General features: G+C 45.3%; 232 protein-coding genes and 1 pseudogene (2 of these 233 running past the window's edge). 117 read left to right on the forward strand and 116 right to left on the reverse strand.

The genetic code is table 11. From position 1 onward, the window contains the following. The 7 genes from hppD to ACRD67_RS16130 all read left to right on the forward strand — a co-directional run. Positions 1-474 carry the 3' end of a 4-hydroxyphenylpyruvate dioxygenase gene (gene hppD / locus ACRD67_RS16100; protein WP_430968250.1) on the forward strand. 690 nt of this gene lie to the left of the window's left edge, so 474 of the gene's 1,164 nt are visible here — the last part of the coding sequence; its start codon lies off the left edge, out of view; the stop codon is at positions 472-474. Positions 475-790: 316 nt separating this feature from the next. Continuing rightward, entirely contained in the window at positions 791-1,570 is a 780-nt protein-coding gene (locus ACRD67_RS16105; RefSeq protein WP_430968251.1) for a DUF3108 domain-containing protein, read from the forward strand. A gap of 8 nt (positions 1,571-1,578) precedes the next feature. Beyond that, positions 1,579-2,547, forward strand: a complete 969-nt coding sequence (locus ACRD67_RS16110) for a tryptophan 2,3-dioxygenase family protein (RefSeq protein ID WP_430968252.1) — start codon at positions 1,579-1,581, stop codon at positions 2,545-2,547. A gap of 7 nt (positions 2,548-2,554) precedes the next feature. Next, the gene (locus ACRD67_RS16115) at positions 2,555-3,826 is read left to right on the forward strand and encodes a M23 family metallopeptidase (RefSeq protein ID WP_430968253.1); all 1,272 of its coding nucleotides are present in this window, start codon (positions 2,555-2,557) and stop codon (positions 3,824-3,826) included. Position 3,827: 1 nt separating this feature from the next. Beyond that, the gene (gene pgi / locus ACRD67_RS16120; RefSeq protein WP_430968254.1) at positions 3,828-5,465 is read left to right on the forward strand and encodes a glucose-6-phosphate isomerase; all 1,638 of its coding nucleotides are present in this window, start codon (positions 3,828-3,830) and stop codon (positions 5,463-5,465) included. A 171-nt stretch (positions 5,466-5,636) separates the two neighbouring features. Beyond that, positions 5,637-8,906: a TonB-dependent receptor gene (locus tag ACRD67_RS16125; RefSeq protein WP_430968255.1), complete on the forward strand. Its 3,270-nt coding sequence runs from the start codon at positions 5,637-5,639 to the stop codon at positions 8,904-8,906. Between the two features lie 95 nt (positions 8,907-9,001). Continuing rightward, positions 9,002-9,442 carry a hypothetical protein gene (locus tag ACRD67_RS16130; RefSeq protein ID WP_430968256.1) on the forward strand — a complete coding sequence of 147 codons (441 nt, stop codon included), beginning with the start codon at positions 9,002-9,004 and terminating at the stop codon, positions 9,440-9,442. Positions 9,443-9,592: 150 nt separating this feature from the next. Here ACRD67_RS16130 and ACRD67_RS16135 read toward each other — a convergent pair whose 3' ends face one another. From ACRD67_RS16135 to ACRD67_RS16160, 6 genes are all read right to left on the reverse strand, one after another. Next, positions 9,593-9,967 (reverse strand): hypothetical protein, encoded by a 375-nt coding sequence (locus tag ACRD67_RS16135; RefSeq protein WP_430968257.1) that lies wholly within the window; start codon positions 9,965-9,967, stop codon positions 9,593-9,595. Positions 9,968-10,087: 120 nt separating this feature from the next. Next, positions 10,088-10,654: a YdeI/OmpD-associated family protein gene (locus ACRD67_RS16140; RefSeq protein WP_430968258.1), complete on the reverse strand. Its 567-nt coding sequence runs from the start codon at positions 10,652-10,654 to the stop codon at positions 10,088-10,090. Positions 10,655-10,705: 51 nt separating this feature from the next. After that, a complete protein-coding gene (locus tag ACRD67_RS16145; protein ID WP_430968259.1) occupies positions 10,706-11,113 on the reverse strand; it encodes a GNAT family N-acetyltransferase in 408 nt (135 codons plus the stop codon). A gap of 60 nt (positions 11,114-11,173) precedes the next feature. Continuing rightward, entirely contained in the window at positions 11,174-11,749 is a 576-nt protein-coding gene (locus tag ACRD67_RS16150; RefSeq protein ID WP_430968260.1) for a DinB family protein, read from the reverse strand. 16 nt (positions 11,750-11,765) lie between these two features. After that, positions 11,766-12,092, reverse strand: a complete 327-nt coding sequence (locus ACRD67_RS16155) for a winged helix-turn-helix transcriptional regulator (protein ID WP_430968261.1) — start codon at positions 12,090-12,092, stop codon at positions 11,766-11,768. Between the two features lie 119 nt (positions 12,093-12,211). Continuing rightward, complete coding sequence (locus tag ACRD67_RS16160; protein WP_430968262.1) at positions 12,212-12,937, reverse strand: Dph6-related ATP pyrophosphatase; 726 nt, start codon at positions 12,935-12,937, stop codon at positions 12,212-12,214. 203 nt (positions 12,938-13,140) lie between these two features. On the opposite strand from ACRD67_RS16160, the gene ACRD67_RS16165 reads away from it, so the two are divergent. Further along, positions 13,141-13,926 (forward strand): MBL fold metallo-hydrolase, encoded by a 786-nt coding sequence (locus ACRD67_RS16165; protein WP_430968263.1) that lies wholly within the window; start codon positions 13,141-13,143, stop codon positions 13,924-13,926. A 22-nt stretch (positions 13,927-13,948) separates the two neighbouring features. On the opposite strand, the gene ACRD67_RS16170 is transcribed toward ACRD67_RS16165, so the two are convergent. The 12 genes from ACRD67_RS16170 to ACRD67_RS16225 all read right to left on the reverse strand — a co-directional run bounded on the left by ACRD67_RS16170 (position 13,949) and on the right by ACRD67_RS16225 (position 27,913). Beyond that, on the reverse strand, positions 13,949-17,089 hold the full coding sequence (locus ACRD67_RS16170) for an ATP-binding protein (protein WP_430968264.1): 3,141 nt from the start codon (positions 17,087-17,089) through the stop codon (positions 13,949-13,951). A gap of 672 nt (positions 17,090-17,761) precedes the next feature. Then, positions 17,762-19,105, reverse strand: a complete 1,344-nt coding sequence (locus ACRD67_RS16175; RefSeq protein WP_430968265.1) for a hypothetical protein — start codon at positions 19,103-19,105, stop codon at positions 17,762-17,764. Positions 19,106-19,234: 129 nt separating this feature from the next. After that, positions 19,235-19,771: a GNAT family N-acetyltransferase gene (locus ACRD67_RS16180; protein WP_430968266.1), complete on the reverse strand. Its 537-nt coding sequence runs from the start codon at positions 19,769-19,771 to the stop codon at positions 19,235-19,237. A 257-nt stretch (positions 19,772-20,028) separates the two neighbouring features. Beyond that, complete coding sequence (locus tag ACRD67_RS16185; protein WP_430968267.1) at positions 20,029-20,550, reverse strand: hypothetical protein; 522 nt, start codon at positions 20,548-20,550, stop codon at positions 20,029-20,031. A gap of 109 nt (positions 20,551-20,659) precedes the next feature. Then, a complete protein-coding gene (locus ACRD67_RS16190) occupies positions 20,660-21,241 on the reverse strand; it encodes a Crp/Fnr family transcriptional regulator (RefSeq protein ID WP_430968268.1) in 582 nt (193 codons plus the stop codon). A 92-nt stretch (positions 21,242-21,333) separates the two neighbouring features. Continuing rightward, a complete protein-coding gene (locus ACRD67_RS16195; RefSeq protein ID WP_430968269.1) occupies positions 21,334-21,549 on the reverse strand; it encodes a hypothetical protein in 216 nt (71 codons plus the stop codon). A gap of 22 nt (positions 21,550-21,571) precedes the next feature. Further along, a complete protein-coding gene (locus tag ACRD67_RS16200; RefSeq protein ID WP_430968270.1) occupies positions 21,572-21,928 on the reverse strand; it encodes a YciI family protein in 357 nt (118 codons plus the stop codon). A gap of 134 nt (positions 21,929-22,062) precedes the next feature. Next, on the reverse strand, positions 22,063-23,343 hold the full coding sequence (locus ACRD67_RS16205) for an RNA polymerase sigma factor (protein WP_430968271.1): 1,281 nt from the start codon (positions 23,341-23,343) through the stop codon (positions 22,063-22,065). 80 nt (positions 23,344-23,423) lie between these two features. Beyond that, positions 23,424-24,944 carry an agmatine deiminase family protein gene (locus ACRD67_RS16210; RefSeq protein WP_430968272.1) on the reverse strand — a complete coding sequence of 507 codons (1,521 nt, stop codon included), beginning with the start codon at positions 24,942-24,944 and terminating at the stop codon, positions 23,424-23,426. A gap of 69 nt (positions 24,945-25,013) precedes the next feature. Further along, complete coding sequence (locus ACRD67_RS16215) at positions 25,014-25,841, reverse strand: alpha/beta fold hydrolase (RefSeq protein WP_430968273.1); 828 nt, start codon at positions 25,839-25,841, stop codon at positions 25,014-25,016. Between the two features lie 37 nt (positions 25,842-25,878). Continuing rightward, on the reverse strand, positions 25,879-26,985 hold the full coding sequence (locus ACRD67_RS16220) for a serine hydrolase domain-containing protein (protein ID WP_430968274.1): 1,107 nt from the start codon (positions 26,983-26,985) through the stop codon (positions 25,879-25,881). A 79-nt stretch (positions 26,986-27,064) separates the two neighbouring features. Next, positions 27,065-27,913: a CPBP family intramembrane glutamic endopeptidase gene (locus ACRD67_RS16225; protein ID WP_430968275.1), complete on the reverse strand. Its 849-nt coding sequence runs from the start codon at positions 27,911-27,913 to the stop codon at positions 27,065-27,067. Between the two features lie 437 nt (positions 27,914-28,350). Here ACRD67_RS16225 and ACRD67_RS16230 point away from each other — a divergent pair, with 437 nt between their 5' ends. Next, on the forward strand, positions 28,351-29,544 hold the full coding sequence (locus ACRD67_RS16230; protein WP_430968276.1) for a hypothetical protein: 1,194 nt from the start codon (positions 28,351-28,353) through the stop codon (positions 29,542-29,544). Between the two features lie 43 nt (positions 29,545-29,587). Here the strand turns inward: ACRD67_RS16230 and ACRD67_RS16235 are convergent, their stop codons facing one another. From ACRD67_RS16235 to ACRD67_RS16245, 3 genes are all read right to left on the reverse strand, one after another. Further along, positions 29,588-30,637: a serine hydrolase domain-containing protein gene (locus ACRD67_RS16235; protein WP_430968277.1), complete on the reverse strand. Its 1,050-nt coding sequence runs from the start codon at positions 30,635-30,637 to the stop codon at positions 29,588-29,590. A 359-nt stretch (positions 30,638-30,996) separates the two neighbouring features. Then, positions 30,997-31,206: a CPBP family intramembrane glutamic endopeptidase gene (locus ACRD67_RS16240; RefSeq protein WP_430968278.1), complete on the reverse strand. Its 210-nt coding sequence runs from the start codon at positions 31,204-31,206 to the stop codon at positions 30,997-30,999. Positions 31,207-31,290: 84 nt separating this feature from the next. Beyond that, positions 31,291-31,896, reverse strand: coding sequence for a CGNR zinc finger domain-containing protein (locus ACRD67_RS16245; protein ID WP_430968279.1), 606 nt, complete (start codon positions 31,894-31,896; stop codon positions 31,291-31,293). A 79-nt stretch (positions 31,897-31,975) separates the two neighbouring features. Here ACRD67_RS16245 and ACRD67_RS16250 point away from each other — a divergent pair, with 79 nt between their 5' ends. Both ACRD67_RS16250 and ACRD67_RS16255 read left to right on the forward strand, forming a co-directional pair. Beyond that, positions 31,976-32,944, forward strand: a complete 969-nt coding sequence (locus tag ACRD67_RS16250) for an EamA family transporter (RefSeq protein WP_430968280.1) — start codon at positions 31,976-31,978, stop codon at positions 32,942-32,944. Continuing rightward, a complete protein-coding gene (locus ACRD67_RS16255) occupies positions 32,898-33,200 on the forward strand; it encodes an antibiotic biosynthesis monooxygenase family protein (RefSeq protein ID WP_430968281.1) in 303 nt (100 codons plus the stop codon). The genes ACRD67_RS16250 and ACRD67_RS16255 overlap by 47 nt, the downstream gene beginning before the upstream one ends. Before the next feature lie 87 nt (positions 33,201-33,287). Here ACRD67_RS16255 and ACRD67_RS16260 read toward each other — a convergent pair whose 3' ends face one another. The 3 genes from ACRD67_RS16260 to ACRD67_RS16270 are packed head-to-tail and all read right to left on the reverse strand — an operon-like array spanning position 33,288 to position 35,269. Then, positions 33,288-34,133 carry an alpha/beta hydrolase family protein gene (locus ACRD67_RS16260; protein WP_430968282.1) on the reverse strand — a complete coding sequence of 282 codons (846 nt, stop codon included), beginning with the start codon at positions 34,131-34,133 and terminating at the stop codon, positions 33,288-33,290. Positions 34,134-34,167: 34 nt separating this feature from the next. Beyond that, positions 34,168-34,635 (reverse strand): hypothetical protein, encoded by a 468-nt coding sequence (locus ACRD67_RS16265; protein WP_430968283.1) that lies wholly within the window; start codon positions 34,633-34,635, stop codon positions 34,168-34,170. Continuing rightward, positions 34,622-35,269, reverse strand: coding sequence for a class I SAM-dependent methyltransferase (locus tag ACRD67_RS16270; protein WP_430968284.1), 648 nt, complete (start codon positions 35,267-35,269; stop codon positions 34,622-34,624). The genes ACRD67_RS16265 and ACRD67_RS16270 overlap by 14 nt, the downstream gene beginning before the upstream one ends. A 226-nt stretch (positions 35,270-35,495) precedes the next feature. Between ACRD67_RS16270 and ACRD67_RS16275 the strand changes: the two genes are divergently transcribed. Beyond that, entirely contained in the window at positions 35,496-36,692 is a 1,197-nt protein-coding gene (locus ACRD67_RS16275) for an alpha/beta fold hydrolase (RefSeq protein ID WP_430968285.1), read from the forward strand. Positions 36,693-36,795: 103 nt separating this feature from the next. Here the strand turns inward: ACRD67_RS16275 and ACRD67_RS16280 are convergent, their stop codons facing one another. From ACRD67_RS16280 to ACRD67_RS16315, 8 genes are all read right to left on the reverse strand, one after another. After that, positions 36,796-37,257 (reverse strand): hypothetical protein, encoded by a 462-nt coding sequence (locus ACRD67_RS16280; RefSeq protein WP_430968286.1) that lies wholly within the window; start codon positions 37,255-37,257, stop codon positions 36,796-36,798. Positions 37,258-37,304: 47 nt separating this feature from the next. Then, the gene (locus tag ACRD67_RS16285) at positions 37,305-37,724 is read right to left on the reverse strand and encodes a DUF1801 domain-containing protein (RefSeq protein ID WP_430968287.1); all 420 of its coding nucleotides are present in this window, start codon (positions 37,722-37,724) and stop codon (positions 37,305-37,307) included. Between the two features lie 55 nt (positions 37,725-37,779). After that, positions 37,780-38,319, reverse strand: a complete 540-nt coding sequence (locus ACRD67_RS16290) for a dihydrofolate reductase family protein (RefSeq protein ID WP_430968288.1) — start codon at positions 38,317-38,319, stop codon at positions 37,780-37,782. 57 nt (positions 38,320-38,376) lie between these two features. Next, on the reverse strand, positions 38,377-39,303 hold the full coding sequence (locus ACRD67_RS16295; protein WP_430968289.1) for a TolB family protein: 927 nt from the start codon (positions 39,301-39,303) through the stop codon (positions 38,377-38,379). Positions 39,304-39,313: 10 nt separating this feature from the next. Further along, positions 39,314-39,868: a hypothetical protein gene (locus ACRD67_RS16300; RefSeq protein ID WP_430968290.1), complete on the reverse strand. Its 555-nt coding sequence runs from the start codon at positions 39,866-39,868 to the stop codon at positions 39,314-39,316. A gap of 170 nt (positions 39,869-40,038) precedes the next feature. Beyond that, positions 40,039-40,593, reverse strand: coding sequence for a DUF1697 domain-containing protein (locus tag ACRD67_RS16305; protein ID WP_430968291.1), 555 nt, complete (start codon positions 40,591-40,593; stop codon positions 40,039-40,041). A 55-nt stretch (positions 40,594-40,648) separates the two neighbouring features. Next, positions 40,649-41,536 (reverse strand): hypothetical protein, encoded by an 888-nt coding sequence (locus tag ACRD67_RS16310; protein WP_430968292.1) that lies wholly within the window; start codon positions 41,534-41,536, stop codon positions 40,649-40,651. After that, the gene (locus ACRD67_RS16315; RefSeq protein ID WP_430968293.1) at positions 41,533-42,072 is read right to left on the reverse strand and encodes an STM3941 family protein; all 540 of its coding nucleotides are present in this window, start codon (positions 42,070-42,072) and stop codon (positions 41,533-41,535) included. The genes ACRD67_RS16310 and ACRD67_RS16315 overlap by 4 nt, the downstream gene beginning before the upstream one ends. A gap of 198 nt (positions 42,073-42,270) precedes the next feature. Here ACRD67_RS16315 and ACRD67_RS16320 point away from each other — a divergent pair, with 198 nt between their 5' ends. Further along, positions 42,271-42,981, forward strand: a complete 711-nt coding sequence (locus tag ACRD67_RS16320; RefSeq protein ID WP_430968294.1) for a hypothetical protein — start codon at positions 42,271-42,273, stop codon at positions 42,979-42,981. Here the strand turns inward: ACRD67_RS16320 and ACRD67_RS16325 are convergent, their stop codons facing one another. The 15 genes from ACRD67_RS16325 to ACRD67_RS16395 all read right to left on the reverse strand — a co-directional run bounded on the left by ACRD67_RS16325 (position 42,982) and on the right by ACRD67_RS16395 (position 53,400). Continuing rightward, positions 42,982-43,629: an L-2-amino-thiazoline-4-carboxylic acid hydrolase gene (locus ACRD67_RS16325; RefSeq protein WP_430968295.1), complete on the reverse strand. Its 648-nt coding sequence runs from the start codon at positions 43,627-43,629 to the stop codon at positions 42,982-42,984. It abuts the gene before it with no gap. Positions 43,630-43,656: 27 nt separating this feature from the next. Continuing rightward, a complete protein-coding gene (locus ACRD67_RS16330; protein ID WP_430968296.1) occupies positions 43,657-44,034 on the reverse strand; it encodes a cupin domain-containing protein in 378 nt (125 codons plus the stop codon). A gap of 89 nt (positions 44,035-44,123) precedes the next feature. Beyond that, complete coding sequence (locus tag ACRD67_RS16335) at positions 44,124-44,396, reverse strand: hypothetical protein (protein ID WP_430968297.1); 273 nt, start codon at positions 44,394-44,396, stop codon at positions 44,124-44,126. A 48-nt stretch (positions 44,397-44,444) separates the two neighbouring features. Next, on the reverse strand, positions 44,445-45,779 hold the full coding sequence (locus ACRD67_RS16340; RefSeq protein WP_430968298.1) for a hypothetical protein: 1,335 nt from the start codon (positions 45,777-45,779) through the stop codon (positions 44,445-44,447). A gap of 165 nt (positions 45,780-45,944) precedes the next feature. Continuing rightward, positions 45,945-47,261: a tetratricopeptide repeat protein gene (locus ACRD67_RS16345; RefSeq protein ID WP_430968299.1), complete on the reverse strand. Its 1,317-nt coding sequence runs from the start codon at positions 47,259-47,261 to the stop codon at positions 45,945-45,947. 170 nt (positions 47,262-47,431) lie between these two features. Continuing rightward, entirely contained in the window at positions 47,432-47,848 is a 417-nt protein-coding gene (locus ACRD67_RS16350; RefSeq protein WP_430968300.1) for a hypothetical protein, read from the reverse strand. A gap of 139 nt (positions 47,849-47,987) precedes the next feature. After that, positions 47,988-49,076, reverse strand: coding sequence for a hypothetical protein (locus ACRD67_RS16355; RefSeq protein ID WP_430968301.1), 1,089 nt, complete (start codon positions 49,074-49,076; stop codon positions 47,988-47,990). 96 nt (positions 49,077-49,172) lie between these two features. Next, positions 49,173-49,556, reverse strand: a complete 384-nt coding sequence (locus ACRD67_RS16360; protein WP_430968302.1) for a DUF5071 domain-containing protein — start codon at positions 49,554-49,556, stop codon at positions 49,173-49,175. Between the two features lie 23 nt (positions 49,557-49,579). Beyond that, on the reverse strand, positions 49,580-50,017 hold the full coding sequence (locus ACRD67_RS16365) for a contact-dependent growth inhibition system immunity protein (RefSeq protein WP_430968303.1): 438 nt from the start codon (positions 50,015-50,017) through the stop codon (positions 49,580-49,582). 100 nt (positions 50,018-50,117) lie between these two features. Next, positions 50,118-50,537, reverse strand: coding sequence for a hypothetical protein (locus tag ACRD67_RS16370; protein ID WP_430968304.1), 420 nt, complete (start codon positions 50,535-50,537; stop codon positions 50,118-50,120). A 91-nt stretch (positions 50,538-50,628) separates the two neighbouring features. Continuing rightward, positions 50,629-50,874 carry a MafI family immunity protein gene (locus tag ACRD67_RS16375; protein ID WP_430968305.1) on the reverse strand — a complete coding sequence of 82 codons (246 nt, stop codon included), beginning with the start codon at positions 50,872-50,874 and terminating at the stop codon, positions 50,629-50,631. Positions 50,875-50,919: 45 nt separating this feature from the next. Next, positions 50,920-51,189 carry a hypothetical protein gene (locus tag ACRD67_RS16380; protein ID WP_430968306.1) on the reverse strand — a complete coding sequence of 90 codons (270 nt, stop codon included), beginning with the start codon at positions 51,187-51,189 and terminating at the stop codon, positions 50,920-50,922. Positions 51,190-51,195: 6 nt separating this feature from the next. After that, positions 51,196-51,633, reverse strand: a complete 438-nt coding sequence (locus ACRD67_RS16385) for a PaaI family thioesterase (protein WP_430968307.1) — start codon at positions 51,631-51,633, stop codon at positions 51,196-51,198. Positions 51,634-51,756: 123 nt separating this feature from the next. After that, positions 51,757-52,278, reverse strand: a complete 522-nt coding sequence (locus tag ACRD67_RS16390) for an ORF6N domain-containing protein (RefSeq protein WP_430968308.1) — start codon at positions 52,276-52,278, stop codon at positions 51,757-51,759. Positions 52,279-52,365: 87 nt separating this feature from the next. After that, positions 52,366-53,400, reverse strand: coding sequence for an endonuclease/exonuclease/phosphatase family protein (locus tag ACRD67_RS16395; protein ID WP_430968309.1), 1,035 nt, complete (start codon positions 53,398-53,400; stop codon positions 52,366-52,368). Between the two features lie 160 nt (positions 53,401-53,560). Here ACRD67_RS16395 and ACRD67_RS16400 point away from each other — a divergent pair, with 160 nt between their 5' ends. The 9 genes and pseudogenes from ACRD67_RS16400 (at position 53,561) to ACRD67_RS16440 (ending at position 69,645) form a co-directional block, all read left to right on the forward strand. Continuing rightward, entirely contained in the window at positions 53,561-56,380 is a 2,820-nt protein-coding gene (locus ACRD67_RS16400) for a TonB-dependent receptor (RefSeq protein WP_430968310.1), read from the forward strand. Positions 56,381-56,405: 25 nt separating this feature from the next. Beyond that, positions 56,406-57,782, forward strand: coding sequence for a DUF5689 domain-containing protein (locus ACRD67_RS16405; RefSeq protein WP_430968311.1), 1,377 nt, complete (start codon positions 56,406-56,408; stop codon positions 57,780-57,782). Between the two features lie 63 nt (positions 57,783-57,845). After that, positions 57,846-57,938, forward strand: a pseudogene (locus tag ACRD67_RS16410) (ORF6N domain-containing protein); the annotation flags it as partial. 115 nt (positions 57,939-58,053) lie between these two features. Next, on the forward strand, positions 58,054-58,668 hold the full coding sequence (locus ACRD67_RS16415; protein ID WP_430968312.1) for an SH3 domain-containing protein: 615 nt from the start codon (positions 58,054-58,056) through the stop codon (positions 58,666-58,668). A gap of 24 nt (positions 58,669-58,692) precedes the next feature. Then, the gene (locus ACRD67_RS16420) at positions 58,693-58,794 is read left to right on the forward strand and encodes an ORF6N domain-containing protein (RefSeq protein WP_430968313.1); all 102 of its coding nucleotides are present in this window, start codon (positions 58,693-58,695) and stop codon (positions 58,792-58,794) included. Between the two features lie 1,092 nt (positions 58,795-59,886). Then, a complete protein-coding gene (locus tag ACRD67_RS16425; protein WP_430968314.1) occupies positions 59,887-63,063 on the forward strand; it encodes an RHS repeat domain-containing protein in 3,177 nt (1,058 codons plus the stop codon). A 2-nt stretch (positions 63,064-63,065) separates the two neighbouring features. Beyond that, complete coding sequence (locus tag ACRD67_RS16430; protein ID WP_430968315.1) at positions 63,066-63,512, forward strand: hypothetical protein; 447 nt, start codon at positions 63,066-63,068, stop codon at positions 63,510-63,512. Positions 63,513-63,524: 12 nt separating this feature from the next. After that, complete coding sequence (locus ACRD67_RS16435) at positions 63,525-69,185, forward strand: DUF6443 domain-containing protein (RefSeq protein ID WP_430968316.1); 5,661 nt, start codon at positions 63,525-63,527, stop codon at positions 69,183-69,185. 10 nt (positions 69,186-69,195) lie between these two features. Continuing rightward, positions 69,196-69,645 carry a hypothetical protein gene (locus ACRD67_RS16440; protein ID WP_430968317.1) on the forward strand — a complete coding sequence of 150 codons (450 nt, stop codon included), beginning with the start codon at positions 69,196-69,198 and terminating at the stop codon, positions 69,643-69,645. Positions 69,646-70,103: 458 nt separating this feature from the next. Here the strand turns inward: ACRD67_RS16440 and ACRD67_RS16445 are convergent, their stop codons facing one another. From ACRD67_RS16445 to ACRD67_RS16455, 3 genes are read right to left on the reverse strand one after another with little or no spacing between them, the layout of a single operon-like run. Next, a complete protein-coding gene (locus ACRD67_RS16445; RefSeq protein ID WP_430968318.1) occupies positions 70,104-71,102 on the reverse strand; it encodes an RES family NAD+ phosphorylase in 999 nt (332 codons plus the stop codon). Positions 71,103-71,128: 26 nt separating this feature from the next. Beyond that, a complete protein-coding gene (locus ACRD67_RS16450) occupies positions 71,129-72,064 on the reverse strand; it encodes a sce7725 family protein (RefSeq protein WP_430968319.1) in 936 nt (311 codons plus the stop codon). A gap of 1 nt (position 72,065) precedes the next feature. Beyond that, positions 72,066-72,950: a sce7726 family protein gene (locus tag ACRD67_RS16455; RefSeq protein WP_430968320.1), complete on the reverse strand. Its 885-nt coding sequence runs from the start codon at positions 72,948-72,950 to the stop codon at positions 72,066-72,068. A gap of 780 nt (positions 72,951-73,730) precedes the next feature. Here ACRD67_RS16455 and ACRD67_RS16460 point away from each other — a divergent pair. Then, the gene (locus ACRD67_RS16460; RefSeq protein ID WP_430968321.1) at positions 73,731-75,014 is read left to right on the forward strand and encodes an RHS repeat domain-containing protein; all 1,284 of its coding nucleotides are present in this window, start codon (positions 73,731-73,733) and stop codon (positions 75,012-75,014) included. Between the two features lie 48 nt (positions 75,015-75,062). On the opposite strand, the gene ACRD67_RS16465 is transcribed toward ACRD67_RS16460, so the two are convergent. Together ACRD67_RS16465 and ACRD67_RS16470 are read right to left on the reverse strand one after the other, a co-directional pair. Further along, positions 75,063-75,605 carry a hypothetical protein gene (locus tag ACRD67_RS16465; protein ID WP_430968322.1) on the reverse strand — a complete coding sequence of 181 codons (543 nt, stop codon included), beginning with the start codon at positions 75,603-75,605 and terminating at the stop codon, positions 75,063-75,065. Next, positions 75,602-75,973 carry a hypothetical protein gene (locus ACRD67_RS16470; RefSeq protein ID WP_430968323.1) on the reverse strand — a complete coding sequence of 124 codons (372 nt, stop codon included), beginning with the start codon at positions 75,971-75,973 and terminating at the stop codon, positions 75,602-75,604. The genes ACRD67_RS16465 and ACRD67_RS16470 overlap by 4 nt, the downstream gene beginning before the upstream one ends. 154 nt (positions 75,974-76,127) lie before the next feature. Here ACRD67_RS16470 and ACRD67_RS16475 point away from each other — a divergent pair, with 154 nt between their 5' ends. From ACRD67_RS16475 to ACRD67_RS16530, 12 genes are all read left to right on the forward strand, one after another. Further along, on the forward strand, positions 76,128-77,960 hold the full coding sequence (locus ACRD67_RS16475) for an HNH/endonuclease VII fold putative polymorphic toxin (protein WP_430968324.1): 1,833 nt from the start codon (positions 76,128-76,130) through the stop codon (positions 77,958-77,960). Beyond that, positions 77,947-78,441, forward strand: coding sequence for a hypothetical protein (locus ACRD67_RS16480; RefSeq protein WP_430968325.1), 495 nt, complete (start codon positions 77,947-77,949; stop codon positions 78,439-78,441). The genes ACRD67_RS16475 and ACRD67_RS16480 overlap by 14 nt, the downstream gene beginning before the upstream one ends. Positions 78,442-78,858: 417 nt before the next feature. Next, positions 78,859-80,052 carry an RHS repeat domain-containing protein gene (locus ACRD67_RS16485; RefSeq protein WP_430968326.1) on the forward strand — a complete coding sequence of 398 codons (1,194 nt, stop codon included), beginning with the start codon at positions 78,859-78,861 and terminating at the stop codon, positions 80,050-80,052. A 13-nt stretch (positions 80,053-80,065) separates the two neighbouring features. After that, positions 80,066-80,515: a hypothetical protein gene (locus tag ACRD67_RS16490; RefSeq protein WP_430968327.1), complete on the forward strand. Its 450-nt coding sequence runs from the start codon at positions 80,066-80,068 to the stop codon at positions 80,513-80,515. Positions 80,516-80,780: 265 nt separating this feature from the next. Continuing rightward, on the forward strand, positions 80,781-80,999 hold the full coding sequence (locus ACRD67_RS16495) for a hypothetical protein (protein ID WP_430968328.1): 219 nt from the start codon (positions 80,781-80,783) through the stop codon (positions 80,997-80,999). Between the two features lie 64 nt (positions 81,000-81,063). Further along, on the forward strand, positions 81,064-81,237 hold the full coding sequence (locus ACRD67_RS16500; RefSeq protein WP_430968329.1) for a hypothetical protein: 174 nt from the start codon (positions 81,064-81,066) through the stop codon (positions 81,235-81,237). Beyond that, on the forward strand, positions 81,224-81,610 hold the full coding sequence (locus tag ACRD67_RS16505; RefSeq protein ID WP_430968330.1) for a hypothetical protein: 387 nt from the start codon (positions 81,224-81,226) through the stop codon (positions 81,608-81,610). The genes ACRD67_RS16500 and ACRD67_RS16505 overlap by 14 nt, the downstream gene beginning before the upstream one ends. 344 nt (positions 81,611-81,954) lie before the next feature. Beyond that, complete coding sequence (locus ACRD67_RS16510; protein ID WP_430968331.1) at positions 81,955-82,428, forward strand: hypothetical protein; 474 nt, start codon at positions 81,955-81,957, stop codon at positions 82,426-82,428. Positions 82,429-82,630: 202 nt separating this feature from the next. After that, entirely contained in the window at positions 82,631-83,191 is a 561-nt protein-coding gene (locus tag ACRD67_RS16515; RefSeq protein ID WP_430968332.1) for a hypothetical protein, read from the forward strand. 428 nt (positions 83,192-83,619) lie between these two features. Further along, positions 83,620-84,114 (forward strand): PsbP-related protein, encoded by a 495-nt coding sequence (locus ACRD67_RS16520; RefSeq protein WP_430968333.1) that lies wholly within the window; start codon positions 83,620-83,622, stop codon positions 84,112-84,114. Between the two features lie 337 nt (positions 84,115-84,451). After that, complete coding sequence (locus ACRD67_RS16525; protein WP_430968328.1) at positions 84,452-84,670, forward strand: hypothetical protein; 219 nt, start codon at positions 84,452-84,454, stop codon at positions 84,668-84,670. Positions 84,671-84,863: 193 nt separating this feature from the next. Beyond that, on the forward strand, positions 84,864-85,313 hold the full coding sequence (locus tag ACRD67_RS16530; RefSeq protein ID WP_430968334.1) for a hypothetical protein: 450 nt from the start codon (positions 84,864-84,866) through the stop codon (positions 85,311-85,313). A 17-nt stretch (positions 85,314-85,330) separates the two neighbouring features. Here ACRD67_RS16530 and ACRD67_RS16535 read toward each other — a convergent pair whose 3' ends face one another. The 10 genes from ACRD67_RS16535 to ACRD67_RS16580 all read right to left on the reverse strand — a co-directional run bounded on the left by ACRD67_RS16535 (position 85,331) and on the right by ACRD67_RS16580 (position 93,293). Next, a complete protein-coding gene (locus ACRD67_RS16535) occupies positions 85,331-86,548 on the reverse strand; it encodes an MFS transporter (protein ID WP_430968335.1) in 1,218 nt (405 codons plus the stop codon). A 131-nt stretch (positions 86,549-86,679) separates the two neighbouring features. Further along, positions 86,680-87,225 carry a sugar O-acetyltransferase gene (locus tag ACRD67_RS16540; protein WP_430968336.1) on the reverse strand — a complete coding sequence of 182 codons (546 nt, stop codon included), beginning with the start codon at positions 87,223-87,225 and terminating at the stop codon, positions 86,680-86,682. 31 nt (positions 87,226-87,256) lie between these two features. Further along, on the reverse strand, positions 87,257-87,793 hold the full coding sequence (locus tag ACRD67_RS16545; protein WP_430968337.1) for a hypothetical protein: 537 nt from the start codon (positions 87,791-87,793) through the stop codon (positions 87,257-87,259). After that, positions 87,772-88,218: a hypothetical protein gene (locus ACRD67_RS16550; RefSeq protein ID WP_430968338.1), complete on the reverse strand. Its 447-nt coding sequence runs from the start codon at positions 88,216-88,218 to the stop codon at positions 87,772-87,774. Before ACRD67_RS16550 ends, ACRD67_RS16545 begins: the two co-directional genes overlap by 22 nt. A gap of 25 nt (positions 88,219-88,243) precedes the next feature. Then, a complete protein-coding gene (locus ACRD67_RS16555; RefSeq protein ID WP_430968339.1) occupies positions 88,244-88,750 on the reverse strand; it encodes a hypothetical protein in 507 nt (168 codons plus the stop codon). Between the two features lie 141 nt (positions 88,751-88,891). Continuing rightward, positions 88,892-89,422 (reverse strand): lipid-binding SYLF domain-containing protein, encoded by a 531-nt coding sequence (locus ACRD67_RS16560; protein ID WP_430968340.1) that lies wholly within the window; start codon positions 89,420-89,422, stop codon positions 88,892-88,894. A 159-nt stretch (positions 89,423-89,581) separates the two neighbouring features. Beyond that, positions 89,582-90,187, reverse strand: a complete 606-nt coding sequence (locus ACRD67_RS16565; protein ID WP_430968341.1) for a DinB family protein — start codon at positions 90,185-90,187, stop codon at positions 89,582-89,584. Positions 90,188-90,301: 114 nt separating this feature from the next. Continuing rightward, positions 90,302-90,943 (reverse strand): CatA-like O-acetyltransferase, encoded by a 642-nt coding sequence (locus tag ACRD67_RS16570; RefSeq protein ID WP_430968342.1) that lies wholly within the window; start codon positions 90,941-90,943, stop codon positions 90,302-90,304. A gap of 119 nt (positions 90,944-91,062) precedes the next feature. Next, positions 91,063-91,464, reverse strand: a complete 402-nt coding sequence (locus tag ACRD67_RS16575) for a response regulator (protein ID WP_430968343.1) — start codon at positions 91,462-91,464, stop codon at positions 91,063-91,065. Beyond that, positions 91,461-93,293, reverse strand: a complete 1,833-nt coding sequence (locus tag ACRD67_RS16580) for a PAS domain-containing protein (protein ID WP_430968344.1) — start codon at positions 93,291-93,293, stop codon at positions 91,461-91,463. Before ACRD67_RS16580 ends, ACRD67_RS16575 begins: the two co-directional genes overlap by 4 nt. Positions 93,294-93,540: 247 nt before the next feature. Here ACRD67_RS16580 and ACRD67_RS16585 point away from each other — a divergent pair, with 247 nt between their 5' ends. The 3 genes from ACRD67_RS16585 (at position 93,541) to ACRD67_RS16595 (ending at position 96,831) form a co-directional block, all read left to right on the forward strand. Continuing rightward, the gene (locus ACRD67_RS16585) at positions 93,541-94,998 is read left to right on the forward strand and encodes a catalase (RefSeq protein ID WP_430968675.1); all 1,458 of its coding nucleotides are present in this window, start codon (positions 93,541-93,543) and stop codon (positions 94,996-94,998) included. 546 nt (positions 94,999-95,544) lie between these two features. Then, positions 95,545-96,033, forward strand: a complete 489-nt coding sequence (locus tag ACRD67_RS16590; protein WP_430968345.1) for an ankyrin repeat domain-containing protein — start codon at positions 95,545-95,547, stop codon at positions 96,031-96,033. 24 nt (positions 96,034-96,057) lie between these two features. Next, on the forward strand, positions 96,058-96,831 hold the full coding sequence (locus ACRD67_RS16595; RefSeq protein WP_430968346.1) for an amidohydrolase: 774 nt from the start codon (positions 96,058-96,060) through the stop codon (positions 96,829-96,831). On the opposite strand, the gene ACRD67_RS16600 is transcribed toward ACRD67_RS16595, so the two are convergent. Next, positions 96,818-98,431 (reverse strand): Ig-like domain-containing protein, encoded by a 1,614-nt coding sequence (locus ACRD67_RS16600; protein WP_430968347.1) that lies wholly within the window; start codon positions 98,429-98,431, stop codon positions 96,818-96,820. The genes ACRD67_RS16595 and ACRD67_RS16600 overlap by 14 nt on opposite strands. 54 nt (positions 98,432-98,485) lie before the next feature. Beyond that, the gene (locus ACRD67_RS16605; protein ID WP_430968348.1) at positions 98,486-99,139 is read right to left on the reverse strand and encodes a ComF family protein; all 654 of its coding nucleotides are present in this window, start codon (positions 99,137-99,139) and stop codon (positions 98,486-98,488) included. A gap of 87 nt (positions 99,140-99,226) precedes the next feature. Between ACRD67_RS16605 and ACRD67_RS16610 the strand changes: the two genes are divergently transcribed. Together ACRD67_RS16610 and ACRD67_RS16615 are read left to right on the forward strand one after the other, a co-directional pair. Continuing rightward, positions 99,227-100,123, forward strand: coding sequence for a hypothetical protein (locus tag ACRD67_RS16610; protein WP_430968349.1), 897 nt, complete (start codon positions 99,227-99,229; stop codon positions 100,121-100,123). A 37-nt stretch (positions 100,124-100,160) separates the two neighbouring features. Next, entirely contained in the window at positions 100,161-101,705 is a 1,545-nt protein-coding gene (locus ACRD67_RS16615; protein WP_430968350.1) for a glycine--tRNA ligase, read from the forward strand. 1 nt (position 101,706) lies between these two features. Here ACRD67_RS16615 and ACRD67_RS16620 read toward each other — a convergent pair whose 3' ends face one another. Together ACRD67_RS16620 and ACRD67_RS16625 are read right to left on the reverse strand one after the other, a co-directional pair. After that, complete coding sequence (locus tag ACRD67_RS16620) at positions 101,707-103,794, reverse strand: TonB-dependent receptor family protein (protein WP_430968351.1); 2,088 nt, start codon at positions 103,792-103,794, stop codon at positions 101,707-101,709. A gap of 21 nt (positions 103,795-103,815) precedes the next feature. Then, complete coding sequence (locus ACRD67_RS16625) at positions 103,816-104,340, reverse strand: hypothetical protein (RefSeq protein ID WP_430968352.1); 525 nt, start codon at positions 104,338-104,340, stop codon at positions 103,816-103,818. A gap of 139 nt (positions 104,341-104,479) precedes the next feature. On the opposite strand from ACRD67_RS16625, the gene ACRD67_RS16630 reads away from it, so the two are divergent. Further along, positions 104,480-105,244 (forward strand): exodeoxyribonuclease III, encoded by a 765-nt coding sequence (locus ACRD67_RS16630; protein WP_430968353.1) that lies wholly within the window; start codon positions 104,480-104,482, stop codon positions 105,242-105,244. Between the two features lie 73 nt (positions 105,245-105,317). Further along, the gene (locus ACRD67_RS16635) at positions 105,318-106,358 is read left to right on the forward strand and encodes an NADP(H)-dependent aldo-keto reductase (protein WP_430968354.1); all 1,041 of its coding nucleotides are present in this window, start codon (positions 105,318-105,320) and stop codon (positions 106,356-106,358) included. Here ACRD67_RS16635 and ACRD67_RS16640 read toward each other — a convergent pair. Further along, positions 106,355-107,410: a proline iminopeptidase-family hydrolase gene (locus tag ACRD67_RS16640; protein ID WP_430968355.1), complete on the reverse strand. Its 1,056-nt coding sequence runs from the start codon at positions 107,408-107,410 to the stop codon at positions 106,355-106,357. The genes ACRD67_RS16635 and ACRD67_RS16640 overlap by 4 nt on opposite strands. Before the next feature lie 47 nt (positions 107,411-107,457). Next, the gene (gene radA, locus ACRD67_RS16645) at positions 107,458-108,819 is read right to left on the reverse strand and encodes a DNA repair protein RadA (protein ID WP_430968356.1); all 1,362 of its coding nucleotides are present in this window, start codon (positions 108,817-108,819) and stop codon (positions 107,458-107,460) included. A 146-nt stretch (positions 108,820-108,965) separates the two neighbouring features. Between radA and ACRD67_RS16650 the strand changes: the two genes are divergently transcribed. Beyond that, positions 108,966-109,640, forward strand: coding sequence for a CAP domain-containing protein (locus tag ACRD67_RS16650; protein WP_430968357.1), 675 nt, complete (start codon positions 108,966-108,968; stop codon positions 109,638-109,640). Positions 109,641-109,711: 71 nt separating this feature from the next. On the opposite strand, the gene ACRD67_RS16655 is transcribed toward ACRD67_RS16650, so the two are convergent. Genes ACRD67_RS16655 through panC form a run of 4 tightly spaced genes read right to left on the reverse strand, consistent with a single transcriptional unit; the run spans position 109,712 to position 113,059 of the window. Further along, positions 109,712-110,854 (reverse strand): alpha/beta hydrolase, encoded by a 1,143-nt coding sequence (locus ACRD67_RS16655; protein WP_430968358.1) that lies wholly within the window; start codon positions 110,852-110,854, stop codon positions 109,712-109,714. A gap of 23 nt (positions 110,855-110,877) precedes the next feature. After that, entirely contained in the window at positions 110,878-111,843 is a 966-nt protein-coding gene (locus tag ACRD67_RS16660) for a lysylphosphatidylglycerol synthase transmembrane domain-containing protein (protein ID WP_430968359.1), read from the reverse strand. Positions 111,844-111,845: 2 nt separating this feature from the next. Then, complete coding sequence (gene panD, locus ACRD67_RS16665) at positions 111,846-112,196, reverse strand: aspartate 1-decarboxylase (RefSeq protein WP_430968360.1); 351 nt, start codon at positions 112,194-112,196, stop codon at positions 111,846-111,848. Positions 112,197-112,213: 17 nt separating this feature from the next. Further along, positions 112,214-113,059 (reverse strand): pantoate--beta-alanine ligase, encoded by an 846-nt coding sequence (gene panC / locus ACRD67_RS16670; RefSeq protein ID WP_430968361.1) that lies wholly within the window; start codon positions 113,057-113,059, stop codon positions 112,214-112,216. Positions 113,060-113,160: 101 nt separating this feature from the next. On the opposite strand from panC, the gene ACRD67_RS16675 reads away from it, so the two are divergent. From ACRD67_RS16675 to ACRD67_RS16700, 6 genes are all read left to right on the forward strand, one after another. Next, positions 113,161-113,970 carry a glycogen/starch synthase gene (locus ACRD67_RS16675; protein ID WP_430968362.1) on the forward strand — a complete coding sequence of 270 codons (810 nt, stop codon included), beginning with the start codon at positions 113,161-113,163 and terminating at the stop codon, positions 113,968-113,970. 5 nt (positions 113,971-113,975) lie between these two features. Then, a complete protein-coding gene (locus ACRD67_RS16680) occupies positions 113,976-115,826 on the forward strand; it encodes a DUF4270 family protein (RefSeq protein WP_430968363.1) in 1,851 nt (616 codons plus the stop codon). Positions 115,827-115,947: 121 nt separating this feature from the next. Continuing rightward, entirely contained in the window at positions 115,948-117,795 is a 1,848-nt protein-coding gene (gene glmS, locus ACRD67_RS16685; protein ID WP_430968364.1) for a glutamine--fructose-6-phosphate transaminase (isomerizing), read from the forward strand. A gap of 198 nt (positions 117,796-117,993) precedes the next feature. After that, entirely contained in the window at positions 117,994-120,753 is a 2,760-nt protein-coding gene (locus ACRD67_RS16690) for a TonB-dependent receptor (protein WP_430968365.1), read from the forward strand. A 188-nt stretch (positions 120,754-120,941) separates the two neighbouring features. Then, positions 120,942-122,450: a F0F1 ATP synthase subunit beta gene (gene atpD / locus ACRD67_RS16695; protein ID WP_430968366.1), complete on the forward strand. Its 1,509-nt coding sequence runs from the start codon at positions 120,942-120,944 to the stop codon at positions 122,448-122,450. Between the two features lie 49 nt (positions 122,451-122,499). Then, on the forward strand, positions 122,500-122,778 hold the full coding sequence (locus ACRD67_RS16700; RefSeq protein WP_430968367.1) for a F0F1 ATP synthase subunit delta/epsilon: 279 nt from the start codon (positions 122,500-122,502) through the stop codon (positions 122,776-122,778). 46 nt (positions 122,779-122,824) lie between these two features. Here the strand turns inward: ACRD67_RS16700 and ACRD67_RS16705 are convergent, their stop codons facing one another. After that, a complete protein-coding gene (locus ACRD67_RS16705; protein ID WP_430968368.1) occupies positions 122,825-123,358 on the reverse strand; it encodes a GNAT family N-acetyltransferase in 534 nt (177 codons plus the stop codon). Between the two features lie 107 nt (positions 123,359-123,465). Beyond that, complete coding sequence (locus tag ACRD67_RS16710) at positions 123,466-125,169, reverse strand: M61 family metallopeptidase (protein WP_430968369.1); 1,704 nt, start codon at positions 125,167-125,169, stop codon at positions 123,466-123,468. 61 nt (positions 125,170-125,230) lie between these two features. Between ACRD67_RS16710 and ACRD67_RS16715 the strand changes: the two genes are divergently transcribed. From ACRD67_RS16715 to bioD, 3 genes are read left to right on the forward strand one after another with little or no spacing between them, the layout of a single operon-like run. Next, positions 125,231-126,394 carry an aminotransferase class I/II-fold pyridoxal phosphate-dependent enzyme gene (locus ACRD67_RS16715; RefSeq protein ID WP_430968370.1) on the forward strand — a complete coding sequence of 388 codons (1,164 nt, stop codon included), beginning with the start codon at positions 125,231-125,233 and terminating at the stop codon, positions 126,392-126,394. A gap of 6 nt (positions 126,395-126,400) precedes the next feature. Then, the gene (locus ACRD67_RS16720; protein WP_430968371.1) at positions 126,401-126,781 is read left to right on the forward strand and encodes a putative signal transducing protein; all 381 of its coding nucleotides are present in this window, start codon (positions 126,401-126,403) and stop codon (positions 126,779-126,781) included. 4 nt (positions 126,782-126,785) lie between these two features. After that, positions 126,786-127,403, forward strand: a complete 618-nt coding sequence (gene bioD / locus ACRD67_RS16725; protein ID WP_430968372.1) for a dethiobiotin synthase — start codon at positions 126,786-126,788, stop codon at positions 127,401-127,403. Here bioD and ACRD67_RS16730 read toward each other — a convergent pair. After that, positions 127,395-128,882, reverse strand: a complete 1,488-nt coding sequence (locus ACRD67_RS16730) for an ArnT family glycosyltransferase (RefSeq protein ID WP_430968373.1) — start codon at positions 128,880-128,882, stop codon at positions 127,395-127,397. The genes bioD and ACRD67_RS16730 overlap by 9 nt on opposite strands. 72 nt (positions 128,883-128,954) lie before the next feature. Here ACRD67_RS16730 and bioA point away from each other — a divergent pair, with 72 nt between their 5' ends. After that, the gene (bioA, locus tag ACRD67_RS16735) at positions 128,955-130,229 is read left to right on the forward strand and encodes an adenosylmethionine--8-amino-7-oxononanoate transaminase (RefSeq protein ID WP_430968374.1); all 1,275 of its coding nucleotides are present in this window, start codon (positions 128,955-128,957) and stop codon (positions 130,227-130,229) included. Here bioA and ACRD67_RS16740 read toward each other — a convergent pair. After that, positions 130,224-130,982, reverse strand: coding sequence for a glycosyltransferase (locus tag ACRD67_RS16740; protein ID WP_430968375.1), 759 nt, complete (start codon positions 130,980-130,982; stop codon positions 130,224-130,226). The two genes, bioA and ACRD67_RS16740, sit on opposite strands and share 6 nt — an antisense overlap. 146 nt (positions 130,983-131,128) lie before the next feature. On the opposite strand from ACRD67_RS16740, the gene ACRD67_RS16745 reads away from it, so the two are divergent. The 5 genes from ACRD67_RS16745 (at position 131,129) to ACRD67_RS16765 (ending at position 136,569) form a co-directional block, all read left to right on the forward strand. Then, positions 131,129-132,289: a beta-ketoacyl synthase N-terminal-like domain-containing protein gene (locus ACRD67_RS16745; protein WP_430968676.1), complete on the forward strand. Its 1,161-nt coding sequence runs from the start codon at positions 131,129-131,131 to the stop codon at positions 132,287-132,289. 60 nt (positions 132,290-132,349) lie between these two features. Further along, positions 132,350-132,928 (forward strand): hypothetical protein, encoded by a 579-nt coding sequence (locus ACRD67_RS16750; RefSeq protein ID WP_430968376.1) that lies wholly within the window; start codon positions 132,350-132,352, stop codon positions 132,926-132,928. 4 nt (positions 132,929-132,932) lie between these two features. After that, positions 132,933-134,384 (forward strand): flotillin family protein, encoded by a 1,452-nt coding sequence (locus tag ACRD67_RS16755; RefSeq protein WP_430968377.1) that lies wholly within the window; start codon positions 132,933-132,935, stop codon positions 134,382-134,384. Positions 134,385-134,528: 144 nt separating this feature from the next. Beyond that, positions 134,529-135,635, forward strand: a complete 1,107-nt coding sequence (gene bioB / locus ACRD67_RS16760) for a biotin synthase BioB (protein ID WP_430968378.1) — start codon at positions 134,529-134,531, stop codon at positions 135,633-135,635. 64 nt (positions 135,636-135,699) lie between these two features. Then, entirely contained in the window at positions 135,700-136,569 is an 870-nt protein-coding gene (locus ACRD67_RS16765; RefSeq protein WP_430968379.1) for a cupin-like domain-containing protein, read from the forward strand. Here the strand turns inward: ACRD67_RS16765 and ACRD67_RS16770 are convergent. The 3 genes from ACRD67_RS16770 to ACRD67_RS16780 all read right to left on the reverse strand — a co-directional run bounded on the left by ACRD67_RS16770 (position 136,562) and on the right by ACRD67_RS16780 (position 139,188). Further along, on the reverse strand, positions 136,562-137,035 hold the full coding sequence (locus ACRD67_RS16770; RefSeq protein WP_430968380.1) for a regulatory protein RecX: 474 nt from the start codon (positions 137,033-137,035) through the stop codon (positions 136,562-136,564). The genes ACRD67_RS16765 and ACRD67_RS16770 overlap by 8 nt on opposite strands. A 56-nt stretch (positions 137,036-137,091) precedes the next feature. Next, on the reverse strand, positions 137,092-138,639 hold the full coding sequence (locus ACRD67_RS16775) for an Rne/Rng family ribonuclease (RefSeq protein WP_430968381.1): 1,548 nt from the start codon (positions 138,637-138,639) through the stop codon (positions 137,092-137,094). Positions 138,640-138,897: 258 nt separating this feature from the next. Then, on the reverse strand, positions 138,898-139,188 hold the full coding sequence (locus ACRD67_RS16780) for an HU family DNA-binding protein (RefSeq protein WP_072876044.1): 291 nt from the start codon (positions 139,186-139,188) through the stop codon (positions 138,898-138,900). A gap of 126 nt (positions 139,189-139,314) precedes the next feature. Between ACRD67_RS16780 and mutY the strand changes: the two genes are divergently transcribed. Genes mutY through gldD form a run of 4 tightly spaced genes read left to right on the forward strand, consistent with a single transcriptional unit; the run spans position 139,315 to position 142,756 of the window. Further along, the gene (mutY, locus tag ACRD67_RS16785; RefSeq protein ID WP_430968677.1) at positions 139,315-140,364 is read left to right on the forward strand and encodes an A/G-specific adenine glycosylase; all 1,050 of its coding nucleotides are present in this window, start codon (positions 139,315-139,317) and stop codon (positions 140,362-140,364) included. A gap of 24 nt (positions 140,365-140,388) precedes the next feature. Continuing rightward, positions 140,389-140,862, forward strand: coding sequence for a single-stranded DNA-binding protein (locus ACRD67_RS16790; RefSeq protein WP_430968382.1), 474 nt, complete (start codon positions 140,389-140,391; stop codon positions 140,860-140,862). An 18-nt stretch (positions 140,863-140,880) separates the two neighbouring features. Further along, the gene (locus tag ACRD67_RS16795; protein ID WP_430968383.1) at positions 140,881-142,206 is read left to right on the forward strand and encodes a gliding motility-associated protein GldE; all 1,326 of its coding nucleotides are present in this window, start codon (positions 140,881-140,883) and stop codon (positions 142,204-142,206) included. Then, positions 142,199-142,756 (forward strand): gliding motility lipoprotein GldD, encoded by a 558-nt coding sequence (gene gldD, locus ACRD67_RS16800; RefSeq protein ID WP_430968384.1) that lies wholly within the window; start codon positions 142,199-142,201, stop codon positions 142,754-142,756. Before ACRD67_RS16795 ends, gldD begins: the two co-directional genes overlap by 8 nt. 11 nt (positions 142,757-142,767) lie before the next feature. On the opposite strand, the gene ACRD67_RS16805 is transcribed toward gldD, so the two are convergent. From ACRD67_RS16805 to ACRD67_RS16820, 4 genes are all read right to left on the reverse strand, one after another. Continuing rightward, positions 142,768-143,196: a hypothetical protein gene (locus tag ACRD67_RS16805; RefSeq protein ID WP_430968385.1), complete on the reverse strand. Its 429-nt coding sequence runs from the start codon at positions 143,194-143,196 to the stop codon at positions 142,768-142,770. A 62-nt stretch (positions 143,197-143,258) separates the two neighbouring features. Then, positions 143,259-144,296, reverse strand: coding sequence for a cytochrome d ubiquinol oxidase subunit II (gene cydB / locus ACRD67_RS16810; protein ID WP_430968386.1), 1,038 nt, complete (start codon positions 144,294-144,296; stop codon positions 143,259-143,261). Position 144,297: 1 nt separating this feature from the next. Beyond that, a complete protein-coding gene (locus ACRD67_RS16815; protein ID WP_430968387.1) occupies positions 144,298-145,677 on the reverse strand; it encodes a cytochrome ubiquinol oxidase subunit I in 1,380 nt (459 codons plus the stop codon). Between the two features lie 297 nt (positions 145,678-145,974). Then, positions 145,975-146,361, reverse strand: a complete 387-nt coding sequence (locus tag ACRD67_RS16820; RefSeq protein ID WP_430968388.1) for a hypothetical protein — start codon at positions 146,359-146,361, stop codon at positions 145,975-145,977. A gap of 77 nt (positions 146,362-146,438) precedes the next feature. On the opposite strand from ACRD67_RS16820, the gene ACRD67_RS16825 reads away from it, so the two are divergent. The 5 genes from ACRD67_RS16825 to ACRD67_RS16845 all read left to right on the forward strand — a co-directional run bounded on the left by ACRD67_RS16825 (position 146,439) and on the right by ACRD67_RS16845 (position 149,822). After that, the gene (locus tag ACRD67_RS16825) at positions 146,439-147,320 is read left to right on the forward strand and encodes a DMT family transporter (protein ID WP_430968389.1); all 882 of its coding nucleotides are present in this window, start codon (positions 146,439-146,441) and stop codon (positions 147,318-147,320) included. Positions 147,321-147,423: 103 nt separating this feature from the next. Next, positions 147,424-147,879 (forward strand): DUF4199 domain-containing protein, encoded by a 456-nt coding sequence (locus ACRD67_RS16830; protein WP_430968390.1) that lies wholly within the window; start codon positions 147,424-147,426, stop codon positions 147,877-147,879. A gap of 139 nt (positions 147,880-148,018) precedes the next feature. Continuing rightward, positions 148,019-148,627, forward strand: coding sequence for a 50S ribosomal protein L21 (rplU, locus tag ACRD67_RS16835; protein WP_430968391.1), 609 nt, complete (start codon positions 148,019-148,021; stop codon positions 148,625-148,627). Positions 148,628-148,648: 21 nt separating this feature from the next. Next, entirely contained in the window at positions 148,649-148,909 is a 261-nt protein-coding gene (gene rpmA / locus ACRD67_RS16840) for a 50S ribosomal protein L27 (RefSeq protein ID WP_430968392.1), read from the forward strand. Positions 148,910-149,066: 157 nt separating this feature from the next. Then, the gene (locus ACRD67_RS16845; RefSeq protein WP_430968393.1) at positions 149,067-149,822 is read left to right on the forward strand and encodes a hypothetical protein; all 756 of its coding nucleotides are present in this window, start codon (positions 149,067-149,069) and stop codon (positions 149,820-149,822) included. Between the two features lie 3 nt (positions 149,823-149,825). Here the strand turns inward: ACRD67_RS16845 and ACRD67_RS16850 are convergent, their stop codons facing one another. Further along, complete coding sequence (locus ACRD67_RS16850) at positions 149,826-150,782, reverse strand: helix-turn-helix transcriptional regulator (protein ID WP_430968394.1); 957 nt, start codon at positions 150,780-150,782, stop codon at positions 149,826-149,828. A gap of 265 nt (positions 150,783-151,047) precedes the next feature. Here ACRD67_RS16850 and ACRD67_RS16855 point away from each other — a divergent pair, with 265 nt between their 5' ends. From ACRD67_RS16855 to ACRD67_RS16865, 3 genes are all read left to right on the forward strand, one after another. After that, on the forward strand, positions 151,048-151,539 hold the full coding sequence (locus ACRD67_RS16855; RefSeq protein WP_430968678.1) for a DinB family protein: 492 nt from the start codon (positions 151,048-151,050) through the stop codon (positions 151,537-151,539). A gap of 16 nt (positions 151,540-151,555) precedes the next feature. Further along, the gene (locus tag ACRD67_RS16860; protein WP_430968395.1) at positions 151,556-151,774 is read left to right on the forward strand and encodes a hypothetical protein; all 219 of its coding nucleotides are present in this window, start codon (positions 151,556-151,558) and stop codon (positions 151,772-151,774) included. Between the two features lie 136 nt (positions 151,775-151,910). Then, complete coding sequence (locus ACRD67_RS16865; protein ID WP_430968396.1) at positions 151,911-152,447, forward strand: DinB family protein; 537 nt, start codon at positions 151,911-151,913, stop codon at positions 152,445-152,447. A 91-nt stretch (positions 152,448-152,538) separates the two neighbouring features. Here ACRD67_RS16865 and ACRD67_RS16870 read toward each other — a convergent pair whose 3' ends face one another. Together ACRD67_RS16870 and ACRD67_RS16875 are read right to left on the reverse strand one after the other, a co-directional pair. Beyond that, a complete protein-coding gene (locus ACRD67_RS16870) occupies positions 152,539-153,372 on the reverse strand; it encodes an SDR family NAD(P)-dependent oxidoreductase (protein WP_430968397.1) in 834 nt (277 codons plus the stop codon). Positions 153,373-153,387: 15 nt separating this feature from the next. Next, complete coding sequence (locus tag ACRD67_RS16875) at positions 153,388-155,772, reverse strand: TonB-dependent receptor (RefSeq protein ID WP_430968398.1); 2,385 nt, start codon at positions 155,770-155,772, stop codon at positions 153,388-153,390. 252 nt (positions 155,773-156,024) lie between these two features. On the opposite strand from ACRD67_RS16875, the gene ACRD67_RS16880 reads away from it, so the two are divergent. Both ACRD67_RS16880 and ACRD67_RS16885 read left to right on the forward strand, forming a co-directional pair. Then, a complete protein-coding gene (locus tag ACRD67_RS16880; RefSeq protein WP_430968399.1) occupies positions 156,025-157,098 on the forward strand; it encodes a sensor histidine kinase in 1,074 nt (357 codons plus the stop codon). A gap of 1 nt (position 157,099) precedes the next feature. Further along, positions 157,100-157,855, forward strand: coding sequence for a LytR/AlgR family response regulator transcription factor (locus ACRD67_RS16885; RefSeq protein ID WP_430968400.1), 756 nt, complete (start codon positions 157,100-157,102; stop codon positions 157,853-157,855). Positions 157,856-157,957: 102 nt separating this feature from the next. Here ACRD67_RS16885 and ahcY read toward each other — a convergent pair whose 3' ends face one another. Then, positions 157,958-159,274 (reverse strand): adenosylhomocysteinase, encoded by a 1,317-nt coding sequence (gene ahcY, locus ACRD67_RS16890; protein ID WP_430968401.1) that lies wholly within the window; start codon positions 159,272-159,274, stop codon positions 157,958-157,960. A 77-nt stretch (positions 159,275-159,351) separates the two neighbouring features. Here ahcY and ACRD67_RS16895 point away from each other — a divergent pair, with 77 nt between their 5' ends. The 7 genes from ACRD67_RS16895 to ACRD67_RS16925 all read left to right on the forward strand — a co-directional run bounded on the left by ACRD67_RS16895 (position 159,352) and on the right by ACRD67_RS16925 (position 165,296). After that, the gene (locus tag ACRD67_RS16895; protein WP_430968402.1) at positions 159,352-159,987 is read left to right on the forward strand and encodes a 4'-phosphopantetheinyl transferase family protein; all 636 of its coding nucleotides are present in this window, start codon (positions 159,352-159,354) and stop codon (positions 159,985-159,987) included. Between the two features lie 77 nt (positions 159,988-160,064). Beyond that, positions 160,065-160,325, forward strand: a complete 261-nt coding sequence (locus ACRD67_RS16900; protein ID WP_430968403.1) for a thiamine-binding protein — start codon at positions 160,065-160,067, stop codon at positions 160,323-160,325. Continuing rightward, positions 160,309-160,947: a nicotinamide riboside transporter PnuC gene (gene pnuC / locus ACRD67_RS16905; RefSeq protein WP_430968404.1), complete on the forward strand. Its 639-nt coding sequence runs from the start codon at positions 160,309-160,311 to the stop codon at positions 160,945-160,947. Before ACRD67_RS16900 ends, pnuC begins: the two co-directional genes overlap by 17 nt. After that, entirely contained in the window at positions 160,902-161,462 is a 561-nt protein-coding gene (locus ACRD67_RS16910) for an AAA family ATPase (protein WP_430968405.1), read from the forward strand. The genes pnuC and ACRD67_RS16910 overlap by 46 nt, the downstream gene beginning before the upstream one ends. After that, a complete protein-coding gene (locus ACRD67_RS16915; protein ID WP_430968406.1) occupies positions 161,462-163,003 on the forward strand; it encodes a DUF4301 family protein in 1,542 nt (513 codons plus the stop codon). The genes ACRD67_RS16910 and ACRD67_RS16915 overlap by 1 nt, the downstream gene beginning before the upstream one ends. Before the next feature lie 499 nt (positions 163,004-163,502). After that, complete coding sequence (locus ACRD67_RS16920) at positions 163,503-163,799, forward strand: hypothetical protein (protein WP_430968407.1); 297 nt, start codon at positions 163,503-163,505, stop codon at positions 163,797-163,799. Between the two features lie 150 nt (positions 163,800-163,949). Further along, on the forward strand, positions 163,950-165,296 hold the full coding sequence (locus ACRD67_RS16925; RefSeq protein WP_430968408.1) for a sigma-54-dependent transcriptional regulator: 1,347 nt from the start codon (positions 163,950-163,952) through the stop codon (positions 165,294-165,296). Here the strand turns inward: ACRD67_RS16925 and ACRD67_RS16930 are convergent. After that, positions 165,271-167,742, reverse strand: coding sequence for a hybrid sensor histidine kinase/response regulator (locus tag ACRD67_RS16930; RefSeq protein ID WP_430968409.1), 2,472 nt, complete (start codon positions 167,740-167,742; stop codon positions 165,271-165,273). The two genes, ACRD67_RS16925 and ACRD67_RS16930, sit on opposite strands and share 26 nt — an antisense overlap. A gap of 313 nt (positions 167,743-168,055) precedes the next feature. On the opposite strand from ACRD67_RS16930, the gene ACRD67_RS16935 reads away from it, so the two are divergent. Together ACRD67_RS16935 and ACRD67_RS16940 are read left to right on the forward strand one after the other, a co-directional pair. Beyond that, a complete protein-coding gene (locus ACRD67_RS16935; RefSeq protein WP_430968410.1) occupies positions 168,056-170,215 on the forward strand; it encodes a TonB-dependent receptor in 2,160 nt (719 codons plus the stop codon). Between the two features lie 65 nt (positions 170,216-170,280). After that, entirely contained in the window at positions 170,281-171,060 is a 780-nt protein-coding gene (locus ACRD67_RS16940) for a HEAT repeat domain-containing protein (RefSeq protein ID WP_430968411.1), read from the forward strand. A gap of 12 nt (positions 171,061-171,072) precedes the next feature. On the opposite strand, the gene ACRD67_RS16945 is transcribed toward ACRD67_RS16940, so the two are convergent. Further along, positions 171,073-172,059, reverse strand: coding sequence for an aldo/keto reductase (locus ACRD67_RS16945; protein WP_430968412.1), 987 nt, complete (start codon positions 172,057-172,059; stop codon positions 171,073-171,075). A gap of 3 nt (positions 172,060-172,062) precedes the next feature. Next, positions 172,063-172,500, reverse strand: coding sequence for a Rieske (2Fe-2S) protein (locus tag ACRD67_RS16950; RefSeq protein ID WP_430968413.1), 438 nt, complete (start codon positions 172,498-172,500; stop codon positions 172,063-172,065). Between the two features lie 111 nt (positions 172,501-172,611). Between ACRD67_RS16950 and greA the strand changes: the two genes are divergently transcribed. Further along, a complete protein-coding gene (gene greA, locus ACRD67_RS16955) occupies positions 172,612-173,088 on the forward strand; it encodes a transcription elongation factor GreA (RefSeq protein ID WP_430968414.1) in 477 nt (158 codons plus the stop codon). A 75-nt stretch (positions 173,089-173,163) separates the two neighbouring features. Further along, positions 173,164-173,556 carry an HIT family protein gene (locus ACRD67_RS16960; RefSeq protein ID WP_430968415.1) on the forward strand — a complete coding sequence of 131 codons (393 nt, stop codon included), beginning with the start codon at positions 173,164-173,166 and terminating at the stop codon, positions 173,554-173,556. Here ACRD67_RS16960 and ACRD67_RS16965 read toward each other — a convergent pair. Continuing rightward, positions 173,549-173,899, reverse strand: coding sequence for a hypothetical protein (locus tag ACRD67_RS16965; RefSeq protein WP_430968416.1), 351 nt, complete (start codon positions 173,897-173,899; stop codon positions 173,549-173,551). The genes ACRD67_RS16960 and ACRD67_RS16965 overlap by 8 nt on opposite strands. Before the next feature lie 2 nt (positions 173,900-173,901). Continuing rightward, positions 173,902-175,050 (reverse strand): sensor histidine kinase, encoded by a 1,149-nt coding sequence (locus ACRD67_RS16970; RefSeq protein ID WP_430968417.1) that lies wholly within the window; start codon positions 175,048-175,050, stop codon positions 173,902-173,904. Between the two features lie 368 nt (positions 175,051-175,418). Between ACRD67_RS16970 and ACRD67_RS16975 the strand changes: the two genes are divergently transcribed. Genes ACRD67_RS16975 through aat form a run of 4 tightly spaced genes read left to right on the forward strand, consistent with a single transcriptional unit; the run spans position 175,419 to position 178,226 of the window. Next, positions 175,419-176,312 (forward strand): flavin reductase family protein, encoded by an 894-nt coding sequence (locus ACRD67_RS16975; RefSeq protein WP_430968679.1) that lies wholly within the window; start codon positions 175,419-175,421, stop codon positions 176,310-176,312. Further along, positions 176,309-177,118, forward strand: a complete 810-nt coding sequence (locus ACRD67_RS16980) for a hypothetical protein (RefSeq protein WP_430968418.1) — start codon at positions 176,309-176,311, stop codon at positions 177,116-177,118. Before ACRD67_RS16975 ends, ACRD67_RS16980 begins: the two co-directional genes overlap by 4 nt. Before the next feature lie 46 nt (positions 177,119-177,164). Beyond that, positions 177,165-177,542: a DUF3127 domain-containing protein gene (locus ACRD67_RS16985; RefSeq protein WP_430968419.1), complete on the forward strand. Its 378-nt coding sequence runs from the start codon at positions 177,165-177,167 to the stop codon at positions 177,540-177,542. Between the two features lie 18 nt (positions 177,543-177,560). Beyond that, entirely contained in the window at positions 177,561-178,226 is a 666-nt protein-coding gene (gene aat / locus ACRD67_RS16990; RefSeq protein WP_430968420.1) for a leucyl/phenylalanyl-tRNA--protein transferase, read from the forward strand. 72 nt (positions 178,227-178,298) lie between these two features. On the opposite strand, the gene ACRD67_RS16995 is transcribed toward aat, so the two are convergent. The 5 genes from ACRD67_RS16995 to ACRD67_RS17015 all read right to left on the reverse strand — a co-directional run bounded on the left by ACRD67_RS16995 (position 178,299) and on the right by ACRD67_RS17015 (position 180,787). Next, entirely contained in the window at positions 178,299-178,880 is a 582-nt protein-coding gene (locus tag ACRD67_RS16995) for a hypothetical protein (protein ID WP_430968421.1), read from the reverse strand. Continuing rightward, entirely contained in the window at positions 178,870-179,433 is a 564-nt protein-coding gene (locus ACRD67_RS17000; protein WP_430968422.1) for a DNA-3-methyladenine glycosylase I, read from the reverse strand. The genes ACRD67_RS16995 and ACRD67_RS17000 overlap by 11 nt, the downstream gene beginning before the upstream one ends. A gap of 76 nt (positions 179,434-179,509) precedes the next feature. Continuing rightward, entirely contained in the window at positions 179,510-179,827 is a 318-nt protein-coding gene (gene cutA / locus ACRD67_RS17005; RefSeq protein WP_430968423.1) for a divalent cation tolerance protein CutA, read from the reverse strand. Between the two features lie 163 nt (positions 179,828-179,990). Continuing rightward, on the reverse strand, positions 179,991-180,368 hold the full coding sequence (locus tag ACRD67_RS17010; protein ID WP_430968424.1) for a hypothetical protein: 378 nt from the start codon (positions 180,366-180,368) through the stop codon (positions 179,991-179,993). Positions 180,369-180,406: 38 nt separating this feature from the next. Beyond that, the gene (locus ACRD67_RS17015; protein ID WP_430968425.1) at positions 180,407-180,787 is read right to left on the reverse strand and encodes a hypothetical protein; all 381 of its coding nucleotides are present in this window, start codon (positions 180,785-180,787) and stop codon (positions 180,407-180,409) included. Between the two features lie 145 nt (positions 180,788-180,932). Here ACRD67_RS17015 and ACRD67_RS17020 point away from each other — a divergent pair, with 145 nt between their 5' ends. The 6 genes from ACRD67_RS17020 (at position 180,933) to ACRD67_RS17045 (ending at position 187,722) form a co-directional block, all read left to right on the forward strand. Next, complete coding sequence (locus ACRD67_RS17020; protein WP_430968426.1) at positions 180,933-181,610, forward strand: TetR/AcrR family transcriptional regulator; 678 nt, start codon at positions 180,933-180,935, stop codon at positions 181,608-181,610. Then, complete coding sequence (locus ACRD67_RS17025; protein ID WP_430968427.1) at positions 181,611-183,278, forward strand: peptidase domain-containing ABC transporter; 1,668 nt, start codon at positions 181,611-181,613, stop codon at positions 183,276-183,278. It abuts the gene before it with no gap. Positions 183,279-183,284: 6 nt separating this feature from the next. Next, positions 183,285-184,637: an HlyD family secretion protein gene (locus ACRD67_RS17030; protein ID WP_430968428.1), complete on the forward strand. Its 1,353-nt coding sequence runs from the start codon at positions 183,285-183,287 to the stop codon at positions 184,635-184,637. Beyond that, on the forward strand, positions 184,634-186,043 hold the full coding sequence (locus ACRD67_RS17035; RefSeq protein WP_430968429.1) for a TolC family protein: 1,410 nt from the start codon (positions 184,634-184,636) through the stop codon (positions 186,041-186,043). Before ACRD67_RS17030 ends, ACRD67_RS17035 begins: the two co-directional genes overlap by 4 nt. A 10-nt stretch (positions 186,044-186,053) precedes the next feature. Next, positions 186,054-186,947 (forward strand): YitT family protein, encoded by an 894-nt coding sequence (locus ACRD67_RS17040; RefSeq protein ID WP_430968430.1) that lies wholly within the window; start codon positions 186,054-186,056, stop codon positions 186,945-186,947. 124 nt (positions 186,948-187,071) lie between these two features. Then, a complete protein-coding gene (locus ACRD67_RS17045) occupies positions 187,072-187,722 on the forward strand; it encodes a thioredoxin family protein (protein ID WP_430968431.1) in 651 nt (216 codons plus the stop codon). On the opposite strand, the gene ACRD67_RS17050 is transcribed toward ACRD67_RS17045, so the two are convergent. The 5 genes from ACRD67_RS17050 to ACRD67_RS17070 all read right to left on the reverse strand — a co-directional run bounded on the left by ACRD67_RS17050 (position 187,705) and on the right by ACRD67_RS17070 (position 191,186). After that, positions 187,705-188,376 (reverse strand): hypothetical protein, encoded by a 672-nt coding sequence (locus tag ACRD67_RS17050; RefSeq protein ID WP_430968432.1) that lies wholly within the window; start codon positions 188,374-188,376, stop codon positions 187,705-187,707. The two genes, ACRD67_RS17045 and ACRD67_RS17050, sit on opposite strands and share 18 nt — an antisense overlap. Positions 188,377-188,493: 117 nt before the next feature. Next, entirely contained in the window at positions 188,494-189,201 is a 708-nt protein-coding gene (gene truB, locus ACRD67_RS17055) for a tRNA pseudouridine(55) synthase TruB (protein WP_430968433.1), read from the reverse strand. Between the two features lie 31 nt (positions 189,202-189,232). Continuing rightward, positions 189,233-190,027 (reverse strand): undecaprenyl-diphosphate phosphatase, encoded by a 795-nt coding sequence (locus ACRD67_RS17060; RefSeq protein WP_430968434.1) that lies wholly within the window; start codon positions 190,025-190,027, stop codon positions 189,233-189,235. Position 190,028: 1 nt separating this feature from the next. Beyond that, positions 190,029-190,298, reverse strand: a complete 270-nt coding sequence (locus ACRD67_RS17065; protein ID WP_430968435.1) for a DUF3098 domain-containing protein — start codon at positions 190,296-190,298, stop codon at positions 190,029-190,031. 9 nt (positions 190,299-190,307) lie between these two features. Continuing rightward, positions 190,308-191,186, reverse strand: a complete 879-nt coding sequence (locus ACRD67_RS17070) for a cell division protein FtsX (RefSeq protein ID WP_430968436.1) — start codon at positions 191,184-191,186, stop codon at positions 190,308-190,310. 170 nt (positions 191,187-191,356) lie between these two features. Here ACRD67_RS17070 and leuS point away from each other — a divergent pair, with 170 nt between their 5' ends. From leuS to ACRD67_RS17085, 3 genes are all read left to right on the forward strand, one after another. Continuing rightward, positions 191,357-194,170, forward strand: coding sequence for a leucine--tRNA ligase (gene leuS, locus ACRD67_RS17075; RefSeq protein ID WP_430968437.1), 2,814 nt, complete (start codon positions 191,357-191,359; stop codon positions 194,168-194,170). Between the two features lie 107 nt (positions 194,171-194,277). Next, on the forward strand, positions 194,278-194,535 hold the full coding sequence (locus ACRD67_RS17080; protein WP_430968438.1) for a SemiSWEET family sugar transporter: 258 nt from the start codon (positions 194,278-194,280) through the stop codon (positions 194,533-194,535). Between the two features lie 102 nt (positions 194,536-194,637). Further along, positions 194,638-195,333: a zinc metallopeptidase gene (locus tag ACRD67_RS17085; RefSeq protein ID WP_430968439.1), complete on the forward strand. Its 696-nt coding sequence runs from the start codon at positions 194,638-194,640 to the stop codon at positions 195,331-195,333. A gap of 118 nt (positions 195,334-195,451) precedes the next feature. Here ACRD67_RS17085 and ACRD67_RS17090 read toward each other — a convergent pair whose 3' ends face one another. Continuing rightward, a complete protein-coding gene (locus tag ACRD67_RS17090; protein WP_430968440.1) occupies positions 195,452-195,922 on the reverse strand; it encodes an Lrp/AsnC ligand binding domain-containing protein in 471 nt (156 codons plus the stop codon). A gap of 48 nt (positions 195,923-195,970) precedes the next feature. After that, complete coding sequence (locus tag ACRD67_RS17095; protein WP_430968441.1) at positions 195,971-197,344, reverse strand: saccharopine dehydrogenase family protein; 1,374 nt, start codon at positions 197,342-197,344, stop codon at positions 195,971-195,973. Positions 197,345-197,427: 83 nt separating this feature from the next. Between ACRD67_RS17095 and ACRD67_RS17100 the strand changes: the two genes are divergently transcribed. Together ACRD67_RS17100 and pckA are read left to right on the forward strand one after the other, a co-directional pair. Then, positions 197,428-197,820, forward strand: a complete 393-nt coding sequence (locus ACRD67_RS17100; protein WP_430968442.1) for a DUF423 domain-containing protein — start codon at positions 197,428-197,430, stop codon at positions 197,818-197,820. A 64-nt stretch (positions 197,821-197,884) separates the two neighbouring features. After that, the gene (pckA, locus tag ACRD67_RS17105) at positions 197,885-199,501 is read left to right on the forward strand and encodes a phosphoenolpyruvate carboxykinase (ATP) (protein ID WP_430968443.1); all 1,617 of its coding nucleotides are present in this window, start codon (positions 197,885-197,887) and stop codon (positions 199,499-199,501) included. Positions 199,502-199,537: 36 nt separating this feature from the next. On the opposite strand, the gene ACRD67_RS17110 is transcribed toward pckA, so the two are convergent. The 3 genes from ACRD67_RS17110 to ACRD67_RS17120 are packed head-to-tail and all read right to left on the reverse strand — an operon-like array spanning position 199,538 to position 202,613. Then, a complete protein-coding gene (locus ACRD67_RS17110; RefSeq protein ID WP_430968444.1) occupies positions 199,538-200,284 on the reverse strand; it encodes a uroporphyrinogen-III synthase in 747 nt (248 codons plus the stop codon). Between the two features lie 5 nt (positions 200,285-200,289). Further along, entirely contained in the window at positions 200,290-200,946 is a 657-nt protein-coding gene (locus tag ACRD67_RS17115; RefSeq protein ID WP_430968445.1) for a DUF4271 domain-containing protein, read from the reverse strand. Beyond that, on the reverse strand, positions 200,946-202,613 hold the full coding sequence (locus tag ACRD67_RS17120) for an ArnT family glycosyltransferase (RefSeq protein WP_430968446.1): 1,668 nt from the start codon (positions 202,611-202,613) through the stop codon (positions 200,946-200,948). Before ACRD67_RS17120 ends, ACRD67_RS17115 begins: the two co-directional genes overlap by 1 nt. A 131-nt stretch (positions 202,614-202,744) precedes the next feature. Here ACRD67_RS17120 and ACRD67_RS17125 point away from each other — a divergent pair, with 131 nt between their 5' ends. Genes ACRD67_RS17125 through ACRD67_RS17135 form a run of 3 tightly spaced genes read left to right on the forward strand, consistent with a single transcriptional unit; the run spans position 202,745 to position 205,225 of the window. Next, positions 202,745-203,473: a polyprenol monophosphomannose synthase gene (locus tag ACRD67_RS17125; RefSeq protein ID WP_430968447.1), complete on the forward strand. Its 729-nt coding sequence runs from the start codon at positions 202,745-202,747 to the stop codon at positions 203,471-203,473. A 1-nt stretch (position 203,474) separates the two neighbouring features. Further along, positions 203,475-204,809: a dihydroorotase gene (locus ACRD67_RS17130; RefSeq protein WP_430968448.1), complete on the forward strand. Its 1,335-nt coding sequence runs from the start codon at positions 203,475-203,477 to the stop codon at positions 204,807-204,809. Between the two features lie 2 nt (positions 204,810-204,811). Beyond that, the gene (locus tag ACRD67_RS17135; RefSeq protein ID WP_430968449.1) at positions 204,812-205,225 is read left to right on the forward strand and encodes a DUF4296 domain-containing protein; all 414 of its coding nucleotides are present in this window, start codon (positions 204,812-204,814) and stop codon (positions 205,223-205,225) included. Here ACRD67_RS17135 and ACRD67_RS17140 read toward each other — a convergent pair. Then, positions 205,206-206,213 (reverse strand): NAD-dependent epimerase/dehydratase family protein, encoded by a 1,008-nt coding sequence (locus ACRD67_RS17140; protein ID WP_430968450.1) that lies wholly within the window; start codon positions 206,211-206,213, stop codon positions 205,206-205,208. The genes ACRD67_RS17135 and ACRD67_RS17140 overlap by 20 nt on opposite strands. A 102-nt stretch (positions 206,214-206,315) precedes the next feature. On the opposite strand from ACRD67_RS17140, the gene tyrS reads away from it, so the two are divergent. Next, positions 206,316-207,611: a tyrosine--tRNA ligase gene (gene tyrS, locus ACRD67_RS17145; RefSeq protein WP_430968451.1), complete on the forward strand. Its 1,296-nt coding sequence runs from the start codon at positions 206,316-206,318 to the stop codon at positions 207,609-207,611. Between the two features lie 102 nt (positions 207,612-207,713). After that, entirely contained in the window at positions 207,714-209,381 is a 1,668-nt protein-coding gene (locus ACRD67_RS17150; RefSeq protein WP_430968452.1) for a formate--tetrahydrofolate ligase, read from the forward strand. An 82-nt stretch (positions 209,382-209,463) separates the two neighbouring features. Here ACRD67_RS17150 and ACRD67_RS17155 read toward each other — a convergent pair whose 3' ends face one another. The 5 genes from ACRD67_RS17155 to ACRD67_RS17175 all read right to left on the reverse strand — a co-directional run bounded on the left by ACRD67_RS17155 (position 209,464) and on the right by ACRD67_RS17175 (position 215,509). After that, positions 209,464-210,441, reverse strand: coding sequence for a LuxE/PaaK family acyltransferase (locus ACRD67_RS17155; protein WP_430968453.1), 978 nt, complete (start codon positions 210,439-210,441; stop codon positions 209,464-209,466). Between the two features lie 62 nt (positions 210,442-210,503). Continuing rightward, on the reverse strand, positions 210,504-210,830 hold the full coding sequence (locus ACRD67_RS17160; protein WP_430968454.1) for a T9SS type A sorting domain-containing protein: 327 nt from the start codon (positions 210,828-210,830) through the stop codon (positions 210,504-210,506). A gap of 200 nt (positions 210,831-211,030) precedes the next feature. Continuing rightward, complete coding sequence (locus ACRD67_RS17165; protein ID WP_430968455.1) at positions 211,031-211,339, reverse strand: T9SS type A sorting domain-containing protein; 309 nt, start codon at positions 211,337-211,339, stop codon at positions 211,031-211,033. 130 nt (positions 211,340-211,469) lie between these two features. Next, positions 211,470-212,663, reverse strand: a complete 1,194-nt coding sequence (locus ACRD67_RS17170; RefSeq protein WP_430968456.1) for a multidrug transporter — start codon at positions 212,661-212,663, stop codon at positions 211,470-211,472. 20 nt (positions 212,664-212,683) lie between these two features. Continuing rightward, entirely contained in the window at positions 212,684-215,509 is a 2,826-nt protein-coding gene (locus tag ACRD67_RS17175) for a TonB-dependent receptor (RefSeq protein WP_430968457.1), read from the reverse strand. Positions 215,510-215,689: 180 nt separating this feature from the next. On the opposite strand from ACRD67_RS17175, the gene ACRD67_RS17180 reads away from it, so the two are divergent. The 9 genes from ACRD67_RS17180 to ACRD67_RS17220 all read left to right on the forward strand — a co-directional run bounded on the left by ACRD67_RS17180 (position 215,690) and on the right by ACRD67_RS17220 (position 222,370). Beyond that, positions 215,690-216,379: a response regulator transcription factor gene (locus ACRD67_RS17180; RefSeq protein WP_430968458.1), complete on the forward strand. Its 690-nt coding sequence runs from the start codon at positions 215,690-215,692 to the stop codon at positions 216,377-216,379. Then, positions 216,379-217,434: a sensor histidine kinase gene (locus ACRD67_RS17185; protein WP_430968459.1), complete on the forward strand. Its 1,056-nt coding sequence runs from the start codon at positions 216,379-216,381 to the stop codon at positions 217,432-217,434. Before ACRD67_RS17180 ends, ACRD67_RS17185 begins: the two co-directional genes overlap by 1 nt. Positions 217,435-217,624: 190 nt before the next feature. Beyond that, positions 217,625-218,296, forward strand: a complete 672-nt coding sequence (trmB, locus tag ACRD67_RS17190; protein WP_430968460.1) for a tRNA (guanosine(46)-N7)-methyltransferase TrmB — start codon at positions 217,625-217,627, stop codon at positions 218,294-218,296. Between the two features lie 4 nt (positions 218,297-218,300). Further along, complete coding sequence (locus ACRD67_RS17195) at positions 218,301-218,930, forward strand: LysE family transporter (RefSeq protein WP_430968680.1); 630 nt, start codon at positions 218,301-218,303, stop codon at positions 218,928-218,930. A 1-nt stretch (position 218,931) separates the two neighbouring features. After that, entirely contained in the window at positions 218,932-219,264 is a 333-nt protein-coding gene (locus ACRD67_RS17200) for an MGMT family protein (RefSeq protein WP_430968461.1), read from the forward strand. A gap of 157 nt (positions 219,265-219,421) precedes the next feature. Continuing rightward, complete coding sequence (locus ACRD67_RS17205) at positions 219,422-220,561, forward strand: Mrp/NBP35 family ATP-binding protein (protein WP_430968462.1); 1,140 nt, start codon at positions 219,422-219,424, stop codon at positions 220,559-220,561. 2 nt (positions 220,562-220,563) lie between these two features. After that, a complete protein-coding gene (locus ACRD67_RS17210; protein ID WP_430968463.1) occupies positions 220,564-220,803 on the forward strand; it encodes a NifU family protein in 240 nt (79 codons plus the stop codon). 75 nt (positions 220,804-220,878) lie between these two features. Further along, entirely contained in the window at positions 220,879-221,931 is a 1,053-nt protein-coding gene (locus ACRD67_RS17215; protein ID WP_430968464.1) for an NAD(P)/FAD-dependent oxidoreductase, read from the forward strand. 109 nt (positions 221,932-222,040) lie between these two features. Further along, entirely contained in the window at positions 222,041-222,370 is a 330-nt protein-coding gene (locus tag ACRD67_RS17220) for a 2Fe-2S iron-sulfur cluster-binding protein (protein ID WP_430968465.1), read from the forward strand. A 91-nt stretch (positions 222,371-222,461) separates the two neighbouring features. Here ACRD67_RS17220 and ACRD67_RS17225 read toward each other — a convergent pair whose 3' ends face one another. Further along, entirely contained in the window at positions 222,462-224,198 is a 1,737-nt protein-coding gene (locus tag ACRD67_RS17225) for an ABC transporter ATP-binding protein (RefSeq protein ID WP_430968466.1), read from the reverse strand. Between the two features lie 147 nt (positions 224,199-224,345). Between ACRD67_RS17225 and ACRD67_RS17230 the strand changes: the two genes are divergently transcribed. Continuing rightward, complete coding sequence (locus ACRD67_RS17230) at positions 224,346-224,555, forward strand: alkylphosphonate utilization protein (protein WP_430968467.1); 210 nt, start codon at positions 224,346-224,348, stop codon at positions 224,553-224,555. A gap of 17 nt (positions 224,556-224,572) precedes the next feature. Continuing rightward, positions 224,573-226,747, forward strand: coding sequence for an acylase (locus ACRD67_RS17235; protein ID WP_430968468.1), 2,175 nt, complete (start codon positions 224,573-224,575; stop codon positions 226,745-226,747). A 27-nt stretch (positions 226,748-226,774) separates the two neighbouring features. Here ACRD67_RS17235 and ACRD67_RS17240 read toward each other — a convergent pair whose 3' ends face one another. Next, positions 226,775-227,410: a hypothetical protein gene (locus tag ACRD67_RS17240; RefSeq protein WP_430968469.1), complete on the reverse strand. Its 636-nt coding sequence runs from the start codon at positions 227,408-227,410 to the stop codon at positions 226,775-226,777. 261 nt (positions 227,411-227,671) lie between these two features. On the opposite strand from ACRD67_RS17240, the gene ACRD67_RS17245 reads away from it, so the two are divergent. The 3 genes from ACRD67_RS17245 (at position 227,672) to ACRD67_RS17255 (ending at position 230,577) form a co-directional block, all read left to right on the forward strand. Beyond that, positions 227,672-228,169, forward strand: a complete 498-nt coding sequence (locus tag ACRD67_RS17245; protein WP_430968470.1) for a DoxX family membrane protein — start codon at positions 227,672-227,674, stop codon at positions 228,167-228,169. Beyond that, positions 228,166-229,746 carry a Gfo/Idh/MocA family oxidoreductase gene (locus ACRD67_RS17250; RefSeq protein ID WP_430968471.1) on the forward strand — a complete coding sequence of 527 codons (1,581 nt, stop codon included), beginning with the start codon at positions 228,166-228,168 and terminating at the stop codon, positions 229,744-229,746. The genes ACRD67_RS17245 and ACRD67_RS17250 overlap by 4 nt, the downstream gene beginning before the upstream one ends. A 105-nt stretch (positions 229,747-229,851) precedes the next feature. Further along, positions 229,852-230,577: an energy transducer TonB gene (locus ACRD67_RS17255; protein ID WP_430968472.1), complete on the forward strand. Its 726-nt coding sequence runs from the start codon at positions 229,852-229,854 to the stop codon at positions 230,575-230,577. 51 nt (positions 230,578-230,628) lie between these two features. On the opposite strand, the gene ACRD67_RS17260 is transcribed toward ACRD67_RS17255, so the two are convergent. Beyond that, positions 230,629-230,686, reverse strand: partial view of a metallophosphoesterase gene (locus ACRD67_RS17260; RefSeq protein WP_430968473.1) — the 3' portion only. 839 nt of this gene lie beyond the right edge of the window; only the last 58 of its 897 coding nucleotides appear in the window; its start codon lies off the right edge, out of view; the stop codon is at positions 230,629-230,631.

The raw sequence follows: 230,686 nt of genomic DNA on the forward strand, positions 1-230,686 counted from the left end.
TACACTGCCCTAATGAGCAAGGTGATGAGCAATGGGAACGGCCGCGTAAAGTTCCCTATCAACGAACCGGCCAAGGGCAAGAAAAAATCACAAATTGAAGAGTATTTGGATTTTTACAACGGCCCTGGGGTACAGCATATTGCCGTTGCCACGGACAACATTGTGGAAACGGTTTCCGCCATGCGCGATAGAGGGGTAGAGTTTTTATATGTGCCCGAAGAATATTACGACGACTTATTGGAAAGGGTCGGCGAAATAGATGAGGACGTTGAGGTGCTAAAAAAACACGGTATCCTTATCGATCGGGATGAGGAGGGGTACTTGTTACAATTGTTTACAAAAACGGTAGTGGACAGGCCCACTATGTTTATCGAGGTTATTCAACGCAAGGGCGCCCAGTCTTTCGGGGTTGGAAATTTCAAGGCACTATTTGAGGCTATAGAACGCGAACAAGAGGCTAGGGGAACCCTTTAAAGGCCCCTGCTTTCTTAATAATTTGCAAATTTTTGCCCGGCTTATCTAAATTACTGTTAAGACGATAGTTAAAGTACGTTAAAACAATTTACAGAACAGAAATGATGCCTTAAATTTGTAACACATAAGGGGTGGTTCCCTTATTACTTTAAGTATTGGTTTTTCATAATTTAAAGTTTGGTTGGTTATTTAGGAAAAGCCCAGTGTCAACACTGGGCTTTTTTTTGTGCAATACTTTGGAACAAAATTTGTTTAAGTAAATGTAAAGTGGAAATAATTTAATCCCGTTTTAGTAATTTTAGTGCAACTTTCGGCTATGAAAAAACTTTACATCGTTCTTGTTGTATTTGTGGGCCTTTCCTTAAATGCCCAAGAAAAAGGACCTGCCTTTAAATCTGGAGAGTGGCTTAAGTTCAGAATACATTATGGATTTTTGAATGCCAGTTTTGCGACCCTTCATCTAAAGACCGATGTTATAAACGATACTCCGGTCTATCATGTGGTAGGCAGGGGAAGGACCACGGGCTTTGCTAGCATCTTTTTTAAGGTAGACGACACCTATGAAAGCTATTTTGGCCAACAGAACGGAAAACCGTACAAGTTTGTGCGCAAGATCAATGAGGGGGGCTATACCAAGGATGTGGAAATAAACTTTGACCATGAAAACGATCTTGCGGTACTAAATGACAAGAAGAACAAGAAAAAGTTTAATTTTACGATCCGGGATAGTATACAGGATCTGTTATCTGCCTTCTACTACCTGAGAAGCAATTATGAATTGGATGATTTGGTCAAGGGTGAATCCATACAGTTGGATATGCTTTACGATGATGATGGAATCTTTAAGTTCAAGCTCAAGTATTTGGGGAAAGAAATATTGCGCACCAAGTTCGGCAAGGTAGAATGTTTAAAATTTAGACCTTACGTACAGTCGGGCAGGGTATTTAAGGAACAGGAAAGTCTGTCCCTTTGGGTATCCAACGACCGCAATAAGATTCCCATTAGGATAAAGGCAGATTTGGCTGTCGGTTCCATAAAGGCAGATTTGGCCGGATATAACGGTTTAAGGAACCAGTTTAAAATAATAATGGATTAGGGCACTTTATGAACGATAAGGAGCGGATTGAATCGCAAATCGCCAAACTCGCCGAAAAATATAAGAATTCTGGTCAAGATTTAAGCTCTTATCTGGATGGGCTTCTCTACCAGCGTTACCTTACCTATTGGGATTATATCCATTTGGATACTCTTTTGAGTCTTCAGGTACCGAGGACCCATTTCCCGGATGAGGAGATCTTCATCATGTACCATCAGATTACGGAACTCTATTTTAAATTAATTCTTCATGAGCAAAAACAATTGGTGGATGTCGTTTCACAGGAAGCCCATTTTTTTATAGAGAAGGTCAATAGGATAAATAGCTATTACAAGGCCCTAATTTCCTCCTTTAGTATTATGATAAAGGGGATGGAGCGCGAGCAGTTTTTGCAATACAGAATGGCCCTTTTGCCCGCTAGCGGATTTCAATCGGCCCAGTACAGAATGATCGAGGTCTACGCCACGCCCTTGGAGAATTTGGTACACCATACCGAACGGGATAGGTTTTCCTCAAAGAATAGTATTGAAGAGCTGTTTGAGCATATCTATTGGAAAAAAGGAGCCACGGATAAGGCAACGGGTGAAAAGACCCTGACCCTTAAGCAATTTGAGTATCGGTATACGCCCAGGCTCATACGGATCGCCAAACAATTGAAGGATACCACCATATATCACAAATACCAGAAATTACCTGAGGAAATTAAGCATAATAAAACCCTGATAGCTGCGTTAAAAAAATTGGATATCAATGCAAACGTGAATTGGCCATTGATGCATATGGGCTCTGCCTATAGATATCTGGCCAAGGACAACAAAGCAATAGATGCAACAGGGGGCACCAATTGGAAGAAGTTTTTACCTCCAAGTTTTCAAAAAGTGGTGTTTTTCCCTGAACTGTATTCAAAAAAAGAGTTGGATAATTGGGGAAAACAATGGGTAGACCATATCTTTAACCCCGAAAAACTAGAACAATAGAATAGGCATGCAAAAATATTGGGGCTTCATTTTGGCATTGGTTTTACTGGCATCCTGTAAAGAGGACAAACCCCTCAAGCAAGAGGTGGTCGCCGTGAAAGCCGATGAAATACCGGTTGTGGTAAAGCAGTATGGGTTTAACCTGGATAACTTTAAGGTACAACAAGATACCGTAAAGAGCGGGGATAGTTTTGGGGAACTCATGCTCCAAAACAAGGTGGATTACCCCAAAATTGCAAGGGTTTCCGAGGAATTCAGGGATACCTTTGACGTGCGAAAGATTATGGTGGGGAAACCCTATTGGATTCTAAAATCCAAAGATAGTACAGAAAGGGCCCAAGTATTCATCTATGAAAACGACCGCATCAATTATACCGTGGTGGACCTTAGGGACTCTGTGGTGGCCTACAAAGAGAAGAAGGAAGTAAAGTATGTGCAAAGGGAAGCTTCGGGAATTATTGAAACTTCTTTGTCGGAAGCCATACTGGACCAGGGAATAGATTATAACATAACCAACAACCTATCCGAGATATACGCCTGGACCATAGATTTCTTCAGACTACAAAAAGGGGATAAATTCAAGGTCATCTACAAGGAAAAATTTATCAACGACAGTATATATGCAGGGGCAGAACCTATTGAGGCAGCCTATTTTGAGCATAATGGAAAACCCTTTTACGCCTTCAATTTTGAAGCGGATTCCCTTAAGAACCTGGATGATTATTTTGATGAATCGGCCAATAATTTGAGAAGAACGTTTTTACGGGCTCCTGTAAAGTTTAGTAGAATATCGTCCAGATATAACCTAAAAAGGAGGATACGCTACTACGGATACAGGGTTAGGCCGCACAAGGGAACGGATTATGCCGCACCTGTAGGCACGCCCATTTTGGCTACCGCCAATGGTACCGTTACCGAGTCTACAAGGCGCGGGGGCAATGGACGGTATGTAAAGATCAGACATAACGGCACCTATAGTACCCAGTACTTGCACATGAAAAAACAAAAGGTAAAACGGGGCGATTTTGTACAGCAGGGCGACGTTATCGGATGGGTAGGCATGACCGGCAATACCGGTGGCCCCCACGTATGTTATCGTTTCTGGAAAAATGGCCGGCAGGTAGACCCCTTTAGAGAGGAGCTACCGGCAGCGGAACCCCTTGCAGAAGCCTTAAGGCCCAAGTATACCGAATTTATAGCACCCATAAAAGATCAGTTGGATTGCATGGGTTTCCCGGAAAAAGAATCTCAGGTTGATCTCCTAACGCTGAATCAATAAAATGCCATTACAGAACACCGACCCAACCACCACCAAAGCCTGGGAAAAACTGACCCAACATTTTACTGAAAACAGAACCCTAAAACTTAAAGATCTCTTTGCGGCCAATAAAGAAAGGGCCAAGGAGTTCAGTATAAGCTGGGGCGATTTTTTATTGGATTATTCCAAGAACCGGATTAATGGGGAGACCATGTCCCTTTTGCAGGCACTTGCCCGTGAGATGGGACTAAAAGATGCCATCCAGAAATATTTTTCGGGGGATACGATCAACGAGACCGAAGGGAGGGCCGTACTTCATACGGCTTTGCGCGCCAGGGAATCGGCAACGGTACAAGTTGCAGGTGAAAATGTGATTCCCGAGGTGTACCGTGTCAAGGCACAGATCAAGGCCTTTACGGAAGCGGTAATCTCCGGGGATAAAAGAGGATACACAGGAAAAAAATTCACGGATATCGTGAATATTGGTATCGGGGGTTCAGATTTGGGACCTGCGATGGTCACCGAGGCCTTGAAATTTTATAAGAACCATCTAAAGGCCCACTTTGTAAGCAATGTGGATGGGGATCATGTGCACGAAATCCTTAAGGAGCTCGATCCGGAGACCACACTGTTCATTGTGGTTTCCAAGACCTTTACCACTCAGGAGACCCTGAGCAATGCCACGACCATCAAAAAGTGGTTCCTGGGTTATGCGGAACAACAGGATGTGGCCAAACATTTTGCTGCGGTTTCCACCAATGCGGCCCAAATAGAAGCCTTCGGCATTGCCGAGGAAAACGTATTTCCCATGTGGGATTGGGTGGGCGGTAGGTTCTCCTTGTGGAGCGCCGTGGGCCTATCCATAGCCCTTGCGGTAGGTTTCGAAAATTTTGATGCCCTTCTGGCCGGTGCCCATGACATGGATACGCATTTTAAAACGGCCGATTTTGAGGACAATATACCCGTTATCCTGGCCCTTTTGAGTATATGGTACAACAACTTCCACGGGGCCGAAACGGAGGCCATTATTCCCTATTCCCAATACCTGAATAGGTTTTCGGCCTATTTGCAGCAGGGGATTATGGAAAGTAATGGGAAGAGCGTGGGCAGGAATGGGCAAAGGACAGCCTACCAGACCGGGACCATAATCTGGGGAGAACCCGGAACCAACTCGCAGCACGCCTTTTTTCAGTTGATCCACCAGGGGACCAAGCTCATTCCGACCGATTTCATTGGATTTAAGGAATCCCTACATGGGGACACCGACCACCACCACAAGCTAATGGCCAATTTTTTCGCCCAGACCGAAGCCCTGATGAACGGAAAATCCAAGGCAGAGGTGCTGACCGAATTGAAAGAAAAAGGCCTGTCCGAAAAGGAAATTGCGCCCCTACTTCCCTTTAAAGTTTTCGAGGGCAATAAGCCTACAAATACGCTACTTATCAAAAAACTGACCCCTAAAAGCTTGGGCGCTTTGATCGCGATGTACGAGCATAAGATATTCGTACAAGGGGTGTTATGGAACATCTATAGCTACGATCAGTGGGGTGTTGAACTCGGGAAGCAGTTGGCTACAGCCATTTTAAAGGATATACAGGATTCCGAAATCACTGATCACGATGCTTCTACAATGCAGCTTTTGCAATCTTTTAAGAACTAAGGTAGAATTTCCCCATTTTTGAGCAACAGTTAATAACTTCTTGTTTTTCAGCTTTTTTTATGAAAAATTTATGTTAAATTGAACTCGACTAATTTAACGTTGGCTTAATGCAGGAGTGTTTGGAATACAGCACTTTTGTACCACGATTAAAAACAAATAAACACTGGAAAAATGAAAAAACTTTACTTTGTAGTGGCCGCTTTGCTTTTTTCTGCGGCTACTTTTGCACAGGGTGTTACCACAGCTTCCATAGGAGGTAAGGTAACCGACAACACCGGGGAACCCCTCTTAGGGGCCAGTATCGTAGCAGTACACACGCCTTCAGGGACCAAGTATGGTGCCGCTACAGATTTTGATGGGTACTACCGTATCTCGGGTATGCGAACAGGAGGTCCGTACACCGTGACCATTTCCTATGTAGGATTTAATGATGATGCACGGCAAGGGGTCTACCTAAATTTGGGACAGACCACAAGGATTAGCTCGCAGCTGTCCGAATCTGCTACCGCCTTGGACGAGGTGGTGATCACGGCCGTGTCCAATGGCGTTTTCGGTTCGAACAAAACCGGAACGAACACCAACATTTCGAGCAGGGAAATTGCGACCATTCCGGCTGCATCCCGATCTATCGCGGATTTCGTTAGGATTACACCACAGGCACAGTTGAGCGAGGGTGACGACGGTTTCTCCGTTTCCCTGGCCGGTCAAAACAACCGTTACAATGCCATCTATATTGATGGAGCTGTAAACAATGACGTTTTTGGCCTGGCAGGGTCGGGTACCAATGGAGGCCAGACCGGTGTAAACCCATTTTCCGTGGATGCGATCGAGACCTTTCAGGTGAACATAGCGCCTTTTGATGTAAAACAATCCGGTTTCTCCGGGGGATCTATCAACGCCATTACCCGCTCTGGGTCCAATAGGTGGGAGGGATCTGCATATGGCTTTGTACGAAATGAGAGTCTAGTGGGCAAGACCCCGCCAGAATTGGTAGGTGCAGGTGAATCCAGGGAAAAAGTGGACGATTTTAGCGCCCTTACCTACGGTGTCCGTGTTGGAGGGCCCATTGTAAAGGACAAATTGTTCTTCTTCGTAAACTACGAAAGACAGGATGATGAAACCCCGCAACCTTTTAACCTTTCCAACTATACCGGACGGGCCTCACAGGCAGACCTTGATGGATTAAGCACTTTTTTACAGAACACCTACAATTACAATCCTGGGATCTTCAACAACAATACCAGAACCTTGGAGAGTGACAAGTTCACAGCAAAAATTGACTGGAACATCAACGATGACCACAAGCTTTCCTTGCGTCATGGTTTGGTAAAAGGAGAGAATTTGGAAGCGAGAAATTCGGATAACAATACCATAGGATTTATCAACGGTTCCGAATTTTTTAAGACAACCACAAATTCTACGGCCCTGGAACTAAACTCCAGGTTCGGGAACAAATATGCGAACAACTTAATTTTGACCTATACTACGGTACGGGACGACCGTGATCCTTCTGGAGATCCTTTCCCCACTGTGGATATCCAAGACGGGTTGGGTGAGATTTCCTTTGGTTCCGAGCCCTTTTCCACGGCCAACCTGTTGAACCAGGACGTATTCAACTTGATCAATAATTTTGAGATCTACGCCGGGGCGCACACCATTACCCTAGGTACCAACTTGGAGTATGCTTCCGCAAAGAACCTTTTCTTTGCCTTTAACTTTGGGGACTACACCTTTGAAGATCAGTTTGCCGCGGATGGCACTACTTTGACATCTTCTGGTCTAAACCAGTTCCTTACCGGACAGGATGCCGATGTTTACCAGCACGGATATTCTTTGGTGGGTAACGGGGTTACCGGAGATGAATCTGCCGGATCTGCTGATTTTACCACCTTCCAGGCCGGGTTTTATGTGCAGGATGAGGTGCAATTTACCGACAATTTCAAGTTTACCATCGGTATGCGTGTAGATGTTCCTTTCTTCGAGGATGGTACGGTCAACGACGATTTCAATACCCGCACCATTCCTTTATTGGAGGCTGCCGGGAAAGATTTACAAGGTGCCCGTGTAGGACAATCCATAGGTGCCAACGCCCACATATCCCCTAGAATAGGGTTTAACTGGGATGTGCATGGCAATTCCACCACACAGGTACGAGGCGGCCTGGGAATCTTTACTTCCAGACTACCCTTGGTATGGCCAGCTGGAACCTACAACAACAACGGGGTCACCGGCGGGTTTAATTTTGAGTTTGGGCAGCCCTTCGTTGCCGATGTAAACAATCAGTTCGAAGATCCTGCTCCGGGTTCCGGAGGATTGGGAGGTAATATAGACCTGATATCCGAGGACTTTAGGTTGCCACAGGTGATTAAGTACAACATAGCCGTGGACCAGAAGCTGCCACTTTGGGGATTGATCGCTTCCGTAGATTTCCTTTATACCGATGTTATTACCGATATCTATTATGAAAACCTAAACCTACCGGATGCCACCGGCTCTTTGTTGACCGGACCGGATAGAAGGCCTACCTATAGTAGAAGTGATGAAATCGATGACACCTATGGAAGGATTATCCTGGCTTCCAACACTGGAGGTGGTGATGCGACCAATGTGTCCTTTACATTGAGAAAGCCTTATGAAAATGGTTTTGCAGGCCAGGCTTCCTACGCGTACGGGGTATCCAACAAAATTTTTGATGGTACTTCCTCACAAAACAGTTCCCAATGGAGAAACATACAAACTGTGAACGGAAAGAACTCCGATTTGCCGGTAACGGAATCTGACTTCTCGCTGGGACATAGGGTAACCGCAAATGTTTCCTATGCCATTGAGTACGGAGGTGAGTTTGGGGGCAGGACTACCTTGGGCCTTTTTTACGAAGGAGCCGAAGGCTTGCCCTATAGCTGGATCTATAACGAAGGACGTGATTTGTTGAACGATGATTCCAGGGACAATGCCTTGATCTATGTGCCTGCCACGCAGAACGATATTAACTTGGTAGATCTAACGGACAGCAATGGAAATGTTACCGCTACACCTGCCGAGCAGTGGGCCGCTTTGGATCGCTTCATCGAAAACGATGACTACCTAAGTACCCGTAGGGGGCAATACGCCGAGCGTAACGGTGCCCGATCTGCTTGGAGTCATGTGGTTGATCTAAAGTTCCTTCAGGACGTTTATATCAAGACCGGGGAAAACAAGCACACCCTGCAACTGTCCTTTGATATCTTTAACTTCACCAACCTCTTGAACAAGGATTGGGGCGTAAGAAGGTTCGTGGACGATTTGGAAGCTGCACCGATTACTACGGCCAGTGGCGGACCAAATCCGGCCTTTACCTTTGACCCGGACACACAAATAGAGGATTTTGAACAAATAGACGACAGGGGTATCCAATCATCCAGGTGGCAAATGCAACTTGGGTTACGGTATATCTTTAACTAATACATCAGCCTAATTATTTTTAAGACCCCGACCGTAGTGTCGGGGTTTTTTAATGCCCAAAAATTACTACTTTTAGGCAACTAAAAATCAACATTATGTACGAAACCATACAAATCTTGCATTCCTATATGGCCTATGTGGTGCTGGCCGTACTTTTCCTTGCCGTGGCCAACGCCCTTATTGGACTGGCCGGAAACAAAATGTTTACCTTGAACAAAGACTTTCGTCTTAGTCTCTTTACCCTTATTCTATCGCATATACAATTGGTAGTGGGCCTTATTCTTTATTTTATTTCCCCTAACGGAATGAAAGCCATTCAGGAACTGGGTATGGGAGGTATGAGTGCTGCCGCTCGATTGCTGGCACTGGAACATCCACTGATCAACATCATTGCCGTGGTGTTCATCACCATTGGATGGTCTCGGCACAAGAAGTTTATGGAAGGGAACAAGAAATTCAAGAGCATCGCCATATTCTATGGCCTTGGATTGGTGTTTATTCTTAGCCGCATTCCATGGGGGCAATGGCTTAACTAGTTCCCTCAGCTTGGGATAACCCCCTCACACAAGGTTTGAAAACATCTGATCTATGGTTTGTAGATCTGATAGCCCATTTTATAAAAAAGGAGCGGCCGTCTGGAAAGTATGTGATTGTCCGGACGGCCGCTTTAACCTTGGCGCTTGGGTCTAAGCGTGATAGTAACGTTCATTTACTATTTTGCCGTTTTCCCAGGTGGTCCGGACTACCTGTTCAAACTTGTGCTCCGTGCCGTCGTTGGTCCGGAATTCCATTACGGCTTCGTAGAAGGTAGTGTTGTCCTTTACGGCAGGGCCGCTCAACACTTTATATCCGTGGAACGCCACCACCGTGTCCAATAACTTTTTTTCTTCTGCCAGGCAAAAGTCCTTGCCCACTTTTGCAGGATTGTTTCCCTCGAAGAGTTGCACATCCTCGGCCAGATATTCTTCCATGGCCTCGATAAACTTACCCTCTGCCAAAAGCGCGGTCACCTCCTTGGCTTTTGTCAATAATTCATGTTCCTGTACTGTTGTTGTATCCATAATTACACTTTTTAGTTTGTGATTTTTATATGCACAAAAGTCGTACAAGCACAAGAACCTTGGAATACCATTTTTTCCCTAATCCTTGTAGAAATTACCTTTTTCCTGTTTTTGGCCACTTCAGTAGTATTTGTCAATGCCACCGAACCCTTTTATCATTTTGTTTCCCCTGGTTTTAGTGATAAAATTCGAAAGTCTTTTTTTGAATTCATCCGGACGCTTGCGGGCGCTATCAATGTAAGCAATTCGAATTCTTTTGTAGGGGTCGGAGAACGCTTGATAGTGTGCCCACGCCTTCTTGTCCTTTTTTATTTCATCGATGATGTCGACCGGGAAATCAAATTCCTCGCGGACAATGGGACCTACACTTTTTTCCACTCTGGGATGCAGTTTTTTTTCCTTGAAAAGCCACTTTAATCGCTCTTTGTTCGCCTGCGAGTAACCGCTTCGGGCACGCCTTGGGGTAAATCGTTGTATGGTATGGTCTTGGTCGAGCGACTTTACCGTACTGTCGATCCATCCGAAACAGAGCGCCTCTTCTACCGCATCGTTATATGGAATACGAAGTTTTCCAGAAGCAACTTTTGGATAGACCAACCAGATTTCCGAGGCCTTGTTATGGTTTTCCAGAAGCCAATCACGCCATTTTTTCCTATCGATGAAGTATTTGGTTGTAGCATGGTTCATGCAGATGGTATTGGATGTTTAATATTTCATGACTTTCAGCTTACCTACACATTATTTTTGGATTACTTTGAACATCCCGGGGCCATCGTCGGCCCGTTTCGTGTAACCGAACCCCTTGTAGAATGCCTCCACGCCTTGTGCGGCCATAAGACCAACAAATGCATACCCCTGAACCCTGTGGTCCAAAAATGATTCTATGGTGTTCATAAGGGAGGTGCCTACCCCTTTGCCTTGATGCTCCGGGTGTACAATAAGGTCTTGAATATAGAAGTAAATGGCCCCATCACCAATAACACGTCCCATGCCTATGGCTTTTCTATCGCTAAACAGGCAAACGGAAAACAGATCGTGTTCCAGGGCCTTTTGTACCTGAAGGTCGGGAACCAGGTTCCAATTTGTGGTTCCGCGCAAGGCCTGATAGTCTTTTACTCCAAGGGCGTTGGTTTTCATTGTATACATCTCCATCGTTTGGTAAGCGACCAAATAAGGGTCTCAAGTTTTCGTTTTCGCAGTGCGACTTCATTTAAATGTGGACACTTCCTTGGGCAGTTTCATCCCCAAATAGCGTTCTTTAATGATATTAAAATGCCTCAGCTCATGGCCTGCAATGTGGTAGGCCAATCCCCTTACCGTTCTTTTATTAATAATGCTACCGTCAAAGTCGACCCCTTTCCCACTTCGCGTCAAGGCCTCCTCGGGCAAATTTTGAAATAGGGAAAGGGTAGATTTTCTCACGGTTTCGTATTCTTCAAAGATACTGTCCAAACTTCTGGTATTTGCACCGGAATATCGGGCGTAGTGGTTTTCCTCAAAACCCAGCACGGGAGTCTGATCGTTGCGCGCATACCTTAGCGCCCTATAGGCAAAAATACGTTCGTCGTCTATCAGGTGTACTAGAATCTCCTTGATGGTCCACTTGTCCGTGGAATAGCGGTAGTATAGCTGTTCTTCGGGTAGCCCGTAAATGAATTCTTTGATCGTTAAAAAATTCTGCCAAAGATGGTCCAATATGTTGCCATCATCCTCCAATAGATCCATATAAATTTTGGAATAGCTGGGGTATTCTCCTGGAATCGGTTTGTCAATGTTTCTCATAGGACGTACATGTTTTTTATTTAAAATTTTTCGCCCAAATTTTCGCCCACCCGCCAAGCGGGGCAATAAGTTCGTACAACGCTTCTCCTTGCGCAGTAAGGGCATACCCTTCCATGGTCCGCTCTATGAGATGGGAATCCTTGAGTTCCTTCAGCCTTTTGTTCAATGTGGTGGGTGAAATGGATTCGCAGTACTCCTGAAGTTTTCTGAAGGTACTGGGACCGTTGTATAGGTGCCATACGATTCCCATGGCCCAACTGCGGCCTAAAAGGTCTAATAAAGCCATGATGGGCTGTCCGGTCTTGGAACCCCTAACGGGTTTGCCTGGAATGGGTATTGCCATGGGTATTGCTACATATTGAATAGCAAAGCTACATAAAAAGTAGCATTTTGTACAATTTTATTTCAAAACTTCTCCGGTCCTTTTTTCCTCAGGGTTTTTTAACCCACAAAAATTATCGCTTAATCATCCACGGGCAGCAGATCACAAAACCAAAAGCCCATGGAAGCGGTATCTTCCTGCTTTTCGTCGTCCTTGGGCGCCCTATATTCCCGATACACCTTTTCGCCAATCGTGAATTTTACGGGATGTTTGAAGATGGGCCCATCAAAACAAAAGGTATGGAACTCGCCATGCTCGCCACAGGGGTCAACGTTTGCCGGAAGATTGTCTAGGAAGGTCTCATCGATTATCCTTCCCGCAAAGGACACATCCAACAGATCAGCTTTGATACAGACCACTACGGCCTTGAACCCGAGATCCAAAAATTCTTCCAACAGCGCTCTGGTGTTGCGCTTCCAAAGGGGAAAGCTACATTGTATGCCAAAAGGTTCCAGTTGTGTTTCCCGATAGCTGCGAAGATCCTCAAGAAAGATATCCCCAAAGGCCGTATGTGCGTATCCCTGGTCCCGTAAAGTTTCCACTGTCCTTGTCATTATACGGTTATAGTCCTCCATGGAGGGTTCTTCTGGAAGTTCGATGGTGGTACAGGGAAGTCCTATGGCTTCAACTTGTTTTTCCAAGAGCGCTCTGCGAAGCCCGTGCATGGAAACCCGATCGTGGTGGGTGTTAATGGACGTAAGCAGGCGATCCACCTGGTACTTCCCGTCTTTTTGCAAATGGTAAAGGGCCAGTGAGGCATCCTTCCCGGAACTCCAGTTAAAATAGGTTTTTAGTTTTTGTGTCATTCCAAGGGTTTTTGGTCAACCTACCACCATAAGGTTTGCCTTCATAGATTCGCGTATTGCCTTTGTTGCACTTTTGGATGTATAAAGATACTCATTTTGACCTCCAACTTCCTTCAGCACACGCCCACCGGGTTAAGCTGATTTTAATCATTTTACCTACCGCAATTCTGGGATATCTTTATCTGGATCCAATTTGGAATGAAATGAAAAAACTCCTTTTGATCCATGCTATACTCGCAACGGGTTTAATACAAAGTTGTACCATGGTAAAAGTACGTAGTAGTGAAAAACGAAATCCGATACCCCAAAGTGTGGTAGTGGATCAGGAACTGAAAATAACCAGTTGGGGTGCCATTCAGGTAAATAAGGCCCATTTCTATCCATCCAGTTTTCAACTAAAATGGGGTGGTACTGTCAGCTACATAGACCCGGTGGAAATACCCGATGGGGAGAAAGCGGATTACATCTTTCTCACCCATGCACACCCTGATCACTTTTCCTTGACCACCATTGAAAAAATTGTAAAACCGGAAACGGTGTTTATTTGCCCTAAAGGGGTCTCGGCAAAACTAGAAAAAAAGGGATATAAGGTACGAGAGGTACGGCCTGGAATAACTATAGGGTTCAATGGAATACAGTGCGAAGCCGTCGCCGCCTATAACACCAAAAACGTATTTCTTTGGATTAAGGCACACCCTAAATCCAAAGGAAACGTGGGCTATGTCCTAGACTTTGGCCGCACACGCATTTACCATGCCGGCGATACCGATTTGATTCCGGAAATGGACGGTATAGCTTCCATCGCCGTAGCCATGGTTCCCGTTGGGGGAGATAATTTGACCATGGATGTGGAAGAGGCGGCAAGGATGGTCAACCAGATCAAACCGGACCGGGTAATACCAATGCACTATGAGCTTAAAAATTCCGAAGACCTAAAGAAGTTTGGGGCGCTGGTTGGTAAGGAAATTGATCTTTTATTATTGGAATAGGTCTTAGGCCGTAAATTCCGGCTTAAGAAAAATACTCGGAAGGCGTTTTGCCGAACAGTTCCTTAAAGCGTTTGGTGAAATAGGAAAGATTGTTGAAGCCCACTTGATAGGCCACCTCCGAAATATTGCCCGCTTTGTTCTTTAATAGTTGCGCAGCGCGTTTTAGACGAAAATCTCTTATAAAATCTTGGGCCGATTGATCGGTCAAGGCCCGCATTTTTCGGAACAGCTGAGTCCGGCTCATTCCCATCTCCCTTGCAAAATCCTCTACTTTGAAAGCCGAATTATCCAAATGTTGCTCCAAAACCTGGATGACCTTTTCCAGAAAAAGTTCATCCTTGGACGTAATGGCCAGGGTCTTCGGTTCCAGGTTAAGTTGCCGACTGTATTTTTTGCGCAGGCGCTTTCGTTGATCGATAAGGTTCTTTACACGCGCGGTCAGTTCCTCCTTGTCAAAGGGTTTAACGATATAATCATCCGCTCCGGTCTCAATTCCTTCGAGCTTGGAGGTTTGGGATGCCAATGCCGTGAGCAATATTACAGGGATATGGCTGGTCTTTTCGTTCTGCTTTAATTTTTCGCAGAGCGATATGCCACTCATCCCGGGCATCATCACATCGCTGACAATGAGATCTGGCACCATTTTTAGGGCCAGTGAGAGGCCTTCGGTTCCATTTACGGCCTCGGTTATATGGTAGTCCTTGGTGAGCTGTTTCTTGATGTAGGCCCGTACATCGTCATTGTCCTCTACGATGAGAAGTTGCGGGCTTCCTTTTGTTCTTGACGGCCCCATTTCCAAGTCCTCTGAAATCCCCGACGAAACGCCCCGAACCGCTTTTTTGGGTTTTGAGGGTGGTTGCGTTACCTGGCTGAGATCCCCTTCAATGAACTGGTCTTTGGTTATGGGAAGAATTACCGTAAAGGTGGTTCCCTTTCCTTCTTCACTAGCCACGGAGATTGTCCCCTTGTGCAACTCGGCCAATTCCTTGGTCAGGGCCAAACCTATGCCCGTTCCGGTTTTTTCGCGAGTCGTGGAGCTGTCTACCTGGTAGAACCGATCAAATACTTTCTCCAATTCCGCTCCAGATATTCCCGGTCCGTTATCCTGGACTACAATCTTAACCACCTTGTCCTGTTTTTGGATCAGTGTTGCGCCAAATTGTATCATCCCGCCTTCGGGCGTGAATTTAAACGCATTGGACAATAGATTGTTTACGATCTTTTCCAGTGCATCACCATCGAACCAACCCGATCCAATTTCGGAGGCTATGGCCACAGTGAACTTGATATGTTGAAAATCGGCCAGGGAGCTAAAGGAAGCTGCCCGTGTTTTCAGAAAGGTCTCCAAATCACCTTCGGTTACGTGCAGGGGCATATTGCCCGCTTCCAATTTGGCCAGATCCAGCAGTTGATTTACCAGATCCAGCAGCTTTTCCCCGTTCTGTTTCATCAATTGATAGCTTTGCCGGTGTTCCCCATCCTCCTCGGCTGAGGACAGTAGATCTTCTAAGGGCCCTAAGATCAGTGTAAGGGGGGTACGGAACTCATGGGAAATGTTGGCAAAAAACTGCGACCTAAGGTTTACAAACTCCTGTTGCTTTTTATTGATAAGCTCCCTTGATTTTAGCTTGGTATTGTAATTTCGAAATAAGAGCAGCAAAATAACGATCAATGAACCAATGCCCCAGAGGAGCAGATTTCTTTGGGTAGCGCTTTGTTTTATAAGCGCTTCCTGAGTGGCCACTTCTGCCTGCTGTAATTCCCTTTCCTTGGTGAGCAACGCTATTTGCTGGTCTTTTTTTGCGGTTTCGTACTGTATCTCCCGGGCAACGATGTTCTTACTGGTTTCCTCGTCAAAAATACTGTCCCTTAGCACGTAATATTGTTCCAGATGGGTGAGTGCCGTATTTTCGTTCCCCATCTTTTTATATAGGTCGTATAGGGCAAAGGACAGCTTGCTCTTAATTTCCTTTGAATCGGTTAGACGCGATATGTTCCACCCTTTGTTGAAGGTGTTCACTGCTTCCCGAAACTGCCGTTGCGCTACATATATGTTGCCCAGTTCATAAAGGGAGGTGGCAATGTTGAAGTTGTCGATCTCAATTGTTTTTTTCAAGGCAATACTCTTATTGAGAAAGGTGATTCCCTTGGCAGGGTCCTGATCGGCATGCAATACGCCAAGGCTGTGATAGTTTAGGCTCAACAGATCCTTAAAGGCCCCCTCCTCCGCTAATTTTAGGCTTTTGTCAAAATAATAAAGGGCCGAGTCCTGCTGCGCATTCTTGTCCATGGCCACGCCCAGGCTATGGTAGTTGGAGGCGTTTAGCCGTGCATCCCCCAACTCTTCGCTATGGCGAAGCGATGCCCTATAATATTTTAAGGCATTTTCATAGTTTTCCATGTTATCGTAGACCCCGGCAATATTTTCAAAACAACTGGCCAGCAAATACTGGTCGCCCTCCCGTTCAAAGACCTCGAGGGAGGAGAAAAAATCGTTCAACGCCAGATCGTAGTTGCTAAAATTCCACTGGATGGTTCCCAGATTAAAGTTCACTTTGGCGACGGACAAGCTGTCCCCCGCCCATTGAAAATAGGGAATGGAGGCGGTAAAGTTCCTATAGGCATTTTGATTGTCACCCTGATATAAATAGACGGCGCCCATGTTTAGATAGCCATCCGCGATTCCCAAAGTATCCGCTACTTGGGTTCTATAGGTAAAATCTTTTTCATAATAGGAGATGGCTTTGTCGTATTCGGAAATGGAGGCGTGCAAAAGACCTAAGTTGTAATTAATGTCATGCACCCCGTCCAAGTCTCCCAATTTTTCAAAAAGCGCCTGACCCTGTTCATAATAAAAAATACAGCTGTCCATGGCGCCGGTATATAGGAAATAGGTGCCTTTGATTTTGTCTGCCGAGGCCATACCATATTTGTAGCTGTTGATAACGGCCAGGTCATACGCCCTTTTTGCATAGAGATAAGAAGTATCCAAACTGGCCCCCCGATAGGCATTGGCAATATCCAAAAGCAGCTTTACCTCCGTGGTATCACGAGCGGGGCTATTTTCCAATATCCGCTCCAAACTATCGATTTTGGTTCTGAGTTGCGCATGGGTAGACCAACAATGCATCAAAAGGAAGCCTAGAAGGAGTAGCTTTTTCATGGTTTGGTCAATGAATCCCTATACTCCTACTAATTTAAAGGGAAAATTTGTCATTTTGGTCATAAATAATCCCAATAAACGGCTCAAAACGATACTTTTAGGGGATTATAAGGCCAAAATACGGCTCCTTTTCCTTTGACCCTGCCTTATGGGAACATTTTGGAGCATATGTGTAACGATTCTTCTTTAGAAAACGAGAGCACTTGGCCTTGACAATAAATTCACCCTATTTATTCCTGATTGCGATTTCGGTATTGCTGGTCAGTTGCACATCCAACAAAAAAAAGATGGGACCCTTGAAGGTGTTTGGCAATCGATTGGTTATGGACGGGTACCGAACATTGCTTCTGACCGGTTCGAAATGTATGATATTACCCAAATGTCCTGCTTGCCGGTTATTCAGGGAAAGCTGGCCAAATTGAAAGGGGCAGTACATCTTAGTAACGATACTCTCTCGTTCGAATTAGGTTTTGACAGTTATTTTTTTGAGTGCATAAGGGAATTACCGGTTCTCTGTCAACAAAAGGTCCCCGATAGCACCTTGTCTGATTCCATTTTTAATTTTGAGGTGTTTGCGAATACCTTTAAGGAGCAAAAAAATGCCCGACTAAGGATGCTGTTGCTAAAAGTTCTATTCCAAACATTTCATCGAGCATGAGGAATTCCGAAAGATTAATCCCCTGAAATCGCTATGTGCGCTATTTCCCCGGATGCCAAATCCAGGATTTTCAGGGTAGAGCCGCCCATAAAAAAGGGATTGACGGGCGCCGCAAACGCAATTTTCCTGCCATCGGGCGAAGGGGAAGGGAACCAGGCATCTTCTCCATAGTTTGTAATAATCCTTTTGTTTAACCCATCCTGGTCCATCATGGCAAGTTGGTTGCGCATAGTGGCCCCTGTCTCATAATAACCTGTAACCAAGGAATTGCCACCTGGGATCCAGACGGGGGTCCACCACCAGTTTTTTTGCGTCAACAGTGCGCTTTCCCCTGTGTTCATATCCAGTTTTACCAAGGAGTAGGAATTTTGGGAAAGCTGAACATCGTACACCACAAGTCCGTCCTTATTTATGGTCGGGTTGCTCTTTATTCCCTTTGAACGGGTAAGGCGGGTATATGTTTTTTCCGTGATATCCACCGTATAGAGATCATTGGCATCCGGACCGTCCTGATTCACGAAAACAACACGGTTTCCGTCAAAGGACCAGCAGGGAAACGACTTGGTTCCCTTGAGCCCCTTCTGATCCGTAAGTTTTTTTTCTTCAGACCCATCTGACCTTATCAAAAAAAGTTCCTTGCCGCCACTGTATAATTCGGAACGATGAAAAACGATCCATTTCCCATCAGGAGACCATTTTGGGGCCATCTCGTTTTCCCGGGTATAGGTAAGACGTCGCAATGCCCGATGCTTAAGGTTATATACATAGAGGTCATAGCTTCCACTGCCATTCAGGGCGGCCTGCATGATCAGTTCCTCCCCGTTCGGGGACCAATCCAGGTATTGTACTTGCGGACTAAAGGGCAACGCCCGAATTTTCCGCAGCAACTTTTTAAAGGCCTCCTTGGTCTTCAAGGCCTCATAATATGGACTTGACGAAATGGTGGCAAGGTCTGTAAAACCGGAATTGTATAAATTGGTAAAACCGCTTTCCACGGATTTCTCCAGATAGCGAACCCCCGACTCAAAGTCGCCCAGTTTTAGATAGGCATCCGCAATGAAAAAGAAGACCGTATTCCTGTACTCCGGGGTAACCGCCAGTTTTTCAAATACCGCTATGGCTTTTTCATGGTCGTTGGAAGCGCGATAGGCATGGGCCAATTGGTTGAGCGCATAGGAGTTGGAAGTGTCTTTTTTTACCACCCCCTGGAAGATTGCTATGCTTTTGTCGAGGTCTATGGTCCAAAGGCTATCGCCTTCGGCCACGGCGCTAACATGTGCCTCCGTTTGGCCTATGGCATAAAACGCAAACAGCGTAATTAAAAATTGAACAAAGGATTTAGCATGGATTCCATGCATGATCGGCGTATTGTGGTTTTAAGCAATAATACTCCAAAAAGTGGGGAAGTAATATGCTGCCAGGGCCGAAAAAGTTCGAATACCTGCAAGAATACAACTTGGCATCCGTTCTATTGCGGTTCTAGGGGTTCAGTCGAAAATCCTACCGTAATAATTTAGATCTACCAGTTGGTTGCGGGTGGTGATATAGTCACGCCTTATGGTACCCTCCAGGGTAAAACCATTGTTAAGAGCAACCTTTATGCTGCCCTGGTTTTCCGAGCCAACCCTGCACAACAACTTTTTAAAGCGATAGGTTGATATAAGGTATTGGATGAAAGGCTCCAGGGCTTTGGAGATAATACCCTGACCTTCGAACCCGGCGTCGATGAAATAGCCCAATTCGGCCTTGGGGATGGTAAGGTCAATATTTTTGACATCGAGGAATCCAATATAATCGGTCTTTCCGGGTTTGGAAACGGTGTAGGGTAGGTAGGCTTTTTCCTTTCTGAGTTTGGCGATAGTCTGGCAATAGGCCATTGTTTCTTCCAAGGATCGGGTCTTGCGGACTGTTCCTGCAAAAAAATCCTCCAGTCGGGGCCTGTTTTTTTCTATAAGGGCATAGAACAATTCTGGTTTTGCCGTATCCAGTTCGCTAATGTAATAATCGCCTAAATCTATTTTCATGGGAACATCAAACAGCGGTCAAGATACTTTTTTTTGCACATACGGGAAGCGCCAGATATCAGTTTGTGCAGTGCAGACCACAAAAAGGCCTACTTACGCAACATTAATTTTCCCTTGACGGATCACTGCCCTACTTTTATCACATAATAATTAACAAGACGACCCAAATTTTTTCATTTTCATATAGTGTTCTCGTAAAAGAGCCTTGTCTTAACCGATAAGGCTCTTTTTAGTTTTCCCTGTCTTCAATCCGTAAGCTAACCGGCCGTTTTTTGGGAGATTTGTCCTTCTCCAGAAACGTATTGTGCTGTTATCAAGGCAATGGGTACACCTACCAAAACCATGTGCCATATGATTCCAATGGCTGCCAGTCCTGAATCAAAGGGACTTTTGGGGATATTGGTCGCCGGCAATATCAACAGGTTCATTACCAACCAAATACCCAAGCCAAAGATTAGCCCAGAGGCTATTTTATGGCTACGCAATACGGCTATTTTTGAATATAGATAAAAGTAAATGATTGCACAGGTATAGGCAATTACAAAGTGAAAGAAAAACCCAACAAGTACCATATATCCACCTCCATTAATAGCTGTTGGGCCATAAATTCCGCTGGCAATAAATTGCAATACCTGCAGCGGGTTAAGGTCAAAATAAACGTAGTACACCAGTATTCCGGCCAAGGAATCCAAAATCCCCGCCACCAAACCCGACCAGAAAATCGTTTTGGCGACGCTGGATGATTTTGCAAAATTAAACATAGATTTTGTCTGTGTCATGATTGTCTTCTTTAATTGTTTTATTGATGAGGACAAAGATGCTGGGAAGTTTAAGGTTTGACAATCGGATAGTTTAACAAATTAGGTTCAACTAGCAGAACATTGCAAGCTACCTGTTAGCAAGCTGATTGCGTATTTCACTGAGATATTGTTTGGTAATTCCGAGATAGGATGCAATCATATATTGTGGAACGCGTTGCTCCAGTTGTGGATATAAGTCGGAGAAAATCAAGTAACGCTCCTTGGCCGGCAGACTAAAGTTCCTGACGATTCTTTTTTCCGAGGCTACAAAGGCATTTTGGACAATGATCCTAAAAAAACGTTCAAAACTGGGAATCAGGGCAAACAGTTCCTGAAGGGTATCATATGAAAACTGTAAGACTTCGGTGGGCTCAAGACATTGTACATTATAATCCGCTGGCGTTCTATTGATGAAACTGCCCATATCGGCGGTCCACCAGTTTTCGATGGCAAAACGAACAATGTGCTCGTGCCCCTCCGGATCTACATGGAAGGTTCTTAGGCAGCCCTTGACCACAAAACTGTCGTACAGGCAAATATCACCTTGCTGTACAAGATATTGACCCTTTAGATAACTTCGATACGTTAGCTTGGACACCAAAATGTCCTTTTCTTCCGTCGTTAAGGTAATAAAGGTAGACAGATAGTCAAAAAGGAGCTGCTCTTTCATGTTTCCCCGAAAATGGCAAGAAACGCCAAGTTGCTTCAAAGTTAAGCCTTCAAGCGCAACAAACCGATATGGGCTATCATTTTTTGGAACCTTTACAAGGACCCCAGTTTTTTTGCCCAAACACCATCCGCCTTACTCACCCTATTGGGCAGTATCCGAAATAGGAACTTGGCCACTCCGTTGGAAAAAAGATAGGTTCGGTTATCGAGGGTCAAGCTGTGTTTTCCACCCATAACATCCGTTTTTCCGGTACTTACCGCAAACGCGCAACGTCCGTCGTAGGCGGTATTCATAGGATTGTTTTCCATAATCTTGTTTTTGTCGTGAAACTTAATTGATACCCTCCATACGTTTTATGGGGCGGATTTCTATGATGGCCTGCTCCTCATCAAAAATGGGATTTGCCTTGGCGATATTGATTGCTGCGGCAAGATCTTCGGCAACAATGTGAAAGTAGCCGGTAATCACTTCTTTGGATTCGTTGAACGGGCCGTCCTTGAACACACCGCCTTTACCCTGAACCACGGCTCCGCCCATCTCCAAGGGTTGAGCTCCTTTTAGGGTTCCGGACTCCATTAATCCCCCGATGTAACCGCCAATTTTTTGAACATGTGCCTGTTGTTCTTCAGGGGACAATGACAATAGATGGTCCCCATTTGTTTTGATAAATAACATAAATTCTTGCATGATACTATTTTTAATAACCGTTAATTAATGTCTATTACCTCTTAGTCAATCGGTAATCTAAAAAAGGGACATGGAAAGTAAAAAAAAGTGAAACAGCTTTTAGTTAAGCATATAATATAATGATAGTCAATTGATTACAAATCATCGATTTTTTTCAATTTATCCAGAATATCCGATTTGGCTTTTTTGTTTGGAGAGAGACCCAGTGCTTTTTTCAATAATTCGGAAGCTTTTTTGACCTCCCCAATTTGAAAATGCAGTTCTGCCCGCACAGTGTAATAGGGCATGTAACTTTGCAGGGCGGTGATGTCATTTATCCCTTCAATGGCCATAAGTGCTTCCCTGGCATTCGCTGTTTTGGCAAGTACCACGGCCCTATTGAGTTGCACTATGGGCGAATCGTCCAATAGGACAAGATTGTCGTATAGGGACAAGATCCCTTCCCAGTTCGTGGACCCAAAATCTTTAGCGGTACAGTGATGCGCGGAAATCGTAGCCAATATGTGGTACAGGGATACCTGATCATGCTGTGCGGCAAAACTCAAATAACGGAGCCCCTTTTGGATTAGTGCCTGGTCCCACTTATCACGGTCCTGATGTTCCAAATCCACTAAGTTTCCGAAAGTGTCGGTCCGGGACGCAAAACGGGAAACGTTGAAGGACATAAGGGCTAGCAAAGCGGATATCTGGGACGTATTCACAATGTTGGGGTTGGAAGCTACCATTTCGGCAAGCCGAATAGCTTCTTCGCAGAGTTCGTACCGAATGGCCTCCTGGCCACTCGAGGCATGGTACCCTTCGTTGAACAGAAGGTAAATGACCTCCATAATACTCGCTAGCCTAGGTTCCAGATCCTTGCCAGTGGGCACCTCAAAGGGTATGTTGGCCGCTTGGATGCTTTTTCGTGCCCGAACGAGTCTTTTATTGATGTTCTCATTAGTGGTCAAAAAGGCCTTGGCTATTTCTGGAATGCTAAAGCCGCAAAGTGTTTTGAGGGTAAGGGCCACCTGCGAGTCCTTGGAAACCGAAGGATGGCAACAGGTAAACATCATACGCAGTTGGTCATCGGCAATTTCCCTGTCCGTGAAAATATGATCTAAGGCAGGTTCAAGCGTCCATTCGGACTGCAAGTGGTGCACCACCTTGGAGGTATAGGCTCTTTTGTATTTCTCCCTATTGACCAGATTTACCGCCTTGTATTTTGCTACCTTATAGATCCAACCCATGGCATTTTCGGGAACGCCGGTATACGCCCATTGCCTTAAAGCCTCTAGCATAGCCTCCTGCACAACATCCTCGGCAAGTTCTATATTATTGACCCCAAAAGTTTTGGTAAGTACAGCAACCAGCTTACCGTATTCACGGCGGTACAGATGATCCACTTCCTCTGGTATATTTCTGCTTTCCTCCTGCATTTTCCAATGGGTCTTTAGCCACATTAAATATACCGATATCCCTGTTAAGTTGCTAGCTCTGATGGACGATATTGCCTACCTTAAAAGCTGTAGGTTCCCAAGGGTGCTGTTTTGGGCCTGGTTTCTGTCCTTCCCGATTTTGAAACAGCAGAGATATAATATTCAACCCTATGTTCGGTTGTGTCGGCGGGAATTTCTGCAAAAAAATGATTGGAATCCGTTTGTTGCTCCAAGGGCACTACGTTCCACGCTTTGGAACCCTGCAACCGCCAGAAAAGTTGGGCCTTTCCTTTTTCGAGGCCTTTTTGGCTATAATCGATTATAGTGGCATGGACCTGTTGCTTGTCGTTTTTGGCGTCCTTGGCGTCAATTTTTTTTAGGCTCATAAAGAGCATTTCGGGGTCCCATATGGCTCGGACCCTACAATGCAGGGCATCGCCCTGGTTCCATCCATAGGTCCTGTAATGCGCTTTCATTTCGGGGGTGGTAATGGGCTCCTCCAAAAGGGGAAATGCAAACCCTTTGATTGCATAACCCGGCATCACCTCCGACCAGCGCTTTAGGGCCAAGCTATCCTGTGCGATATCGAACAACGGAACATAGACCGTTTTGTTGACAATAAGCGAATTGGTGTAGGCCGCCAGCCGTTCTCCCCGGTACCTGTCCGTCTTGATCCTCAAGATGGTATAGGGTCTTCCGTAGGCCGATTTGAGTCGCGACAGCTCATCGGTTACAATGTTCTCATAGATATTGTGGAGTTCGTGATCGGATGGGGGCTCAGCGACCAAGAGGGTCTCCTCGTCCAACAATTTCATAAAACAATCGATATGTTGGATACCGTATTTTTCAAAATTGGAGATGATATGGTATTGGGTTATGCCCAACAGCGCTTTGTTCAGTTGGCGAAGGCGTTTCTCGGAAATACCGTCGTATCGGTTTTCGTTGGCAATGACGCAGGTAGAAAAGGCGGTTCCCAAACCATCGGACAGTACGTTTCCACCGGTATTGATAAAGGGGAGTTCAAGAATTTCCATACCCAGTTGCTCCCCCATAGGTCCGGTTGCCTTGTCATCAATTTCAGTAAGGTTCACTTTTTCCCCATTTTCCAAACGCCGCTTTCTTTCCGGGGTCATGTTCAAAAATCGCAACGAATCATTACAAGCCCTATCGGTAAACGGCGTGGCGTAGGGGTATTTGCCATCCCCGAGCTTCATTTGCTTCTTGGGAGTAAACACCGCACTGGGGCCCCAATCCCGAACCCACCATGCATCGGTGCCCTGGGGTGCATGCACAAAGGTAACGCGCTGCATGTCCATGCCCCATCTTTTATACCATTCCGTGGCCTGCCGTTCTGCTGTTTCATCAACCACCAAGGTATACAGATGCCCATCTTTGGCCAGCTCAACGGCCAGTTTATAGGGAATACTGAGCGGCCATACGACCATGGTACCCAAGGCCGGCTCCCATTCTGCCGCCACTCTGTTGTGGTTGGCTTGGGTGTAATAATTAGGCTCCAAGGTCGGCAACACTTTCTTGGGTGTCCCGGAGCAGGAACATAACCAAAAAACGACGAGGACGGTTATTGTTTTTAAGCGGTTCATCGGCATAAAGATATACGTTTATATGGCAATCAGGGATTTAATCGCTGGACCCATATCCTGCTAAAAGCCTCAATTTTTGTCGGTCGAGTTTTCTTCCTTGTCCGGATCTAAAAATGCCAGTGTTGTTGCAATAAAGTTGGACCTGTTGGTGTCGTTTATTGGAATGTGCCCCTGGTCGGGGAGCACCCATAAACTTGAGTGGGGAAGGTGGGCATGCAGGGCAAATGCTGCCTGCACGCCTAATATTTCATCCCTATCACCTGAAACGACAAGGGTTTTGGCTTTAATGGCCCTAAGCGATTCATCGCTAAGCCTAATCTCATAATTTAGTTCTGGATCAAATAACGCCTTGATCTGTGGGTCACCATGGACGTGGGTTTTCTTCAACTGTTCAATGAACTGTGCAGGGAGGTCATCGAAATTAAATTTGTCGTCGAGCGTGTTGTTGTCTTTTCCGCTATAATTGTGAGCGGCTCCAATGAGTACCATGGCCTCTACCCGGTTCGGGTGCAAGCTTGCAAGTTGTAGCAACGTAATTCCTCCAAAACTCAGGCCAATGGCCTTAACCTTCTTTAAGCTTAGATGATCTAGCAACGCTATAAGGTCGTCAGCGGTTTTTTTAATTGAAAAATCCTTAGCAAGGGGTGTGCTTCTACCGTGCCCCCTGAGGTCAACGGCATATACCTCAAAGGTCTTGGCGTAATCCGGGATGTAGGCGGACCAAAACTGGGAAGATTGGGTCCACCCGTGAAGCAGCAACAGCGGCTTCCCTTCTCCATATACTTCGTAGTACAGGTCTATATCGTTTACCCGAACGGTATCGGTTTTCTTGGGAAGCTGTCCATAGCTCTGTTCGGCCAAGAAGATTATAAGGAACAAGGATAGGATGGTCTTCATTATTCTGTTTTTAGCTATGCACGGCGGCAAAGGGTTGCTAGGATTTTTCAATCCAATGGTATATTTTTCGACTTACTTCAACCGCACCCCGATCATAATTGGACATGACCACCACGACGTATCCACTGCCCAGAAAAATATCGAGATTTGAACTCAGGCCGGGAAATCCGCCGCCGTGACCCACTACTTTTCCCGCCCCGCTTTTTTTGACCTGGAAACCGTAACCGTAGCGCGATTTTGTATAATCTCTCCAAAGGAGGTCCAGCGAAGATTTTGAAACCAGTTTTTCGCTTGTTAGGGCATTCGCAAACCGTTGCAAATCCCTGACTGTTGAAAACCCGCCCCCAGCTGGCCCGCCCTTGATGACGTGTTTGTAAAGATTGTTTTCCCACCCTAAGACCTTGTCCGATGAGGAAATATAGCCAATGGCGAGGTTTTCTACCGGCCGGTCCATTTCGTAGGCATCCGAATTGACCATTCCAGCAGGGATGTATATGTTTTGACGGATGTATTCAAAATAGTCCTGGCCTGTGGCTTTTTCTATGACCACCCCCAAAAGTAACATCCCGGTATTGCTGTATTGGAATTTTTCTCCCGGTTCAAAAGCTAGGGTGTCGCCCCGAACCAGGGGTTTAAAGTCGTTTACGCTTCTGTACAGCTCACGGGAAGCATTCCAATAGGTACTGTTGAAATAACTTCCCAGACCACTGGTATGCGTAAGGAGGTGGTGCACGGTGACCTTATGGGTAATTTCCTTGGGCAACCAGCTCTCGTCCACATAATTGCCAATGGGATCGCTGAGTTGAACAAGCCCTTTTTCCACAAGTTGCATGATGGCGGTGGCCGTAAACATTTTGTTCATGGAGCCCAGATTGAACTTGGTATCCAAGTTGTTGGCGACATGGAATCTTTTGGAAGCTTCCCCACAGGCCTTCTCGTACAACACCTGATCACCTTTGGCGATCAGGACCGTTCCAGAAAAGTCATCGGTTTCGCACAGCCCATCCATGTATTCCTGAACCTTGCCAATAAGATCGGATGGGGAAAGTTCGACGCGGGCCGAGCTTCGCTCCGCTATTGGAAAGGTATCGTTCCTGCAGCAAAGGATCGAACCGATATAGAATAAAAAAATCAAGTTTTTCATAAACACATCACGTATTTGGTGAATCAACGATTATCACAACAGTTTCCCAGGGCAGTAGTTGCCACATTCCAACGATGCATCATCCCCCCATAAAGACCAAGGGCATATCGAGCATCGCGTGGAGCAATACTGCAGCGAGAATGGAGCCGTCCTTTTCCCTGATATACCCCAAGGTGAGTCCAATGACCAAGGTAAACAATGCCCATGGCCATGCCGGTGGAACTACGACCAAGGCGTGCATCAGCCCAAACAGCAGTGCCGAAAGCAACATTCCCCAGCCAAACTTGACATTCCCGATATGAAAGGGTTTGCCAAAATAGCTGTTGAAGGAAGATTGTATATACCCCCTAAACAACAGCTCCTCACCAAGGCCAACGATAAATATATAATACAGAATCTTCGAAGCCTTGGGAATGTATTCATAGGTAAAATACGCAAAAATTACCGTCGCCAGACTGAAAAGGACAAATACGATGGTTCCTTTATTGGGCAGGGCAATGCTATTTCGGGTAGGGAGACTTTTGACCACCTTCGTAACAAAGTAGAACACTAGGAGATAGACTGCACCCAAGGTTATAGCGCCGGGCCAATCTGCAAATCCCCATCCGAGAAGACCAATTAACCAAAAAGTCATGCCCGCCGGGCCACCAACGGCATAGGCCCACAAGGAAAGTTTAAAGGAGGTCCAAAACTTGGGGAAGTAGATTCCAAAATCACTTTTGTTCTTATATAAAAGATGGATCAGTACCAGCGGAAATACAATCGTCATGACAACTTTTACAAAATAACGCAGCACCACGCCGTCCTTTTCGGAAAATTCGTAGGGAATGTTTTTTACGTTTAAAAAAACGAGAATGATGATACCCCATGCGATTACGGGAAGCACTACATTCTTGCCTATATGCCTTTTTGTATTTGGGTTGTCCATTCGGTAGCTTTTTTTTTGTTGGAAATGAGGTAGCAGATGAACGCGCTAAGGATGCCGTTTGCAGCATTGCTTTTGAGCGCTATACGCTCCATCGTGTTGGATTTGGTCTTTAGGGGCATATCATATTTCCTAGCCTTGTTTTGAAGCCGCATATATATAATCACCTAGTCCCATGGCAACAAAAAAGATCCGTGCCATTTCCTCGAATAGTTTCACTTCCTATTTCCCTTTTTTAACTTCTGCACATGTAATTGGTTATCATTGATTTCTCGCCTAGTTCCTCTGACCAAAACGATATCGTATCAAGGGCACTAGCCTTTTAATTTTAATGTAAAAACGAATCCCTCCTAGGGTTTTCCCAAGCTTTTTAGTACTGGTACAATGATACGGTTAATCTATTTTAGACACCGACTTTAAAACTTTAAAATAATAAATTCATGATGAAGTGGAACAAACAACGTTTACAGAGATTCCATTTATTGGCTCTACTGGTTTTCGCCAACAGTTGCCAAAAGGGACAAATTACAGAGCAGGGGTTCACGGGGAATACACAATCCGATTATTCCAATATAATATTAAACTTGAACAAGGATGATCTGTCCCAATTGGATTTTGAAGAAATAATCGGGAAATATGAAAATGTCAAAGTTGTATTAAACGATACCCTGAGTTTCAATTTCGATGGCCTGAGCGCTGATGTCGTAGATGACCCCAATGCAGACGTGGATTATACCACAACGGATGGCAAAGGGAGTATTGTCATGGACTCAGGACAGCAGATCTATTTTTTATGGGACGACCCAGAGCAGGGAGGCAAATATTATGGTTCAATACATACCAAGAAAGAAACCGCCCAGGCGGAATCCAAGTATGTAAGGGACTTTACTGGCAAGGGAAGTGCGATCAGAAAGCTAATGGATTGCGGGCCTTATGCCGTAATAGAGCATATCCAACGCAATAGGAACATGGAGGATTCGAACCGGTCGGGCGTTTCACCCGCTTGTAATGAGGTTACCATGCCTTCCTTAGGGCTAAAACAATTAGAGCAGAAAGCCTTCAGCAATAAACAACGCAGAAAAATCAGAGTTCGGGTATACACGTACAAAAAAGCACTGAATGACAGAGACATAAATTACAACATGATTTATACTAGAAAGGCTTTGAGAACCGTTTCAAAGCACGCAATGAAACATATTTCTACCTACTTCAATGCTTCCAAGTTTGGAAGAAAGATTATCTATGGGGATTTTGATAAATCAATCGAGGGCCAATTTTTATGGGATTGGTTCCATTACGCCTGGTACGAACTTAGTGCGTATAGAAAGCCTACAGAACTCCAATTGCTTTTGACGGATTTCTCTTTACCGGGTAAAGCCGGACAAGCTATTCTCGGGGACAATTTTGCCTGGGCCAATTCGTCTTATTCCGACCTTGAAGCGCCTGCCCATGAAGTGGGTCATATGTTTGGCGCCGTACATACGGGTACCTATTATGTATTCCCTTTTTGTAGAAGGGATGTCATGAATCCTGGGTACTGGAGACATTTTTGCTTGTTAGACACTAAATTTAGGGAAGGAAACATAAAGAAGATCAAGAAACGAGTGAAAGAAACCATTGGCGTTGAGCTCTAAACCGTCAACGGCTAGCTTTGCGACCTACATGCATCCATTGACCTTAACGGTCCAGGGTCATTTGAACCAATTTTTCTTTGATCTCCCTTACCGGGGCACCCTGCACATTGCTCAGTACACAAACGAAAAGGTCTTCTTCGGGGATATAGCTCAGATACGAACCAAAACCAAAGATGTCGCCCATATGCTGAATCACTTTTTTGCCTTTGAATTCCTCAATATAAAAGCCATAGCCATAGCCGAATTCGCCCCCATCAAAAACTTTTTTCGCGGTTTTTTCACTGAGCAACTTTCCCGGACTGTTAAGTGCGCGGTTGAGAATAAGAAGATCGTTGGCCGTGGCGTATTGTGAACCTGCTCCAATGGGAATGGACATGTCCATGTATTGCGCCCTAAGGAATTTACCGTTTTTTACCTGATAGCCCCATGCCCTGTTTTCCAGAACCAGCCCGGTAGATGCATATCCCGAATCGCGCATTTCCAAGGGGCCGTAGATTGCCTTTCCCAAAAATTCGTCATAAGGCATACCAGTAGTATTTTCAATGATATAAGCAGCAATAAGATATCCAGAATTACCATATTCAAAACGGGTTCCCGGTTCAAAGTTCAAAGGGAGGTCTCGGATTCTCTTTAAGCTGTTTTCCAGGGTGGTGGGAAGGGTGATAGTTTGAAAAAACCCCTGGGTACGGATCAGGTCTACAATGCCCGAGGTGTGGTTCAGCAATTGATGGATGGTAATGGGCTTCCATGCATTGGGACAATCCTGAAGGTAATTGCATATGGGATCGTCAAAACCCAGTTTTCCCTGATCTGCCAAAATGGCAATAGCCAGGGCGGTGTGCGATTTTGTGATCGACCCGATCAAGTATTTTGTTTCCGAACTGTTTTTGATGTTGTGCTCCCAACTGGCGTTTCCATAACTTTCCGAAAAGATTACGGTGTCCCCTTTGGCCACTAAAACGGTACCCATAAAGGTGGTTGGATCCAACCCCTCGAGGTAGGTGGAAATTTCCTGTTTTACGGTTGCATCTTGGGCGCACAAATGGCCGGATGCCAGGGATACCCAAAACAAGGCAAGCAATAGTTTGTTCATGGTCTTACCATTTTACGGTGATGGATGGTTTATGTTATGACGATTTAAAACCCAAAGTGTTTCAAACCTATAGACCATAACAAAGTGTGGCAACCTACAGCCATCATGTACTTGGATAAGCTATGGCGAATGTTTGTCACAAGCCCAGCAGAGGCAGGTGTTTTACTTTGTGATAGGTTAAACCGGCGGCAATGCACTTTTTAAGCTCCGCTATTGGAAGGGTATCGTTCCTGCAGCAAAGGATCGAACCGATATAGAATAAAAAAATCAAGTTTTTCATAAACACATCACGTATTTGGTGAATCAACGATTATCGAAACAGTTTCCTAGGGCAGTAGTTGCCACATTCCAACGATGCATCACCCACCCATAAAGACCAAGGGCATATCGAGCATCGCGTGGAGCAATACTGCAGCGAGAATGGAGCCGTCCTTTTCCCTGATATACCCCAAGCGATTATGGGAAGCACCACATCCTTGCCTATATGTCTTTTTGTATTTGGGTTGTCCATTCCCTGTTTTTTGGCGCGTATACCACGAAGGTATATATTCGTTAACTACTATTGGCATATGGGATTATTGATTATATATGCCCAATGGGTACCATCGTTTTGTTTGAACTTTTAATCCGTTCTTTTCAGAAATACCTTGCTATCAAGTGCCTTTGCTCCTGTTGTACCATTCCCTGGCCTTTGACCTACTACCACAGGTTTCCATACTACACCAGCGCCGCTTGCCATTTTTGGAACTGTCAAAAAAGAGCCAGCCACATTTTGGACATTCCCTTATTCGGTAATGCTTATCAGATAAAAGAAGATTGTAGGCATCCCTAACAATGGGATAGGTAATGGTATGTAAATCCTGTGATTCAAGGTTCCAACCTTCAGTGAATTTCCCACGCTGCCGTTTAATTTTAAGCATGGAAAAGGATTTGGACACAAAGGTGTTGAAGGCATCCAGGTCACCAATTTCAACTTTTTTGTCATGGGAAATGGAATGGAACAAACGGTACAATACTTGGCGGAATTGGATCGCCTTAGCGAAAAAAGCTTCAGCATTTGCAGATTTTTGTAAAACCGTTTTTTCCAAAATCCTATGATCTTCAGTAGTCAAAATACCGGCTTGGAGCGACCATCTGATCAGGTCATCCGGGGTTTGCAAATAATCCCTTAGCGGTCTTTCAAACCTATCGTGGATGGTATTGACATAATCCAAACAGAGCTTGCCTCCATCGAACCGAATTTTATCTGGCAGCGACATTTTTACTATTTAAATTTGTTTTAATGGTAAAATTAAATATTTTTACGCTCTAAACTAATTTTATAGGTAAAGATAACGATTGAAAGTATTCCGACAAAATAGCGCGTTCAACTGGAAGTTGATTTTTGCCTTCCTGGGAATCTATCTGGGATGGGGCACCACATATCTGGCCATAGCCTTGGCGCTTAGGGATTTTCCTCCGTTCCTATTGGCCGGAATTCGATTTTTCCTTGCTGGATCCCTATTGTTGATCTGGTGTAGATGGAAAGGAGAGCCTTTTCCGGAAGCCAAGGAGCTATTGCCCATTTGTTTAGCCGGAATCCTCCTGTTATTTTTTGGGTCCGGCTCGGTGATTTGGGTGGAGCAATATCTGAGTACCGGTCTTACCGCTATTATTTGGGCCTCCTTGCCCATATGGCTTGTGTTGCTGGACAGAAAAAAATGGTCCCTGCATTTTTCCAACCCCAAACTTCTCACAGGCCTGATGATCGGTTTTTCCGGAGTACTATTCCTTTTTAAGGATCAGGAACTATTACAGACGAACAAGGACGTACCCGTCATAGCCTTTGTTATTGCACTTGGCGGTGTTGTACTTTTCTCTATGGGTTCGCTCTATACCAAATACATGACGATCAAGGCTAGTACAAAAATGACTGCCGGCATCCAACTATTTGTGGTTGGCTTACTGGCTCTTTTTTCGGGCTTCCTTATGGGAGAGCCACAGCTTGTAAAATGGCAGGAGATCTCCGCAAGTGCCCTTTTTGGATTGTTATACCTTATCCTAATCGGGTCTATTTTTGCCTATTTGGCCTATGTATGGCTTATTGGTATTATGCCCACTACGCTCGTTGGGACATATACTTATGTTAATCCTGCTGTGGCCATCCTTCTGGGCTGGTATGTACTGGGCGAAAACATTTCGTTACAGAGACTCCTTGGGCTCGGTATAATATTTTTGGGCGTATTACTAATCAATCTATATAAATCTAAAAGCAATTATTATGATAACAAGAATATGGCACGGAATAACCGAGGCAAAACATGCTGATGAATATTTAAAATACGTTGAGGATACCGGTCTTTCGGACTATAAAAAAGTGGATGGGAATCTGTCGGCAAAACTCCTGAGAAGGATTGAGGGGAATATTTGCCATTTTTTAACGGTAACCGAATGGGATTCGTACGAGGATATCAAGAAATTTGCCGGTAATGATTTTGAAAGGGCAAGATACTATCCTGACGACAAAAAATATCTTTTGGAGTTCGAGGAGCATGTCTCCCACTATGAGACATTTCAGTACTGATTATCCAGATTTGGGTTCTGGGGGCAGGGGATACCGTATTGAAGTCTTTTTTTCAAGTTTGCCCATGACGAGCGCCAGATAACATTGCTATTGGGGGTAATTGACCTGATCAAACCAAGAATCTATCTTTGTCCAGAGCTTGGAATAGTCTTTTTTAAAGAAATTAAAGTGTCCTATGGCTTCAAGACCCACCTCCTTAGGGCATATATGTTCATGACTTTTACGGGTGGAGCCATACGAATCGTACAGATGTTCTACGGCCTTAAGGGGCGCCAGTTGTGCATCGTCTGAAAAGCTCAAAAATTTAACAGGGACGTCCAGATTTTTATATTTCAACTTGGCATCTTTCACTACGCTGAGCAAGCCCAATTTGCTCTTGCCCCATTTGGCCCAATCGGTCGCTATTGATTTGTGCAAATCATATTTACCCCCATATGCCACCCCCGGAAGGTAGCCCAAGAAGTTCACAAAAAAGGGGATGATCAGATGCCATAACAGATATACTTTTAGCTTGGGCAAGCCACTCCAATTTCTTTGGGAAAGATTTTGTGAGGCTACCAAAAAAGCGGCGGTAACCTTTGAACTGTTTTTTGCCAACGGAAATAACTGACCTGCAATACTGTGCCCAAGAAAAAAAAGTTTCTGGCCCGGAAATTCCTTAAGGGCATATGCAATCACCATATTGATGTCCTTACGTCCCCAATCACATAATTTAATAGTGTTGATCAGGGAGGTTTTTTTTGAATGGATCATTCCAAAATAGTCAAAGATGATGACGCTGTAGCACTTGTTAAAAAAATAATCGGCCATTGCCCGGTAATGCCAACCAGAAATGGCTATTCCCGGTGCAATGATTAGTACGTCGTTACTTTGCGAATTATTCCATATGGCACAATTGACATTTCTGTTTTCTTTTTTGAGTTTTATGTTCATATCACTTGAATTAAGCTGTACATACATGGCGAAGCTATCTATAGGATTCGTAAACGACTATTGTAGTCCCATTGTGAAGTTCCCTGACCAGGTGACCCTTGTCCTTATAAAAAATATCAATTTCCCCTTGCTCGTCTAAATATCTTATTTCATAGTGGTTATTGCCTCTATGCATCCAGTTCCAACCTGCTTGGGAGATTTTTGGCGGACATTCGTCAGGATAATTTTGAGGATCCGAATGATAGCTGTCAATAGATTTGTCGGCCTTGAATTCTACGATCCATGTTGCATCGCATAAACTTATATCCACTTCGATATCGGATTCAAATAGCCTATAAATTTTCCATTTGCCTACAATAATATCCGAGGCGATGCTATCCCTGTGACTGTCCGAACAGGAGGACAGGATCAATAGCAGGAAACAACAAAATATGACAGGGAGGAAGGCAAAAAAGAGACTGGGTACCTTCCCTTGCAAATGTCCTATATTATTTAACCGCATAACCTGATATTTGGGGGGTAATAGGGACAAATGGAGAATACATATTGAAATCTTCCATGTGCACTTCTGAAAACCCTGCCTCGCCTATGCCCTGGGCTATATCCTTATGCGTATGACAACCTTCAAAAAACCAAAACCACGGCCTGTGAACCAATTTTTGGATACCTCTCAACAAAGAGCCTTTTTTAGCGCCTACGTGTTCTAAAAAAAAGAATTTGCCACCGGGCTTTAAAATTCTTTTGATCTCGTTCAATGCCTTTTTGTTGTCAGCGATGGTACAAAGGGTGAGCGTACTTATTACGGCCTCAACGGAATTGCTTTCAAGATCTATCCGCTCTGCCATGTTGGGTTTAATCTCCAGGTCAATATTGTACTTCTCTGCCTTGTTTTGTAGCCGCCGATACATGTATTCATTGGGTTCAATGGCAATAAGCTGTGATTTTTGCTGCAAATACCTGATGTTGGCACCGGCACCCGGGCCTATTTCAACAAGGGTCAGGGGCAATTCCCCAAATAGTTTCCTTTTCCTATTGCTATAGAGGTAATGCGAGTAACCATCGAGTAGGTGGAACATCCATGCGTTTATTCTTCCACGGACGGGATTTCCCGTATTTTTTGATTTATCCTTTTTCATATGACATCATTTGGTACTGATTTCTCCCTTGGTTCACCCGTGACAACTCCTTAAGGAAGTTGCACCCTATTTCTGGGATTGTTGGGCTCATGGGCGCAATTTTTCTTCAAAAGTATTTTGAAAAGTGGGGTATCCGTATCTGCCATCCGTATTATGATTTATGTAAAAAGGATTTTAATATTTATGGAATTTTATGGGATTTGTATAATGCTTAATTTTACCCTTTATGTTTGTTCCTGAAACCAAATATGCACAATGCGGGCGCATAAATCTTGCGTACCAGCTACTGGGAGATGGGCCGGAATACCTGATTTTAATTCCGGGCTGGGTAACCAATGTGGAAGAGACCTGGAATATTCCACAATTATCGGCCTGGCTCAGATATTTGGCCTCCATCAGTACGCTGGTGATTTTTGACAAGCGGGGAACCGGTTTATCGGATACGGTCAATGAAAATGATTTGCCCGATATTGAGCAAAGGGCATATGATCTACAGATCGTGATGTCTACCATAGGTATCCAAAGGGCAAATTTTATAGGATTGTCCGAAGGAGGACCTCTTGCCATACACCTGGCAGCCTACCATCCGGAAAAAGTGAACAAACTAATATTGATCGGCAGTTTTTCAAAATGGACAAAAAGTGGCGACTACCTTTATGGATTGTCAAAGGAACTCCATGATAAGATCAAGCATGCTATTTTCCGGGATTGGGGAGGGCCTGTTGGCTTAAATTTAATGGCTCCAAGTGCGAAAGACGATCCAATCGCCCAGGATCAATGGTCAAAGTTTCTTCGAAGAAGTGCTAGCCCCAACACGGCCAAGGTGTTCTATGAAATGAATACGAAAATAGACGTTCGCGATTGTTTGGATAAGATTATGGCGCCTACTTTGATCATGCACAGAAAGGGAGACGCTTTGATAGCATGTTCCCATAGCGAATATTTGCATGAAAATATACCCCATTCCCAATTATTGGTACATGAGGGAAAAGATCATTTCCCGTGGTTTAGCACCAAGCGAAAGGAGATCGTTGCCATGCATACCTTTTTAAATGATGGTAAGGCGATAAACAATCCAAAACTGGACATCCTGAACGTTGAGGACATCTTTGCCCTGTATGCCATACGGGATTATTTGCAAAACAACTTTCAAAGGGAAATATCCATTAAAGATATTTCAAGAAATTTTGGCATCAACGATTATAAGATCAAGGTCGGGTTCAAAGTATTGTTCAATAGCCCACTAATACGTTATTTAACGGACGTGAGGCTCCGGAACGCGTGCAGACTTTTAATGGACCCCAAGGAAACTATTTCATCCATCTCGGAACAGGTAGGCTATAAATATTCCAATAATTTTTCAGTTGCTTTTAAACGTAAATACAAAATAACGCCACTTCAATACCGTGTAAATAACTCCTAGAGTCATTGCACGCGCTTTGCTTAAAGATCGTATTCTGGGTTGGAGAGGGGAGAATTTTCAGAAAGAACGAAAAGACGGTGTGGTATGGCCATCATTGATCCGATTATTTCCTCACAAACCATTTGATCTCAAAGGCCCGGGGCCTGTGTTCCACTATTTCGCCTGTGGCACTATTTCTGGTCATGGTATCGCATTTGCCGTTGCTCGCCGCGATAAAGGACCATTCCAAATTCTCCTTTAAATCGATGCGCTGGGCAACGAAGTCGGGCGACTGCCCAATGATCGGGTCGATTTGGGCCAGTACCACCGAATCGCTCAGAACGGTAAGGAACTTGGCCTCGGTAAGGTGCTCTACCTTGATGGTTTTGTCAGTGGGATGCTGAAAGAACCAGTATATCCTGACACGTTCCCCTTTTCGTACGTCCTCGATCAAGGTCTGTATATCCCCGACGAGGGCCTTTCCCGACTTGTCATTGTGGTACACCAGTTCCCAAGAGCCCTGGTCCTGGGACCAAAGATTCCAGGAACAAACGAATAGTGCAAGGAGTAGAACGTTTTTTTTCATTTTTTGAATAGTGTTTGTTTTGTTAGTGAGGTAAGTGGTATGATTTGTCATAAGCCCAGTAGGGGCAGGTGTTTTACCTTGTGATAGGTTAAACCCGCCGCAATACATTTTTTTAATTCGGTTTCCGGAAGGGTATCATCCATCTTAAAGACCAAAGCCCTATCGCCTTCAAAGGTGAACACCTCCTTGTAGATGGTTCTGAAGCTGGGCACCAGCTTGCTCGTACATTTGAAGTACATCGCGTACTGATCTGGTTTCTTTTCCTTCCAATCGATGCGTATAGTACTTCCGTTTTTGGTGAGATAACTGGGCTCTCCCCATTTTAACGTTTCCTCCAGGGTATTGACTCCTTCCGTTTCCGCTGCCGTCTCCAGGATGAGTTGCCGAAGCCGCATCAATTTTTGACGCACGTGCTTCGGATAGGCGTCGAGCTTTTCCTCGATCTTGAAGGTTTTGGTCAGATTCATTTCTATCGCTTTTTAAGCTTTTCCAAGGTACTAAATTTGTACCTATACACCTCCCTTATCTTTTTCGTTTGTAACGGCTTTGTACGATTTCATCCAACAGCACCTCCGTTTTGACGTGCTCAAATTGCAGTGCTTCGGGCAGGGTTGAAAACAACGGGGTGCCGCCTCCCAAGACGATGGGCAGTCTGGTGATGATCAGCTCGTCGACCAGGTCTTCCCGCAGAAAACTTTGCACGAGGGAACCCCCATCAATGTATAATTTGCCATACCCTTTTTTATGTAGCTGTCCCAAGACTTGCTGCAGTGGTCCATGCAGCAGTGTTGCTTTGTCCCGATACTTTTCCGGGACCGTCTGTAGCGTTCTGCTCATCACGAACACCGGAATTTTGTAGGGCCACTCCATATCGAAGCCACATACGGTCTCAAAGGTGGTGCGTCCCATGACCAGGGCATCCACCTGTGCGATAAAACTGTTATAACCCAAGTCCAATTGGTCGGGATTGGGGACGGCCTGTAGCCATTCTAGCCCACCATCCTTGTCGGCGATGTACCCATCCAGGCTGGTTCCGATAAATACCATATTCCTTTTTTCCATAACTCTTGATTTAGATTACAAAACTCGCTCAAACCTTGGTGGAAAATGGTACAGCATTTACCTTTTTATTTCCTTAGGTCTTACAGCTTCAATAATTTCCGTACTGATCCAGTAAATACCACGTACGGGTTCGGCCCTTTTTTTAAAGAACAAATACTTGCCATCACTTGAAAGTGTAGGTGCTCCCGCCCCAGCTTTGGTATTTACTTCGGGGCCTAGGGCCACGGCCTGGGTCCAAACATTGTCCCCGGTCTGAAAGGAGACGTAAATTTGTTCTACGCCATCGGCTGATCTTGCGGAACAGAACAGGATATAACGTTCGTCGGCGGCAATTACCGCATTGCTCTCCCCATATTTCGTATTTACGTTTGGGCCAAGATTTTTTACCTCTATAAAATTGCCGTTGACCCATGCTGCCCGATACAGATCGTCCTCGCCGAAACCACCAGGACGCGATGAACGAAAGAAAAGGTTGCGCTTTGTCGATACCGAAGGATACACCTCGCCATAGGGGGTGTTGACCTCGGTACCCGCATAAATGGGTTGGGACCAACCATTTCCGGTTTTAACGGCATAATAAATGTCAAGTCCCGATGAACGTGGCTGTGGCCTGTCCGAGGCAAAGAAAATAAAATTGCCGTCCGGGCTGTAATTGATGTCCACATCAGAAAATTTACCTGAAAACGGTGCCGTCTCCGGCCCGGTCCACTGCCCATTGACCTGTTTAAAAGTCTTTATTTCATAGGTGGGATGGGGAATTTCTTTAGTGGCCTTATAATAGGAGAAAAAAAGCTCTTTTCCATCAGGGGAGAAGGCAAGGTTAAAGCTCCTTTTCTCCTTGTTTTCATGTTTCACCAGTCCGCCCCCATGGAACAGTTTGGCCTGGGCGCCGGGAGGCGTCTGACCCAAATAATCTCCCTTTAGTTCCTGTGCATCCACGGAGCAGAAAGGAAGGAGCAAAATAAAAAACATCGCTTTACGCATCCTCACTTTTTTAATGTAACACCTGGGGCTTTGGCCTGTCCTGTGTGGGAATCTCGTTAAGGATGGAAACAATCCACCACCGTCCTTCTTTCCTGATCAAATGAAAACTATCCACGCCTTCCCGCGGTGCTTTACTTTTGCCAGGGATATAGGAGGTATACAGGACCAGTATATGGGCAATATCACCGAAAACCATCGTTTTCATAGTAACGATCTTTTCCTCAAAGCCCGTTGTTTCAATATTGGCCGTCTGGATAAAGTTTTCAAAGTCCTGCACCCATCCCTCGAGGGACAATTGGGCGGTTTCGTTTTTTGAGACCCTCATGTGCACGGTAGATTCTGGAACGAACAGGGTTCTGACATAGGCCCAATCCGGGGTTTCCCCAGCGGGAAAGGTCACCTGATCATACAGATGCCGTACCAGGTTTTCCGGATCACTCACATGCGCATTGGCATCCGTCTGTTGGGCAAAAACGTTCAGGGAGCTTAAAAGCAATATCAGGCCCAAAACCCTTGAACTTCTATGGAAACGGCCAAAGGAGTGAAATTTAATATGGAGTTTCATATGAACTTAATTTAGTAGGAAGATGTTCGGTCAGAACAGCTTCTTTTTGTTGCTATTTTACCGGGACTACTCTTGTTATCTTAAGAAAGCCAGACAGCGTACTAAAGTTAAGGATTTAACCTCGGTCCTAAGGGGTGGGAATCAAATAATTAACCTTGTGGACTACCCGACTATAATTTTTTTACGACCCGTTCCACGGTCTTCCAATTTCTGGTGGTGATCTCCTTTCCAAAAAATTGCTCCAAGGCTTCCATGGCCTTGGGGGTGTTGGAAACAGCCAGGTTCAACACGCTAAGGATGGTTTTGTCCCGGACATCAAGAATCCTATAAGAATGGTCCGCGCTGGCCCAGGGCAAGTCCAGTTCCACAGCGGGATCGTTTTTCAGAAAAGAGACGTACAGGCGAATGTCTTTGGTAACTTCCATCTTTTGAAAGGGATTTTCTTTGTACAACTGTTCAAGGGTCTTGGCCGATCTCACCAGGGTAGGGATGGGAAAACCAAAGACCTGCTCCAAATGGTCAGCGATTGTTTTTTCCAGATGCTCGGGCTTATGTGTAGGGGCTTCAAAGATGATGTTGCCAGAATTCAATAGGGTCGCTACCTTCTGGAACCCTAGCTTTTCCATTTCCTGGCGAAGATCGGCCATGGGCACCTTATGATGTCCGCCCACATTGATGCCCCGCAAGAAAGCGACAAAGGTTTTCGGTGTTTTTTTGGGGTCCATGCTGTTTGTTTTTATTTGTGGCTTCTGGTATGGCCTAAGCTTGCCACAGGTGTCATTAAAATTTTATACCTGGGGCCAATACAAATCTAAAGCACAATAAAAGAACAAGCAAGAGTATGATGGGGGTCCATTGTATTCGATTGTTTATGCGGTTGGGGGTAGCTTTTATGTTTTTGATGTAGGGGGAGGCGCACCAAAGCCAGGAAACCGAAAAAGCAAGCAACAAAAAGGGTGATAAACCCTGATTTATAGGCGGTATTTTAAAGGGGACAATCAATATGGACCCCAAAAAGGCCGCGCCAAAGGCGGTATACCGGGTGTATTTTAATCTGAATTTTGGATGGTCGTTTTCCGCTTCCAAAGGCGCGAGTTTCAAAAACGGTCTGGTAAACCATGCGCTCAATAAGGCAATGACGATCATGCTGATCATGGAAAAGCCTGCCAATGCCGTTTGGCCTATGTCCAGATAGCCTACCAATGCCTGCCCCATATCGGTAGTTGGGGCAAAGAAGGCCACCATAACCTGCGACAGGGACTGTATTAATCCGTGAAAGGCCATCCAGAGCATAAAAGCCCGCCAACTACTTTTGGAGTCCTTAAACAGGGATAGGCCAACAAGGCATAGTATCCCAATAATAAAAATGGCCAGGGCACCGGAGCCCTGCATCAGCGAGGTCATGGGATGTTCTCCCACCCAATTGTGATTGTTGTGGTATAGATAGGCTTCGAGGCCCAGGGCTTTTTTCCCTAGGACCAAGAAGAGTTCCTGAAGAAAGTAAATTAGGTTATAGGCCAGGGCGTACAGCACTGCGGAATTTAGTAGTGCAGGGAAAAAATTGGAAGTCTTGGGGGTGGCTAGTTTGCGGTACCGAAACAGATTATAAATGCCCAGGGCCACGGGTCCCACGATAAGCAGTATAAAAAACAGGCGCACTAAAATCATAGCTTGTTGTTTTTATACTTTTCAAAATAACGCTGTAATGTTTCTTTCAGTTCCTTAGCACTGATTTGAAGTCCAGATGCCCCAATATTGAAGGGAGAACCATAATTGTTTACATTAAATTGCATTAGTTTTTTTCGTATCCCATGGGTTTCTTTTTCTACCCAATGTTCAGGATTTTTTACTCCGATAATAAGGATTCTTGTGCTGTGGATCTTAATTTCCTCAAACTCTAGAATATCCTCCCATTTAACAAACTCATAGGGCAGTTTTTTCGGATTTACACTGATTCCTTTGGGACCGATGATCAGGGCAATCTCGGATTTTATCAACCTTTTGATGCCCGCGATCATTCCAAAGCCAAAGAATAGCATTGAGGCCAAACCGATGCCTTTGGTGACCATGGGATTCCTTGCTCTCCATCCACTTAAATTATCGGCCTCCATAAGCAACCACACTCCCAGGGCAACGAAGGCAATGGAGCCAATTACCAATAGGATTGATTTCTTCTTGCTGGTATAAATCTCGATGCTATCCATGTTTTTTTTGCGCGTTTTGATTTCGACCGATAATCAATCACCAATATCGGAAAATATGCCTTGGAAATCATACCCAAAGTGATGGAATATGGAAAAGCGGTACTTAATTCCTTTAGCCAGTGTAGAGTAGATCAAAAGAATACGCTATTTTAGATAATAGAAATCGTCAATCAAAGTCGGACTTAAAAAAAGAAAATCATGAGAAATTTTTGTTTGCTGGTAAGCGTTGTGTTCAGCTTAGTCTTGGTTGAAGGCAAGGCCCAAGACACTGGTCTTCAAGGTTCCGAAGCGGCCCTTGCACATGCCAACGGTATGGTAGAGCGCATGGGAGGCGCGTCCCTGTGGAAGAACATGACCTATGTAAAGTTCCAGCACGTATGGCACCCGGTAAATCGGGAATCCTATGTAGAGGACGAGATCATAGACCTCGTGGAAATACGCTCCTGGGTACGCATGAAAAGCGAAGTTTTTGACCGGACAAGGGCCTACAGTGAAGCTCACGGGTATTGGTCCCTGCTCAACGGGGAACTCTCCCAGGGCAATGAAAGTTCCCTAGAGAATGCCCTGAAAAGAGGTCCCTATAATATCTATAGACTGTTGCGGGCCATTGCCAACAATTCGGTCGACTATGAACTCAGGATCGGGGAGAGCATCGTACGGGGAGGCACGGCTTTGGATATCTACTACAAGGGGGAAGCAGGGGGGACCATTGTTGTGAATGCAAGGAACGAACCCTTGGTCTGGGAGACCAAACAATACAAGTACACCTTTGGCCCCTTAAAGAAATACGGCAACCTTTACCATCCGGCCTGGGCGGTCTACAATAATGGTGCCTTTACCTATGAAATGGTGTCCCTCAATGGCTTTAACGATGCCCTGGATGCCGAACTGTTTGCACCTCCGGGATAGTCAGTCCCGGGATTGTGGTTTTTCGAAGTGGAATTCGAAGCGGCAATGTGGTTTGTTTTCCGCAATGGTGGTGGGCCTTTTAAAATTAATCCCGCTCCTTCTTGTATTTATTTCCTGGGACCAAATATTGTCCCATTGGCAGAAGATGGGCGTTAGTTCCGGGTGCCCATGCCGCAAAAAGAAACCGTGGTACCCACATTTGTGCACCACCAGGGTATAGCTGTCCCTTTCCTTTTCTTCCTGCACAGAAAAGGTGTTGCCGTATCTGGCCCGTATGGTCTTAAGGGTGTTGGATTCCAAATATTTTCTGGTGTATATGCGAAACCGAATGGCGATTCGCATGGACCATTTGACCCATCCGGCACCGAATTGTCCAAAACTTTGGGTCAACGCCTCCATGCTCTTTTCTGGATTGACCCCTTGAGCTAACAACAGTTGATGTGCGGCCAGTACATAGGCACACATGATGTAATGCGTTTGACTTTGCCGATCGGTAATGTGTTCTTTTTCGTTTTCAAAAACACGGGCAAAGGACTCCCGGAGTTTTGGCAACAGTGTTTTATCCAAAGCGGGGATGCTACGGGGAAATGCCCGCATAAAGCTTTTCTCCACCCAATTCAGTTTGTATTTTCCTACTATTGTGCTCATTTTTTTGGCTCCTGCCCTAAAGCGTAGCTATTCTTCATTTCCCACGGGATCAATACTATCGGTCTCAACCATTAGCATCACTGTTTTTTTAGGCGCCCTTGGCCGGTGCAGTACACCTTTGGAAATGGTGGTGCCCTCATTTGGATTCAGCTCAATGGTCTTATCCTTCAGATCAATATATAATTTACCGCTCAAAACAAAGAAAAACTCATCATCGTCATCGTGTTTGTGCCAATGATAGTCGCCCTCAACAATGCCAATTCTCACGACACTGTTGTTGACCTTGGTCAGTGTTTGGTTAAACCATTTATCCGTGCAGTTTTGTATAATGTCCGGCACGTCGATCACTTCATGGTGACCGTATTTCACGTTCATCAATTGCTTGTAATCGTACTTTTTATCCATGGTATTTTTAATTCGTTATAAGGGTTCGGACCTGATTTTGATCTGGAAATCCGTTCGCACACTCCATCCATACCTAGTTTCCAAAAGAACTATCCATATTTTTCAACCAGGTCCTTTGCATAGACCTGGGGCCAGAGCGCATTGCTGACGTCTGCGGTTTCTTCGAGCCGTACAAGTTCATAGATGATCTTGCTCTGTGTAAAGGGTTTGTTTAGCAGACTGGACAGGGGTTTTTCCAAAGTGGCAGCGTACCAGAGCGCCCATTCGGGATCTACACCATCCGTTTTTATGAATGCCTGGTGATGGGCATGCCCCGTTTTTTCCAATAAGGCCGCCAATTCTTGGGTTTTGGTATTTTCCATGATTTGTAATTTAAGTAGTGAACAATAAACAATATCGGAATATTATCCCTATTCATCTTCCTCCCGGGCTTTTTCGGCGGCGATTGAAGCAATATGATGGGCCATACGCGCAAAAAAATAAAGATTGAGCAGCTTCCCTTGATCCGTCTCCACCATCCCCTTTTTGAAGTGGACGATATCAAAATACTTCTTGTCCTCCTTTAGGTAGGGCCCTAGCTGAACTATGCCCTTCAGTTCCCCTTGATGGAACAACTGGAACAGACCGATGCTATGGTTGAGGTCAACCCTGTATGTTTCCCCTTTATAATCTCCTACAAACCTTTCGGGTTCCAGCAATTCAAATTTGCCCACCAGGTCTTTTCCTTTCCATACGACCACACGGGGTATTTCAAAGTTTTTCGTCTCAAATTCATAATCCAGATCGGTATCCAAGCCGGACAGGACCGTGAAGTTCTCATCACTAATGGTGTTGTTGAGCTTGCTGGTCTGTTTTAAGCGGTCGCTGATATCAAGGCCAATGACCTCCGTAAATTCTGGTTGGGCCCTTGTCCCGGTAATTTTGACTGAACCGAGCACTTTCTGCTGCTGGTCTACGAGCTGGTACGTGCCGTTCACAAACCGCTCGCCCAGCCAAAATTGGCCCTTGGGGTCGTGCACCAGTGTAAAGGAATCCGATTCGGAGAGGAAAGCCGCGTAAGATGAATTTCTCTCGTTCCTTACGATGCGTTTTTCCAATCGCCTTTGGCCCTTAAAGGCCGCATTCAGGGCATCCAGACACATGCTTTCAACATCGGCCAGACGGATCCCTAGTCCGTGCAAATGATTGGGCCGCCTGATCTGGAAGGGCAGTCGTGTAGTCTTGCGAAAGATCTTTTTACCCTTGGCATTTTCGATCCTGACCTCAAGGAGCATGGTATAATTGGTAAAATTAGGGCCCGGATTTCTGTACGATTGGCCGGCTGCAACGGCCAATTCGCTATGTATTTTGACAAAGTAATCCGCATCCTTGCGATTTATGACATCAAAATTCAGTACCCCCTTGCTGAACCGATAGCTAAAACCGGTACCGCCGTAATAGCTGATTTCTGCCAAGGGGAATTTTTCGCGGATCAGGGCGATGGCCCTATCGTTGAGAAGGGAGGTCCATTGGGGCTGCTCAAAATGCGCCGACAGGTCAAAGTGTAGTTCGGAATCCGAATAGTCGGAATGCAGATGAAAGTAATCGGTTATAAACACCTTTTTGACCTGGCCGCTCAGTGTTGCCGGAATCAAGAAAAGTACAGATGCCAATATCGCCAGATGGGCCCATTGCTTAAAGGAGACCTTGACCCATCCCCGGATCCTCTTAAACCTGGCCCTTTGCAACAACTGAGCACCAACCATATGATGTGTTCTAAGTTAATCTGGTCTTCTTGGAACAGCAAATGTTCCCTCAGCAGGTCTTCATGGGGAAGTAGGGGCAAGGCAACTCCTCAAGATAGGAATATATGGGCAATAATCATAGCTTTTTAACGGGTGCTGTGGATTTTGGAACGTGGCCGGCCTTTTTTACTTCAGATCTGCTAAAATGGATAGAATACGTTCTTTTTGCTTTTCGTCCTGCACCAATTTCAACGCGATTTTATAATTTTTTATAGCTTCGCCCGTATTGCCGTTTAAGGCCAAGGTCTCGGCCAGGCCGTCATAGGGGATCCAATTCTCGGGAAAACGGGATACAAACAACTTAAACACCGCAATCGCATCGGTAATGCGTCCGCGCTCAACCAGGGCATATCCATACCTGTTCAGTTCCCTTTCCGTGGCTTCGGTCCTTAACCAGGCATCAATTTTCGCCTCACTTTCGGTATTGTATTTTTTAAACCACCTTATCGTCTGAGCGTCCCGCTCTAGCTGATTTTTATGGAGGATATGGTTGTCGTCGGCAAAAACGATCAAACTGTACAGCCGGTTATGCGCTTGCAGGCTTTGGGCAATATCAAGGGCATGTTGTACGGGCGTGGCCCTGTCCCGTTCCCCGTGCATGATCAACAGGGGTGTATTGATTTTTTCGGGCCAATAGATCACCGAACGCTTTTTAATGTCCTCGCTCGGATCTTTGCCATTGAAACCTTCCCAATATTTTATGGCGTATTCCAAGAGTTGCGGACTTGCCTTGAACAATTTTTCAATATCGGAAAATGCGCCCCAAATAGCTGCGGCCTTCATGGGGAATCCCTCCCGGATCGCCTGCAAGGTCATCAACGCACCTCTGGATTCTCCTGTCATAAAGATGTTTTCAGTGTCCGTATAGGGTAGGGACTTTAACAGCGGGGCCATATGCAACAGATCGTTCAGGTCGGCACCCCCATTGGCATCTATACCTTCAGCACCATCACTTTGCCTGTACATGGGTGCAAAGACTACGTAACCTTCTTTTGCCAACCGGTGCATATAGGGCACCAATACCGGGGCCAGATCCTTATGGATACCGCTCCCCCTATTGAAAATAATGGCCGGAAATTGTTTGTCAAGCGTGTTTTTGGGTTTGTAGACGTAGGTCACTACCTGTAGGCCATCGCTCCAATAGATCAGTTTTTGGAACTCAAAATCCGGGTTGGAGACCGCGCTGTTGTATTCCTCCTGCGACCAGTATTTTTGAATGGCGTCCTGACTGCCGTCTACCCGTGTATAGCCATAGGCTTGTTTGTAGGCGGGAAACTCGTAGGGCCTAAGTTTGACAAGGGTACCATCTTTCCCCTTTTGCGCATTGTTTATGGCTTGTGCCCATGTAGTTTGTACACCGATAAGAGAGATACAAAATAGGGTGCAGAGGGCCAGATAAGGAAGGGTCCCAAAATTAGTGGAGCGATTAAAAGTGACGTTCACGAGCTTTGTTTTTATAATTACGTATAACAGTCCCGACCCATACTAGTAGAGGTTTTGAATTAAGCTATGGAATAAAAGTAGAGATTACCGTAGAGATAGGCAAGGAGGGTTATTGGGATAGGAAACCATGCCCCAGCAAGGGAAGTGTAAAAAGCAATAGAAAGCATGGTTTATTGGGTCATGATTCGCTCAATAGTCCGATAATCCCTATTTAGAAATGTTTCCAAATACGTTAAGGCAGTGGGTTGGTCAATGGACCATTTATCCACTACTTCCATCCGTGTCTTTTCTCCTAGGAGACCAAATAGGGGTCGTTTTTTAACCGGTCTGTTGTACCACAGGGAAAACTCCAATTTTTCCTTGTTCAGGCCTGCGGTCAAACAAAAGCTATGCCTGTCATTGATATGGGTAAAGTCGAGAGACGGGCTGTAATAGACCGTGTCCAGAGTTACACTGTCCGCCAACTTTAATTGTTCCATCCATGGATAGTTTTTTGCCATTTCCAACACTTGGTCCTTATCCAACAAGTTGGTCGGATATTCAATTTCTTCCCGGTCCGGGTAGCAAATGGAGTATTTGTAAGTCAAAGTTCGGTGTTTAATGTTACACAAGGGTTATCTGTAGGGTAGCAGCAACTTTTCGTTGGAGCACTGCACCTGAATTTCTGGATTTCCTGTAAAGCCTTTATTAAATGGTTATTTTCTATTAGCATGGTAGACGTAGGTTCTATTCCCGATTATTTTGCCGAAATTCGCCCATAGCGCCCACCGCGTCAAAAACGTTGTCCTGATCGGCTTTTTTGCGCCAATCCTTAGCGGACAGTTCCGCTCTTATTTCGCTTTCGGATTTTCCCATTTCCAATAAGTAGGTTACGTATTCCAACACCTTTTCCGGGATTCTCTCAATGATGTGATTCATGACGCCTATAACCACTTTTGCTTGTGCCAAAAAAAACGGGATTACCAATTGTACTATCCAAATAACGACGAGACCGATCCAACCCGTATTGAGTTCATCGATTGTAAAGCCTTCATTCAGCCGGTATTCCTGAAACGCAATAAAGCCAAAATTCGGGATATTGTTTTCCGTAAGTATTAGGTAAAATTGGAAGTATTGATTTGTTACGAATATGACAAAAACCAATAGCACCAACATTATTCTGGCTTTACGAAGGTCCATATAGTTTGCCATTCTGAGGATTTTGTTAAATAAATAACCCAAAAGCAAACCGATACCTACTTCGAACAGAAGAATAAAGTAAATGAACTTCTGTGATAGGAGGCCCACCAATAGCCCAATACCAATGGCGATTGCCAACCCGCCACCTATTGCGATTAATGGGTTTGGTTTTCCGTATGGTTTTGGTTTTGGCAATTCCGCAGGAACTTCGTAGTCTTCCCAACTGTATTGCTTTTCAAATTCAGTTTCAAGTTCGGCAAGTTTTCCACTTTCCTTGTACGTTAATGCCAGCTTTTGAAAAAGGACGATAAACAAACCCGTCCTTTTCGAATTTTTGCCAACATCCCAAAAATTACTTTCTAGCGATTTGCTATGGACTTCAATTCTCCCGGCACTGCCTTTGGTGATGGTTACTTTTTCGGTTAGTTTATGATAATCGCCCTGCCTTTTTGCTTCTACGGATTTTTTATTGATAAAAACCACAGGCCATTCTAATTTTTTGAAAACTTCAATTGCCAATGGGATAATTTGGCCATCTGGAATATCCGTTTTAAATGATTCGGAGAACTCGGGCTTGTATTTAAAACTATGTTTTCGCTTTATTTTTGTTTGTAGACTTTCGTATTTAATATGCATTTTTATGTATTACGACCGACAAAGGCCAATAATCATTGGCCAATATCGGAATATGGGACCATATATCATTCCTAAATGATATGGTTTTTTTGTACTTCAGCTATTATTCATCAGTTCAACGGCCAATTCATGAACTTCCTCTGCTATTTCCTGTGGGCTTGGATTTGTCGCAATTCGGTTAAATTCTTTCCAAAGTTTAGGGTCGATCGGTTTTATGGCATCTATCCCAAAAACTTTAACACACCAATACTTCCATACGTCATCCCTCCCCTTCAAAATACCAATGATATTGTCCGTGAGATGCTCGGAAATGGATGCTAAATAATCCGCAACAGGACCAGCTACGGGCCAATTCATATCTTGAATCCACTCTAAAAGTAGGGGGATGATAGGACGCAGTTCTTCATAAGAGTAGTTTTTCAGCTTTTTTGCTGTTTCCACATCTCCCTTATCCGTGGGGATTAATTTTTCAATATTCATAATTTAACAGGGCTTTTTCCAATTTAGGGCGCATCATTTAGTTCTTTAAACCTGTCAAAGGCTTCAAACAAGCTTTTTCTTATACTACCAACGGGTGCAAAATTTAAAATCCTTTGTTTGTTTTGGTCAAAAAGGGCACAGACGATCTTCAAATTTTCTGTTTCCCTTTTCCAATAAACTTCATCGCTTTTCAGGACGTTGAGCAACAGATCGCCCTCAAAAAGATTACCTTCAGAAAGGATATCGCGCCCTAGTTCAGCAATGGCCAAGGGAATCAGGTAATCCAGGCCCTCGTTTTGCCCGATCATTAGTCGCAGGTCTTCCACGTCAAAATCCTTGAGTTGCTTTTTTCTCAGCGCATGACAGGTTTGCACCAAATGGCTCTTGAAGGTTGGTACCTCCCAATAGCTCCTTTCCAGTGCCTCCAAGGTTTTATGTTTCCAGTTGTTCTCGAACTTCATAAGGTGCTTAACATTCTAAGGGCTCACAATCTGTGATACCACATACTTTTATTGCTGCTATTTTCTTTCCAGCGGTCTAGGCCATTGTTAGCGGTAGTTTTTATTTCGGTTTCGGTTTTACTGGAATCAAAAATTTATGCGAGAAAATCTCCCCATTTTCATTACGCTCGGAGACCTGTATTTCCAAATTTCCGTCTACAAGGGTTTTTTCAATTGGTGTAATTATGAATCGAAATCCGTCCTTATTTGCTGTATTCAGCATTATTCCAGATCCGTAAATCACTAACCGTTGATTATCTATGTTTTTCGTTTGGAATTTTGCCTTTGTTGGCTTGTCGACAACTAAAAAATGAACGTTATCCTCCAAAATAAGTTCTATCCTTTTTTCGGATTCCATATAAACAAACTCATTGTTTGATATAGGGGCAGTTTCCGTTTTAGATTCTGATTTACTTCTGCAATTCCCTAAGGTTAAACCAATTATTACTATTAGAAAACCATTCAGTGATTTACTTCTCATTTAGATTAAGTTTTTTGGGGTTGGTTCATCGTTAGTATTACTTCGAAGTCAAATAAAGTGTATTGATCATTGCATGAATGTCTTTTAAACTTTATTTGAATCTTTTTGCTAAAGAACTCAGCCGTTCCACTTGTGCTGGACTTAAGCTTATATCACATTCTGAAATAATATACTCAAGATGCTCAAAGGCGACGCCAAATTCACGATTCGCTACGTATTCATGTATTATTTCGAGTCCATCTCTAATTCCGGCAGCTTCAAATGTACAAAAGGGATCTTTACGGCTTAATAGCCCATTGATAATTTCCGAGCTTAATGCCAGGAGTTCTTTCTTCATGGTATTTTTAAAATTAATGGAAGCCGACTACCAAACAACTTGTATTTACACGATTAAATAGGTGTCGATTAGCTTTACCACAATGACAAACACCATAAAATAAAAAATAAAACCGCAGATTTGGGCATATCTGGCCTGTTTTTGCTTCTTGTCAAATCCAAATTTTTTGAACCGTTCAAATTCATGATCATTGTGGTCCTTGGTCGGGAAAAAATTACTGCCCGAACTAGTAGGGAAAAAGAAGAACTGCAACCACTCCTGGGTGGTCAGGTCTACATTCTTCCGCTTTTCCTTATTTTTTTGTTCTTGATCCAAATTTGATTACTTGTATCCAATGTCCTCCGTCAGGGGCATTTTGCTTTTTGAAAAATTGCCCGTGCCAAAAGCTATTTCCTTGCCATCTTCATTGTATAACGTGGATTGGGCCACAAACAACTCCCGTGATCTAAATTTCAATTGTCCCACGGCCGTGATTTTGCCCTTATTTGCCGGCCTAATCAGGTTGATGTTGAAAGAGGTAGTCAAAACAAAGACATCTTCCACCATGGAGTTCACGGCAAAAAAGGCGGCATCGTCCAGCAGTTTAAAGTAGACAGAGCCATGGATGGCCCCTAGGGCGTGGAAATATTTTTCCGAGATTTCCAGTCCTATCTCGGCCTGGCCATCGGAGATTTTACAGGTGGTGGTGTCAAAGAGCATGGTGTTTACATTGGCCAGCAGGTACATCCGTTCCAGTTTTTTAAAATGTGATTGGTCCATGTAGATTAAATGATAGTTTGCCCCAAATTTTAGGGTTTTTACTGTTGGGAGACAAGCCCTTCCCAATATCGGAAGATATGATCAATAATCATAAGCCAATTTTATCAAATCGTTTTTTGAACTTTAATTACCTCCACTTTTATAGCCGATTCTTTTTCGCGGCAGACCATCTTGAGCGATTAGTTTTTTGATGGCCTCAAATACCACTTTGAATTGTTGATCGTACTTTTTTTCCATAGCGGTAATTTTCTTCTTTAAATCGCTGTTGGACTCCAGCAATTTCCTTAGTTGTACAAATGTTCTCATAATGGCAATGTTGACATCAACGGCCTTTGCACTTCGTAAGACGCTGGACAACATGGCCACACCTTGTTCTGTAAATGCCATAGGCGTAGCACCACCAAGAAAACTTTTGCTTGGTATCACATTTTGTGATACCAGCTCATTGATCTCAACTTTGCTCAATTTGAACATGAAATCTTCTGGAAACCGGCTTAAATTGCGCTTCACTTGCTGCTTTAAAGTTCTTGTCTCCACTTCATATAAATTGGCCAAATGGAAATCTAGCAATACCTTTTGCCCCCTGAACATCAGAATAAGTTGGGCGATGTTCTCTGAATGGATTTTGGTTGATTTTGCACTCATATATACAACGTTTTTTAGTACCCCCTTTTTTGAATTTTACTTTTAGCACTGTTCCCTGTACTTTTTTCTCCCTGCCCCAATACAGGTCTAATCCCTTACCTCCTTGATCAGAAACATATACACCGGAAAATGATCGCTATAGCCGCCGGTATAATTGCCAGTGGCGAAGGACCTGAAGGGGTAGCCCTTGTATTTTCCGTGAGGGACAACAAGATAGCGCGGCCTAAAAATGCCGGCCTTCCAAAAGCGGTACCGGTTTTCTACGACCTGAAGCAGGCCAGAGGTAAAGAAAAATTGGTCAAAAAGGTGCCATTGGTCCCTATAGGCCAGCGAGCCAACTCCCTTCCGGTAGAGCTGCTCCATAGGATTAAAAAGTTGGGTTTGGGCTTGCCGCTTTCCATCGGTTTTTAGTACCTGCTTTAAACTGTAATCCACGGGATCGTCATTCAGGTCGCCCATGCTAATGATATTCACTTCGCTATTATGTTTGGAAAGGGAATCCAGGATTCTTCTGTTCAATTTGGCGGCGGCGATCCTATGGGGCCTGCTCCTGGTCTCCCCACCACTTCTGGAGGGCCAGTGGTTTACAATAAAATACATCTGCTCCCCGTCCAGGATTCCTCCTACCACCAGTTGGTCACGGGTATAATCCCGTTCCTCGGCCTCCTTGTAGAGGAGTAACCTATGACTGGCAAAGGAGGTAGGCAGGAAAACTTCTTTTTTGTACAAGAGGGCAACATCTATGCCCCGCTCGTCCGGGGAGTCAAAATGTACAATGCCGTAATTTTTATTCCTCAAATTTGGATGTGTTGCCAGATCGGCCACCACCTGTTTGTTTTCTACCTCGCAAAGACCGATGATATCCGGGGAGGTTTGGGTCACTTCGGCCCCGATTTCGGAAAGCACCTTGGAAATATGATCTATCTTCTTTTGATAGCGCCCCATGGTCCACCGGTACTTGCCCTCCGGGGTCCAATCATCATCAAAGGTCAGGGAATCGTTTGCCGTGTCGAACAGATTTTCCACATTGTAAAAAGCAATGGTCCTTGTGACATATCGCTTTTGCGATTGCCCCACGCACACCATCAAAAAAGTCAAGAGATAAATTACCTTATGTCCCATCCAAATACCTTCTGATCAGGTTCGCAAACAGCTAAAATGCGAACGGATTGCCATAAATTTTTTTGGGAGTGCAATGTTTTTGCAGTCTGCGCCTTTAGTTTTGGTCAAAATCGGCCAGAACTACCTTTTTGACGCAACTCCAAATATATGAAGTTTCGTTATGAAAATTACCATCTTAGCTAGCGGGCAGCATAAGAAGTGCCTGAAAGGAGGCTTAAATGCCCGGTTTTATCGAATTCCGGTAGGCACCCTTCTTTTTGCGTTTCTTTGCTTAACAGCCAACACTTCGCTATCGCAAAGGGTCCAAGGGGCATTCGCGGTAGAAGGAAAGGTCCTAAATGCGCAAACAGGAACAAGCCTAGGTCCCTATACCGTTTCAATCGAAGGGAGCTGGGTTTCCAAAAAAATTGAGGCCAATACCCGTTTCCGATTGGAAACCTCCCTTACAGGGGAACAGCTGCTTCGTATATCGGCCCCGGATTTTGTGACCAAAAGAATCCCCATTGTTCTGGAACAGCAACTGCTAGATCTTGGTACGATCTATCTGGAACGGGATATCGCCTTGGACAAAACAGATAATCTTATCAGTTTAACGGATGCCGAACTGTACGAAGAGGAAAATGGATCCACGGCATCGGGTCTGCTACAGGCCTCCCGGGATATTTTCCTCACTAGGGCCGCTTTTGATTTTGGTCAGGCTTTTTTTAAGGTCCGGGGCTATGATCGGGGGAACGGTACCGTATTGATCAATGGAATCCCTATGAACACCTTTTATGATCGCCGCGCCCAATGGAATACTTGGGGCGGCTTAAACGATGTGACCCGGAACCAGGACTTCTCCAACGGATTGGAAGCCTCCGACCATACCTTTGGAGGTATTTTGGGCACTACCCAAATTGATACCAGGCCCTCTGGAATGCGCCCTGGGGTAAGAATTTCATATTCCGTTTCGAATAGAACGTATCGGGGGAGGGCCATGATTACCTATAACTCGGGCAATAGGGACTCGGGATTTTCCTATAGCGTGTCCGCTTCCAAAAGATGGGCCTCCGAAGGGTATATTTCTGGCACGCTATATGACGCCGATTCTTTTTTTGGTGCGGTGGAGTATCATATAGACCCAAAGAACAGTGTAAGTTTTACTTCCTTGCTCGCTTCCAATCGCCGGGGCCGTTCTTCGGCCATCACGGAGGAGGTGTTTCATTTGGCGGGGAAAAAATACAATCCCTATTGGGGCTTTCAGCAGGGGGATATACGGAATTCCAGGGAGCGAAAGATACAACAACCGCTTTTGATGCTCAACTATGATCACCGATCTGATCGCCTCAGACTAAGCACTGGGGTCTCCTATCAATATGGCCCCGATGCCCGGAGCAGGATCGGGTATTACCATGCGCCCAATCCAGACCCCACCTACTATCGTTATTTACCCAGTTTTTATATCAACGGTCCAACAGGCGCCAACTTTGAAAATGCAATGCTGGCACAAGAAGGATTTCTCAACAACCCGCAATTGAATTGGGGCAAGCTCTACAGGGCCAATATCGAAGAGGACACCGCGTCCTATGTATGGTACGATGATATGATCCAAAATGAACTGTTAACGGCGAACGGACTGGCCAACCTTAAGGTGGGTGAAGGGGTGCAGTTGGATTTTGGGGCTACCTACAGAACCCTAAAAGCCAAAAATTTTGCGGTACTCCGGGATTTGATGGGAGCCGAATTTCACGAGGATATAGACCCTTTCTCCGGCACCCGAAACGATTTGAACGGGACACTGGCAAAAGAAAAAGGAGAAGTCTTCAACTACAACTACCTCATACATGCAGATGCGTTCGATGCTTTCTTGCAGTTCAGAATGAATGGAAATACATGGGGTCTGTTCCTATCCGGAAATTATGCCAAAACAGGATACCAACGGGAGGGATTGTTTTTGAACGAGCGTTTTTTGGAGGGGTCCTTGGGGCCGGGAGGGATGGTTGATTTTTCAAATTACGGGGCAAAGGGAGGGTTTAGCTACAGCATAAATGGCAGACATAGGATTAAAATCCATGGCGCGTACCTCACTAGGAATCCAGCGTTCCGTAATGTATTTATAAATCCCAGGGAGAACAACCATACCGTTCCAAATTTGCAAAACGAAAAAATCTCTACGGTAGATTGTAACTACTATGTTCGGCTCCCGAAGCTTACAGGCCGAATCACAGGTTTCTACACCCGTTTTCAGGACCTGACGGATATCAATTTCTTCTTTGTGGAGTCGGGCGTCGGATCCGATTTTGTGCAAGAAGTCCTTAGCGAGCTGGACAAGCTACATCTGGGAACGGAACTGGGTATGGAGTATAAGATGTCCTCCTCGGTGAAGGTGTCGGCCGTCGCTGCCATAGGCAAATATGTGTATGCCAGGGACCCCTCCTTAACGATAAATTTTGATACCGCCGGAAGCGAGGACGATCAGATCAATGCCGTGGGGAATCTAGACCTGGGGAAGGCGAAGATCAAGGATCTGAAGTTGGCCCAGGGCCCGCAGAAAGCCTATGCCTTGGGCTTGGAATACCGGGACCCCAAATATTGGTGGGTGGGTGGCGCCGCCAACTATTTGGCCAATAATTACGGCCAGATTTCTTTTATAAACCGAACCGGGAGTTTTTTCATCGATCCGGAAACGGGACGGTCTTTTCCCCAGGCTACACAAGAAAATGTGGATGATATATTGATGCAGAACAAAATGGAGGATTTCTATTTGTTGAATGTGATAGGGGGCAAGTCGTGGCTGGTAGGGAACAAGTACATCAGCCTTTTTGCGAGCATCAACAACGTCTTTGACACCACCTTTAAGACAGGAGGGTTTGAGCAGCGTAGAAAGGGCAATTTTGGGGAACTTTGGCAAGATCGGTTAAGTGGAAACCCCTCTTTTGGACCAAAATACTGGTATGGCTACGGTCGCACCTATTTTATCAATTTGGCCATCAGTTTTTGAAAGGCAGGGACACAAACATCATCAAATGGGAAATTTGAAACGGATAAGGAGTGGAATTTTAGGCGCTATGGCCGGCCTTGTGCTGCTGTGGAACTGTGTCGGGGAAACCGATTTTGGGATACCCGAGGGGATTTGTGCCAAGGATATGGAAGCCAACACCACCTTCGCGGAGGTAAAGGCATTGTTTGCTGGGGAAACTATGCAAATACAACAAGACCTTACCCTGGAAGGCTATGTGATATCCTCGGACCGTTCGGGGAATTTTTATGGCACACTACATCTACAGGACCATCCGACCCGGCCGACCGAAGGCATTCAACTACACCTGGACCTGAGGGATTTGCACCTGTTCTACCCACTAGGGAGCAAGGTATATGTAAGAGTAAAGGGGCTGTACTTGGGAAAACAGCAGGGTGTCTTTAAGTTGGGGGGAACATTTGATGCTTTTGGTCATCTTTCTATAGGGCGTCTTCCCGCCTTAAAAATCGACGAACATCTTAGCATCGCCTGCGAGGCACCGGCCCAGCTCTCCCCTAAAAAGATTACCCTAGCCGAGTTAAGGGAACAGATGGTCAATACCCTGGTGCAGCTGGACAGCATAGAAGTGCTAGAGGAGGAAGTGGGACTTGTCTTTGCTTTGCCCAGGGAAGACACGGAACGCAGGCTTAAAGACTGTCATGAGGGGGAAATTGTACTTCTGAACAGCGGGTTTTCCGATTTCCAGGACCACAGGCTGCCCGAGGGCAATGGAAGTATTACCGGGGTTCTGTCGAAAGGGAACAAAGCATATCGGTTGGTAATACGTGAGCTAGGTGATATCGATTTTTCCAAGGAACGCTGTAGGAAGGAACCGGAGGAATTCACCTCCCCGAATATCTTCATCTCCGAACTGGCCGATCCCTACAACCATACAGGGGCCCGGTTTGTGGAACTCTACCATGCGGGCACGGAGCCCATACCCCTAAAAGGGTGGATGCTGCACCGCTATACTAATGCCAATACGGAAGTAGGTTCCTCTATTGACTTGTCGGATCTCGTTATTGGGGCCAAGGGGACTGTGGTTATTTCTCCAAATGCAGCTGAGTTTGAAGGGGTCTATGGTTTTCCACCGGATTTGTCGAGTTCCAAAAACGGGCCGGCCGACTCCAATGGGGACGATAATCTGGTGTTGGTAGATCCCTTCGGAAGCGTGATCGATGCCTTTGGTGTCATCGGGGAGGACGGTTCTGGCACCAATCATGAATTTGAGGACGGTCGCGCGGTGCGGAACCCGGACATTTCCAAGGGAAATCCGGTATATGATTTTAAGGAATGGACACTCTATAACGATACCGGCGGGGCCGGCACCATAAAACAACCCCAGAATGCCCCAGCCGATTTTGGCCCTGGAAGGAGGGACTAGGTTTCCACAGGAATATGACAATTGGATTCGGCGCCCTAGTGATTTTGAAATCGCAGAAACAAGGAACGCTTTCCGGAAGATTTTATGTTTGAGCTGGATAAGGCGGAGTTCCAAAATTGGAGGAGCCAATTTGGCACCTCAAATTGCGGCGGCTAGGGGAGTGACTGCTGTCAAGCATAATCAACAGTTTAACGACGATTACGGTCAATTCTGCAAATAACTGCAAATGCTTTCTGGATAATACTGTATATTTAAGATATAAGCACTTATCATGTATCCAGTATTTTTTCTTTTCATTTTGCTGAGCTTCAGCCATATGAGCTATTCACAGGGCAGGGACTTGGAAAACCTACTGCATAAGAAGAGAATTATTGAATCCAAAATTGATGATTTAAAAGATTCGCTTTCAGTTCTACAAAAGGAAATTGCTAAGGTCAAAGAAGATAATTTCCAAATTGTACTTAATGAATCTAAAGACCTTTATACCTGTAGGGCTACAACGAGGATGAGAGACAAGCCTAGTGCTTTTGGAAAAATTTTGAAAATATTCGATCAGGATACTGAGGTAATGGTGATTTCTTTCGAAGGAGACTATTTTAGAATTCAAAGTGCATATGGCACGGGATATGTACATCGAACCTACGTGACTAAAGGAACAGCTAATACTAGTTCGTCGAATAAGCCTTCTATAACCAATAGCATCAAGTCCACCAACACTTCAGCTAGCAACTATAAGAGCATATCAGCTTCAAAAAAAAGTTATTCTGGGAAAAGTACTCCAAGGAAATATAAGTCTAAAACCTATTATAGAGGCCCAAGAGGAGGGTGTTATTACATTAACTCAAACGGCAATAAGACCTACGTTGATAGAAGCATGTGCAACTAACATATTCCCGATAATGAAGACTGTATGTTCCGTCTCACCAAAGCGGAATGGGAAAACTTGAAGTCGCAAAATGCGACCGCAAGTTGGGTAGGTCGCCGGAGCTTACCCTATGCCTGTACCGAATAGGGAATAGGCAATAGCGAAGAGGGCCCAATGAAGAATCCATAACCCCGAATTCATCAACCCATCCCTTTTTAACTCACTAACTCAACATTCATAATTCATTAACTCCAAATCCCAAATCCCAAACCCAACACCCTTCAACTCATCATTCATAATTCATCAATTCATGACCGCCCACTGTCAGCATACACCGCAGCCTGTGCCTCCGCTAAAGCTACGGCGACATGCGGATGGCGACATGTGGATGGCGTAGGTGTGCCCACTGCTAACTGCCTGCTATACTGCACCGCGCAACGCGCCATGCGCCCGGCGAAATGCCCACTGTTTCAGGGTTATTGATAATTGTTCACTGCCAGCTCATCACTCCAAATCCCAAATTCCAAACCCAACACCCTTAATTCATCATTCATAATTCATCAATTCATCACCGCCCACTGTCAGCATACACCGCAGCCTGTGCCTCCGCTAAAGCTACGGCGACACGCGGATGGCGACATGCGGATGGCGTAGGCGTACCCACCACCAACCATCAACCTCCCCAGCACAAGGATTTTCCCGTCCATAACCCTAATCTGACCACTTGTTACATCGGGTTTCCTTTGCACACATTTAAGCGCGAGTTTTGGTAAAACGAAAGAGGTTTCGGTCGTTTACGCGCACTATACACTTTTTGTTGATAAAAATACCGATCTTTCTTACAATTAAATAAGAAATAAATTATATATTAGGAAAGGTTTTATAACACAAAACAAATATGTAACACTTTTTAAACGAGAACCCCATGAATGTACCCCTTACCAACACATGGCACCCGACCCTACTGAAGCAATTAGGACCCAAAAAAAACCTATACCTGATCCCAACGGCCGGCGGCTTGGAATTTTCCTCCGCCTAGGTCCTCCCCTCCCATAACAAGCGTTCCCTTCCCCTCGGAAACGGGCACGTGATGAAAACAGCTCTGCACAGCGAACCGCCGTTACTATGAAGTAACGATCAAAAACTGTGTACCGCTATCGCATTGGACATTTTCTGTCCCTTGCCCGGGCGGCGTATGCCCTCTTGCAGGCAACCAAAACCGATAATACAATTGAAATCATGATCAAAAAAGTAATCCTTATCCTTTGCATCTTAAGTGCCGCCTTTGCCGTGGCGCAAACACCCCCAGAAAACGATTTTCAACTTCCCAGGATTATTCCCCCGGCACCCGATGTGCAGCAAATGGAAAAATACGGGGAAATCCCCATTGGCTATTATACCGGTACCCCCAACATCAGTATAGATCTCTACCAGATCTCTACCCGATCGGATCTAGCGGTGCCCATCAGCTTAAGCTACCACCCCTCCGGAATCCGCGTGGACGAAAAGGCCTCAAGGGTCGGCCTGGGCTGGTCCTTGAACGCCGAGGGCGTCATCTCCCGTAGCGTGGCCGGTATCAAGGAATTCACGGTCACAGGAACCCGCCCCACCGTAGGTAGCTTTGACCCCAACGACTATGCCAATCATATAGATGACTATAACTACGCCCTGGACGTCGTTGCCGGGGAAGAGGACTCGGAACCCGATGTTTTCCAGTACAATTTCCTGGGGCGTTCCGGGAAGTTTATTTTTGACGATGCGGGGGAGATCCACCTGATTCCCAAGGAGGCCATCACCATCAGTACCAATGCGCTCATGACCCAGTTCACTATTGTGGACGAGATGGGCAACAGCTTTCTCTTTACGGCCATGGGCATGTCCGTGGTAGGTTCCAATTGTAGCCAGGGGGGTGCTTCCAACTATTTGGGCAACAATGTCTCCACAAGTTGGAAACTGACCAAGATCACCACCTATACCGGGGAAGAGGTGAACTTTGTGTACCGCTTCTTCAACTATCAATATATCCTGGCCAAGGAGGCCACCGATTATTTTCCCGTGAGCATTCCCGCAGGTTGTTCCACCAAACCCCCGGAAAACTGCGAAAAGACCATCACCCATAACGAGCCCGTATTGGACCGTATCGATTTTACCAACGGGAACGTGCAGTTCACTTATTCGGACAATGTCTCCTATCCCATCAACGGATCCAATACCCGGACCGATTTCTCGGGGAACCACGCGCTGCGGAAGATTGCCGTTTCGAACAGTTCCGGGGCGGTCAAGACCTACGAATTTATCTACGATTATTTTGGTCCCACGGGCACCTCCACAGAGGATGACAATCGCCTAAAGCTTACGGAACTCATTGAAGTGAGCTCGGAAAAGAAACACCGGTTCACCTATAACGAGACGCAGAACCTCCCGGCCCGTTTTAGCTATTCCCAGGACCTTTGGGGTTTCTATAACGGCAAGAGCAACAGTACCATATTGCCGGAGACCTATTATGGCGGTTCCCTGATCGCCGGGGCGGACCGTTCCGTGAGCACTACGCATTGCCAGGCCGGGGTACTGACCAAGATCACCTATCCTACCCAGGGGACCTCGGAGTTCTTCTATGAGTCCAACGACTATTACTTGAACCAGTCCACCACGGAATACACGGCCGGAGGGCTGACCAAGTACCCCAATTTTGAGCTGGTCAACGAAAACACCAACCCTTTTAGCATCCAGAGCGGCTATCAAAATTTGCGGCTTATCATCGATAACCAATGTGGGAACGATCCGGACCAGTTGATCCTGGAGGACGGTGCCATCGCCAAGATCATCAACAGCAGTCAGCAGGAGGTGGGGCGTTACATCGTTTCGGGTACCTATCCGCTTTCCCTGGCACCCGGCAACTATACACTGGAGTTCGAGGTGGACGGTCCCGGCTGTCTCTTCTCCGCCAAATTGGCTTGGCATACGCAGCAGACCATTGCCCCGCACAACGAACTTACCGGGGGGCTCCGCATCCAAAAGATCAAGAACTATGACGGCATAGATTACGAGGAGCGGACCTATGGGTATACCAAGGAGGGCTCTACGGAATCCAGTGGCAACCTGCAGGGCATTCCCCAGTTCCATTATATCATCTATCAAGAGAACCAGACCAATGCCAATCTCTGCTCCTATCTGGGCAGGGGACATTCAAGCGTATATGCCCTGGCCACGGCCCTGGGCAATTCTGTGGGCTACTCCCGGACCACGGAGATCAACAAGAGCGAAACGGGCAACGGCAAGACGGTCTACCACTTTACCAATGATAGTGATACCTATGGGGGTACGGCGCTCAAATTTCCCAATGTGCCCCCCACTTCCTATTCCTGGAAACGGGGGTTGCTGTTGAAAAAAGAGCTGCTGAACGGCAGCGGCAGCAAGGTACAGGAAGAGATCAACACCTATGCCTTTGACACCAATTTTATAAGCAGTTCCTCGGAAAGCCATGGGGGCGATAAGCTGGCGGCCGGCTTTGTGATCCGGCAGGCGCAGGCCGAGTTCTTTCCCAACAAGGCCACCTTTGCCTGGGACTACTACTATATTACCAGTTCCTGGGTAAAGCCGGTCTCCAAGCAGACCATAAGCTATTTCCCCGACCAGGTCTCGCGCACGGAAAACTATTATTACGACAACCTGGTACATCTGCAGCGCACCCGTACGGAGACCACGGACAGTCAGAACCAGGCCCAGCAGCAAAAGATATACTATCCGGATGACGTGACCGTCGCCAGCAGCCTGCCGGGAGGTGACCTGACGGCAAGGGAACTGGCCGTGATATTAAAAATGAAGCAAGCAGGGGTTAGTCCCAAGATCGGGGCGCCTGTACAGGTGCACCGCAAGACCGATGGGGAGGAAATGATTACCCGTACGGCCTATGATTCGCTTGCCAACGGCATTAAGATCCCCAAGCGCCTCTACTCCATAAAGGATATGGGGACCATGGAGTCCCGTGTCGTGTTCCACGAATACGACGATGTGGGCAATGTGATAGAGGTGGCCCTGGAAAACGGCACCCATATCGCCTATGTCTGGGGATACAACAAGATGTACCCGATTGCCAAAATCGAAAATGCTACCTACACAGCGGTGCTGGCCGGATTTGATGTAAGTGCGCTGCAAACTACCTCCGATCAGGACATAAACATAGCCACCGAGAACATTTTGAAGACTTCCTTGAATTCGCTCAGGAACGATCCCGATTTCGCAAATGCCATGGTGACCACCATGACCTACGATCCCCTGGTGGGGGTCACTTCCATTACCGATCCCAGTGGCTATACCACCTCCTATACTTACGACAGCTTTAACCGGCTCAAGGAGATCGTGGACCAGGACGGCAAGATCATTTCCCATTACCAGTACAACTATAAAAATCAGTAAGCATGAAAATCCTAAAGCAACTCACAATATTGGTACTCCTCATGGGGATGTGCCTTGCCCACGCACAAAATGACCGTAGCGATGGGCAACACCCCGTCGTGGGCAGTTGGATCTTTGACGCCAGCACTTTTGAGACCCGTATGGATCCAGGTACCAAACAGCGTCTGGATACCATCCCCGCACACAAGAATGCCATTATGGCGTTTTATATCGGCAGAACGGAAACCTTTTCCCTGGATGGAAGTTATACGGTTACCCTTGCCGACGGCAGCACCCTGGTGGGCCAATGGGCCGCACAGAACAACAACATTGTACTGATAACGACCCCGGACGGGTCGGTCTTCCGCAAGCGGATCTCCTTCCCGGCACCAAACCGGCTGGTGATGGTCAACATTGCTTCCGGGGACACCAAGAGCATCATCACCGAAACCCACTTTGTTAAAAACTAAAACCGAAAGACCATGTATTACAGAACACAAAAAACAACAGCAAGTCCCATGACTTTCGGAAAAGCCCTCTGGGGACTGTTCCTTTTGCTCTGCTGCTTTCCGGCCCTATACGGCCAATACAGTTTGACCGGCCCTTCCCCCCTAAGTCAAAATGATACCAGGACCTATACCCTAGCGGGACCGGGGGTTACCAATACCTTATGGACCGTTTCCAATGGTGCCACGATCACGCTCAGTTCCAACACTTCGGTCACCGTAAAATTCAACAATACCGGCAATACCACCATTTCGGCCTCCATTTTGGGGGCGGATTGGAACGCCTACAGCGCCTCGGCCACCGTCTCGGTTTACGGGATTCCGGCCAATCCCGGCAACCCCACTATTTCCAGCAACAATTGCGGCCAGACCACCCTGCAGCGCAGCGGTTCGCCCGCAGGGGGCATCACCTGGTACTGGCAGGGGAAAACTTCCAATGGTACCAGCACCACCAAGGGGTCCGGGTCCACCTATGTGGCCAATGAGGGCAACGGGACCTATTACATCCGTGCCCGCCACAACACCACCTTGGATTGGAGCACAGGCTCAGGAAGTGTCTCCGTTACCACCGCCAATCTCAGTGCCGGGGGCATCACGGGCGCACAGACCATCTGCTATGCGGGGAACCCAAGTACCATGAGCAGTACCAGCTCGGCCAGCAATGGTAGTGGCGGATATACCTATCAATGGCAGTATTCCAACAATGGTAGCAGTGGGTGGACCAATATTGGCGGGGCCACGGGCACCAGTTACAATCCGCCGGGCGGACTTACCACTTCGCGCTGGTACCGCAGAAGGGTCTCCTCCTGTAGCGGACAGTTAAAATATACGAACACCATAAAGGTCACCGTGCGCGCCAACCTAAGCGCCGGCACCATCAATGGGGCCACCAGTATCTGCTATCGTGGCAATCCCGGGCTGCTGGGCAATGCCTCCTCCCCTTCCGGTGGCGACGGCAGCTTTGCCTATCAATGGCAGATTTCCAGTAATGGTAGCAGTGGATGGACCAATATCAGCGGGGCCACCTCCAACACCTACAATCCCCCTGGGGACCAGACGCAGAGCCAATGGTTCCGAAGACGGGTCATTTCCTGCGGGCAGACCAAATATTCCAATACGGTTACCGTAACAGTACACCCGCTGCTGGTAAAACCCACCGGTTCGGAAACCGCCAGTCGCTGTGGTAGTGGCACCCTGGCCTTGACTCTTACCCCAGGTGCCAGTGCCAATACCTTACGATGGTATACTGCGTCGACCGGAGGCTCGCACCTTTACCAGGGCTCCACCTATACCACGCCCACGCTCAGTAGCAATACCACCTACTACGCCTCGAGCTATGATACGGGATCGGGCTGCGAATCTACCGTGCGCACGGCTGTGGCCATTACCATAACCTCTGGATCTACCTATTATGAGGATAGTGATAACGATGGTTTTGGAAACCCTTCGGTTTCCACCAACTCTTGCACCCCACCGGCCAATTATGTGAGCAACAACAGCGACCATGACGATACCACCGAACACATCTCAGATATAGCGCCCCAGACCTACTATAAGGATACGGACGGGGACGGCTATGGCGATGCCAATGATACCGGCTATTTTAGTTATAGCCTGCAGGGCTATGTGAGCAACAGTACGGACGAATGTCCTACCACCTATGGCATTAGCAATGGCTGTACCTACACCCCGGCTGCCATGAGCGATGAGAACTACGTCTACGTGCGCAATTTCCAAAAGGCGGTAGGCAGTTCCACCGATCCCGCCCTGATCAAGGACGATGCCGATGTCATAGAGCAGATTACTTATTTTGACGGCCTGGGCCGGCCCATGCAGGAGGTGGCCATCAAGGCCAGTGGCAGCACCCCGATGAGCAGCCTGCCCGAATGGACGATGGACTGGACCGCGGGCAGCGGCGGCACGGCCTTCTTTAACCAGAACGGGTCCACCAGCGAGAACGAGCGCGAAATGGGCCTCAACCCCTTTGGGAACAGCGACCTCCTATGGAAGTGCGGTAACGATACGGCCTCCAACGCCGATGGCGGCTGGAACACGGATTACTTCAACGTGGACAAAACGGCCACTTACCGCTATACGGTCTGGGTAAAACGCAGCTATTCCAACGATGGTACCACCTACCATGGTACCCAGAACGTGAACAACCTGGACGGTACCGCCAATGGCAACCCCTATTTCTGGAACGGCGACCTGCCGCAGTTGAATCAGTGGTACCTCTTGGTGGGGGTGATCCACCCCTATACCTATAGCGGTGGCGATACCGGCGAGAGCGGAGTCTATGACATGCAGGGAAACAAGGTGCTGGACGGTACGGAGTACACCTGGCGCTCGGACACCACCACCTCGCGGTTTAGGAGCTATCTCTACTATGCCACCAACACCAACGTACGGCAGTTCTTCTGGAACCCCGTATTGCAGCAACTGGACGGAACCCAGGCCAATGTGGGCACGCTATTGATGCAGCAATTGCCCAGTGATGTGGTGACCCAGATCAGTTATGACGATTATGGGCGACAGGCGAAGGACTTTCTTCCCTATTCCGAGCCCAACGGGACCATTGGGGCCTATAGGGGGGATAGGACCGCGGCCACCAAACAGTATTACGAAGCCCACTATAAGGGGGACTACCCCACCCAGTCCGGGGCCAATGTGAACGCCTTTGGGGAAAAGGAATTTGAGGCCTCGCCCCTGAACCGGGTGCTGAAACAAGCCGCCCCCGGGGAGGCCTGGAAACTGGGCAGTGGCCATGAGATCGAGTTTGATTATAAGACCAATACGGCCAGTGAAGTGCGCCTGTTCCAGGTAGACTTTACCAATGACGATACCGCCCTGCCCACCTTGAGCGAGGAGCCCGCAGGCTATCCCGCAGGAGTCCTCTATAAAACGGTGACCAGGGACGAGAACCACAGCAGCGGTACGGACCATAGCACCGAGGAGTTTACGGACAAGGACGGGCGGGTGGTCCTAAAGCGCACCTACAACAGCGGGGCGCATGACACCTACTACGTCTATGACGATTACGGGAACCTCAGCTTTGTACTACCGCCCAAGGCCTCCGAGAACGCTACTATTACCCAGGCCATTTTGGATGATCTGGGCTACCAGTACAAGTACGACCACAGGAACCGCCTGATCGAGAAAAAGGTAGCGGGCAAGGGTTGGGAATACATTGTCTACAACAAACTGGACCAACCCATTATGACCCAGGATGCCAACCTTGCGGCCCAAAACAAATGGCTCTTTACCAAATACGATGCCTTTGGCCGGGTGGCCTATACGGGACTTGCGGATGTAACGGCGACCCGGGCACAGGCGCAAACGGCGGCCGATGGCACCAGCGCCCAGTTCGAAACACCCAGTGGCAACTTTTACACGGTGAACACCTACCCCTCCCTGGCCGCGTTTACCCATGAACTGCATACGGTAAACCAGTATGACGATTATAGTTTTGACCTGGGCGGATATGTTATCCCTACTACGGTACTGGGGCAAACGGTAAATCAAAGCGTTAAGGGACTGCCTACGGGCACCGGCGTACGCGTGCTGGGAAGCAATCCGGAGAAATGGGTGAACAGCCTTACGCTTTACGACAACAAGCGCAGGCCCATATTGGTAGGCACGGTCAATGAGTATTTAGGGACCACGGATATTGTGGAAAGTAAGCTCGACTTTGCCGGGAAGGTGGAAAAGACCAAGACTACCCATACCAAGGGCGCCAATGCCCCTATTGTGACCGAGGAGGTCTTTACCTATGATCCGGCAGGGCGTGTGGTGCAGCAGACCCATAGCATCAACGACGGTACGCCGGAGCTGATCGCCAGCAATAGCTTTGACGGTACCGGGCAGTTGGTGCAGAAGCAGGTGGGCAATGACGCCAATAACAGTCCGCTTCAGATGGTGGACTACAGCTACAACACCCGGGGTTGGCTTACCCGCATCAACGATGTTGGGAATATAGGCAACGACCTCTTCAGTTTTCGCCTGGGCTATAACGAAGGCAGCAACCCGCTCTACAACGGCAATATTGCCAAGAGCGAATGGAAGACGGCCAATGTCGATCAGAGCCTTAAAAGCTATACCTACACCTATGATGCACTCAACCGGATCAAGAAGGCGGTCGATAATACCGGGAACTACAACCTCCATAACGTGGTCTATGACAAGAACGGCAATATCACCGCCTTGGACCGTAAGGGGCAGGCCGACCTCAATGCCACGATCTTTGGTTTTATGGATGTACTTGCTTATACCTATGATGCAGGGAACAAACTGCTCAAGGTATCGGACAATGGCCCCGTATACGGCTTTAAGGACGGCACCAATAGCGGGAACGACTATACCTATGACGCCAACGGCAATATGATCTCCGATGCCAACAAGGGTATTACAAGTATTACGTACAACCATCTGAATTTACCTACACAAGTAACCTTGGGTTCCGGAAATATTCAATATATTTACGACGCCACGGGCGTAAAACAGAAGAAAGTTGTAAACGAGACCGGGCTAAGTTCTGTGACAACCGAATATGCGGGCAATTATATCTATGAAGGCAGTGCCCTGCAGTTCTTTAACCATGCGGAAGGCTATGTGGAGCCCAATGGCAGCAATTGGGACTATATCTACCAGTACAAGGACCATCTGGGGAATATTAGGCTTGCCTACCATAACTCGGGTGCACCTTCAAGCCCTACCCTCCAAATCAGGGAAGAGAACAACTACTATCCTTTTGGGCTTAAGCACAAGGGGTATAATGGCGGACAGGTCGGTAGGGACCATAAGTTTGAGTTTCAGGGGCAGGAGATTGATAATAGTCTTGGTTACAACATGCACGAATTTGAATTAAGGCATTATGATGCTGCGATAGGAAGATTCGTTACAACCGATCCGTATGAACAATTTGTATCTCCTTATGTTGCAATGGGTAACAACCCTGTGGTCTCGTTTGATCCTGATGGGGGCAACTGTTTGGATGCTAATGGCAATGCTGTTGCCTGCCCTGATGGAGACATATACGATCAGTACAGAGGTAGCGATACAAACCATATAAATGTTCTTGAGGGGGTTACTTTAACTCCCGCCGACAGTAATACGTCACCAGATTTCAGAACAGATTATGATTATTCTGAGGAAACCATCCCGGGAAAGATGCAGGAAGACCTTGACTTCATAATCAACGGAGAATTTTCACTTCCCAGAGTGGCAGGAGTACCTTCATTACCCGCCCTGGATAGATTCGCCTTAGTGCTAATTAGAGATATTGAAGCTGACCCGGAGGCAGCTGATGACGCGTTAACTGCGGTTACGGCTATTGTCCCTCTTAAAATAAAAGGGGTAGCAACAAGTTCACGTGCATTAGTAAAAAATGCTGGACTTCCAATCAAAGGAAAGATTCGTTTTATTCCAAGACCTTCGGACATAAAGAATGGCAGATTACATAAGAAAGATGGAGGTTATGTCGATAAATTTGGTAATATTTGGAAAAAACCATCCGGTAATATCATTGGAGAAAGACATTGGGATGTCCAACTATCAGCTAAAGGCAAAAAGCAATTGGGTCACTTGTCAAATAGCGGCAACCACCTAAATGTAAGTGTGGACGGTCGAATTGTTCATTAATTCTAGACTAATGGCTATATATTATCCATCATTATTCTGTTCTAAAGGTTCAATACTACAGGCTTCAAAGATGATAGAATTCGAGAATTTTGTTATCGACCGAGGTGAAGAATGTTATGTTTTTGATATTGTTGGATATGGATTTGATATTTATCCATTACGGGATAAATCTAAGATTTTTCGAATAATGAATTCTCAAATGCCAGATTATTTTCAAATTCATGCAACTCCTGAGAATAATAAGCTTGACAAAGTTTTTTCTCCCTATAAAGCTAGATTTAAGAAAGACTTTCTTATGGATGGAGTGGTTGCCATTAAAAAGGGAGAATCGTTTTATTTTGAATTGGATAGGGTTGAAAAGGATTACTATGATTTGTTTAATGATTATAGAAAGGTCATTAGATTGAAAGATTCAGAGGCGAAGTTTTTTTTGGAATTTTTCGAAGATGAAAAAGATTAGTTGATACTAAAATGAAAACTCCCGTCCCTGTGGTTCTCCAATTTATGGTAGAAATGAGTAAGTGTAATTAAACGATTAAAAGCCACATTCTCCTAAGCGAGATTGTGGCTTTTTTATGCATTGGGGTCAAAGTATGTATTACAAAAGAAAATGCGAAACAGCGGTAGGGTGTAAGCTTATTTCTGTTGTTTGACCTTCTTAATTAAAGTAATTCCTTTGAGCGTTGTGATTTGGAAACGTTTGTGTCTGGACTTGTTCATTACCGTAAGTTCTCAAATTTTAATGAGAATTGGTTATTTGTGTTGTTCAATTTTTACTTTTATGTTATTGTATTAATATTCAGCATTTATAGGAGTTTATATTGAAAAAATAATGGAAATAACGGTTTTGGGTCGGGAAATTGAGAGTGGTTGAGACATAAATAAGAAACTTTTCTGATCAAGAAAAACCCTCACCGTTTAAGAAGGTTCAAGCACATCTGATTCAATATTAATTTTAGAAATCTCATGTACTTTTGTCGAAGTGCACTTCAATTTTGTTTCGTCGAAAATCACCAAATTTATTCCGTCTTCATGAAGCGAACTACCATACTCTACTCCATCGTACCCTAAATGCTTAATGTACTCGCATAAATATTGAGTGGGCAAATAATCTAATTCATTATCAAGCCTTCTTAATGGTTTTGAAAGTTCCGCTTCCAGAAGGTCAATGAAGGCCTTGTTTTTTACATATTTTTCTACGGAGAAATCATCAAGAAAGGGGCTTACTTGATAAGAAGTACGCAAAGTAATAACCTTAATATTTTCTTGAAGTTTAAATTCGCCAATTGTGACGTAATCCAAAAAAGTTGCTCTGGCTTCATACAGTGTAGTCTTTGTAGATTGAGCTAGGTAGAGGTAAGGAATTCCTTGGGGATTGGCTCTACCCGCTTTTGCAAGTTTATGGGGAGGTTTACCCATATTAGTTGGAAGGTGACCTTCTGAGCTAGCAGAAATTCTGGATCGATAAAATATTTTACCTTTGGTATAACTTCGCACTGGTAGAACTTCTTCAACAAGTTCTAAATCTGCAGGATTTTTAATTAAGAACCTGTTTTCATTTTTTAATTCTATTTTGAATGCTTCCCAATTTTGAATTAAATCTTCAGTCTCTGTATGATGAACAAGTTTAACATTGTTTTCAATGAGCGGCTGATATTTCTCGTGATTGTCTATTATTGATGTAAGAAGGCTTTTAGTAATTTTTTCAGCAGTGATGTTGAAGATTGACCAATCTTCATCTAAAACCTTGCTTAATTCAACCCCGTCTTCGGCAATCTCATATATATCCAAAAGCGGAAAAAAATGATCCTGTAATTCCTTACAATCAATAAGTGATGCTTTTTTGGTATCACAATGATCGCAATCGCCATTGGTATTGGAGTTATTCTCTATGAAGCCTTTGATCTCTTTGTCCAAAAAACAGTTTGCGCAACAATTCATAATCAAACAAAATAATCACGTACTAATTCTATATGATTAAGAATAGAAAGCTTTTTTACTGTTCCAAGCCCAGGGTACCTACCTTCTTTATGTAATTTTCTAAACTCGTCACTTGCCTTCGTATGAATATTGAATTTATCAAGGAATGGAATCATTTTTTCCATAGCCTCGCCAAACTTTCCGGCTACATCTGATATATCGTCATTTGATTTTGAAACAAAATGAGCAATTCGGAATTCGTGGTCAGCATCAAAATAAGTTAGATGAATGGCAACGGCGTACGGAGAATACCCTTTATCAAGATACTCATTGCCAATTGTTAAAAAATCTGAATACCCCACAAAACCATCGTCTTTATAGTATAAATGCTCATCACTGAAAAATTCGTCAGGCTTTTTGGCGTAATCTTTATTTCTTGGAAGCTTGTTAAACGGATCTGAGAGAACCACCAAACTTTTGTTTACTTTTTTTAGCGTTCTAAGAGTTTTTCTGCTTCCTTCGGAATCTGTGATTATATATTTTATGTTATGATTATCATTAAACTTTCTAAGTTCCTCAATCTCGGGAAGTGATTCAACAACAAATACAATTGGCCTTTCATTGATTCCAAAATTCTTTAAGTCCTCACTGACTTTAGCAAAGTTTATATTCTCTTGTAATATGATTCCGGTGTTAAATTGCCCAAGAGCTATCAAGGGATTAAATAAGTTTGAATAGACTTTCTTAACTTTTTTCTTGAAGTCGCCAACTTTGGGATTGATAATCACTGTAAAGTCCACTTCATTCTTAATTAGTAATTCACAGGTACTAAAAAAAGTTGAAGATTCCTTAACTGGTTCAATGATTGGACAAATCTGCCCGCATTCAGCGAGTAATTCGGCAAATTCTCTCAAAGCAATTAACTCGAATTGCTTCCCCCTTAAAAAAGGAAAATACATCTTATATCTTTTGGTTAATAAATTTCTTTAGTTCGTAAATGTCATTGTTTGAGAAATTAGAACTTATTCCAATATGCTTGAGGTATCTGGGAAGGGTCTCCGAGGCTATTTCTTCCTTTCCCTTTAGAGATCGTTGTTTTAAACAACTAAACATAAGATCATGGAAAACCAAAGGATCAATTTCAAGAGCCAAATTGAGACATTCTCTGAAAAATTGGGTGTTTGGCACTTCAGGCAGATACCCGAAGTAATTTTGGATTATCTTGGAATATTCTCCTTTCCTTAGACATTTAAACATATAGCTAATATCCAAGTGGCTAGAGTCTGTTTTAGGTTTAATTCGTTCTACTAAGGTATTTCGTCTGCTAAAGTAAATTAAACCAATGTTAGATAAATTATTCTTCGCGAAGAATGAAATATACTTTTGCGCGATGCTATAATGAGTTACTACAACTACATTAAGAAAAGATTTTCGATACTCGTTAATTTGAGACAAAAGTCTATCTGTCGAGTCGTATTCGGTTTTTATTTCATAAACAACAGAAGTCCCATTCAATAAAACCAAATCTGCTATGGATTTTCCAATTCTAAACTCATTGAATGCAATAGCTGTATTTAAATTATGCCTTCCTAATAGAATTTTGTTAACTATGGTGTTTTTGTAGATATACTCATTCCTGTAGCTCAATAGCATTGAATTGTATAAATGCTCGAAAAAGTCATTGTAAGTTGATAATTCAATTTTTGGGTTAAAACTTGAGTATTTTTTTGCCTTCCTTTTGATGAAATCATGTTCACCTTTTTTAAGAATTCTATCAAACGAGGAATTACTGAATACCAGGGATGTATATTTGAGAAGCGATTGATGTGACTGCTGGTTTGGCATGTTTTACAGAAACTGTTGTTTGTTTAGGTAAAATTACTTCATAAAAATTTAATAAGAACTATACCGTATTTGGTCTAAAAACTGATGCTATTATATAATTGGTTAAGTCACCTAAACGTATTAAAGCTCAGGTCACAACATTTTGTTTTCGAATTTAGAAAGACAGTAAAACTGCTAAAATATTTCTTAGATAAGCAGAACTTACCTCGAGGAATACTCAAATATAATAATTTTCCGACAACAACATTACGTATTTCCGTAGATGATTGGAATAATGGAAATAGGAAGTTCAAGCTCTAAACTGAAAACCGTTCTAATTCCTAAAAGAAAAAGCACTATCAAATTTGAATGCACTTTTGCTTATTTCCATTACTCATTCATAACGAAATACTATCTTTAGCAATCAAACAAATAGAATTATAAGAGAAATCTAAACAAGGACATATTGAAATAACGAAGCGTTAAGTTATTCTCGATTCAGAAAATCGCCAGTTTAAAGAATCCTACAGGAATAATAGATGTAACGCTCGCGCTACGGCGTGGGCTGTATCTATTTGTAGGATGGGTGTCTGGCGATACCTCTGAATCGGGTAGCTCTGCAGTTCCACGCTTCTTTTTTGTTAACCGCTGTTTGGGACTGGCAGAGGTCAAAACCAATTCCAATGAATACCAAAACAATAGTTACTTTATCGATTATCGCACTATTACTAACTGCATTCATAACAAATCAAGGACGGGGCCAATACCACTACGGAATACACCTATGACGGCAATGGCAATATGATCACCGATGCCAACAAGGGTATTACAAGTATTACGTACAACCATCTGAATTTACCTACACAGGTGACCCTGGGTTCCGGAAATATTCAATATATTTACGACGCCACGGGCGTAAAACAGAAGAAGATCGTCAGCGGCGGTGGTACAACCACCGAGTATGCAGGGAATTACGTATACGAAAACAGTTCTTTGATATTTTTTAACCATGCCGAGGGCTATATAGAACCCGATGGTAGTGGCGGATATGATTATATCTACCAATATAAGGACCATTTGGGGAACATACGTTTGGCCTACCACAATTCAGGCACAGCTGCCAATCCTACTCTGCAAATTAGGGAAGAGAACAATTACTATCCTTTTGGGCTAAAGCACAAGGGGTATAATGGCGGACAGGTTGGGCGCAACCACAAATATGGTTTTGGCGGTAAGGAAGAACAGGATGATGCTGTTGGTGGAAACTCTTTGGACTGGCTGGATTTTGGAGCGCGGAACTATGATGCAGCTTTGGGTAGATGGTTTGTTCTAGATCCAAGGGCTGATGATATTTTGCAGGTTGATTTAACCCCATATAATTATAGTTGGAACAATCCCGGCAATGTATATGATCCAGATGGTGAATGTCCATGGTGTATTGGTGCTGTTATTGGTGCGGTAGTAGATTATGCATCGCAAGTCGCGGTCAACTATGCTCAAGGAAAGACGGGTTTAGATGCATTTACTGATGTTGATGGAACTTCCATACTTATATCTGCGGGAGCTGGAGCACTTTCTGGTGGTTTATCAACCTTGAAAAATGTAGGTAAGGTAGGAAAAGCGACCATCCAAGTAGGCATAGAGATAGCTGAAGAGTCTGCTCAACAACTAAATGAAAATGGCAATATTAATGGCAGTGATTTAGCAACAAACGTAATTCAAGGTAAGGTAATCGATAAATCATTAAGAGATACTCGGTTATTTAAGGAAGTTTCTACAAAAAATGCAGAAAGAAAGCTGGATAGAGCAGAAAGAGTTGCTGGAAGCAATCCAAGAACGAGTAGACAAGAAGCAGTTACAAAAGCTAAAAAAGAAGTCAAAAGTTTAGAAAATCAAAATAAAGCTATTGATGCTTCTAATAAACTTGTTGATCAATCAGCAAATAAAGCAGTTGGAGCAGCTACAACTTTAATGAGAGGAAATAATCAATCTAATATCAAAGTACGGGACGTTCGTACCCAAACTACAAAGGTTCGGGATAACACCCAAGTGAAAATACGGCGAGTGGCAAAACTCCCCATATAAAATATATTTTAATGAGGTTGGTCAAAATTTTGGATCAACCTCATTTTTTCAGTCTTGATTATACCCATCAATGGTCGTTTTGCCATTAATTATCAAGGTGTTCATTATTTCGGAATATTTGTTTTCTTCGTTTTCAAAATCAGCTTCAAACGCAAGAAACAAAACATTATAAAGCGTTTTACCAGCCATAAAACTGTCGTTGTAACCGATAAACTTATTATTTTGGCTTTCAGTGTGTATCTTATACCTTAGGGTCTTCAGGTTATTATAAATGATAATTTCCTTATCTAAAATGGAACAATTGCAGTTGTTTAGAAAAAAGGTTTCGTAGGAATCGTCCAAAAGATTGCCATTTACGAAATTATGTCCATAAATCTTAGATACTACTAAAGTATAGTTGAACTTTGTTGGATTGTTTTTGGCAAACGCATCAATCTCAACATTTTTTATGTCCTTACTTGTATAATTTGTTCCTTTTTCCAAGAAAAAGACATAATCGTTTTTATCATCTACATAGATGCTCCTTTTTTCTTGCGCAATAGTATTTAGAATGAAGAAGGCCAGAAATATTGATGGAATCGCTTTGTTCATTTCTTATGTTTTAGAAAAATTAAAATCCCTAAAAAAGCAAGTGAAATTATAGATACATACTGCATTGTTAGAGATTCATCTAAGTATACGAAAGTCTTCTTTTTTCTGTTGGTCTTGAGGTTTAAAAGTTGTCCTGGCTCTAATGTATCGCAATATCTTCCCTTAATGTTTTTAGAATACTGTTGGCCTTCATAATAGAAGTTAAAATATGCTTTAATACTTTTGTTACTAACCTTACAGGAAACAGGTATGTCCTTAATACTTACTTCAACTACTTCACCATTTCTGATTATGTTGAATTTTTCATAACTATTAATTGCTATGGCGATTGCAATTGCCATAAAAATAGAACCGAATACCCTATACATATCTAGCACAAGTTTTTTTGGACTTGCCATCAAGGTGTGGAAAAAACAAAATCAGAACTGTCCAAAAGAGTATTTTTTCATCTTATCAACTAATTAAGTATAAATGTAATCAAATATTAGTTTAATCTCTAAATAGAGAAGGAAATTTCTTATATTGTATCTCAAGCTAGCACCAGACCCCTGCCACCCCCCGTTACAACTAGTGGACTATAGCTACAACACCCGCGGCTGGCTTACGAGCATCAACGATGTCAACAATATAGCCAGTGATCTCTTCAGTTTCCGGCTGGGCTATAACGAGGGCAGCGATCCGCTCTACAACGGCAATATTGCCAAGAGCGAGTGGAAGACCGCCAATACGGACCAAAGCCTAAGGGATTATGCCTATACCTATGATGCGCTCAACAGGATCACCACCGCCATAGACAATACCGGTAATTACAGCCTGGGCAGTGCTACGAACCCGGTGACCTATGACAAGAACGGGAATATTGGCCTCCTGCTGCGCAAGGGCCATACCAATGCCGCGGCCACCAGCTTTGGCATTATGGACGATCTGGTCTATACCTATGACAACAACAGCAATAAATTGAAGAAAGTAGCGGACGCAGCGCCCATAGATGCCTTTGGGTTTAAGGACGATGCGGTGAACACGGCCGCCGATACTGTGGACGATTACACCTATGATGCCAATGGCAACATGCTTACCGATGCCAACAAGGGTATTACAAGTATTACGTACAACCATCTGAATTTACCTACACAGGTGACCCTGGGTTCCGGAAATATTCAATATATTTACGATGCCACGGGCGTAAAACAGAAGAAAGTTGTAAACGAGACCGGGCTAAGTTCTGTGACAACCGAATATGCTGGTGACTATGTTTATGAAAACAGCAGTTTAAAGCAGTTCAACCACCTGGAAGGATATATTGAGCCGAATGGAAGTAACTATCAATATGTATATCAACTCAAGGACATCTGGGGCAATACGAGGATTACCTATTCCGATGACAACGGTGATGGTTCCGTTACCAGTTCTGAAATCCGTAGAGAACAGAATTACTATCCCTTCGGTCTGGAGCATCAAGGATATAATGGTGCCTCTTATGGAGTTAAAAACAATCTAAAGACCTATCAGGGTCAGGAGTTTACAGAAGACCTTGATCTCAACACCCATGAGTGGAGATATCGTGTCAGTGACCCTGCTACTGGAAGGTTTTGGCAGATTGATCCGTTAGCAGAGGACTATAGCTATAATTCCACCTATGCATTTCAAGAGAATAAACTGGGTATAGGAGTAGAATTGGAGGGCTTAGAAGTTGGGGGGTTTCTCAATCCGGCCGATATCTTTAATTTTAGAGATGGCAAAGGGAAGCCAGTGCTTACCTTTGGGTTGCATAAAATCAAACTACCTATGGCCTCCCGTAATACAAACGGTGGCGCAGGTGCGTTCATTGAGAATACTGTGAAGGCCATATATAACGGCGCCGCAAGCACCTTTAATGAAGGTATGGAAGGTGGGAATATGGGTGATATGGCTGCTGATGGTGTTGCGGAAATGGGTAATATCGCTAGAAGAATAGAAAACGGAGAGGCAACTGTAGAAGATGCTGAGAACGTTGTAGCTGGGGCAGCTATGACAGTACTCAGAAGTAAGATAAAAACAGTCGGTAATAAAAAGTTCAACGGGAAAGCCGACACAAAAAGTACAACTTCTCGGGAAGCTTTCAGAAATGCCAAAGATCAAAATGGTATTCCTAGAAGTCAACAACCTGATAAAACATTTAACACTCCTGACAAGAATACAGGACAGAATTTAAAAACGTACGAGTTCACTAATAGCAAAGGTGAGAAGGTTCAGATAAGGAAAGACAATCCAAGGACTTTTCCAGATGGGGGCAAGCAAGGCCCTCATTTCAATGCTGGCAAAGCAGGTCAAAAGCTAAAACAGCATCATAATTTCGACAATAATGGAAGTAAATAAAATAAAAGAGATTTTTCCAAATCATTATCAAATGATATTGGATTTTCCAACTACAGCAGTATTGAAGAAACTACTAAATAGAAATGTTAAATATGTATGGGTTTTTGAACACGTAGAAAACATAAATATGTGGAGTCCTTACAGGCATTCATTATTTGGAGAAAATGTAAATGAGTTGGAAATGCTCGTAGAGGTTAGGAATATGAGCATGGAATATTTAGTGGAAACATCTGATTTTTTTAAGCTCATCCCGAAAATCAATCAACCCATAACCCTATATCAAATTGATGAAAAGCCCCCTTCTTATGTAGATTTGAGAAGACTCAATGGAAAAGGTAAGTATGATTTGCTTAAAAAGGAAGTTGATTATCTATTTGAAATTGAAATTCCATATCCGTCGGACTATTCTCCTATAGTTAGCCCTAGTGAGGAATTTTTGAAGTCAATCGCAATTAACAACGATATAACAAATTTACCCTGAAATCGTCGCTACTTCTAGCCTTCAAAGGCTGGTAGGCACCCATGCTAATAGTAGTTTAATTTAACATTAGTAAAAAAGATTTAAACCACAATCTCCCAAGTGGGGGTTGTGGTTTTTGTATGTAGTGGTTGCTTTTGGATTTCCTTTTCCGCGGTATAGTTTCCAAAAGCTTTGAGATTCAGAATCCACCTTTAGGTGGATGACGCACAGTTTTGGAAACGGTTTTTCCGAAGGAAAAAATACCTCGGAAAAGGTGTCCTTTCCCTGCCCGTCCGCAGGCGGGTTTTGTTTCGTTTTCTCTTGCCTCCGACGAGTGCAACGAGAGGAAGGCACAGCAAAGAAAATGAAAAGACCTATTTTTACGACGCCGCGGGCGTAAAACAGAAGAAAGTTGTAAACGAGACCGGGCTAAGTTCTGTGACAACCAAATATGCAGGAAACTATATCTATGAAAGCAGTTCCTTGCAATTCTTTAACCATGCGGAAGGCTATGTGGAGCCGAATGGCAGCAATTGGGACTATGTGTACCAATACAAGGACCATTTGGGCAACATACGTTTGGCCTACCATAACTCTGGTACCGCTTCCAACCCAACCCTGCAAATCAGGGAGGAGAACAACTACTATCCTTTTGGGCTAAAGCACAAGGGGTACAATGGTGGACAGGTAGGTAGGGACCATAAATATGGTTTTGGTGGAAAAGAAGAACAGGATGACGCTGTTGGTGGAAGTTCCTTGGATTGGTTGGATTTTGGAGCGCGGAATTATGATGCGGCCTTGGGTAGGTGGATGAATTTGGATCCGCTGGCGGAGTTGATGCGTAGACATTCACCGTATAACTATGCTTTTAACAATCCTGAGATTTTTATTGATCCAGACGGTCAAAACCCGCTTTCAACACATACTGACCAAAATGGAAATGTTCTAGCTGTATACAATGATGGGGATAATAATGTCTATAAGCACGATGATGCTAAAACGAAAGCTGATGTTGATAAAAAGAGATCGGCAATCGCGAAAGGAGGTGTTGATGGAAAAAAGGGTGGTGTTAGGATTACTTCCGGAGGTGGTGAAAAAGTTGGAGAGACTGAATATTGGGATGAGTTTAGAAGTCATGATAACGAAACTGGAGAAATATTGGATGAGGTTATTCCGGGGGCAAAGATTGAATTCGGAGAATCCTGGGATGAAACAGTTAAAGAGTTAAATGAATCTAGTTCTCAAATGTCGTTAAAACAAATCGCCGGAGAATCCGTAACAAATGGTGACTTCGATATTAAATCAAACAAGAAGCTTGCCCCTTCAGGTGCAGGTACCGGGAAATTATTAAATGGCAAATATGCTACTGCAAGGTCAGCCGGTAATTTTTTAGCAGGAATGAATGGAGCAACAGGAAAAACAGGGCAGTTTGGAGGTGGTTTTCATATAAGTAAGTCAACTTATATGAAAATGGCAGGAGCTCTGCACAATGGGAACTGGAACGCCTGGAACGCAGGCAGGATACTGTTTTTTGGAAAGGCATTTGGCCCAGCCCCATACTTTGGTGAAATCCCTTATGCAGGTCGTCAAATAAGCAGCGGATTTGATGCTGGGGTTAATATTAGAAATTAATAATACTAAAAACATGAAGAAAATAAAACCAATATTATGGGTTTTGGGATTACTAGTAGTCTTATTTTATGTGATAAAGAACGTATTTCCCGAAATGAAACCAGTTTATCTGATAAAAGAAATAGCGTTTGAAGATTCAAAAGAAAAGGTTTATTTGAAAAAAATGAATAGAGGCTTAAACTATTCTGTTATGTACCTTACTACTAGCTCGGAGGAGAGGGAACCAAATGAAACTTATGACTATATTTTTGAAAACTCAGATGCCGAAATATTCTATAGAATAAAAAAAGATACTTTGGAATTGCTAAGTTATTATGCGGTTAAAAAGCCCAAACATTTCGACTCTAAACTTATTATTGAAATTTCTAATATCACGGATAATTCTAAATATACTGGTTTATTGGACACTTATGAACAACTTGGACTGCACAAGTGGGGTAGTTCTGTGAGCCAAAACAAATAGAGCTATAAAAAATTGCTAAACCACATCTTGACCTGATGGTTTAGGCAAGAGTAAACAAAAATGGTTAAAGCCACAATCTCCCAAGTGGGGGTTGTGGTTTTTCTTTTGAGGGGAAAGATTGACTTATATTTGGAAGGCCATAAGCGTGGACGCTCACGGCAGCTGGGGAATGTGATAACGGATAAAATCAAAGTAAAATTTCCGTTAAAAAAAATTAAATGATGGTTATTTCGGACGATAAACAATTGAATGAAAGTGATTACGTATGTTTAAAAGAATTATGGGGTATATATTAATTTTTATTGGATTCTTATGCTTTTTAGCAGTTGGCGGGGGTTCTATGAGATATAGAAACCGTAGTGTTAATCCAAATAATTCATTAAGTGAAGATATCATGATTATTGCTCTTCTTATACTTACACCAGTAATAGGTTATTTTTTAATAAAAATTGGTTTTAAAATTCTAGGAAATGATAAAGAATGATTGAAACCAGATGTCCCCGCTACCGTCACGCCTTGGCGTGATGGTTCCGGCAGAGTAAACAAAAATGATTAAAGCCACAATCTCCCAAGTGGGGTTGTGGTTTTTCTTTGGGGTAAAAGATGCTGTATATTTGGAATACCACCACGCCAAGGCGTGGCAGCAGATGGGGAAATTAATTGCCCATTTTATTAGTTTTCTAATACAACAAAAAAATAGAAGAGCAAATGAAGGACAATAGAATTTTTAGCGTGTTCATTTTTACGCTAATTGTGCTGAACATGTCTTTTTGTCAATCCAAGATTAATGAAAACCCTATTTTAGGAGAGTGGGAGGCTTATAAAAAGACCGATTTGGATGGAGGAGATGGAAGTGATGTGACTTTTGATAGTTTGCCATATACAGTCAAATTGGAACTGAAATTTTTAGATGAGGGTAAATCATACTTTAACAATGGTGAGGGCAAAATCGAAACTGATTATAGTTTGAAGGACAACATATTGAAAGTCTCTCGTTTTACCTATTCTATTGTTGAAATAAATGGTTCTGAATTGGTATTAAAGGAAGAAAAGTTTTTAGGAAAGCTTATTTACCTAAAAAAAGCAGGGGATTAAGGTAATGCTTATTAAATATAAGACTCCGATGGCGCGGATCTGAGATTTATGCAGCAATGATACGAAAGCCACAATCTCCCAAGTAGGGGTTGTGACTTTTTATTTGCAGGAAAAGATTGACTTATGTTTGGAAAGCCACCAGCGTGGACGCTGGCGGCAGCGAGGGACTTTCAATGATCTTAATTTTTCAGAATTAGCAGGTACTACTTTTGGGCACGAAATAGATCGTACGACTAACGAAAGTGCAACGCTAAAACTTCGAGAAGGAGGACCCGCCTCCGAAAGAGCGGCTCAAAAAGTTACCGCAAGAATAATTAAACAACTAAAAGAGAGAAAAAAATAACATGATGGTTAAAAGAGTTTTATTAAGTTTTATGATAGTGTTTGTGGTTTCATGCAATTCTGGCGCAAAGGACAATGAATCCAAAATTGATATTGGCCAAATTGAAGACACAGCAATTAATTTTCTAATGGAGCAACAGGTATTAGAAAAAAGTTTAGACAAGAAAAAATATTATGGAAATCTTTTACTTATCGAACTAGCTACAGATAAACCCATTGACAGTGAGGACAACGGTATCTATCGTCTTGGAGTTTTCAAAAGTCACACCAAAGAATATCTTCTTTTTAAAAATAATAGGGAGATTGAAATTTTTGAGGTAAGCAATTTAGGTGATTGTATTGAAAATTTGTTTGTTTTTTTAAACCGCAACGATGTGGATAAGAATTTGAGAACTATATATATTGAAAAAGTAATTGAACTATACAAAAATAACATAGACAGAAGAAGATTGGTGCCTAAAAGTGACAATAGCTAGTATTGCAAACCGTATATGATGATAAAAAAGCCACACTCTCCCAAGTGGGGGTTGTGGTTTTTCTTTTGGGATCAAAGGATGCTGTATATTTGATAGGCACCAGCGTGGACGCCTGCCCGCCCTTGGAGGGCTCGCGGTAGCGGGGGATGAAGTTGTAGTAACTGCATCAGGAGGCACGACCGCTACCGGAAGTGCTCAAGGATTGCACGTCGAGTCTACGGATACTGGAGATAGAATCTACGGGTATAAGGCCGAAGGACAAGTTGAGGGAGAATATGGGAAAATAAATGGAAGCATTTCTGGTTTTAGCGCTGGATATGACGGATATACGGAGTCGGGTGGAGCCCATGGTAGTGCCAGTATTTATGGAGTTTCTGCTGAAGCTGGGGCTAGGTTAGGAACAGAGGATAACAATATTGCAATTGAAGGAGAGGGAAGTGCTTTTAAAGCTGAAGTACTTGGAGATGCTGGATTATATACGGGAGAAGGTGGTAAGTACGGAGCAGAATTGGGAGGAGAAGCAGGGGCATATGCGCTTGAAGGAGAGTTTACACCATCCATATCAATAGGAGGTTTAAAAATTGGCTTTACTATTGGTGGTTCATTAGGAAGTGCGCATATTGGTGGACGCGCCGCAGGCACTTTTGATAGTAGTACTAATGAAGGAGAGTTAACATTAATGGGGCATGCAGGTCTTGGTGGCGGTTTGAAGTTCGGCTTTTCCATTTCCAATACCGATCAGGAGGTGAATCGAAGAAAGTAAAGGTAGTTTAAGAATATGATTATCACATATATATTATTTTTTGCAGTATTAAATTTTATCATTTTTCACTTCTTAACAGGGAAAGTTGATTTAAGTAATAAGTTGCGTATTGCCTTGATTGTTATTTGTGTAATAATGCTCTTTTTGCATTATTCAAGAGCATTATTCAAGCCACTACCAAACAATTACTTTAATCATCTAATGATTTTTAGCTTGACACTTTTCATACTGCATATTGGTAGTTTCATACCGATTCTGGTTATGAAGAGAATAAACCCAAATTTTGAAAGGCACCTTGCTTTTACTGTATTTAATTTTATGAGGTTCTATGTTATTTATATTTTAATATTTGTATATCAAAGTACTTCATTAATATCGAGTAGCTCTGGGGAGCATTTTAAATCAATATTTTAAGAAGATTTTATTATATGAAATTATTAGTTTACTTACTTGCTGCGCTTAGTACATTAAGTTGTCAAGAAGATAAGATGATAAAATTGGAAAGAAATGGTTTTTCAATATCTTATCCAAGCCATTTAACTCTTGATGAAAGTGGACAAGAGGGGACATCTTTTGTTTTGACAACTCAAAAAAGTGGGCAAAATGATGTCTTTGTAGAAAACATCAATCTGGTCATAAAAAATGTGGGCAAAACCAGCTTGGACGAGTTTAGCAAGCGTACTGAAAATGAAATTAGTACGGTAGCAAATATTATTGAAAGCAATAGATTGAAAATAAATGGTAAGGATTGTTTTAAATTGGTTTTGGAAGCTACTCAAAATAACGTTGACCTTACTTTTGTCCAACATTATTATCTAGAAAATCAAAAAGTTTATCTATTAACTTTTTCAAGTGAAACAAAAGTTTACTATGATTACTATAATGATATGAACACGGTTTTAACGAGCTTTGAAATCAAATAGAGGTTAATCCTTCCAGATGGCCCCCGCTACCGCTAGTCTATGACTAGTGGCGAGCATGAGTAAGAAGTAAATATAATGACCCCTCCGGCTACCGCTAGCTTGTAGCTAGTGGTTCCGGCAGAGTAAGTAAAACTGATTAAAACCACAGTCTCCCAAGTGGGGGTTGTGGTTTTTCTTTTGAGGGGAAAGATTGACTTATATTTGGAAGGCCATAAGCGTGGACGCTCACGGCAGCTGGGGAATGTGATAACGGATAAAATCAAAGTAAAATTTCCGTTAAAAAAAATTAAATGATGGTTATTTCGGACGATAAACAATTGAATGAAAGTGATTACGTATGTTTAAAAGAATTATGGGGTATATATTAATTTTTATTGGATTCTTATGCTTTTTAGCAGTTGGCGGGGGTTCTATGAGATATAGAAACCGTAGTGTTAATCCAAATAATTCATTAAGTGAAGATATCATGATTATTGCTCTTCTTATACTTACACCAGTAATAGGTTATTTTTTAATAAAAATTGGTTTTAAAATTCTAGGAAATGATAAAGAATGATTGAAACCAGATGTCCCCGCTACCGTCACGCCTTGGCGTGATGGTTCAGGCAGAGTAAACAAAAATGGTTAAAACCACAATCTCCTAAGTGGGGGTTGTGGTTTTTTATGTTGGAGCAAGGGATGCTGTATATTTGATATGCCACGAGCGTGGACGCTAGCAGCAGCGAAAGAAATCTTTGAAGCATTTACAAATGATAATTTCACAACAAAAAACATACCGGTCATTGTTTGTCATGGTTTTAGTTTATCTAACCCTAGCGATTATAAGGTCTTTGGCTATACTTCTTTTATTCTATGTTGATAGTTCTTTTATCGAATTTGATTTTGCAAAAGATCAATTGCTTGAAAAGAATAATATTTTTAATAACTACTATTTCTACGCACCCTATTTAATTGGAATAGGAGCAATAATTTTTATAAACCTTTATTTTAAGTTTAACGGGGGTTTTTATTTAGTTGCAGCAATATTGGGTATTGTAGTTTTTAGATTCTTAGATGCTGATATTGTAAGACCAGTCTTTGGGATTTTTGAGAACACTGTAATTAACGTAGTTTTATCATTGATAGTATTTTTATCGTTAGCATATGTTGCATTAAAAACGTATAGTACTAAAGGGGGAAGCAGTAATCCCCCAAGTTAGAGTCCAATAGCGGAGAATTACGAATCCGTACGGGCATACCATTTTTTAGTCAGCAAAACGTAGCTTACCAGTCCTGCACAAATAGCAATCATAGCTATCAATGCAAGTTTCAGTGCAAGCATTGGATTTTGGGATAATTCATCATAAAACAATCCTATTAGAAGGGAGAGTATTTTAGTTGGGACAAATGCCAGACTGATAAGTATGGCCAAATATTTTGGATTCGCATATTGTGTTAGGACCGAGTGAATAATGGGGGCTATATGAATTTCAGCAAGGCTGAGCAATACCAATGAAATTAGATAAAGCGCGATATGCTGGTCAGCGGGAACCTCGGGAATAAACAAGAGTATTCCAAAGGAAATAGCACCTAAAAGAAATCCAACCGTCAGCTTTACGAATTGGCTGTTATAAAAATAGGACCAGAGAATAATTGCCGCCAGACTAATGGGAACGATGAAAACGGTACTCGTTGAAGCCCAGGAATTTTTAAGGATGTTTAAGGAGGAAAATTCACTAAATGCTATCTGCAGATCAAAAATTCCTATGCTGGAAACTTCGTAAATGGCCCAGAACAACCCAACAAGGACAAATGCGATTAATATCTTTACTACCCGTTCGCCCATCCCTGTATCCTTTTCTAGAATTTGGTTAAGGACCGTTTCTCTTGACAGCAACGGAAAAATGATAGAAAACAGCATTAGGATTCCGGCTATGCTGAATCCTATAGTCCAGCCAAGTTCATGGCCAAGATAGCCGATGAAGAAGGGGCCGATAAAACCACCGATATTCACGGCCAGATAAAGTATAGTGAATCCGGCATCCAAGAGCTTGGTGTTGTTGAGGTAGAGTTTTCCAAAATGAGAAATAATGTTGGGGGTATATAATCCTCCCCCAAGAACCACAAGAAAAAGTCCGAGGTACAATCCCGTAACAGAGGGAATACAAAAACTGAAAGCACCTATGGCCTGTAAAACACCGCCTATAATTAACGCTCTCTTATTTCCTAAAAGCAAATCGCCCAGTAATGCGCCTATAAGCTGTGAAAAAACAATGGCCCCGGTGAACCACGCATAAACTTTCATAGCCTCAACATCGGACATCTGCAAGCTTTCGCTTACCATGTAGAGCACAATCAGCGCACGCAATCCATAAAAAGCGGCCCTTTCAAGCAATCTTGAACAAGCGTATGTGAAGGTATACTTGGTATGCTTTTGATGTAGTATTCTTTCCATGCAGTTTGGTTCGCAATTTAAGGAATTATGGAAAACAACAACTGCACTGGTTGTTGGTTCTGGGAAGCAGGATTAAAAGGCGGAAAGGTGTAGTCCATGCCTTCTGATGTGATGGTTTTATGCAAAAAAAGTTAATCTTCCTCCACCCGCTTTAAAAACTTCGCCGGATTTCCGGCCACTACGGTATTGGATGCAACATCCTTGGTCACCACCGATCCCGCTGCTACAACGGCATTATCCCCTATGGCTACTCCGGGCAAGATCACCGCATTCCCGCCGATCCACACATTATTCCCAATGGCGATGGGTAGGGCGTAACCACTCTTGTTACGGTCTACCGGCTCCAGGGCATGCCCCGCAGTATAGATACCTACATTAGGCCCCAACATGCAATCGTCCCCTATGGTAACCTTGGCGATATCCACAATGACACAATTGTAACCCGCATAAAAGTTCTTCCCCACGGTTATATTATGGCCCAGATCGCAGTGAAAATTATGCTCAATGTGTATACCGGGCCCAACTTGCCCCAACAATTTCCTGAGGAGGGTTTCCTGTGCGCTAAGATCGTGGGCAGGGATAGTATTAAACTGTTGGACCAAGCCTTTGGCCTTGAGGCTCTGTCTGCGCAAGTCCGCATCGTCCCTTTGGTAAATGATCTTTTCCGGTTTTTTCATAAAGTATCCTGTACTGATTTAAATTTGGGTGCTATTTCTTCATTTCCTTTTTATAGAGGTCAAAGAGGGAATCATTGATCTGCCCCAGTTTTTCGATAAGCTTCTTTTCCTGGTCCTTCAGGGTTTCCAATCCTTGTCCCATCTTTCCTTTTTGTTTTTCGGTATCGGACGAGGCCAACTCCTCCAGCATGCTTCTTAGCTTATTCTTGTGCTCGTGCGTAAAAATGGCCATGGATGAATTATCAATACGCGCTTGGGTCTTTTCCAAAAAAAGGAGGGATTGGGAATAGCTGTCTTCCAAACGGACCAATACCTCCTGCAGCTGGGCCTTTTTGACCTTTCGCTTCCGCACCACCCGCTTTTCGATCAGCAAGCGCCCCTCCCGAAGCACGCCCACCAATTCCTGGATGTACCGCAATTCCTGCTGCAGCTTACTTTCCATATGGCTTTGTTCCAGGGCGATAAGCCCCTTGTATTTTTCCAACTTTCTGTTGGTAACGTATACCCATACCAGCGAGATAACGGTAATCCCCAAGGAAACAATGGCTATGATATCTTCGGTTTCCATAATATATCGTATAAATCGTGTTCTTGTTCAAATCGTGTTTTGCACCATTTTAAAAAGCCTGCATCCTGTCTGAAGACATAGCTCTTTTCCGGCTGGTTCAAGTACTCCAGCAAATAAATCAGGTCAGCGTGCAATTTCTTGATCTGCTCCATGGCCCGGACGAAGTCATGCATTTTCAGTTGCAGGGTGAGTCCGTTGTGAAAGGCCAGGATGTTGGGGTTAAACATTGCAATGGCCCGTTTGATGTTGGCGATCATAAGCCGATCTACATCCCTTTTCGGCAGGGCATCATCTGCGGTCAAGGCCAAGAGGTAATACAGATCCACCTTATGGCCGTTGCTTCTCAACTGTTCAACCTTTTCCATTTTTTTTTCGTACTCCGGTCCCTTATTGTACGACCCAAAAAGTACTATACGGTCTTCCATACCTACTGTTTAGCATTAGCAATACCTATTTCCCTCGGTAGTTCGGTTTTTTTTTCCAGCTGTCCCATTCCTCCCTTGGGCGATCCAGAAAGGTAAATTTTATTCCAAATTCCCTGAGTAGGGTAATCAAATGTGCCGCGCCCCTATTACCGCATAGGAACAACACCTCATCCGCCTTTTGACAAATACTGGAATAACCTATCAAAGGTTGGTCCAGGATAATGGTTCCGGGGGCCATACTGTCCGTGCTCCCCGCCATGATACTGCGCTTAAATGCATAGAACGATTGGCTTTGGTGTGCATACCCCGATCGGTCACCCCTGGAGAGGCCATGTGGCGGAATACCCTGGACCGTTGCCAATTTTTTGACGTAGCGGTAATGGTCCCAAAAGGAATAGTATTCGGCATCGAACAGCGCACCTTCATCATTTCTATAGGTAGAAATGGAGGCCTTGATCATCCATTGGAACAAGGCCCTAAGGTCCTCACGGGATAGGGTGTCCAACTGCTGTTTTTCCTGTTCGCTGAGCATAATCGTTTGCTTGGGCCCTTGGGCTACCTAAAGATAACGATAATTGCCCGTAGCTACGGAATGTACAATGAAGAAGCTATGGCAGCGACAGATTTTGGTCTGGAAAACCAAAAAAATAAAGATGTAAGGGCCAGAACTGTTCTAGAACGGGCGGTAGCTGAATTTTTGTCCGCCTACCGAGGCGTCGGCCATAAGGCCCGCCTTGGGCAGCGCAAAAACGGCCACCCCGTCCTTGTACTTGGCATTCACCGCAATACCCGATTTTACCGCAACGGCAGAGGCTTCCGCGGCAAAGGCGAACTTACCTTCCTTAAAACGTTCCAGGTCCACCGCGGTCTCAAAAAAGATGACCTCTATAATGGCCTGGCCACCGGCCTGCAGGCCTACGTTCAGTTTTTTGAGTCCGGCCATGCCGATTAGGTTTCCACCTTCATAGACGGCCCCGTTTCCAGAGGCGCCCCCAATGATAAAACCGCCCTTTCCCACATTGGGAAAAATAACATAGCCGGCCGAGTTATTGAAAAAACGCTTGAGTCCCGCGTCCGATTTTACCAGGTCCCGTTTTGCCTTTTTGGCATCGTTGATTACTTTGTTTTCCTTCTTGGTCTGTGCGCTGGTGGCGACGGCAAGGAACATAATGCCAACCAGGGTCAATGCTTTTATCACTTTCATATCTGTTGTTTGTTTCAAATGTTAAAGATAATCACTTGAGGGCCTATGAAGCGTGTTCCCGATGATAAAAAAGTGTTAATGCCATATGCTTGTGGTATTTGGGCATTAAAAAACCCCCTATCCGTGTGGAAAGGGGGCAGTTTCATAAACGGGAAGGGACTATTCCGAAGGCCATTGCGGGCTCTCCATAATTTCTTCCATTTGTTTTACATGGCGCTCCGTATGTCCGGACATGAACAACATGATCTGATAGGCATCTATGGTGCCAAAGGGCAATTGCCCGTAATGGTTGCGCAGATCGTCTTGGGTATCTTTCATGTAGGCAATATGTTCCTTGCGTTTGGAAACAAAGGCCTCCAGGGTTTCTGCATGGGAACCGAATTTTCCGGTGGGCTCAAAAGGTTCCGAGGTCTTCACCTTGTTGGTACGGTCGGTAATAAGGCCCAACAATTGTTCATCGGACATTTTTACTTCGGCCCGTTTGGCCGGATCTGCTGGGGTCTGTAAGGACCCATGGAACATTTGATCAAAGGTATTTTCGGAAATGGCCAGGTGCTCCACGCACTCGGCTATGGACCAGGAGGCCTCCGATGCCTTGTAGTTGAGCTGGGCTTCGCTCAGCCCTTCCACCACACTTAAAAGATGGTCATGCGTCTTGGTCATTTCCTTTACGGCAAATTTCCGTTCCGCATCGGTAAGGCCGGTTTCCATAACTCCAAAACCAAGGAAGGCCAACAAGACGATGGGTAAGATAACTTTTTTCATTTTCAATAAGATTTTTGGTTGCTATTACTTTCAATGGTATGCTTTTATACCAAGGACGAACAAGTTAGAGGAATTTGGACACTTTTTGGAATTTTTTTTCGGAAAGCGGGGCCACTACCTAAAATACGCAGCCGGATTTTTGGCCATCGCCTCAATTTTCTGGAAGTACTGCCCTACATGACGGCCATCGGCTACCGCGTGGTGTACCTGCACGGAGAGCGGCATCAGCAGCTTGCCGCCGGACTCATAAAACTTGCCCCAGACCATACGGGGAACGCTGTCCGAGGGTTGATAATGCATGGCATGTTCAAAACCGGTGAAACTTACCCAGGGAATGGTGGACAGGAACAGAAAATCGTCCCGTCCCTCCTCATCCTCCAAGGAAGGCTCGGTCCGCATTTTTTTGCTGATGGCGTCCGCACTTTTAATGAACTTCCCGGCCTCTTCCTCATAAGGTACGGTACAAAAACTGAAGACATCGGCCACTTCGGTATATACTGTAAAGGAGGGTTGCACCGTTTCGTGTTCGTATACCTTCCCTTCCCGGATGCGCCATCGGAATTCCGGAATTTCGTTGGCGGCCCTGGCCACCAGATACACGATACTGGGATTGGTAGGAAGGCTTCTTTGCTTTAGGAAAGCAGGAAGCCCCGTAATATCTACCTGGGTGGTAATGTTAAAGTGTGGGCGCGCCATACTATTGAAGAACTCAAAATGCTTTTGACGATGGCTGCTGTTAAAAATAATTTCTTTCATTGTTCTTGGAACCGCATAATTTGGGCACCTAAAGATATTCCAAATTTATTTTCCGCAAGGTGTCGGGGAACCCGAAAAGGAAGAATTTATGGCCGGGTCAGGCGATGGCCCCGGTACAGCTAGGCCACTTCGGTCCGCACATGATCCAGGTCTTTGGGCGTAAGGGGTTTTAGGACATAATTGCGCACCATTTTATAATCCTTTACCCTATTGAGCTCACGGGGATCCACGGAGGAACTGATGATATAAACGGTGATATGGGCCATATCCTCTTGCAGCAATTGCCCCAGATCGTCCAAAAAATCCCAGCCATCCATAATGGGCATGTTGAGGTCCAGGAAGATTACACCCGGGAGCTCGGCACCTTGCTCTTTTAGTTCCTTAAACCCCTCCAGGGCGTCCAGGCCATTGGTATAGACCAGGATATGCTCGCAGAAATCCACTTCGTTCATCATACGCTTGGTACCGTAGATAAAAATAGGGTCGTCGTCAATGACACAAGCGGTCTTTATTTTTTTCATGGGGCGGTAAGTATTTGCGCTTTTTCAAAATACAAGGTAAAGGTAGTGCCCTGGTTGACTGTGCTGGCCACCTCAATTTTTCCGTTCATCGCCTCCACCTGGTTTTTGGTAATAAACAAACCAATGCCCCGGGCATCCTTATGCCGATGAAAGGTCTTGTACATGCCAAAGAGTTTTTTTCCATACTTCTCCAGATCAATGCCAAGACCATTGTCGGTAAAAGTCACCACTACCTGATCGCTCTTTTCCCTGGCCTCTATTTTAATGATCGGTGCTCTTTCCGGAGCGCTGTATTTAATGCTGTTGGTAAAGAGGTTGAGCAGTACGCTGTCCAGATAGGCCGGAATGGCATTAATGGTGATATCCTTATGGACTTTGATCGTTCGTTTGACACCCTTCTCTTTGATGAGCACGCTTAAGTTTTTCTCCACCTGCTTGATCGAGTCGTAAAGCATGACACATTTTAATTTTTCCTGGGCGCTGGTCTTTACCTGTACCACCTCGTTTAGGTGCGATACGGTTTCATTGAGACTTTCAGAGGCATCCCCCAACAGCTTTACCAGACTGGCCTTTTCCGTGGCCCTGCGTTCTTTGGAAAGAAACCCGCTGAGCATGGAAAGGTTGCTGGAATGTGAGCGAAGGTTATGGGAAACGATATGGGCAAAGTTCAAAAGACTTTCGTTTTGTGCACTGGTGATTTCGACCAGGTTCTTTAGTTTTTTCTCTGCGTTCTTCTCTGCCGTAATGTCCCAGTTGACGCCAATCATGCGCAAGGGGTTACCATGGGCATCTCGTCTTACCGTAGACTCGGCTTTGATGAACCTTACTTCCTGGTTGGGCCAGATAACCCTAAATTCGGATTTAAACTCCTTTTCCCCGGCAAGTGCCCTTTCTACCTCTTTTTGACAGCGTTCCTTGTCGTCCGGATGTACACTGGCTTCCCAGGCTTCTACCTCACCGCTAAAATCCGCTTTACGGATGCCGTAGATCTTGTACATAAAATCGTCCCAGATAAGCTTGTTCTGGGTTACGTCATAATCCCAGATCCCGATATCCGCGGCTTGGGTGGCTATGGCCAAGCGTTCGGAAACCTTTTGGTATTCCAAGGCGGTTTTCTTTTTTTCATCAATATCCTGCAAGGTACCGAACAAACGTACACATCGGTTGTCTACCATTTCGGCTTCCCCTTTGGCCCGTACCCATAATTCCTTGCCCTTGCCCGTTACAATTTGGAGTTCAGTATCCCAGGGTTTCCCGGACCGAAGCGCTTCACCTACCAGTTCGCTGATCGCGTCCCGATGCTCCCCGGCCCTGTAAAAGTTGATGCCTTCTTCCAAACTGGGGACATAGTCCGGGGACACTTCATGGATTTCCTTGGTAATTGCCGTCCAGGATAATTGGTTACTGATCAGGTCAAATTCCCAACCCCCTATTCGGGCCACGTTCAGGGCCTTTGACAGCAGTTCCTCCTTTCGTTTGTCCTCTGTAATATCCTCAACAATGGTAATCAATCCGCCAATGGCGCCATCGCCATTTTTCCAGGAGTTTATTTTCCACCGAAGCCATTGTACACTTCCGTTGGGGTGTACAAACTTTTGTCCTTTGCTCACACTTGCTCCGCCCTTTAGGCAATGCTGATGAATTTCCCTTAGTTCGTTGGGGGTAGCGGGGAGGACTTCATAATAGGTTTTGCCTATGATATCGGTGTCCGTAATACCAAATTCTTTAAGCCATATCCGGGAATGACTAATAAAACGCATTCCGGTATCCAAAATGGAAACGGCCATAGGGGAATCCTTGATCAAAAAATTAACGGTGAGGGTCTGCAATGGGTGTAGGGTTTTAAGGTTTCGGTCGGTTTCATTCCTTAACGTAGGAAATTACGCTATTATTGTAATGTAAGGCCTACTTTCCCCAAAATTTGGCGGGATGGGAACCCCTGGTCACCTGGATAGAAAAACTTTATCATTTAATAATATTTTAATATGGCCTGTCTATTCCGAGGGTGTTAAATTTTGTATTTTTAGGGATGCTAATCTATCCGTTTTTAACTAAGACAACGGCCTAAATAAATTTATCATGAAGAAAAAATTAACTACCTCTGCAGGAGCACCGGTATCCAACAACCAGCGCTCCCAAACCGCGGGCAACAGAGGTCCCGTATTGATGCAGGACTACAAGCTATTTGAAAAATTGGCCCATCAGAACAGGGAACGTATCCCGGAACGTGTGGTGCATGCCAAGGGATGGGGCGCCATGGGAACCTTTACGGTGACCAAGGACATTAGCAAGTACACCCGAGCCAAACTCTTCTCCGAAGTAGGGAAGAAAACACCTATTCTTTCAAGATTCTCCACAGTGGCTGGGGAAATGGGTGCGGCAGATACCGAGAGGGACGTACGTGGCTTTTCCTTAAAATTCTATACCGAAGAGGGCAACTGGGACCTGGTAGGGAACAATACCCCGGTCTTCTTTCTGAGGGATGGGTATAAATTCCCCGATTTTATCCACACACAAAAAAGACATCCCAAAACCAATTTACGCTCTCCCGAAGCGATGTGGGACTATTGGTCACTTTCTCCCGAAAGTTTGCACCAGGTAACCATACTCATGTCGGATCGTGGTATCCCTACCACGCCCATGCACATGAACGGCTATGGATCGCACACCTTCAGTTTTTGGAACAATGACGGGGAACGCTTTTGGGTAAAATTCCACTTTAAGACCCAGCAGGGCCATAAGCACTATACCAACGAGGAGACTGCCGAGGTAATAGGACAGACCCGGGAAAAATATCAGGAAGAACTTTTTGGCGCCATTGAGAAGGGCAACTACCCCAAGTGGACCATGAAGATACAGATCATGCCAGAGGCCGATGCGGAAAAAACCCCGTACAATCCCTTTGACCTCACCAAAGTATGGCCACATGGCGATTATCCCCTGATCGAGGTGGGTGAAATAGAGCTGAACCAGAATCCCGAAAACTATTGGCAGTATATCGAGAACGCGGCTTACTCGCCCTCCAATGTAGTGCCGGGAATAGGATTCTCGCCCGATAAGGTACTGCAGGCGCGCATTTTCTCTTACGCGGATGCACATAGATATCGTTTGGGCACGCACTATGAGGCCTTACCGGCCAATGCGCCCAAGAGCGAGGTAAACCACTACCATAAGGATGGGGCCATGCGCTTCTTTACCAATGATTTTGGCAATCCCGATGCTTTTTATGAGCCCAACACCAAAGACGGTGCCGCAGAGGATCCCGGCGTGGAGGAACCGCCAATGAAAATCAACGGTGACATCAGGCGTTATGAGGAAAATGACACTTTTGGGGAATACAAACAACCCGGAGACCTGTTCAGATTGTTCAACGCTGAGCAGAAGGAGCGTTTGTTCAACAACATTGCAGCGGCCATGGAGGGTGTTTCCATGGAGATTATTGAAAGGCAGTTGGCGCATTTTGACAAGGCCGACCCCGAATATGGCAATGGGGTGCGCAAGGCTTTGGGAATTACCGAACTTGCTGAATACTAAATTTGTAAATACATATTTTAACGGAACTGTCACGTCCGGGTTAGCTCGATGTGACAGTTTTTTTTATCTTTAAATTCCTATGCAATTACACGCTATAGAGGATGGGTTATGAATGATGAATTGGTGGTGCGTTCGGCGTATGGCGCGATGCGTTTCATCCGACAGTAGGCAGTGAACAGTTGGCAGTAAGCGGTGAACAATCGGCAATAAACAATAATCAAGTGGAAGAGGTAGTGAAACGAGGGATTCCTCGCAGGCTCGGAATGACAGATCAATGCGTGTTGTCATTCAGAGCGAAGCGAAGAATCTCAAACCTTTCGCCAGAAAACCAGAAACAGTAGGCAATAGTGAGTTAAGAGTTAATGAATGATGAATTGGCGGTGCGTTCGGCGTATGGCGCGATGCGTTTCATCCGACAGTAGGCAGTGAACAATGAACAATAAACAATTAGCAATGAACAATAAAAATGGTTTATTCTTAAACCTTAAACCTTAAACCTTAAACCTTAAACCTTGAACCTCATACAGTCAACCGTAAAACAAACAGATGAAAAATGATTACATGGATGCCTTTTTCGGAGCGATAAGGAACGGCGATGCCGAAGCCTTGGAACAGCTCATAACTGCACATTCGGAATTGGTAAATTCCAAAGACCAGAGAGGGTCTACACCCTTGATATTGGCCACCTACTACGACCATCGTGATATTGCACAATTGCTATTGGATCATGGGGCCGAAGTGGATGAAAAGGACGCCTCCGGGAATACGGCACTCATGGGGGTCTGTTTTAAGGGCTATACCGAGTTGGCCAAAAAACTGATCGAGCACGGCGCCAATGTCAACGAAAGCAATGCCATGGGGGCCAGTTGCCTAATTTATGCAGCTACCTTCAATCGCGAGGAAATCGCAAAGCTACTCCTTGCCCATGGGGCCGATATCAATGCCAAGGACGCTCGGGGCAACACGGCGCTGGACCATGCCAAGATGCAAGGCATCCCGTCACTTATAGACCTACTGGAAAAAAATGGCGCATAATAAGATCAACCTGAACCACACCATATGTCCAAAGAACTGAAAATAGCATTGTTGCAAGCACCATTGGTATGGGAGCATCCCGAACAAAACAGGGCGAACTTTTCAAGGAAAATAGAAGAAATCACCAAGGAGGTCGATTTGATCATACTTCCTGAAATGTTCACTACGGGCTTTACCATGACTCCAGGGCACATAGATGGGGCCGAGGGCCAAAAGACAATCCAATGGATGCAGGAGGAAGCGAACAAGAAGGACGCTGCGATTATAGGAAGCACCGTCTTCCAAGAGGCCGGGGACTATTTTAACCGGCTGTTTTTTGTAAAGCCCGATCAAACGGTATCGTACTATGACAAGCGGCACACCTTCACCTTGGCGGGTGAGGACAAGATATACCGGGCGGGCTCCGAAAAGTTGATCGTTAACTATCAAGGCTTCGCGATATGCCCCATGGTGTGTTATGATCTACGCTTTCCCGTTTGGGCACGGAACGTTGAAGATTACGATATCCTACTCTATGTGGCCAATTGGCCCAAACCGCGGATTGCGGCTTGGGACACCCTCTTAAAGGCCCGAGCCATTGAGAACATGTGCTATTGCATAGGGGTAAACCGGGTTGGGGAGGATCGTACGGGGCACAGCTATTGCGGACATTCTGCAGTGTATGATACTTTGGGAGAGGAAGTTGTGTTTTCCACCGAGGAAACGGTGCTCCATGCAACACTGCAAAAAGAACATATAGAGGGTACCCGGAACAAACTAAAATTTTTGGAGGATAGGGATGCCTTTACTCTGGGATGATAAAAGTTTCGATCTGTTCCCAATTGGCCCGCATTTCCAAGACACTGGGATAGTAGCTCACCCGTTCGGGCTGTAGCTTCATGAGATAATTTCCTGTATCCCATTTCCCATTCCCATTGGTATCATGGATTACCCGGATCAGATACTTGGCGGGTTCCAGGTTGTTGAATTCGAACGGCGTGGGCCTAGCGGCATAGATTTCCCGTTTAACCCCACCCTGCTCATCGGTCAATTGTACGATCAGGGGATAGCTGACATTTCCCGAAAGATTGAGGCTCAGATTGCCAAAGTCCGCGTAGCTTCCGGTGGAGAGTCCGTAGGATAGCGTATCGTTCTCCGTTTCAAAAAAATCCTGGAACGCCCCGGGCAAAAGTTGCAGTCCATAACGCTGGTTAGGGGCCACATCGAACTCAAAATCCATACGGTTCTTAAGGGTGTCCAGAGAGGCCGAAAACGGCACGGGCACGGAATCCGTGTCGATAATGCTGATTTTAGCCGTATCGATCGTTACGATCGGGGTGTTGGCATTGATATGGAAGGGCTCCCCAAACGGAAAGGTCCCCCTATGGCTGGGAGCCAAAATAAGGGAGTCCGTTGCCAATTTTCGCGTCTTTACCGTAAAGGTGTCCACCACCTTTGCCCTTGTATTACTTACCGTAAAGACCAGGGAATCGATCTCAAAGGGCGTAAACCAAAAATTGAGGGTGTCCTTTTCAGGTTCTTTGGCAATGAGGTTCCTTATGGTATCCGGCAAAACGGTAAGGGGCCGTATGGCTATACTGTCGCCCTGACCCTGATAGCCAAAGATAATCTTGTTGCTGGCCGCAAAATTGGGTACGGAAGCACTGTAATCGGGCACTTCCTTAAACAAATTCAATACGTATATGGAATCGGTGGGCAGGGAAACGGTATCCTTGATAAAGGCAATTTTATCCGTATTCTGATCAAACAGATTGTTTCTGCCTTCATCCTTGATCCCTACCATGGCATATTTTCCTGCTTTTAGGTTCTTAAGCTGAAATATGGTGGTGCTGTCCAGGGTATTGGTGATATAGTAGGGCGGACTTTTATAGATCGTGGAATCGGTATAGGTACTATCCAATTCGTATAGCATAACGCTGATAAAGGCGTCGGCATTCCGGTTAAAAGCGTCCCTGACCACGCCGGAAACGGTTAGTGAATCAATATAGTCTCCCGTGGAAAAGACATAGGTAAGGAAACTATTGGGATTTCCTTCATTGTTGTCCACAATGCTTTGCCCAAAATTCAGCGTATACGTGGTGTTTTCCCTAAGGGTATCCTTAAGTACAATTTCCACATATTTGCTCGCCAATCCCTGCGGACTTAGTTCCGGGGGGTATTTTAAGGGTGGGGATACAACAAGCTGATTTTGAACATCTTCCAGTTTAATGTACTCATCAAAATACAGCCGTATTTTCTTTTCGTTGAAATTAAGGCTCATATTCTCGGGATCTGCCCGTACCAGTTGGGGAGGCGTAATGTCCTTGGGTCCTCCGGAAGGATTGCCCCGTCTTGCACATTGCAGAAAAGCAAGAATGATCAATATTAGAAAAAAGTACGCTAAAAAACGTCGGACCATAGCAAGGACAAAATTCTTTAGGCAAAGAAACAACTAATTTGCAGAACAGTAAAATTACGGGACCATGGCCATGGTGGCGATATACACTTTAACACCCTCGGCCTTTTGCAGGGCCTTCGCACAGACCTCCAAGGTAGCACCGGTGGTGACCACATCATCTATCAAAAGCACCCTTTTGTTCCTGAAATATGTCGTGTCCGATAAGGTATATAAGGCTTTATCGGCATGCCATCTGAACCCGCGTCCCTTTTTGGTCTGTGTCCTTGTATTGGCGGTTTTTAGCAGTAACTGTCCCTCGAAAGACGCATTTAAATGTTGCGCTAAACGTTCACCGAAAAGCGTAAGCTGGTTATAGCCCCTTTTGCGCAATCGATTTTTGTGCAAAGGTACGGGAACAATACAATCTATCCCTTGCAGCACGGGGGATTCCCCAAGTAATTGTCCATACCATTCGCCGAGAAAAGCACCAATTTGTTCCTGGTTTTTATACTTTAAGTAGTGGATTAAACGTTGAACAATACCGTTTTCGGTGTAAATTAGGAAAGAACTGGCCTTTTCAATGGCAATTCTACCGTAAAAAATACGGTCTACCGGGTTTTCATCGATGAAATTGTACTCGGTGAGTGGTAGCTGATTTCGACAAACGGTACACAATAATCGTTCACCTCTGTGCAAGAGTGCATTACAACCAAAACATGCCTCCGGCACTAGGACTGTGTTGATATCATTTAGTATATTTGAAAGCTTGGAATAGAACAAATTTTATTGTAACCTACTTATAAATTACCTTATTGAATGAACCTTCAAGATAACAAATTCAACTATAAGATTATCCTTGCCGCTTTGGTTGCTGTAATCATAGGTATTTTAATAGCCTTTTACTACAGCTATGCGCAATCTACTACCCAAATCAATTTTTTGGAGCAGGAAAAGGGGTTGTTGGTGAAGGATCTTACGTTGATGAAAACGGAGGTAGACCGGCTTTCGGCCTTGAACGAGGTAAATGAGATAGAGCTACAGGACTCCAGGTTTCGTGTACAACAACTTTTGGACTCGGTGGGAAGGTTAAATTTTACGGTAGACAAATTAAGGGAATACAAAAAGGAACTTCGAAAGCTCGAATCTAGGCACGATAGCCTGAAGTTAAAGAACAACTTCCTAAAGTATAACAACATGCTCCTCTCGGACAAGTACGAGGAGACCAACAAGAAAATAGAGGAATTGCGCGGTAAGAGCAGTTCCTTGGCAGAAGCGGAGGCCCAGCTTAGACGAAAGAACAGGGAACTGAGCAAGGAGCTCAGGACCAAGAGTTATCTAAAACTTCGCGATTCCGAGGGCAGTGGTTTCAGACTTCGTAACGGGAAACCCATTAAGACGAACAAGGCATCTACCATTGAGAAGTTAAGAGGATGCGTTACCGTAATTGGCAACCCCAATTCCGGCAGCGAGGAAAAAGTGCTCTATTTTCAATTTCTGGGCCCCAACAAACAGATTATTGAGGATAACGCAAATACCATTTCCGTTAATGGTAATATCTACAGCAAGCGGGTTGAGCTTATCTTTATGGGAGAAGAGGTCAATGTATGTGACGTAATCACCATACCTTCCGGTTCCTTACGGGAAGGAAATTACACGCTCAATGTTTTTGAGGACGAAAAATTACTGGCTTCCTCTGAATTTCAATTGAAATAAATTACTTCGTTTTGGACCAATATTCTATTTTTGCCGCATGGTAAAACAAGAGGACAAGTTCAAGAAGGTCATTTCCCATGCCAAGGAATACGGGTATGTATTCCAATCCAGTGAAATATATGACGGACTCAGTGCGGTGTATGATTACGCACAGAACGGGGCCGAACTCAAAAAAAATATTCGAGAATATTGGTGGAAGGCCATGGTTCAAATGAACGATAACATTGTGGGTATCGATGCTGCCATCTTTATGCATCCCACCACTTGGAAAGCTTCTGGCCATGTTGATGCCTTCAATGACCCCCTAATAGATAACAAGGATTCCAAAAAACGCTACCGGGCCGATGTTTTGATCGAGGACCACGTGGCCAAGATCGAGGCCAAAATAGATAAGGAAGTGGCCAAAGCGGCCAAACGTTTTGGGGATAGCTTCGACAAGGAGCAGTTTCTGACCACCAACCCCAGGGTGGTGGGTTATGCGGAGAAGGCTGCAGCCATCTTAAAGCGCATGGGCCAGTCCTTGGAAAAGGAAGATTTGGCCGATGTCAAGGCCCTGATCGAGGAGCTGGGAATCGTATGTCCGGTATCCGGATCCAAAAACTGGACCGATGTTAAACAGTTTAACCTGATGTTCGGCACCAAACTGGGCGCTTCGGCCGATACGGCCATGGAGCTGTACTTACGCCCCGAAACCGCGCAGGGCATATTTGTCAATTTCCTGAACGTACAAAAATCGGGCCGCATGAAAATCCCTTTTGGAATTGCCCAAGTAGGAAAGGCGTTCCGAAATGAGATCGTGGCCCGCCAATTTATTTTCCGCCAGCGCGAGTTTGAACAGATGGAGATGCAGTTCTTTATTCGTCCGGGTTCACAGAAAGAATGGTACGGGAAGTGGAAGGAGAACCGAATGAAATGGCATTTGTCGCTGGGCATGGGGGAAGAGAACTATCGCTTTCACGATCATGAAAAACTGGCCCACTATGCGGATGCTGCAGCCGATATTGAATTTAAGTTCCCTTTTGGATTCAAGGAATTGGAAGGCATCCATTCACGAACGGATTTTGATCTGGGGAGTCACGAAAAATTTTCGGGCAAAAAACTGCAGTATTTTGACCCCGAGCTCAACGAAAGTTATGTCCCCTACGTCGTGGAGACTTCCATAGGTCTGGATCGTATGTTTCTGGCGGTATTTTCCCACGCGCTTCAGGAGGAGGAACTGGAAAATGGAACGGTGCGTACCGTACTCAGGATCCCCGCGGTCCTGGCACCGACCAAGGCAGCGGTCCTGCCCTTGATAAAAAGGGATGGCCTGCCAGAGATTGCCCATGAAATTATTGATGACCTAAAATGGGATTTCAATGTGAGTTACGATGAAAAGGATGCGGTAGGAAGACGTTATCGCAGACAGGATGCTGCAGGCACTCCCTTCTGCATTACCGTGGATCACCAGACCTTGGAAGACAGGACCGTAACCATTCGTCACCGAGATTCCATGGAACAGCAGCGTGTGGCCATCGATGCGGTACGGAATATTATCGCCGAGGAGGTAGACATGAAAAACTGGCTCAAGAAATTGGCGTAGTTCAAAGCCGATAACTAAGGCCCAAGCTGCCGTAATAGTTTCTGGCATCCCCTGGATTAAAAAAACGGGGCTCCGCGCCACCAAAGCCTACTGCATTGATCAGTACGGATCTTGCGTAACGGGTATTCCACAAATTGTTGATGCCCAGATCCAATTGCATACTAAACTTCTTGGAAAACGCCCGTTTGTACCCTAGCCGCGTATTGAAGACCGTATACGGCTCACTGGAAAGGGTGTTGGCATCTGTCAAGGGAATCGCTCCTACGGTAGTGTGCGCCAGGTTACAATAGAAACCGGCGGTATGATGAAATTGAAGCCCCGAGTTGATACGATGTCGAGGAACTCCGGTCAGCGGGTTGCCCGAAAATACGGTATCGCCATCCACAAAATCCACAAAGCTATGGTCGTTAAGGGTATAGCTGATGAAAGGTGCTATACGCGCTCTGGTACCAAGGGGAATACTGTAGTTCAGCTCGGTTTCCAGACCCTGGTGTTTTGTACTTCCGGCGTTTCTTCCGATAAATTGATCTTCCCCAACGCGTTCTGCCACGAGTAGGTTTTTGACATCCATACGGTAGAGGGCCAGGGTAATCCGTAATCTCCCTTTGTCCAGAAAGAGCCGAGTGCCCAGCTCGTAATTGGTTCCTGTCTCCTGTGAAATATCAGGGTTCAAGGCGCCGTCCGGTGTCAGCGTCTCTTCCAATCCGGGATTGGAGAAGCCGCGACTAATATTGGCGTAAACGAGATGCCCTTTTGAAGCGGTATACCGCAGACTAAAACTGGGAAGAACAATGGGGGGAAAGTCGCGCTCCGCGCTGGTGTTGGCAGCCCCCGTATTAAAGCGATCCCTAAAATCATAAAAGGTATTGTTCAGGCTTAAGCCCGCCTGGGCCTTGAAGCGCGCAGTCAGGGGAACAGTGAGGCCGGCAAACAGATTGTACTGTCTGCGGAACTCCTTGTTGTCCCCGATTTTATCGCCCAGCAAACTGCCATTGCCATCGTTGTCCCGAAATAGGTTTTCAAAGGTTCCCCCATGAAACTCATCCGTATAAAGTTCAGCTCCCAAGTTATATTCCAAAGGGCTGTTACCCGTTCCAAAATTTCCAAAAAAACGTGTCCTTAACCCGTAGCCATTGGTAAACTGGTCCACAATATTGAAGGGTCTGGCCTCAAATTGATCCAAATAGGTGTAGAAGACACTGGTGGTGTTTTCCAATCGACTGGAAAAGACATACGTATGCGAAATCCCCAACAGGGTATATCGATTGCTTTCAAAACCTTGGGCGGCCAACCAGTTGGCGGCAGCCTGACTAGGGTCTTCATCGAAGGCCGATTGGCTTAGGGAACTGGGAATCTGCGCGGTATAGTTAACATGGTTGAGCAACAGGGACATGGAGCTCCGGTCGCTTATGCGATAGGAGGTATGGAGCAAAAAACCATCCCGGTCAAAGCGGCTGTTTTCCCGATACCCGTCGGTCTCCAGATGACCGTAGCGCAAGTTTAAGGTAAGCGGACCTTCCTGATGGTTGAAACCCAGATTGTTTTTGATCAGACCAAAAGAACCTATGGTCAGGTTGTTTTTGAACCGTGTGGCCGCTTCTTCCGGTCTTTGGGTCCTTAGCAATATGGCCCCGCCGAGATTGGTGCCATAAGCCGTGCCCTTGGGACCTTTAATGACCTCGACCTGCCCTAAATTTTCAAGGTCATAGGTCTCTATCGTGGAGAAGCCCGTACCATTGGTGACGGGAATATCATCGTAATACAAGCGGAGCTTATCCGTGCCAAAAGGGGTACGCGCCCCGATGCCACGTATGGTAATTCTATTGGTGTTCAAAGCCCCGGAAAGTATGTATACGCCTGCAATTTGATTGATGGGGGAGATGAGGTCCACGGGACTATAGTTTTGAAAGGCCGTTGGTCCTACTTGGCTAGTCGGTAGGATGCCCAAGGGGTTTCTATGGGCGATGGTATCTAGCAATACTACCTCGTCCAAGGCGGTAATACTGTCCTTTTGGGTTTGCTGTGCACGGCTCATAGTGAGCGCGGCAAGCAAGGCGAGAAAAACTAGGGAGGCCCTGATTATATTCATATACGGGGCCAAAAATAGGGATTAAAACCGAAAACCGACAGATAGGCCTACCCGATACATAAAGGTCTCCTGGAAATCTTCCGGATTCACGTTTCGGCCAAACCCACCGTTGATTTCCAGGGTGAATTTTTCACTTCGGGTCACCCATTTGTTCCCAAGTCCAAGACCAAGGGCCACAGTGCTGTAGTCATTGTTTCGAGCCCCCAGTGTCCCCCCAGCCAAAGTATCGTCCTCACCCGTATAGTAGAGGCCAAAAGCTTCCGCAAAAAAACCACTTCTAGGACCATAACCAAAATAGGCCCGGAAGTTGGGGCCTATGCCAAAATCACCGTTATAGTCCAGCGCATCGTTGTCAAAATAAACGGTACCCCCAAAACTGGTGTCCTCGCTAAAAAAATATTCATAGGAAAAATCGAGTGTCGTCGTGGCCAGAAAAAGGCCGGCATTGAATTTTAGCTCATGGTCGTTCTGGTATCGTGGATAGGCTTGGGCCATGCCAAAATGTGCTGCCATAGTGAATAGGACCAAAATGTAAAACTTTTTCATGCTGTCTGTTTTTACTATCCCTGTAATACAAATCCCGTTCCAAAAGTATAAAATCCAATTTTTTATGCACCAATGCTACCCAGTATATTCCCGATTTTGTTACTTTTAGCTGCTGTAAAATCCACCTAAAAAAGTACTGATGAAAATCGTCTCCTATAATGTAAATGGTATCAGGGCAGCCCTGAACAAAGGTTTTGTGGCATGGCTGCAAAGTGTAGACCCCGATGTGGTGTGCCTACAGGAAACCAAGGCGCAGAAAGAACAATTGGACCTGTCTATTTTTGATCGGGCAGGGTACCCTTTTAATTACTGGTACAGCGCACAAAAGAAGGGCTACAGTGGGGTGGCCATTTTGGCCAAGCGAGAACCGGATCATGTGGCCTATGGTACGGGCATTGACTATATGGACCACGAGGGAAGAAATCTTAGGGCCGATTTTAATGGCGTCTCCGTTATGAGCATGTACCTCCCTTCGGGCACCAATATGGACCGATTGGAGTTTAAGCTGAAATACATGGCCGATTTTCAGGAATATGCCAACCAGTTGCGAAAAGAACACCCCAATCTAATTGTCTGTGGGGATTACAACATTTGCCACGAGGCTATTGATATCCATGACCCCATAAGGAACAAGAACGTATCGGGCTTTTTACCGGTTGAGCGCGAATGGATCGGAAATTTTATGGCCAGTGGTTTTATAGATAGCTTTAGGCACTTCAACAAGGAACCCCATAATTATACCTGGTGGAGCTATAGGGCCAATGCGCGCAATAACAACAAAGGCTGGCGTTTGGATTATGGCATGGTGAGCCAGCCCTTGGAAAGTAGGTTAAAGCGATCCGTAATCCTTTCCGAAGCCAAGCACAGTGACCATTGTCCTATTTTGCTGGAGCTGGAAAAATAGGGGCGGCGAAACCATATCGGACGATAATTTGTACCTTTGCCCGCAAAAATAATTGCTAATCCCTACCTTTTAAATGAAATATACCAAGCTACCGCACACGGATCTTGAAGTAAGCAAAATCTGTTTGGGCACCATGACCTGGGGCCGTCAAAATACCGAAGAAGAGGGCCACCAACAAATGAACTATGCCCTGGACCAAGGCGTGAATTTTTTCGATACGGCAGAACTATATCCGGTTCCAGCAAAAAAGGAGCTGTATGCCGCCACCGAGGAAATTATCGGGAATTGGTTCAAAAAAACAGGAAATAGGGACAAGGTCATTCTGGCCTCCAAGATTGCTGGAAAGGGCGATTACACAAAATTCATTCGAACTACAGGCTTTAGTCGGGATTCCATTATTGAAGCAGTGGAAGGTAGTTTGACCCGTTTGCAGACCGATTATATAGACCTTTACCAGTTGCATTGGCCGGAAAGGGCCACCAACTTCTTTGGGCAACGGGGATATACCCATCAAGTTACCGATTACTGGAAAGACAATATACACCAGGTGTTGGAAACGCTAAGGGATCTGGTCCAAGAAGGAAAAATACGGCATGTGGGCCTATCCAATGAAACTCCCTGGGGCACCATGCGTTTCCTGGAAGAATCCAAGGTGCATGACAGTTTGCCCAGGATGATTACCATTCAAAACCCCTACAGCTTGTTGAACCGTACCTTTGAGGTAGGGTTGGCCGAAATCGCTATCCGCGAAAATATCGGATTAATTCCGTACTCCCCCATGGGCTTCGGCGTGCTCAGCGGAAAATACCTAGGAGGGAAAATGCCGGAAAACGCCAGGATCACCATCTTTCCGAATTACAGCCGCTACAGTGGGGAGACGGCCGTAGCCGCGACCCAACGTTACTATGATCTGGCCCAGGAGCATCAGATGTCCTTGGCGCAGATGGCCCTGGCCTTTGTGAATACCAGACCCTTTGTTACCAGTACTATCATAGGGGCCACCAGTATGGAACAGTTAAAGGAAAATATTGCCAGTATTGAACTGGACTTGTCCGAAGAGGTACTAAAGGGCATAGAGGAAATCCATGGGGCCATTCCCAATCCGGCACCCTAATCCTCTGGGGGCGTATCCACGTCATCGATAAATTGGATAACCCCTTTGAAGTAATTTTCCTGATCATCATATTGGGACAAATGGCTTCCATTGGGGCAAAAAAGATAGGTCCCGTTCTGCACCTGTTTGGACATCCATTCCATATGTGTGGGATCCATGGTATCGTATTTGCTCCCAATGACCAGGGTAGGAACACGTATTTCCTTGAGCCTGTCCTTGATATCCCAGTCCTTTAGGGTGGCGTTGCCCGTTATGCCAAATTCACTATATCCCTGCATGTGCACATAAATTTGGTTGTTGGCGTGCTTTAAGCTGCGCATTACGGCTTCGGGCCATTGGTCGGGCGGACTGCGAAGCACGTGCTCCGTATAGTAGTGTGTGAACAACAGTTCCCCATAGCGCGGGTTTTCATAATCTTCCTTGGCCTCAATGGCCTGTATTTCGGTATACACCTCCGGATCCAATTGGGGCCCCAGGACTTCCTGTGCATAGGCATTGTATTCCGGGATACTGCTCATCATGTTGGAGATGATCAGTCCTTTGAGGTTGTCCTGATATTTTAGCGCATACTCCATGGCCAGCATCCCTCCCCAGGATTGCCCTAGGAGGTAAAAATTGGAAGGGTCCAATTTCAGGGCCTTCCGTACCTGCTCTACCTCTTCTACAAAACGTTCCTTGGTCCAAAGGGAAAGGTCATCTGGTTGATCACTGTAGTACGAACCTAGCTGATCGTAGTAGATATACTCAATGCCCGCTTCCGGGAAATAGCCATCGGCACATTCGTAAAGTTCATGGGTCATCCCGGGGCCTCCATGCAGTAAGAGAACTTTTTTTGTAGGGTTGTTCCCGACCCTTTTGGTCCAAACCTTAAAGGTGCCTTTGTCCGTGCTTATGGGAATCATCTTGATTCCACCGGTGTATTGGTCGTCCCGGTCGGCAAAACTAAAATAGTCAGTGGTGGTGGTGTTCGTTTCTTCCGCCTTTGATGCAGGCTGTTGTTTGCAGGCTATAAGGCATAGAAAAAAGAGGGCGAAGGGAAATAGGTGTCTCATGTTTAGCTGTATTGGATATCCCATAAAGTTAGGGATTATTGTTGATCTTAGCCGAACAATGCCCGTACCACATCCTCTATCTTTGAGGCCAATCGGATTTCTATTTTTGGGTTTTTTAGGGCAATTTTATTGTTTTTGGACACAAAAATGGCGGTAAAACCCAATTTCTCGGCCTCCAGGATGCGTTGATCTACCCGTTGCACCGGGCGTATCTCCCCAGCGAGTCCCACCTCTGCCGCAAAGCATACCCCTTTCTCAACAGGGATATCCGCAGTGCTTGAAAGTATGGCACCAATGACCGCCAGATCAATGGCCGGATCATCTACCGAGATGCCGCCGGTAATATTTAGAAACACGTCCTTGGCTCCCAGTTTAAATCCCGCTCTTTTTTCGAGCACCGCCAGCAACATGTTCAAACGTTTTGCATTATAGCCCGTTGTGGTTCTTTGGGGCGTGCCGTATACCGCGGTGCTTACCAGCGCTTGGATCTCTATCATCAAGGGGCGCATGCCTTCTACTGTAGCAGCTATGGCGGTACCGCTGAGGTCCCCATCGTTCTTTGATATTAAAATTTCAGAAGGGTTGTTCACCTCCCGAAGCCCGCTTCCCTGCATTTCGTAGATACCCAGTTCGGCTGTGGAGCCAAAACGGTTTTTCAAGGCACGTAGAATGCGGTATACATAGTTGCGATCACCTTCGAACTGCAAGACCGTATCTACCATATGTTCCAGAATCTTGGGTCCGGCAATGGTACCATCCTTGGTGATATGCCCGATTAGAATAACCGGGATATTGGTCTCTTTCGCAAATTTGATAAGTTCGGCGGTACATTCACGTATTTGTGAGATGCTACCGGCGGCAGACTCAATATAATCCGAATGCAGGGTCTGGATGGAATCGATAACCACAATGTCCGGGGCCACGGCCTGGATCTGCTGAAAAATATGTTGGGTCTTGGTCTCGGTGAGGACATAGCAGGATTCGCTACCGGGATGTACCCTATCGGCCCTCATCTTAATTTGTTTTTGGCTTTCCTCTCCGGACACATACAGGGTCTTGTATGGAAGTTTTAGCGCAATCTGCAGCAAGAGCGTACTTTTGCCAATTCCGGGTTCCCCGCCCAAAAGCACCAGGGAACCGGGCACAAGGCCACCGCCCAAGACCCTATTGAACTCTTTGTCATGAAGGTCAAGTCGTGTTTCCGTGGCTGTGCTTATCTCATGGACCCTAAGGGATTTAACCGTCTTTTTTGAACCATTTGCACTGGTTTTCCAGGCGGTTTTTTCCTCTTTTTGGATAACTTCCTCCACCACGGTATTCCATTGTTTGCAGGCAGTACATTGTCCCACCCATTTGGCGTACTGCGTACCGCAGTGCTGGCAGAAAAAAGCTGTTTTGGTCTTGGCCATTTCTAGGTTTAAGCTTGCGTCTAAAGATAGAATAAAGTTTAAAAAAAGGGACCGAAAAACTTCAAAAGCTATCGCCGGTGTTTTGGAACAATAAGTACTGCCCCATGCACGTTTCTTCTTTGGGGCATCTTTTAACACATATGATCATGATCAATGGAATTTTGCTTTGGCCCCGTACCTCAAAAATTGTATTTCTTGCTTTTATTTTGGCGATAACAGCCTGCAGTTCCGATAAGGACGCCCCACCGGATCCCGATCCACCGATAGCGTTGTCCGGAGACTGCGCCAGCTTTCCAAAGGCGGATGACAGATTACCAGCCACGATAGCCGCGGAAATACTGGACCTGCATAATGAAAAACGGGCAGAATATTGTCTTCCCCCCTTGGAATGGGACTATAATTTGGCACGCGTGGCCCAATGGTGGGCGGAGACGTCGGGAGCAGATGGTCCCCATAGCGCGATGGCGGACCGATTGGAAAAATACAGGGAATTTTCGGGTTGTGTGGATGACTGCCCTGAATCCATTGGTGAGAATATGCACTGGCGACAACCTTGGGATTTTTTTGATGATAGTTACGTGTCCGGATGGTTGGCCGAGGAACAGGATTCCCCATCGTGCAATAGGGGCGGGGCCCATTATACCCAAATGGTATTTGAATTGGCCACCAAGGTAGGTTGCGCCGCGTTCATCGATGCCGATGGACGGTTACATTTTATCTGCGAATACGATAAATGGCAGGGCGCTTACGACCCGGTCTTTCCAGATGAAAACTGTGGATGTGGTGGAAGGCAATGGGAGAAGGCCAAGCCTTGTGACTAGGCCGGAGTTAAGCCCAGGAGCTATACTGCTGATCAAATGCCAGGGCTGGGAATCTCAAGGATAGAAAGGAATCAATACCCAAAATCGGCCTTTAGGGCGTCCATTTTGTCCAAGGCCATTTCCTTGGTAAGGAAATCTATCTCCTCCATACCAAAGGCTTTTTCAAAGGTACGCAGCGCTTTTTTGGTCTCCCCCATTTCCTCGTAATATTCCCCTTCAAAATAAAAGCCCAACATCGTCTCGGGAAATTCGCGCTTACAGAGATCGGACAGCGGTTTCAAGGACTCAAAATCGTCTTTTTTCCGGCAGCCGGCATAAATGGCCATGATATCGTTCAGTTCTACTTGCTTTCGGAACCCGAACAGTTCTTCGAGTTTGGCGTATTTTTTTTCCAAATAGTCATATACAGGCTCTTCGGAGGCCAAGATGTTTTTCCGGTATTCCTTTGGACTGATGGGCCTGAACATATCAAAAGTCCTGTCCCAGGCCTTGCCGATGCCGTAAGTGGCCACGGATATCTCGTTTGCCGATGGATATTCGTCAAAATAGTAGTTTAGATTTTCTTTATCCAGGACCTTAATGGCCCGATCCATCTGTAAAGTGGCCTTTTTGTTATCGTCGTTGTTGCCCCCTACCACGAGGTGATAGAATATTTGCTGATCTAGGGCACTGAGTCTGGCCGGCACCCTGCTCTCCATTTCCGGCGCCAGGAGCGGCGCAATACTGATATAGGCGTTAAAGAGCGACTTCTCCTTGAATAGGTAGTAATTGCCAAAATTGGCGGTAATATCAAATCCTACGATCATTTTAAAGGGAGCCACGGAATAACTGGTCTCCAAATAAGGAATGATCTCCATGCCCAGAAACTCAAAAAACAGCTTCCCTTTTTCCGTGGGCAGCCCGGTATCCGGTTCGTAATCGCAGTCCTCCAGTCGCAGATCGTTCTTGCTCTGGTGAATACCTACCACGATGGTTTCCGGCATTCCTTGAAACTTACTGTAAAACTTGGAGGTGGCCACTACCTGATCAAATAAGTAATCCCCGTCCAAAACGACTACCAAGGGGTATTTTTTCTCCTCGGAATAATCTTCCGGAAAATAATAGGAAACATCCCTTCTTTCCTGAAGCTTAAAGGATTCAAAGATTTCCTGGGTCACCTGGGCACTCAATCCCAAGGACATGATACATGCTAGAAGGGTCAACAAAGATCTCATAAGCTGTTTTTTGGTGTGGAACACTACCGGTTTCTGTTCAATAACGGTAAGACCAGAAAAGATATTGCACCAAAAACAACGACCATTAAAGTTTGGGCGATCCACATAATCCAGCCAAAGGCGTCCCCGGATACCGCGCTTATTCCAAAAATGGCAAGGGACCCGCTCACGGCAATGGGGTAGAGCCCTATGCCCCCATTGGTAGCGGTCATGGCGAAGGCCCCGGCTACAAAGGCGACCAGGAGTTCGCCCAAGCTAAGGTCCATGGTTTCGGGCACCGTAAATTTTATCACCCAGAACATGGCAATATAGGCAGACCAGATAAACAGGGTATGCAAAATGAACCCCCATTTATTTTTTATTTTAAAAACGCTGAAAACACCATCCAGGAGGCCTTTTACGAAGGCCTTCAATTTAAGGGCAAGATTTGAATTGGATCTGCGCACAAAAACCAGAAACAACAGCGCCCCTAAGATGCCTGCTCCGGCCAATAAGAGTAAGCCATTAAGATCAAACCCCCGGTCCTGGAAAAATTCCAGGATGATATCCGTTTGTAAAAAAAGCGTGATGCCGATGACCAGCATAAGCATGAGCAAATCAATGACGCGCTCGGTGACGATAGTCCCAAACCCCTTCTCAAAGGGCACTTTTTCATAGGTAGCCAAGGCAGTGGCCCGGAGTATCTCCCCAGACCTGGGAATGCCCAAGTTGGCAAAATAGGCCAAAAGTATGATCAAAATGGTATTGCTTATTTTGGGCCTATAACCCAAGGGCGCCAATAGGTAGTTCCATCGTATGGCACGCGACACATGGCTGAGGATTCCTATACCTACCGAAAGGCCTACCCAAAACATATCGGCCTCCCGAATATACCGCAGGATTTGTTGCCGGTCTTCCGGAGAGGTGATGGTGTACGAATACCAAACCAGAAAAACCCCCAAACCTATGGGAATCACTGTTTTAAGGATCTTTTTTAAGGAGGCGTTCAAAATTAGTTCAAAAGATTGTTTTCCTCATTGGGGAATACCAAAGCGGGATTGAATTTTTTAGCTTCTTCCAAGGCCATCTGTGCATAGGTGATAAGAATTAGCACATCACCTACCGCCACCTTCCTGGCCGCAGCACCGTTCAAGGTAAGCTCACCACTACCTCTGGGACCTGGAATGGCATAGGTTTCCAAACGCTCCCCATTGTTGTTGTTCACGATTTGTACTTTTTCGCCCCGAACAATGTTTGCAGCATCCATTAGGTCCTGATCAATGGTAATGCTACCTATATAATTTAAATCCGCACCCGTAACCTTTACGCGATGGATCTTTGATTTTAGTACTTCTATTTGCATGGCACAAAGTTAATCAATTACAATGCGATATTATCTATTAGCCGTATGCCCTCGGCATAAACGGCAACAAAGGCTCGGTATTTTTTGCCCTTTTGTTTTCGCGTTAACGGTCTTAGGGTAGTGGCGTCCGCAATTTGAATGTATTCCAAGGTCAATCGAGGGTTCTGTTCAAATTGACGGGTTACCCATTCCTTTACCTTAAAGGCGCTTTTTTTGGCGAACCTTTCCTTTGCCTTCAACAACGTCCGATAAATAAAACCGGCCTCCTGGCGGCCTTCTGTGGACAGTCTTTCATTTCTGGAACTCATGGCCAGCCCGTGCGGCTCCCTGACGATGGGGCAGCCAATGATCTGCACCGGGATTTCTTTCAGTGCCACCAGCTTTTGTATGATCAACAGTTGCTGAAAATCCTTTTCTCCAAAGTAGGCCCTGTCCGGACCTACGGCCTTCAACAATTTCTCTACCACGGTGCCTACCCCGTCAAAGTGCCCTTCCCTGAACCGCCCTTCCATCAACATATCCAAGCCGTTAAAATTAAAAGTCTCGGATTGTGTACCCTCCGGGTAAAGTTCTTTTACGGAAGGAGCAAAAATCAGGATATTGTCCGATATCGCCTCCAGTTGCGCGACATCACTTGCCATGGTCTTGGGGTATTTTAAGAGATCTTCCTCATTATTGAACTGCGTAGGGTTCACGAAAATACTCACCACGACTTGGTCATTTTCCAAGATGGCCTTTTTAACGAGGGAAAGATGCCCCGAGTGCAATGCCCCCATAGTTGGAACCAGACCAATGGTATGGTTTTTGGTGCTGTTTGACCGAAGATGGGAATTTAGTTTCCTTTTCGTGCTGAATACCGGCATAACAATTTTTAAAGCGAGCAAACTTACTATAATTACAGCTAATCTGCATAATTTTTGTAATTTTGCAGCTACGTTTCCGCGATAAATAAAATAAAGTCTTTATGAATGGTAAAAAGATATTGTTTGTATCTTCAGAATTAGTACCCTACCTGCCAGAGAACGAAGTTTCCTTAATGTCTTACGAAGCACCAAGAATGGTCAACAGCAATGGGGGCCAGATAAGGATATTTATGCCCAGATTTGGGAATATCAATGAAAGGAGGCACCAACTCCATGAAGTGATCAGGTTATCGGGGATGAATCTGGTAATCAACGATATGGACATGCCCTTGATTATAAAAGTGGCTTCTATACCAAAGGAACGGATCCAGGTCTATTTTATAGATAACGAAGAGTATTTTAAACGCAAGGCGACCTTTACCAATGAGGAAGGTGCTTTGTTTCCGGACAACGACGAACGGGCCATTTTCTTTGCAAAAGGGGTGGTGGAAACGGTTAAAAAATTAAACTGGTCACCGGACATCATCCATGTACATGGCTGGATGGCTTCTTTGGTCCCGCTTTATCTAAAACAATATTATGCAGATGAACCCTTGTTTGCGGACAGCAAAATAGTTACCTCTGTTTACGGAAGTGGCTTTGACGGCGAATTGGATGCCGAATTACATAAAAAAATCGCTTTTGACGGGATTGCGGAAGAACAGATAAACGTACTGCAGAGCCCTGACTATAATAATTTGTTAAAAGTCGCGGTAGATTTTTCCGATGCTGTTATTTTAGCGGCGGAAGAAATTCCGGAAGAGTTACAACAATATATTTCCAACCTCCAAAAACCTGTGTTGCCATATGTTTCCATACAAGAATTTGAGGAAGCCTATGCGAATTTTTATAACACCGAAGTCTTAAAATAATTTTCATGAGTTTTTTGAATAGAATAAAGCTCCCTGCACTGGCAGGAACCCTTCTTATCATGGTCTTGTTTTCTTGTGAGGAGGAGCTTACCTCCGTGGGCGAAGGTGTAATTGGAGGGGAGCCTTTTGTGACAGACCGTGCCGTTTTTGACGTTTTTGCCTACAACAAAGGAATCCAGGCCGTGCAGACCAATAGATTGCCACTGTATCAATTGGGGCACTTCAATGATCCCGTCTATGGGAATACGGAAGCGCAGATCACTGCCCAAGTGCAACTGTCTGCAGCCAACCCGACTTTTGGGTTATCTACGCAACAGGTGGAGGATGATTCCGATACGGACGACGATGATAGCACTATACGGGAAAATGAGACAGTAAAAGAAGTTTTTTTATACATACCTTTTGAAACCAATAGTTCCGATAGGGACGGGGACGGCGTGGATGATGAATTTGATGCTGACCCTTTGGACGCCAATAGCGATAGCGATGGGGATGGCCTTACCGATTCCCAAGAAGCTATTGATGGCACGGATCCACTGAATACCGATACCGACGGGGACGGAATTACCGATGATGAGGATGAATCTACCTTGGGCCAGCGGTTTCCAAGACGATTCGACCTCGATAGCATTTATGGCAACCGGGAGATGCCCTTTAATCTACGGGTGGCACGTTCTACCTTCTTTTTACGCGATCTGGACCCCAATACCAATTTTGAGGAATCGCAGGAATATTTTTCTACCCAAGAGTTCTCGCCCACCTTCGTTTCCGATGTGCTCTTTGATGGGGAGGTGACCATTAGCAATGAGGAGTTCTTATTTTTGGTAGAAGAAGATGACCCAGATACGGAAGTAAACGAAATAGGTTCCGTGGAAAGCCGACTTGCTCCTGGGATACGAGTACCGTTAGACCCTGCCTTTTTTCAGACCAATGTGCTGGACAAAGAAGGGCAATCCGAGTTGTTGAGCCAGGCCAATTTTGCGGAGTTCTTTAGGGGGATTCATCTGGCAATTACTTCGGGAGATGTTCTGTTGGGACTGGATCTGACGGCAGATGCCGTAACCATAGACATCGTTTATGATTACGATCGGGTAGATACCAATGGCACGGACGATACGGCAGACGATACCATTGAAAAGGTAGAGAGCACCTTTCAGCTCAATTTGTTGACCCTGAACACACAGACCGGGGCCCTAGGAGGAAATGCGGTGAACACCTTCATAAATGATGCATACCCTGCTTCAATTACGGATAATTTGGACACGGGGACCAATGCCTCCAGGGTCTATGTAAAAGGCGGTGCCGGAACCTTTGCGGAAATTAGGCTGTTCGATGAAAACCTAGGACGGGAAACGATCAATGAGATCAAGGCCAACAATTGGATCATCAATGAGGCAAATCTTGTGTTTTATGTAGATCGGACCACCTTGGACAGCGCTCCGGGAACGGTAATAGAGCCTCCAAGACTATACCTTTACAATGCGGAGACCAATGTACCCCTTTACAATCCCTTATTCGATGTGGCTGATCCCAATCCCTTGAACTCGTTTCCCGATTACGATGGTATTTTGGAAGAATCCAATGGCCAGGGTGTTAAGTATACGGTTCGTATCACGGACCATATCAACAACCTGATTGTTAGGGATTCCACCAATGCGATCTTGGGCCTTGCACTTACCTCCAATATTAATGTCATTTCCGCTGCAGGGGCAATGTTGGAGAATGGGGAGGAGAGCAACATTCCGATTATGTCTACCATCAACCCTTTGGGCACTGTGCTTTTTGGCAGCAATGTGGCCCCTGGCGAAGAAGATATGAAACTACAACTGGAGATTTTTTATACCGAGACAAACTAGTCCTTATATACCACTAGTAGGAATTATCCGTTATATATCCAAAACTTTACATGGTTTTTGAATGCATCGCTTAAATTTGCAATGGAAAAAGCGTGAAACCAACCATAAAATACAGTGAATTATGTGTGGAATTGTAGGATATATGGGGCACCGAGAGGCCTACCCCATCATCATAAAGGGTTTACAGCGGTTAGAGTACCGCGGTTATGACAGTGCTGGGATAGCCATTTTTGATGGGGATACCATTAATTTGTCCAAAACCAAGGGTAAGGTCGAAGACCTGAAGAACAAGGCCAAAAGTACCATGTCGCTTAATGGCAATTTGGGCTTGGGTCATACCCGATGGGCCACCCATGGTGTTCCCAATGATATAAATTCCCACCCACATTACTCCAACTCGGGCGATTTGGTCATTATCCATAATGGAATTATAGAGAATTATGAATCCATCAAAAAGGAGTTGACCAAAAGGGGATACACCTTTGAATCGGATACCGACACCGAGGTACTGGTGAACCTGATCGAGGAAATCAAGAACACAGAGGAGGTGAAACTGGGCCAGGCAGTTCAAATTGCCTTAAACCAGGTGGTAGGCGCATACGCCATTGCCGTCTTTGACAGGCAGAAACCCGATGAAATCGTGGTGGCCAAGCTGGGAAGCCCTTTGGCGATTGGGATTGGGGAGAATGAATACTTTGTGGCCTCGGACGCTTCCCCCTTTATTGAGTTCACGAACAATGCCGTCTATTTGGAGGATGAGGAGATGGCCATAATTCGGTTGGGAAAAGAGATTAAACTCCGAAAGATAAAGGACGATGCCATTGCCTATCCCAATATTTTGGAATTGAAGCTCAACCTTGAAGAGATTGAAAAGGGAGGGTACGACCATTTTATGCTCAAGGAAATCTATGAACAGCCCAAGGCCATTTTAGACACCTATCGTGGGCGTTTATTGGCGGATAGAGGTTTAATACGGATGGCGGGAATCGATCAGAACCTCGAGAAGTTTTTGAACGCGGACCGTATAATCATTGTAGCTTGTGGCACGTCTTGGCACGCCGGCCTAGTAGCGGAATACATTTTTGAAGACCTGGCCAGAATCCCGGTAGAAGTAGAATACGCATCGGAATTCAGGTATAGGAACCCGGTGATTACCGATCGCGATGTGCTTATAGCGATATCCCAATCAGGGGAAACTGCAGATACCCTGGCGGCCATAAAGCTTGCCAAACAGAAAGGGGCGTTTGTGTTCGGGGTATGTAATGTGGTAGGGTCGTCCATTGCCAGGGAGACCCATGCAGGGGCTTATACCCATGCCGGTCCGGAAATTGGGGTAGCCTCAACAAAGGCATTTACCACGCAAATAACGGTGCTTACCTTAATCGCCTTAAAACTGGCCAAGGAAAAGGGTGTTTTTTCAGAATCAAAGTTCCATGAGTTTTTAACGGAATTGGAGAATATTCCTTCCAAGGTAGAGCGCGCTTTGGAATTCAACGGTTTGGTAGAGCACATATCGGAGGTGTACAAGGATTCTGCCAATTGCCTGTATCTGGGCAGGGGATACAATTTCCCCGTAGCCCTTGAAGGTGCCCTAAAATTAAAGGAGATAAGTTATATTCATGCAGAGGGCTATCCTGCCGCCGAAATGAAGCACGGGCCAATTGCGCTTATTGATGAACAAATGCCGGTTTTTGTTATAGCGACCAAAAAAGGCCATTATGAGAAGGTGGTAAGCAATATTCAGGAGATAAAGTCGAGAAAGGGAAAAATCATCGCTATCGTAACCGAGGGGGATGAAAGCGTTAAGGCCTTGGCAGACCATGTCATAGAGGTCCCCGAGACCTTGGAAAGCCTTACGCCCTTGTTGACCACTATTCCCCTACAGCTCTTGTCTTATCATATTGCGGTCATGAGGGGTTGTAACGTGGACCAGCCGCGTAATCTGGCAAAGTCGGTCACCGTGGAATAAGAAGGACAATACAACACTATTAGTATGAAAAGTCGTGAAAATATTCACGACTTTTTTTGTATTTTTAAGGATAAGCTACAGTAAGTCCATTTTTTTTGCCAAAATAATATTATGCATGCATAATTTTTTTCTTTTTATTGTTATTGAAATAAAAAAAAATGTAACTTGTCCGGCAAACTAATTTAACTCAAAATTAACATGAGAACACTATTATTTTTATGCTTTCTAATATGCGGCATGATCGGGTTTTCCCAAACCACGGTCAATGGAAAAGTGGTTGATCAGAATGCGGAACCCGTTCCTGGGGCCAATGTTGTTATCATTGGAAAGGCAGTAGGCACGGTCACGGATTTTGATGGTAATTTTGTTTTGGAGACTTCGGAAATCCCCCCTTTCCAACTAAGGATAACCAGTGTAGGGTATTCCGATTTTATAGTGGACGTTACATCCAACAATCAAACCCTGGCGATAACTATTTCAGAAGTACAAACCCTGTTGGACGAGATAGTGGTTTCCGCGTCCAGAACACCTGAACGTATTTTTGAATCCCCGGTTTCGGTAGAGCGCTTTGGCCTAAAGGATATCCAAAGCACCACGGCAGAATCCTTTTACGGCGGCCTGCAAAATCTTAAGGGAGTAGATATAAATACCAATAGTTTAACCTTTCAATCTATCAACACGAGGGGATTTGCCACCTTTGCGAATACCCGTTTTTTGCAGTTGGTAGACGGGATGGACAATTCAGCGCCCGGACTTAATTTTGTGCTCGGTAACCTTGTGGGGATGTCCGAGTTGGAAGTACAGAGCGTAGAGATCCTGCCCGGAGCTTCCTCGGCCCTATACGGTGCAGGTGCCTTTAACGGAATCCTGTTCATGACCAGTAAGAATCCTTTCGATTTTCAGGGTATAAGCGCTTATTTTAAAACGGGGATTACCTCCCAGTTGGCGGCGGGCGATAACGATTATTACGATTTGGGTATACGGGTGGCACATGCCTTTAGCGATAAATTTGCCGTAAAGGCCAATTTTTCCTTTTTAAGGGGAGAGGACTGGCATGCGGTTAGGACAGATGACATCAACAATCCCGGGTTTACCCGTGCCGATCCCGCCTATGACGGTTTAAATATTTATGGCGATGAGGTAAGTACGCTCCTTAATTTTGATGCGGCAGCAGGATTTCCCACGGGAACAGTGGGTAGCGCCGTAGTTTCCAGGACCGGTTATGCCGAAGGCGACCTTACCAATTACAACGCTGAAAGTGTAAAGACCGATTACTCGGTGCACTATAAACCTTTTGGGGATGATTTTGAAATCCTGTACAATGGACGTGTAGGTAGAGGTAATACCATTTACCAAGGGGCCAATAGGTATGCCGTGACGAATTTTATTTTTCAACAACATAAGATAGAGATACGCAACGATAACTTTTTTCTGCGGGGATATATTACCTCTGAAGGTTCGGGGGATTCCTATGACACCCGCTTTACAGGGATTAATATTAACCGGGCATGGAAAGGGGATACCCAATGGTTCACCGAGTATGCCCAAACCTACATCCCTACCTTTTTGGGAGGCTTCCAGGGCGGACTTTCCAGGGAAGATGCAGCGACCCAGGCACATGCCGCAGCACGCGTAGCTGCAGATACGGGGAGGTTTATGCCAGGAACCCCGGAGTTCCAAGCCGCGTTCAACCGCATTACTTCAGATGGGGACTTGAACACCGGATCAAAGTTTATAGACAACACCAAATTCCGTCATGTGGACGCGAATTACAATTTTAGTCACCTTACCAGAGAAGTGGCCGATATACAAATAGGGGGCTCTTTTAGGGAATATGACCTAAGATCCCAGGGGACGATCTTTACCGATATCGATGGTCCTATTACCTATAATGAATTTGGAGCCTATTTGCAGATACAGAAAAAGTTGATGGATGAACGTTTAAAGCTGACCGGTTCTATCCGATATGACAAGAACGAATTCTTTGATGGCTTTTATTCCCCCAGAATTTCGGTGGTATACACGGCCGGCAAAAATAGAAACCAAAACTTCAGGGCCTCGGTACAACAAGGATTTAGAAACCCTACTACCCAGGACTTGTTTATTGGGTTAAATGCCGGTAGGGCCGTACTTGTGGGATCGGCTCCGGACAACTTGGATAGGGATATACGCACGTATACCCTTAGCGATGTAGGTGCCAACACAGTTGGTGCTACCACGGCTACGGTGGTGGGCAGGGCCGCTTATGAAAATGCCTTCTCCCTAAACTCGGTCAATGCGGGTACACCCACAGCTGTCAACACCCCGATCGTACAACCCGAGGAGATTACCGCCTACGAGGTGGGGTACAGGGCACAGTTGGGTAAGGTTACCATTGATTTGAGCGGCTACTACAATAGATATAAGAACTTTATTTCCAATACTACGGTCATCGTTCCTTTTTATGGACAGGCAGGGGATAACGCACTATCATTGCTAGCCTTGCAGAACGGGGACTTTTTCCCATATCAGACCTACACCAACTCGGAGGCCGATATTGAGTCGTACGGAGCCACCTTGGGTGTAGACGTTAAGGTTTTAGGGAATTTTGATTTAGGCGCCAACTATACCTTTGCCGATTTGGATTTCAACCAAGCGGCGTTTCCAGATTTTAGGACCAATTTCAACACACCCAAGCACAAGGCTAAGGCCTCTTTTGGCCATACCGCGCTCTTCGAAAATTTTGGTTTTAATATCAACTACCGATGGAGCGATTCCTATGAATGGCAGGCCACTTTTGCCGATGGCGACATTCCTGCCTACACCGTTTTGGATGCACAGGTCAATTATACCGTTCCTAAGATCAAGTCGGTTTTCAAGGCCGGGGCCTCCAATCTTTTGGGGGACGAATATTTTACCGCTGTAGGTACCGGTTTGATTGGTTCCATATACTATGTCTCCTGGACCATAAACCCTTAAAAAGGGGGAAGAATGAAAATATGGAAGGGCGCCATTTAGGGCGCCCTTTTTTTATGTCCAAAAAAAAAGAAAAGAAGTTTCTATTTAAAAGTGAATACCATATCTTTGCAGCCGGAAAAACGAAGGCGGAATACGTTGTAAGACAGCGTATTTCCAAAATATTATAATCTTCAAAATATATCAGCGTAATGGCTAAAGTTACAGGTAAAGTTTCTCAAATTATTGGACCGGTAATCGATGTGGAATTTCAGTCCGGAGCGGACCTTCCCAAAATTTATGACTCTTTGGAAATCACCAAGGAAGATGGTTCCAAATTAATCTTGGAAGTACAGTCGCATATTGGTGAGAACACCGTTAGGACAATCTCCATGGACTCTACGGATGGGATGAGTAGGGGCGTGGAGGCCGTAGCAACCGGAAACGCCATTCAGATGCCCATTGGAGACGACGTTTATGGTCGTTTGTTCAATGTGATCGGTGATGCCATTGACGGTCTTGGGAACTTGCCCAAAACAGGTAAGGATGGCCTGCCTATACACCGGGAGGCACCTAAGTTTGAAGATTTATCAACTTCCACAGAAGTGTTGTTCACCGGAATCAAGGTAATCGATTTGATCGAGCCCTATGCCAAAGGTGGTAAAATTGGATTGTTCGGAGGTGCCGGTGTTGGTAAAACCGTACTGATCCAAGAGTTGATCAACAACATTGCCAAGGGACACGGGGGACTATCCGTATTCGCCGGTGTAGGAGAGCGTACGCGAGAAGGAAACGACTTGCTTCGCGAGATGTTGGAATCGGGGATTATCAAATACGGGGACGATTTTCTTCATTCCATGGAAGAAGGAGGTTGGGACCTGTCCAAAGTTGACAAGAAGGTTATGAAGGAGTCCAAAGCAACTTTTGTATTCGGACAAATGAACGAACCTCCAGGAGCACGTGCCCGTGTAGCACTTTCCGGGTTGACCATAGCGGAATACTTCCGTGATGGAGCCGGCGAGGGTCAGGGAAAAGACGTTCTTTTCTTCGTGGATAATATATTCCGTTTCACCCAAGCAGGTTCCGAGGTATCGGCCCTTTTGGGACGTATGCCATCGGCGGTAGGATACCAACCTACCCTGGCCACGGAAATGGGTACCATGCAAGAACGTATCACCTCTACCAAAAGAGGTTCCATTACCTCGGTACAGGCGGTATATGTTCCCGCGGATGACTTGACGGATCCCGCGCCGGCAACTACCTTTGCCCACTTGGACGCCACCACGGTATTATCCAGAAAGATTGCGGAATTGGGTATCTATCCAGCCGTAGACCCCTTGGATTCTACTTCCAGGATCCTTACAGCCGATATACTCGGTGCCGAGCATTACGATTGTGCCCAAAGGGTAAAAGAGTTGCTTCAGCGTTATAAAGAATTACAGGATATCATTGCAATCCTTGGTATGGAAGAACTTTCCGAGGAGGATAAATTGGCCGTAGGTAGGGCAAGACGTGTACAGCGTTTCCTATCACAGCCCTTCCACGTGGCCGAACAATTTACGGGTATGCCCGGGGTCTTGGTAGACATCAAGGATACCATCAAAGGATTTAATATGATTATGGATGGTGAACTGGATCGTTTGCCAGAATCGGCCTTTAACCTTAAGGGAACCATTGAAGAGGCTATAGAAGCAGGAGAGAAAATGTTGGCGGAAGCATAACAAGTAGACCGTACCGAATAGGACTGCGAACTACCGAATACTAAAGAATATGTATCTAGAAATTGTTTCACCCGAGGCAACCTTGTTTGCCGGAGAAGTAAGCTCGGTCACCGTACCTGGTGTTGATGGAGAGTTTCAAATGCTCACCAATCACGCCCCTATCGTTTCCCTGTTACAGGCCGGGGAGGTAAAGATCGAAGGAGAGGTATCCATTGATGAAGCCTATGAAAATAAGTTTTCCAAGGATGCCAAAGGAAAAACGGTCCTGACCATTACTAGTGGCACAGTAGAAATGAATGACAACAAGGTCATTGTTCTGGCAGACTAAACAAAATACTGTTATGATGTAAGCCATGCCTTCGGGCGTGGCTTTTTTATTTCAGCACGATCAGGTGCCACTGCCGTCCCCCGGACGTGTAGGTTTTCAAGTCCCGAAACCCCACGGCATAATGTGCCTGCAATGAGCGCACGTTTTCTGCATCCACCTCGGTAACAATACTATCAAATCCAGATCTTGTGGACTTCTGCATGGTCTCGTACAAGGTTCTAAAAATCCCTAGTTTCCGATACGCCTTATCTATGCATACCTGACCCATGACGAGATAGTTTTCCATCTTGGGAAGTATGCTGTCAATTTCGTTGAACATAGGCTTTAAAACAGGAATTTCTGAAGCAAACATGGGATGCATGCAAAGGGTGTACGCTACCACCCGCTCCCGGTCCTTGGCGATGATGTGCGGACAAACACTGTTCATGCGCCCTAAGAGTTCCAAGGTGTGGTTCACCGTTACAAAGCCTTCCCGTTGTTTTTCATCGGACGATACGGCATTGGGTAGATTGGCCTTTTGCAGTTTTAAAATTCCGAGGAGTTCAACCTCTGATTTGGCCGGACCAAATTGCAGTTCCATTTAATCAAGTTTTAACCAATCCTTACGCGCTTGCAACATTTTTTCCGAGGGCATTACTTCATCCTTTTCCATTAGGGAAATGGTATAGTTGGGGCTGGCTTCCAAGATTACCGAAGTCGTTTTTGTTCCCCAAAGCGCTTAAAATCTACCTCTAGCGTATCACCTACCTTAAATTGCGCCATATAATCGGCCACGGATTGTCCTACCTTGAACGGTGTTTTATTTAGGGTCACTAAGGCGTCCCCTTTGTCCAGACCGGCTTTGTAGGCGGGACTCCCAATTTTTGTGTTCCTACGGATCACCGCGGTGGCATTATGGTCCATAATGGCCAGGTTTGCCCCAAATAATGGTGTGTTCGCATTTTGTTTTAGGACGACACCTACGGAGTTAAATAGGGTCTGGTAATCGGGCATACCGCTGTTATGGATATAGTTGTCAAAAAAAGTATCAGCAAAGGCCTTACCGGCGTATTGACCCAGAGACCTGTGTAAATCCTGAACCGTATAGGGTATCTCTTGGGTTCCATAGGTTTGCCAGACCAGTTTCATAAAGTCGTCCAAATTTAAGTTTTCGCTCCTCAGGGATAGGTCCAGCGCCAGGCCCAACATGCTCCCGTAAGAGTAGTAGGAAATAAAGGTGTTTTCCCGGTTGACCGGGTCAACGGATGTAGCGGCATCCACAAAAGGGGCCTGGTAGCTCATTTCTATAGGATTAAAATACTGTCTCGCCGGGGAGTTCCACACGTAGTTGAAGGTTCCCGCCAAGCCTTCCACATACTGTTCCGGACTAAGGATTCCCGCCCTGCACAGAATTAGATTGGTATAGTAGCTGGTAAAACCTTCGGCAAACCAAAGCGCACCGCTCATATTCGCCTCAGTAAAATCGAAGGGCTCCAAGGAGCGTGGGCGGATCCGTTCCACGTTCCAAGCATGGAAAAATTCATGGGAGACCGTTCCTATATTTCTTTCCATTCCGCCATCGGCTAAGCTGCGGGTGCTCGTTAGCACGGTAGAGTTGCGGTGTTCCATCCCGTCACCAGAGGCATTGGGAATATAACAGGCCAAAAAGGTGTAGCGGCCATGATCAAAATTAGGTAGCACCCCATAAACTTCCTTTTCAGCATGCACCACTTTCTTCACATTTTCGAAATAGGCGTCCAGCTCCGCATCCGTTCCATTATGGTGCAGTACAAATTGAATTTTTTGGGTGCCCGTATCCGATGGAAGCTCAAATTCACGAATACTATAATCGCTTATTTCGGTCGGACTGTCCATAAAATACTGCAGGTCTGGAGCGGAATAGGTGGTTCCCGAAACCTGTTCTAACTGTGTGGCCACCTTCCAATTTAAATCAGTGCGTACCTCAAAAGTCACTTCTATTCCACGTTCAGCAAGCGTGGGAGCAAACATAAAAGTAGCCGGAATGTTCAGATGGGCATGGGTCTCATCCACCTGGGCGTACGTACCCCCGCCCCGATTGGCGAACAAGGTATAGCTAATATGCACTGTGCCATCGTGTCCGGCTACTTCCCATTGATAGGGGTCTGGCCTTTTCACCTGTAGGGGCTGGCCCTTGCTGTCCGTTGCTTTAAAATTGTAGACGTTTTTGGCAAATTCGTGAAGCGCGTACCTACCCGGTGAGGTACGGCTCATCCGAAAGGAAATGGTATCCGCGGAAATGCTTGGAAAACGTGCCATTACTTCCGCTTCATGATGCACCGCATTGGGAAACGAAATGGCATAGGTATTGATCTGTGCGGCCCCGGTTTGGCCCCAAAGCACAATAAGTAACAGGCAAATAAATTTTTTCATGGATCATCGGTTTACGCAAACTAATATACCATTTAAAATTAGGATACATTACATTTGTCCCATGGCCAAATTTCCAAAAAAACTACAATCAAAATTGGATGAAAGGGAAGCCAATGGTTCGCTGAGGAGTTTACCACAGGCTCGGCACCTGGTGGATTTCTCCTCCAATGATTATCTGGGATTGGCCCGGAGCGAAGCAATATTCGAGAGGGCCGAAAACTTGCTTTCCAAAAAGGGATTGTGGCTCAATGGAGCTACCGGATCCCGCTTACTCTCGGGAAATCATCCCTTGTTCCTGGACCTGGAGGGACAACTTGCCAGTTTTCATGGCATGGAAACGGCCTTAGTGTTTAATTCGGGCTATGACGCCAATACAGGTTTTTTTGCGGCTGTCCCGCAACGGGGCGATTTCGTTTTTTACGATGAATTGGTACATGCCAGTATTCGTGACGGTATCACTATGGGTCATGCCAAAGGCTATAAATTTGTCCATAATGATCTTGCAAATCTGGAAACGAAAATTTCAAAGACCGTAGGCACTCACTTAAAAAGCACCGATAGCGAGATTTACGTGGTGACCGAATCCGTTTTTTCCATGGATGGGGATTGCCCAGATCTAAAGGTTTTCGCAGACTTTTGCCATAATAATGGCTATCGGTTGGTGGTAGATGAAGCACACGCTATGGGGGTTTATGGCATGCAGGGTGAAAGCATGTTGGCGACATTGGGACTGCAGCAGCAGGTTTTTGCGGGGATCGTAACCTTTGGAAAGGCACTGGGGTGCCATGGTGCCGCAATTTTGGGAAGTGCCATCTTAAAAAAGTATCTGGTGAATTTCGCCCGAAGTTTTATTTATACTACCGCCATGCCCCCACATACCGCAGCTTCAGTAATAGAGGCTCACAACCTTCTTATGGAGGCCCCGGGAAAGAGCGCCATGAAGGGGCTTCGGGAAAACATCGAATTTTTTAGGAATCAACAGCAGGCCCTAGGTTTAAAAGGGAACTTTATAGAGAGCGATTCGGCCATACATTGCTGTACGATTCCGGGAAACGAAAACGTAAAACGGGTATCCGAAAAATTGCAGGAAGCGGGTTTTGATGTAAGGCCCATTCTTTCCCCGACCGTTCCCCAAGCTAGCGAACGACTCCGGTTTTGTCTCCATACGTATAACACGCAGGAGGAAATAAGCAGGGTCTTGGAATTATTGGCTAAATTTATTTAAAAAGAAATGAGCAGGAAGCGTTTTACGATAGCCGCCTTTGAGTACGTAAGTGATGTACAGATTATCAAGGGAAAGTTGGAATCCGAAGGGATTCCCGTTTTTCTAAAGGACGAGAATACCTTGAACTCCGACCCTATGATAAGTCACGCTATCGGAGGGGTTAAACTCGAAGTATACGAAGAGGATAAGGAAAAGGCCTTGGCAATCTACAATGAAATACGCAGCTACGCCCTGAACGATGATGGAACCCCGGTTACCTGCCCCAATTGCAAGGCCCAAAAATCCGAAAGATACTATGATAGAAAGGGACTGTTCTACAAACTTTTTCCGTTTTTTGAGCCCCGGAAATATAAATGTCTTAATTGTAATATGATTACAAGGCCTTAGAACGATGCAGCGAATTTTTGTAACAGGAATATCCACGGATGTGGGAAAGACCATAGCCGCGGCCATCATTACCGAGGCCTTGGAGGCCGATTACTGGAAACCGGTACAGGCCGGAGACCTCGACCGTTCCGATAGCCATAAAATAAGGGAACTCATATCCAACCCACGAACCGTGGTGCACGGGAACAGTTATGCATTACAAACCCCTATGAGTCCCCATGCGGCCGCCCACCTGGATGGAATTACCATAGACATCAACACCATTGTAGCGCCGGATACGGACAATCATCTGATCATTGAAGGTGCTGGGGGTCTGCTGGTGCCCCTGAACGATACGGATACCGTCTTGGACATCATACGACCGAATTACAAAGTAGTGGTGGTCTCCCGACATTATTTGGGCAGCATCAACCATTCCCTGCTCACCATCAACTGGCTGCAGCTAAAAGGCTTTGAGGTTTCCGTGCTCTTTAGCGGGGATGAACACCCCACCACCGAAAGCATTATTTTAAAAAAGACAGGTGTTCCTATGATTGGCAGGATCCAGGAGGAAACCTCTTTTGACAAGGCAGTGGTCAAAAAGTATGCGGAGCAATTAAAACCTGCTTTGCAGTTACTCTAATCGCTGATAGATATGGGCCCGATCAATGGTTTCGAAAAGCCGGTAATGCCTGGGTAGGTATGCATTGATGTATTCGTTTTCCTCAAGGAGCTTTTTGTCAAAAATGGATTTGTTCTTTCTGATGACCACCGTTTTGGGCCGTATGGTTTCCATAATGAACCGGATCTCCTCCACCCCAGTTGTCCTGGGGTTGTCATAAAAGGGAAACATCTCGGATTTGCAGATATTGCTGGGGTGGGTGGCCGCCTTGGTAGGCGGATTTACGCCCAGCACCCAGTACCCAATGTGATATTCCAAAAATAGAATGTCCTTGGTTTCAAGGCCGTTTGCGATGATAAATTTGGGCACATCGATTCCTTCCCCGTTAAAAAAACTGCCCTTGGCACCTTTGTTTTTTACGACCGCTGCATATTCCAAATAGGTTTCCACAGGCAGCAATAGCAACAGGAAAAGAACATAGGGCCTGTAATCGAATCGCTTAAAGTAGGTAAGCTTGCTCACCACTAAGGCGACCAAGAGGATAAGGACCGGGTGCAATTGAATGAGGTAATGCCCGTTGATGCGACCCCCCCGCAGGAAGGATAGCAGCACGCCCAGAACAACGACCAATAGGATTTGCACCGATCGTTCCCTAAAATTCAACAACCTTTTTTTCCATGCGAAAAGAAAAAAAGCGGTCAATATCAAAAACAAGGGTGATATTTTAAGGATAGAATACCGTCTGGCTCCGGCATACTCCAAGGGGGCCTTCACCACCGATTTCCACCAAAGACCGGCATCGCCCTGCAAATAATAGGGCAGCACCGTCAATCCGATAATAACAAGAATACCGGTTCCATAGCCGATGGAACGTAACATGCCCCTTTGGAACTCCTTTTTGCTAAAATGGTCGAAAAGAACAAACAGGCCCACAAAAAGAATGGCATAGGCCATATTCAGTTTGGTCATGACCGCCAGCCCCATGAGGAGTCCCGCCATACCGTAGCGGTATCCCTTTTTTGATGAAATAATAAGGTAGAGCGCTGCCATAAAAAAGGCCATACAGATATGTTCGGACATGACCCCTTGCAGGCTTCCGAACATGCTTTGGAGGTACACACATATGACGGCCGACCAGAATCCCAATTTTTTGGAGCCCATTTTCTCTCCGATCTTATAGGTAAAGAAGGCGGAAATGACCACCATTAGGGTGCCAAAGAAACGGATGGCCAAAAAGCTTTTTCCGAAGCTGTAAATGACACTTGCAAAAAAAAGAAAGGTAATGGGCGGTTTTATGTCCCAGAGTTCCGTGTAGGGCAAATGTCCATTTACCCAGGATTGGGCCACCAGGATAAACGTACTTTCGTCCCGGTCTACATAATCCCTAAAAAAAAAGGGAAACCGGATCAAAAAAGCGGTCAACAACAACAGCAGGAAAGCGGTCCTGTTTTTTAGATGTGTATAGGAAGGGGTAAAGTAATCGATCAGCTTTTTAAGCATGGCCCGGGTTCCGTTTATTGGGGATTAATCCCCATCTTTGCAAGATAGATAAAAAGCTCGTTTTATAAATTCATGGCATCCAAAAATCTTTCGGAAAGGGATAAAAAACATTTATGGCATCCACTTACCCAGCACAAATTGCACCCGGAGATGCTGGGCATCATCAAGGCCAAAGGAGCCATGCTCTACGATGAAAGGGGAAAGGGCTATATAGACGGTATCGCTTCCTGGTATACCTGCATGTACGGGCATTGCAACGATTATATTTTGGAGAAGGTATATGGGCAAATGCAGGAGTTGGATCAGGTGGTCTTTAGCGGGTTCACCCATGAACCTGCCGTAAGGTTGTCAGAGGAACTTATAAAGATACTGCCCCCCAACCAGGAAAAATTGTTCTTTTCCGATAATGGGTCCACGGCCACGGAGATCGGGATTAAAATGGCCTTGCAATACCATTTCAACCAAGGCAAAAAACGCCCTGTGCTGCTCGCTTTTGAAGGGGGGTTCCATGGGGACACCTTCGGTGCGATGTCGGTTTCGGGTCTATCGGTCTATAACGGACCTTTCGAGGAGTTTTTTATAGATGTGGAACGCATTCCGGTACCCACTCCCCATACGATCCATGCCCTTTTGGAACAACTGGAAACCCGCTTACAAAAACAGGACATTGCAGGCTTTGTATATGAGCCCCTGGTCCAGGGAGCGGCGGCCATGCAGATGCACGGAGCCGAGGAACTCGCCCAGCTTTTGGAGCTCATGGGGAAATATAGGGTGCTTACCATTGCCGATGAGGTCATGACGGGCTTTGGAAAGACCGGAACCAATTTTGCATCAGACCAAATTACGTCCAAACCCGATATCATGTGCCTTTCCAAAGCGTTGACCGCAGGCCTTGTTCCCATGGGGGTCACCAGTTGTACGCGGGAGGTATATGATGCCTTTTACAGCGATGAGATTTCCAAGGGCTTGTTCCATGGACATACCTATACGGCAAACCCCTTGGCCTGTACCGCCGCTTTGGCCGGAATAACACTATTGCAATCCGATGAAATACAGTCGAGTATCCGACGCATAATGGCCTCCCATAGACAGTTTGATGCGGAGATCAAAGACCATCCCAAAGTTGCTGCCACACGGCAGACCGGGATTATATATGCCCTGGACCTTAAGGTGGAAATGGAGCGCTACGGACAGCTTAGGGACCGTTTGTTTGAGCATTTTATGGATCAGGGGGTCTTTCTACGCCCGCTGGGGAATACCATTTATGTTCTGGCGCCCTACGTCATATCCGAAGAACAACTGAAACGGATATATGGTAGTATAAAGATGATGCTCGAAAAACTATAATCGATACTGCGCACTATTCTTGCGATGCTCCCTCCGTATCAGGAACAGATCATACCACAACCGAAAAAAATAGGCGAGCTTTACCTTGGAATCTCCTTGGTCTATCCATTGCCGCACGGGAATCTCCTCCATTTTGGCCAATGCCACCGGCTTGCCGTAGGCTACCAACAATCTGCTAAAGAGTTCCACATCGAACAACCATTTTGAGATAAACGGGCGCTCGAACAGTATTTGCGAAAGGGAGGCCTTAAATACCTTGCAGCCACACTGGGTATCATAGACCTTCAGGTCCAGAATATTGGAAATAAAGGTGGCAATAACGCGACCAAAAAGAAAACGGGAGAATTTTCGTTCCACCACCGACCCTATTTTTAGGATTCTGGAGGCAAAAACAAATTCCTTGCCGTCAACAAGATAGGAGTTGAGCGCGTAACATTCCTCCAGGGAAGTGGCCAGGTCGGCATCCAAATAGGCGAGTACGGGCGATTGCGTTTTGGCGTTGCCCTCCAATACCCCCTTGCGTACGGATTCTGCCTTTCCCAAGTTCTTTTCATTGTTCAGCACCACGACCTGATGCGGAAAGTCATTTTGTAAAGTATGCAATCTTTGTAGGGTCTTGTCCGTAGAGGCATCATTGACAAAACAAAGTGCCACCTGTGGATGTTGGTTCAGAAAGGCAGAAAAATCGGCGACCGGTAGTCGATAGTATTCGTTAAAACAGGGAACAACAATGGTTAGTTTTTTTTGATCCATTAAGGCGGCTTTGCTTGCATCCGGTATACCAAACCTTCCAGATGCGTCTAATTTACAAATTTGACCAAGGATTTTGTGATATGCCTTAAAAAACCCTCTGAAAATTTTATAAAACCCCTAGATTTGTGCCACTATTACCATATCTCATGGACCAAACCATTTCCATAACCGCCCTAGCCTCGGTATCACCTTTGGGTGCCTCGCCCCAGGCTGTTTGGGAGGCCTATAAACAAGGGGCCCACTGTTTGGAAGAACGGAATTTTGGGGAAATCAAGGCCTGGGTAGCACCCATTTCCAGGGAAATACAACGAGAAATAGATTCGCTGGGGGCATCCAATCCAAAATACGGCAAGTTGGATCGCACCGTACTTTACGCACTCTTCACTGCAAGAAAAGCGGTCGCTCAAGCTGGGTGGAACTCCAAGGACAACTTTGGGATTAATATGGGTTCCTCCAGGGGGGCAACAGCCCTTTTCGAAAAATATCACGAAGAATTTATTCGTAAAAAAAGGACTTCAACCCTTTCTTCGCCAACCACAACCTTGGGAAACATCTCGTCCTGGGTGGCCCATGACCTGCAGACCAAGGGTCCAGAAATATCGCATTCCATTACCTGCTCTACAGCCTTGCATGCGTTGTTGAACGGGGTAGCTTGGATTAAAAGTGGAATGGCCGATAAATTTTTAGTGGGAGGGAGCGAGGCCCCCTTGACGCCATTCACCATAGCGCAAATACAAGCGCTTAAAATTTATGCCAAAGGGAATGGGGCATACCCTTGCCGGGCCTTGGATCTGGAAAAGCGGGAAAACAGCATGGTCCTTGGCGAAGGAGCTGCCGTGGCCTGCTTGGAAAAGGGAAGCCCTAAAAATGCCTTGGCCCGTATTCATGGAATGGGCTACGCCACGGAACCCTTGGAAAGCAACACTTCCATTTCTACGGATGCCGTTTGTTTTCAGCAATCTATGAAAATGGCCTTGGGGACCCTATCACCGGATGAAGTGGACATCATTGTCATGCATGCCCCGGGGACGGTTAAGGGAGACAGCTCCGAAAAAATGGCCATAGATAAAATATTTTGTAACAAATTACCTTTTTTGACTACGAATAAGTGGAAGATAGGACATACGTTCGGAGCTTCAGGCTTGTTGAGCATAGAATTGGCCATCTTTATGCTAAGGTCCCAAACTTGTATACCCGTGCCCTACGTCAACAATCAAAATGTTCCCGAGAACATCCAAAAGATCCTTGTTAATGCTGTTGGCTTTGGAGGAAATGCTGTATCTATCCTGCTCTCAAAAAGCATTTAAACTTAGAAGGGATTACCGAAGAAATCCCTTACTTTTATAACCAACCTAAACTTGAAATATATGGAACAATGGTTTACTGCTTTACCACTTTTTGAAAAAATTTACTGGGTTGTGGCCATACTGGCCTCAATTATTCTTGTAATACTTATCATTTTGACCTTAATTGGCGGGGATGCCGATGGAATGGATGGCGATGTGGATGCGGATATTGATGGAGATACTGGAATAGGGTTTCAATTCCTGTCCTTTAAAAATTTAATGGGTTTCTTCTGCATTTTTGGCTGGTCAGGCATTGCAAGCATCGATGCGGGTTTTTCAAAAGTTATGATTATCCTCATATCCACCGTTTGTGGACTTCTCATGATGTTAGCCATGGCCGCCTTGTTCTACTATCTGGGGAAACTGCAGAGCAGTGGCACCCTAAGGCTCCAAAATGCCATGAATCAGATAGGGGAAGTATATCTTACCATTGGTGCAAATCGATCAAGCATGGGAAAGGTCAGCATTACCGTACAGGGAACGCTCAGGGAATTGAACGCCTTGACCGACGAAGAAAATGACCTTGTCATGGGCAATGTAGTACGTGTAAGGGAAGTCACGGATAACGGAATATTAATTGTAGAACTCTTAAATAAATAACCAAATGTTACTAATACCATTACAACTTGGCGGAAGCGCCTCATTGCTGGCAATTGCCTTTGCAGTACTGTTCTTATTTGTCATTATCATCTCATTTATTAGAAGGTATAAACGCTGTCCTTCCGATCGGATCTTGGTGGTCTACGGCAGGGTGGGTTCCGGAAATTCTGCCAAATGTATCCATGGTGGTGCCGCCTTTGTTTGGCCGGTCATACAAGACTACCAGTTCTTGGACCTTACGCCTATCTCCATCGAAGTGGATCTGGTCAATGCATTGAGCAAGCAGAACATTCGCGTAAATGTACCTTCTAGATTTACCATTGGTATTTCTACGGAACCAGGGATTATGCAGAATGCGGCGGAACGTCTGTTAGGGCTGGGAATGCAAGAGGTGCAAGATTTGGCCAAGGAGATTATTTTTGGTCAACTTCGTTTGGTGGTAGCTTCCATGGACATCGAGGAAATCAATTCAGATAGGGATAAGTTTTTGACCAACATATCACAAAGTGTGGAATCTGAACTGAAAAAGGTGGGCCTAAAGCTTATCAACGTAAATATTACGGATATCGTAGACGAGTCCGGATATATAGAGGCATTGGGTAAGGAAGCTGCGGCCCATGCCATCAATGCGGCCCGTAAGTCGGTAGCCGAAAAGAATAGGGACGGTTCAATTGGGGAAGCCAATGCGGTGCAAGACCAACGAACCCAGGTAGCTGCCGCGAATGCCAAGGCTGTGGAAGGGGAGAACGTTGCCAAGATTGATGTAGCCAATTCTGATTCCCTGAGAAGACAGCGCGAAGCAGAGGCGGAGCGCACTGCGATAGCATCCGAAAAAGTACAATCGGCCAAAGCGTTGGAAGAATCGTACGCGGCAGAGAAGGATGCCGAAATTGCTCGGGCAGAACGCGAGCGGAGTTCCCAAATTGCAGATATTGTAGTACCTGCAGAGATAGATAAGCGGAAAGTAGAAATCGATGCCGAGGCCGAGGCCGAAATGATCCGGAGGAAGGCCAAGGGTGAAGCCGATGCTATTCTTTATAAAGCAGAAGCGGAGGCCAAAGGAATTTTTGAAGTATTGACCAAGCAGGCAGAAGGTCTGGATAAAATTGTAAAGGCAGCCGGCAATGATCCCAAGGACGCCGTCCTGTTGTTAATAGCTGATAAACTCCCAGAATTGGTGCAGACGCAGGCAGAGGCTATAAAGAACATCAAAATTGATAAGGTAACCGTTTGGGATTCCGGGGCAAAGACCGGCGACGGGAAAAATTCTACGGCCAATTTTATTTCAGGGATGTACAAATCCGTGCCTCCCTTACAGGAAATGTTTAACATGGCGGGAATGCAACTGCCGGAATATTTAAAAGGGAAAAACTTGGAAACTCCTGTTGAATCCCAAACGGAGGACACTAAAAAAACCAAACCCCAAAAATCCGATTCCGAAGATTCGTCTGAATGATCGATTGATAATCCAGAAGGTACAAGGAATCCGAGGAAATTATTTTCTTCGGATTCTTTTTGCCCAATCTTGTTATTATCCCAATTCAATTATTGGGAATTGATTTTCAAATGAGCTACTTTTGACCCTTAATTCATTTTCCTTATGAGCGTAGCAAGACACGACTGGACACGGCAGGAAATCCTAGATATTTACAACATGCCCTTAATGCAGTTACTTTACGAAGCCGCAACAGTGCACCGTAAGTACCATGACCCCAATACCGTTCAGGTATCCACACTATTGTCCATTAAGACGGGTGGATGTCCGGAAGATTGTGGGTACTGCCCGCAGGCGGCAAGATACCACACGGATATTGAAGGCAATGATCTCATGACCGTTTCCCATGTAAAGGCACAGGCGCTCCGTGCCAAGGCTTCCGGAAGCTCCAGGGTCTGTATGGGCGCTGCTTGGAGAAACGTAAAGGACGGGCCGGAATTTGATCAGGTGTTGGAGATGGTCCGTACCATCAACAAGTTGGATATGGAGGTATGCTGTACCTTGGGCATGTTGACCGAAAATCAGGCCAAGCGTTTGGCCGAAGCCGGTCTTTATGCCTACAACCATAACCTGGATACCTCGGAGGACTATTACAAGGATGTGATCTCCACTAGGGCCTTCGAAGATCGCTTGGAAACCATAGACAATGTTAGAAAGAGCAACGTTACCGTCTGCAGCGGGGGGATTATTGGCATGGGAGAAAAATTGGAGGACAGGGCGGGCATGCTGGTGGCGCTTTCCACTCTGGACCCCCAACCGGAATCCGTTCCGATCAACGCGCTCGTCGCGGTAGAGGGTACACCCATGGAAGATATGGAACCCATTGCCATTTGGGACATGATCCGTATGGTGGCCACTACCCGTATAGTAATGCCCATGACCCAGGTACGCCTATCTGCCGGACGTACGGAGATGAGCAGGGAAGGGCAGGCCATGTGCTTTTTTGCAGGGGCCAATTCTATCTTTGCGGGAGACAAACTATTGACCACGCCCAATCCGGACGTGAACGAGGACATGGAAATGTTCGAACTATTGGGCCTAGTCCCCCAAAAACCCTTTGTAAAATTGCCCAAACCCGAAACCGTTGAAGCGGAAGACTCCAATTTGCAACCGCTTGGGGAAAAACCGAAATGGACCCGACCTGGCCATGTCATAGCTCGTAACGAGTCGGCGAAAGGAAAGACCAAACTACAGGACCAATCCCTGGAATAAGAAAATTTTAAGATGTTTTTTGTTGAGGTTGTTTAAATTTGAAGTTTAAATAAGTTAATTCGCCTTGAATCTACAGGAAATAACCAGGGTAGCCACCATTAGCAAGGAGGAGTTCATAGAAGACTTCTTTAAGCCGCAGAGACCGGTCGTGATCGAAAGGTTTGTGGAGGACTGGCCGGCGTATTCCAAATGGAATCTCGACTATATGCGCAGTGTGGCCGGAGACAAAACCGTACCGCTCTATGATGACAGGCCCGTAAACCATGAGGAAGGGTTTAATGAGCCACATGCCCAAATGAAGATGTCGGAATACATTGACCTACTGCGTTCCGAACCCACCAAGTATCGTATTTTTTTGTGGAACGTCCTGAAAGAGGTACCCGAGCTTCGCAAGGACTTCAATTTCCCCGATTTTGGCTTAAAGCTCATGAAGGGACTGCCCATGCTCTTTTTTGGTGGGGAAGGCTCCAATACGTTTATGCATTACGATATAGACCTGGCCAATATCTTCCATTTTCATTTTGAAGGGAAGAAGGAGTGCATCCTTTTTCCACAATCTGAGAGCAAGTTTCTCTATAAAGTACCGCACTCCCTCATAACACACGAGAGCATTGATTTTTCGGATCCAGACCTTGACAAATGGCCCGCCTTGAAGCAGGTATCGGGCTATAGGGCCTATCTTGGCCATGGAGAGGTGCTCTACATGCCCGAAGGATATTGGCACCATATGAAGTACATTACCCCTGGCTTTTCTATGAGTCTGCGGGCTATTGCCCGAAATCCAAAGAATTTGGGAAGGGCGCTGTACAATGTATTGGTAATGCGCTATTACGACAACCTCATGCGCAGGCTAAAGGGTCAGGAATGGATCGATTGGAAGAACCAACAAGCTATCGCCAGGACCCACAGGAGCTTAAATGGCGCCATTAGCTGAGCAGTTCATTTAGCTTTTCATAGACCAGATCGGTTTCCCATCCTCGGTACAGGAGATAGTCCGCCAGTTTTTTTCTTCGTTTGGCCCAATCCTTATCGCTCAAGGACGCCAACCTCTTTTTTGCCAGGGTATCAAGGGTTTCCAAATAGGCACCTTCATTTATTTCGCACAATGCGGAGTTGATGTTGTATTTAGAGATGTTCCGCAATTTCAACTCCCTGACGATCCGGTTTTTGCCCCATTTTTTTATGGAAAACTTGCCCCTTGCAAAACTTTTCGCAAAACGCTCCTCGTTCAGATAATTTTGCTGGATCAAATGTGCCATGATCAAGTCAATGGCTTCAGGAATCATTCCCATATCCCTTAATTTAGTAGTAACCTCTTTATGGCAGCGTTCTTGATAGGCGCAGTAATGTTCTATCCTGTTGGTGGCCTCAGCAACGGTATATGATTTGCTCACTTGCATGGGCCAAAGGTAATGAAACAAAAAAAGCGACCCCGTTTCCGAAGTCGCTTAAAATTTTAGTAAATGGTCTTACCGTCCTTATTCTTAAAACGGTATTCGAGATAATTGTATGCATCCCTAGGTTGTATTTTTACCCACTTTTTGTGTTCCAAAAACCATTTGGAGCGCATGGATGGGAAACCTTTGGTAATGTAGGCCGCTATAAACGGATGTATGTTCAATACAATTCCGTTGTCCTTGGCAGGTCCCTTGAGCAATTTTTCAAGGTCTGCGTTTATTTTGTCCAATAAAACAATTGGGGCTTCTACCTCTTGGCCATTGCTGCCAGGGATTTCCTCGGTTGTTTTAATGTTCATTTCCGGCCTTACCCGTTGCCTTGTAATCTGTATAAGTCCAAACTTGCTTGGAGGCAGTATTTTGTGTTTGGCCCTGTCTTCCTTCATCTCATTTCTAAGATGATCAAAAAGCTTTCTTCTGTGATCGGCCTTTCCCATGTCGATAAAATCGACAACGATAATACCTCCCATATCCCGCAACTGTAATTGTCTTGCAATCTCGGAGGCGGCCAACAAATTTACTTCAAAGGCAGTGTCTTCTTGGTTTTTGGCTTTGTTGGAACGGTTACCGCTGTTCACGTCTATTACGTGCAACGCTTCGGTATGTTCAATAATCAAATACGCACCCTTGCTCATAGAGGCGGTGCGGCCAAAAGAAGTCTTTATTTGCCTTTCTATCCCAAACTTTTCAAATATGGGAACAGAAGAATTATACAACTTTACAATAGATTCTTTCTTGGGTGCAATTTCTAGTACATAATCTCTGATTTGATCATAAAGCGTCTCATCATCAACATGGATACCCGTAAAGCTATCGTTGAAAATATCCCTTAGGATCGAAGAGGCTCTATTGAGCTCTATCAATACCTTGGATGGATGGGGCGCTTTATACAATTTCTTACACATTGCCGACCATTTGTCGAGCAAGTTTTCCAGATCTTTGTCCAGTTCTGCTACTTTTTTGCCTTGTGCAACTGTTCTGATGATAACACCAAATCCTTTTGGCTTAATACTTTTTACAAGTCTTTTTAGCCTGTCTTTTTCTTCCTTGCTCTCTATTTTCTGTGATACGGAGACACGGTCAGAAAAAGGCACCATTACCAAGTAGCGTCCGGCTATGGATAGCTCGGAACTAATTCGAGGTCCCTTGGTAGATATGGGTTCTTTAACAATTTGCACCAATAAGGATTGATTCGCCCTGATAACATCATTGATGCTACCATGCTTATCAATATCTTTTTCGAATGGAAAGTCCTTTAGGGAATAGTTTCTTAATTTTCCCGTACTGACTCTTTTTATGAATTTTAACATGGAAGACAATTGCGGACCAAGGTCATGGTAATGCAGAAAGGCATCTTTTTCATAACCTACATTTACGAAGGCCGCGTTGAGACCGGTTACCGGTTTCCGAACTTTGGCGATCAGAATGTCGCCAACAGAGAAATTGTTGTTGTCCTCTTCTTTATGTAATTCTATAAGTTTTCCATCCTTTAATAAGGCAAAATCGACGGCAGTGGAACTAGATCTTACGATTAATTCTTTATTCACCTGAATCAATTTATGTCCATTCGCATATCGCGATGGATCGATTAAACAATATATATAAACAGGTTGTATAAACCCGTCGAAATCCTATTTTGGAATTTCTATGTCAATGAACGTATAAAACGAAAAAGTAGTTTTTAAAAACTACTTTTTCTTATGGCGGTTAGCTCTCCTCCTTTTTTTTCTTTTATGGGTAGCTACCTTATGTCTTTTTCTTTTCTTACCACTCGGCATAGAGTTCTACTTTTTTTAATTAATGGTTTATTTTACTTGTACGTTGCTCTTGACTCCTTCTACAAAAACCTTGGCTGGTTTAAATGCCGGAATGTTGTGGGCTGGTATTTTAATGGTAGTATTCTTGGATATGTTCCTTCCTGTTTTTTCAGCTCGGGTTTTAATGATAAAACTGCCGAAGCCTCTTAGATAAACATTGTCCCCATTTTCCAAGGAGGACTTTACCTCTTCCATAAAAGATTCTACAGTTGCCTGAACATCTCCTTTTTCAATCCCTAGTTTTTCAGAGATTTTCGTTACAATATCCGCTTTCGTCATGTTAAAATATTAATTTTCAGTTTGTTTTTTTCGGGTTGCAAATATATAAATTTAATTCATTCTTTTGTCCTAATAGACTAATTTTAAGTATATAAACTATTACTTTTGCGCTTTAGTATTCCTATTATGCCCTTTTCTGAAAAAATTCTCCTTTGGTATGCCGAAAACAAAAGAGACCTTCCCTGGAGAAATACCACGGACCCTTATAAAATATGGCTTTCGGAAATTATGCTGCAGCAAACAAGGGTTGCTCAGGGTGTTCCGTATTATTTGAAGTTTTTAAGAAATTTTCCGAGGGTCCAGGATCTTGCGCGGGCACCTGAGGAAAAAGTACTGAAATTGTGGCAAGGGCTTGGGTATTACTCCCGTGCCCGAAACTTGCATGCTACGGCGAAGATCATTACGGAACAATACGGGGGCAATTTCCCCAAAACATATAAGGAACTCCTGAATCTAAAAGGAATCGGGGACTACACGGCCAGTGCCATTGCTTCCATATGTTTTGATGAACCGGAACCTGTAGTGGACGGGAACGTTTATCGCGTACTGGCCCGATATTTTGGGGTAGAAACCCCCATCAATAGCAGCAAGGGGGTCAAATATTTCAAAAAGCTCGCCAAGGAGGTAATGGCCTCCACTCAATTGCGGGATTATAACCAGGGCATTATGGAGTTTGGCGCCTTACAATGTGCCCCGAAAAAACCGAATTGTAGGCAATGCCCATTGAACAATGGCTGTGTAGCCCTGAGGGAAAACAAGACGACCCTGCTTCCGGTGAAATTGAAAAAGGCAAAGGTCAGCCATCGGTATTTTAACTACCTGGTCCCGCTGGTAAACGGAAGTGACACCCAATATCGTACCCTCTTGCAACAACGCAAGGGCAAGGGTATTTGGCAGGGCCTGTTCCAGTTTCCCCTACTAGAGTCCGACCGGGAGATCAATATAACCGAGCTACGGAAAAATTTGGACACTATTTTGCCCTTGGAGGATACCCCTGAGGTGTACCTGTATAACGAAGATCAAATCGTCCACAAACTCTCTCACCAACACTTACACACGAAATTTTGGATCGTAAAAACCGATACACAGTTTGGGGACGCAATCGAAATCACCGAATTGGGGCAATTTCCGGTACCGGTTTTAATCGCCGAGTTTATAAAAACATTTAAAATTTAGTACATTTGATTTAAGAAAAGAATTATGAGCGGTACATTGAATAAAGTGATGCTGATTGGGCATTTGGGAGATGAAGTTAAAATACATTATTTTGAGGGAGGGAACTGTATTGCGCGCTTTCCCTTGGCCACGAACGAGACCTATACGAACCGGCAGACCGGTGAAAAAGTCACCAATACGGATTGGCACAATATCGTGGTCCGGAACAAAGCTGCCGAAATATGTGAAAAGTACTTGGGCAAAGGAGATAAAATTTATGTGGAAGGACGTCTAAAGAACAGGCAGTGGCAGGGAGAAGATGGTCAAACACGCTATACGACCGAAGTACACGTACAGGAATTCACCTTCCTTTCCACAAAAAGCGAAAGTGCGGCCCACGCACAGGGCAATCCCCAGCAGGAAGCCCCTCAGGGTAACGCCCCTACCGCCCCCACCAGTGGCCCTAAGGAAACCGTACCACCTGTGGAACCTGAACAGGATGATGATTTGCCATTCTAAATAAATAAACCTTAACTATTGGACCCTGACCCCCTTAGTTTACTTCCCAATCTTTTATCCATAAGTAGTACGTTCGTACTGGAAGTTGTCACAATGGTCATCCTATTGGGTTGTTCCGCCCTTATTTCGGGAGCCGAGGTGGCATTTTTTGGCCTTTCTCCCACGGATATCAATGAGATTACGGAACAGAAGACCAATCGAGGAAAAATTGTGACCAGGCTGCTGGAAAGACCCAAAAAGTTATTGGCTACGATCCTTATAGGCAACAATGCCATAAACATCGGGATCGTTCTACTGTTCAGTTCCATTGGGGATACCTTGTTTGCACGGGTGAATCAAGTGTGGTTCGGATTTGTTTCCGCCCGCTTTATACTGGAAGTGATCGTCGCAACTTTTTTAATATTGATGTTCGGGGAAATTTTACCCAAAATCTACGCCAATAGAAACCGAATAAGTTTCTCCCATTTTATGGCCTACCCCTTAAAACTTTTGGATTTTGTATTCACCCCTTTGAGTTCCCCTATGCGGGCCACTACTATTTTTCTGTATGACAAATTGGGGAAACAGAAATCGAGCCTCAGCGTGGACCAACTTTCACAGGCCCTGGAGCTTACCTCCGAAGGCGATACCACCAAGGAGGAACAAAAGATATTGGAGGGCATCGTGTCCTTTGGCAATACCGATACCAAACAAGTAATGCGCCCCCGGATCGATATTTTTGCACTCAACGAGGACATGAAGTTTCTGGAGGTGATGGAAGAAATAAAGCAAAACGGGTATTCACGTATCCCGGTATTTTCCGAAACGATGGATAATGTGCTTGGGGTGCTGTACGTGAAGGACCTTCTGCCCTATATTGATCGAAAGACCTTTAACTGGATATCCCTGATCCGTGAGCCCTATTTTGTACCCGAAAACAAAAAACTGGATGATTTACTTGCGGAATTCCAGGAAAAAAAGAACCATTTGGCGGTGGTAGTGGATGAATATGGAGGCACCTCGGGTATCGTTACCCTGGAGGATATCATTGAAGAGATCGTGGGAGACATTAGCGATGAGTTCGACGATGAGGACCTTGTGTACTCCAAATTGGACGACCAGAACTACGTATTTGACGGAAAAACGGCCCTAAAGGACTTTTACCGGGTGGTGAAGATCGAGGACGAGGAAGATTTTGAAGAGCAAAAGGGCGAATCGGAGACCATTGCTGGATTTGTACTGGAAATCGCAGGGAACTTCCCGAAAAGAGGAGAAAAAGTACAATTTAAAAACTATCTTTTTGTAGTGGAGAGTCTGGATAAAAAACGTTTGAAACAAATTAAAATTACACTTCCCGATGCATAGAACCCTGGTTTATGGCGTATTGGCCCTCTCCTTCATGTTCATGGGTTGTAAAGAAGAAGTACTTCCCAAGCCCAAGGCCCAGTTGCGATTGGAGTATCCCGCCCATGCTTCGGAACACCTTGAGATGGAAAACTATCGATTTGAGTACAACCCGCTTTCCCGATTACAGCCCAAGGATGATCAATCATTGACCTTGGACTACCCTAGCATGAAGGGGTCCATATTCATTACCTATAAGAAAGTGGACAACAACCTGGAACAGTTGTTGTCCGACGCGCAAAAGCTCTCGTACGAGCATGTGGTAAGGGCAGACGGCATTGTGGAACAACCGTTTATCAATGAACAGGACAAGGTTTTTGGAATGTTCTACGAAGTATCGGGCAATGCAGCTTCCCAATCCCAGTTCTACGTTACGGACAGCACCCGCCATTTTGTAACCGGCTCGCTCTATTTTTACGCACGGCCCAATTACGATTCGATCTATCCGGCGGCTGTATATCTACAGCGCGACATCCGGAAAATTATGGAAAGCCTTCGCTGGAAGGAATAGGGAGCTTTTGCCTATTCTTCGGATTGCAAAAGTGCCTCAGCATTTTTGATGCTATTGTTGATCTGGTCCCGGACCTCCTTTATTTTGGTTTCCTCCTCGTCCAACCATTTTTGCTTTTCATCGCTGAGTGCCTTCCCGTTCATAATTTCATCTGAATCAAAACGATTTCCAAACCCGACCATCCAATCCATCATAGAGGTATTGGCCTGTTGTAGATCCTCCATGGCCTGTTGATGCGCCCTTCCGCTGGCCGTAGTGTCTATCTTGCTTTTTAATTGGGCCACCAATTTGCCAAGGGCCCCCATTTTGGGCATTACCTCGTCATGAATGGCCATGACGTGTTGCATTTGGGTGGGTTGCACAGCCTCTTTTTTTTGCTCCTTGCAGGACATAACAGTTGCTAAGGCAAGGGAGATGTAAACAATGATTGCTTTTTTCATTTTATACGTCATATTAGATTAGTTCAAAATTAATACTTGGAACGTAAACGCCCCATTGGTACTCAATAGCTGGTCTCATCAAGGGTAACCTTTCCCCAAAATGTCCTGTACACAAAATAGGTATACCCCAATACCAACGGCCCTCCTATGGCCGTTATCGTTAGCATGATGCCCAAGGATTTCTGGGAAGCGGCAGCGTTGTAAATGTCAATGTTGTACATAGGGTCTATGGTCGATATCAATAAGGTTGGATACAATTCCACCGCTACCAGGGACAGGAGCAGGCTTATGGTAAGGGCAGAAAACAAGAAAGCCAGTTTAAAACGTTTTTTATTGGCCAATCGGGTCACATTGGCAATGCTCAAAAAGGTGAGCAAGGGCAGCACGAATAGGGCCGGGGTGTTTTTAAAATCATCGGAAAGGTGCGGAATGTACAACAAGGTGTACAAGGTTGTTATCCCGAAACTTACCATAAAGGCAATCATAGCCCTTTTCAACAAAAGAGTGAGTTTGGCGAATAGACGGCCTTCGGTCTTTAAGAGTAAATAAATGGCCCCATGCGACATGAAAAGCGTTAGGGTAGTGGCTCCTGTCATTAGGGCGTAGGGGTTTAAAAACTCAAAAAAGCCACTTCCCTGGTATTGGTATTCCGGTCCAATGGCCAAGCCCTGGAGCACATTGCCCAATACCACGCCCAGGAGGAACGCCAGCATAATACTTGAGATACAGTAGCAAGTGTCCCACAGCTTTTTCCACCATAGCATTTCTTCCTTTCCCCGAAACTCTATGGCAATGGCCCTAAAGATAATAAACACCAAAAACAGCATGAACGGAATATACAGGGAGGAAAAAAAGGTAGCGTACATCACTGGGAACCCTGCAAAAAGGGCACCTCCACCGATAACCAACCACACCTCGTTGCCATCCCAGACCGGGCCAACCGCGTTTAGTGCTATTCGCCTACTTTGTTCTTTTTTGAGGAAAAGGTGCCAAGCCCCGGCACCAAAATCGAAGCCGTCCAAAATGGCATAACCCGAAAATAAGGCGCCTACGACCAAGAACCACCATGTAGGATAATCCAAACCCAATAAAGTCTCCATATTACTTTCCTGTTAAAACGTTAGAAATGTCCTTTTGCAATGGCCTGTCCTCAATATCACTTTCATCATAAGGACCGTGCCTTATTTTTTTGTTCAAGAGATAAATGAACAAGACGAAGAGTATGGCATAAACAAAAAAGAATAAAATGAGCGAAAAAAGAATCTGATTGGCGGTGACGGCCTGTGAAAAAGCGTCAGAGGTCCGTAATAGGCCGTAAACCACCCAGGGTTGTCTTCCCATTTCGGCTGCAAACCAGCCAAATTGATTGGCAATTTGGGGAAGCAGGGCGGTAAAGACAAAGACCCAGAGCAACCATCTTTTGTTAAACAACTTTCCCCTCCACCAGCAAAAGCAAGCGTAAAGGGAAAGAAAGATGAGAAACATACCGATGGCGACCATGATATGATAAAATTGAAAGACCGCGTTGATCTGGGACGGGCGTTCGTCCTTGGGAAAGGCGTTAAGACCGGTAACCGGTGCGTTTACGTCATATTCCATTAAAAAGGAAAGCCCGCCGGGAATCTTGATTCCGGTCACTTCCTGTTTCTCTTTATTCACCCACCCCATGATGTACATATCCGCGGGAGCGCTGAGCGCAAAATGCCCTTCCAGGGCGGCCAGCTTTGCAGGCTGGTTCTCACCAACTCCTTCGGCCGATCGGTGCCCGGTGAAAAGTTGGCCCAAAGAAAAAACAGTGGCCACGACCAAAGCGATCTTAAAGGCTTTTTTGGAAATTTCCACATAGCGCCCCTTAAGGAGGTAATAGGCGTGCACACTAAGCACCAGAAAAGCACCGGCCAAAAGTGCGCCGAGCCAAACATGACTAATACGATCCACACTGGAAGGGTTGAACACCATGGCCCAAAAATCCGTGATTTCGGCCCTGGCATTCAGTCCCTCGCCCACAATGTGGAAACCGGCCGGGGTCTGCTGCCAGCTATTGGCCACTACGATCCAAATGGCCGAGAACATGGAGCCCAGAAAAACGCCAATGGTAGAGACCAGATGTACCCAGGGCTTTACCCTGTTCCAACCGAACAGCAACACCCCTAGGAAACCGCTTTCCAGGGCAAAGGCAAAAATGCCCTCCGCTGCGAGTGCACTACCAAAAACATCGCCTACATAGCGTGAATAAACGGCCCAATTGGTACCAAACTCAAATTCCATAACGATGCCCGTCACCACCCCTATCCCAAAGGTAAGTGCAAAAATACGGGTCCAAAAACGGGCCAAGGTCTCATACTGCTTGTTTCCCGTACGGATATACATGCTTTCGAACAGTACCATGAGCAATCCCAGTCCGATACTTAGCGGGGGATAGATATAATGGAAGGCGATGGTGAAAGCAAATTGAATGCGTGCTAAGATTTCTACATCCATAAGTTATTATTTGTTGATAAACGCCCAAATCTATGGGCAAAACAAAAGTGAAACAGCCATTGGCCGCCTGTAAAGTCCGCTGGTCGTAAAGGCATCGATTTTCTACTGTAAATTTAATCAATACAAGTGTCTTATTGCCATTTTTTGGATCTCATTGGTGCGTCCAAACCTGGACCCAATTCATAGGCCACCTAGGTATTTAGACCTGTTTCAGAGTGGTAGCCGAACATCCGCTCACTTTTTCTGTGCATATGATTGCCATAATGACAAGTGCCTTGCACTAAATTGGAAAGTGAATCAGGAAATTTTACTGGGCGGATGAAAAAAGAAATCGCTGAACAGATAGGAGTAATTATTCAGATAGGAGTGTTCCTCCTCGTATTTTACGTATTGCTTCAAGCGAGGTTTTAGGAAGAGGATATGTACAAACCCGATGGGATAGTCTTCCAGGGCGATCCCAGGCAGGTTTTGTTTTTTGTCCTCATTTTGTTGAGCCAATTTTTGCATAAGATAGCACTTGCCCTTGCATTCCAATGCGACATTGTCCTTGTTGATACACAAAAATTCGGCGATGTAATCTTCGAACAGGATGTATTCGAACAATGGCCCTACAGGCCTTACCATAGCCAATAGGTAAAGGAAAATGAAGCCGTAAGCCAGATATCTTTTCAGGGTTGCTCTCATACGGTGGTGTACAAAAATACAAAACAATAGGGCAATTCTTTTCAAGAAAAACATCACTTTTGTGTTAAATAAGCCCTATGGACAGCACTACCCAAAAATGGTTCTATTTTAGTCTGTTGTCGGTGGTCTGGGGCTCTTCCTTTATTCTGATCAAAAAGGCCCTCTTAGGGTTAACGCCCTTGCAGTTGGGCGGGGTTCGTATCGTATTTGCTTCGGGCTTACTGTTCCTTATTGGGTACAAAAGTTTAAGGGAAATTGGTAGAGGGGACTGGAAATGGATCCTGATTGCCGGATTTTTAAGCTCCTTTTTCCCTCCTTTTTTGTTTGCGCTGGCGCAAACGGAAATCGATAGTGGTGTCACTTCGATCTTTAATTCCCTGGCCCCTTTGATGACCACCATGGTCGGTGCCGCCCTTTTTGGGATACTCATCACCAGACAACAACTTGTAGGGGTATTGGTTGGCCTGTTGGGAACCGTTGCACTTATAGTGGCCGGTGCCGAATTTAATCCAGATCAAAATTATTGGTACGCCATTTTCATTTTGCTGTCCGCATTGGGATATGCCGTTAATATCAATATTATAAAGAAGCGTCTTGCCCATTTGAGCCCCTTGGCCGTTACCACAGGAAGTTTCGGAGTGGTGGTATTGCCCGCACTGTTGCTGGTAGTGTATTCCGGCTTTTTTAATCAGGTATGGGAGAGCGGTCCCATGCAGGAGGCACTGCTTTATTTGCTTTTGCTCGCGTTTTTTGGAACGGCTCTGGCCAATGTTTTCTTCAATAAACTCATCCATATGTCCAGCCCGGTCTTTGCTGCTTCGGTGACCTATACCATTCCCTTGGTTGCCGTACTATGGGGCCTTTGGGATGGGGAGAAAATAAATGTGTATCAATTGCTCGGTGGGGGCATTGTATTGTTGGGCGTGTATTTGGTGAACAGGCGTAAAATGGCACGCTGAATTTTCACGACCTAAAGGGAATCCCAGTGTGTTTAACAAGATTTTGTGGGATTATTGAACAATATTCTGTAATTTAAAGGCACAACCGGAAAACTTTACGAAAATGAAAAGATTTGCACTGCCTATTAGGTTTGGGATTGTAACCAGTGGTTGCCTTATCGCATATTTTTTGATTTTATCGCTCTTTGGTCTACATACCAACGTTTTCTACAGTCTTTTTAACGGGGTCATTACAGGCTTTGGAATCTATGAGGCTATAAAGTACCTTAGAATACAGGACCGTGAAGGCTTTTCCTATAGTAAGGGTTTTTCCGCTGGCATCGTAACGGGCTTTGTGGCGACCTTAATTTTTACGGTTTTCTTTGCCTTTTACGCTACAGAGGTCAACGCTGGTTTTTTGGAAGCACTCTCTTCCGTGTTTTTCAAGGATTTCAAGAATTTTGAAGGCATTGTTTTCTTCACTGTGGCTATCATGGGTTTTGCCACTACACTGGTCCTTACGCTGTCCTTTATGCAACTGTTCAAGTCCTCCAACAATCTCAAAAAGAAATCTGCCTAAATTCCCTAAAAATCGCTTGTGGATTAATGATTTAGCCCTATATTTGCACCCGCCTAGGAAAAAGCGACCCGTTTTTTCTTTGGCAAACAAACCCACCGATAGACGTGGGTCTTATAAAAACTAAATTAATATACACGCTATGTATGCAATTGTAGAGATGGCAGGGCAGCAATTTAAGGTTGCGAAAGACCAAAAAGTGTATGTTCACCGTTTGCAGACAGAGGAAGGGGAAAAAGTTACTTTTGACCAGGTACTCCTGTTGGATGATGGAAAGAACGTTACTGTTGGCGCCCCAGCTATAAGCGGTGCGGCCGTTGAGGCCAAAGTCGTTAAGCACCTCAAGGGTGATAAAGTAATTGTCTTTAAAAAGAAAAGACGTAAGGGATACCGAAAAAAGAACGGTCACCGCCAGTACCTGACTGAAATCGTAGTTGAAAAGATTGTTGCATCTGGCGCTAAAAAGGCGGCTCCGGCCAAGGCGAAAGCAGCTCCTGCCAAAGCAAAAGAGGCTCCTGCCAAGGCGAAAGCAGCTCCGGTAGCAACTAAGGCAGCTCCTAAGAAGGCAGCAGCACCAAAGGCTGCTGAAAAACCAAAGGCAGCTGCTCCCAAAGCAGCACCAAAGAAGGAGGCCAAGGTAGATCTTGCAAAACACACGGTCGCCGAACTAAAGGAGATGGCAAAGGCCAAAGGAATTGAGGGAATCTCTTCCATGAAGAAGGCAGATTTGATTGCCGCATTAAGTAAGTAGTACGAACTAAAATAGTATATCATGGCACATAAAAAAGGTGTAGGTAGTTCAAAAAACGGTAGGGAATCGGAATCGAAACGCTTGGGCGTTAAGATTTTCGGTGGACAGGCCGCTATCGCTGGAAACATCATCGTTAGGCAGCGCGGTACCAGGCACAATCCAGGAGAGAATGTGTATGCCGGAAAAGATCATACATTGCATGCCCGTATAGACGGTATTGTAAAATTTGAAAAGAAAGCAGGCGGAAAATCCTATGTTTCCATAGAGCCTTTTGAGGCTTAGGCATTTCTTTCTAAAACAGTAAAAACCCTTTCTATTCCGGAAGCTTCCGGAGGTTGGGGTTTTTTTTATTGCCTTGAGCGTACCTTGCCGGAAATGTTTTCTTCTTCAACACCTCATCACTTTGCTTATCTTTATTGTCCGTGAACCACTAGTCAGTATGAAAACCACGACGCTACTGTTCTTTTGTTTGGCCATAGGTGTTCTTACACCTTTGTACGGTCAAGACAGAATCCACATAGTGGTGCCTACCGCTATGGAAGAAACTGATCAGGTTTGGGGTGCCATCAGCGATATTACATTTTTTGAACAACAGGGATATACCCTAAACTTGCCCAAGGGCAGACTGATCGATACCTTGATCACTAAATCGAAATCCGGTGACTTAACACCGGCAGACTACACGGCGCTAAAAAAATTTATGGCCCAGCAGGTGTACAGGCAGGCCAACTACGAAAATGGGGTAAGGCAAATTGAAGCCCAAAAAGAGTTGCTTCATGGCATGCTTGGGCAATTGGAAGCCAAGCGGTTGCCATGGGGGTTTAAGGAATTTCCTGTCTACAAGGTCTTGCTTAGCCTGTATGGTTCCGGGGGAAGTTATAATCCGGATACCGGAGCCATAGTGGTCCTAACTACGGTAGAGGGTGGGTTTAAACAATATAGGAACCCAGCCAATACCTTGATCCACGAAATCGTACACATAGGCTTGGAACACCCTATTATGGAAAAGTACCAGGTACCGCATGGCTTAAAGGAGCGCATCGTAGATCGGTTTGTGTACCTGAGTTTTGGGGAACATCTTCCCGAATATAAAGTTCAGGATATGGGAGATCCCAGAATCGATGCCCACTTAAGGAGTATACAGGATTTGGACCGCCTGGATGAAATCGTTGCGCAGTTTTTAAGGGAGCATTGACTTCTAAAGTCTCGCCTCTGCTTGTTTTAACAGCTCCCGCACCCTTTTTTTTAGACCCTCGGGTTCAACAATTTTGGCAAAATCCCCGAACGTCAAATACCATCGCGGGAAGGTATGTACGATGTCTCGGGTCATAAAGGTCAATTCTACCTCCTTGCCCATGGTCTTTTCCGATACAAAGCCATAGTTTTTTCGTTCCCCCTGTAAATACCGTGCTACCATCTTGTCTACCAGGACCCGCACCTTGGTGGTAGGAACATCCTTGCAGGCCTTGCGGTATTCATCCAAGGTACCGTGTTCCAAGCGAAAAGGCTCCGATGCCCTGCGTATGTTCACCATCCGATCTGTACGGAACTGCCTGTAATCCTGGCGAAAATGACAATAGCCCAATACGTACCAATGGTTGTTTTCGTGGAATAGGCCTACCGGTTCAATATTGCGTCTGGTAGGTTCCTCTTCCCGTAGGGATTTATATTCCAAAGCGACTTGTCTTTTTTCCGCAATACTTTCGAAGAGGATTTCAAGTGCGTCGGGAAGATTTTCGTTGAACAGCTCCTGGGCCGAGTTGATCCGCACCTGTGCTTCCAGGGCGCTTACCCAATCCTTTTCCCTGCCCCGTAAAACGGATTTTATCTTGAACATGGCCGATTTGTGATGGGCACCCAGGCTTTTGTCCGTGAACTGTTGCATGAGTTTTTCCGCAGCCACAAAACTCCCTGCTTCCTCTCGCGTAAACATCACCGGGGGCAACCGATAGCCCTCCATAATGGAATACCCTACTCCGGCCTCGCTTACTATAGGGACGCCGGAGGCTTCCAAGGTGCGGATGTCCCGGTAGACCGTTCTGAGACTTACCTGAAAACGGTCGGCCAATTCCTGGGCCTTTACAATGCGCTTGGATTGCAATTGGATCAGTATGGCAACAATGCGGTCAAAACGTTTTACGGTATCTACGCCCATGATGGAAAAATATATATTCCAAAGATAAGATTTCAAACAAAAGAAGCGGTTAGGATCAAACATAAAGCGTTCCCTTTTTTGACCCTAATTTCTTGGGCCCTACTGCAAAGAAAGGTAGGTGTGGTGACAACCCTATGTCAGCTGAGTGCCTTGATTCAGGGCTTTTAACAGCTTTCAAATAAAAATAATGGCTACTGACAAAGGGCTGTCACTTGTCGGTTCTACCTTTGGTTGCAGAAAGATATTTCACCTAAACACATACATGATGAACAAGATGGAAACAACAGAAAAAGCACAGGTAATCACGGCAGCGGAACTATTGGAACACTGGCAGGGCCATAGAAATCTTACGAGAAAACTCATCGTGGCCTTTCCCGAAAAGGAGTTTTTTGACTTTTCTATTGGAGGGATGCGACCCTTCGCTGAAATGGTACTGGAACTTCTGGCCATAGCAGCTCCCGCTATCCGGGAAATTGCCACAGGAAAACCCGAAGTGTTCAATGAACATCCCGACCACGGCAAGAGCAAGGACAACATCTTACAATGGTGGGATAAGGCCACCGAGGAAATCAATGACCATTGGAAAGGGATTCCCACCTCACGGTTTCACGAGACGATCAAGACCTTTGGCCAGTGGGACGGTACCGTGCAGTCCTCGATTTTCTATTTTATGGATAACGAGATACACCATCGTGGCCAAGGATATGTTTATCTAAGGGCACTGGGCATTGAACCTCCTCTTTTTTGGGAGCGATAACATCAAAAACACACCTATGAAAACAGTTTTGGTATTTAAGACATCGGTTACCAGAAACAATGAAGTAAGCTTGTTACGACCTTTGTTGAACGATTTGATCAACAAGGAAGGACGTTGGAATTTTGATTTGGAGGATTGTGATAAGATCCTTCGTGTGGAAACTGTTAAGCCAAAGCCCGAGGCCGTAGTTTCAGCCTTAAAATTTAAAGGATTCCGATGCGAAGAACTGCTATAAAAGGATCTTTTGGGGTCTCTTCGAACGCTGATCGTAAGCCTCCTGGGAAGGGAAAGGCCAAGGAGGTAATTTTGTTTGGTATCGTACGGGCACGTACCAAAAAATTGCGTATTATGTAGGGACAATTTGATATGTCATGAAATTTGAACTAAACAAGGGTATGGCAGTCCTGGAGCGCACTCCGGAGGTCCTGAAAACCATGTTGGCCAGGTTACCCGAGGAATGGACACACAAAAATGAGGGGGGCGACTCCTGGAGTCCCTTTGATGTGGTTGGACATTTGATCCATGGTGAAAAAACGGATTGGATGGTCCGGACCGGGATTATTCTAGGAGCAGGAAGCAACAAAACGTTTGAACCCTACGATCGGTTTGCACAATTTGAAAACAGCCGGGGGAAAACTCTGGACGTAATGCTTGCTGAATTTACGGCACTCCGATCGCAAAATCTCACCACCCTGCGGTCAAAACAATTGTCCCCAGTAGATTTGGAAAAAAAGGGCGTTCACCCCGAACTTGGTCCGGTTAGCTTAAGTCAACTCTTGGCTGCATGGGTAGTGCATGATCTGGGGCATATTGCCCAGGTATCCAGGGTCATGGCCAAGCAATATAGCACCGAAGTGGGCCCATGGACAAAATACCTTACTATTTTAAAACACCGACCTAAGGAATAGGGTGAGTATCCTTGTCCGAAAGGTATAGCGAGGGGTTACAATTTTGGGCAAAAGACCAGAAGATATTTTCTACACTGGAAAATGTTCATTTTCAATACCGTCTTTGCTGGGTGCTGCATTTTTGGTGCTTGGTCATCCCGGCCATAACCATTTGCATGATACGGATCTTGCCCCAACGGGGCATGGTGCGAAGGCCCAACATTAATATTTTGGACAGCCCTCCCGGAAAGACCGTAGCAGTTCTACCCAGTGCTTTGAGTATGGGAACACCTACTTCATCCGGTCTTAGGGCGTTGCCCATCTGCATCTGTGCGATACGGGAAAACCCACTGTTCACTGGTCCTGGTGCCGCAGAGAGTACATCTACCCCATATGGTCTCAGTTCATGGTACAGCGCTTCTCCCAGCGACTGCACATAAGCTTTGGTAGCTGCGTAGTGGGCCGCATGGGGAACACCTTGGAAACCAACCAAGGAGCTCATTAGAATAATGCCGCCCCGTTTGCGTTCCGAAAATTTTCTCGCATAGTAATGCGTCAACATGAGTAAGGCAAAGGAATTCACGCGCAGCATCCGCAACTCCGTATCCAGTTCGGCGTCCACAAAGGAGCCCGAGGTACCAAAACCTGCAGAGGCTACAAATAAACCTACCTCTACATCGTCTATAGCCTCTACAAGGGAGTATACCTCTTCGGAATAGGACAGATCAGCGATGATAGTTTTGGTCCGTATTCTATACTTGCTTTCCAAGGTTTCTCCCAATGTTTCCAAATACGGTCCCCTGCGTCCCGTAAGAATGAGGCTCAGTCCGGCTTCGGCCAAACGCGTTGCCAACTCTTGCCCGATACCTGAGGAAGCCCCAGTAACCAAAGCCCATGGACCATAGTTTGCTTTTAGGCGCTTTCTTAGTTTTTTGGAAGTTTTCATACATATGTGTTTGGTTTAGAATTGAAATCGGTAGCCAAAATCGGGGAAGAAACCAATCTGGTCCACCTGGTCCACACGATCGGTCAATCTGTTATAACGGCGCACAAAGACGTTTTCGTTGGCGGTAAGGTTCTGAAGGTCCAAATAGAACTGGTGCGAACGTTTTTTTCCGCTGCTGTTGATTTTAATACCGAACTTAAAGTCCCATCTAAAATAAGCGTCGTACTGCTCGCTAAAGGCCAGATCTTCTTGCAGGACTTCAAAACCTGCCTGTTGGGATGCCTCCAGGTCCACGGGCGTATAGTAGCGCCCCCCGGAAGTGGTGAGTCGGGTATCAAAGAAGAGCACATTCTTACGGGCCTTGCCCACTTTGTATTCCCTTCCCGCCAGGAGGTTTACCACATAACCATTGTTAAAGGGTGAATTGCGCTCCACACCATCACTCCCTGTGTACTTGCTTTCAAAAAAAGAGGCGGTCAATAGTCCATAAAACCCTTTGTTGAAGAACTTTTCAAGGGTGAGTTCAATGCCCTGGTTAAAACCGGTACCCTCATTGACCAAGGAAACACGGTCGTTGTCAAAACCAAAATCCGCACCTTCGGTAAGCGTGGAATAGCTAGAGGAAAAGGCTTCCACCCCTGCCTTGTCAATATCCTGATAGTAGATTTCCACTTTACCACGCCAGCTTTCGGCAAGCTTTACATCGTATCCCAGTACGTAATGATCGCTACGAACAAAATCGAGCCCTCTATTGGTCTGAACCAGGGCACCATTGACCTGTTCATTTAAAAACAGCAGCGGAAGGGATATAGGTTGGTGGTGCAGGCCGTAGCCAAAATTAAGACGGTGCCTAGGGGCTATGACATAGGCGATGGCGGCCCTGGGCTCCCATACGAATTGTTCATTGAGGGTACTGTACTGCGCGTGCAATCCCGTGTTCAGCGTTAATTTTCCACTAAGTCGAAACTGCCCTTGCACATAGGGTTGAAAAAGACTAAGGCTTTCGTCGATATTGCGAAAGCTAAAGAGATCGGGATCTCCGTCTCCGTCCAAATCCGCTTGTTCCTCTCGATCGCGCAAGACACTTTTGATGCCGAAATTTTCAATCAAGATCCCTGTTCTCAGGGTGCTTTTATTGCTTAATTTGGAATTGAAAAGGGTAGAAAAGGTAAAGCGGGTTTCGCTGTCGTCGACCTGGGTATATCGGATGATCCTTTCTTGTGGGGTGTCCTTTTCAATAAAACGGTCAACGGTAAAGTCGTTCCCCGAATAAGACCCGGAAACAATACTTCGCAAAAAGGAATTCTTCCCGATGGGGAGGCGGTGTTTTAGCCCTACTACCCCGAAACGCGATTCTACAAAAGTGTTCTCGTCCTCTGCGGCAAAAAGATCGGTCTCATCAATATCGTCCCCCAGGAATTCTATATCGGATGTCCCCAAGATACCGAATAAGGAAAAATTTCCCAGTGTACCCCTACCGAAATTTATATTGAAGGATACGTCGCTGTAGTCTGGTGTTGCGGAGGTGCCTCCAGCGCCCACGCCAAGAAGGCCCACCAAGGAATATCTCCCTGCCACGAGAAAGGAGCCGTTGTTTTTGCCCAGGGGGCCTTCGGCCACGGCCTCTACACCTGTAAAGATTCCCGTCTGCAGCGTATATTCGTAGCGGTCCGTATTTCCCTCACGGAACCCGAGATCGAACACTCCGCCAAGGGCATTCCCGTATTCTGCGGGGAAGGCCGAGGTGATAAAATCCGAGTTTTTCAGCAGATTGGGATTGAGGGCCGAAACAGGTCCGCCGGTTGTTCCCTGGGTAGAGAAATGGTTTGGGCTGGGAATGGGAACCCCCTCCAGACGCCATAGCAATCCTGTAGGGGAGTTGCCCCGCACTACAATATCGTTTCTGCTATCGTCTGGTGCCGAGACCCCGGCAAAATTAGCCGCTAATCGGCCCACATCACTGCGCCCCCCAGAGAAGCGGGTAACTTCCTCTAGCCCAAATTGGCGGGCCGATACCGTAGCCAGTTTATTTATCGCGCGATCTTTGTTGGTTTCAACACTGAGCACCACCTCGTCCAATTGATCATAGGCTTCGATCAGGGCTACGTTGAGGAACACATCCTTTCCTGTGGTGACCTCTATATTCGGCAGGACCAGGGTTTCATATCCAATATGGCTTATACGTACCATCTGCCTGCCAATGGGGACATCGGTTAAGGTAAACCTGCCTTGGATATCGGTTACCACTCCTGTAACTATGTGCCCATTTAAGAGCGCTACCGTGGCGCCCTCTAGCGGACCTTCAGATTGCTTATCGAGTACAGTGCCTTTTATAAGGCCGGTCTGTGCCAGTGATACCTGAACAATAAAGAGGAGGAAAAAAACAAGGGTTTGTTTCATAACATCGGGATTTTTTTGATTTTCCCAAAGATGGGTCTGGCAGTTGGGTCCCGGGGAGTGCAAAATTCCGAAGTGTAGTTTTTTGGGCTGAACCGTAGTGAAAACCACTGAAGGGCAATTTCCAGGGCATTGTGGAGGGCAACTCAGTCCACCCCCGGATAGCTACGGTTCAAGGGTTATTTTGCCAACTAAATGCCGGCTAACACGGCTCTTTTTTTGTTCTTACGTATCTTTAAACCCATAATTTTGATCATGTTTAAAAGCAAGGCAGTCAAAAAATTTGTTTTCCGTTGGATGGTCGTCAACGTGGTGTACCTCATGGTAAAACTTACCATTGACCACGAGGAAGAAATGGAAAGTTTTTTTACAGCTACCAGTGCCTTCTACTATTTCAGTGCCTTTTTTCTCTTTATGCTCACCTGGGAGATTAATGACTGGCTGTTAAGAAGGCAAAAAAGAAAAGGAGGACTCGATTTTAAAAGTAGCCTGAGGATTTTGGGTAAAACCATGGCCATTAGTCTTCCGATGAGTGCACTTGTTTACTATTTGGCGCTGTTCCCTTTTCGAGAGACGATTGGGATTGTCTGTGTAGACCCTGCCCTGGAATTTAGAACGGATTTTTTAAGGGCTGCCTTATTGGGAGCTACCGTCATTTTTTTTAATATGTTCCATTTTTCCATGAACCAAAGGGATGAAATGAAACAGCAAATGGAAGACCTAAAAAAGGAAATGATGGCATCCCGTTACACCTCCTTAAGGAGTCAGATAAGTCCACATTTTTTGTTCAATAGCTTAAACACCCTTACCTCACTCATGTATGAAGACCGGGACCTGGCTTCCGATTTCGTTACCCGCCTGGCATCGAGTTATCGCTATATTTTGGATACTGGGGAAGAGGATTTGATAAGCTTGGAAAAGGAACTGAATTTTCTGGATTCCTTTGTGTTTATGATGAATGTGCGGCATAAGGACGCGGTAATCATAAAAACGGATGTTGACCTACCCTCGGAAAAATACCAAATACCTACCTTGTCCCTTCAAATGTTAGTGGAAAATGCCCTGAAGCACAATCACTATTCCAAGGAGAGGCCCTTGCATATTAGCATTTCCAGTATTGGCAATGAGGCGCTGGTAATAAAAAACAACCTGAGAAAAAGGATCTTAAAGGAGGAAACAACACAAGTGGGCCTTAAGAACATCAAAAAACGATATGCCCACTACACCAATAAATTGGTATTGGTACGGGAGGAAGATGGTATCTTTGAAGTAATCCTTCCCCTATTGGCCAAAGATGTGAAAGAGTTGAACCTGTTATCCGTATCCTGACATGAACGCCGTAATCATCGAGGACGAGGAATTTGCTTCCAAAAGGCTTGCACGGCTTATAGGGGAGTTGGCCCCGGAAATTGAAATTTCCGCGCAGCTGAGCTCGGTGGAAAGTGGCAGCGCATGGTTTTCGCAAAATACACCTCCAGATTTAATCTTTTTGGACATTCAACTCAACGATGGCTATGGGTTTGATATTTTGGACAATTTGGAGGACCATCCACCGGTAATTTTCACCACGGCCTATAACGAATATGCGGTACGGGGCTTTAAATATAATGGACTCGACTATTTGTTAAAACCCATCGTCAAAGCCGATCTTCGGACGGCCTTGGACAAGTTCAGGAAAACATCCACCAACAATGAAGGTTTCTCTGAACTGAAGTTCGAACGGATGAAACAATTGTTCCAAAAGGAATACAAACACCGTTTTATGGTGAAGGTCGGCAACCAGTTCCGTTCCTTCGATGTGGACGATATTGCTTATTTTAAATCCAATGAGGGCCTTATATACCTACATACGCATACCGCCCAGAGCTATCCCATTGAGTACTCCATAGATCAGTTGGAGAACATTCTAAATCCTATCCATTTTTTTAGGATCAATCGGAAGTTCATGGTTTCTGTAAAAGCGGTCATTGAAATCCACACGTACTTCAACAGTCGGTTATTGCTAAAATTAAAGCCCAGGGAGGAAACCCAGGTCATTGTGTCCAGGGAACGGACCACCAATTTTAAGCGATGGTTGGATATGTAAGGGATACCAACCCAAAAGAAAACCCTTTGATTCATAACAATGTTACGGTCAAAGGGTCTTTTATCCTTGGTCTAACTTCGCCATGGCGAAGTGGTCTAATTTCTAGTATCTATAGTATTCCGGCTTATACGGGCCTTCTACTTTTACACCAATGTATTCTGCTTGATCTTCCTTAAGCTCCGTAAGTTCGGCGCCCAAACGTGCCAAATGTAGTTTGGCCACTTTCTCATCCAAATGCTTGGGTAGCATATACACCTCATTGTTGTATTTGTCGCTATGCTTCCACAGTTCGATTTGTGCCAGGGTCTGGTTCGTAAAGGAATTGCTCATCACAAAGCTGGGATGTCCCGTAGCACAGCCAAGGTTTACCAAACGGCCTTCGGCCAATATGATGACATCTTTCCCATCCAAGGTGTATTTGTCTACCTGGGGCTTGATTTCATCCTTGGTATCACCGTAGTTATCGTTTAGCCAGGCCATATCTATCTCATTGTCAAAATGTCCGATGTTACAGACGATTGCCTTGTCCTTTAGCGCCTTAAAATGCTCGCCACGGATGATATCCTTGTTTCCTGTGGTGGTAATTACGACATCTGCATGGGAGATTACGGTTTCCAATTTTTTTACCTCGTAACCATCCATACAGGCCTGTAAAGCACAAATGGGGTCAATTTCCGTAACGGTTACTATGGAACCGGCACCCCTAAAAGAAGCGGCGGTACCTTTGCCCACATCCCCGTACCCGGCCACCACTACCCGCTTTCCGGCCAACATGGTATCCGTGGCTCGTCGGATAGCGTCTACAGCACTCTCCCGACAGCCATATTTGTTGTCGAATTTGGATTTGGTCACAGAGTCGTTTACATTGATGGCAGGCATGGGCAAAGTGCCCTTTTGTACACGTTCATATAAACGGTGAACCCCTGTAGTGGTCTCCTCGGACAGGCCTTTGATGCCCGTAGCAAGCTCCGGGAACTGGTCCAGCACCATATTGGTAAGGTCGCCCCCATCGTCCAGGATCATATTCAATGGCTGGCGGTCTTCGCCAAAAAACAGGGTCTGTTCAATACACCAATCAAATTCTTCCTCGGTCATCCCCTTCCATGCATAAACCGGAATACCAGTTGCGGCTATAGCTGCTGCGGCATGGTCCTGGGTAGAAAATATATTGCAGGAACTCCAGGTGACCTCTGCGCCGAGTTCCACCAGGGTTTCGATCAATACTGCTGTCTGAATGGTCATATGGAGACATCCAGCAATACGGGCCCCTTTTAAAGGTTGCTCGTTCTTGTATTCTTCCCTAAGGGACATTAAGCCCGGCATTTCTGCCTCGGCCAATTCAATTTCTTTTCTTCCCCAATCCGCAAGGGAAATATCCTTTACCTTATAGGGCACATAAGACACGGTTTTGGTACTCATATCCTTTTTTATTTTTACTTTAGCCAGACGGCTATATTTATAGCGAATACAAAGGTAGTGATTACTTAAATAAAGCAATGCCTCTTTACAAAACTATAACGGTAAACCCCTCCATAAAGGTTTATATCTGGAAGATCGAGGAGTCAGAATCCGAGCTTTCCAAGGGTATCGAATTGACCAAAAATTGCCAGGAGCGTATGTTGGGAATGAAATCCGAACTGCATCGAAGGGGTTTTTTGAGTATTCGCCATTTAATGGCTCAAGCGGGTTACGAGGACTGCGATCTGTACTACGACGAAGCAGGAAAACCCCATTTAAGGGACAACAGGCACATCTCCATTACCCATTCGCACCAGTTTACGGGGATTATCGTGGGGGCCATGGACGAGGTGGGTATTGACATTGAAAAGAAGCGGGACAAGATTTTACGGATTGCCCACAAATTTACACCTTTGGAAGAGTACCGTACTTTGGCCAATACGGAAGCCATAATTCGCAAACTTACCGTTGTATGGGGCGCCAAGGAATCGCTTTACAAGATTTATGCCACCCATGGACTTAGTTTTTTGCATCATATCCATATTGAGGACTTTTCCCTTTCAGATGCAGTGACCACAGGGGAAATTTTGTACCATGGCAATACGTCCACCTATCAAATTTCTTTTTTGGAATTTGAAGGATTTGCTTGTGTTTATGCTGTAATGGATGATTAGCTGCTTTTGATCCATAGCGGAAACTAGATACTTTGAACCCAAAACTTTGAATCTGAAACCTTGAACCAACATCCAAAATGAACATATCTGTTGAGCTAACCCTTACCCCCTTGCAGGACAATTTTGAGGAACCCATTGTCCATTTTATCCAAAAACTCCGTAAATCGGGCCTTACCGTACTGGAAAACCCTTTGAGCACTCAAGTATATGGAGAATACGACCAGGTAATGAATGTCTTGAATTCAGAAATTAAAGAAGTGTTGGAAGCCATGGAACGGGGTCTCTTATACATGAAAATAGTCAAATCGGACCGAAGCGATTATGAGCCACATTTTTGATTGGATTTTTTCGCAATACCAGGATACCCCGACCCATTTGATTGTCTTGGAAATGATCGGGGTCCTATTCGGATTTTTGAGCGTATGGTACTCCAAAAGGGAAAATATACTGGTCTTTCCAACAGGGATCATAAGCACCGGGATCTTTGTGTATATTCTATTGGTTTTTGGCCTTTTGGGCGATATGTTGATCAACGCCTACTACTTTGTGATGAGTATTTTCGGCTGGTACATATGGACCCGGAAAATAGATGAAACCCATTTTATACCCATCACCCGGACCAACACCAAGGAAAAAAAGTGGTCGGTCTTTTTGTTTGTGACCACCGTTGCCTTCGTTTGTGGTGTTTATTTGATCTTTGATAAGTTCGAAAGCTGGACCGCGTATGTGGATACCCTTACAACGGCAATTTTCTTTGTGGGGATGTGGCTTATGGCCAGGAAAAAACTCGAGAATTGGGTATATTGGATTATTGGCGATGTGATATCCGTGCCCCTGTATTTGTACAAAGGTCTTATCTTTACCTCGCTTCAATATCTGTTGTTCACCGTTATCGCCATATTAGGATACTACGCATGGAGGAAAAGTTTAAACAAGAGCCCTCAGACCTTGTTAAAGTAGTGCTTTTTGGTCCGGAGTCTACCGGTAAAACTACCTTGTCCAAGCAATTGGCAGCACACTACGGCACGCTCTGGGTACCTGAATACGCCAGGGAATATCTCCAAAACAAATGGGACAGGGAGCAAAAAACATGTGAACCTCATGATTTATTGCCCATAGCAGAAGGTCAGATGCGGTCCGAAAATGAACTGGCCAAAAAGGCCAAGGACTTGCTCATTTGCGATACCGATCTTTTGGAGACCAAAGTATATTCCGAGGCCTATTATGTAGGAAACTGTGATCCGGTACTGGAAAAATACGCCTTGGAGAACACCTATGATCTTTACTTCCTCACCTACATCGATATACCATGGATAAAGGACGATCTCCGTGACAAGCCGGATGAACGCCAACGCATGTTTGCTTATTTCAAGGATACTTTAGAGAAATATAACAGGAATTTTGTTATTTTGAAGGGAGATAGGTCCCTCCGCTTACAAACAGCCATCCAGGCAATTAACAAACTGCTTAAATAATGAATAATCTTTCGGAATACGATTTAGGACAACTGGTAAAAAAGGGAGTACCGGAAAGGAAAGTTTTAGATCAAATAGAAACGTTTAAAGAGGGCATTCCGTTCGTTGACCTGGAAAAGGCCGCCACGGTTTCCGATGGTATTTTGAAATTTTCCGAGGAGGAGGAAAAACAATTGATAGCGGAATATGACAAACAGGGCAAAACCCGGTCGCTATTAAAATTTGTACCGGCTTCCGGGGCAGCGTCCAGAATGTTCAAAGCCTTGTTTCATTTTTTGAAAACCTATGACTTTGAAAAGGAAGGTTTTGATGCCTATTTGGAGCGAACCAAGGACCTAGAGGTCAAAGGTTTTTTTGATGGTCTGGAGAAATTTCCGTTTTACAGGGAGGTGCAAGCCAGAATTGCAAATAAAGCCCTGTCCGAGGATCACGGGAAATTTTTGTTCGTCAGGGAGATGTTATTGGAAGACGGACTTAACTTCGGGGACCACCCAAAAGGGTTGTTGCCCTTTCACGATTACGGGGATTATCGCGTTACACCTTTTGAGGAACATCTAAAGGAAGCCGCACTATATGCCCGAACCGATCAGGGTGCCAAACTGCATTTTACCATCTCCGAACAGCACAGCGCCCTATTTAAATTACAATTCGAATCGATCAGGGAACGGGTGGTGGCAGCCATGGGCGCCGAATTTGATATTAGCTACTCCTTTCAGAAGTCCTCTACGGATACCATAGCGGTAACGCTTGAAAACGAACCTTTCAGAAACCCGGATGGTTCCCTTTTGTTTAGGCCCGGAGGCCATGGTGCGCTAATAGAGAATCTTAATGAGCAGGATGCGGATATCATATTCATTAAAAATATTGACAATGTTGTAGTGCCCCAATTTGCCAATGCGATGGCCGATAGCAAAAAAGTATTGGGCGGACTCTTGCTCAGGATACAGAGCAGGGCCTTTGAATATGCCAAAATGCTAGACCTTAGGGACATTACCGCAGAGGAGCTCCAGGGCGCAAAACGTTTTTTGGAAGAAGAACTTAACGCAAGATTTTCGGAGCGTTTCTCAAGTTTTAGCATCGCTGAACAGATAGAGGTACTAAAGGACAAGATCAACAGGCCCATACGTGTTTGCGGCATGGTCAAAAATGAAGGAGAGCCAGGAGGCGGACCGTTTTGGACAAAGGACAGGAGCGATCATGTTTCCCTTCAGATCATAGAATCGGCACAGGTGGATATGTCCAATGCGGAACAAGTGGATATTTTTAAGAACTCAACACATTTTAATCCTGTGGATCTGGTGTGTGGGATAAAAAGTTATGAGGGGAAGAAGTATAATTTGCTCAATTTTGTTGATTTCAAACAAGGCTTCATTACCCAGAAGACCAAAGAGGGAAAAAACCTCAAAGCGCTGGAACTTCCCGGCCTTTGGAACGGTGCCATGGCACACTGGAATACAATTTTTGTAGAGGTCCCACTGATTACATTCAATCCTGTAAAGACGGTAAACGACCTCTTAAAACCAGCGCACCAAGTTAAATAGTCTGCCTCCATGTTAAAGAGGTGTGTAAATCTTATACATATCCAGATATAATTACACAGCTTTATACAAAACAAGGGCAAACTAAAATTCTGTAAACTTCTGATTATCAATAAATTAGTTATTTTTTGGATTATGGCACTGTTTTTCGTATTTATCCCTGGATTCATGCGGGACTTTTATTTATGCCTCACAGGACCTGCATGAAATCCAATTTTATATAGAGTTAGTTTTTGGTTAGTTTGGTTTTAAGAAGCCCCGATGGAAAGAAACCCTCGGGGCTTTTTTTATGGTGCGAAGGGAAGAAGGTGAAAAGTGTGTAAAATGTATACGCTTTCAAAAAGGAATACACATAATTATACAACTACAATTTTCATTGATTTCTATTAAATTATTGATAATCAGCTATATAAAACAATAAAGTGCCCAAATAGGCAATTGGTATCATTTTTTCAAGGGTATGGACAAGTTTAATTATTAAATAAAATAAAAGATAAAGATCATGAAAAAATTATTTTTTGCAGCCGCATTTGCCCTAGTAGGATTAACCGCATTTGCCCAAGATGAGGCGCAGGCCGATGCTACCGAAGTGGTGGTGGCCCAAGACGATTATACAGAAATCGCTGCCAGTGAATTGCCCGAAGCAGTAACCGCTGCTGTAGCCAAGAATTACCCTACGGCTACCATCAATAAGGCGTATATCAATGAAGCCAAGCAGTACAAATTGGAAGTGTCCTTGGAAGACGGGACAACAGGAACATTGTTTGCCGATGCGGAGGGTAACTGGATCGATCAATAATTTAACTTGAGTTATTTGTTTTGTATCAAGTTGGTTTGGTTAGAAAGGGATCATTTAGTTGGTCCCTTTCTTTTTTGTCATTATTTTAAGAATTGTTGCGGCCTTCCCTAGGTATTTTTACGTACATACCTATATAAGTACGTTTTTGATATGCCCAAAATCTTGATTATTGAGGATGACGCCGCCTTTTGTCAAATGCTGCAAAAGTTTTTGACCAAAAAAGGATATGAGGTACAGACCAGCTTTACCGCATCGGATGCCAAAACCAAGTTCGGCCGTGAGGAGTTCCATTTGGTACTTACCGATTTAAGGCTCCCCAACTACGACGGAATTCAGTTATTGTCTGAAATTAAAAAATTAACACCGAGAACCCCGGTAATCGTAATGACCGGATATGCGGAGGTAGGGACCGCCGTAAGGGCCATGAAAAAGGGGGCTCACGATTATATCTCCAAACCCTTTACCCCAGACGAAATGGTCATGGTTATCGCAGCTGCCTTGAAGGATGGCACTGCCACCTTGGACACGCCATCCAAGCCTACCAAGAAGAACCGTGATGGTGTTCAACAAAATAAGACCGTTTCAGGAACCGGGGACGCTTCCAAAAAGCTCAACGATTATGTAAAGTTGGTGGCACCGACAGATATGTCCGTCCTTATTTCCGGGGAGAGCGGTACGGGAAAAGAGGTAACGGCAAGGGCAATACATGAATACAGTAAAAGAAAGGACTTTACTTTTGTAGCAGTAGATTGCGGGGCTATTCCCAAGGAAATTGCCACCAGCGAGTTCTTTGGACATATCAAGGGGAGCTTTACCGGTGCAGTGGAAGATAAAATAGGTCATTTTGAAGCGGCCAACGAGGGCACCTTATTTCTAGATGAAATCGGTAACCTTTCCTATGAAAATCAGATGCAACTGCTACGGGCATTGCAGGAACGAAAGATAAAAAAGTTGGGAAGTACCCAAGAAATTGAGGTAGACCTGCGTATTATTACCGCAACTAATGAAGATCTGGCCGCGGCAGTAGAAAGAGGCACTTTTAGGGAAGACCTGTACCATAGGCTCAACGAGTTTTCCATTGAGATACCCTCCCTGGCAGACCGGTACGAAGACTTGGTGTTGTTTGCCGATTATTTTTTACAGCGCGCCAATGAAACCCTCAATAAGAATGTAGTAGGCTTTACCGAGGAGGTCCTGGAAATTTTTGAACGCTATTCCTGGCCAGGAAACCTAAGAGAGCTGCAAAATGTTATAAAACGCGCCGTATTACTGACTACAACGGATTATGTGGAGCGCGCTGCCCTGGCCAAGGAGCTAGTCCAAGGCTCAGGAAAGGATGTGCTTGTGGAGAACTTTTCCAAAGAGCATTATGAAAAGGACCAAATTATTAAAGCTTTGAAACGGGCCAATTTCAACAAGTCAAAGGCCGCAAAATTGCTACAGGTAACCCGAAAGACCCTTTACAATAAAATTAACCACTATAACTTGGACTTTTAGTCAAATGGGAGTTTACCGCCTGCAAAAGGGTCGCGATCTCTTCACCTAGGGCATCAAAGTTGGCCTTTAGTTTGCTAGCCTCGGGCTCCTTCTCGATCAACTCCAAGCGTTCCAGGATAACAACACTACCCGTAGCTTTGAGCTGACGGAACATGGGCAACATCCTATGTGCCGTTTGGTTGATCTGTGCATAGTTATTTGTGGAAACCCCTGCTTTCAAAAGCTTCATGTTTTTACGGGTATCGGCCCTAAAGGTATACAGCACCTCATTGATCGCTTCCTCCTGATCACCCAGAAAGGAATGGAGTACCTCCAAGCTAAATAGGGAAGATCTAGTTGTGTTTGGAGAGGATGCGGGAACCATTTGCGAAGGTTCCGTTATCGTTTGAGGGAATAGTTGGCCCAGTAACTGCATGAGCTGGTTTTTGGAAAAAGGTTTGGACAGTACTGCGGCAAAACCTGCCTGTTCATATACTTCCTGTTTCAGGTCCTTTCTTCCGGTCATGGCTATGATCGGCTGATCTATGTAATGTGGATAGGCCGTGGAACGCAATTTTTCAAGGACTTCAAATCCGTTGATAAAGGGCATTTGGATATCGGTCAGTACCAAGTCGTAAGTGAGATCCGGGCCGCGGCCTATATCCTTAAAATCGTTAAAAACATGCGCCTTGATCCCTGCGTTATGGCAAACGTCCTCCAACAGTTCCAACATGGCCCTGTCATCGTCCAAAATGAGTATACTAAGCCCAGCGACCGAAAGTTGCGCTGCCTTTTTTTGCGTTTCCGGAGGGCTTGTTGAACGTTCCAAAGGAAGCTGTAGACTAAAGGTGCTGCCTTTGTCTCCCTGGCTTTCGAGACGGATCGACCCGCCTAAAAGATCGGCCAGTTTTTTGGAAATCGTGAGACCAAGACCATAGCCCCCGTATTTTTTTTCGGTACTCTCTTCCGCTTGGGTGAATTCCTTGAAAATAAGTTCCTGTTTTTCCTTTTTGATCCCTATTCCACTATCGGTTACCGTAATTACCGCGGTATAGATATCATTGTCCTTGCGAAGTATGCGGGCACTTATCTTAATGAACCCTTCCTGTGTAAATTTATAGGCATTATCGATAAGGTTGGTAAGTATTTGACGAATTCTAAAGGGATCCGATAATACCGTTTCTTCCAAGCGTTGGTCTATGTCCAGTTCCAATGTTACATTTTTTTTGTGATAGAGCTCCTTGAGATGTTCCGAAGTTTCCCGAATCACATACGCCAGAACAAAGGGAATCCTTTCAATGGTTATCTTGTCGGCCTCCAACTTGGAAAAATCCAGAAGGTCGTTTACCAAGCTGTTCACATAGCTCGAGGCCGATTTTACATTCCTTAAATAACCCACCTGTTTTCCTGTGAGCCCGGTATTCTCCATCAATTCGGAATAGCCCGAAATAGTGTTCAATGGGGTGCGCAGGTCATGGCTTACCGTGGAAATTAACCGCTCCCTGCTTTTTAGGAGGGACTCGGAATACTTTTTTTCCATTTCCAGTTTTTGCCGGTAGGTCTGCACCCGCCAAAAGTCTCGCGTAATCAAAAACGTAAAGATCCCTACCACAATAAATCCCATAAGGGCGGCAAAACCGGCCAGGCGAATACTTCGCTTGAGCGCGGATTGTTTTTTGAGGTTGTCATTGTAGGACCTGATCATGATTTCCCGCTCAAAGGCCGAAATAATACCGCGCAATTGACGGGAAAGCTCCAGGTCGTTTCTGTTCAGCTCCATTTCCTTCCTGGCCAGTGATCTTTGCGTCTCGGTATCGATCTGTTTGGCCCGATCAAGGATTAGCTTGGAAGCGGTAAGGACAGAGTCTAACTGCTTTGAGTTGGACATCCCAGAGGTGCTTTCGGGGATGTTTTCGTTTAAATAGGCCACCCAATCCTCCAGGATCTTTCGTTTGTACGGTTCCAATTTCTCGGGATTTTGGTTGAAATTTTCAACGGTCAGTTTCCCAAAGGAAGCTTCCATTTTACCCAACTCTTCCAAGGCATCGTCAATGGAACTGTTTGAAGCGCTTTTCATCTTCAACCTTCGGAGTTGGTTGCTATTGCTCACCTTCTCCTTCAACAAGACCTGTACACTATCCAATAGGTTTTTCTGATGATTACTCTCGGTAAGTGCCTTTAAAAGGTCTATTTCCAATAGCACCGAATCAATTTTTTGGGAATAGGCATCAAAGTTTTTCCTGGTTCTGGTCTGAAGCGCCATTTTGGATAGGCTCTCGGCCTCGTGAAGTTCCGTGAGCAAAGATCCGGCCCGCAACAGTTTAATATCGTTTTCTTCGGCGGTCTCGGAGGAGAGAAAGACCCGTATTTCAGATAATATAAAATAACCTGCAACCAATGCCAAGCACCCCAGGATCAGGTAGCTGAACATTATTTTTAGCGTGAATTTGTTTTTGGATCCGTTCATCTTGCTGTTTGGGGAACAAAGGACATACAGTATTTACGTAAGCGGCCCTTGGAAGGTTTATACCTAAAGGTTAATTGTTGGCCCTTTTGTTATGAAATGTCAGAACCCAAAGCTATCTTTGTGGTATCTCAAAGGGGTGCTCATCCGGACAATGACCGGAATGGGCTGAGATTATACCCAATGAACCTGGGCAGGTAATGCTGCCAAGGGATGGCCACAAGGCCACAATTTGGAATTTTCAAGGTTTCGGAAGAAACAAAAATCAAGTTAAACCAGAATAATAGCCCCTTTTATTCGTAGAAATTTTTTACGGATGAAAACTATATTCACAACTTTGGCCTGCTCAGGGCTGACCATGGGCGCCATGGCCCAAGAAAGTCCCACGGATTCACTGATGGGCAAAAAAATTGTACTGGACGAGGTGTTGGTTCAGGCGGTAAGGGTAACCAAACAAATGCCGGTTACCTTCTCCAATCTGGATAGGACGGAGATAGCACCTAGGAATTTGGGCCAGGACATCCCTGTATTAATGAACTTTTTACCTTCCGTGGTTACCACTTCCGATGCGGGAGCGGGTGTGGGCTACACGGGCATACGGGTGCGAGGCAGTGATGCCACACGGGTAAACGTGACCATCAACGGGATTCCCTATAATGATGCCGAATCGCACGGTACCTTTTGGGTAAATATGCCCGATTTTGCGTCCTCCACGGAAAGTTTGCAGTTGCAGCGTGGGGTTGGTACCTCTACCAATGGGGCGGGCGCTTTTGGAGCCAGTCTTAACCTATTGACCGATGCAGTTTCTGAAGACGGCTATGGAAAAATTTCCTCTTCCATAGGCAGCTTTAACACCCTTAGGAACAATATAAAGTTCAGTACGGGCCTGTTGACCGATCATATCGAAATTTCGGGCCGTTTATCACGGATTACTTCTGACGGATATATAGATCGTGCTTCTTCCGAACTGGATTCCTATTTTTTGCAGGGGGCCTATCGTGATGACAATACCCTGATAAAGGCCTTGTTGTTCGGCGGACATGAAATAACGTACCAGTCCTGGTTTGGGATCGATGCTGCCACCTTGGCAACGGATAGGACCTTTAATCCTGCCGGACTATATACCGATGAAAACGGAAATACCCGATTTCATGAAAATCAGGTAGACAATTATAAACAGGACCATGCGCAACTGCTCTGGAACGAACAAATATCGGATACCTGGAGCAGCAACATTGCCTTGCACTACACCAGGGGCAGGGGCTTCTTCGAGGAGTTTAGGGAAGACGACGATTTTGACACCTATGGCATAACGCCAATAACGGTGGACGGTACGCTTGTAAATACAACCGATATTATTCGTAGACGCTGGTTGGATAACGATTTTTATGGCACCGTATTTTCCGCGAATTACAAGAAAGGCAAGGTAGACCTAATCCTCGGTGGAGGATGGAACAACTATAAAGGGGATCATTTTGGGGAGGTTATTTGGGCCCGTTTTGCCAACAATGTCAATAGCAGGGATAGGTATTATGAGGACAACTCCACCAAGACCGACCTTAATCTTTTCGCCAAAGCCAATTACAAGTTGAACGATACATGGAGCCTCTATGGAGATCTACAGTATAGAACGGTAACCTACGAGGCAAACGGAGCGGATACGGGATTGGTAGACGACACCTTCAATTTCTTCAATCCCAAGGCCGGGATTACCTATGATTTGGACCCCAACAACAATTTTTATTTTTCCTATGCCGTGGCCCATCGCGAACCCAACAGGAACGATTATGAAAACGGGAGCCCCAGGCAGGAGCGATTAAATGATTTTGAACTGGGCTGGCGGTATGTCTCACCTCGTATACAATTGAATGCCAACCTGTATTACATGGATTACAAAGACCAATTGATATTAACCGGCAATATTAACGATGTAGGGGCCTATATTAGAGCCAACGTGGCCGACAGCTATCGTGCGGGACTGGAATTGGACGCCAGTATACAGTTTTCGGACAAATTTTCCATGAGGCCAAATTTGGCCCTGAGCAGCAATAAAATAAAGGATTTTGTTCTTGTGCGGGATGGGGTTACTACGAATTTGGGAGATACCAACATTGCCTTTTCACCCTCCATAATTGCTGGAAATGTCATTTCTTATGCACCTTTGAACGATTTTGAACTGGCTTTGTATTCCAAACTTGTCGGGGATCAATATTTGAGCAATACCGATACAGAGGCGTCCATGTTGGAGGGCTATTTTACGACCGATTTTAATATCACCTATGAAATTAGGACGAGACGTATTTTCAAGTCCGTTGTCCTATCCGGATTGGTAAACAATATTTTTGATGAACGATATGTGTCCAATGGATACACCTTCCTGGACAATTTTTCCACCCCTGGAAATTCGTTTGAGGTTCAAGGCTTTTATCCACAGGCAGGCACCAACTTTCTCCTAGGGGCCAGCTTCAATTTTTAGGACCATTACTTAGGAAATCCAGAGCGGTGCCGTACCTTTAAGCTAAGACACATAGGGATCCAAGAATGGGCTTTTACGATTTATCAAAGGAAGCGCGGGCAATACTGGTGGAGGAAATTCATCAAGCTATTGCCCGCAATATCGCGGAAGGGGAAACCCCCGCGATCCTGAGTTATTTTTCCAACGAGGATACCTATATCCGAAAAGCAGGCTATCTCGCCATGGGTAGGATATACATGGCCCAGGAGGATCAACGGGAAAACATCAAGGCGCAACTGCTTAAGTTGTTGAAATCCCATAACGAAAAGGTACGGCAAACCACAATCAATGCGGCTGGCGAAATAGGAAAGTACCATTTTGAGGCAGTATCCATTTTTTTTGACAAAGGCCTTTTTGATCCACATCATTCCGTTAGGAACGCGGTTATTGGTTCCCTAAAGAAAATGGGCCAAAAAAATCCGGGACCTACCTTGGCATGGGCCAAGGGTTACCTAAATCATCCGGACAAGGAAATCCGACGGGAAGTTTGCCATGGAATCGAACTAAGGGGAAGAACGCACCCGCAGGATGTATTGCCCTTATTGGAGGTTCTGCAAGATGATGCCACCGCGAGGGTGAAAAATACACTGGTTCACGTCTTAGGACAGATTTCCTATAAAAAAGGCTGTTTGGAAACGGTGATAAGGACGTTGGCAGCTTGGGAGAACAAGGAACTGGTGGCCAAGGCCATAGACGAGATTGTGGATGTGCACCACAGGTATAAAAATTTTTCAGCGCTTACGCAGCAGCAGGCCATAAGGTACATTGATGAAAATTATTGGAAAGAACACCAAGGGACCAACTAAGGGTTTTCCTGCCTACCACAGATGATGTACATGGGGTTTTATGAGGGTGGTGTATATCTCCTCCACAAGCTTGCGTTCTTCCGTTCCTAAGGAAGGTAGAACAGAAGCGGAGCAATTGGACAGCAGGTGTTCGGGTTTGGAGGCCCCTGGAATAATGCAGCCCACCTCGGGAAAATCCAAGATCCAACGTAGGGCGAGCGGCGCCAAATTGGTGTGGCCCGGAAAGACCGATTTAAGCCTGCGTACCGCTTCGAGACCTATTTCATAGGGGACACCCGAAAAGGTCTCTCCCTTGTCGAACCCAGCACCATCCCGATTAAAAAAGCGATGATCTTCCTTTCCGAATACGGTATCGGCGGTAAATTTCCCTGTTAAAAGCCCGCTGGCCAAGGGCACACGTACCAGAATGCCAATATCCTTCTTTTTGGCCTGTTCAAAAAAGAGTTCCATGGGCCGTTGCCGGAACATATTGAAAATAATCTGAACGGTGCTTACGTTGGGATATTCGATGCCCTTAAGGGCTTCCTCCACCTTTTCCACGCTAATGCCCAGGCTTTTGATCTTGCCTTCGTCCTTCAAACGATCAAAGAGTTCAAAAATCTCCGGCCGGTAGTACACTTCGGTAGGGGGGCAGTGCAGTTGGATCAGGTCCAGACATTCCAGTCCTGTATTCCTTAAACTGGCCTCCACATAGGAACGCAATACCTTTGGCGTATAATTCTCATTGATGTGCGGATTGATTTGTCGCCCGCATTTGGTCGCAACGTATACCTGTTCAGATCGCGAGCGGACCACCCTACCTACCGCGGCCTCACTTGCGCCGGCTTCGTAAACATCGGCCGTATCCATAAAGTTAATACCTTGGTCTATGGCCTCATTAATAGTTTTTTCGGCTAAAGTGTCGTCAAAACCGGAGCCCCAGGTGCCGCCTACTTGCCAAGTGCCCAAGGAGATTTCGGAGACCTCAAAATTGGTTTTCCCCAAACGTCTGTACTGCATGGTTTAATTGGATATGGTTACTACATTGCCACTAAAGGTAGCCCGATATTCCAACATATCATAAAAGCGCTCACCCGTATCGGGCCGGTTGAGAAACTGACCGGTAAAAAGGCTGTACTCGTAATCCTCGCAAGGACATATCGCCGTTTGTCCGTTGAGTTCCGTGGTAGAACAGGAATTAGGGGCATGGTTGGGGCAGCTCGCTTCAAAAACCCTGAATTGGTTGAAGCCCGTATTGATTACAAAGGCCCCTCGGGTGCCCACACCGGCGTTGTTCACATAAACGGCATTGCCCGTATTGGTCAAAGGGCTGTACAAGGGAAGGTTCAGATTAAGGTCAAATCGGAAACCAATTTCCTGCAGAAAAGGGTTTCTATTGGATCTACCGCTATCACAGGAAAGTATCAAAATCCCTAAAAAAAAGCCCCATATCAATCTCATATCGTGATGTGCATTTTGGAAAACCTGAACAAAATTGAGCAAAAAATATGTATATTTGCGTTAAATCCTCTCTAAAAAAGGGGATTTTCCTATTTATTAAACGATGACGATATGAGTAACGTATCTTATTACACGGAGGAAGGATTAAAAAAATTACGGGAAGAACTAAATCAACTGAAGGATGTTGAACGCCCCAAGGCTTCACAGGCCATTGCGGAGGCAAGGGACAAGGGAGATTTGTCCGAGAATGCGGAGTATGATGCAGCCAAGGAAGCCCAAGGACTTTTGGAACTAAAAATAGCCAAATTGGAGGAAACCCTGGCCAATGCCAGATTGATAGACGAGTCTCAACTGGACACCAGCAAGGTCTTGGTCCTGTCTACGGTAAAGCTTAAGAATCGGAAGAATGGCATGGAAATGTCCTATACACTTGTGGCCGAAAGCGAAGCGGACCTGAAATCCGGTAAAATCTCGGTAACTTCCCCCATCGGAAAAGGACTGTTGGGAAAAGAGGTAGGTGATGTGGCGGAAATTGTGGTTCCCAACGGCACTCTAAAATTTGATATTTTGGAGATTACGAGGGAATAAAGGCATAAATCTTTATATTTAATCCCATCAAGCCTTTGATGGGATTTTTTATTTTAATCCGTAATTCATGCAGTAATGTCAAGCATCTTTACCAAAATCATCAACGGGGACATCCCGTGCTATAAAATTGCCGAGGATGCCGATTTTTTCGCTTTTTTGGATATTAACCCAAATGCCGAGGGACATACGCTTTGCGTCCCCAAAAAGGAAGTAGATAGAATTATGGACCTCGACGAGGCTACCTATATGGGGCTGATGGCCTTTTCCAGAAAGGTAGGCAGGGCCATTGAAAAGGCGGTGGACTGCAAACGTGTGGGACTAACCGTCATTGGGCTGGAGGTACCCCATGTACATGTGCACTTAATTCCTCTTCACGGGATGGAAAATGCCACTTTTCAGCACAAGGTCTCGCTTAGCCCGGAACAATTTGTGGAAGTGGCCGGGAAAATCAGGGCAGAGATCAAATGATTCCTTCAGTATAGAGATAGGCACCCGTCCCCACTAATGCAACGAGCAACAGTAAGGTAATGTAGAACAAAGGGGTAAATCGCAAGCTCGATTTTTCAGGACGCACCATTTTTTGAAAATAATCAAAAACGCGTTCAATGTCCGGGGTCCATTTTATGGGGTAAATGGAAGATCCACATTTTTTGCAGGTAATCTCGTTACTTACTACGCCCGTTGTCCTATGGAACCATCTTCCATAGATGTGTTTCTGATAAAAGGTTAGACGAAGTCCCTGATTAAAACACTCGGGGCAGTTGTTGGTGAGTTCTGCCTCTTTTAGCACTTCCTGTTTTTCCTTTGCCATAACTATAGGTTTACTTTTAGGGAAATTTGCATTATAGTGCCTTCCTTGGAGGAGGAGAGCACTTTTATTTTCCCGTTATGGTATTCCTCCACAATGCGTTTTACCAAAGATAGTCCCAGACCCCAACCTCTTTTTTTGGAAGTGAAACCGGGATTAAAAATGGTTTGGAAATCGCTTTTTGCAATTCCATGCCCTGTATCGGAAACCATTATATTTACGTAATTTCCGTCAGGAACGATTTCAATGGCGATATTTCCCTTGCCGCGCATGGCATCAATACCGTTCTTTACCAGGTTTTCAATGGTCCAATTATAGAGCGATCGGTTCAATTGTACCGGCAGGTTTTCCACTTTGGAATCGAAGGAAAACTGGATAAGTTTGGAACTTCTCAATTTTAGATAATCATAGGCATTTTTGGTTTCCACAACAATATTATGGCTTTCCAGTATGGGCAGTGAGCCTATTTTGGAAAAACGGTCGGTAATGGTCTGCAGGCGTGAAATATCCTTTTCTATTTCCTTGGTAATATCGGGGTTTATTTTTTCGGTCTTTAATAGTTCGTTCCATCCCAACAAGGAGGTCAAGGGGGTGCCGATCTGATGTGCCGTTTCCTTGGCCATCCCGGCCCAAAGCTTGTTCTGCTCCGAAGCCTTGTTGGTCTTAAAGAAGAAGAAAATAACTGCTCCAAACAAGAATATAATGAGCATCAGGGCAATAGGGTAGTATTTCAATTTATTGAGGACTTCCGAGTTTCCATAGTACAGTGTGGCCAAGTGCTCTCCTTTATAGTCTATGGAAACCGGAGTGTTCTCCCCTTGAAACTGCTTAATTTTTTTTTTGATATAAAGTGTGTCCTGGGATAGTTCCGCGGGCATATTGTTAACCTTTATGGAGCCATCATTGTTTACCAGGATCATGGGAGATGAGGTGTTGTTCTGAAAAATGGTCACATGCAGATTTCCCAAATCCCGATCTTCCGAGGACTGCAATAACTCGGATTGTGCGGTGGCCCAAATCTCCATTTTTAGGCGCTCCTCCTCCTTGAATTTCTTAAAGAAGCTGTTGGTATTCCAAAGGATAAGACTTACTATAACAAAGGATGCTATAAGTAAAATGATGTTCGATGTTTTCTTTTTGGGATTAAATGCCATCAAGGAATTTCTTATGCCTAAATATAACGTAAATTGATAAAAGAAGTATCAATGAAAAGTTGGTAGTTGATGTTTGGTGGGAAAGCATAGGTGGTCGGAAGGAAACAGTTAATACCCATCAATACCTATAGGGGGAAGACAAAAGGAAAAAGCACAAAAAGGGAAAGGAAAGTGTACGATATAATCTCGCTCGTTGAAACTCCCATCGGCATACAAGCAGACGAATCGAAACGATATGAATCGAGAAATCAGAGTTGGGTACGAGCGTGTTGACTTCTAACGTTCAACTTCCAATTTCCGGGATTCGCCAATGGTCTTATTGTTTCATTTAGGGCACAATTTATGTACCTTTGCACCCTATGGCAAAAATGGTTTCAATTCTTCCTTCCGAGGTCCCAACAGCTAAATTGCATGGCTATCTATTGGGGGCCGTAGGCCCTAGACCCATTGCGTTTGCAAGTACCATGGATGCCGATGGAAGGCCCAACCTGTCGCCCTTTAGTTTTTTTAACGTGTTTAGCGCCAATCCGCCCATAATGATCTTTTCCCCGGCCCGTAGAGTAAGGGACAATACCACCAAACATACCTTGGAAAATGCACTGAATACCAAGGAAGTGGTCATTAATGTGGTGAACTATGACCTGGTGCAACAGGCCTCCCTTGCCAGCACGGAATACAGGGAGGGAGAGAACGAATTTAAAAAGGCCGGACTCACCATGTTGCCTTCCGATCTTGTAAGACCCTTTAGGGTGGCAGAATCCCCGGTGCAATTCGAGTGTAAGGTGCTTAAAGTGGAAGCTTTGGGAAAACAAGGCGGCGCTGGGAATCTTATTTTTTCCGAAGTTCTGAAAATACATGTAGCTCCCGACGTTTTGGACGATTTGGGAAACATTGATCAGCATAAGATAGATTTGGTTGCGCGTATGGGCGGGAATTGGTATAGCAGGGCCAATAAAGGCATGTTTGAGGTACCAAAACCCCTTTCCACCCTTGGCATTGGAGTTGATAAAATTCCAGATCACATTCGTTTGAGCCGTGTACTTACAGGAAATGACCTAGGGATGTTGGGGAATGTGGAAACGATCCCTTCGGATGAACAAGTAGCCGAATTTGTGGCATCGAACATGGGGATAAAAGCCATTATCAGTGCCGATGACGAAGAGCAACTGCACAACAAGGCCAAAGCGTATTTGGATCAAAAGGATATTCCTGCGGCATGGAAGATATTATTGGCCGGGGCAAAGCAAAATAGGAAGGGATGAAACGTATTCAACTGTTCGAATTTGAGGATTTTCAGTGGTTCCCGTCATGGATGAGGAAGTCCATGACCAATTTGATAGTGGTCTTACATAAAATGGTAGGGGTATCCGAAGTCTTGGCCAAGCTTGTGGCCAAAGTGGTCCAGGACAAGAATCTACATACGATTGTGGATTTGGGTTCGGGATCGGGAGGTGCCATGCCCCAGGTACTTCATTTGCTTCACAAGAACTACGGTTTAATGGATGTAAACCTGGTCTTAACAGATTTATATCCGGATCCGGGAACGGTTAAGAAATTTAATCAAGGGGCAGAAACTGGTATACGGTATCGCGAAACTCCTGTAGATGCCACTGCAATAGGCACAGCTCCAGAGGGACTTAAAACCATGGTCAATAGCTTTCACCACATGCGGCCCGCGGAGGCGAGAAAAATTTTGGAGTCTGCCGCAAAGGACCAACAAGCTTTACTGATTTACGAAATGGGCAAAAACAACATTCCTCTAGTCATTTGGTGGCTACTGTTGCCTATTTCATTGGTCATCTTGATTATCATGGTGTTTTTTATGACGCCATTTGTAAAACCCTTATCTTGGCGGCAAATCGTGTTTACCTATTTAATTCCGATAATTCCCATCTGTTACGCTTGGGACGGACAGGCATCACTACCAAGGATGTACACCCTTAGTGATATGAAAGAGCTGCTCAAGGGTCTGGAATCTGAAAACTACCAATGGGAAATGGGAGACGTTAAAAAGGAAAATAACAAAAACATGGGAACTTTTGTGCTGGGGTGCCCCATACCCGCTTAAGGAAATCAGAAAAACACAGCGCAATAATTATAAAGCAATAACGAAGATGGAAGTACAAGGAAAAATTAAAATGATCGATGAGACCAAGACCTACGGAAACAACGGTTTTAGGAAAAGGGAAGTGGTCATTACAACGGAAGAGCAATATCCACAGCATATTTTGGTGGAATTTATACAGGACAAGTGCGATCTGCTGAACAACTACAGCGAAGGGCAGGCCGTAAAAATAAGCATTAACCTCAGAGGAAGGGAATGGACAAACGCCCAAGGCGAGACCAAGTATTTCAATTCCATCCAGGGCTGGCGTATTGAGAACCTGCAGGCAGAGGAAGGTGATGGAAACATGCCCCCGGTTCCTCCCATGGACGCCTTTGAGCCGGCCGACAACCTCAATGAGGAAGAACACGACGACCTACCGTTCTAAGGACTTAAGAATATACCGTTGGAAACGGATGGAAGGGGAAGGCCCACGTTTTTTTTGACCGAAAAGTTGGAATTTCCTCCAGTGGAAAATACCAATGCTGAAGGCTTATTGGCAGTAGGGGGCGACTTGTCGGAAGCACGTTTGCTGTTGGCCTACCAAAACGGTATTTTTCCCTGGTTCAATGAGGATTCCCTGATTCTTTGGTGGAGCCCAGATCCAAGGATGGTGTTGTTCCCGCATAAGATCCATATCTCTAAAAGTATGGGACGTGTGATGCAAAGCAATCAATTTCAGCTTACAAAGAACACCTGCTTCGAAACGGTCATTGATCAATGTGCCCTGGCAAAAAGAGAAGGACAAGAGGGGACCTGGATTACCGAGGAGATGAAAGAGGCGTATAAAAAACTCTTCAAAAGAGGTGTTGCCAGGTCTTACGAGGTCTGGCGCCACGACAAATTGGTGGGGGGTCTTTACGGGATAGATTTAGGGCATGTGTTCTGCGGGGAAAGCATGTTCAGTTTGGAAAGCAACGCCTCCAAATTCGCCCTGATAAAATTATCGGAGGAATTGGCACGAAAACACTACAAGCTTATCGATTGTCAATTATACACCGGACATCTGGAACGCATGGGTGCCGAGGAAATTCCCAGGACACGGTTTATGGAATTCTTAAAAGTGGGGTAAGGGGAACAGATAGGAAAGTTGTATTTCCTAAATCAAGGGCAATACCGTATCGCGCTTTTTGCGAAATATCTTTTAATACAATACATGGTCATGGTTGGCTGGAAGCGACTTCCTTATACGGATCAGATTGCCTTGGGCATCAAAAAGAACCTCAAATTCCCCATGGTACATTTCCTTTTTTCCGGTAAAAGTGACCTCGTAGTTCAAGTAGGGCAACAGGAGATTTTGAAAGGCATCAAATAAGACCTTTGCCGGAGGTGTGTCGGGGCTCACCGGATATTGCTGCTGTATCTTTTTAATGCGTATTTTTTTGAAATTACGATTAAGGTAGCCCGCTACATTGTCCCAACTATCACTGGGGATATCAATTTCCTTAATGGTTATCCCTGCAGCTTTCAACGTCCCTGGTTTGCTAAACACAAGGTTGTAATGCAAACGGTCTTTTTTAAACTTTGCCTCGAAACGGGTTTTGGTGCTATCAATTTCCTTGTAAAAACGGATTCTTTTGACGCTCTCCAACTTCTGGGAGATGAACGCCAAAGCCTCGGGTGGAAATTGTTTTTTTAAGATACGGTGCTCCCGTTCGTACTTGTTTTGGGAAAAACAAGTAGTGATGGAGAAGAGCAAAACAAAAAGAGTAACGCTATACCTCATGGTATCTAAAACAACTTACCTCATGATCGTTCACCATCCCCGTGGCCTGCATGTGCGCGTATACCACGGTACTGCCCACAAATTTAAACCCTCTGCCTTTTAAGTCTTTACTCAGGGTATCGGACAGATCGGTTTTGGCCGGAGCTTCTTTGTGATCTTTTAAGGCATTCTTTATGGGTTTTCCGTCAACGAAGCTCCAAATATAGTTGCTAAAACTGCCAAACTCCTCTTGTATCTTTATGAAGGCCTGCGCATTGGACACCGTGGCACGTACTTTTAGCTTGTTCCTTATGATACCGGTATCCTGCAACAAGGCCGCTATTTTGGTCTCATTGTACCTGGCAATTTTTTTGTAGTCAAAATGGTCAAAAGCCTTTCTAAAATTTTCCCGTTTCCTGAGAATGGTTATCCAACTTAAGCCGGCCTGAAAGGTCTCCAATATCAAAAACTCGAACAAGGTGGCATCGTCCCTAACGGGTACTCCCCATTCCCTATCGTGATAGGCTTCGTAAAGTTCATCGCCTACACACCATCCACATTTGTGTTTTTCCATGGTAAAAACTATAGGTTAAAGATAGGCAAAATTCGATGTGGTGCGTGTAACGAAAAAAGGGAAAAAAGGCTTGGAATTAGGTTTTTAAGGTGCGTTGCAGTAGCTGATCGGCCTGTTCGGGATCCATATACACAATGGGAAGGGCATAGAGCACGGGCATCTGATCCCCATAGGTTTCACGAAGGCGGTGGTTGATGGGTTGAAAAAGCAGGGATTTCGTTTTTGCGGTAATCAGTACTTGTTGGGTTTCATTTATTTTCCCCGGACCCCGTTTTCGGGTGTACCCAGTGCTTTCCATAACGGTGGCATTCCATATGAGTCGTTCGCCTATAAGTAAGTGTATTATTTTTTTGGCCTCGGTTTGGTCGGTACATATGATATGTATTGCCATCATAATCTACGGTTTTATAGGTTGCTCCATTACACGCACTAATGGCAGTGAGCACTGTTGTGACAAAAAAGGCGCCAGCCGGGGAAAACTCAAGACGTTTTGCGAACAGTAACTTTTGAGTTGGCTGGCGCACCAGAGAGCCATAGTAAGATGCTTCGCTTTTGTGCTATGGAGCACTTTCTTTTGGGGAGGCGATCTTTAATTCGCCCGCTTGCAAAGCATTTTCCAGATCGGCCTTCACGCTGGGCAAAAACCTAAAGAATTTACGCCCATCCTTGCGTTTCAAGGTAACCTGTGTATTGTTGTTGTCCTTTGTCATCATATCGGAAACCACCACTTTGCATCCATAAACACGCCCCATATCCGCAATACCCCCTCTTTTTATGATAAAGTTCTTACGCGGAAAATGGATATGCTTAAAAGTGGGACCTGCCGGCTCTTGTATAATTATGATGTCGCCAACAGCGATAGGATTGTCCTTTCCCTGTGCCTGGATGCCCAGAGCAAAAAATAAACTTGTGATAATCAATAGTGCTTTTTTCATGACTTCAAATATTATGTATCGTTGTTCTGTTCTTGCCTTTAGGGAAAAAGACCGGTATTCCCAACGTCTTGCTGCTCCATAGGGGTCAGTTTGGCCCTTATTGTAGGAAACAGGTTGAAAAAGGTACGCCCATCTTCCCTTCTAAGGACTACATGTATTACACCGCTACTACCCCGATCCATGCGCTCCACAATGAGCTTGCTACCGTAAATATTAAGATAGTTTCCTGCACCGTCCAAATCGTTAAGTCCACCCATGAGCACGGCCGTACCCCTATTTGGGAGATTTATTTCTGCACCTTCCGTGCCGGATATGTTGTCAATTTTTTGATAATTGTCCCATTCAAAAAAATAACCTTTCTGAGCCTGTAAACCGCTCCAAGCACCTAAAATCAATACACAGAGTACTATTTTCTTCATAGACATAATAGGTTTAATAGCCCAACTTATGGAGGTATGAAATTACGCATATTATATAATATTACAAGTATTACTTTCGTTAAACATTAGTTAAACTATTATATATTGATAGTAATACTTTTATATTTGAGCAAAATTTACCACGATGAAGCATTTACTTCAAACCCTCAAGATTGGGATTAACGAAAATATCTATGTAAAGGACCCTGAATCTTCGGATTTGGGGAAGCGGATCATTGAGAACGGTATTGTAATGATTCATGAAATGGGTTTTGAGAGCTTTACCTTTAAAAAGCTGGGTGATAGGATTGGCTCCAATGAGAGTTCCATATACCGCTATTTTGAGAATAAGCACAAACTGCTGCTATATCTTACCTCCTGGTATTGGGGGTGGCTGGAGTATCAATTGGTTTTTGCCACCAATGGAATTTCAGACCCAGGAACCAAATTGGAAACGGGTATAGCCATCATCACCAAATCTATTGAGGAGGACTCCTCATTTTCCCATATCAATGAAGTACTGCTAAACAAGATTGTCATCAATGAATATTCCAAATCGTACTTGACCAAAGAAGTGGACAAAGAGAACAAGGAAGGCTATTTCGCCATTTATAAACGCTTGGTCCACCGAATTCGCGATATGATCCGTGAGGTTGATGGCACATATTCCTATCCTTCGAGCTTGGCCAGTACGGTCATAGAGGGCGCTTTACACCAAAATTTCCTTTCAGAGCATTTTGCCTCCATGACAGACTGCAATGAAACTGTTGAGACAACACAGTACTTTACAAACTTGGTGTTCAACTCCCTAAACAAAACCTAGATGGCTAAATCAATTTTGACCGCATGGCAGCGGTTAATAGGCCTTTTGCGCCTAGACAAAAGGGACGTGTTACAGGTCTTTTACTATGCTATTTTCGCCGGGTTGGTAAATCTGTCCCTTCCCTTGGGGATACAGGCCATTATAAATCTGATACAAGGGGCCCAGGTAAGCACCTCTTGGATGGTTTTGGTTACCTTGGTTACTTTGGGCGTTGGCTTTGTAGGGGTACTGCAGCTCATGCAGATACGAATCATAGAGAATATCCAGCAGAAGATCTTTACCCGGGCCTCTTTTGAATTTGCCTATCGGTTTCCCAAAATAAAGATGAGCGAACTGCGCAATTATTATCCTCCAGAACTGGCCAATCGCTTTTTCGATACCCTTACCGTTCAGAAGGGACTGGCCAAGATTTTGGTCGATTTTCCGGCGGCCCTGCTACAGATTATTTTTGGTTTAATGCTCTTGTCCTTTTACCATCCTTTTTTTATCATTTATGGCATCTTGCTGTTGCTGCTCATTTATATAGTGTTCAAATTTACAGTGCAGCGCGGATTGGAGACCAGTTTGGACGAATCCAAAAATAAGTATCGGGTGGCACATTGGTTGCAGGAGGTGGCGCGATCAATCGTTGGATTCAAACTATCGGGAAGGACGAACCATGCGCTGGACAAAAACGATACCTTGGTCTCCCGTTACCTAACCGCCCGGGAAAGCCATTTTAAGGTATTGGTCCTCCAATTTGCCCAAATGATCGGGTTCAAGGTATTGGTGACCGCAGGCTTGTTGTTGATTGGGGGGCTTTTGGTGCTCAATCAGGAAATGAATATCGGCCAGTTCGTGGCCGCGGAACTTATTATACTCTTGGTCATCACTTCGGTAGAAAAGCTGATTCTTGGTTTGGAATCCTTCTATGATGTTCTTACTTCCCTGGAAAAATTGGGCCAGGTGGTGGATAAGGAATTGGAGCCCCAAGAAGGAGAGCGACCCTTTAAGCAGGGAGAAGGCTTTACCCTGGAGTTGGACCGTGTGGACTACGAGGTGTCCAAAAGGACGAAGAAAATTTTGGATGATATTTCCCTTACCATTACCCCAAGCTGTAAAATTCTAATGGAGGGCCCTGGTAGTTCTGGGAAGTCTACCCTCTTACGCCTTATTGCTGGAATCATAGAACCGACCCGTGGAAGTCTTTATGTGAATAATGTATCCCTGAAAGGATTGAACCTTAACGAATATCGGTCGTACCTGGGACAATCCCTAACCGACGAATCGCCTTTTGAGGGAACCTTGGAGGACAATATCACTTTTGGTGACCCCAAGGTTTCGCAGGAGGACATCTATTGGGCCTTGGAAAAAACAGGTCTTTTAAACTTTGTAAAGGAACAAACAAAGGGCATTAAAACAGTTCTTTACCCGGAAGGAAAGCAGATTCCGTATACTGTCTCTAAAAAAATAGTATTGGCCAGAAGCATTGTGAGAAGGCCCAAGCTATTGATTTTGGTTGACCCCCTGGACCATTTTGACCAAGATGAAACCGAGCAAATTATGGATTTTCTTACCGATCCTGTTCACGGGTGGGCACTAATTGTGGTGAGTCAAAACCCTAATTGGAAGAAAGGATGTAACCGGGTAATTACCATGGAAAACGGCAAGATTGTTAACGAAAGCTGATATACTATGCTCAACATATCAAATAATAGGCTTAATCAAAAAGTGGATATCTCTGGATATAAATCGGTCCAAAGGGCCTTTCGGGTAAGACATTATCGGCATTTTAACCGCTTTCTGATCGGATTTGCCCTTGCCTCCCTTGTTATTCTGTTCCTGCCCTGGACACAGAATGTTTCCGGTGAAGGGTTCCTAACCACCCTTAAACCGGATCAAAGGCCACAGACCATACAGTCCCCTATTCCGGGCAGGATCGAAAAGTGGTTTGTGCAGGAAGGCGATTTCGTAAAAAAGGGCGATACCATATTGCATATTTCAGAAGTAAAGAACGAATATTTTGATCCGAATCTGGTAGCGCGTACCGGACAGCAGATCAAGGCCAAATCCATGTCCGTAGACTCTTATGGGGAAAAAGTGAAGGCCTTGAACAATCAAATTTCCGCTTTGAAAAATGAGCGGTCCCTGAAATTGGAACAAGCGGCAAACAAACTCATCCAGGCCAGATTAAAGGTAAAGAGCGACAGCATTGACCTAGAAGCAGCAAGGACGAATATTACCATTGCCCAGCGTCAATACGACCGTACCTCCCAATTGCAGGAGGAAGGCCTTAAAGCGGTGACCGATGTGGAGGAAAAGCGACTGAAATTGCAAGAGACACAGGCCAAACTAATCTCTCAGGAAAACAAATTGTTGGCCAGCAAGAACGAGGTCATCAATGCCCAGGTAGAAATCAATCGGGTACGGGCAGAATATGTAGATAAGATATCCAAATCCCAAAGCGATATGTATACGGCCCAATCCAACCGGTTTGACGCGGAGGCCCAGGTTACCAAATTGGAGAATGAATTTACCAACTACGAAATTCGCAATGATCTCTACTATATCCTTGCGCCCCAAAATGGGTTTATCAACAGGGCGCTTCGTGCCGGGGTGGGGGAAACCTTTAAGGAAGGAGAGCGGTTGGTAGGCATTATGCCCTCAGATTATGAAATGGCGGTAGAGACTTTCGTTAAACCTATAGATCTCCCCCTGATCCACACAGGTGAGAAGGTCCGCATACAGTTCGATGGCTGGCCGGCCATAATCTTTAGCGGTTGGCCCAATATTTCCTACGGTACCTACGGGGGCAAGGTCGTGGCCATAGAAACCTTTATCAGTGAGAATGGAAAATACCGTATACTGCTGGCCCCGGACCTAGATGATCAACCATGGCCCAGTGATATACGTGTGGGCTCCGGCGCCAACACCATAGCCCTCTTGGAAGATGTCCCTATTTGGTTTGAACTATGGCGGCAGCTCAATGGCTTTCCACCCAACTATTATCAAGGGAAAAATACGATATCAAAAGTTGAAAAGAAATGAGGGTAAAATGGTATTTGTTCTGTACATTTTTCGCCATAAGTTTTTTACACCATGCTCAGGAAGCCGACAGCTTGGTGCTGAATTTTAAGGAATACCTCGGTTACGTAAAAAAGTATCATCCTATTGTAAAGCAGGCCCAACTGAACATTGGGATAGGGCAGGCAGAACTCATGAGGTCCAGGGGTGGTTTTGACCCCAAAATAGAAGTAGATTACGAAAGGAAGAAGTTTACCGGTATTGACTATTGGGACAGGCTCAACGCTACCTTTAAAATACCTACCTGGTACGGAATTGAGCTCAAGGCCAACTTTGAACAAAACGAAGGGGATTTCATCAACCCGGACGAAAGTGTTCCCGCCGACGGACTCTACAGTGCAGGCATATCGGTTTCACTGGCTCGTGGATCTTGGATCAATGAGCGTATGGCAACGCTGCGCAAGGCCAAATTCTTTAGGGAACAGACCAAGGCAGATCGGGATGTCCTGGTCAACCAGACTCTGTTCAATGCCTCACTGGCCTATTTTGATTGGTTACAGGCGTACAGGGAAAGCCAGATCTATGGCGATTTTCTGGACAATGCCCGAATACGGTTCCAAGGCATTAAACAAAGTGCCCTGGTCGGGGATATCGCTGCCATCGATACCGTAGAGGCAAAAATTGCAATTCAAAATAGGGCATTGGGCTTGGAGCAGGCCAAGGTAAAACTTATGAAAAGCGCCCTGGAACTCTCCAACTTTCTCTGGTTGGGAGACAACCTGCCAGTGGAGATACAACCTACAATGGTTCCGGACCTTTATGTAGAGGCCGACATTGATGCCACCTTGGAAATTCAGGGAAAACCTTTGGACAGTTTTACCTTGCAGAACCACCCAAAGCTCAGGTCCTTGGACCTAAAGATTGATGGTCTCCATGTTGAACGAAGATTAAAGGCCAACAAGCTGCTTCCCAGAATAGATTTGGAGTACAATTTCCTGACAGAGACCCCGGATCAAATCGGTACCTTTGAGACACAGGAGTACAAAGGGGGAATAAATTTTTACTTTCCCCTTTTTCTAAGGAAGGAGCGGGGCGATTTGAAACTGGCAAAGTTTAAACTACAGGAGGCACGGTTTGAGTACGATAATGCACAGCTCGAAATCCGTAACAAAGTATTGGCCATTTACAGGGAATTGGAGTCCTTTGAAACACAGAATGGCCTAATTGCGGAGGTGGTAAATAATTACCGACGCCTGTTGAACGCTGAGGAACGCAAGTTCAGTTTTGGGGAAAGTTCCCTGTTCCTTATCAATTCCAGGGAAAGCAAGCTTATAGATTCGGAGTTAAAACAGAATGCTTTGCAGAACAGGTTCTTTACCACCAAGGCTATGCTTTTCAGAAGCTTGGCCGTGAACCCTAAAAACCTCTAAACATATCCCAATGAAAAAGCGTACCTCAGACAAGGAACATTCGGGCATCGATTTTAAATTGATGCTAAAGGATGGGTTTTTTATCGTATCTGGCATTCTTATGGCCGCTTTTGGCCTGAACGGCTTTTTATTGCCCAATAGTTTTATAGATGGGGGAGCCATGGGAATTTCCCTTCTAATCACGGAAATCTCTCCCCTTCCATTATATCTGCTCGTGGTCTTGGTCAATATCCCCTTTGTTGCATTGGGCTTTAAAGTAATTGGCCGCGCATTTGCCATAAAAACGATTATAGCCATTCTGGGACTGGCACTGGTATTGGCTACGGTGAGTTTTCCAGAGATAACCCAGGACAAGCTATTGGTAGCGGTTTTTGGCGGTTTCTTTCTGGGAGCTGGCATCGGGCTTTCCATCAGGGGGGGTAGTGTGCTAGACGGTACGGAGGTCCTTGCCATTTTCCTGAGCAGAAAGCTGGGCACTACCATCGGGGATATTATTATCGGAATCAATGTTCTTATTTTCTTGGCCGCTGCCTATCTGCTGTCCGTGGAAACCGCACTGTATTCCCTGCTTACCTATTTGGCCGCTTCCAAAACGCTCGATTTTGTGGTGGAAGGAATCGAAGAGTATATCGGGGTAACTATAATTTCCGATAAAAGTGCGGAGATCCACTCCATGATCATAGAAAAATTAGGGCATGGACTAACCATCTATACGGCACGGGGCGGTTACGGCAAGAAGGGTAACCATAATGAATACGATGTGATCTATACGGTAATCACGCGTTTGGAAATCCGAAAACTGAACATTGAAATCTCCAAGATCGATTCCAAGGCCTTTGTGGTCATGAACAGGGTCAATGATACCAGGGGAGGGATGATCAAGAAACGATCTTTGAAGGAGTGATGATATGGATTACTACATACGTGCCGTTTGCTGTCCCGGGGGTGTTGTAAGTTTTCGGCCCTATTTCCTACCAATGTTACCTAAGTTGCATTAGCTTTTATCGGGCGGGCGTAATTTTAGACTCATGAAAACGGAAGTTATGGAAAAATCAGGTCAAACTACAATGGATAGAACAGCTGCGGAGATAATTTCAGAAAGTCTGCCAAAGGCAATAGGGTATGGGATGTACCGCGAGATGGTACATCAACTGGCTTCAGAAGGCAAAACCACAGGGCCGGATCAGACCGCATCCCTGGTCAATTACACCCAATTGAACAATAGGCGTCTAAAGCGTTGGGATAAGACCTTGAGACTTAGTGAGGAGCAGAAGGCGCAAATAACCCTAAGCGAAAAAAAGATGACCTGGTTGGTCCTTACGGAAAGTTGGTGCGGTGATGCTGCGCCGTCCATGCCGGTCATGAATAGGATCGCCGAACTGAACCCAAACATTGATTTCAAGATTTTACTGCGTGATGAAAACCTGGAGCTAATGCACAGGTTCAAGACCAAGGGCGCCCTGTCCATTCCAAAATTGATCGCCTTGGACACAGAAAGTGGTGAGGTGATTGCGGATTGGGGACCAAGATCGGGTGGGGCGACCAAAATGGTAGAAGCGTATAAAAAGGAACACGGTAAATTAAGTCCGGAATTTAAAGAAGACCTTCAACTTTGGTACAATAGTGATAAAGGACAGGATATTCTAAAGGACCTTCTGGAGCTACTTGCCCTGAAATAGATAGGTAATGGTGCCCATTTGGGACGGTCTACTGGAGGCATTAAAACGAGCCTTAAGCGCATATTCAATGGCATTGTCCACTAAACAACCGTTGGAGGTATTGGAGCTTTTTTCATTGAAATCTGCTTCTATCACATAGCCAAGGGCATCCACTTTTATGTTCACTACGACCCTTCCCCCTTCAATACAGGTATAAATAGGGGGCGGCAGATCAAAATTGTGCCTGTCTACCAGGGAAAAGGAAACCGAGGTCTTGCGTTTGGCCAGGTTTTGGGTGCGTTCTTCTTTTTGCGCTTCCCGTTCTCCCAACAACTGCTTTTTTTCCTCTCTCTTTTTGGCCAATTCCTTAAGGTTCGCTGCATAACCTGTATCCGAGCTTAGAAAGTCCTTTGCCTCTTCGGCCTCTGCTTTTTCTTCCATGAGTTCCTCCAAGGTCTTGAGGGGTTCGGGTTCCCCGAGGGTGGGTTTGGCGGCTTCATTATAGGCCATATGACTTTTAACGGGGTCTGCCTTGGCAATTTCCTCCATTAATTTTTCCTGTTCCTTTAGCAGTTCCTCCAAGTCCTCATCGGCCAGTACCATTTCAATAACATACTCCTCCTTTTCCTGGCCGCCCAAATGGATATTGTAAAGCAACAATACAATCAGGGACATGGAAAAGAAAGTTATTAAAAAGGATAACTGTCTTCTATTTAAACTCATAGTGCTATAACCACTTTTTTCCAAAAATATTTTAATATTTCGATGAATGAAAGCATAACGCCCAGGTTTTCAAGGGCTAGAGCCCTTTGCCAGCATTATTTTTTCAAAATCCAATGGGGCTAGTGCCTTATCTACGTTGTAATCCCCTATTTTGGTTCTTCTGAGACCGGACAAATGGGCGCCCGAATGTAGGGCCTTCCCAAAATCATGTGCCAACGACCGGATATAGGTTCCCTTGCCACAAACTACCCTAAAGGTCAGTTGGGGCATGTTTATGCTTGTGATTTCAAACTCGTATATCACAACCTTCCGGGTTACGATTTCCACAGTTTCCCCTTCACGTGCATATTGGTACAGGCGTTTCCCATTCTTCTTCAGCGCTGAGAAAACGGGAGGCTTTTGCTCAATCTCCCCGATAAATTGACGAGTGGCACCATAAATGTCCTCTGGGCCAATATGGGCGGTTGGGAACGTCTGGTCTATCTCCGTCTCCAGATCGTAGGAAGGAGTCGTGGCACCCAGGGTTATGGTTCCCGTATATTCCTTGGTCTGCCCCTGGAGCTCACTGATCTTTTTGGTGAATTTGCCCGTGCAGATCAATAAAAGTCCCGTTGCCAGCGGATCAAGCGTGCCTGCATGGCCTACCTTTATTTTTTTTAAATCGAACTTTTTGCGAATGGCCCATTTAATGGCATTCACAGCCTGAAACGATGTCCAATTTAGCGGTTTATCTATGCAGAGCAGTTCACCGCTTAAGAAGTCCTCCTTAGTTTTCAATTTTATGTTTTATGATACAGGATTTTTTATACTATCCCCAAAAACTGTACCCAATTGCCAGGAATCCGATCAAGAGACAATATACGGCAAAATATGTAAGCTTGCTTTTCTTTACCAGTTGGATCATCCAGGTACAGGCAGCCAAGCCCGCTATAAATGCTGCAATGAACCCTGCCCCCATAGCGGCGGTCTGTTCACTGGCAAAACTCAATTCCCCACTGAGGACGTCCTTGGCAATTTTTCCTATGATCAATGGAACGACCATTAGGAAAGAGAATCGGGCCGCTTTAGTCTTGTCCACCCCCATGAGCACCGAGGTGGATATGGTGGCCCCACTTCGGGAGATACCGGGTAACATCGCAATGGCCTGTGAGATGCCTATGATAAAGGCACTTTGGTAAGTTACTTTTTTTGTCGTGTTCTTGGCCTTGTCCGCAAAGTAGAGCAGCAGGGCCGTTATAAGCAGCATAAAACCTACAAAGCGGATGTTTCCGCCAAAAAAAGCTTCAAGTTGTGCTTCAAAAAAAAGACCGATAATCACTGCAGGAAGCATAGAAACCACTATTTTCAGGGAAAACTGGCATTCCTCGTTCCATTTGAATTGGAAAAGGCCACGAACAATTTCCCAGACGTCCTTTCTGAAAACCACCAGGGTACTCAAGGCGGTGGCAAAGTGCACCACCACCGTAAACAAAAGACTATCCTCCGGGATGGATTCGTCTCCCAGAAGGGCCTTTCCCAATTCTAAATGCCCGCTAGAGGATACTGGTAAAAATTCGGTCAACCCCTGAACGATTCCCAGGAGAATGGCATCGAGCGTATCCAAATTACTTTTTCTTCTTGTGGGGGTTCAACAAAATGGCATAGATTTCAATACCTAGGCCAATGAGCACCAGAGTGGGTGCCAAACGTATCCTTCTAAAGTTGTAGATTTCCTCATTAAATACATTGGGGTCATCGCCACCGCCACCGCTCATCAGGATAAATCCGAGTGCAATACAGGCCAAACCAATAAACATGAACAGATAGTTCCTTTTTTGGAAGATAAATTCAGGTTTGGGCTTTGCAGCGGGATTGTTTTTTTGCTTCTTGCTCATGCTGCAAATTTAGTAATATAAATCGTCTGTCCTAAGGTTTAAAAAACGCTGTGTGGCAAAATACGTGCTTATCAGGGAAATGAGGGCACCAAATACAAAGACACCTACAAACAATAGGGCCAGGATCGTGAGGTCCTGGAAAAGGTTGAGTTCGGGATAATTCCGGTCTACAAAGTACAATAACAGTCCAAGGGCCAACAGGGCCAACAGGGCCCCTAACATCCCCAGTTTTATGTTGGTCCAGATAAAGGGGCGTCTAATAAACCTTTTAGTAGCACCCACCATTTGCATCGTTTTGATAATAAAGCGTTTGGAATAAATGGACAAGCGGATGGAACTGTTGATCAGCAAGACCGCGATAAAGGTAAAAACGGCACTGGCCACCAGGATCCAAAAGCTTATTTTCTTTACGTTGTCGGTTAGCAGGGGGATAAGGGGCTTAAAGTAGCTCACTTCCTCCACATAGGCCTTTGCGGTCAGATCCCCGGCAATTTCCTCAATTTGTTCGGTAGAGACAAAGTCGGCCTTAAGGGTTACGTCTATCGAATTTTTTAAGGGATTGTATCCCAGGTAATCCATGTAGTTCTCCCCAATATCCTCGCTGTGCTGTTCAGCCGCCTCTTCCTTGGATACATAGATGGCCGATCTGGTATACTCGGCCAGGGCAAGGCTTTTCTGCAACTGATCCACCTCTACAGGTTTGGCATTGTCCTTTAGAAAAACGGTGATGGTGATCTGCTCCTTAAAATGGTCCGCCAGCTTTTTGGTATTCAACACCAAAAGTCCAAGAACACCTAATAAAAAAAGGACAAGACCAATACTAAGTGCCACGGAGAAATAAGAAGATATCAGCTTTCGTTTTTGATAGCGTTCAAAAGATTTGCTCATAACGGACAAAGAATACGTAAAAATAGCAAAGTAAATTTAATAACTCCTTTTTGCGATTTGTTTAACAAAGTTTTGTTTCCGGTAGAATAGATAGGATTGTCTCCCCAGGAAACTTTCCCCTTTCGGGGATTAAACTTATTTTTGCGCGGTATACAAACGAAATACGGGTAATGAACTACAATTTCAGTGAAATTGAGGCCAAATGGCAAAAATTTTGGGCGGCCGACCAGACGTTTAAAGCAGAAAACGGCTCCGAAAAAGAAAAATACTATGTGCTGGATATGTTTCCGTACCCTTCGGGTGCCGGATTGCATGTAGGGCATCCCCTGGGATATATAGCCAGCGATATCTATTCGCGCTATAAACGTCATATGGGTTTCAATGTAATGCATCCCATGGGATACGACTCCTTTGGACTGCCCGCTGAACAATATGCCATACAGACCGGGCAGCATCCTGCCATTACCACGGAGGCCAATATAAAAAGATATCGGGAACAGTTGGATAAGCTTGGTTTTTCCTTTGATTGGAGCCGTGAGGTACGTACCGCCGACCCCAAATACTATAAATGGACGCAATGGGTCTTTATACAACTCTTTAATTCGTGGTACAATACCGTTGCCGATTCCGCTCAGGGGATCCAAAGCCTGATCGCCATCTTTGAAAAGGAGGGCAATACCAAGGTGCAAGCGGCCTGCGACGATGATGTTCCGCAGTTTTCCGCCTCGGACTGGAACGGTTTTTCCGGAAAACGGCAACAGGAGATCTTGTTGCAATACCGTTTGACCTATCTGGCCGAAACACAAGTGAACTGGTGCCCGGCCTTAGGAACCGTGTTGGCCAATGATGAAGTGGTTAACGGTGTTTCCGAGCGGGGCGGTCATCCGGTAATCCGAAAGAAGATGACGCAATGGAGCATGCGCATTACCGCCTACGCCCAGCGCTTGTTGGACGGACTGGACACAATAGATTGGCCCCAACCCTTGAAGGATTCCCAGACCAATTGGATAGGACGTTCGGAAGGCGCATCGGTTTCCTTCAACCTTGTGGGGCATAAGGAACAAATTGATGTTTTCACCACCCGGCCCGATACGATTTTCGGAGCAAGTTTCATGACCTTGGCCCCCGAGCACGAATTGGTTGCCAAAATAACTACGCCCGAACAAAAAAAAGACATAGACCGTTATGTGGAAGCTACGGCCAAACGCTCGGAACGCGATCGTATGGCCGATGTAAAGACCATTAGCGGTGCCTTCACAGGTGCCTACGCGGAACATCCGTTTACCAAGCAAACTATTCCCGTTTGGATTGGAGACTATGTTTTGGCCGGCTATGGTACTGGGGCCGTGATGTCTGTCCCCTGCGGTGATCAGCGTGATTACGATTTTGCGAAGCACTTTGGTATTCCCATACCCAACATTTTTGAAGGAGTGGATATCTCCGAGGAGGCCTTCGCCGATAAGGAAAATACGATTATCGGCAACTCCGATTTCTTGAACGGACTTTCCTATAAGGAGGCTGTTCGCAAGGCCATTGAAGAACTGGAAAAATTGGGCCAGGGCCAGGGCAAGGTAAATTACCGCTTGCGCGATGCCGTCTTCAGTAGACAGCGCTATTGGGGCGAACCCTTTCCGGTCTACTATGTGGACGGAATGCCACAGATGTTGCCGGAGGAACATTTGCCCTTGGAGCTGCCAGAAGTGGAAAAATACCTGCCCACGGAAACTGGGGAACCGCCCCTGGGGAACGCCAAGGTATGGGCTTGGGACAGCAAGCGGAATACCGTGGTGGACATTGATCAAATAGACCATAAACAGATATTTCCGCTGGAATTGAATACCATGCCGGGCTGGGCAGGAAGTTCCCAATACTTTAACCGCTATATGGATCCCCATAACCAAGCGGAAATCTATTCCAAGGAAGCTATTGGGTATTGGCAAGATGTGGACCTCTATATCGGCGGTAGCGAACATGCCACCAGCCATTTGCTGTATGCCCGTTTTTGGCAAAAATTCATGTACGACCTGGGTTGGGTCCCCAAGGACGAATTTGCCCAAAAATTGATCAACCAAGGGATGATTTTGGGAACAAGTGCTATAGTTTATAGGGTCAGCGGAACCAATTCTTATGTTTCCGAAGGTTTAAAGGAAGATTATGAGGTAGAGGAACTAAGAATTGATGTGGATATGATAAATGCTTCCAACGAACTGGACATAGAAGGACTAAAACGATGGCAGCCACAATATGAGAAGGCCGAATTTATATTGGAGGACGATAAATATATTGTAGGCCGCGAGGTTGAAAAGATGTCAAAACGATGGTACAACGTCGTTAATCCGGATGCCATTTGTGAGGACTTCGGTGCGGATTCCCTGCGCCTCTATGAGATGTTCCTAGGACCTTTGGAACAGTCCAAACCGTGGAACACGGCAGGTATCACAGGGGTGCATTCCTTCCTAAAAAAGTTATGGCGTTTGTACGTGAACGAGACGGGAACACGGGTTGTGGATACCGAGCCCACCAAGGAAAATCTAAAGACGCTTCACAAGACGATTAAGAAAGTAGCGGAGGATATTGAAAATTTCTCTTTCAACACCTCGGTCTCCACCTTTATGATATGTGTAAACGAGCTCGCGGCCCAAAAGTGTGCCAGTAAGGCCATTTTGGAACCTTTGGCGATACTGGTATCTCCCTATGCGCCCCATATTGCGGAAGAGCTGTGGGAAAAATTGGGGCATACCGGTTCCATAGCCAAGGTGCCTTTCCCCGAGTTTGAGGAAAAGTATTTGGTGGAAAACAGCAAGGAATATCCGATTAGCTTTAACGGCAAAATGCGGTTTACCATGGAATTGTCCCTAGACCTGGGGAAAGAAGAAATAGAGGCTGCCGTATTGGCGAACGAAAAGACACAGCAGCAACTGCAGGGACGAACGCCCAAAAAGGTAATTGTGGTCCCTGGGAAGATCGTAAACATCGTTGGATAAACCAAGGGCGGTGCTATCGTTGCTAATTGGGCATAGTATCCTTTGGTCAAAAGTGGATGTGTTGGCCGATTAACCGGGATTCCAAAGAACCACATAAATTGAACACTATGACGAACGGTATAGAAATCTTGGGACTGTTGGCCGCAACTTTGACTACCGCCGCCTTTGTGCCGCAGGCCTATAAGGCTTGGAAATTTAAATCCACTAGGGACATTTCCCTCACCATGTACCTTGTATTGTTTTTGGGACTGTTGTTGTGGTTTGTTTACGGGCTTTATATCGATAGCTTACCGGTAATCCTGGCCAATGCGGTTACCGGCATGCTGGCTTTTTTGGTCATCCTCTTGAAATTGAGATATAAGTAAGGGTTTGGACATTTTGTCAGCATATAGTGTTCAACCCCCTTTCTGGCGAGGTTTTTGCTTTAAAATAGGGTATATTTATATATGAATTAAAAAGACAACGTTATGATGACATATTATATAATGCTCGGAGCAATCGCCTTGGTGAGCTGGTTGGTGAGCAACAAGCTCAAAAGCAAGTTTAAGCATTATTCAAAAGTGCACCTGCGCAACGGGATGAGCGGTGCGGAAATAGCAGAAAAAATGTTGGCCGATCACGGCATAAGGGATGTGAAGGTGGTTTCTACGCCCGGAATGCTTACCGACCATTACAATCCGGCCAATAAAACAGTGAATTTAAGCGAAGGGGTCTATAATCAGCGCAATGCCTCCGCAGCTGCGGTAGCGGCACACGAATGCGGACATGCGGTACAACATGCCACCGCCTATGAGTGGTTGACCATGCGTTCCAAATTGGTGCCTGTGGTAAGTATTACCTCGGGGATGTCTATGTGGGTCGTTTTTGGCGGACTAATGTTGGGGGCGGCTGCCGGGGTAGGTTTCGGATTTTATATTGCCGTTGCGGGCTTGGTGATGATGGGCCTTGCAACCCTGTTCAGTTTTATAACCCTTCCTGTGGAGTACGATGCCAGTAACAGGGCCTTGGCCTGGTTAAAAAATAAAAACATGGTGAGCCAGCAAGAATATGCCGGTGCGGAAGATGCCTTGAAATGGGCGGCCAGAACCTATTTGGTAGCTGCTCTGGGAGCCTTGGCATCCCTGGTCTACTGGGGACTTCAGGTTTTCGGTGGAAGGGATTAATCCTGGTTAAAAATACAAATAGCAAAAAAACTATCCAAAACATGTTTAGATGTCCGTTCGAGCGCCTGCCTCGGGCACGGCGCTCGATATGACAATCCCAGATTTAAGGCTGTCTTCTCTATATCGTTATTTGTCGCTCGATCTGTTGGTTGAGCGAAATAAAGGTTTCCGTGCGGGATACCCCTTCAATGGGTTGGATTTCCCGATTGAGCACATGCATTAAATGCTCATTGTCACGGCACAATACCTTTATCAAGATCGACCAATTGCCGGTCGTATAATGGCACTCCAGCACTTCGGGAACCTTTTCGAGTTGCTTTACGGCAACGGGATTGCTCATGGCCTTGTCCAGATAAATACCAATATAGGCCATGGTAGTGTATCCCAATACCTTGGGATTGATTACGAATTTGGACCCTGCAATAAGCCCCGATGCTTCCAGTTTTCGCAGTCTTTGGTGAATGGCCGCTCCCGAGATACCGATATTCCTCGCAATTTCAAGAATGGGTTTCCGGGCATCTTGCATTAAGAACCTTAGGATTTTCTTGTCTATGCCATCGATTTTTACGTTTTCGTTGCTCGTTTTCATTTCTAGGTTTCAGTTTTGATATAAATATACCAAAAATACTATCGAACCTTAACTTACAACTGAATTGGGGTTGTAACCCATATAGGGTACCTCGTATTCCTGGAACAGCACACCATGTTCCGTGAGTTCTTCTAGGATAGGCTCGTAGACCTCTTTTTGTATAGGTATTTGGACTCCAGGTGTGCTGATTCGTTTATTAAGGATCAATAGGGTAGCGATAGCTACGGGGAGGCCTACGGTCCTTGCCATGGCGGTATGGGTCCTGTTTTTCCCCAGTACCACCATGTTGGCGTCTATTTGTTTCTTTTCGCCCATGAGCTCGTATCCAAATTTATGGTACATGACGATCATGTCCTTTTCATTGGCGGCCAAGGTCCAACTATCCTCCAAAATTTGTTGCAGCATTTGGGCCGGGGTGGCATTCTTTAAGGAAATGGTCTTGTTGGCATCAAACAGGTTCAATTCCAAAAGCTTGCCCCACATGATATCGTCCTGGTCTATTTTTAGATAATGTCGAAGTTTCAATTCCACGGAGTCCGTTGGGGAATAGGGCAAAAATAGGTTGGTAAATTCCCTATAGGACATGCCTTCCGAATTTTGCACGGTGTATCCGTCATCGGTCATGCCCAGTTGAACGAACATATTCCAGGCCTTGGAAAAACCAACCCTTCGCATAGTGCCTCGGTACAGCGTGTGCGCATCTTTAAGACCATAGGCCTCCCGGTATTTTAGGGAATCCCGGTTGGCATAGGCCTCAAAGGTTCCGTAGCCCTCAATATCCAAAAATTCCGTTCTCCTAAAAAGCTTGTGATAGGGGATGTACTTGTACGTTCCCTCCTGAATGAATTTGGCAGCGCCACCCTGTCCGGCCAGGACCACATTTCTGGGGTTCCATGTAAATTTATAGTTCCAAAGATTGTTATCGCTCTCGGGTGCTACCAATCCCCCTGTAAAGGATTCAAAGAGGACCACTTTTCCGCCATGGCTTCGGATGGTATCAATGATTTGCATGGCACTCATATGATCAATTCCCGGATCCACTCCAATTTCGTTCATGAATACAAGTCCCTTTGCCTTGGCTTGTTGATCTAGCAATCTTATTTCGGGACTGACATAGGAGGCGGTCACCAAATGTTTGCCGAAAGTGATACAATCTTCGGCTACCTTGATATGAAAGCGCGCAGGGAGCATGGATACCACAATATCCGCGTTTTTGACCACCGTCCTTCGGTCGGTATCCTTAAAGATATCCAGTTGTACCACGGTACAGGCCGGATGCGACGCTATGTTGGCCGAAATGCTTTCCGGATGTATATCCGCTATGGTCAAATGAAGATTTTCGTCCTTTGCTTTGTCCAAAAAATAATCCAACAGATAGGAGGTGGATTTCCCCGCGCCTACAACAAGTATTTTCCGCACCATTTGTTTTGTCTAATTTTATACAATAATAACGGCTGCTAAGGTATCAAATTGTTACATTTATCAATAATATACCCTTTCAAGTTATGAACAAAACAATTTTTGGAACCGGAATCCTGTTCGGGACAACGGCAATTCTCTTGGGCGCCTTTGGCGCGCATGGATTAAAGGAATTGGTGGATGCGGAAGCATTGCGGACTTTTGGTACCGGGGTGAGCTATCAGATGTATCACGCTTTATTTTTATTGATCTTAGGTGCGATGCCACAACTCGGGAATAGAGGCAAAATGATTGTATTTTATCCAATTGTTTTGGGGGTGGTATGCTTTTCTTTTTCCATTTATTTGCTGGCAACCAATGGATTGACCGAATTCGATTATAAAAAAATCGCTCTTTTAACACCTTTGGGCGGAATATTGCTGCTCTTGGGCTGGATTGCTTTGGGATTTCGCATTTTTAACGAAAAACGGATGAATTAGGACGGATTTACCCGGTTTCCGTGTTTAAATTTTTTAGTTTTGTGCAAACAATAAACCATTATTTATGAACGCATCCAGCCCAGTTACGAAATCGATTTCGTTAGAAGGATACGGAATTGAAAATGACCGTATTAATTACCAATTGACCCCAGCGGAACTTCATGACATTACCGTCGCCAAAAAAATGGGAAAAGAGGCCACCTCCGGCGCCTTGGCCGTCAATACCGGTGAGTTCACTGGAAGATCTCCCAAAGATCGCTTTATCGTTGAGGACGAGATATCAAAAGACCGGGTTTGGTGGGGAGAGATCAATATCCCTTTTACGCCCGAAAAGTTTCAAAAACTCTACGATAAGGTAATCTCATACCTGAACACCCAGGAACTTTACGCGAGGGATTGTTATGTCTGTGCTGATGCCGACTACCGAATGAATGTTAGGGTAATCAATGAGTATCCATGGTCCAACATGTTCGCCTATAATATGTTTTTACGCCCCACAGAGGACGAACTAAAGGATTTTGAGGCGGAATGGACGGTAATCAACGCTCCTGGTTTTAAGGCCGACCCCGCTGTTGATGGTACACGTCAACATAATTTCGCCATTTTGAATTTTACGAAGAAGATTGTGCTGATAGGAGGTACCGGTTATACCGGGGAAATCAAAAAGGGAATTTTTTCCGCTTTGAACTTTATCCTGCCCGTATTTAAAAACACCCTGCCCATGCATTGTTCCGCCAATGTGGGAAAAGATGGGGATACGGCCATTTTCTTCGGTCTTTCCGGAACCGGAAAGACCACCCTGTCCACCGACCCTCACCGTAAATTGGTAGGTGACGATGAGCACGGATGGACCAAGGAAAACACCGTCTTTAATTTTGAAGGCGGTTGCTATGCCAAGGTCATTGACCTTTCTGCGGAAAAGGAACCCGAAATCCATGCCGCTATAAAAAAAGGGGCTATTCTCGAAAATGTCATTATGGATGGTGATGGGGTCGTTGATTTCAAGGATACCTCCATTACCCAAAATACCAGGGTAAGTTATCCCATCTACCATATTGATAACGTTCAACAACCCTCCATTGGAAAGGATCCAAAACATATTTTCTTTCTTACTGCAGATGCCTTTGGCGTGCTACCACCAATATCCAAATTAACGCCGAGCCAAGCCGCATATCATTTTATTTCCGGATATACGGCGAAAGTTGCCGGTACGGAAGCTGGTGTGGTAGAGCCCATACCGTCGTTTTCGGCCTGTTTTGGGGCGCCCTTTATGCCCTTGCATCCAACCAAATATGCCGAAATGTTGAGTAAAAAAATGAAAGAATCGGGCGTGAATGTTTGGTTGGTCAACACCGGCTGGACCGGCGGCCCCTACGGGGTAGGCACCCGGATGAAATTAGCGTATACCAGGGCCATGATCCATGCGGTTCTCAACGGAGATCTTGGATTGTATACCTATGATACCTATCACCTACATTCCGTTTTCGGTGTGGCCCAGCCCAGACAGTGCCCAGGTGTTCCTACAAGTGTCTTAAGTCCCAGGGCAACCTGGAACAATGATGAGGCGTATTATAAAACGGCCTTTAAGTTGTCCAATGCCTTTCGGGAAAACTTTAAGCGGTTCGAGTCGTATGCCAATGAAGAGATCAGGCGCGGCGGTCCGCAACGCTATGCCTTTTAAAAAAAAGCCTCCCAAATGGAGGCTTTTTTTTTGCTTTTATTTTTTATTGGCCAGCGTAATATACTTCTGGAGCGCCATGGTCATGGAAGGCGTTTCGGGGGTAGGTGCCTTAATATCTATGCGAAGACCGGCAGTAGTAGCAGCGTTTATGGTAGAATTCCCAAATACGGCTATGCGTGTATCATTTTGTTGAAAATCCGGGAAATTCTTTAGGAGGGACTCAATGCCCGACGGGCTAAAGAATACCAGTACATCATAATATACATCCCTTAGATCGGAAAGATCACTGATCACGGTTTTGTAGAAGATACCTCTTTTCCAATCTACTCCCAACTCGTTCAAGGCCTCAGGGACCGACGCTTTGAGCGCATCCGAGGAGGGCAACAAAAACTTCTCCTCCTTATATTTTTTGAAAAGCGGAACCAAATCACCAAAAGCTCGCTTGCCCACATAGATTTTTCGTTTCCGATAGACCACGTATTTTTGGAGATAATACGCTACGGCTTCGGACTGGCAAAAGTATTTCATGGTATCCGGGACCTTGAATCGCATTTCCTCAGCGATTCTGAAAAAGTGATCTACAGAATTCCTGCTGGTGAGTATAATTGCCGTATAATCGTTCAGATCGATTTTTTGTTGCCTAACCGTTTTCGCATCTACTCCTTCTACATGGATAAAGGGTCTAAAGTCTACTTTTACCTTTTCTTTTTCAATAAGTCGCGAATACGGAGAATTCTCCATTTTCGGTTCTGGCTGTGAAACCAAAATCGTCTTTACTTTCATAAACATCAATCTTTTAAGAGGCTTCCGATTATCACAAAGGGTGAAATTTCGAGTGCGCAAAGGTACAAAATAAAATAGAAAAAATTGCCTGCTATGAATTTTTGATGATTTCTAATGACCGTGACCCAGCCGATACAGTTTATCGAAAGAATCAGGAAGATACTTACATAAACCACAGCTTTTGAGTCTTTTAGCACGTAAGTAAGCATTACATTGGCCAAAAACATGACCATGCCACTATAGTTTAAGTAAGAAATCTTTTTAAAGATAAATTCGGAGATGGTCTTGTTGTTGTTAAAAACGAATCCGTTGCCCAATTGCAGTAAGACCTTAATAATCAAAAATACGATCACCAGACCAAGAATGATAAAATAAATGGCCGGATAGAAGGCATCCTCTGGTCTAAAAAGCACATGTCTGGCCAAATAGATAAAAAGCGAAAAATTAAGCACTTGGAAAATAGTAAAAAAGATATGGAACCAGTTCAGCAGCCTGTCCTTCTTGTTGTACATGAAAATATACTTGTTGTTAAAGGGAAGGATAATGAAGTTAAGAAACCGACCATAAAAAATACCCTTTGCTATGACCACAAACAACAGGCTACTAAAGAGTACCAGGGTAATCCAATCAACGGCATAGGTATTTCGTACTATAGGCTCCATCAATCCAAGGGAATACTTTCACTGTTAAGTCCCAAAGGTAGGCTATTTTCCGAGATCACAATTTTGAAATAACCCGGATCACTCTTCTTGGGAATCGGTAAACGGAAGTTGAAATAGGCCGTGTCCCTTGCAGCCACCTGTGTTACATTCTTGTCCAAGGCCTCCATTTTTAAAGGCAGGACTTCCTTTACCTGCTTGTAATCGTTTAAATAGGCAACACTGAACTTGAGCTTTTCCAGGGCTATTCCAAAGGCGTATGGATTGTAAAGTTTTACCCCTAAGGGTTGCGGTTGATCTACCGAAACAGGTACATCTTCCATATAGCACTGTAATTTTCGAAAGGACTCAAAATTTTCCATGTAGACCCCCCAATGCAATACGCCTTTGGGGTCGTGATATGAAATATCGCCGTTTTTTAAATAGCGGGAGATATAGACCACTTTTTGATGTTGGATCTTGGATTCCGAATCGTCTATATCAAATTGGTTTTTTCTGTAGTAGATATTGTTGAGTGAAAAGGAAGGATTTCCTGTGTAGAAGGTATACATGGGAGCCTGTCTATAGGAATTTTCAAAAACTACGGGAAGATTGCCCACCTTGGATGCCAGAGTCTGCACCAATTCCTTGTTCCCATGTGATTCGTACACGATGGGAAACAAGGGCTCAAAGATTAATCCCAATCGCAGGTAAAACAGTACAAGGAGGTTCACGATGCCCACGCGCCAAATCCACTTTCTTACCGTATCGTTCTGAAGCATATGGTTAAAAACGACCAGGACCATAGGAATGGAGATGACAATGATCCACTGGGTCTGTACCCGTCGGTTAAAACTTGAGATAAAAAAGAAAAGGACGGTCCCATAGATCAAATAGAGGAGGGCCTTGGTGAATTTGTCCTTGGCCCGGGTACGGAACAAACTTAGGTACACCCATGGGAATATCAGACCAAAAATGGCAATTAGACCAATCAGAAAACCCAGGGTAAAATCCCCAAATTCATAGGCACGATTGGGCCGCTCAAACAGATGGTACCGTATGGTCACAAAATCGTTCTGGTACAACCACATAAAGTGGGGGGTATAGCAAAGCAGCGCCACCAAAACAGCAAGCCATGCGTATTTATTGAAGACCAATTTAATATTGGAAAAAAGCACAAATAGGATCACCAAGACCGCATGGTACTTGCTGTACATCAAGGCGGCCATCACTATACCCAATGCAATACTTAATGCCGCAGATGGTTTTTCAATGAACTTTTTGTAACACCACAAAAAGAGCGCGGTAAAAAACAAGAGCGGCGTATCGGGCAAGGTAAAGAATCCATAGGCGTTTAAGAGGGCCATGGACAGAGCGAGGACAAAAAAATGGGGAACAAAGTTCTTTTTTTTGGGATGGTCTACCAACAACCACAGAAGGAGTAAGGTTCCCACGGACAGGACACAGCTTGCAAAGCGCACGCCCAACTCCCCCTTAAAGAAAAAGCTACTGATTTTTATCATCAGGGCCACCATCGGTGGGTGGTCAAAATAACCCCAGGCGAGTTCCTGGGCATAGTGCCAATAGTAAGCTTCGTCAAAAATGAGTCTGGTAAAAATGCTCTGTAGTAGATTCAGTACAAGTAGGGCGGCTAGAAGATAAACAAAAAGCCTGGGAAGTTTTGGTATCATCTAAGGTCATTGATTCGCTCCAAAATTACAAATTATATGCATTGTGAAAGCTTTTAAAGAAATGATAAAGTGCTTTTAGGATTTCTTTACAGATTTTAAAATAGTATTTTTGTCCGCATCAGTAGAAGTCAATGACGGACAGCTTAGTTATAATCCCAACATTCAATGAGATCGAAAACATAGAGGCCATTATAGGGGCTGTTTTTGATTTGGACAAGGATTTTCATGTCCTGGTGGTGGACGATAATTCGCCCGATGGAACCAGCGCTAGAGTGCGCGAGCTCGAAGACCGTTACCCGGGCAGGCTGTTTCTTGAGGTGAGAACGGAAAAGTCCGGATTGGGAACCGCATACATCCATGGATTCAAATGGGCCATAAATCGAAAATACGACTATATCTTTGAAATGGATGCCGATTTCTCGCATAGACCGGACGACCTGCCAAGACTGTACAGAGCATGCGTTAACGGGGCCGATGTGGTCGTAGGTTCCCGCTATAAAAAAGGCGTCAATGTGGTCAATTGGCCGTTATACAGGGTTCTTCTGTCCTACGGAGCGTCCTTTTATGTCAAAATTATTACAGGAATGCGGGTGCACGATCCCACGGCGGGTTTTGTCTGTTACCGGCGAAAAGTTTTGGAAGATATTGATTTGGATTCCATACGCTTTATTGGGTATGCATTTCAGATCGAAATGAAGTTTAGGGCACATTTGAAGAAGTACAAGATCGAAGAGGTCTCCATCATCTTTAGGGATAGAGAGAAGGGCAAGTCCAAGATGAGCTCTGCCATTGTATGGGAGGCTATTTTTGGTGTAATTACAATGAAATTGGGCAGTTTGTTCCGAAAAAGGAAGTTTTAGGATGGGAAAAACACTGATAAAGAACGCTAGGGTAATTAATGAAGGCACCCAACAGCTATGTGATGTACTGATACAGGATAAGCTCATCCAAAAAATAGGAAGGGAGATCAGCGCTAACGGAGCTACGGTGGTAGACCTCAATGGAAATCCCCTCTTGCCCGGACTTATTGATGATCAGGTGCATTTTAGGGAACCCGGACTCACCCATAAGGGGACCATCGCCACGGAAAGCAGAGCTGCAGTGGCAGGTGGTATTACAAGCTTCATGGAACAACCCAATACCGACCCGCAGACCACTACGATCGAAAAACTGGAAGCAAAATTTGCCTTGGCGGCCAATTCGGCCTATGTCAACTATTCCTTTTTGTTCGGAGGCACCAATGACAATCTGGAGGAACTCAAAAAACTGGACAAGAATGCCTGTTCAGGGATAAAACTATTTCTAGGGTCGTCTACTGGAAACATGTTGGTAGATGATGAAGCGGTGATCGAAAGGATATTCAGCAGTACCGAAATGGTCATATCCGCACATTGCGAGGATGAGCAGACCATACGAAAAAATCTGGCCGAATACAGGGAACGGTACGGAGATGATATCCCCATGAAGTACCATCCGGTGATCCGAAGTGAAGAAGCCTGTTACCTGTCGTCATCCAGGGCAGTGGCCCTGGCCAAAAAGACCGGCGCACGTCTGCACGTTTTTCATGTTTCCACCGGGAAGGAGACCCAGCTGTTCAGGAACGACATACCCCTGGAAGAAAAGAAGATTACCGCTGAGGTATGCATCCACCATTTATGGTTTGCCCAGGAGGATTATGAAAGCAAGGGGGCACATATTAAATGGAACCCGGCCGTGAAATCGGCAGATGACAGGGCGCAACTATGGGAAGCGCTATTGGATGATCGCATAGATGTGCTGGCCACGGATCATGCACCACATACGCTCCAAGAAAAGGACAATGTATACACAAAGGCTCCTTCCGGTGGCCCCTTGGTACAACATGCGCTACCCGCCTTGTTGGAAAACTACCATCGAGGGAGGTTGTCATTGGAAAAAATTGTGGAGAAAATGTGCCACAATCCAGCAAAATTGTTCCAAATAAAAAAGCGGGGATTTGTGCGTGAAGGATGCTATGCCGATTTGGTCGCGTTAAATTTGGATGACCCCTGGCAGGTAAAGCGGGAAAATATAGCCTACAAATGTGGATGGTCTCCCTTTGAGGGAAATACCTTCAGGTCTAAAATTACCCATACCTTTGTAAATGGACATTTGGCTTATGAAAACGGAAACTTTTCCGATAAAAGAAATGCCGAAAGATTAACTTTTGATCGCTAGCTATGAAACCTGTCATTTTTCTACTGTTGATGTTTGTGCTCGGCTCCTGTGCGGAAAAGGTGATTGAAAAACCCGATGACCTTATTGGGGAGGATCAAATGACTTCCATACTTTACGACCTGGCCATTATAGGCGCTGCCAAAAAAACAAATGCCACCCTTTTGCAGGAACACCATATAGAGACCATGCCCTACCTCTATAGCAAATATGACATAGACAGTGTGCAATTTGTGGAGAGTGATAGATACTATGCGTCCCTGCCCGAGGTATACGAGAAAATTTATACCTCAGTGGAAGCGAGGTTAAAAAAAGAAGAAAAGGAGGCAACGGAGGCCAAGGAAAGACGCAATGATAGTATAAGTACTGCCAAACAAAAAGCTGCACTAAAAAAGAGGACTAAGGATTCTCTTCCTTAAATCGGGCACAGCAAAAGTGCAGTGTTTCTTCCAAAGGTTCAAATTCAAATCCAAGTGCACCCTTGATTTTTTCTGTGCTATAAAACTCTTGTTGACGTAGCGAATCAACGGCGATCTTGGTTAGTACCCTGCCTTTTTTGACAAGGAAATGTCGCAACCAATCCAATCGCCATAAAATTTCCAATTGCCAAAATTTTAAAGCCAGTCGTGGTGGGGCTACACCCAGAGATTTTGAAAACCGCTGCAGAATTTCCCTATAACCCAGGTTTTCGCTCACCGCGATAAAGCGCTCATTTTTAACCGATGACCGCATTAAAAGAACCATCATTCGCACGGTATCATGCACGGTAATGGTTCCAGAACCACCTGGAGGATAAAACCTTTGCCCCTTGGCCGCCATTCTGAACAGACGACCACTACCGTTGTCCCAAAACCCAGGACCAATAATCAGGCCGGGGTTTACCATAACCACATCCAAACCTTCCTGTGCACCCCGCCATACTTCCATTTCGGATCTATATTTGGAGAGGGCATAGACATTGGCATCAAGCTCTGTCCATTCATTTTCCTCGGTAGCTGCAGAACCCAGAGGACTTTTTCCGATAGCGGCAATGGAACTCACGTAACACAGTTTCCCCACCTTATTTGAGAGACAGAGATTTACGATATTGGCGGTGCCCTCGATATTGACCTTGCGCATTTTTTCAAAATCGCCGGGATCAAAGGAAATCAATGCCGCACAATGATACACGAAGCTTACATCCGTAAAGGCGAGTTCCAAGGCGGGGATGTCCGTAAGATCCGCTTCTACCCACTGGATTTTTTCAAACAAGGGTTGGACCTCATCACGATAATAGGAAAAAACTTTTTTTACCTTTTCCAAATCGCTTCCCTTTCTGTGGATTGCCCGTACGGAAGGTTCATTTTCCACCAAATGCAGCAAGAGATGCGAACCGACCAATCCTGTACCGCCCGTGACTAAAACCATATACCAAAATTAGGTAATTGCTGGGGATATATCCTCTTTTTGTACGGTGTAAAGCAGTGTATTTCTTTTATATTTGCAGCAATTATTTAAAGGAGATTACCAATGGCTTCAAACTTTGTCGAGGAATTGAAATGGAGGGGAATGCTGCACGATGCAATGCCCGGTACGGAAACGCACTTACAAAGCGGGATGCAATCGGCCTATGTTGGGATCGATCCCACGGCAGATTCCCTGCACATCGGACATTTGGTAGGGGTGATGATGCTACGGCATTTTCAATTGGCGGGCCATAAACCTTATGCCCTTATTGGGGGAGCAACGGGTATGATCGGGGACCCCTCTGGCAAATCCACTGAGCGCAACCTGCTGGACGAGACCACGCTCAGACGTAATGAGGACGCACTGAAGGAGCAATTGTCACGTTTTTTGGATTTTGAAAGTGATTCCGATAATGCCGCCGTTTTGGTGAACAATTACGACTGGATGAAGGACTTTTCCTTTCTGGATTTTATCAGGGATGTTGGGAAGCACATTACCGTAAATTATATGATGGCAAAGGATTCGGTAAAAAAACGTTTGTCTGCCGAGGCCAATGAGGGCATGTCATTTACCGAATTCACTTATCAACTTGTGCAGGGGTACGACTTTCTCTACCTCTTTCAAAACCACAATTGCACCCTACAAATGGGCGGAAGCGATCAATGGGGCAATATTACCACGGGCACGGAACTCATACGAAGAATCGGAGGCGGCAAGGGTTATGCACTTACCTGTCCGTTGATTACCAAGGCCGATGGGTCAAAATTTGGAAAGACGGAAAGCGGCAATGTCTGGTTGGATGCCCAAAAGACATCCCCGTACAAATTTTACCAATATTGGTTGAACACCTCTGACGCGGACGCGGAAAAATATATCAAGATTTTCACTTTTTTACCCAAGACCGAGATAGAGAACCTGGTAGTGGAACACGGGGAGGCGCCCCACCTGAGGGTGTTGCAAAAACGTTTGGCAGAAGAGATTACGGTCATGGTGCATTCCCAGCAGGATCTGGACAACGCCATAAAGGCCAGCAATATCCTTTTTGGAAAATCTACTTCCCAAGACCTCAAGGCCTTGGGCGAAGCTACTTTCTTGGATGTTTTTGAAGGGGTGCCCCAGGCCGAAATACCGAGGGAAGATGTGGAAAACGGACTGGATATGATCGGAGCATTAGCCGCCAAAACGGGATTTTTGGGGTCCAATGGGGAAGCCCGAAGGGAGTTAAAACAGAATTCCATTTCGGTAAACAAGGAAAAGGTAAGGGAAGATTATCGGATTACCACGGCTGATTTGATCAGTGACAAATATGTGCTCCTACAGCGAGGTAGGAAGAATTATTTTGTTTTGGTGGTCCACTGATATACCTGCTAGGTTGCCATACTGAAAAGGACTGCCTTTTTACTTGGTCCCTTAGTGGGCTTTCTGTTTGTAAACCCTAATATTAATTTATACCACATTGATATGAGCGACCTGGAGATTGCTAAAAAAGTAGCCCTAAAACCCATCACCGAAATTGCCGAAAAGTTAGGACTTCAGTCAGACGAAATTGACATGTACGGAAAGTACAAGGCCAAATTGCCCTTGCATAAAATGGATGTGGAAAATTCCACGAATAGTAAGCTAATCTTGGTTTCCGCCACCTCGCCAACCCCAGCTGGCGAAGGAAAGACCACTATGTCCATTGGGCTCTCCGAAGGCCTTAACCGCTTGGGCAAGAAGACTACGGTGGTGCTTAGGGAACCTTCCCTGGGCCCTGTTTTTGGGATAAAGGGCGGGGCCACGGGGGGTGGATATAGCCAAGTACTGCCCATGGAGGACATTAACCTGCATTTTACCGGTGACTTTGCGGCCATTGAAAAGGCGCACAATCTCCTGGCGGCACTTATTGACAACAATGTACAGAGCAAAACCAATTCACTGGGGTTGGATGCGCGCACCATTTCTTGGAAAAGGGTACTGGATATGAACGACAGGGCCCTTAGGCGGATTATCGTGGGCCTTGGCGGCACTGGCTCTGGAATACCAAGGGAAACCGGCTTTGATATTACGGCTGCCTCGGAAATTATGGCCATTCTCTGTCTTGCAGATGACCTGGAAGACCTTAAGAAACGGCTGGGCAATATTTTTATAGGATACACCTTTGACAGGAAACCGATATACGCCAGGGATTTGAAGGCCGAAGGTGCAATGGCAGCCCTGTTGAAAGATGCTATTATGCCCAACCTGGTGCAGACTATTGAAGGTAATCCGGCCATCATACACGGTGGCCCGTTTGCAAATATCGCCCAAGGCACCAACTCGGTAATCGCCACGAGAATGGGCCTGTCCTTTTCCGAATATACGGTCACCGAAGCAGGCTTTGGATTTGATCTGGGCGCAGAAAAGTTCTTTGATATCAAATGCCAGAGCGCAGGATTATCACCAAAGGCCGTGGTATTGACCACTACGGTTAGAGCCCTGAAATATCATGGAGGCGCTTCCTTGGATTCCTTGACCATACCCGATACGGCAGCCTTGGAAAAGGGAATCCCCAATTTGGAGAAACATGTGGAAAATATTCTACGCTTTAAGGTACCTCCTGTAATTGCCATTAATAAGTTCGTAACCGATACCAAGGAAGAGATCGAGTTGATTATTGCTGCGGCCAATAAAATGGGTGTCCCTGTAGCTTTGGCCGAAGTGTGGGCCAAGGGAGGGGAAGGATCTGCAGATCTTGCCCAAAAGGTCATTGCCGCGGCAGAGAACAACAATACCGACTTTACCCCCTTGTACGATTGGGAGATGGACGTGCAAACCAAGATAACTACCATTGCCACAAAAATATACGGTGCAGAACATGTGGATTATACAGCAAAGGCCAAAAAGGACTTAAAAAAAATTGCGGACCTAGGTCTCGAAAAACTCCCTGTTTGTATTGCTAAGACACAGAAGTCACTATCGGATAATCCCGCTTTGTTGGGCCGCCCAAAGGATTTTATCATAACCGTACGGGAAATTGAAATAGCCTCGGGGGCAGGTTTTTTGGTTCCCATTACCGGCGATATCATGAGAATGCCAGGTTTGCCCGCGCACCCGGCTTCGGAAAGAATAGATATTGACCGTGATGGACATATCACCGGACTGTTTTAGTGCCCGATGCACCTTTGCCAAAAAAACTGTTCTAGGCTCGACGCCAAAGACGGTATGGTCGGAAAAGGGCACTGAAAGTCACTTATAACACCATAAGATTACATCCCCGGATGTCCGAATGGTCAAATCTGCCGATTACCTCAAAACTACCATCGGCATATACCCTTCCCAGGTCCTGAGTGGCAATAAAGGAACAGGAGTTTACATTTGCCAGATCGATTACATTGATACCGCCTGTCTTTCCTATTCGCTGTAAGGCAAAGGGGTCTTCGGTATCCCGTACCAGGATTTTCATCCAAGGTGGGCATTTAAAAATTCCGTTGCCCTGAGAGTAGGCCTGCGACAGTAATTCGGTCATCCCGTATTCCGAATGGATAGCGTTGACACCAAACCCTTTCTTGAGCGCCGTGTGCAGCTCCTCACGGATTAATTCCCTGCGCCTGCCTTTCATTCCGCCAGTTTCCATGACCACGGTATGCTTCAGATTCAAGGTGTGCGTTTCCGCCATCTCTAACAGGGCAAAGGAAACCCCGATCAGCAATACCTCTTTTCCATCGGCGTCCAACCGGGAGAGGGTCGCTTTAAGGCCCTTCTGGTCCTTGAGATAAAAACCGCTTTCCGGATGGCCGCTTTGTTCAATAAGGTCGTTCACCATATAAACCAAGGAGGAACCCTCGCGTTCCAGATAGGATGGCAACAAGGCCAGGACACAATAGTCGGAAATGTCGCCGTAAAAAAGCACAAAGGACCTTTGGTAACTCCGTTCATACAATTTTAGATCGATCACATGGTGTTGGCTAACCTGGTTGCCCGTAGTGCCACTGCTGGTGAAGGTGATGTTGACAGGTGCATTTCCGGATATCACCTGTTTTGATTTAAAAAATTCTATGGGCAGGAAGGGGATGTCGCTTACCCCCTTTACGTTGGAGGTAGTTTTTCCCAGGTGCTCACAAAACTCTCGGTAGATGGGATTGTTCAGATATTGAAACCTAAAAATTTCCAGGGCCTGGAACTCAAATTTCCCTGGGGTATCAATATCAAAAATTTTGTGGGTGTCCATGCTCAATTTTACTACCGTAAATGTAATAAAATAAAGCCCGGAAGACAGCGCTGGGCAGCGGGCTATTTAACCACCAATTTCCTGGTGATTGTACTGCTGTTCTCCGTAATCTGCATCATGTAAACACCGGGTACCAATTTAGAAATGTTGAGCACATTTGTAATCATACGGTGGCGCAGCACAATCTCACCGAATACGTCATACACCGTGATGTCCTTACTGTCGTTTTTCTTGGAAGTGATGTACACTCGGTCCCCAAATGCAGGGTTGGGATATAATTTGAAGCCCACGATATCCCCGTTCAGGGATACTTGGTTATCCTCTACCTCTTGTCCGGATACTACTAGGGTAAATGCTGCCAATAGCAGGGTCAAGTAGATTTTTTTCATAGGTGTTGATTTGGGAGCAACAGGGTAAATATAGGGAATGCCCTTAGGGGCCGCCACAAAATGTTGTGAACACCTGTTTTTTGTAGGTAAAACCGAACCACAGGTCCGTTCATCGATTTTTTTAATCATTTAGTCGATAACTGAGCTCCTGCTCGGCGAGAGCATGGTGTTATATTTCTCTGAAATGAAAAAAGGAAGGTTTACTTGATGATCAGCTTTCGGGTGGCCACTTTGTCCTTTTCAAAAACCCGGAGTACATATACCCCTTTGTTCAAATCGGTTAGGCTCAATTCTGTGCCCAAAATCGTGGTTTCCAATACCCGAGTGCCCAAAACATCGTAGATCAATATGTTTTTAGGGGCATTCTTTGTGGTGCTGATATATACCTTGCCATTGGTCACCGGATTGGGATAGAGTTTAAATCCATCAATATCACCCGAGCCCTGGGCTTGCTGTCCAAAGGCTAAAGAAGAAACAAAAAGGAATACAATCACGTAAAAGTGCTTCATTCGTAGGTATATACGCCAAAGATAATAATTTTGACCTTTGGCAATCACAATTATTCGATTAACTGCAAAAATTTGGCCAAAAAGCAAAAAAGCCCGCGAAAAGCAGGCTTTTTAAAGAGGTATAGTCGTCTTAATTGATTCCGACGGTCCATCCGGCGCCCCAGGTGGTGACATCGGTTCCCGTACCATTACCGACACCGGTGATAAAATCTGCTTCTGTAAAGGTGAAACCTGTATCGTTTTTAAGAGTGGTTGTAATATTGTTGAAGGTTACGTCCACAACGTTAAGAAGGTCGTCCAGTACGCCCTGTCCGGTAGGGTTGTCGCCTGTATCCCCGTCCAGGTCAAACGCCTCGTCGAAGTCGGTAAGGACAATGTTCGTAAAGGTACCCTGAGTACCTGCCCTTAACCTGATCGCTTCACTGGCATCATTGGCGCCAATAATGCTTGCGTTGACTACCATGGGATTGGAGAAGCTTCCCGACACGTTGCTGAAATCGGTGTTATACCCGTCACATTCAAAGGCCTTATCATGGGAAGTCCCGTGCTGCACATATACATCGGTAATGGTACCCGTGTAACCTTCGGTCCAGTCTATAGAATCGTCTTCTGCATTTACAACGGCCAAATGGCTTGCGTTTACCGTTCCACCAAAGAATTCGAAACCATCATCGGAACCTTCGAATACTTGTACAAAATCGATTGTGGTACCGCTTCCAACAGCGTAGAGCGACACTCCGTTCAACTCGGCGTTACCATCAATGGCGCCACCAGCGTATTCTACCCGTACATATTGTAGGTTTCCAGAACTATCGTCCGGGGTATTTCCACCGTAGGAAAGACCACCTACTTCCGAGGTTGCGGTATCCGTAGAACCGTCGGCGGTGGAATTAATGGGAGCGGAGCCACACAAAACAAGACCTCCCCAGTCCCCTGAGGAAGGCGCTGATGCATTGGAGGTAAGGACAATGGGTTCACTGGCCGTACCTACGGCATTGATCTGCGCCCCTTGCTGAATGGCGATAAATGCGTTTACGCCTACAGGCTGTGCCCTTATGGTCATCCCTGCAGGGATGGTAAGGGTAGTGCCGCTTGCCATAAGGACAGGTCCGGTAATGATGTACGCTACATCTGGATCTAGTGTTAGATCTTCAGTAAATACCCCACTTAAGTTGACCGATGTTTCGGTAGGGTTTCCACCTCCGGTGGTGTTGTTCGTTGTGGTAACACTGTTATCGTTAATAATAATATCCGAGGTATCGTCGCTTTCACAGGAGATAAACAAAGCGGCGGCTATACCTAAAAATAAAAACTTGTTTTTCATTGTTTTGAGTTTAAAAAGTATTAAAATTTATATTTGAGGGTTAGCCCAATGTTAACCCCGAGGGTATATTCACGAATGATTACATCTCCAATTCCGGTACCCTCCCTTACAAAGGAGATATCGGGATCTAAGATGTTCTTGGCAGACAAATTGGCTTCAAAATGTTCACCAAATGAGTTTTTCCATATGAAGTCCAGGGTAGGAACCCCGCTTTCAATAATATTGCCCAAACTACCGGCTCCCAGCGAAAATATCCGATCGGAGAAATATGAAAACACTAGGGTGGCTTTGGGTTTATAGGTGCCGAAAGTAGGGCTGAAATTTAGGTCCGAATTAATGATAAAGGGCGAAGCCCCCTCCAGTTCATCCGATTCCCTGTCAAAGGAGGTCCCAAAGGTGTTGAGTGCTCCGGCAGGGATATCCCTAAGGTCCTGATCCGTATTGGTATACGCAGCATTGAGGCCTATGGAAACTACGGCATTATCATCGGCATCGGTATAGAGGTTTTTTCGGATTTCCAGTTCCAGTCCAATGATATCGGCCTGATCTCCCGTTCTAAAGAAGCGTTGAGTACCTGTTGCGTCTGCGGCAACCACTCGGTTCACAGGATCTTTGATGGTCTTTGCAAACGCTGCCAAGGAGATAATTTCCCCGCGCTCTAGAAACCATTCATATTTTAGGTCAAAGTTGTAGATATCCGAATAGGTGGCCCCGGTTCCGTCCAGTCCTCCTAGAAGATCGGGGTTGCCCCCTATCCTTTGCGTTACCGATTCATATACAAAAGGGGCTACTTCCTTGAATTCGGGAAATGATGCCGTTTTGCTGAAGGCAAACCTCAGATTGGAATTTTCGTTCAGGGCATAACGGACGTTAAGACTGGGCAGATAGATGTTTTCATATACATCCCTAAAGCCGGGGTCATCTGGCCGGATATTGATTACATCGTATGCTACTTTCTGACTGAAAGATTCTACCCTAAAACCGGGCACAAACAACCATTTTTCCCCTAAGGATAATTCGGCAGAGGCGTACACACCATGTACATTCAAATTCCCTTTGTAGGTGTTCTCGGGTAATCCGGGCCTGTTCCTATTGCCAATATCATTGTTTATCGGATTGAGTACCAGGAGGTCGTAAAGCCCACTTCCTGCAGGAATGTTGATGTTGCTTACGTCAAAAATGCTGTTGAAATCATTAATGTCCGTTATAGGGGTATTGTCCCTGTCCTGAATTTCATAACCGTACCGGATACTGTTGAACCTACGCTCCTTGCGCCTACCGTTGTAACCGAAATTGAGCTTCAACTGTTCGGAGGCCTTGTAAGCAAGGTTTACAAAACTGTTGAGTTCATCGTCCTCGATGCTCTGGAAAAAACGCTGGTTGTCAAAAGGGATGTTGGTATAGAAAACCGGGTTGGTATCGGGATCATCATCAAGGGATAACTGAAAATTTTCCAAACTTATCCGTTTCCGATCGGGTTCATCGGAGAAGACCTTATTAAAGCCCGTACCCCAATTCAGGGTGAACTTTTCCTCGAATACATGTTGTCCCGTCAATTGATTGACGAAGATCATGTCCTGGTTAAATTGCACGTTCATAACATAGAATCCTTGATCCGTATCGATGATGGCATCCCTGTTGGTACCCTGACCGTTTATACCATAGAATCCCACCGCGTCTGTGGAACTATTGATGAACAGTGAACTGTATTTTAACTTGTGACGATTGTTGATTCTGTAGGCCACATTTCCAAGGGCCGTGGTAGTGGTCTTATAGGCGAACTCCCGTACATTGGGAAAGTTGGTTTTCAACACATTGGTGAAGTCCCTTGCGGGTCCTTCCCACAACTCATAACCATTACTGAATCCTGTAGAGGCAAAGAAACTAAGCCTGGAATCATCACCAAAATTAAAGGAGTAACCTCCCTCCAAGGATGCGGATAGATTGATGGGATCCCAAGCTGTTTGGGGGTCAACGCCATGGGAGAGTACGATGGCGAAAGGGTCGTTGTCATACCTATTGTAAAAACCATAATTGCTGGGTCCTTCGCTGCGCACAAAATCGGTTCCCGAGGCGTTGGAGTTTGCCCCACTTCCCAAAGAAATATCAAAATAGCCATCCCCCGTATACTCTTTGGAATCAATGTTGACATTACCGGCGGCAAAATCTGCGTAAAAGGTTGCGGTGTAGGCCTTACTGACCGAAATATTTTCGATGATGCTGGAAGAGAAAAGATCTAGGTCGATGTTCTTTTTGTTCACATTGTTGGAAGGCAGGGAGAGTCCGTTCATACTGGTATTCTGGTACCGGTCTCCCAACCCCCTTACATATACGTTACTGGAACCCTGTTGTTTGGAAATTCCCGAAATCTGGGCCACCGCGCCCGCGGCATCATCAATGCCTTTCAGGGTAAGCGCTTCCGCACTAATGGCTTCCTGGATTTCTACCGCTTTCTTTTGCTGCAATAACAGGGCAACTTCGGAATCCCGGGTTGCAGAGGTGGTGAGCACCACCTCATCAAGGCCAACACTGCTAGAGCCCAAGCCGGTGCTTACCTCGGTCACTTTGCCAGCTTCTACAATAACATTAGGGATTTCCAAGGTCTCGTACCCTAAAAAACTGATGACCAAGATGTAGGTTCCCGGTTCCACATTTGCGATTTCGTAGAGCCCATCAAAATCGGACGTAGTCCCTTTAGTAGTTCCCTTGATGATCACATTTGCAAAGGCCAGGGGCTCATTGTTCAATTCCTTATCGGTCAGTTTGCCCACGATGCTTCCAGTAGTTTCTTGGCCATAATTGAAAAAGGAGGAAAGTAGTATCAATACGATAAACAATTGTCTCATGAGTTGGATTTCAATTTCAGCAGCAAAGAACGACAGCTGCCGTTAAGGTCATGTTACTCGTATCTTAAAAATCAGTTTCCTTTATGTTACTATAATGTTATCATATTAAATGAACGTTAACAGCGTTACCTGTAATAGTATTATATTTACATTTGGGAGCGATAAACAAAGCATATTCCCATGAAAAAAAAAGACATCAAGATTCTTTTAGTGGACGACGAGCCCGATATACTGGAGATTGTGAGCTATAATCTGTCCTCCGAGGGCTACCAAGTGTATACCGCCAAGAATGGAATTGAAGGTGTGTCAAAAGCCAAGAAAAAACTGCCCCACCTTATTATATTGGATGTTATGATGCCCGAAATGGACGGGATAGAAGCCTGTGAGATCATGCGTAATACTTCAGGATTGGAAAATACCATAATCACATTTCTGACCGCACGTGGTGAGGACTACTCTCAAGTGGCAGGGTTCGATGCGGGAGCGGATGACTATATTACCAAGCCTATAAAACCCAAGGTGTTGGTAAGCAAGGTGAAGGGCCTGCTGAGAAGGTTAAAGGAAGAGGCTGCCTCCGAAATCGAGGATATTGTGAAAGTGGGGAATATTGTTATCAACCGGGAAGAATACAAGATTATAAACAATGGCAAGGAGATCGTGCTTCCGCGCAAGGAGTTCGAATTGCTTTCCTTGCTTACCTCCAAACCCAGCAAGGTGTTTAAGCGTGAGGTCATCCTGGACAAGGTTTGGGGCAACGAGGTTGTGGTGGGCGGCCGCACCATAGATGTACATATAAGAAAACTACGTGAAAAAATAGGTGACCATCATTTTAAAACCGTAAAGGGCGTGGGCTATAAGTTTGTGTTGTAATGGCAATACAGGTAAAGAAATCATATAAGTTTGCTTTCCGTTCCTCGCTTTTAATCGCACTTGTTCTTCTAATTCTTATAGGTGGTTTCCTTTGGTATAAGGGCACCATTGACTGGACCTTACTCCTCCTTTTTGGATTGATCGGCTTTACTGTTTCTTTTGTTATCCTACAGATTAGGGTAGAACGGTTCATCTATGGAAGAATAAAACGGATTTATGACGACGTCTCCTTGCTAGAATCCTTTTCCTTTGCATCAAGGCCTGTTACAACCGATATGAGAACACTGACTCAGGAAATTGAAAAATTTGCACAGGACAAAAAAATAGAGATCGATACGCTGAAGATCCGGGAAGAATACCGCAAGGATTTTTTGGGCAATGTTTCCCATGAGCTCAAAACCCCACTGTTTACCGTTCAAGGGTATATCCTAACCCTTTTGGACGGGGCCATGGAAGATAAGAACATTCGCAAAAAATACCTGCAACGCGCCAACAAGGGGGTAGAACGATTGATCTATATTATCAAGGATCTAGATCTGATCACCAAATTGGAGGTGGGCGAACTGCGTTTGGAATGGGACGATTTTGATATTATTGAACTGATCCAGAACGTTTTTGAACTGTTGGAGATGAAAGCGGCCAAAAAGAAGATTACCCTAACGTTTGATATGGATTATCAAACCCCCATACACGTGCATGCAGACAGGGAAAAAATACAGCAAGTGGTCACCAATTTATTAGTGAACTCCATCAAATACGGCCACGAAAATGGCACGACCGAGGTAAGTGTTGAAGATTTGATCAAGAACAAAGTGATCATTAGGGTCACCGATAACGGGGAAGGAATTCCGCAACAGCATATCCAAAGACTGTTCGAACGTTTTTACAGAGTGGATAAGAGTGGCAGCAGACGTGAGGGGGGATCCGGATTGGGCCTGTCCATAGTAAAGCACATCATAGAGGCCCACGATGAAAAAATCTACGTGGAAAGTGAAGTAGGGATGGGTTCTGAATTCTCCTTTACCTTGGAAAAGGCCGAAAACAAAACTGGGTAGGGTACTGTTTTCTCAAAATTTTATCAGTAAGCAATACAGACCAAACACCTGGTTTTTGCAAAAGGCTGGTGGTAATTTATTCGATTTCATAGGGTTGGGTGGGATACTTGCGACCCTCCTGGAAGGTAGGGAACAACCTCCAAAACATGGTAAGATTTCCTTAGCTTTGTCAAATCATTAAATTTCGGCAGTGGGGAGCAAAAACAAACTGAAACGTTTTACGGAAAATGAGACCTTCAAGAACGTAATCCAACCAAAGAGGGAGGAGATTTTGGCCGGTAACATCGACCTGAAGGGCAATTGGAAGCGGCATTTTGGCAACAACAAACCCTTGGTGCTGGAACTGGGTTGTGGCAAAGGGGAATACACCCTAGGATTGGCAAAGCAACATCCGGAAAAAAATTTTATCGGTGTCGATATAAAGGGCGCCCGATTTTGGCGAGGCGCTAAAACAGCCTTGGAGGCAAATCTGGAAAACGTAGCTTTTCTACGTACCCAAATAGAACTGATCGATCTGCTTTTTGATGAAAGTGAGGTGTCCGAGATATGGATTACTTTCCCGGATCCCCAGAAAAAGTATAAACGAACCAAGCACAGGCTTACCAATAAAGCCTTTCTTGATAAGTATGCGCGTATTCTAAGACCTGGCGGTTTGGTACACCTAAAGACCGATAGTGGCTTTATGCACGGGTATACGTTGGGACTGTTGCACGGTCTGGGATACGAAATTATTTATGCAAATCACGATGTATATAAGAACGAGGGAAGTCCGCCCTCGGTAACAGGGATAAAAACATTTTACGAAATTCAGTATCTTGAGGAAGGGAAACCGATTACCTATATCCAATTTAGGATAAGCTAACCATATCATGCATTTACTCATCCTTTTTTTTGTGACCTTTTCAGCAGCTTTCATGGCTACCGTTCCTCCGGGACTATTAAATATGAATGCGGCCAAGACCAGTGTGGAAAAGGGGAAGCTCAATGGAATAATATTCAGTGTCGGTGTTTCCACGATGATCATGATCCAAGCCTATATTGCCGTGATGATCTCCAAGTTCCTGTACAACAACCCTGAGGTTATGGGGCTACTGTTGCGGATCGCCCTCGGTGTCTTTGGTTTTTTGGCGGTCTACTTCTACATCAAGGCCAGGCGCAATGTGAAGCGCAAAATGAAGATTGGAAAGGTGAGCAAAAAAAACAGTTTTTTTAAGGGAATCCTATTGGCTGCCCTGAATTTGCTCACCATTCCGTATTATAGCGGACTCAATGTCATGTGGACCTCCTCCGGATGGATCAAATTTGAGCTATGGGATATAGGCATGTTTATTTTGGCGGCAGGTTGTGGGACCTTTGCCGTGCTGTATATGTATACGGTATATTTTAACAAGTTGGAGAACAAGACACGCAAGTTCTCAAAAAATGCCAACTATATTTTAAGCACGTTGATGTTGGTGCTTTTGATCATTACCATTGGAAGAATAGTGTACGAATAGTATGAAGGAAGAAAATCGAAATTTTTTTGAAAAGGTCTATGAAGTTGCCCGAAAGATTCCCTATGGCCGGGTAACCTCCTACGGGGCCATCGCCAAATACCTCGGTGCCGCCAGAAGTGCCCGTATGGTAGGTTGGGCCATGAACGGGGCCGGAGCAAAGGAAGACGTTCCGGCACATAGAGTGGTAAACCGTAAGGGCCTGCTGACCGGGAAACACCATTTTGACGGGACCAATCTTATGCAGCAATTATTGGAAAATGAGGGCATAGTGGTAGAGGACAATCAAATTGTTGATTTGGAACATTTTTTTTGGGATCCAGGGAAGGAATTATAAGGGAGCCCGTAAGCTTTGACCTGGAATAAAACCCTCATAAATTTAGCCTATTCACGTATTTTACTTTTCAATTTGTGCACTTCCTAATCTCGGCACTATGCCCTATCTTTGTAATTTAGAATTAGTTTAATTAAAGCCCAAGGGCTACCCTTTTAAAATGAAGCTGAATAAAAAAGACATCCTTACCGCTCTGGAGGAGATAACCGTTCCCGGGGAAGGGAAAAACATGGTGGAGAGTGGCGCTGTTACCAACGTCATGGTCTTTGGCGATGAGGTAGTCGTGGATATTACCATAAAAAACCCAAGCCTGCAGGCGCGAAAGAAAACCGAGGTAGAGATCCTGAAGGTAATCCACCGAAAGGTCTACGAGAAAGCAAAAATAACGGTAAACGTAAAGGTTGATGCGCCCAGCAAGCCCAAGGTCAACGAGATTAAGGGAAAACCGATTCCGGGCATTCAAAACATCATTGCCGTGGCTTCCGGCAAAGGTGGAGTGGGAAAATCCACGGTAACCGCAAACTTGGCGGTTACCCTGGCAAAAATGGGCTTTAAGGTAGGCCTGCTCGATGCAGATATATATGGGCCTTCGAGTCCCATTATGTTCGATGTTGCCCATGAAAAACCTTTGGCGGTCAATGTAAACGGTAAATCTAAAATGAAACCCGTGGAAAACCACGGGGTAAAATTGTTGTCCATTGGGTTCTTTACCCAGCCCAACCAAGCCGTAATTTGGCGTGGGCCTATGGCGGCTAAGGCTTTGAACCAAATGATCTTTGACGCCCACTGGGGAGAATTGGACTTTATGCTTTTGGACCTTCCTCCAGGCACAGGGGATATTCACCTGAGCATCATGCAATCCTTACCAATTACGGGAGCCGTAGTGGTGAGCACGCCTCAAGAGGTGGCCTTGGCCGATGCCCGAAAGGGGGTAGCCATGTTTCAACAGGAATCGATCAATGTACCAGTCTTGGGAATCGTGGAGAACATGGCCTATTTCACGCCCGAAGAACTACCCAACAACAAATATTATATCTTTGGAAAAGAAGGGGCCAAGCACCTTTCCGAAGATTTAAGCGTACCTTTCTTGGGAGAAATACCCTTGATACAGAGTATTCGGGAGGCCGGTGATGTGGGCAGGCCTGCAGCAATGCAGACGGCTACACCCATTGAGGCAGCTTTTGAAGACCTTACGCGCAATGTAGTGCAGGAAGTGGTGAACAGAAATAAGAGCCTGCCTCCTACGGAAGCGATAAAAATAACGACAATGGCAGGTTGTTCCGCCGTTAAAAAGAAATAAGTATGACATCGGAGGAGGTAAAAATAAATATCGAGAAAGCATTGGACGAAATCCGTCCATTTCTTCAAAGTGACGGAGGGGATATTTCCTTGATTTCCATAGATAACAATACTTCGGTAAAGGTAAGATTGGAAGGCGCTTGTGTGGGTTGCAGTGTTAATCAGATGACCCTTAGGAGCGGAGTGGAAATGACTATTAAAAAGTATGTTCCACAAATAGAGGAAGTAATCAGTGTTGACTAATAGGCCTGATAAAAATCATGTATTACAATTGGTTGCTTCAATACCTTTGTCCCCGTTTTTCTAGTATCTTTTTTCATGATCAAAACAGACATACTTATTATTGGTGCAGGACCTACGGGTCTTTTTGCAGTTTTTGAGGCCGGTTTGCTGCAACTAAAATGCCATTTGATAGATGCCTTGCCGCAGGCGGGCGGACAATGTTCCGAAATATATCCCAAAAAGCCGATTTATGATATTCCAGGGTTTCCCGAGGTTTTGGCCGGGGAATTAGTGGATAATCTCATGGAGCAGATCAAACCTTTTGAACCTGGATTTACCCTTGGGGAACGCGCGGACCATATTGAGAAGCTTCCCGATGGTTCCTTTGTGGTCACCACCAATAAGGGAACAAAACACAATGCTCCCGTAGTTGCAATAGCCGGGGGGTTGGGAAGTTTTGAACCGAGGAAACCTCTGTTAAAAAATATTGGGGAGTACGAGGACAAGGGCGTTTCCTATATCATAAAGGACCCGGAAATTTACCGAAATAAAAAAGTGTTACTTGCCGGAGGGGGCGATTCCGCACTGGACTGGTGTATCTACCTGGCCGATATTGCGGCCGAAGTGACCTTGGTGCATCGCCGAAACGAATTTAGGGGCGCGCTGGACTCCGTAGAAAAGGTACAAGCTTTAAAGGACACGGGTAAAATAAAACTGATGACCCCTGCCGAGGTGATAGCCTTGGAAGGCGAAGATCAACTCGAGGCCCTGGTGGTGAGAACCGGAAGCACGGAGGAAGTACGCATCGTGGTAGATCATTTTATTCCGCTGTTCGGGCTTTCACCAAAATTGGGACCCATTGCCGACTGGGGCCTAGAAATTGAAAAAAATGCCATCAAAGTGGATACGTTCGATTATCAGACCAACGTCCCGGGTATCTATGCCATAGGCGATGTAAACACGTATCCTGGAAAGTTAAAACTTATCCTGTGCGGATTCCATGAGGCCACTCTAATGTGCCAAAGTGCCTATCAACGGATATTCCCGGAAAAAAGATATGTAATGAAATATACGACTGTGGGCGGCGTTCATGGTTTTGATGGAAGTAAAAAGGAAGCGCCAAAGGCCGTTGTAAAGAAAATAGAATAAGATCTTGGGGAGTTTATCTGTTAATTTTTATGCGGCCCTACCGACTAAAGGATGGATCTAAAATTTTACGTATGTACCACCGGGCTATCGGAGTACCAACTACTGTTATATGTCAGATATAAAAATCAAGATTAAGGACCGTGAGGGTGTATCGCACGAGGTGGATGCACCTACGGACATGAACATGAACCTTATGGAAGTGGTTCGGTCGTATGAACTTGCTCCGGAAGGAACCATTGGCGTCTGCGGTGGTATGGCCATGTGCGCTTCCTGCCAATGCTATGTGCATTCGGATCATGCGCTTCCCGAAAAATCCGATGACGAGGATGCCATGTTGGCCGAAGCCTTTTACGTAGAGGAAAACAGTCGGTTGGGGTGCCAGATCCATATGACGGAGGATTTGGACGGACTTGAGGTGGAGCTGGCCCCTGAATCCTAAGGGCCCAGCAAAGAATCTGTCCGATTTCTACTAAAAGAGTCCCCACCTTGTTCGGAAAAAAAGATAATAGTTCTCTTAGTTTAAGACGCTATCAAATTCTCGCTTGATAGGTAAACAAGTTATAGTATCGCCCTTCTGCTGCGATAAGTTCATCATGGGTACCCTGTTCCGCAATGCTACCCTTTTCAATGACCAAAATCTGATTGGCCTTACGAATGGTGCTCAGGCGATGTGCAATGACAAAAGTGGTACGCCCTTTGGTCAGCTCTGCCAAACTTTTTTGAATCAGGGCCTCGCTTTCAGTATCCAGGCTGGAGGTGGCTTCGTCCAAGATCAGGATTTTTGGGTCGGCCAAAACGGCCCTGGCAATGGCAATGCGCTGGCGCTGTCCCCCAGAGAGTTTTACACCGCGTTCTCCTATCAGCGTTTCCAAGCCTTCCTCAAAACGATCGGTAAATTCGTCCACATAGGCGGCTTTTACTGCCTTTTGCAGCGCCTCTTCCGAGGCATTGGGCCTTGGGAATAAAATATTTTCCCGGATGGTGCCCTCAAACAAAAACTCATCCTGCAATACCACACCAAGGTACTGTCTGTAGCTGCTTAGGTCTACCTTGGAAAGGTCCGTACCGTCCACGGTGATTTTTCCGGATTGTGGATTTAAAAAAGTGGCCGCCAAGCCTGCTATGGTCGATTTTCCCGAGCCCGAACTCCCCACCAGGGCAACCACCGAACCCGATCTTACCTCAAAGCTTATGTTGTGCAGCACCTCCTTGTCCTCCTCATAGGCAAAGGAAACGTCGTGGAATACGATATCTCCGTCAATATGATCAAGCACCGAGGTCCGGTTGCTTTCATCCAGTTCGGGGGTCATGTTCATAAGTTCCTCGGTACGGTCCAAACCTGCCAAGGCCTCGGTCAGCTGGCTCCCAATATTGCTCATTTGAACAATAGGGGCGATCATAAGGCCCAGGATGAAGGTAAAGGACCAAAATTCACCTTCGGTAATCTCCGAGACAATGATCTTATATCCTCCGATACCCATAACACCGGTGGTGGCCACCCCCAGTAGAAAGGTCGAGGAACTGGTCATAAAGGCCGTGGCCGTTAAACTCTTCTTCACGTTGAGAAATAGCTTTTCTACGCCCGATTCAAAAACACCGTGCTCTTGCCGTTCGGCATTGAAACCTTTGATGACCCGTATACCGCCCAAGGTCTCCGTAAGTCTTCCGGTGACCTCGGCATTTATTTTTCCCCTGTTCCTGAAGACCGGGCGTATGATTTTAAAGGCTTTGAGGGCGATGCCAGCAAATATGGCCAAAGGAATTAACGTAAAAAGGGTCATGGACGGACTTATCCTGATCAACAGCACAAAAGAGACCACTGCCGTGATCGTGCCTCCCACCAACTGTACCAATCCGGTCCCGATCAGATTGCGTACCCCTTCCACATCGGTCATTATGCGGGACACCAGTGCACCTGACTTTGTATTGTCAAAAAATCGGATGGGAAGGGAGAGCACCTTTTTCTGTACCTGTGCCCGCAATTGGGAAATCATGAACTGGGCCTGTACGCTCAGGATCTTGGTCAACAAAAAAGAAGTTATGGCCTGTACCAAAATGGCAAGCCCTACGACCAGTACCAGAATATAGAGCAGGTCCAAGTTTTTATTGGGGAGTACATCGTCCATAAAATACTGGAGCGATATGGGGGCCACAAAACTGGCCGCCTTACTGATGACAATAAGCAGCAGTCCCAGCAGGACAAGGTTTCGTCTGGGCCAAATAATGGTACGGAAGGCTTTGAGGACACTTATTTTTTTATCGGACATAGGGTCTGAACATCATTTTTTGAGAACGCAAGTTACTTTAAAAATGGGAGGGACCATGGGTGTGTGATTTGAAGCGGCTAATTTTTAAGCTAAAATTAGTATTTATACGCCAAGACCTTTAATTTCACATAGCAAACAAAAAAGGGAATGGAAGTAAAGGACAGTAACGGCAATATTTTGGAAGATGGAGATAATGTTCACGTTATCAAGGATTTAAAGGTAAAGGGAATGTCCAAAACCCTAAAGCGGGGCAATGTGATCAAGAATATAAGACTGACATCGAGTCCTCAAGAAGTAGAGTGCAGGGTAGGAAAGAGCCATATTGTGCTCAAGACCCAATTTTTGAAAAGAGCATAGCTTTAAATCGATATAAAATGAGACAAGTAGCCGCTTTCCTCCTATTATTGACGTTGGGGTGCCAAACCGAAGACCCAAAAACCGAACTGGAACGTTGGCAAGGGTATGCCGAACGCACCACCATCATTCGCGATGACTTTGGTGTTCCCCATATTTACGGCAAGACCGATGCCGATGCCGTTTTTGGATTGCTGTATGCACAGTGCGAGGACGACTTTAACCGGGTAGAACGAAACTACATCTGGGCCACAGGGCGTTTGGCAGAGGTAGATGGTGAAGCTGCTCTTTACAGCGACCTCAGGGCCAAGCTCTTTATGACGGAAGAAGAGGCCAAGGCGAATTACAAAAAAAGCCCGGAATGGCTTAAAAAGCTGTGCGATGCCTTCGCCGATGGCATCAATTATTATCTGCACACCCATCCCGAGGTACAACCCAAATTACTGACCCGTTTTGAGCCTTGGATGCCCATGTATTTCAGTGAGGGCTCCATCGGTGGTGATATTGAACGGATTTCCACAAAAAAAATACAGGCCTTTTATGAAAGCGGCATGGAGATTCCCGAAGCGCAGGAAATCCAGCTCAAAAAGAAGGAGGAGGCCCTGGAACCCCAAGGTTCCAACGGCATTGCAATAGCGGGGAAACTCACCCAATCTGGCAATACCCTGCTGTTGATTAATCCGCATACCTCCTTTTATTTTAGGGGGGAGGTACACGTGGTCAGCGAAGAGGGTCTTAACGCCTATGGTGCGGTTACTTGGGGCCAGTTTTTTGTATATCAAGGCTTTAACGAAAAAACAGGCTGGATGCATACCTCTACCTATACGGATGTTATGGATGAATTTAAGGAAACCCTGCTGCAATTGGACGGGGAACTGCTGTATCAGTATGGGGAGGAGCTTAGACCCGTAACGACTTCCCAAATCACTTTAAAATATAGGGAAGGCGAGAGCTTGAAGGAAAGGAACTTCCCAGCCTATCGCACCCACCACGGACCCATAACCCATGTAGAAGACGGTCAATGGACGGCCTCTGCCATGATGTGGGAACCGGTAAAAGCGCTGGAGCAATCCTACATTAGGACCAAACAAACGGGCTATTCGGGCTTTCGTCAGATGATGGATATACGCACCAACTCTTCCAACAACACCGTATATGCGGATGCCGAGGGTAATATTGCCTATTTTCATGGCAATTTTGTACCGGTTAGGGATACCGTTTTTGACTATACCCAGCCTGTGGATGGTAGTAACCCGCGGACCGATTGGAGGGGCCTGCACACCGTAGATGAGAATATCCTGCTTCTGAATCCGGAAAACGGATGGCTGCAGAACTGCAATTCCACTCCCTATACCGCTGCTTTGGATTACAGCCCAAAGAAGAAAGACTATCCCAAGTATATGTCGTTGGACCGGGAAAATTTTCGTGGTGTCCACGCCATTGATTTGCTCAGGGGAAAAGACGGGTTTACCTTGGATAATCTTATAGCATTGGGACACGATTCCTACTTGCCCGCCTTCGAAAAACTGATTCCAGGTTTGGTAGCGGCCTATGATGGATCCCAAAACAAGGACCCCATATTGGCCGAGCCGATCAAGACTCTACGCAATTGGGATTTTAGAACATCCAAGGCCTCTGTGGCCATGTCGTTGGCCCATTTTTACGGTATGCGCTATGGTAGGGAAGGGGTACGGCCAGGTAAAATGAGCGATATGGAACTGATGACCTATTTTGGTTCCCAATCCCCGCTCCAGGAGCGTTTGGCAATATTCACCAAAGTGGTGGAACAACTCGAGTCGGATTTTGGGACCTGGGAAATGCCCTGGGGCGAAATCAACCGTTACCAGAGGATCAACGGGGATATCCGCCAGGCTTTTGATGATAATAAACCCAGTATTCCCGTGGACTTTGCATCGGGTCGTTGGGGAGCCTTGGCCGCCTATGGCGCCCGATATACCAACAACACCAAAAAAATCTATGGTACGCGAGGGAACAGCTTCGTGGCCGTTGTAGAGTTCGGCGAAAGGGTAAGGGCAAAGACCATTTTGGCGGGCGGACAAAGTGGCGATCCGGCCTCAGCGCATTTTGGGGATCAGGCCCAGCGCTATGCCGATATGCAGTTCAAAGAAGTTGCCTATTACAAGGAGGATGTGCTTAAACGGGCAGAAACCACCTACCATCCCGGGGAACGATAATAGAAATAGAGGATGTGTTGGGGTTCATTACTCCTTTACGATAATCAGGGAAGCCTTGGCACCGGTAGATAAATTCCATCGGTTGGCATAAATAAGCTGGCCCTTGTCATCGTAGACGTTCACTTGGGCCGTATTGGGTCCGGAAGAGCCTTGGTTCAAAGCTTCAAAATCGAGCCGATTAAACCCGCTCTCAAGATTGATGTTGACGCCCTTAAACGTGCCGGACAAGAGTATGTTGGGTTCCACCACCTGACCATTGGCGTAGATTTTTACACGGTCCCCATCCACAAATTCATGATCGCGGCAAACAATGCCCACAAATTTGGCATTGCTCTTTAGATCGCCCAAATATTGATCACCGTAGTGCTTGTCGGAGCCTTTCTTTTCCTTTTCACCAATTTTAGGGTCTATCTTAAGGCCATGGCCGGCCTGTACGAGTTTCGTGTCGGGAAGCATTTTAACCTCGCGTTTATTGCGATCCTTTAGATTTACCTCGGGTTTTTTGTCAAAAGTGGAGGGCATGTTCAATGCCGTACCCTTATTGTCCTTGGTGTCCAGTTTTTTGCCTTCAATCTTTAAAGGTTTTGTTACAGGAATATCCGTTTGGGCCAGCCCCGGAAAGGATAGCAATAACAGAACAGCAAGTGTAACAATAGATCGCATAGCTTTAAAAACAGTCGCAATAACTATGTAAAAATAACAAATACCGGGCCATAGGGCTCTAAATTGCTGTTAAAATCGACCAGTTACAAGGGATTGTACGTTTCTTAGGGGTGGTTTTGCTCCACTTTTTAGGATGCGGATCATTGTGCAAAACTGACAATTGTCATAGGTAAACTCCTGGTGCTCCCTTAGTTTGGATGGATCATTTTTTATACCTTCCAGGGATTTGAAACTATTGGATATACAAAACAAGTAACGAATATGATGGACGAAACTAAACGCAAATGGGAATTGAAACACAGCATCGCACTGTTACGGGTGGCTATCGGTTGGCATTTTCTATACGAGGGCATCGTAAAGATCTATAACCCGGACTGGAGCTCCTTCGGGTACTTGATTACTGCTCAGGGTCCGCTTAAGCCCCTGTTTTGGGCGCTTACGGATGATGCGGTGATTGGATGGGCCGACACCTTAAACTGGATGGCACTGATGTTTGTGGGCGTTACACTAGTGCTGGGTTTTCTGGAACGATGGGGCGCCCTTGTGGGCATGTTTTTGCTCGCCTTATACTACATGGCACATCCGGCCTTGCCATGGTTGCAACAGCTAAATGTTGAAGGAAGCTATTGGTTTGTCAATAAGAACCTTATAGAACTTATTGCATGTTTGGTCCTTTATCAATTTCCTACCGGACAGGTATTTGGACTAAGCTATCTTTTTCGCAAAAAGCATAAAATTACTAAAACAGAAACCTTATGAAATGGACTAGACGTGACGTGCTCAAGGGCTTGGGCGGAATTCCCATTCTCGGAGCGGTCTGGTGGGCAGGGGCCACATCTGCGGCAAGCAAGAACCGAGAACGTTCGGAAATATTGGAACAATTGAACATACGGCCCTCGTTGCCGCCAGATATGCCAGAAATTACCGGAAGCCCCATAAGGGTGGGGATTGTTGGTTTTGGGATTCGCGGCGAACAGTTGTGCCGGGCGCTAGGTTTTGCCACTAAGGAATGGCTACATGAAATGGCATTGGAAGCGGAAAACGACACAAATCATACAGCCTTGGAGGATTTTCAGCGACAGGAAAAATTGAATGTGAAACTTACGGCAGTTTGTGACGTTTTCGATATCCGGGCAGAAAAAGCGGTCACCTCTTTCTCCACGCCAGACCACCAGGTAAAAAGGTTTAAGACCCATAGCGACATAATCAAGAGTGGAGAAGTGGATGCCGTAATCATTGCAACCCCGGATCACTGGCATGCCCCGATGTCTATTGAAGCTCTGGAACACGGCGTCCATGTCTATGTTGAAAAGCCTATGACCCACACCTTAGGGGAGACCTATAGGTTACGCGAGGCTGCTGAAAAGTCCAAAGCATCTTTTATGGTGGGGCATCAGCACCGGCAGACCTTGAGCTTTAAAACAGCCCAGGATATTGTGGACAAGGGCGTGCTTGGGCATATTTCACTGATCCAGACCAATACGAACCGCAACGATGACAATGGGGCATGGAATTATGATATTCACGAGCAGGCCAGCCCGCAGACCATAGACTGGGACCTTTTCCTGGGTACCGCACCCAAAATACCCTTTAACAAGGAACATTTCTTTAGATGGAGAAAATGGTGGTCGTACGGATCTGGATTATCGGGAGACCTGCTTACCCATGATTATGATCGGCTCAATTGCATCCTGAATATGGGGATTCCCGATTCGGTTACCGCCTCCGGGGGCATTTACACCCACAGGGATGGGCGAAATGTACCCGATGTGCTACAGGTGAATATGGAATTTCCCCATTTCAGCACAGGAAGCAGTCAAACAAATGGGAAGGAAGAGGGAATGACCTTGGTGTACAGTGCCACCCTGGGCAATGGTTTTGGTAGGCCTACGATTTTGATGGGACATGATGCCAGCATGGAATTGGGCAATACGCTGACCATTTGGCCCGATGCATCCTCCACGCGGTATGCCGAGATGATCGAGACCGAAAAAATGAAGCCCCATATTCCAATTTATAGGTATGATCCCGGGGCCAATGTTCCTGATGCAATCTCTTCGGCGACATCCCAATATTTTGCCGATAAGGGCCTTATGTGGACCTACATCAACGGGGCTAGGGTAGACTCTACCTACCTGCACCTTAGGGAATGGTTGGTAAGTACCCGAAACGGAGGAGAAGTAAGCTGTGGGATCAAAGAGGGTTTTGATGAGGCCATTACAGCACATATGGCGGGTCTCTCCTTTAAACTGGGCCGAAAAATTGAATGGAACAAAGGAGATCAAGTGGTTGAGCCCATTGAAGGCACTGATTTTGATGAGGTATTGCTTTCCTAGGTCCGAGGGGGTTTAAGCTGATTTCGGCCTTGTTCCGGACATGATAGATGTCATATTATTCATGGTTTATTGATGTTAACTTTAAGAATAATAATACGTTACGTCATGAAACCAAAAAAGAACCCTAAGGCAGATTTAAACAGAGATAGTGGCCTTTTTTTTGTAATTGGCCTAACTGTTGTGCTCTTTCTTACGTGGAGAGCCCTTGAAATGAAGACTTATGACAAGGACCAACAGATTGTGGAAATGATACAAGTCATTGATGAGTTAAAAAATGAAGAGGCGCCCAAGACGGAAAACGTTAAGGCTCCACCACCACCTCCACCACCTGCTGCACCTGAGATCATAGAAATTGTTGAGGACGAGGCCGAAATAGAGGAAACGGTCATTGAAAGCACGGAGACCAGTCAGGATGCGGTGATTGAAGAACCTATAATTGATGTGGACGACGTAGCCGTGGAAGAAGAGGAGGAAGAAATAAGCGTTCCCTTTGCGGTCATCGAGAACGTGCCCATTTTTCCTGGCTGTGAAGGCGGTACCAACGAGGAACGCAAGACATGTTTTCAAGAAAAGATACAGGAACACATCAATAAAAACTTTAAATACCCTGCTTCTGCCCTGGAAATGGGCACACAAGGAAAGGTTTTTGTGCTTTTTACCATTGACTCCAAAGGGATTGTTTCGCAAATAAAAACGCGTGGCCCGGACAGGGTGCTGGAAAAAGAAGCACATCGCATCATAGCGTCCCTTCCTCAAATGACCCCGGGAAGGCAGCGCGGAAAAAATGTAAGCGTTCCCTATAGCATCCCGATCAATTTTAAAATGCTCTAGTCAAAAACAGGAAGTAGGAACAAAGTGTAGAGGGGCTGTACCAATACTTGGCTAGTCTAGCTCGTAATCCTGTAAACGCTGAGGTCCCTCCAACAAAACCCGTACAATT

This window comes from Eudoraea algarum (genome assembly GCF_050589645.1).
Lineage (GTDB): Bacteria > Bacteroidota > Bacteroidia > Flavobacteriales > Flavobacteriaceae > JBNGOQ01.

What these genes read in the sequence shown, in the direction of transcription:
- ACRD67_RS16730 (WP_430968373.1), bottom strand. Translation starts at nt 128,882, where the DNA reads ATGCTTAAAAAGCTGATCGATTACTTTACCCCTTCCTATACACATCTA.
- glmS (WP_430968364.1), top strand. Translation starts at nt 115,948, where the DNA reads ATGTGTGGAATTGTAGGATATATGGGGCACCGAGAGGCCTACCCCATC.
- ACRD67_RS16550 (WP_430968338.1), bottom strand. Translation starts at nt 88,218, where the DNA reads ATGGAAGACCGTATAGTACTTTTTGGGTCGTACAATAAGGGACCGGAG.
- pgi (WP_430968254.1), top strand. Translation starts at nt 3,828, where the DNA reads ATGCCATTACAGAACACCGACCCAACCACCACCAAAGCCTGGGAAAAA.
- ACRD67_RS16355 (WP_430968301.1), bottom strand. Translation starts at nt 49,076, where the DNA reads ATGCATATTAAATACGAAAGTCTACAAACAAAAATAAAGCGAAAACAT.
- ACRD67_RS16340 (WP_430968298.1), bottom strand. Translation starts at nt 45,779, where the DNA reads ATGGTTGGTGCTCAGTTGTTGCAAAGGGCCAGGTTTAAGAGGATCCGG.
- ACRD67_RS17180 (WP_430968458.1), top strand. Translation starts at nt 215,690, where the DNA reads ATGAAAAAAAAAGACATCAAGATTCTTTTAGTGGACGACGAGCCCGAT.
- ACRD67_RS16280 (WP_430968286.1), bottom strand. Translation starts at nt 37,257, where the DNA reads ATGAAAAAAAACGTTCTACTCCTTGCACTATTCGTTTGTTCCTGGAAT.
- ACRD67_RS16655 (WP_430968358.1), bottom strand. Translation starts at nt 110,854, where the DNA reads ATGAGATCTTTGTTGACCCTTCTAGCATGTATCATGTCCTTGGGATTG.
- bioA (WP_430968374.1), top strand. Translation starts at nt 128,955, where the DNA reads ATGGCATCCAAAAATCTTTCGGAAAGGGATAAAAAACATTTATGGCAT.
- ACRD67_RS16225 (WP_430968275.1), bottom strand. Translation starts at nt 27,913, where the DNA reads ATGGACAACCCAAATACAAAAAGGCATATAGGCAAGAATGTAGTGCTT.
- ACRD67_RS16740 (WP_430968375.1), bottom strand. Translation starts at nt 130,982, where the DNA reads ATGGATCAAAAAAAACTAACCATTGTTGTTCCCTGTTTTAACGAATAC.
- cutA (WP_430968423.1), bottom strand. Translation starts at nt 179,827, where the DNA reads ATGATGGCAATACATATCATATGTACCGACCAAACCGAGGCCAAAAAA.
- ACRD67_RS16860 (WP_430968395.1), top strand. Translation starts at nt 151,556, where the DNA reads ATGAAAACAGTTTTGGTATTTAAGACATCGGTTACCAGAAACAATGAA.
- ACRD67_RS16925 (WP_430968408.1), top strand. Translation starts at nt 163,950, where the DNA reads ATGCCCAAAATCTTGATTATTGAGGATGACGCCGCCTTTTGTCAAATG.
- ACRD67_RS16870 (WP_430968397.1), bottom strand. Translation starts at nt 153,372, where the DNA reads ATGAAAACTTCCAAAAAACTAAGAAAGCGCCTAAAAGCAAACTATGGT.
- ACRD67_RS16455 (WP_430968320.1), bottom strand. Translation starts at nt 72,950, where the DNA reads ATGCCAAACCAGCAGTCACATCAATCGCTTCTCAAATATACATCCCTG.
- ACRD67_RS16520 (WP_430968333.1), top strand. Translation starts at nt 83,620, where the DNA reads ATGAAATTATTAGTTTACTTACTTGCTGCGCTTAGTACATTAAGTTGT.
- ACRD67_RS17025 (WP_430968427.1), top strand. Translation starts at nt 181,611, where the DNA reads ATGGCTAAATCAATTTTGACCGCATGGCAGCGGTTAATAGGCCTTTTG.
- ACRD67_RS17220 (WP_430968465.1), top strand. Translation starts at nt 222,041, where the DNA reads ATGTCAGATATAAAAATCAAGATTAAGGACCGTGAGGGTGTATCGCAC.
- ACRD67_RS17010 (WP_430968424.1), bottom strand. Translation starts at nt 180,368, where the DNA reads ATGAAAAAAGCACTATTGATTATCACAAGTTTATTTTTTGCTCTGGGC.
- gldD (WP_430968384.1), top strand. Translation starts at nt 142,199, where the DNA reads ATGCATAGAACCCTGGTTTATGGCGTATTGGCCCTCTCCTTCATGTTC.
- tyrS (WP_430968451.1), top strand. Translation starts at nt 206,316, where the DNA reads ATGGCTTCAAACTTTGTCGAGGAATTGAAATGGAGGGGAATGCTGCAC.
- ACRD67_RS16140 (WP_430968258.1), bottom strand. Translation starts at nt 10,654, where the DNA reads ATGAACCATGCTACAACCAAATACTTCATCGATAGGAAAAAATGGCGT.
- cydB (WP_430968386.1), bottom strand. Translation starts at nt 144,296, where the DNA reads ATGGAGACTTTATTGGGTTTGGATTATCCTACATGGTGGTTCTTGGTC.
- ACRD67_RS17110 (WP_430968444.1), bottom strand. Translation starts at nt 200,284, where the DNA reads ATGAAAGTAAAGACGATTTTGGTTTCACAGCCAGAACCGAAAATGGAG.
- ACRD67_RS16365 (WP_430968303.1), bottom strand. Translation starts at nt 50,017, where the DNA reads ATGAAGTTCGAGAACAACTGGAAACATAAAACCTTGGAGGCACTGGAA.
- ACRD67_RS16675 (WP_430968362.1), top strand. Translation starts at nt 113,161, where the DNA reads ATGAATGGTAAAAAGATATTGTTTGTATCTTCAGAATTAGTACCCTAC.
- ACRD67_RS16690 (WP_430968365.1), top strand. Translation starts at nt 117,994, where the DNA reads ATGAGAACACTATTATTTTTATGCTTTCTAATATGCGGCATGATCGGG.
- ACRD67_RS16575 (WP_430968343.1), bottom strand. Translation starts at nt 91,464, where the DNA reads ATGAAAAAAATAAAGACCGCTTGTGTCATTGACGACGACCCTATTTTT.
- ACRD67_RS16780 (WP_072876044.1), bottom strand. Translation starts at nt 139,188, where the DNA reads ATGACGAAAGCGGATATTGTAACGAAAATCTCTGAAAAACTAGGGATT.
- ACRD67_RS17245 (WP_430968470.1), top strand. Translation starts at nt 227,672, where the DNA reads ATGATGGACGAAACTAAACGCAAATGGGAATTGAAACACAGCATCGCA.
- ACRD67_RS16880 (WP_430968399.1), top strand. Translation starts at nt 156,025, where the DNA reads ATGTTTAAAAGCAAGGCAGTCAAAAAATTTGTTTTCCGTTGGATGGTC.
- ACRD67_RS16825 (WP_430968389.1), top strand. Translation starts at nt 146,439, where the DNA reads ATGGACAGCACTACCCAAAAATGGTTCTATTTTAGTCTGTTGTCGGTG.
- ACRD67_RS16855 (WP_430968678.1), top strand. Translation starts at nt 151,048, where the DNA reads ATGAACAAGATGGAAACAACAGAAAAAGCACAGGTAATCACGGCAGCG.
- ACRD67_RS16220 (WP_430968274.1), bottom strand. Translation starts at nt 26,985, where the DNA reads ATGAAAAACTTGATTTTTTTATTCTATATCGGTTCGATCCTTTGCTGC.
- ACRD67_RS16805 (WP_430968385.1), bottom strand. Translation starts at nt 143,196, where the DNA reads ATGAAAAAAGCAATCATTGTTTACATCTCCCTTGCCTTAGCAACTGTT.
- ACRD67_RS16755 (WP_430968377.1), top strand. Translation starts at nt 132,933, where the DNA reads ATGTTACTAATACCATTACAACTTGGCGGAAGCGCCTCATTGCTGGCA.
- bioB (WP_430968378.1), top strand. Translation starts at nt 134,529, where the DNA reads ATGAGCGTAGCAAGACACGACTGGACACGGCAGGAAATCCTAGATATT.
- ACRD67_RS16360 (WP_430968302.1), bottom strand. Translation starts at nt 49,556, where the DNA reads ATGAATATTGAAAAATTAATCCCCACGGATAAGGGAGATGTGGAAACA.
- ACRD67_RS16540 (WP_430968336.1), bottom strand. Translation starts at nt 87,225, where the DNA reads ATGAAAAAACCGGAAAAGATCATTTACCAAAGGGACGATGCGGACTTG.
- ACRD67_RS16205 (WP_430968271.1), bottom strand. Translation starts at nt 23,343, where the DNA reads ATGCAGGAGGAAAGCAGAAATATACCAGAGGAAGTGGATCATCTGTAC.
- ACRD67_RS16900 (WP_430968403.1), top strand. Translation starts at nt 160,065, where the DNA reads ATGAACATATCTGTTGAGCTAACCCTTACCCCCTTGCAGGACAATTTT.
- ACRD67_RS16745 (WP_430968676.1), top strand. Translation starts at nt 131,129, where the DNA reads ATGGACCAAACCATTTCCATAACCGCCCTAGCCTCGGTATCACCTTTG.
- ACRD67_RS16105 (WP_430968251.1), top strand. Translation starts at nt 791, where the DNA reads ATGAAAAAACTTTACATCGTTCTTGTTGTATTTGTGGGCCTTTCCTTA.
- ACRD67_RS17205 (WP_430968462.1), top strand. Translation starts at nt 219,422, where the DNA reads ATGAAGCTGAATAAAAAAGACATCCTTACCGCTCTGGAGGAGATAACC.
- ACRD67_RS16230 (WP_430968276.1), top strand. Translation starts at nt 28,351, where the DNA reads ATGATGAAGTGGAACAAACAACGTTTACAGAGATTCCATTTATTGGCT.
- ACRD67_RS17100 (WP_430968442.1), top strand. Translation starts at nt 197,428, where the DNA reads ATGAACAAAACAATTTTTGGAACCGGAATCCTGTTCGGGACAACGGCA.
- ACRD67_RS16615 (WP_430968350.1), top strand. Translation starts at nt 100,161, where the DNA reads ATGGTAAAACAAGAGGACAAGTTCAAGAAGGTCATTTCCCATGCCAAG.
- ACRD67_RS16625 (WP_430968352.1), bottom strand. Translation starts at nt 104,340, where the DNA reads ATGAAAAAGTTTTACATTTTGGTCCTATTCACTATGGCAGCACATTTT.
- ACRD67_RS17135 (WP_430968449.1), top strand. Translation starts at nt 204,812, where the DNA reads ATGAAACCTGTCATTTTTCTACTGTTGATGTTTGTGCTCGGCTCCTGT.
- ACRD67_RS16465 (WP_430968322.1), bottom strand. Translation starts at nt 75,605, where the DNA reads ATGAACAAAGCGATTCCATCAATATTTCTGGCCTTCTTCATTCTAAAT.
- ACRD67_RS16590 (WP_430968345.1), top strand. Translation starts at nt 95,545, where the DNA reads ATGAAAAATGATTACATGGATGCCTTTTTCGGAGCGATAAGGAACGGC.
- ACRD67_RS16545 (WP_430968337.1), bottom strand. Translation starts at nt 87,793, where the DNA reads ATGGAAACCGAAGATATCATAGCCATTGTTTCCTTGGGGATTACCGTT.
- ACRD67_RS16920 (WP_430968407.1), top strand. Translation starts at nt 163,503, where the DNA reads ATGAAAAAATTATTTTTTGCAGCCGCATTTGCCCTAGTAGGATTAACC.
- panC (WP_430968361.1), bottom strand. Translation starts at nt 113,059, where the DNA reads ATGCCGGTATTCAGCACGAAAAGGAAACTAAATTCCCATCTTCGGTCA.
- ACRD67_RS16915 (WP_430968406.1), top strand. Translation starts at nt 161,462, where the DNA reads ATGAATAATCTTTCGGAATACGATTTAGGACAACTGGTAAAAAAGGGA.
- ACRD67_RS17215 (WP_430968464.1), top strand. Translation starts at nt 220,879, where the DNA reads ATGATCAAAACAGACATACTTATTATTGGTGCAGGACCTACGGGTCTT.
- ACRD67_RS17040 (WP_430968430.1), top strand. Translation starts at nt 186,054, where the DNA reads ATGAAAAAGCGTACCTCAGACAAGGAACATTCGGGCATCGATTTTAAA.
- ACRD67_RS16940 (WP_430968411.1), top strand. Translation starts at nt 170,281, where the DNA reads ATGGGCTTTTACGATTTATCAAAGGAAGCGCGGGCAATACTGGTGGAG.
- ACRD67_RS16440 (WP_430968317.1), top strand. Translation starts at nt 69,196, where the DNA reads ATGGCTATATATTATCCATCATTATTCTGTTCTAAAGGTTCAATACTA.
- ACRD67_RS16460 (WP_430968321.1), top strand. Translation starts at nt 73,731, where the DNA reads ATGATCACCGATGCCAACAAGGGTATTACAAGTATTACGTACAACCAT.
- ACRD67_RS16705 (WP_430968368.1), bottom strand. Translation starts at nt 123,358, where the DNA reads ATGGAACTGCAATTTGGTCCGGCCAAATCAGAGGTTGAACTCCTCGGA.
- ACRD67_RS17125 (WP_430968447.1), top strand. Translation starts at nt 202,745, where the DNA reads ATGACGGACAGCTTAGTTATAATCCCAACATTCAATGAGATCGAAAAC.
- ACRD67_RS16275 (WP_430968285.1), top strand. Translation starts at nt 35,496, where the DNA reads ATGTTTGTTCCTGAAACCAAATATGCACAATGCGGGCGCATAAATCTT.
- ACRD67_RS16620 (WP_430968351.1), bottom strand. Translation starts at nt 103,794, where the DNA reads ATGAATATAATCAGGGCCTCCCTAGTTTTTCTCGCCTTGCTTGCCGCG.
- ACRD67_RS16325 (WP_430968295.1), bottom strand. Translation starts at nt 43,629, where the DNA reads ATGAGCACAATAGTAGGAAAATACAAACTGAATTGGGTGGAGAAAAGC.
- ACRD67_RS16405 (WP_430968311.1), top strand. Translation starts at nt 56,406, where the DNA reads ATGGGAAATTTGAAACGGATAAGGAGTGGAATTTTAGGCGCTATGGCC.
- ACRD67_RS16285 (WP_430968287.1), bottom strand. Translation starts at nt 37,724, where the DNA reads ATGAATCTGACCAAAACCTTCAAGATCGAGGAAAAGCTCGACGCCTAT.
- ACRD67_RS17050 (WP_430968432.1), bottom strand. Translation starts at nt 188,376, where the DNA reads ATGTCCCTGATTGTATTGTTGCTTTACAATATCCATTTGGGCGGCCAG.
- ACRD67_RS16715 (WP_430968370.1), top strand. Translation starts at nt 125,231, where the DNA reads ATGGCCAAATTTCCAAAAAAACTACAATCAAAATTGGATGAAAGGGAA.
- ACRD67_RS16680 (WP_430968363.1), top strand. Translation starts at nt 113,976, where the DNA reads ATGAGTTTTTTGAATAGAATAAAGCTCCCTGCACTGGCAGGAACCCTT.
- ACRD67_RS16490 (WP_430968327.1), top strand. Translation starts at nt 80,066, where the DNA reads ATGAAGAAAATAAAACCAATATTATGGGTTTTGGGATTACTAGTAGTC.
- ACRD67_RS16595 (WP_430968346.1), top strand. Translation starts at nt 96,058, where the DNA reads ATGTCCAAAGAACTGAAAATAGCATTGTTGCAAGCACCATTGGTATGG.
- ACRD67_RS16125 (WP_430968255.1), top strand. Translation starts at nt 5,637, where the DNA reads ATGAAAAAACTTTACTTTGTAGTGGCCGCTTTGCTTTTTTCTGCGGCT.
- ACRD67_RS16975 (WP_430968679.1), top strand. Translation starts at nt 175,419, where the DNA reads ATGGTTTCAATTCTTCCTTCCGAGGTCCCAACAGCTAAATTGCATGGC.
- ACRD67_RS17130 (WP_430968448.1), top strand. Translation starts at nt 203,475, where the DNA reads ATGGGAAAAACACTGATAAAGAACGCTAGGGTAATTAATGAAGGCACC.
- ACRD67_RS16910 (WP_430968405.1), top strand. Translation starts at nt 160,902, where the DNA reads ATGGAGGAAAAGTTTAAACAAGAGCCCTCAGACCTTGTTAAAGTAGTG.
- leuS (WP_430968437.1), top strand. Translation starts at nt 191,357, where the DNA reads ATGAACTACAATTTCAGTGAAATTGAGGCCAAATGGCAAAAATTTTGG.
- ACRD67_RS16820 (WP_430968388.1), bottom strand. Translation starts at nt 146,361, where the DNA reads ATGAGAGCAACCCTGAAAAGATATCTGGCTTACGGCTTCATTTTCCTT.
- ACRD67_RS16790 (WP_430968382.1), top strand. Translation starts at nt 140,389, where the DNA reads ATGAGCGGTACATTGAATAAAGTGATGCTGATTGGGCATTTGGGAGAT.
- ACRD67_RS16160 (WP_430968262.1), bottom strand. Translation starts at nt 12,937, where the DNA reads ATGACACAAAAACTAAAAACCTATTTTAACTGGAGTTCCGGGAAGGAT.
- ACRD67_RS16320 (WP_430968294.1), top strand. Translation starts at nt 42,271, where the DNA reads ATGAGAAATTTTTGTTTGCTGGTAAGCGTTGTGTTCAGCTTAGTCTTG.
- rplU (WP_430968391.1), top strand. Translation starts at nt 148,019, where the DNA reads ATGTATGCAATTGTAGAGATGGCAGGGCAGCAATTTAAGGTTGCGAAA.
- ACRD67_RS16530 (WP_430968334.1), top strand. Translation starts at nt 84,864, where the DNA reads ATGATAATTTCACAACAAAAAACATACCGGTCATTGTTTGTCATGGTT.
- ACRD67_RS17085 (WP_430968439.1), top strand. Translation starts at nt 194,638, where the DNA reads ATGATGACATATTATATAATGCTCGGAGCAATCGCCTTGGTGAGCTGG.
- ACRD67_RS16565 (WP_430968341.1), bottom strand. Translation starts at nt 90,187, where the DNA reads ATGAAAAAAGTTATCTTACCCATCGTCTTGTTGGCCTTCCTTGGTTTT.
- ACRD67_RS16560 (WP_430968340.1), bottom strand. Translation starts at nt 89,422, where the DNA reads ATGAAAGTGATAAAAGCATTGACCCTGGTTGGCATTATGTTCCTTGCC.
- ACRD67_RS16245 (WP_430968279.1), bottom strand. Translation starts at nt 31,896, where the DNA reads ATGTCGCTGCCAGATAAAATTCGGTTCGATGGAGGCAAGCTCTGTTTG.
- ACRD67_RS16260 (WP_430968282.1), bottom strand. Translation starts at nt 34,133, where the DNA reads ATGAACATAAAACTCAAAAAAGAAAACAGAAATGTCAATTGTGCCATA.
- ACRD67_RS16480 (WP_430968325.1), top strand. Translation starts at nt 77,947, where the DNA reads ATGGAAGTAAATAAAATAAAAGAGATTTTTCCAAATCATTATCAAATG.
- ACRD67_RS17150 (WP_430968452.1), top strand. Translation starts at nt 207,714, where the DNA reads ATGAGCGACCTGGAGATTGCTAAAAAAGTAGCCCTAAAACCCATCACC.
- rpmA (WP_430968392.1), top strand. Translation starts at nt 148,649, where the DNA reads ATGGCACATAAAAAAGGTGTAGGTAGTTCAAAAAACGGTAGGGAATCG.
- atpD (WP_430968366.1), top strand. Translation starts at nt 120,942, where the DNA reads ATGGCTAAAGTTACAGGTAAAGTTTCTCAAATTATTGGACCGGTAATC.
- ACRD67_RS16850 (WP_430968394.1), bottom strand. Translation starts at nt 150,782, where the DNA reads ATGGGCGTAGATACCGTAAAACGTTTTGACCGCATTGTTGCCATACTG.
- ACRD67_RS17185 (WP_430968459.1), top strand. Translation starts at nt 216,379, where the DNA reads ATGGCAATACAGGTAAAGAAATCATATAAGTTTGCTTTCCGTTCCTCG.
- ACRD67_RS16190 (WP_430968268.1), bottom strand. Translation starts at nt 21,241, where the DNA reads ATGAAAGAGCAGCTCCTTTTTGACTATCTGTCTACCTTTATTACCTTA.
- ACRD67_RS16210 (WP_430968272.1), bottom strand. Translation starts at nt 24,944, where the DNA reads ATGAACCGCTTAAAAACAATAACCGTCCTCGTCGTTTTTTGGTTATGT.
- ACRD67_RS16510 (WP_430968331.1), top strand. Translation starts at nt 81,955, where the DNA reads ATGATGGTTAAAAGAGTTTTATTAAGTTTTATGATAGTGTTTGTGGTT.
- ACRD67_RS16185 (WP_430968267.1), bottom strand. Translation starts at nt 20,550, where the DNA reads ATGACACAGACAAAATCTATGTTTAATTTTGCAAAATCATCCAGCGTC.
- ACRD67_RS17000 (WP_430968422.1), bottom strand. Translation starts at nt 179,433, where the DNA reads ATGGAAAAACACAAATGTGGATGGTGTGTAGGCGATGAACTTTACGAA.
- ACRD67_RS16150 (WP_430968260.1), bottom strand. Translation starts at nt 11,749, where the DNA reads ATGAGAAACATTGACAAACCGATTCCAGGAGAATACCCCAGCTATTCC.
- ACRD67_RS16650 (WP_430968357.1), top strand. Translation starts at nt 108,966, where the DNA reads ATGATCAATGGAATTTTGCTTTGGCCCCGTACCTCAAAAATTGTATTT.
- ACRD67_RS16875 (WP_430968398.1), bottom strand. Translation starts at nt 155,772, where the DNA reads ATGAAACAAACCCTTGTTTTTTTCCTCCTCTTTATTGTTCAGGTATCA.
- ACRD67_RS16470 (WP_430968323.1), bottom strand. Translation starts at nt 75,973, where the DNA reads ATGTATAGGGTATTCGGTTCTATTTTTATGGCAATTGCAATCGCCATA.
- ACRD67_RS16430 (WP_430968315.1), top strand. Translation starts at nt 63,066, where the DNA reads ATGAAAATCCTAAAGCAACTCACAATATTGGTACTCCTCATGGGGATG.
- ACRD67_RS17225 (WP_430968466.1), bottom strand. Translation starts at nt 224,198, where the DNA reads ATGTCCGATAAAAAAATAAGTGTCCTCAAAGCCTTCCGTACCATTATT.
- ACRD67_RS17200 (WP_430968461.1), top strand. Translation starts at nt 218,932, where the DNA reads ATGAAGGAAGAAAATCGAAATTTTTTTGAAAAGGTCTATGAAGTTGCC.
- ACRD67_RS17240 (WP_430968469.1), bottom strand. Translation starts at nt 227,410, where the DNA reads ATGCGATCTATTGTTACACTTGCTGTTCTGTTATTGCTATCCTTTCCG.
- ACRD67_RS16255 (WP_430968281.1), top strand. Translation starts at nt 32,898, where the DNA reads ATGATAACAAGAATATGGCACGGAATAACCGAGGCAAAACATGCTGAT.
- ACRD67_RS16265 (WP_430968283.1), bottom strand. Translation starts at nt 34,635, where the DNA reads ATGCGGTTAAATAATATAGGACATTTGCAAGGGAAGGTACCCAGTCTC.
- ACRD67_RS17255 (WP_430968472.1), top strand. Translation starts at nt 229,852, where the DNA reads ATGAAACCAAAAAAGAACCCTAAGGCAGATTTAAACAGAGATAGTGGC.
- ACRD67_RS17250 (WP_430968471.1), top strand. Translation starts at nt 228,166, where the DNA reads ATGAAATGGACTAGACGTGACGTGCTCAAGGGCTTGGGCGGAATTCCC.
- ACRD67_RS16130 (WP_430968256.1), top strand. Translation starts at nt 9,002, where the DNA reads ATGTACGAAACCATACAAATCTTGCATTCCTATATGGCCTATGTGGTG.
- ACRD67_RS17170 (WP_430968456.1), bottom strand. Translation starts at nt 212,663, where the DNA reads ATGAAAAACAAGTTTTTATTTTTAGGTATAGCCGCCGCTTTGTTTATC.
- ACRD67_RS16845 (WP_430968393.1), top strand. Translation starts at nt 149,067, where the DNA reads ATGAAAACCACGACGCTACTGTTCTTTTGTTTGGCCATAGGTGTTCTT.
- mutY (WP_430968677.1), top strand. Translation starts at nt 139,315, where the DNA reads ATGCCCTTTTCTGAAAAAATTCTCCTTTGGTATGCCGAAAACAAAAGA.
- ACRD67_RS16960 (WP_430968415.1), top strand. Translation starts at nt 173,164, where the DNA reads ATGTCAAGCATCTTTACCAAAATCATCAACGGGGACATCCCGTGCTAT.
- ACRD67_RS16945 (WP_430968412.1), bottom strand. Translation starts at nt 172,059, where the DNA reads ATGCAGTACAGACGTTTGGGGAAAACCAATTTTGAGGTCTCCGAAATC.
- ACRD67_RS16525 (WP_430968328.1), top strand. Translation starts at nt 84,452, where the DNA reads ATGTTTAAAAGAATTATGGGGTATATATTAATTTTTATTGGATTCTTA.
- ACRD67_RS16195 (WP_430968269.1), bottom strand. Translation starts at nt 21,549, where the DNA reads ATGGAAAACAATCCTATGAATACCGCCTACGACGGACGTTGCGCGTTT.
- pnuC (WP_430968404.1), top strand. Translation starts at nt 160,309, where the DNA reads ATGAGCCACATTTTTGATTGGATTTTTTCGCAATACCAGGATACCCCG.
- ACRD67_RS17230 (WP_430968467.1), top strand. Translation starts at nt 224,346, where the DNA reads ATGGAAGTAAAGGACAGTAACGGCAATATTTTGGAAGATGGAGATAAT.
- ACRD67_RS16385 (WP_430968307.1), bottom strand. Translation starts at nt 51,633, where the DNA reads ATGGACCAATCACATTTTAAAAAACTGGAACGGATGTACCTGCTGGCC.
- ACRD67_RS17035 (WP_430968429.1), top strand. Translation starts at nt 184,634, where the DNA reads ATGAGGGTAAAATGGTATTTGTTCTGTACATTTTTCGCCATAAGTTTT.
- ACRD67_RS17165 (WP_430968455.1), bottom strand. Translation starts at nt 211,339, where the DNA reads ATGAAGCACTTTTACGTGATTGTATTCCTTTTTGTTTCTTCTTTAGCC.
- ACRD67_RS16290 (WP_430968288.1), bottom strand. Translation starts at nt 38,319, where the DNA reads ATGGAAAAAAGGAATATGGTATTTATCGGAACCAGCCTGGATGGGTAC.
- ACRD67_RS16135 (WP_430968257.1), bottom strand. Translation starts at nt 9,967, where the DNA reads ATGGATACAACAACAGTACAGGAACATGAATTATTGACAAAAGCCAAG.
- ACRD67_RS16370 (WP_430968304.1), bottom strand. Translation starts at nt 50,537, where the DNA reads ATGAGAAGTAAATCACTGAATGGTTTTCTAATAGTAATAATTGGTTTA.
- ACRD67_RS17120 (WP_430968446.1), bottom strand. Translation starts at nt 202,613, where the DNA reads ATGATACCAAAACTTCCCAGGCTTTTTGTTTATCTTCTAGCCGCCCTA.
- ACRD67_RS16505 (WP_430968330.1), top strand. Translation starts at nt 81,224, where the DNA reads ATGAAGGACAATAGAATTTTTAGCGTGTTCATTTTTACGCTAATTGTG.
- ACRD67_RS16710 (WP_430968369.1), bottom strand. Translation starts at nt 125,169, where the DNA reads ATGAAAAAATTTATTTGCCTGTTACTTATTGTGCTTTGGGGCCAAACC.
- ACRD67_RS17155 (WP_430968453.1), bottom strand. Translation starts at nt 210,441, where the DNA reads ATGGACACCCACAAAATTTTTGATATTGATACCCCAGGGAAATTTGAG.
- pckA (WP_430968443.1), top strand. Translation starts at nt 197,885, where the DNA reads ATGAACGCATCCAGCCCAGTTACGAAATCGATTTCGTTAGAAGGATAC.
- ACRD67_RS17160 (WP_430968454.1), bottom strand. Translation starts at nt 210,830, where the DNA reads ATGAAAAAAATCTACTTGACCCTGCTATTGGCAGCATTTACCCTAGTA.
- ACRD67_RS16935 (WP_430968410.1), top strand. Translation starts at nt 168,056, where the DNA reads ATGAAAACTATATTCACAACTTTGGCCTGCTCAGGGCTGACCATGGGC.
- ACRD67_RS16500 (WP_430968329.1), top strand. Translation starts at nt 81,064, where the DNA reads ATGATTAAAGCCACAATCTCCCAAGTGGGGTTGTGGTTTTTCTTTGGG.
- ACRD67_RS16235 (WP_430968277.1), bottom strand. Translation starts at nt 30,637, where the DNA reads ATGAACAAACTATTGCTTGCCTTGTTTTGGGTATCCCTGGCATCCGGC.
- ACRD67_RS16535 (WP_430968335.1), bottom strand. Translation starts at nt 86,548, where the DNA reads ATGGAAAGAATACTACATCAAAAGCATACCAAGTATACCTTCACATAC.
- ACRD67_RS17030 (WP_430968428.1), top strand. Translation starts at nt 183,285, where the DNA reads ATGCTCAACATATCAAATAATAGGCTTAATCAAAAAGTGGATATCTCT.
- ACRD67_RS17070 (WP_430968436.1), bottom strand. Translation starts at nt 191,186, where the DNA reads ATGAGCAAATCTTTTGAACGCTATCAAAAACGAAAGCTGATATCTTCT.
- ACRD67_RS16395 (WP_430968309.1), bottom strand. Translation starts at nt 53,400, where the DNA reads ATGGGACATAAGGTAATTTATCTCTTGACTTTTTTGATGGTGTGCGTG.
- ACRD67_RS16305 (WP_430968291.1), bottom strand. Translation starts at nt 40,593, where the DNA reads ATGGACCCCAAAAAAACACCGAAAACCTTTGTCGCTTTCTTGCGGGGC.
- ACRD67_RS16965 (WP_430968416.1), bottom strand. Translation starts at nt 173,899, where the DNA reads ATGGCAAAGGAAAAACAGGAAGTGCTAAAAGAGGCAGAACTCACCAAC.
- ACRD67_RS17115 (WP_430968445.1), bottom strand. Translation starts at nt 200,946, where the DNA reads ATGGAGCCTATAGTACGAAATACCTATGCCGTTGATTGGATTACCCTG.
- ACRD67_RS16895 (WP_430968402.1), top strand. Translation starts at nt 159,352, where the DNA reads ATGCCTCTTTACAAAACTATAACGGTAAACCCCTCCATAAAGGTTTAT.
- ACRD67_RS17175 (WP_430968457.1), bottom strand. Translation starts at nt 215,509, where the DNA reads ATGAGACAATTGTTTATCGTATTGATACTACTTTCCTCCTTTTTCAAT.
- ACRD67_RS16155 (WP_430968261.1), bottom strand. Translation starts at nt 12,092, where the DNA reads ATGGCAATACCCATTCCAGGCAAACCCGTTAGGGGTTCCAAGACCGGA.
- ACRD67_RS16970 (WP_430968417.1), bottom strand. Translation starts at nt 175,050, where the DNA reads ATGGCATTTAATCCCAAAAAGAAAACATCGAACATCATTTTACTTATA.
- ACRD67_RS16830 (WP_430968390.1), top strand. Translation starts at nt 147,424, where the DNA reads ATGAAAAGATTTGCACTGCCTATTAGGTTTGGGATTGTAACCAGTGGT.
- ACRD67_RS16425 (WP_430968314.1), top strand. Translation starts at nt 59,887, where the DNA reads ATGATCAAAAAAGTAATCCTTATCCTTTGCATCTTAAGTGCCGCCTTT.
- ACRD67_RS16310 (WP_430968292.1), bottom strand. Translation starts at nt 41,536, where the DNA reads ATGATTTTAGTGCGCCTGTTTTTTATACTGCTTATCGTGGGACCCGTG.
- ACRD67_RS16315 (WP_430968293.1), bottom strand. Translation starts at nt 42,072, where the DNA reads ATGGATAGCATCGAGATTTATACCAGCAAGAAGAAATCAATCCTATTG.
- ACRD67_RS16635 (WP_430968354.1), top strand. Translation starts at nt 105,318, where the DNA reads ATGAAATATACCAAGCTACCGCACACGGATCTTGAAGTAAGCAAAATC.
- ACRD67_RS16885 (WP_430968400.1), top strand. Translation starts at nt 157,100, where the DNA reads ATGAACGCCGTAATCATCGAGGACGAGGAATTTGCTTCCAAAAGGCTT.
- ACRD67_RS16115 (WP_430968253.1), top strand. Translation starts at nt 2,555, where the DNA reads ATGCAAAAATATTGGGGCTTCATTTTGGCATTGGTTTTACTGGCATCC.
- ACRD67_RS16110 (WP_430968252.1), top strand. Translation starts at nt 1,579, where the DNA reads ATGAACGATAAGGAGCGGATTGAATCGCAAATCGCCAAACTCGCCGAA.
- ACRD67_RS16435 (WP_430968316.1), top strand. Translation starts at nt 63,525, where the DNA reads ATGTATTACAGAACACAAAAAACAACAGCAAGTCCCATGACTTTCGGA.
- ACRD67_RS16300 (WP_430968290.1), bottom strand. Translation starts at nt 39,868, where the DNA reads ATGAAACTCCATATTAAATTTCACTCCTTTGGCCGTTTCCATAGAAGT.
- ACRD67_RS16180 (WP_430968266.1), bottom strand. Translation starts at nt 19,771, where the DNA reads ATGAAAATAGATTTAGGCGATTATTACATTAGCGAACTGGATACGGCA.
- ACRD67_RS17080 (WP_430968438.1), top strand. Translation starts at nt 194,278, where the DNA reads ATGACGAACGGTATAGAAATCTTGGGACTGTTGGCCGCAACTTTGACT.
- ACRD67_RS16570 (WP_430968342.1), bottom strand. Translation starts at nt 90,943, where the DNA reads ATGAAAGAAATTATTTTTAACAGCAGCCATCGTCAAAAGCATTTTGAG.
- ACRD67_RS16600 (WP_430968347.1), bottom strand. Translation starts at nt 98,431, where the DNA reads ATGGTCCGACGTTTTTTAGCGTACTTTTTTCTAATATTGATCATTCTT.
- ACRD67_RS16630 (WP_430968353.1), top strand. Translation starts at nt 104,480, where the DNA reads ATGAAAATCGTCTCCTATAATGTAAATGGTATCAGGGCAGCCCTGAAC.
- ACRD67_RS16930 (WP_430968409.1), bottom strand. Translation starts at nt 167,742, where the DNA reads ATGAACGGATCCAAAAACAAATTCACGCTAAAAATAATGTTCAGCTAC.
- ACRD67_RS17020 (WP_430968426.1), top strand. Translation starts at nt 180,933, where the DNA reads ATGAAGCATTTACTTCAAACCCTCAAGATTGGGATTAACGAAAATATC.
- ACRD67_RS16375 (WP_430968305.1), bottom strand. Translation starts at nt 50,874, where the DNA reads ATGAAGAAAGAACTCCTGGCATTAAGCTCGGAAATTATCAATGGGCTA.
- greA (WP_430968414.1), top strand. Translation starts at nt 172,612, where the DNA reads ATGAGTAACGTATCTTATTACACGGAGGAAGGATTAAAAAAATTACGG.
- ACRD67_RS16330 (WP_430968296.1), bottom strand. Translation starts at nt 44,034, where the DNA reads ATGGATAAAAAGTACGATTACAAGCAATTGATGAACGTGAAATACGGT.
- ACRD67_RS16720 (WP_430968371.1), top strand. Translation starts at nt 126,401, where the DNA reads ATGAGCAGGAAGCGTTTTACGATAGCCGCCTTTGAGTACGTAAGTGAT.
- ACRD67_RS16215 (WP_430968273.1), bottom strand. Translation starts at nt 25,841, where the DNA reads ATGAAGACCATCCTATCCTTGTTCCTTATAATCTTCTTGGCCGAACAG.
- ACRD67_RS16145 (WP_430968259.1), bottom strand. Translation starts at nt 11,113, where the DNA reads ATGTATACAATGAAAACCAACGCCCTTGGAGTAAAAGACTATCAGGCC.
- ahcY (WP_430968401.1), bottom strand. Translation starts at nt 159,274, where the DNA reads ATGAGTACCAAAACCGTGTCTTATGTGCCCTATAAGGTAAAGGATATT.
- ACRD67_RS16555 (WP_430968339.1), bottom strand. Translation starts at nt 88,750, where the DNA reads ATGCTCAGCGAACAGGAAAAACAGCAGTTGGACACCCTATCCCGTGAG.
- ACRD67_RS16390 (WP_430968308.1), bottom strand. Translation starts at nt 52,278, where the DNA reads ATGAGTGCAAAATCAACCAAAATCCATTCAGAGAACATCGCCCAACTT.
- ACRD67_RS16400 (WP_430968310.1), top strand. Translation starts at nt 53,561, where the DNA reads ATGAAAATTACCATCTTAGCTAGCGGGCAGCATAAGAAGTGCCTGAAA.
- ACRD67_RS16415 (WP_430968312.1), top strand. Translation starts at nt 58,054, where the DNA reads ATGTATCCAGTATTTTTTCTTTTCATTTTGCTGAGCTTCAGCCATATG.
- radA (WP_430968356.1), bottom strand. Translation starts at nt 108,819, where the DNA reads ATGGCCAAGACCAAAACAGCTTTTTTCTGCCAGCACTGCGGTACGCAG.
- ACRD67_RS16610 (WP_430968349.1), top strand. Translation starts at nt 99,227, where the DNA reads ATGAACCTTCAAGATAACAAATTCAACTATAAGATTATCCTTGCCGCT.
- ACRD67_RS16295 (WP_430968289.1), bottom strand. Translation starts at nt 39,303, where the DNA reads ATGCGTAAAGCGATGTTTTTTATTTTGCTCCTTCCTTTCTGCTCCGTG.
- ACRD67_RS17210 (WP_430968463.1), top strand. Translation starts at nt 220,564, where the DNA reads ATGACATCGGAGGAGGTAAAAATAAATATCGAGAAAGCATTGGACGAA.
- ACRD67_RS16700 (WP_430968367.1), top strand. Translation starts at nt 122,500, where the DNA reads ATGTATCTAGAAATTGTTTCACCCGAGGCAACCTTGTTTGCCGGAGAA.
- ACRD67_RS16240 (WP_430968278.1), bottom strand. Translation starts at nt 31,206, where the DNA reads ATGCCAATAGTAGTTAACGAATATATACCTTCGTGGTATACGCGCCAA.
- ACRD67_RS16770 (WP_430968380.1), bottom strand. Translation starts at nt 137,035, where the DNA reads ATGCAAGTGAGCAAATCATATACCGTTGCTGAGGCCACCAACAGGATA.
- ACRD67_RS16170 (WP_430968264.1), bottom strand. Translation starts at nt 17,089, where the DNA reads ATGAAAAAGCTACTCCTTCTAGGCTTCCTTTTGATGCATTGTTGGTCT.
- ACRD67_RS16995 (WP_430968421.1), bottom strand. Translation starts at nt 178,880, where the DNA reads ATGAGGTATAGCGTTACTCTTTTTGTTTTGCTCTTCTCCATCACTACT.
- ACRD67_RS16865 (WP_430968396.1), top strand. Translation starts at nt 151,911, where the DNA reads ATGAAATTTGAACTAAACAAGGGTATGGCAGTCCTGGAGCGCACTCCG.
- ACRD67_RS16495 (WP_430968328.1), top strand. Translation starts at nt 80,781, where the DNA reads ATGTTTAAAAGAATTATGGGGTATATATTAATTTTTATTGGATTCTTA.
- ACRD67_RS16950 (WP_430968413.1), bottom strand. Translation starts at nt 172,500, where the DNA reads ATGAGATTGATATGGGGCTTTTTTTTAGGGATTTTGATACTTTCCTGT.
- panD (WP_430968360.1), bottom strand. Translation starts at nt 112,196, where the DNA reads ATGCAAATAGAAGTACTAAAATCAAAGATCCATCGCGTAAAGGTTACG.
- bioD (WP_430968372.1), top strand. Translation starts at nt 126,786, where the DNA reads ATGCAGCGAATTTTTGTAACAGGAATATCCACGGATGTGGGAAAGACC.
- ACRD67_RS17090 (WP_430968440.1), bottom strand. Translation starts at nt 195,922, where the DNA reads ATGAAAACGAGCAACGAAAACGTAAAAATCGATGGCATAGACAAGAAA.
- ACRD67_RS16815 (WP_430968387.1), bottom strand. Translation starts at nt 145,677, where the DNA reads ATGGATGTAGAAATCTTAGCACGCATTCAATTTGCTTTCACCATCGCC.
- ACRD67_RS16420 (WP_430968313.1), top strand. Translation starts at nt 58,693, where the DNA reads ATGTTCCGTCTCACCAAAGCGGAATGGGAAAACTTGAAGTCGCAAAAT.
- ACRD67_RS17235 (WP_430968468.1), top strand. Translation starts at nt 224,573, where the DNA reads ATGAGACAAGTAGCCGCTTTCCTCCTATTATTGACGTTGGGGTGCCAA.
- ACRD67_RS16200 (WP_430968270.1), bottom strand. Translation starts at nt 21,928, where the DNA reads ATGCAAGAATTTATGTTATTTATCAAAACAAATGGGGACCATCTATTG.
- ACRD67_RS16750 (WP_430968376.1), top strand. Translation starts at nt 132,350, where the DNA reads ATGGAACAATGGTTTACTGCTTTACCACTTTTTGAAAAAATTTACTGG.
- ACRD67_RS16980 (WP_430968418.1), top strand. Translation starts at nt 176,309, where the DNA reads ATGAAACGTATTCAACTGTTCGAATTTGAGGATTTTCAGTGGTTCCCG.
- ACRD67_RS17015 (WP_430968425.1), bottom strand. Translation starts at nt 180,787, where the DNA reads ATGAAGAAAATAGTACTCTGTGTATTGATTTTAGGTGCTTGGAGCGGT.
- ACRD67_RS17065 (WP_430968435.1), bottom strand. Translation starts at nt 190,298, where the DNA reads ATGAGCAAGAAGCAAAAAAACAATCCCGCTGCAAAGCCCAAACCTGAA.
- ACRD67_RS16165 (WP_430968263.1), top strand. Translation starts at nt 13,141, where the DNA reads ATGAAAAAACTCCTTTTGATCCATGCTATACTCGCAACGGGTTTAATA.
- ACRD67_RS16985 (WP_430968419.1), top strand. Translation starts at nt 177,165, where the DNA reads ATGGAAGTACAAGGAAAAATTAAAATGATCGATGAGACCAAGACCTAC.
- ACRD67_RS17095 (WP_430968441.1), bottom strand. Translation starts at nt 197,344, where the DNA reads ATGGTGCGGAAAATACTTGTTGTAGGCGCGGGGAAATCCACCTCCTAT.
- ACRD67_RS17140 (WP_430968450.1), bottom strand. Translation starts at nt 206,213, where the DNA reads ATGGTTTTAGTCACGGGCGGTACAGGATTGGTCGGTTCGCATCTCTTG.
- ACRD67_RS16270 (WP_430968284.1), bottom strand. Translation starts at nt 35,269, where the DNA reads ATGAAAAAGGATAAATCAAAAAATACGGGAAATCCCGTCCGTGGAAGA.
- ACRD67_RS16640 (WP_430968355.1), bottom strand. Translation starts at nt 107,410, where the DNA reads ATGAGACACCTATTTCCCTTCGCCCTCTTTTTTCTATGCCTTATAGCC.
- ACRD67_RS16335 (WP_430968297.1), bottom strand. Translation starts at nt 44,396, where the DNA reads ATGGAAAATACCAAAACCCAAGAATTGGCGGCCTTATTGGAAAAAACG.
- ACRD67_RS16450 (WP_430968319.1), bottom strand. Translation starts at nt 72,064, where the DNA reads ATGTATTTTCCTTTTTTAAGGGGGAAGCAATTCGAGTTAATTGCTTTG.
- ACRD67_RS16175 (WP_430968265.1), bottom strand. Translation starts at nt 19,105, where the DNA reads ATGCATGGAATCCATGCTAAATCCTTTGTTCAATTTTTAATTACGCTG.
- ACRD67_RS17045 (WP_430968431.1), top strand. Translation starts at nt 187,072, where the DNA reads ATGAAAACGGAAGTTATGGAAAAATCAGGTCAAACTACAATGGATAGA.